The organism is Pseudomonas sp. FP1762 (genome assembly GCF_030687105.1).
In the GTDB taxonomy this organism is placed as follows: domain Bacteria; phylum Pseudomonadota; class Gammaproteobacteria; order Pseudomonadales; family Pseudomonadaceae; genus Aquipseudomonas; species Aquipseudomonas siliginis.
In genome coordinates this window covers 2,347,570-2,575,832 of record NZ_CP117458.1, presented here as the reverse complement: position 1 = coordinate 2,575,832, position 228,263 = coordinate 2,347,570, and the positions used below count along the sequence as shown (strand labels likewise).

At 60.3% G+C, this 228,263-nt stretch carries 211 protein-coding genes and 1 pseudogene (2 of these 212 only partly in view); 110 read left to right on the top strand and 102 right to left on the bottom strand.

Annotation, left to right across the window (positions count from 1 at the left end; all coding sequences use genetic code 11):
- The 6 genes from PSH90_RS11395 to PSH90_RS11370 form a co-directional block, all read left to right on the top strand.
- Positions 1-13, top strand: partial view of a transketolase family protein gene (locus tag PSH90_RS11395; RefSeq protein WP_056785075.1) — the 3' end only. 1,016 nt of this gene lie to the left of the window's left edge; the window shows 13 of its 1,029 coding nt (coding positions 1,017-1,029); the start codon falls outside the window, past its left edge; it ends in the stop codon at positions 11-13.
- A gap of 61 nt (positions 14-74) precedes the next feature.
- Positions 75-1,034 (top strand): alpha/beta hydrolase, encoded by a 960-nt coding sequence (locus PSH90_RS11390; RefSeq protein ID WP_305382791.1) that lies wholly within the window; start codon positions 75-77, stop codon positions 1,032-1,034.
- Positions 1,035-1,442: 408 nt separating this feature from the next.
- The gene (locus PSH90_RS11385) at positions 1,443-13,163 is read left to right on the top strand and encodes a BapA/Bap/LapF family large adhesin (protein ID WP_305382790.1); all 11,721 of its coding nucleotides are present in this window, start codon (positions 1,443-1,445) and stop codon (positions 13,161-13,163) included.
- Positions 13,164-13,206: 43 nt separating this feature from the next.
- Complete coding sequence (locus PSH90_RS11380) at positions 13,207-14,643, top strand: TolC family outer membrane protein (RefSeq protein ID WP_143978997.1); 1,437 nt, start codon at positions 13,207-13,209, stop codon at positions 14,641-14,643.
- Positions 14,640-16,802, top strand: coding sequence for a type I secretion system permease/ATPase (locus PSH90_RS11375; RefSeq protein ID WP_305382788.1), 2,163 nt, complete (start codon positions 14,640-14,642; stop codon positions 16,800-16,802). Before PSH90_RS11380 ends, PSH90_RS11375 begins: the two co-directional genes overlap by 4 nt.
- Before the next feature lie 5 nt (positions 16,803-16,807).
- Positions 16,808-17,995 carry an HlyD family type I secretion periplasmic adaptor subunit gene (locus tag PSH90_RS11370; protein ID WP_370593533.1) on the top strand — a complete coding sequence of 396 codons (1,188 nt, stop codon included), beginning with the start codon at positions 16,808-16,810 and terminating at the stop codon, positions 17,993-17,995.
- On the opposite strand, the gene PSH90_RS11365 is transcribed toward PSH90_RS11370, so the two are convergent.
- Together PSH90_RS11365 and PSH90_RS11360 are read right to left on the bottom strand one after the other, a co-directional pair.
- Positions 17,996-18,592 (bottom strand): trypsin-like peptidase domain-containing protein, encoded by a 597-nt coding sequence (locus PSH90_RS11365; RefSeq protein WP_143170125.1) that lies wholly within the window; start codon positions 18,590-18,592, stop codon positions 17,996-17,998.
- 238 nt (positions 18,593-18,830) lie between these two features.
- Positions 18,831-20,720 carry a sigma-54-dependent Fis family transcriptional regulator gene (locus tag PSH90_RS11360; RefSeq protein ID WP_305382787.1) on the bottom strand — a complete coding sequence of 630 codons (1,890 nt, stop codon included), beginning with the start codon at positions 20,718-20,720 and terminating at the stop codon, positions 18,831-18,833.
- Positions 20,721-20,966: 246 nt separating this feature from the next.
- Here PSH90_RS11360 and PSH90_RS11355 point away from each other — a divergent pair, with 246 nt between their 5' ends.
- From PSH90_RS11355 to PSH90_RS11335, 5 genes are all read left to right on the top strand, one after another.
- Positions 20,967-22,790, top strand: a complete 1,824-nt coding sequence (locus PSH90_RS11355) for an NAD(P)/FAD-dependent oxidoreductase (protein WP_056786821.1) — start codon at positions 20,967-20,969, stop codon at positions 22,788-22,790.
- A 114-nt stretch (positions 22,791-22,904) separates the two neighbouring features.
- Entirely contained in the window at positions 22,905-23,909 is a 1,005-nt protein-coding gene (locus PSH90_RS11350; RefSeq protein ID WP_305382785.1) for an NAD(P)-dependent oxidoreductase, read from the top strand.
- 86 nt (positions 23,910-23,995) lie between these two features.
- Positions 23,996-24,562: a GNAT family N-acetyltransferase gene (locus PSH90_RS11345; RefSeq protein ID WP_056785063.1), complete on the top strand. Its 567-nt coding sequence runs from the start codon at positions 23,996-23,998 to the stop codon at positions 24,560-24,562.
- An 84-nt stretch (positions 24,563-24,646) separates the two neighbouring features.
- Positions 24,647-25,552: a LysR family transcriptional regulator gene (locus PSH90_RS11340; protein ID WP_024012654.1), complete on the top strand. Its 906-nt coding sequence runs from the start codon at positions 24,647-24,649 to the stop codon at positions 25,550-25,552.
- A 137-nt stretch (positions 25,553-25,689) separates the two neighbouring features.
- A complete protein-coding gene (locus PSH90_RS11335; RefSeq protein ID WP_056785061.1) occupies positions 25,690-26,247 on the top strand; it encodes a flavin reductase family protein in 558 nt (185 codons plus the stop codon).
- A gap of 45 nt (positions 26,248-26,292) precedes the next feature.
- Here the strand turns inward: PSH90_RS11335 and PSH90_RS11330 are convergent, their stop codons facing one another.
- Positions 26,293-26,508 carry an Atu4866 domain-containing protein gene (locus PSH90_RS11330; RefSeq protein ID WP_305383123.1) on the bottom strand — a complete coding sequence of 72 codons (216 nt, stop codon included), beginning with the start codon at positions 26,506-26,508 and terminating at the stop codon, positions 26,293-26,295.
- A gap of 235 nt (positions 26,509-26,743) precedes the next feature.
- Positions 26,744-27,313: an NAD(P)H-dependent oxidoreductase gene (locus PSH90_RS11325; protein WP_122610071.1), complete on the bottom strand. Its 570-nt coding sequence runs from the start codon at positions 27,311-27,313 to the stop codon at positions 26,744-26,746.
- 204 nt (positions 27,314-27,517) lie between these two features.
- On the opposite strand from PSH90_RS11325, the gene PSH90_RS11320 reads away from it, so the two are divergent.
- Complete coding sequence (locus PSH90_RS11320) at positions 27,518-28,426, top strand: LysR family transcriptional regulator (protein WP_056785056.1); 909 nt, start codon at positions 27,518-27,520, stop codon at positions 28,424-28,426.
- On the opposite strand, the gene PSH90_RS11315 is transcribed toward PSH90_RS11320, so the two are convergent.
- Together PSH90_RS11315 and PSH90_RS11310 are read right to left on the bottom strand one after the other, a co-directional pair.
- Positions 28,420-29,550 (bottom strand): MFS transporter, encoded by a 1,131-nt coding sequence (locus tag PSH90_RS11315; protein WP_252883650.1) that lies wholly within the window; start codon positions 29,548-29,550, stop codon positions 28,420-28,422. The two genes, PSH90_RS11320 and PSH90_RS11315, sit on opposite strands and share 7 nt — an antisense overlap.
- A 210-nt stretch (positions 29,551-29,760) precedes the next feature.
- Entirely contained in the window at positions 29,761-30,594 is an 834-nt protein-coding gene (locus PSH90_RS11310; RefSeq protein ID WP_252879959.1) for an oxidoreductase, read from the bottom strand.
- Between the two features lie 295 nt (positions 30,595-30,889).
- On the opposite strand from PSH90_RS11310, the gene PSH90_RS11305 reads away from it, so the two are divergent.
- Positions 30,890-31,321, top strand: a complete 432-nt coding sequence (locus PSH90_RS11305) for a DoxX family protein (protein ID WP_082228565.1) — start codon at positions 30,890-30,892, stop codon at positions 31,319-31,321.
- A gap of 60 nt (positions 31,322-31,381) precedes the next feature.
- Positions 31,382-32,317 carry an NADP-dependent oxidoreductase gene (locus tag PSH90_RS11300; protein WP_076563265.1) on the top strand — a complete coding sequence of 312 codons (936 nt, stop codon included), beginning with the start codon at positions 31,382-31,384 and terminating at the stop codon, positions 32,315-32,317.
- Here the strand turns inward: PSH90_RS11300 and PSH90_RS11295 are convergent.
- From PSH90_RS11295 to PSH90_RS11275, 5 genes are all read right to left on the bottom strand, one after another.
- Positions 32,295-35,354, bottom strand: a complete 3,060-nt coding sequence (locus PSH90_RS11295) for an efflux RND transporter permease subunit (RefSeq protein ID WP_305382784.1) — start codon at positions 35,352-35,354, stop codon at positions 32,295-32,297. The genes PSH90_RS11300 and PSH90_RS11295 overlap by 23 nt on opposite strands.
- Positions 35,351-36,460: an efflux RND transporter periplasmic adaptor subunit gene (locus PSH90_RS11290; RefSeq protein ID WP_305382783.1), complete on the bottom strand. Its 1,110-nt coding sequence runs from the start codon at positions 36,458-36,460 to the stop codon at positions 35,351-35,353. Before PSH90_RS11290 ends, PSH90_RS11295 begins: the two co-directional genes overlap by 4 nt.
- 100 nt (positions 36,461-36,560) lie before the next feature.
- Positions 36,561-37,832, bottom strand: coding sequence for an OmpP1/FadL family transporter (locus tag PSH90_RS11285; protein WP_305382781.1), 1,272 nt, complete (start codon positions 37,830-37,832; stop codon positions 36,561-36,563).
- A 168-nt stretch (positions 37,833-38,000) separates the two neighbouring features.
- A complete protein-coding gene (locus PSH90_RS11280; RefSeq protein WP_016774383.1) occupies positions 38,001-38,627 on the bottom strand; it encodes a TetR/AcrR family transcriptional regulator in 627 nt (208 codons plus the stop codon).
- A gap of 134 nt (positions 38,628-38,761) precedes the next feature.
- On the bottom strand, positions 38,762-40,084 hold the full coding sequence (locus PSH90_RS11275) for an APC family permease (RefSeq protein ID WP_305382780.1): 1,323 nt from the start codon (positions 40,082-40,084) through the stop codon (positions 38,762-38,764).
- A gap of 546 nt (positions 40,085-40,630) precedes the next feature.
- On the opposite strand from PSH90_RS11275, the gene PSH90_RS11270 reads away from it, so the two are divergent.
- Positions 40,631-40,993: a DUF6124 family protein gene (locus PSH90_RS11270; protein ID WP_041480468.1), complete on the top strand. Its 363-nt coding sequence runs from the start codon at positions 40,631-40,633 to the stop codon at positions 40,991-40,993.
- A gap of 82 nt (positions 40,994-41,075) precedes the next feature.
- Here the strand turns inward: PSH90_RS11270 and PSH90_RS11265 are convergent, their stop codons facing one another.
- The 4 genes from PSH90_RS11265 to PSH90_RS11250 all read right to left on the bottom strand — a co-directional run bounded on the left by PSH90_RS11265 (position 41,076) and on the right by PSH90_RS11250 (position 43,948).
- Positions 41,076-41,159 (bottom strand): YHYH domain-containing protein, encoded by an 84-nt coding sequence (locus PSH90_RS11265; protein WP_236169243.1) that lies wholly within the window; start codon positions 41,157-41,159, stop codon positions 41,076-41,078.
- Positions 41,156-42,292, bottom strand: coding sequence for a nickel/cobalt efflux protein RcnA (locus PSH90_RS11260; RefSeq protein ID WP_305382779.1), 1,137 nt, complete (start codon positions 42,290-42,292; stop codon positions 41,156-41,158). The genes PSH90_RS11265 and PSH90_RS11260 overlap by 4 nt, the downstream gene beginning before the upstream one ends.
- A gap of 7 nt (positions 42,293-42,299) precedes the next feature.
- Positions 42,300-42,599, bottom strand: a complete 300-nt coding sequence (locus tag PSH90_RS11255; RefSeq protein WP_016774379.1) for a metal-sensing transcriptional repressor — start codon at positions 42,597-42,599, stop codon at positions 42,300-42,302.
- A gap of 374 nt (positions 42,600-42,973) precedes the next feature.
- The gene (locus tag PSH90_RS11250) at positions 42,974-43,948 is read right to left on the bottom strand and encodes an AraC family transcriptional regulator (protein WP_305382778.1); all 975 of its coding nucleotides are present in this window, start codon (positions 43,946-43,948) and stop codon (positions 42,974-42,976) included.
- A 190-nt stretch (positions 43,949-44,138) separates the two neighbouring features.
- Here PSH90_RS11250 and PSH90_RS11245 point away from each other — a divergent pair, with 190 nt between their 5' ends.
- Both PSH90_RS11245 and PSH90_RS11240 read left to right on the top strand, forming a co-directional pair.
- Complete coding sequence (locus tag PSH90_RS11245) at positions 44,139-44,651, top strand: nuclear transport factor 2 family protein (protein WP_305382777.1); 513 nt, start codon at positions 44,139-44,141, stop codon at positions 44,649-44,651.
- A 464-nt stretch (positions 44,652-45,115) separates the two neighbouring features.
- Positions 45,116-47,083, top strand: coding sequence for an NACHT domain-containing NTPase (locus PSH90_RS11240; protein ID WP_305382776.1), 1,968 nt, complete (start codon positions 45,116-45,118; stop codon positions 47,081-47,083).
- A gap of 223 nt (positions 47,084-47,306) precedes the next feature.
- Here PSH90_RS11240 and PSH90_RS11235 read toward each other — a convergent pair whose 3' ends face one another.
- Positions 47,307-48,239: a LysR family transcriptional regulator gene (locus PSH90_RS11235; protein WP_305382775.1), complete on the bottom strand. Its 933-nt coding sequence runs from the start codon at positions 48,237-48,239 to the stop codon at positions 47,307-47,309.
- Between the two features lie 145 nt (positions 48,240-48,384).
- Here PSH90_RS11235 and PSH90_RS11230 point away from each other — a divergent pair, with 145 nt between their 5' ends.
- The 3 genes from PSH90_RS11230 (at position 48,385) to PSH90_RS11220 (ending at position 51,867) form a co-directional block, all read left to right on the top strand.
- Positions 48,385-49,431 (top strand): SDR family oxidoreductase, encoded by a 1,047-nt coding sequence (locus tag PSH90_RS11230; RefSeq protein WP_305382773.1) that lies wholly within the window; start codon positions 48,385-48,387, stop codon positions 49,429-49,431.
- Positions 49,432-49,489: 58 nt separating this feature from the next.
- On the top strand, positions 49,490-50,800 hold the full coding sequence (locus tag PSH90_RS11225; protein WP_305382772.1) for an NTP/NDP exchange transporter: 1,311 nt from the start codon (positions 49,490-49,492) through the stop codon (positions 50,798-50,800).
- A 164-nt stretch (positions 50,801-50,964) separates the two neighbouring features.
- Entirely contained in the window at positions 50,965-51,867 is a 903-nt protein-coding gene (locus tag PSH90_RS11220) for a bestrophin family protein (RefSeq protein WP_123442716.1), read from the top strand.
- Positions 51,868-51,910: 43 nt separating this feature from the next.
- Here the strand turns inward: PSH90_RS11220 and PSH90_RS11215 are convergent, their stop codons facing one another.
- From PSH90_RS11215 to PSH90_RS11205, 3 genes are all read right to left on the bottom strand, one after another.
- Positions 51,911-52,210: a hypothetical protein gene (locus PSH90_RS11215; RefSeq protein ID WP_305382770.1), complete on the bottom strand. Its 300-nt coding sequence runs from the start codon at positions 52,208-52,210 to the stop codon at positions 51,911-51,913.
- A gap of 112 nt (positions 52,211-52,322) precedes the next feature.
- Positions 52,323-53,066, bottom strand: a complete 744-nt coding sequence (locus tag PSH90_RS11210) for a bifunctional 2-polyprenyl-6-hydroxyphenol methylase/3-demethylubiquinol 3-O-methyltransferase UbiG (RefSeq protein ID WP_305382768.1) — start codon at positions 53,064-53,066, stop codon at positions 52,323-52,325.
- A 46-nt stretch (positions 53,067-53,112) separates the two neighbouring features.
- The gene (locus tag PSH90_RS11205) at positions 53,113-53,910 is read right to left on the bottom strand and encodes a glutathione S-transferase family protein (RefSeq protein ID WP_305382767.1); all 798 of its coding nucleotides are present in this window, start codon (positions 53,908-53,910) and stop codon (positions 53,113-53,115) included.
- A gap of 30 nt (positions 53,911-53,940) precedes the next feature.
- Here PSH90_RS11205 and PSH90_RS27490 point away from each other — a divergent pair.
- Both PSH90_RS27490 and PSH90_RS11200 read left to right on the top strand, forming a co-directional pair.
- Positions 53,941-54,216 (top strand): annotated as a pseudogene (locus PSH90_RS27490) (hypothetical protein); the annotation flags it as partial.
- Position 54,217: 1 nt separating this feature from the next.
- Entirely contained in the window at positions 54,218-54,952 is a 735-nt protein-coding gene (locus PSH90_RS11200; protein ID WP_370695136.1) for a helix-turn-helix domain-containing protein, read from the top strand.
- A gap of 51 nt (positions 54,953-55,003) precedes the next feature.
- Here the strand turns inward: PSH90_RS11200 and PSH90_RS11195 are convergent, their stop codons facing one another.
- Positions 55,004-55,402, bottom strand: a complete 399-nt coding sequence (locus PSH90_RS11195; protein WP_305382765.1) for a hypothetical protein — start codon at positions 55,400-55,402, stop codon at positions 55,004-55,006.
- A 373-nt stretch (positions 55,403-55,775) separates the two neighbouring features.
- Between PSH90_RS11195 and PSH90_RS11190 the strand changes: the two genes are divergently transcribed.
- Positions 55,776-56,759 (top strand): AraC family transcriptional regulator, encoded by a 984-nt coding sequence (locus PSH90_RS11190; RefSeq protein WP_305382763.1) that lies wholly within the window; start codon positions 55,776-55,778, stop codon positions 56,757-56,759.
- Positions 56,760-56,924: 165 nt separating this feature from the next.
- On the top strand, positions 56,925-58,052 hold the full coding sequence (locus PSH90_RS11185; RefSeq protein ID WP_305382762.1) for a mechanosensitive ion channel family protein: 1,128 nt from the start codon (positions 56,925-56,927) through the stop codon (positions 58,050-58,052).
- A gap of 36 nt (positions 58,053-58,088) precedes the next feature.
- On the opposite strand, the gene PSH90_RS11180 is transcribed toward PSH90_RS11185, so the two are convergent.
- A complete protein-coding gene (locus PSH90_RS11180; RefSeq protein WP_305382760.1) occupies positions 58,089-60,008 on the bottom strand; it encodes a tyrosine-protein phosphatase in 1,920 nt (639 codons plus the stop codon).
- 336 nt (positions 60,009-60,344) lie between these two features.
- Here PSH90_RS11180 and PSH90_RS11175 point away from each other — a divergent pair, with 336 nt between their 5' ends.
- From PSH90_RS11175 to PSH90_RS11165, 3 genes are all read left to right on the top strand, one after another.
- Positions 60,345-61,883, top strand: a complete 1,539-nt coding sequence (locus tag PSH90_RS11175; protein WP_305382759.1) for a class I SAM-dependent methyltransferase — start codon at positions 60,345-60,347, stop codon at positions 61,881-61,883.
- 280 nt (positions 61,884-62,163) lie between these two features.
- The gene (locus tag PSH90_RS11170; protein WP_305382758.1) at positions 62,164-63,045 is read left to right on the top strand and encodes a manganese catalase family protein; all 882 of its coding nucleotides are present in this window, start codon (positions 62,164-62,166) and stop codon (positions 63,043-63,045) included.
- A 51-nt stretch (positions 63,046-63,096) separates the two neighbouring features.
- Positions 63,097-63,309, top strand: a complete 213-nt coding sequence (locus PSH90_RS11165; protein ID WP_252869279.1) for a hypothetical protein — start codon at positions 63,097-63,099, stop codon at positions 63,307-63,309.
- 73 nt (positions 63,310-63,382) lie between these two features.
- On the opposite strand, the gene PSH90_RS11160 is transcribed toward PSH90_RS11165, so the two are convergent.
- Positions 63,383-63,814, bottom strand: a complete 432-nt coding sequence (locus tag PSH90_RS11160) for a DNA methylase (protein WP_305382757.1) — start codon at positions 63,812-63,814, stop codon at positions 63,383-63,385.
- 160 nt (positions 63,815-63,974) lie between these two features.
- On the opposite strand from PSH90_RS11160, the gene PSH90_RS11155 reads away from it, so the two are divergent.
- Entirely contained in the window at positions 63,975-65,546 is a 1,572-nt protein-coding gene (locus PSH90_RS11155; RefSeq protein ID WP_305382756.1) for a sensor domain-containing diguanylate cyclase, read from the top strand.
- Between the two features lie 10 nt (positions 65,547-65,556).
- On the opposite strand, the gene PSH90_RS11150 is transcribed toward PSH90_RS11155, so the two are convergent.
- Positions 65,557-66,651, bottom strand: a complete 1,095-nt coding sequence (locus PSH90_RS11150) for a GNAT family N-acetyltransferase/peptidase C39 family protein (protein WP_305382755.1) — start codon at positions 66,649-66,651, stop codon at positions 65,557-65,559.
- A gap of 94 nt (positions 66,652-66,745) precedes the next feature.
- Here PSH90_RS11150 and PSH90_RS11145 point away from each other — a divergent pair, with 94 nt between their 5' ends.
- Both PSH90_RS11145 and PSH90_RS11140 read left to right on the top strand, forming a co-directional pair.
- Complete coding sequence (locus PSH90_RS11145) at positions 66,746-68,326, top strand: RimK family protein (protein ID WP_305382754.1); 1,581 nt, start codon at positions 66,746-66,748, stop codon at positions 68,324-68,326.
- 3 nt (positions 68,327-68,329) lie between these two features.
- On the top strand, positions 68,330-69,241 hold the full coding sequence (locus PSH90_RS11140) for a magnesium transporter CorA family protein (RefSeq protein ID WP_305382753.1): 912 nt from the start codon (positions 68,330-68,332) through the stop codon (positions 69,239-69,241).
- Positions 69,242-69,283: 42 nt separating this feature from the next.
- Here the strand turns inward: PSH90_RS11140 and PSH90_RS11135 are convergent, their stop codons facing one another.
- Positions 69,284-69,550 carry a hypothetical protein gene (locus tag PSH90_RS11135; protein WP_305382752.1) on the bottom strand — a complete coding sequence of 89 codons (267 nt, stop codon included), beginning with the start codon at positions 69,548-69,550 and terminating at the stop codon, positions 69,284-69,286.
- A 133-nt stretch (positions 69,551-69,683) separates the two neighbouring features.
- Here PSH90_RS11135 and PSH90_RS11130 point away from each other — a divergent pair, with 133 nt between their 5' ends.
- The 3 genes from PSH90_RS11130 to PSH90_RS11120 all read left to right on the top strand — a co-directional run bounded on the left by PSH90_RS11130 (position 69,684) and on the right by PSH90_RS11120 (position 71,580).
- On the top strand, positions 69,684-70,127 hold the full coding sequence (locus PSH90_RS11130; protein ID WP_041480509.1) for a TspO/MBR family protein: 444 nt from the start codon (positions 69,684-69,686) through the stop codon (positions 70,125-70,127).
- Entirely contained in the window at positions 70,124-71,107 is a 984-nt protein-coding gene (locus PSH90_RS11125; RefSeq protein ID WP_305382751.1) for an alpha/beta hydrolase fold domain-containing protein, read from the top strand. Before PSH90_RS11130 ends, PSH90_RS11125 begins: the two co-directional genes overlap by 4 nt.
- A 221-nt stretch (positions 71,108-71,328) precedes the next feature.
- Positions 71,329-71,580: a DUF2790 domain-containing protein gene (locus PSH90_RS11120; RefSeq protein WP_252869272.1), complete on the top strand. Its 252-nt coding sequence runs from the start codon at positions 71,329-71,331 to the stop codon at positions 71,578-71,580.
- Positions 71,581-71,649: 69 nt separating this feature from the next.
- On the opposite strand, the gene PSH90_RS11115 is transcribed toward PSH90_RS11120, so the two are convergent.
- Positions 71,650-72,576, bottom strand: coding sequence for a LysR family transcriptional regulator (locus PSH90_RS11115; RefSeq protein ID WP_252869271.1), 927 nt, complete (start codon positions 72,574-72,576; stop codon positions 71,650-71,652).
- Between the two features lie 211 nt (positions 72,577-72,787).
- Here PSH90_RS11115 and PSH90_RS11110 point away from each other — a divergent pair, with 211 nt between their 5' ends.
- From PSH90_RS11110 to PSH90_RS11100, 3 genes are read left to right on the top strand one after another with little or no spacing between them, the layout of a single operon-like run.
- A complete protein-coding gene (locus PSH90_RS11110) occupies positions 72,788-74,224 on the top strand; it encodes an NAD-dependent succinate-semialdehyde dehydrogenase (RefSeq protein WP_252877928.1) in 1,437 nt (478 codons plus the stop codon).
- Positions 74,225-74,234: 10 nt separating this feature from the next.
- Positions 74,235-74,567 (top strand): carboxymuconolactone decarboxylase family protein, encoded by a 333-nt coding sequence (locus PSH90_RS11105; protein ID WP_064361883.1) that lies wholly within the window; start codon positions 74,235-74,237, stop codon positions 74,565-74,567.
- Between the two features lies 1 nt (position 74,568).
- The gene (locus tag PSH90_RS11100; RefSeq protein ID WP_305382749.1) at positions 74,569-75,567 is read left to right on the top strand and encodes an NAD(P)H-quinone oxidoreductase; all 999 of its coding nucleotides are present in this window, start codon (positions 74,569-74,571) and stop codon (positions 75,565-75,567) included.
- A gap of 66 nt (positions 75,568-75,633) precedes the next feature.
- Here the strand turns inward: PSH90_RS11100 and PSH90_RS11095 are convergent, their stop codons facing one another.
- Positions 75,634-76,644: an NAD(P)-dependent alcohol dehydrogenase gene (locus PSH90_RS11095; protein ID WP_236169206.1), complete on the bottom strand. Its 1,011-nt coding sequence runs from the start codon at positions 76,642-76,644 to the stop codon at positions 75,634-75,636.
- Positions 76,645-76,801: 157 nt separating this feature from the next.
- On the opposite strand from PSH90_RS11095, the gene PSH90_RS11090 reads away from it, so the two are divergent.
- Positions 76,802-77,716: a LysR family transcriptional regulator gene (locus PSH90_RS11090; protein ID WP_056784938.1), complete on the top strand. Its 915-nt coding sequence runs from the start codon at positions 76,802-76,804 to the stop codon at positions 77,714-77,716.
- Positions 77,717-77,753: 37 nt separating this feature from the next.
- On the opposite strand, the gene PSH90_RS11085 is transcribed toward PSH90_RS11090, so the two are convergent.
- Positions 77,754-78,146: a carboxymuconolactone decarboxylase family protein gene (locus tag PSH90_RS11085; RefSeq protein ID WP_370593534.1), complete on the bottom strand. Its 393-nt coding sequence runs from the start codon at positions 78,144-78,146 to the stop codon at positions 77,754-77,756.
- Positions 78,147-78,216: 70 nt separating this feature from the next.
- Positions 78,217-78,603, bottom strand: a complete 387-nt coding sequence (locus tag PSH90_RS11080; RefSeq protein WP_056784936.1) for a MerR family transcriptional regulator — start codon at positions 78,601-78,603, stop codon at positions 78,217-78,219.
- Between the two features lie 281 nt (positions 78,604-78,884).
- Here PSH90_RS11080 and PSH90_RS11075 point away from each other — a divergent pair, with 281 nt between their 5' ends.
- The 8 genes from PSH90_RS11075 to PSH90_RS11040 all read left to right on the top strand — a co-directional run bounded on the left by PSH90_RS11075 (position 78,885) and on the right by PSH90_RS11040 (position 85,382).
- Entirely contained in the window at positions 78,885-79,241 is a 357-nt protein-coding gene (locus PSH90_RS11075) for a metalloregulator ArsR/SmtB family transcription factor (RefSeq protein WP_056784934.1), read from the top strand.
- 64 nt (positions 79,242-79,305) lie between these two features.
- Positions 79,306-79,776, top strand: a complete 471-nt coding sequence (locus tag PSH90_RS11070) for an arsenate reductase ArsC (protein WP_056784931.1) — start codon at positions 79,306-79,308, stop codon at positions 79,774-79,776.
- 47 nt (positions 79,777-79,823) lie between these two features.
- Complete coding sequence (gene arsH, locus PSH90_RS11065; RefSeq protein ID WP_041480526.1) at positions 79,824-80,537, top strand: arsenical resistance protein ArsH; 714 nt, start codon at positions 79,824-79,826, stop codon at positions 80,535-80,537.
- A gap of 68 nt (positions 80,538-80,605) precedes the next feature.
- Positions 80,606-81,679 (top strand): ArsO family NAD(P)H-dependent flavin-containing monooxygenase, encoded by a 1,074-nt coding sequence (locus PSH90_RS11060; RefSeq protein ID WP_305382748.1) that lies wholly within the window; start codon positions 80,606-80,608, stop codon positions 81,677-81,679.
- A gap of 211 nt (positions 81,680-81,890) precedes the next feature.
- Entirely contained in the window at positions 81,891-82,142 is a 252-nt protein-coding gene (locus PSH90_RS11055) for a hypothetical protein (protein ID WP_056784925.1), read from the top strand.
- Positions 82,143-82,331: 189 nt separating this feature from the next.
- Positions 82,332-83,156, top strand: coding sequence for an oxidoreductase (locus tag PSH90_RS11050; RefSeq protein WP_150635626.1), 825 nt, complete (start codon positions 82,332-82,334; stop codon positions 83,154-83,156).
- A gap of 751 nt (positions 83,157-83,907) precedes the next feature.
- Positions 83,908-84,849: an AraC family transcriptional regulator gene (locus tag PSH90_RS11045; RefSeq protein WP_305382745.1), complete on the top strand. Its 942-nt coding sequence runs from the start codon at positions 83,908-83,910 to the stop codon at positions 84,847-84,849.
- Positions 84,850-84,968: 119 nt separating this feature from the next.
- Complete coding sequence (locus tag PSH90_RS11040; RefSeq protein ID WP_041480531.1) at positions 84,969-85,382, top strand: PaaI family thioesterase; 414 nt, start codon at positions 84,969-84,971, stop codon at positions 85,380-85,382.
- Positions 85,383-85,458: 76 nt separating this feature from the next.
- Here PSH90_RS11040 and PSH90_RS11035 read toward each other — a convergent pair whose 3' ends face one another.
- Together PSH90_RS11035 and PSH90_RS11030 are read right to left on the bottom strand one after the other, a co-directional pair.
- Positions 85,459-87,030: a GMC family oxidoreductase gene (locus tag PSH90_RS11035; RefSeq protein ID WP_305382744.1), complete on the bottom strand. Its 1,572-nt coding sequence runs from the start codon at positions 87,028-87,030 to the stop codon at positions 85,459-85,461.
- A gap of 26 nt (positions 87,031-87,056) precedes the next feature.
- Positions 87,057-87,830, bottom strand: a complete 774-nt coding sequence (locus PSH90_RS11030; protein WP_252885811.1) for an alpha/beta fold hydrolase — start codon at positions 87,828-87,830, stop codon at positions 87,057-87,059.
- 88 nt (positions 87,831-87,918) lie between these two features.
- Here PSH90_RS11030 and PSH90_RS11025 point away from each other — a divergent pair, with 88 nt between their 5' ends.
- Complete coding sequence (locus PSH90_RS11025; protein WP_305382743.1) at positions 87,919-89,358, top strand: HD domain-containing phosphohydrolase; 1,440 nt, start codon at positions 87,919-87,921, stop codon at positions 89,356-89,358.
- A 13-nt stretch (positions 89,359-89,371) separates the two neighbouring features.
- Here the strand turns inward: PSH90_RS11025 and PSH90_RS11020 are convergent, their stop codons facing one another.
- The gene (locus PSH90_RS11020; protein WP_305382742.1) at positions 89,372-90,280 is read right to left on the bottom strand and encodes a LysR family transcriptional regulator; all 909 of its coding nucleotides are present in this window, start codon (positions 90,278-90,280) and stop codon (positions 89,372-89,374) included.
- A 208-nt stretch (positions 90,281-90,488) separates the two neighbouring features.
- Between PSH90_RS11020 and PSH90_RS11015 the strand changes: the two genes are divergently transcribed.
- Positions 90,489-91,265: an SDR family oxidoreductase gene (locus PSH90_RS11015; RefSeq protein WP_150635632.1), complete on the top strand. Its 777-nt coding sequence runs from the start codon at positions 90,489-90,491 to the stop codon at positions 91,263-91,265.
- Positions 91,266-91,313: 48 nt separating this feature from the next.
- Here PSH90_RS11015 and PSH90_RS11010 read toward each other — a convergent pair whose 3' ends face one another.
- Positions 91,314-92,207 (bottom strand): LysR family transcriptional regulator, encoded by an 894-nt coding sequence (locus tag PSH90_RS11010; protein ID WP_305382741.1) that lies wholly within the window; start codon positions 92,205-92,207, stop codon positions 91,314-91,316.
- 95 nt (positions 92,208-92,302) lie between these two features.
- Between PSH90_RS11010 and PSH90_RS11005 the strand changes: the two genes are divergently transcribed.
- A complete protein-coding gene (locus PSH90_RS11005; protein WP_305382740.1) occupies positions 92,303-93,469 on the top strand; it encodes an MFS transporter in 1,167 nt (388 codons plus the stop codon).
- A 12-nt stretch (positions 93,470-93,481) separates the two neighbouring features.
- Here PSH90_RS11005 and PSH90_RS11000 read toward each other — a convergent pair whose 3' ends face one another.
- Positions 93,482-94,657 (bottom strand): DNA-binding transcriptional regulator, encoded by a 1,176-nt coding sequence (locus PSH90_RS11000; RefSeq protein WP_016774329.1) that lies wholly within the window; start codon positions 94,655-94,657, stop codon positions 93,482-93,484.
- 289 nt (positions 94,658-94,946) lie between these two features.
- On the opposite strand from PSH90_RS11000, the gene xylA reads away from it, so the two are divergent.
- The 4 genes from xylA to PSH90_RS10980 all read left to right on the top strand — a co-directional run bounded on the left by xylA (position 94,947) and on the right by PSH90_RS10980 (position 100,264).
- Entirely contained in the window at positions 94,947-96,263 is a 1,317-nt protein-coding gene (gene xylA / locus PSH90_RS10995) for a xylose isomerase (RefSeq protein WP_110599155.1), read from the top strand.
- A gap of 148 nt (positions 96,264-96,411) precedes the next feature.
- The gene (gene xylF / locus PSH90_RS10990; RefSeq protein WP_016774327.1) at positions 96,412-97,413 is read left to right on the top strand and encodes a D-xylose ABC transporter substrate-binding protein; all 1,002 of its coding nucleotides are present in this window, start codon (positions 96,412-96,414) and stop codon (positions 97,411-97,413) included.
- Between the two features lie 157 nt (positions 97,414-97,570).
- The gene (gene xylG, locus PSH90_RS10985) at positions 97,571-99,127 is read left to right on the top strand and encodes a D-xylose ABC transporter ATP-binding protein (protein WP_305382739.1); all 1,557 of its coding nucleotides are present in this window, start codon (positions 97,571-97,573) and stop codon (positions 99,125-99,127) included.
- Positions 99,128-100,264: a sugar ABC transporter permease gene (locus tag PSH90_RS10980; RefSeq protein ID WP_076563313.1), complete on the top strand. Its 1,137-nt coding sequence runs from the start codon at positions 99,128-99,130 to the stop codon at positions 100,262-100,264.
- Positions 100,265-100,432: 168 nt separating this feature from the next.
- On the opposite strand, the gene PSH90_RS10975 is transcribed toward PSH90_RS10980, so the two are convergent.
- Positions 100,433-101,515: an alkene reductase gene (locus tag PSH90_RS10975; RefSeq protein WP_252869259.1), complete on the bottom strand. Its 1,083-nt coding sequence runs from the start codon at positions 101,513-101,515 to the stop codon at positions 100,433-100,435.
- 28 nt (positions 101,516-101,543) lie between these two features.
- Complete coding sequence (locus PSH90_RS10970) at positions 101,544-102,284, bottom strand: SDR family oxidoreductase (protein WP_056784894.1); 741 nt, start codon at positions 102,282-102,284, stop codon at positions 101,544-101,546.
- Between the two features lie 26 nt (positions 102,285-102,310).
- Between PSH90_RS10970 and PSH90_RS10965 the strand changes: the two genes are divergently transcribed.
- A complete protein-coding gene (locus PSH90_RS10965) occupies positions 102,311-103,348 on the top strand; it encodes a LysR family transcriptional regulator (protein WP_236708157.1) in 1,038 nt (345 codons plus the stop codon).
- 338 nt (positions 103,349-103,686) lie between these two features.
- On the opposite strand, the gene dctA is transcribed toward PSH90_RS10965, so the two are convergent.
- Together dctA and PSH90_RS10955 are read right to left on the bottom strand one after the other, a co-directional pair.
- A complete protein-coding gene (gene dctA / locus PSH90_RS10960; protein WP_305382737.1) occupies positions 103,687-104,994 on the bottom strand; it encodes a C4-dicarboxylate transporter DctA in 1,308 nt (435 codons plus the stop codon).
- A 102-nt stretch (positions 104,995-105,096) separates the two neighbouring features.
- Positions 105,097-106,266, bottom strand: coding sequence for a mandelate racemase/muconate lactonizing enzyme family protein (locus PSH90_RS10955; RefSeq protein WP_305382735.1), 1,170 nt, complete (start codon positions 106,264-106,266; stop codon positions 105,097-105,099).
- A 98-nt stretch (positions 106,267-106,364) separates the two neighbouring features.
- On the opposite strand from PSH90_RS10955, the gene PSH90_RS10950 reads away from it, so the two are divergent.
- Positions 106,365-107,240, top strand: a complete 876-nt coding sequence (locus PSH90_RS10950; protein ID WP_024012581.1) for a LysR family transcriptional regulator — start codon at positions 106,365-106,367, stop codon at positions 107,238-107,240.
- 181 nt (positions 107,241-107,421) lie between these two features.
- Here the strand turns inward: PSH90_RS10950 and PSH90_RS10945 are convergent, their stop codons facing one another.
- On the bottom strand, positions 107,422-108,390 hold the full coding sequence (locus PSH90_RS10945) for an oxidoreductase (RefSeq protein ID WP_305382733.1): 969 nt from the start codon (positions 108,388-108,390) through the stop codon (positions 107,422-107,424).
- Between the two features lie 87 nt (positions 108,391-108,477).
- On the opposite strand from PSH90_RS10945, the gene PSH90_RS10940 reads away from it, so the two are divergent.
- Positions 108,478-109,398 (top strand): AraC family transcriptional regulator, encoded by a 921-nt coding sequence (locus tag PSH90_RS10940; RefSeq protein WP_305382731.1) that lies wholly within the window; start codon positions 108,478-108,480, stop codon positions 109,396-109,398.
- Between the two features lie 51 nt (positions 109,399-109,449).
- A complete protein-coding gene (locus tag PSH90_RS10935; RefSeq protein WP_305382730.1) occupies positions 109,450-109,902 on the top strand; it encodes a thiol-disulfide oxidoreductase DCC family protein in 453 nt (150 codons plus the stop codon).
- On the opposite strand, the gene PSH90_RS10930 is transcribed toward PSH90_RS10935, so the two are convergent.
- Together PSH90_RS10930 and PSH90_RS10925 are read right to left on the bottom strand one after the other, a co-directional pair.
- A complete protein-coding gene (locus PSH90_RS10930; RefSeq protein WP_305382729.1) occupies positions 109,885-110,382 on the bottom strand; it encodes a DUF2269 domain-containing protein in 498 nt (165 codons plus the stop codon). The two genes, PSH90_RS10935 and PSH90_RS10930, sit on opposite strands and share 18 nt — an antisense overlap.
- Before the next feature lies 1 nt (position 110,383).
- The gene (locus PSH90_RS10925) at positions 110,384-111,511 is read right to left on the bottom strand and encodes a saccharopine dehydrogenase family protein (protein WP_305382728.1); all 1,128 of its coding nucleotides are present in this window, start codon (positions 111,509-111,511) and stop codon (positions 110,384-110,386) included.
- A gap of 171 nt (positions 111,512-111,682) precedes the next feature.
- On the opposite strand from PSH90_RS10925, the gene PSH90_RS10920 reads away from it, so the two are divergent.
- Both PSH90_RS10920 and PSH90_RS10915 read left to right on the top strand, forming a co-directional pair.
- A complete protein-coding gene (locus tag PSH90_RS10920) occupies positions 111,683-111,898 on the top strand; it encodes a PLD nuclease N-terminal domain-containing protein (RefSeq protein WP_041480553.1) in 216 nt (71 codons plus the stop codon).
- 256 nt (positions 111,899-112,154) lie between these two features.
- On the top strand, positions 112,155-112,631 hold the full coding sequence (locus PSH90_RS10915) for a hemerythrin domain-containing protein (RefSeq protein ID WP_016774305.1): 477 nt from the start codon (positions 112,155-112,157) through the stop codon (positions 112,629-112,631).
- Positions 112,632-113,138: 507 nt separating this feature from the next.
- Here the strand turns inward: PSH90_RS10915 and PSH90_RS10910 are convergent.
- From PSH90_RS10910 to PSH90_RS10900, 3 genes are all read right to left on the bottom strand, one after another.
- Entirely contained in the window at positions 113,139-114,065 is a 927-nt protein-coding gene (locus PSH90_RS10910; protein ID WP_305382726.1) for a LysR family transcriptional regulator, read from the bottom strand.
- The gene (locus PSH90_RS10905) at positions 114,062-115,036 is read right to left on the bottom strand and encodes a quinone oxidoreductase (RefSeq protein ID WP_305382725.1); all 975 of its coding nucleotides are present in this window, start codon (positions 115,034-115,036) and stop codon (positions 114,062-114,064) included. Before PSH90_RS10905 ends, PSH90_RS10910 begins: the two co-directional genes overlap by 4 nt.
- A gap of 153 nt (positions 115,037-115,189) precedes the next feature.
- Complete coding sequence (locus PSH90_RS10900; protein ID WP_305382723.1) at positions 115,190-115,681, bottom strand: anti-virulence regulator CigR family protein; 492 nt, start codon at positions 115,679-115,681, stop codon at positions 115,190-115,192.
- Between the two features lie 127 nt (positions 115,682-115,808).
- Here PSH90_RS10900 and PSH90_RS10895 point away from each other — a divergent pair, with 127 nt between their 5' ends.
- Positions 115,809-115,967, top strand: coding sequence for a DUF2986 domain-containing protein (locus PSH90_RS10895; protein ID WP_081932631.1), 159 nt, complete (start codon positions 115,809-115,811; stop codon positions 115,965-115,967).
- Position 115,968: 1 nt separating this feature from the next.
- Here the strand turns inward: PSH90_RS10895 and PSH90_RS10890 are convergent, their stop codons facing one another.
- On the bottom strand, positions 115,969-117,180 hold the full coding sequence (locus PSH90_RS10890; protein WP_370695124.1) for an MFS transporter: 1,212 nt from the start codon (positions 117,178-117,180) through the stop codon (positions 115,969-115,971).
- A gap of 131 nt (positions 117,181-117,311) precedes the next feature.
- Between PSH90_RS10890 and PSH90_RS10885 the strand changes: the two genes are divergently transcribed.
- Complete coding sequence (locus PSH90_RS10885; protein ID WP_252869251.1) at positions 117,312-118,205, top strand: LysR family transcriptional regulator; 894 nt, start codon at positions 117,312-117,314, stop codon at positions 118,203-118,205.
- A 369-nt stretch (positions 118,206-118,574) separates the two neighbouring features.
- On the opposite strand, the gene PSH90_RS10880 is transcribed toward PSH90_RS10885, so the two are convergent.
- The 3 genes from PSH90_RS10880 to PSH90_RS10870 are packed head-to-tail and all read right to left on the bottom strand — an operon-like array spanning position 118,575 to position 120,462.
- Complete coding sequence (locus PSH90_RS10880) at positions 118,575-119,387, bottom strand: DUF3618 domain-containing protein (RefSeq protein ID WP_305382721.1); 813 nt, start codon at positions 119,385-119,387, stop codon at positions 118,575-118,577.
- A complete protein-coding gene (locus PSH90_RS10875) occupies positions 119,384-119,812 on the bottom strand; it encodes a phage holin family protein (protein ID WP_305382720.1) in 429 nt (142 codons plus the stop codon). Before PSH90_RS10875 ends, PSH90_RS10880 begins: the two co-directional genes overlap by 4 nt.
- On the bottom strand, positions 119,812-120,462 hold the full coding sequence (locus PSH90_RS10870; protein ID WP_305382718.1) for a hypothetical protein: 651 nt from the start codon (positions 120,460-120,462) through the stop codon (positions 119,812-119,814). The genes PSH90_RS10875 and PSH90_RS10870 overlap by 1 nt, the downstream gene beginning before the upstream one ends.
- A 298-nt stretch (positions 120,463-120,760) precedes the next feature.
- Here PSH90_RS10870 and PSH90_RS10865 point away from each other — a divergent pair, with 298 nt between their 5' ends.
- Entirely contained in the window at positions 120,761-122,617 is a 1,857-nt protein-coding gene (locus PSH90_RS10865) for an ABC transporter ATP-binding protein (protein WP_305382717.1), read from the top strand.
- A 39-nt stretch (positions 122,618-122,656) separates the two neighbouring features.
- On the opposite strand, the gene PSH90_RS10860 is transcribed toward PSH90_RS10865, so the two are convergent.
- From PSH90_RS10860 to PSH90_RS10820, 9 genes are all read right to left on the bottom strand, one after another.
- The gene (locus tag PSH90_RS10860; RefSeq protein WP_305382716.1) at positions 122,657-123,802 is read right to left on the bottom strand and encodes a sensor histidine kinase; all 1,146 of its coding nucleotides are present in this window, start codon (positions 123,800-123,802) and stop codon (positions 122,657-122,659) included.
- A 169-nt stretch (positions 123,803-123,971) separates the two neighbouring features.
- On the bottom strand, positions 123,972-124,406 hold the full coding sequence (locus PSH90_RS10855; RefSeq protein WP_041480563.1) for a VOC family protein: 435 nt from the start codon (positions 124,404-124,406) through the stop codon (positions 123,972-123,974).
- A 42-nt stretch (positions 124,407-124,448) separates the two neighbouring features.
- Positions 124,449-125,150: a DUF695 domain-containing protein gene (locus tag PSH90_RS10850; protein ID WP_056784847.1), complete on the bottom strand. Its 702-nt coding sequence runs from the start codon at positions 125,148-125,150 to the stop codon at positions 124,449-124,451.
- A 164-nt stretch (positions 125,151-125,314) separates the two neighbouring features.
- Positions 125,315-125,656, bottom strand: a complete 342-nt coding sequence (locus PSH90_RS10845) for an antibiotic biosynthesis monooxygenase (RefSeq protein WP_056784844.1) — start codon at positions 125,654-125,656, stop codon at positions 125,315-125,317.
- Positions 125,657-125,684: 28 nt separating this feature from the next.
- On the bottom strand, positions 125,685-126,659 hold the full coding sequence (locus PSH90_RS10840; protein WP_095179625.1) for a zinc-dependent alcohol dehydrogenase family protein: 975 nt from the start codon (positions 126,657-126,659) through the stop codon (positions 125,685-125,687).
- Positions 126,660-126,722: 63 nt separating this feature from the next.
- Positions 126,723-127,025: a helix-turn-helix transcriptional regulator gene (locus PSH90_RS10835; RefSeq protein WP_024012559.1), complete on the bottom strand. Its 303-nt coding sequence runs from the start codon at positions 127,023-127,025 to the stop codon at positions 126,723-126,725.
- Positions 127,026-127,132: 107 nt separating this feature from the next.
- Positions 127,133-127,531: a nuclear transport factor 2 family protein gene (locus PSH90_RS10830; protein ID WP_305382713.1), complete on the bottom strand. Its 399-nt coding sequence runs from the start codon at positions 127,529-127,531 to the stop codon at positions 127,133-127,135.
- 49 nt (positions 127,532-127,580) lie between these two features.
- Positions 127,581-128,177, bottom strand: coding sequence for an NADPH-dependent F420 reductase (locus PSH90_RS10825; protein ID WP_236169241.1), 597 nt, complete (start codon positions 128,175-128,177; stop codon positions 127,581-127,583).
- Positions 128,178-128,184: 7 nt separating this feature from the next.
- The gene (locus PSH90_RS10820) at positions 128,185-128,937 is read right to left on the bottom strand and encodes a 3-oxoacyl-ACP reductase family protein (RefSeq protein ID WP_305382712.1); all 753 of its coding nucleotides are present in this window, start codon (positions 128,935-128,937) and stop codon (positions 128,185-128,187) included.
- Positions 128,938-129,049: 112 nt separating this feature from the next.
- Between PSH90_RS10820 and PSH90_RS10815 the strand changes: the two genes are divergently transcribed.
- Complete coding sequence (locus PSH90_RS10815) at positions 129,050-129,976, top strand: LysR family transcriptional regulator (protein ID WP_305382710.1); 927 nt, start codon at positions 129,050-129,052, stop codon at positions 129,974-129,976.
- Between the two features lie 168 nt (positions 129,977-130,144).
- Entirely contained in the window at positions 130,145-131,104 is a 960-nt protein-coding gene (locus PSH90_RS10810; RefSeq protein ID WP_305382709.1) for a DMT family transporter, read from the top strand.
- A 64-nt stretch (positions 131,105-131,168) separates the two neighbouring features.
- Here PSH90_RS10810 and PSH90_RS10805 read toward each other — a convergent pair whose 3' ends face one another.
- The 6 genes from PSH90_RS10805 to PSH90_RS10780 form a co-directional block, all read right to left on the bottom strand.
- Positions 131,169-131,459 (bottom strand): hypothetical protein, encoded by a 291-nt coding sequence (locus PSH90_RS10805; protein ID WP_305382708.1) that lies wholly within the window; start codon positions 131,457-131,459, stop codon positions 131,169-131,171.
- An 80-nt stretch (positions 131,460-131,539) separates the two neighbouring features.
- The gene (locus tag PSH90_RS10800; protein ID WP_305382707.1) at positions 131,540-132,196 is read right to left on the bottom strand and encodes a DUF2931 family protein; all 657 of its coding nucleotides are present in this window, start codon (positions 132,194-132,196) and stop codon (positions 131,540-131,542) included.
- On the bottom strand, positions 132,196-133,737 hold the full coding sequence (locus PSH90_RS10795) for a DUF2235 domain-containing protein (protein WP_305382706.1): 1,542 nt from the start codon (positions 133,735-133,737) through the stop codon (positions 132,196-132,198). The genes PSH90_RS10800 and PSH90_RS10795 overlap by 1 nt, the downstream gene beginning before the upstream one ends.
- 138 nt (positions 133,738-133,875) lie before the next feature.
- Positions 133,876-134,235, bottom strand: coding sequence for a DUF6124 family protein (locus PSH90_RS10790; protein ID WP_024012551.1), 360 nt, complete (start codon positions 134,233-134,235; stop codon positions 133,876-133,878).
- 617 nt (positions 134,236-134,852) lie between these two features.
- Complete coding sequence (locus tag PSH90_RS10785; protein ID WP_305382704.1) at positions 134,853-135,413, bottom strand: nucleotidyltransferase family protein; 561 nt, start codon at positions 135,411-135,413, stop codon at positions 134,853-134,855.
- Positions 135,414-135,537: 124 nt separating this feature from the next.
- Positions 135,538-136,404 (bottom strand): LysR family transcriptional regulator, encoded by an 867-nt coding sequence (locus PSH90_RS10780; protein WP_095179615.1) that lies wholly within the window; start codon positions 136,402-136,404, stop codon positions 135,538-135,540.
- Positions 136,405-136,547: 143 nt separating this feature from the next.
- On the opposite strand from PSH90_RS10780, the gene PSH90_RS10775 reads away from it, so the two are divergent.
- The gene (locus PSH90_RS10775; RefSeq protein ID WP_095179614.1) at positions 136,548-137,522 is read left to right on the top strand and encodes a hypothetical protein; all 975 of its coding nucleotides are present in this window, start codon (positions 136,548-136,550) and stop codon (positions 137,520-137,522) included.
- A gap of 143 nt (positions 137,523-137,665) precedes the next feature.
- The gene (locus PSH90_RS10770; protein ID WP_056784810.1) at positions 137,666-138,433 is read left to right on the top strand and encodes a TSUP family transporter; all 768 of its coding nucleotides are present in this window, start codon (positions 137,666-137,668) and stop codon (positions 138,431-138,433) included.
- A gap of 12 nt (positions 138,434-138,445) precedes the next feature.
- Here the strand turns inward: PSH90_RS10770 and PSH90_RS10765 are convergent, their stop codons facing one another.
- Positions 138,446-139,390: a GlxA family transcriptional regulator gene (locus tag PSH90_RS10765; RefSeq protein WP_305382703.1), complete on the bottom strand. Its 945-nt coding sequence runs from the start codon at positions 139,388-139,390 to the stop codon at positions 138,446-138,448.
- Between the two features lie 115 nt (positions 139,391-139,505).
- Here PSH90_RS10765 and PSH90_RS10760 point away from each other — a divergent pair, with 115 nt between their 5' ends.
- The gene (locus PSH90_RS10760) at positions 139,506-140,270 is read left to right on the top strand and encodes an SDR family oxidoreductase (protein ID WP_041480578.1); all 765 of its coding nucleotides are present in this window, start codon (positions 139,506-139,508) and stop codon (positions 140,268-140,270) included.
- A 61-nt stretch (positions 140,271-140,331) separates the two neighbouring features.
- On the opposite strand, the gene PSH90_RS10755 is transcribed toward PSH90_RS10760, so the two are convergent.
- Positions 140,332-145,791 carry an ATP-binding sensor histidine kinase gene (locus tag PSH90_RS10755; RefSeq protein ID WP_305382702.1) on the bottom strand — a complete coding sequence of 1,820 codons (5,460 nt, stop codon included), beginning with the start codon at positions 145,789-145,791 and terminating at the stop codon, positions 140,332-140,334.
- A 56-nt stretch (positions 145,792-145,847) separates the two neighbouring features.
- The gene (locus tag PSH90_RS10750; RefSeq protein ID WP_056784803.1) at positions 145,848-146,519 is read right to left on the bottom strand and encodes a response regulator transcription factor; all 672 of its coding nucleotides are present in this window, start codon (positions 146,517-146,519) and stop codon (positions 145,848-145,850) included.
- Between the two features lie 199 nt (positions 146,520-146,718).
- Between PSH90_RS10750 and PSH90_RS10745 the strand changes: the two genes are divergently transcribed.
- From PSH90_RS10745 to PSH90_RS10720, 6 genes are all read left to right on the top strand, one after another.
- Complete coding sequence (locus tag PSH90_RS10745; RefSeq protein WP_252869235.1) at positions 146,719-147,723, top strand: GlxA family transcriptional regulator; 1,005 nt, start codon at positions 146,719-146,721, stop codon at positions 147,721-147,723.
- A gap of 96 nt (positions 147,724-147,819) precedes the next feature.
- The gene (locus tag PSH90_RS10740) at positions 147,820-148,176 is read left to right on the top strand and encodes a response regulator transcription factor (RefSeq protein WP_056784799.1); all 357 of its coding nucleotides are present in this window, start codon (positions 147,820-147,822) and stop codon (positions 148,174-148,176) included.
- 223 nt (positions 148,177-148,399) lie between these two features.
- Positions 148,400-149,602: an NAD(P)/FAD-dependent oxidoreductase gene (locus PSH90_RS10735; RefSeq protein WP_095179611.1), complete on the top strand. Its 1,203-nt coding sequence runs from the start codon at positions 148,400-148,402 to the stop codon at positions 149,600-149,602.
- Positions 149,603-149,642: 40 nt separating this feature from the next.
- Positions 149,643-150,575, top strand: a complete 933-nt coding sequence (locus PSH90_RS10730) for an MBL fold metallo-hydrolase (protein WP_252877893.1) — start codon at positions 149,643-149,645, stop codon at positions 150,573-150,575.
- Positions 150,576-150,753: 178 nt separating this feature from the next.
- Positions 150,754-150,960, top strand: a complete 207-nt coding sequence (locus tag PSH90_RS10725) for a hypothetical protein (RefSeq protein WP_370593551.1) — start codon at positions 150,754-150,756, stop codon at positions 150,958-150,960.
- An 84-nt stretch (positions 150,961-151,044) separates the two neighbouring features.
- Entirely contained in the window at positions 151,045-151,293 is a 249-nt protein-coding gene (locus PSH90_RS10720) for a DUF6555 family protein (RefSeq protein WP_041480580.1), read from the top strand.
- A gap of 169 nt (positions 151,294-151,462) precedes the next feature.
- Here the strand turns inward: PSH90_RS10720 and PSH90_RS10715 are convergent, their stop codons facing one another.
- Positions 151,463-151,972, bottom strand: coding sequence for a nucleoside deaminase (locus PSH90_RS10715; RefSeq protein ID WP_095179608.1), 510 nt, complete (start codon positions 151,970-151,972; stop codon positions 151,463-151,465).
- Between the two features lie 33 nt (positions 151,973-152,005).
- Entirely contained in the window at positions 152,006-153,346 is a 1,341-nt protein-coding gene (locus PSH90_RS10710) for a nucleobase:cation symporter-2 family protein (RefSeq protein ID WP_056784786.1), read from the bottom strand.
- Positions 153,347-153,548: 202 nt separating this feature from the next.
- On the opposite strand from PSH90_RS10710, the gene PSH90_RS10705 reads away from it, so the two are divergent.
- Entirely contained in the window at positions 153,549-154,463 is a 915-nt protein-coding gene (locus PSH90_RS10705) for a LysR family transcriptional regulator (protein WP_256808833.1), read from the top strand.
- On the opposite strand, the gene PSH90_RS10700 is transcribed toward PSH90_RS10705, so the two are convergent.
- The gene (locus tag PSH90_RS10700; protein ID WP_305382701.1) at positions 154,464-154,889 is read right to left on the bottom strand and encodes a VOC family protein; all 426 of its coding nucleotides are present in this window, start codon (positions 154,887-154,889) and stop codon (positions 154,464-154,466) included.
- Positions 154,890-155,059: 170 nt separating this feature from the next.
- Positions 155,060-155,512, bottom strand: a complete 453-nt coding sequence (locus PSH90_RS10695) for a helix-turn-helix domain-containing protein (protein WP_252869232.1) — start codon at positions 155,510-155,512, stop codon at positions 155,060-155,062.
- A gap of 107 nt (positions 155,513-155,619) precedes the next feature.
- Here PSH90_RS10695 and PSH90_RS10690 point away from each other — a divergent pair, with 107 nt between their 5' ends.
- Positions 155,620-156,846 (top strand): MFS transporter, encoded by a 1,227-nt coding sequence (locus PSH90_RS10690; RefSeq protein WP_305382700.1) that lies wholly within the window; start codon positions 155,620-155,622, stop codon positions 156,844-156,846.
- 112 nt (positions 156,847-156,958) lie between these two features.
- Here PSH90_RS10690 and PSH90_RS10685 read toward each other — a convergent pair whose 3' ends face one another.
- From PSH90_RS10685 to PSH90_RS10665, 5 genes are all read right to left on the bottom strand, one after another.
- Positions 156,959-157,105, bottom strand: a complete 147-nt coding sequence (locus tag PSH90_RS10685) for a hypothetical protein (RefSeq protein ID WP_177434183.1) — start codon at positions 157,103-157,105, stop codon at positions 156,959-156,961.
- Positions 157,106-157,213: 108 nt separating this feature from the next.
- Positions 157,214-157,441: a PLD nuclease N-terminal domain-containing protein gene (locus PSH90_RS10680; protein ID WP_056784773.1), complete on the bottom strand. Its 228-nt coding sequence runs from the start codon at positions 157,439-157,441 to the stop codon at positions 157,214-157,216.
- Between the two features lie 86 nt (positions 157,442-157,527).
- The gene (locus tag PSH90_RS10675; RefSeq protein ID WP_016774256.1) at positions 157,528-157,983 is read right to left on the bottom strand and encodes a DUF421 domain-containing protein; all 456 of its coding nucleotides are present in this window, start codon (positions 157,981-157,983) and stop codon (positions 157,528-157,530) included.
- 7 nt (positions 157,984-157,990) lie between these two features.
- Positions 157,991-158,509 (bottom strand): hypothetical protein, encoded by a 519-nt coding sequence (locus PSH90_RS10670; RefSeq protein WP_305382699.1) that lies wholly within the window; start codon positions 158,507-158,509, stop codon positions 157,991-157,993.
- Complete coding sequence (locus PSH90_RS10665; RefSeq protein WP_305382698.1) at positions 158,506-159,015, bottom strand: CinA family protein; 510 nt, start codon at positions 159,013-159,015, stop codon at positions 158,506-158,508. The genes PSH90_RS10670 and PSH90_RS10665 overlap by 4 nt, the downstream gene beginning before the upstream one ends.
- Positions 159,016-159,180: 165 nt before the next feature.
- Here PSH90_RS10665 and PSH90_RS10660 point away from each other — a divergent pair, with 165 nt between their 5' ends.
- Positions 159,181-161,562, top strand: a complete 2,382-nt coding sequence (locus PSH90_RS10660; protein WP_305382697.1) for a DUF3772 domain-containing protein — start codon at positions 159,181-159,183, stop codon at positions 161,560-161,562.
- Positions 161,563-161,567: 5 nt separating this feature from the next.
- Here the strand turns inward: PSH90_RS10660 and PSH90_RS10655 are convergent, their stop codons facing one another.
- Positions 161,568-162,581 carry a LacI family DNA-binding transcriptional regulator gene (locus PSH90_RS10655; protein WP_252879887.1) on the bottom strand — a complete coding sequence of 338 codons (1,014 nt, stop codon included), beginning with the start codon at positions 162,579-162,581 and terminating at the stop codon, positions 161,568-161,570.
- Between the two features lie 206 nt (positions 162,582-162,787).
- Here PSH90_RS10655 and PSH90_RS10650 point away from each other — a divergent pair, with 206 nt between their 5' ends.
- The 3 genes from PSH90_RS10650 to PSH90_RS10640 are packed head-to-tail and all read left to right on the top strand — an operon-like array spanning position 162,788 to position 166,304.
- A complete protein-coding gene (locus PSH90_RS10650) occupies positions 162,788-163,951 on the top strand; it encodes a Gfo/Idh/MocA family protein (protein ID WP_082530261.1) in 1,164 nt (387 codons plus the stop codon).
- The gene (locus tag PSH90_RS10645; RefSeq protein ID WP_056784758.1) at positions 163,941-165,023 is read left to right on the top strand and encodes a sugar phosphate isomerase/epimerase; all 1,083 of its coding nucleotides are present in this window, start codon (positions 163,941-163,943) and stop codon (positions 165,021-165,023) included. Before PSH90_RS10650 ends, PSH90_RS10645 begins: the two co-directional genes overlap by 11 nt.
- A gap of 42 nt (positions 165,024-165,065) precedes the next feature.
- The gene (locus PSH90_RS10640) at positions 165,066-166,304 is read left to right on the top strand and encodes a nucleoside permease (RefSeq protein WP_305382693.1); all 1,239 of its coding nucleotides are present in this window, start codon (positions 165,066-165,068) and stop codon (positions 166,302-166,304) included.
- A gap of 79 nt (positions 166,305-166,383) precedes the next feature.
- Here PSH90_RS10640 and PSH90_RS10635 read toward each other — a convergent pair whose 3' ends face one another.
- Positions 166,384-166,680, bottom strand: a complete 297-nt coding sequence (locus PSH90_RS10635; protein WP_042609596.1) for a hypothetical protein — start codon at positions 166,678-166,680, stop codon at positions 166,384-166,386.
- Between the two features lie 1,034 nt (positions 166,681-167,714).
- On the opposite strand from PSH90_RS10635, the gene PSH90_RS10630 reads away from it, so the two are divergent.
- Entirely contained in the window at positions 167,715-168,551 is an 837-nt protein-coding gene (locus PSH90_RS10630) for an AraC family transcriptional regulator (RefSeq protein ID WP_095179599.1), read from the top strand.
- Between the two features lie 54 nt (positions 168,552-168,605).
- Entirely contained in the window at positions 168,606-169,199 is a 594-nt protein-coding gene (locus PSH90_RS10625; protein WP_305382691.1) for a LysE family translocator, read from the top strand.
- Here the strand turns inward: PSH90_RS10625 and PSH90_RS10620 are convergent.
- Positions 169,196-169,966, bottom strand: a complete 771-nt coding sequence (locus PSH90_RS10620; RefSeq protein WP_256808852.1) for an AraC family transcriptional regulator — start codon at positions 169,964-169,966, stop codon at positions 169,196-169,198. The two genes, PSH90_RS10625 and PSH90_RS10620, sit on opposite strands and share 4 nt — an antisense overlap.
- A gap of 221 nt (positions 169,967-170,187) precedes the next feature.
- Here PSH90_RS10620 and PSH90_RS10615 point away from each other — a divergent pair, with 221 nt between their 5' ends.
- The 5 genes from PSH90_RS10615 to PSH90_RS10595 all read left to right on the top strand — a co-directional run bounded on the left by PSH90_RS10615 (position 170,188) and on the right by PSH90_RS10595 (position 176,663).
- Positions 170,188-171,813 carry an APC family permease gene (locus PSH90_RS10615; protein ID WP_305382690.1) on the top strand — a complete coding sequence of 542 codons (1,626 nt, stop codon included), beginning with the start codon at positions 170,188-170,190 and terminating at the stop codon, positions 171,811-171,813.
- 22 nt (positions 171,814-171,835) lie between these two features.
- A complete protein-coding gene (locus tag PSH90_RS10610; RefSeq protein WP_305382688.1) occupies positions 171,836-172,762 on the top strand; it encodes a 4-hydroxyproline epimerase in 927 nt (308 codons plus the stop codon).
- Between the two features lie 54 nt (positions 172,763-172,816).
- Entirely contained in the window at positions 172,817-173,764 is a 948-nt protein-coding gene (locus PSH90_RS10605) for a dihydrodipicolinate synthase family protein (protein WP_116657459.1), read from the top strand.
- 63 nt (positions 173,765-173,827) lie between these two features.
- Positions 173,828-175,420 carry an aldehyde dehydrogenase (NADP(+)) gene (locus PSH90_RS10600; RefSeq protein ID WP_305382687.1) on the top strand — a complete coding sequence of 531 codons (1,593 nt, stop codon included), beginning with the start codon at positions 173,828-173,830 and terminating at the stop codon, positions 175,418-175,420.
- A complete protein-coding gene (locus PSH90_RS10595; protein ID WP_305382686.1) occupies positions 175,410-176,663 on the top strand; it encodes an FAD-binding oxidoreductase in 1,254 nt (417 codons plus the stop codon). The genes PSH90_RS10600 and PSH90_RS10595 overlap by 11 nt, the downstream gene beginning before the upstream one ends.
- Here PSH90_RS10595 and PSH90_RS10590 read toward each other — a convergent pair.
- On the bottom strand, positions 176,660-176,869 hold the full coding sequence (locus tag PSH90_RS10590; protein WP_095179594.1) for a DUF2945 domain-containing protein: 210 nt from the start codon (positions 176,867-176,869) through the stop codon (positions 176,660-176,662). The two genes, PSH90_RS10595 and PSH90_RS10590, sit on opposite strands and share 4 nt — an antisense overlap.
- A gap of 164 nt (positions 176,870-177,033) precedes the next feature.
- Between PSH90_RS10590 and PSH90_RS10585 the strand changes: the two genes are divergently transcribed.
- The 3 genes from PSH90_RS10585 to PSH90_RS10575 all read left to right on the top strand — a co-directional run bounded on the left by PSH90_RS10585 (position 177,034) and on the right by PSH90_RS10575 (position 179,287).
- Positions 177,034-177,261 (top strand): hypothetical protein, encoded by a 228-nt coding sequence (locus PSH90_RS10585; RefSeq protein WP_056784730.1) that lies wholly within the window; start codon positions 177,034-177,036, stop codon positions 177,259-177,261.
- Positions 177,262-177,409: 148 nt separating this feature from the next.
- On the top strand, positions 177,410-178,459 hold the full coding sequence (locus PSH90_RS10580) for an NAD(P)-dependent alcohol dehydrogenase (protein ID WP_305382684.1): 1,050 nt from the start codon (positions 177,410-177,412) through the stop codon (positions 178,457-178,459).
- A 129-nt stretch (positions 178,460-178,588) separates the two neighbouring features.
- On the top strand, positions 178,589-179,287 hold the full coding sequence (locus PSH90_RS10575) for a tRNA (adenine(22)-N(1))-methyltransferase TrmK (protein ID WP_305382682.1): 699 nt from the start codon (positions 178,589-178,591) through the stop codon (positions 179,285-179,287).
- 190 nt (positions 179,288-179,477) lie between these two features.
- Here PSH90_RS10575 and ycaC (PSH90_RS10570) read toward each other — a convergent pair whose 3' ends face one another.
- A complete protein-coding gene (gene ycaC / locus PSH90_RS10570) occupies positions 179,478-180,107 on the bottom strand; it encodes an isochorismate family cysteine hydrolase YcaC (protein ID WP_016774235.1) in 630 nt (209 codons plus the stop codon).
- 290 nt (positions 180,108-180,397) lie between these two features.
- Here ycaC (PSH90_RS10570) and PSH90_RS10565 point away from each other — a divergent pair, with 290 nt between their 5' ends.
- Positions 180,398-181,108, top strand: coding sequence for an SDR family NAD(P)-dependent oxidoreductase (locus PSH90_RS10565; protein WP_305382681.1), 711 nt, complete (start codon positions 180,398-180,400; stop codon positions 181,106-181,108).
- Positions 181,109-181,202: 94 nt separating this feature from the next.
- Positions 181,203-182,132: a LysR family transcriptional regulator gene (locus PSH90_RS10560; RefSeq protein WP_236169551.1), complete on the top strand. Its 930-nt coding sequence runs from the start codon at positions 181,203-181,205 to the stop codon at positions 182,130-182,132.
- A gap of 8 nt (positions 182,133-182,140) precedes the next feature.
- Here the strand turns inward: PSH90_RS10560 and PSH90_RS10555 are convergent, their stop codons facing one another.
- Together PSH90_RS10555 and PSH90_RS10550 are read right to left on the bottom strand one after the other, a co-directional pair.
- Positions 182,141-183,058 carry an AraC family transcriptional regulator gene (locus PSH90_RS10555; protein WP_095179591.1) on the bottom strand — a complete coding sequence of 306 codons (918 nt, stop codon included), beginning with the start codon at positions 183,056-183,058 and terminating at the stop codon, positions 182,141-182,143.
- A gap of 174 nt (positions 183,059-183,232) precedes the next feature.
- Entirely contained in the window at positions 183,233-183,997 is a 765-nt protein-coding gene (locus PSH90_RS10550) for an SDR family NAD(P)-dependent oxidoreductase (RefSeq protein WP_305382679.1), read from the bottom strand.
- A gap of 258 nt (positions 183,998-184,255) precedes the next feature.
- Between PSH90_RS10550 and PSH90_RS10545 the strand changes: the two genes are divergently transcribed.
- Both PSH90_RS10545 and PSH90_RS10540 read left to right on the top strand, forming a co-directional pair.
- Positions 184,256-185,137, top strand: a complete 882-nt coding sequence (locus PSH90_RS10545; protein ID WP_305383119.1) for an AraC family transcriptional regulator — start codon at positions 184,256-184,258, stop codon at positions 185,135-185,137.
- Positions 185,138-185,263: 126 nt separating this feature from the next.
- Positions 185,264-186,001 (top strand): SDR family oxidoreductase, encoded by a 738-nt coding sequence (locus tag PSH90_RS10540; RefSeq protein WP_095179590.1) that lies wholly within the window; start codon positions 185,264-185,266, stop codon positions 185,999-186,001.
- Positions 186,002-186,517: 516 nt separating this feature from the next.
- On the opposite strand, the gene PSH90_RS10535 is transcribed toward PSH90_RS10540, so the two are convergent.
- On the bottom strand, positions 186,518-186,718 hold the full coding sequence (locus tag PSH90_RS10535) for a hypothetical protein (protein ID WP_016774226.1): 201 nt from the start codon (positions 186,716-186,718) through the stop codon (positions 186,518-186,520).
- A 144-nt stretch (positions 186,719-186,862) separates the two neighbouring features.
- Positions 186,863-187,492, bottom strand: coding sequence for an isochorismate family cysteine hydrolase YcaC (gene ycaC / locus PSH90_RS10530; protein WP_016774235.1), 630 nt, complete (start codon positions 187,490-187,492; stop codon positions 186,863-186,865).
- A gap of 205 nt (positions 187,493-187,697) precedes the next feature.
- Here ycaC (PSH90_RS10530) and PSH90_RS10525 point away from each other — a divergent pair, with 205 nt between their 5' ends.
- Both PSH90_RS10525 and PSH90_RS10520 read left to right on the top strand, forming a co-directional pair.
- A complete protein-coding gene (locus tag PSH90_RS10525; protein ID WP_217850025.1) occupies positions 187,698-187,961 on the top strand; it encodes a hypothetical protein in 264 nt (87 codons plus the stop codon).
- Positions 187,958-188,695 carry a Fic family protein gene (locus PSH90_RS10520; RefSeq protein ID WP_252887696.1) on the top strand — a complete coding sequence of 246 codons (738 nt, stop codon included), beginning with the start codon at positions 187,958-187,960 and terminating at the stop codon, positions 188,693-188,695. The genes PSH90_RS10525 and PSH90_RS10520 overlap by 4 nt, the downstream gene beginning before the upstream one ends.
- Before the next feature lie 118 nt (positions 188,696-188,813).
- Here the strand turns inward: PSH90_RS10520 and PSH90_RS10515 are convergent, their stop codons facing one another.
- Positions 188,814-189,740 (bottom strand): Gfo/Idh/MocA family protein, encoded by a 927-nt coding sequence (locus tag PSH90_RS10515; RefSeq protein ID WP_305382678.1) that lies wholly within the window; start codon positions 189,738-189,740, stop codon positions 188,814-188,816.
- A 273-nt stretch (positions 189,741-190,013) separates the two neighbouring features.
- Here PSH90_RS10515 and PSH90_RS10510 point away from each other — a divergent pair, with 273 nt between their 5' ends.
- Entirely contained in the window at positions 190,014-190,619 is a 606-nt protein-coding gene (locus PSH90_RS10510; protein WP_016774221.1) for an SCO family protein, read from the top strand.
- Positions 190,619-191,098 carry a copper chaperone PCu(A)C gene (locus PSH90_RS10505; RefSeq protein WP_305382677.1) on the top strand — a complete coding sequence of 160 codons (480 nt, stop codon included), beginning with the start codon at positions 190,619-190,621 and terminating at the stop codon, positions 191,096-191,098. The genes PSH90_RS10510 and PSH90_RS10505 overlap by 1 nt, the downstream gene beginning before the upstream one ends.
- Positions 191,099-191,316: 218 nt before the next feature.
- Here PSH90_RS10505 and PSH90_RS10500 read toward each other — a convergent pair whose 3' ends face one another.
- A complete protein-coding gene (locus PSH90_RS10500; protein WP_252877876.1) occupies positions 191,317-192,333 on the bottom strand; it encodes an ABC transporter substrate-binding protein in 1,017 nt (338 codons plus the stop codon).
- 328 nt (positions 192,334-192,661) lie between these two features.
- Here PSH90_RS10500 and PSH90_RS10495 point away from each other — a divergent pair, with 328 nt between their 5' ends.
- Positions 192,662-194,872 (top strand): LTA synthase family protein, encoded by a 2,211-nt coding sequence (locus PSH90_RS10495; protein ID WP_305382676.1) that lies wholly within the window; start codon positions 192,662-192,664, stop codon positions 194,870-194,872.
- A gap of 9 nt (positions 194,873-194,881) precedes the next feature.
- Here the strand turns inward: PSH90_RS10495 and PSH90_RS10490 are convergent, their stop codons facing one another.
- Positions 194,882-195,310: a hypothetical protein gene (locus PSH90_RS10490; protein WP_056784689.1), complete on the bottom strand. Its 429-nt coding sequence runs from the start codon at positions 195,308-195,310 to the stop codon at positions 194,882-194,884.
- A gap of 260 nt (positions 195,311-195,570) precedes the next feature.
- Here PSH90_RS10490 and katG point away from each other — a divergent pair, with 260 nt between their 5' ends.
- The gene (gene katG / locus PSH90_RS10485; RefSeq protein WP_056784686.1) at positions 195,571-197,847 is read left to right on the top strand and encodes a catalase/peroxidase HPI; all 2,277 of its coding nucleotides are present in this window, start codon (positions 195,571-195,573) and stop codon (positions 197,845-197,847) included.
- A gap of 107 nt (positions 197,848-197,954) precedes the next feature.
- On the opposite strand, the gene pepN is transcribed toward katG, so the two are convergent.
- Genes pepN through PSH90_RS10455 form a run of 6 tightly spaced genes read right to left on the bottom strand, consistent with a single transcriptional unit; the run spans position 197,955 to position 204,472 of the window.
- Positions 197,955-200,612, bottom strand: coding sequence for an aminopeptidase N (pepN, locus tag PSH90_RS10480; protein ID WP_305382675.1), 2,658 nt, complete (start codon positions 200,610-200,612; stop codon positions 197,955-197,957).
- Positions 200,613-200,622: 10 nt separating this feature from the next.
- Positions 200,623-201,453, bottom strand: a complete 831-nt coding sequence (locus tag PSH90_RS10475; RefSeq protein WP_186569239.1) for a DUF2797 domain-containing protein — start codon at positions 201,451-201,453, stop codon at positions 200,623-200,625.
- Complete coding sequence (locus tag PSH90_RS10470) at positions 201,450-201,710, bottom strand: YeaC family protein (RefSeq protein ID WP_016774215.1); 261 nt, start codon at positions 201,708-201,710, stop codon at positions 201,450-201,452. Before PSH90_RS10470 ends, PSH90_RS10475 begins: the two co-directional genes overlap by 4 nt.
- Before the next feature lie 34 nt (positions 201,711-201,744).
- A complete protein-coding gene (locus PSH90_RS10465) occupies positions 201,745-202,614 on the bottom strand; it encodes a rhomboid family intramembrane serine protease (protein WP_305382673.1) in 870 nt (289 codons plus the stop codon).
- Positions 202,611-203,582: a metallophosphoesterase gene (locus tag PSH90_RS10460; RefSeq protein WP_095179579.1), complete on the bottom strand. Its 972-nt coding sequence runs from the start codon at positions 203,580-203,582 to the stop codon at positions 202,611-202,613. Before PSH90_RS10460 ends, PSH90_RS10465 begins: the two co-directional genes overlap by 4 nt.
- A complete protein-coding gene (locus tag PSH90_RS10455; protein WP_041480619.1) occupies positions 203,582-204,472 on the bottom strand; it encodes an NAD(+) kinase in 891 nt (296 codons plus the stop codon). Before PSH90_RS10455 ends, PSH90_RS10460 begins: the two co-directional genes overlap by 1 nt.
- Before the next feature lie 114 nt (positions 204,473-204,586).
- Between PSH90_RS10455 and PSH90_RS10450 the strand changes: the two genes are divergently transcribed.
- Positions 204,587-205,537: a DUF1853 family protein gene (locus PSH90_RS10450; RefSeq protein WP_305382672.1), complete on the top strand. Its 951-nt coding sequence runs from the start codon at positions 204,587-204,589 to the stop codon at positions 205,535-205,537.
- A gap of 115 nt (positions 205,538-205,652) precedes the next feature.
- On the opposite strand, the gene PSH90_RS10445 is transcribed toward PSH90_RS10450, so the two are convergent.
- Both PSH90_RS10445 and PSH90_RS10440 read right to left on the bottom strand, forming a co-directional pair.
- On the bottom strand, positions 205,653-206,936 hold the full coding sequence (locus PSH90_RS10445) for an arsenic transporter (protein WP_236169537.1): 1,284 nt from the start codon (positions 206,934-206,936) through the stop codon (positions 205,653-205,655).
- Positions 206,937-207,085: 149 nt separating this feature from the next.
- Positions 207,086-207,643 carry an NADPH-dependent FMN reductase gene (locus PSH90_RS10440; RefSeq protein ID WP_024012496.1) on the bottom strand — a complete coding sequence of 186 codons (558 nt, stop codon included), beginning with the start codon at positions 207,641-207,643 and terminating at the stop codon, positions 207,086-207,088.
- A 183-nt stretch (positions 207,644-207,826) separates the two neighbouring features.
- Between PSH90_RS10440 and PSH90_RS10435 the strand changes: the two genes are divergently transcribed.
- Entirely contained in the window at positions 207,827-208,057 is a 231-nt protein-coding gene (locus tag PSH90_RS10435; protein ID WP_041480622.1) for a hypothetical protein, read from the top strand.
- Between the two features lie 85 nt (positions 208,058-208,142).
- Positions 208,143-209,036: a LysR substrate-binding domain-containing protein gene (locus PSH90_RS10430; RefSeq protein ID WP_305382670.1), complete on the top strand. Its 894-nt coding sequence runs from the start codon at positions 208,143-208,145 to the stop codon at positions 209,034-209,036.
- On the opposite strand, the gene PSH90_RS10425 is transcribed toward PSH90_RS10430, so the two are convergent.
- From PSH90_RS10425 to PSH90_RS10405, 5 genes are all read right to left on the bottom strand, one after another.
- Positions 209,002-209,616 carry a GNAT family N-acetyltransferase gene (locus tag PSH90_RS10425; protein ID WP_016774208.1) on the bottom strand — a complete coding sequence of 205 codons (615 nt, stop codon included), beginning with the start codon at positions 209,614-209,616 and terminating at the stop codon, positions 209,002-209,004. The two genes, PSH90_RS10430 and PSH90_RS10425, sit on opposite strands and share 35 nt — an antisense overlap.
- A gap of 14 nt (positions 209,617-209,630) precedes the next feature.
- A complete protein-coding gene (locus PSH90_RS10420; RefSeq protein WP_305382668.1) occupies positions 209,631-209,930 on the bottom strand; it encodes a hypothetical protein in 300 nt (99 codons plus the stop codon).
- Positions 209,917-210,675 (bottom strand): DNA polymerase III subunit epsilon, encoded by a 759-nt coding sequence (dnaQ, locus tag PSH90_RS10415; protein ID WP_041480624.1) that lies wholly within the window; start codon positions 210,673-210,675, stop codon positions 209,917-209,919. Before dnaQ ends, PSH90_RS10420 begins: the two co-directional genes overlap by 14 nt.
- 202 nt (positions 210,676-210,877) lie before the next feature.
- Positions 210,878-211,348, bottom strand: a complete 471-nt coding sequence (gene rnhA, locus PSH90_RS10410; protein ID WP_007910572.1) for a ribonuclease HI — start codon at positions 211,346-211,348, stop codon at positions 210,878-210,880.
- Positions 211,349-211,439: 91 nt separating this feature from the next.
- Complete coding sequence (locus tag PSH90_RS10405) at positions 211,440-212,198, bottom strand: class I SAM-dependent methyltransferase (protein ID WP_041480625.1); 759 nt, start codon at positions 212,196-212,198, stop codon at positions 211,440-211,442.
- Positions 212,199-212,264: 66 nt separating this feature from the next.
- On the opposite strand from PSH90_RS10405, the gene gloB reads away from it, so the two are divergent.
- From gloB to PSH90_RS10360, 9 genes are all read left to right on the top strand, one after another.
- Positions 212,265-213,032: a hydroxyacylglutathione hydrolase gene (gloB, locus tag PSH90_RS10400; RefSeq protein ID WP_305382666.1), complete on the top strand. Its 768-nt coding sequence runs from the start codon at positions 212,265-212,267 to the stop codon at positions 213,030-213,032.
- Between the two features lie 99 nt (positions 213,033-213,131).
- Positions 213,132-214,595: a transglycosylase SLT domain-containing protein gene (locus PSH90_RS10395; RefSeq protein ID WP_041480626.1), complete on the top strand. Its 1,464-nt coding sequence runs from the start codon at positions 213,132-213,134 to the stop codon at positions 214,593-214,595.
- A gap of 333 nt (positions 214,596-214,928) precedes the next feature.
- Complete coding sequence (locus PSH90_RS10390) at positions 214,929-216,761, top strand: extracellular solute-binding protein (protein WP_305382665.1); 1,833 nt, start codon at positions 214,929-214,931, stop codon at positions 216,759-216,761.
- Positions 216,758-218,599 (top strand): extracellular solute-binding protein, encoded by a 1,842-nt coding sequence (locus PSH90_RS10385; protein ID WP_236169535.1) that lies wholly within the window; start codon positions 216,758-216,760, stop codon positions 218,597-218,599. The genes PSH90_RS10390 and PSH90_RS10385 overlap by 4 nt, the downstream gene beginning before the upstream one ends.
- Before the next feature lie 4 nt (positions 218,600-218,603).
- Complete coding sequence (locus PSH90_RS10380; RefSeq protein ID WP_016774154.1) at positions 218,604-219,677, top strand: microcin C ABC transporter permease YejB; 1,074 nt, start codon at positions 218,604-218,606, stop codon at positions 219,675-219,677.
- Between the two features lies 1 nt (position 219,678).
- Positions 219,679-220,698, top strand: coding sequence for an ABC transporter permease (locus PSH90_RS10375; protein ID WP_016774153.1), 1,020 nt, complete (start codon positions 219,679-219,681; stop codon positions 220,696-220,698).
- 1 nt (position 220,699) lies between these two features.
- The gene (locus tag PSH90_RS10370) at positions 220,700-222,310 is read left to right on the top strand and encodes an ABC transporter ATP-binding protein (protein ID WP_150635691.1); all 1,611 of its coding nucleotides are present in this window, start codon (positions 220,700-220,702) and stop codon (positions 222,308-222,310) included.
- A 19-nt stretch (positions 222,311-222,329) separates the two neighbouring features.
- A complete protein-coding gene (fabI, locus tag PSH90_RS10365; RefSeq protein ID WP_003202751.1) occupies positions 222,330-223,124 on the top strand; it encodes an enoyl-ACP reductase FabI in 795 nt (264 codons plus the stop codon).
- A gap of 151 nt (positions 223,125-223,275) precedes the next feature.
- Positions 223,276-226,398 (top strand): hypothetical protein, encoded by a 3,123-nt coding sequence (locus PSH90_RS10360; protein WP_305382664.1) that lies wholly within the window; start codon positions 223,276-223,278, stop codon positions 226,396-226,398.
- 267 nt (positions 226,399-226,665) lie between these two features.
- Here the strand turns inward: PSH90_RS10360 and PSH90_RS10355 are convergent, their stop codons facing one another.
- The 3 genes in view from PSH90_RS10355 to PSH90_RS10345 are tightly spaced (at most 54 nt apart) and all read right to left on the bottom strand, a layout consistent with a single transcriptional unit that may run on beyond the window.
- A complete protein-coding gene (locus tag PSH90_RS10355; protein WP_095179571.1) occupies positions 226,666-227,628 on the bottom strand; it encodes a sensor domain-containing diguanylate cyclase in 963 nt (320 codons plus the stop codon).
- 54 nt (positions 227,629-227,682) lie between these two features.
- Positions 227,683-228,261, bottom strand: a complete 579-nt coding sequence (locus PSH90_RS10350; protein ID WP_016774149.1) for a hypothetical protein — start codon at positions 228,259-228,261, stop codon at positions 227,683-227,685.
- A 1-nt stretch (position 228,262) separates the two neighbouring features.
- Position 228,263: a 1-nt sliver of a xanthine dehydrogenase family protein molybdopterin-binding subunit gene (locus tag PSH90_RS10345; protein WP_305382663.1), read on the bottom strand. The gene runs 2,162 nt beyond the window's last position; only 1 of the gene's 2,163 nt is visible here; its start codon lies off the right edge, out of view — the gene reads right to left on this strand; the stop codon is cut by the window's right edge — 1 of its three bases falls inside, at position 228,263.

Sequence of the window (228,263 nt, the reverse complement as noted above, 5' to 3'; positions counted from 1 at the left end):
AGCCTGGCTGTAACTCCACCGTGGGCGGCGCTTCGATCAGAGGCGCTCGCTCATTCGAGAACAGGAGGCAGAACGTGAAAGCACATGAACTGCTGGATCCCGACTTCAAAAGCTTTTTAACCCCCGGCGCACAAGCCTGGACGTTGGAGACGCTGCCCGCGATCAGGGAGCGTGTCCATGCGACATTCAAATCCCGAGAACAAGCGCGCGGTGAAAGCCTATGGACCAAGGCCCACGACGGTGAGGATTTGCGCCTGTGTCTTTACCGGCCCGCCGCCGGGGCACCGGGCGGTAATTTTGCGGTGATCCTGTACATCCACGGTGGAGGTTTCGTCCTTGGTTGCCCCGAAATGGCCGATGACTATCTGGCTAACCTCGCCGAAGAACTTCAGGCGATCATCGTCGCTGTCGATTACCGTCTCGCGCCAGAGCACCCCTTCCCTATTCCCCTGGAAGATTGCTACACCGCCCTCGGCTGGGTTGTCGCCCACCGGCAAACGCTCAACATGGACGCCGACAACGTGATCGTCATGGGTCACAGTGCCGGTGCAGGTCTGGCAGCAGCGCTGGCCATCGTGGCGCGGAATCGCGGCGAATATTCCATCGCCAGCCAGGTGCTGGTTTATCCGATGCTCGATTACCGTTCGGGCAGCCCGGCCTCGCCTCACCAGAACAGCACGACCGGAGTGATTGGCTGGCCGGCGCAAGCCAACCAGTTCTGTTGGGAGTGCCTGCGCGCTGACCAAACGCTGGATGATCTGCCAATTGGCTGGTTTTCGCCGGCCCTGCAAGACGATCTGCGTGACTTGCCACCGACGTTTCTGGCCGTCGGGGCGCTGGATCTGTTTCTGGAAGAGGACGTTGCATTTGCCATGCGTCTGTCGCGCGCCGGGGCTGCCGTCGAACTGCATGTCTACCCTGGGGCGCCACATATGTTTGATCAGTGCCCCGGCAGTGTTAGCGATCAGTCTGCGCTGGATATCGTCCGATCACTTCGGCGATCGATAGCTAGCGCATTAACTGCTGAGGGATAGAAAGAACCGCTGAAACGGTAAAACAGGATTTCTTATACAAAGCCTTCCCCCCACTTCTACGCTTATTGATTAATACCTTCGCAGACAGGCAGCTGCGGAGGGTGGCCTGCGCTTTGAGAAATTCAATATCGCTTAGCCATCACCCTCGTCGATTCCGCCCGGACTTATTCCGAGGTGTCTTTGGATAATGTCGAAAACGACACATTTTGTTGCACCCAAAAACTGCTTGGATCCAACGTCCCGACAAACGGTAACGACCTGAATAGAACAGATTTTCAAAGAGATAAACGTGGGCAAATGGCCCATCCATACGCTCGTCAAAAATCAGGCAGCCCCATCTGACACTCCCTATCTATGGTTTTAAAACCATCCGTGGACGTCCGCCCCACCCATTTACAGGGAGTAGTAATGGACAACATCGTCATTGCCGACAAAGCCAATTCTCAGCTCACTGCCCAGAACTGGGGCAATGTTCAGCTCAGTCAGCCTTCAGTTGTACAAATGCCGGTTCGGCCCGATCAATTGGCGTCGACCAGTCGCAGCGGTCAGGATTTGATCGTCAATCTGAAGTCTGGCGAGCAAATCAAAATCTCCAATTTCTTTGTCACCAGCCCTGACGGCGTGCCCAATGACATTGTCTTTCAGGGTGACGACGCGACGCTGTGGCAGGCGCGCTACAGCGCCGAGCCGTTCAATGGCTTTACCTTTGACGAAATCAATTCGCTGGACGAGCTGATCGCTGGCGTCGGTGTGGTGGATGGCGCGACGCCGGCCTGGGCGATTGCCGGGCTTGGCCTGTTGGGCGCGGGTGGTGCGGCAGCCGCTGCCGGCGGAAGTGGCGGCGGCGGCGGTGGTGGTGGCGATGGAGACGCGACGCCTCCTGCGCCTGCGACCGGATTAACCTTGTCGGCCGATGGCCGGGTGCTGAGTGGTTTTGGCGAAGCTGGCAGTGTCGTTCAGGTACGCGATGCAGCCGGCAACCTTTTGGGTTCCGGAACCGTTGGCGCCGATGGCAGTTTCCAGGTCGACCTGGGTACGCCACAGAACAATGGCCAGCCGCTCGACGTCACGCTCACCGACCCCGCGGGCAACGTTTCGACGCCGGGTACGGTCACTGCGCCGGATACCACCGCGCCGACCGCACCAGGCAATCTCAGCGTGAGCCCTGATGGCACGCAACTCGGCGGCACCGGTGAAGCCGGCTCGACCATCCAGGTGCGCGCCGCCGATGGCACTCTGCTCGGTAGCGCTGTGGTGGCGGCGGATGGCACTTTCAGCGTCGCCCTCAGCCCCGCGCAAACCGGCGGCCAGTCGCTGACCGTGAATGCCACCGATGCGGCAGGCAATATCTCGACCGGCGCAACGGTCAGCGCGCCGGAGATCGTCGAACCGACGACGCCAGGCAATCTCGATTTGAGCAGCGACGGCAGTCAACTCACCGGCACCGCCCGAGCCGGCACCACGATTGAAGTCCGTGCCGCCAACGGCGAATTGCTCGGGCGTGCGGCGGTGGCTGCTGACGGCACTTTCCTGCTGACGCTGGTTCGTGCGCAGGCCAACGGTGAAACCTTCAGTGTCGTGGCAGTCAACGGCGCCGGTGCGCAATCGCCGGCCGTGACCTTCAATGCGCCGGACATCACCGGCCCCGGCACTGCGACGGATCTGGCGGTGAGCAGCGATGGCCTCTCGGTCACCGGCCGTGGCGAACCCGGCAGCACAGTCAGCGTCACCAATGCCCAAGGCACGCTACTGGGGACAGCTCTGGTCGCCGCCGACGGCTCGTTCACCGTGCAACTCAACGCCGCGCAAATCGATGGTGAAGCGCTGAGCGTGCTGGTCACCGACGCCGCCGGCAACCCTTCGCCAGCAGCGACCGTTATCGCCATTGATCTGGATGGCCTGACTCAACCGAGCGACATCGCGGTGAGCATCGATGGCACGCAGTTGAGTGGACGCGGCCAGGTCGGTTCGACCGTGACGGTGCGCGACGCCAACGGCAATGTGCTTGGCACGGCCGTGGTGGCGGCGGACGGCACGTTCAGCCTGCAACTGAGCAGTCCGCAGAACAATGGCGAAACACTGCAGATCAGTGCCAGCGACGCCGCTGGCAACAATTCCGCACCACTGAACTACGTGACGCCTGACACCCAAGGGCCGACGGCCGTCTCCGATCTTGCGCTCGACGCTCAGGGGCAGACGCTCACCGGTAAGGGTGAGTTGGGTGCGTCGGTCACTGTGCGCGATCCGGCCGGCAACATCATCGGCACGGGCACGGTGGATGCCGATGGCAATTTTACCGTTCCACTTTCCACACCACAGACCGATGCGCAACAACTGCAAGTGATCCAGACCGACGCGGAAGGCAATCCCTCGGCGCCGGTCAACGTCACCGCACCCGATCTGACCACGCCGGTCGCCGTGACCGATGTGAGCATTTCCGCCAATGGCGCCGTAGTTTCCGGCGCAGGTCAGATCGGCGCCACCGTTACTGTCACTGACACCAATGGGACCGTGCTGGGAACAGCTTTGGTCGGCAGCAACGGCCGGTTCGAAGTCACCCTGTCCTCGCCACAAACCAATGGCCAGAATCTCAGCGTTGTGCAGACCGATGGCTCGCCCTCGGGCTCGCCGGCAGTTCCAGTTGAAGCGCCGGATATCCAGGCCCCCACTGCCCCTTCCAATCTGGCGCTGAATGCAGGCGGCACTGAACTGAGCGGCACAGGCGAGCCCGGTGCCACGGTGTCGGTCAAGGATTCGGCCGGCAATGTGCTGGGCACCGCAATCGTCGACGGCAGCGGCGCCTTTACAGTGCCGCTGAACAGCCCGCAGATCGATGGCCAACAACTGCAAGTGAGCCAATCGGATGGCGTGAACGTCTCCCCCAACACGCCGCTGACCGCAGCGGACACCACCGCGCCGCTGGCGCCGGACAATGTCGTGCTCGCCAGTAACGGCGTGACCTTGACCGGCACCGGGCAAGCGGGCAGCACCGTAACCGTCAGCGCGCCCGACGGCACGGTGCTCGGCACTACGGTGGTCGCCAGCGACGGCAATTTCAGCGTCAACCTGAGTCCGGCTCAGCTCGACGGTCAGGTGTTGAGTGTGATCCAGACCGATGCGAGCGCCCTGCCCTCGCCCGCCACACCGGTCACTGCACCGGACATCACCGCCCCACCTGCACCGAGCGGTCTGCTCATCGATCCGGCGGGTGCCACGGTCACCGGCACCACGCAGCCCAATAACACGGTGCAGGTGCTGGATGCCGACGGCAACGTCATCGGCACCGCAACCGCTGACGGCACGGGCGCCTTCACGGTCAACCTCGATACGGCGCAGACCAATGGCGAAGCCTTGCAAGTCGTGGCGTCGGACGGCGCCAACAGTTCGCTTCCCGGCAGCGTCACTGCGCCGGACAGCACCCCGCCGGCGCCAGTCAGCGATCTCGCGCTCAATCCCGCCGGCACGCAGGTCTCTGGCCTTGCCGAACCGGGCACCACGGTCACCGTCAGCATTGCCGGCGGTGGCGCTGTGCTGGGCACCACGACGGCCGATGCGGACGGCCGCTTCGTCGTGACCCTCAGTCCACCGGCCGAGCCTGGCGGCAATCTGGAAGTCATCAGCACTGACGGCGGCGGCAATGATTCGCCCGTTGTGCCGCTGGCAGGACTGGACGGTACCCAGGTCGCGACCCCGACCGATCTGGCTTTGAGTGCCGATGGTTTCACCCTGACCGGCGCCGGTACGCCCGGTTGCACCGTGACGGTGACCAGCAGCAGCGGCACGGTGCTCGGCTCCGGGCTGATCAACAGCTTCGGCCGCTTCACCCTGTTGCTCAGTAGCAAACAGATCAATGCGCAAGTCCTCCAGGTGACGGCCACCAGTCCCGACGGTGACGTGTCGATTCCGGGCACGGTGACGGCGATCGATGGCACGGCGCCGGACGCGGTGACCAATCTGGCGCTGAATGCCAACGGCACGACACTCACAGGACGCGGAGAGGCCGGGGCGACGGTCACTGTCACCGACGCCACAGGTACCGTGCTCGGTACTGCACTGGTCGCCAGCAATGGCACGTTCAGCCTGACGCTGACGCCGGCACAACTTAATGGCCAGGCGCTTACCGCGATCCAGAGCGATGCCGCCGGCAACCTGTCGCAACCCGCTGGCATCATTGCCAGCGATCTGCAACCGCCCGCCGCAGCGACTGGCGTCAGCATCAATGACGTCGGCACCGTGGTCAAAGGCCAGGGCGAAGCCGGCAGCACCGTGACCGTGCGCGATGCCGCCGGCAATGTTCTGGCCACCGGCGTGGTCGATCAGAGCGGCAATTTCCAGGTCACCTTGCCCAATGCGCAGAACACCGGCGAAACCCTGCAGGTCACTCTGACCGACGCCAATGGTAACGCCTCGACTTCCACTGGCGTGATCACCGTCGACGGCACCCCGCCGGCCGCCGTGCAGAATCCACTGATCAGCGCCGATGGCAGCACCCTCAGCGGCACGGGTGAAGCTGGCGCGACGGTCAATGTCACCACCGCCAACGGCACCTTGCTCGGCAGTGCCGTGGTTGGCGCGGACGGCGCGTTCAGCGTGACCCTGGCGCCAGCGCCGACCAACGGCGAGGCGTTGGCGATCAGCCAGACCGACCCTGCCGGCAATGTCTCGCCGTCGACCAGCGTCAACGCACCCGACATCAGCCCACCAGCTGCACTGACCCAAGTCGCGGTGAATGCTGACGGCGTCACCGTCACTGGTCATGGCGAGCCAGGCGCCACGGTGTCTGTGCGCAGCGCCGACGGCACCTTGCTCGGCACCGCGCAGGTCGGCAGTGGCGGCGCGTTCACTGTCACCCTCAACGCAGCACAACTGAATGCCGAAGTGCTGACCGTCACTCAGGAAGATCCGCCGGGCAACGTTTCGACGGCGGTTGAAGTCATCGCCGCGGATCTGACCGCCCCGGCGATTCCGAGCGCATTGACCCTCAATGCTGCCGGCGTGCAACTGTCGGGCAACGCCGAGGCCGGCAGCACGGTGACCGTGCGCGACAGTCAGGGCAATCTTCTCGGCACCACCACGGCGGCCGCGAACGGCACTTTCCAGATTACCCTCAACAGCCCGCAAACCAATGGCCAGTCGCTGAAAGTGACGGCCACCGATGCGGCAGACAATCCGTCGGCCCCGGCAATCCTCAATGCGGTCGATAGCACGGCGCCGTTGGTGGCGAGCGATCTGGCGGTCAGCGCCAATGGTGCCACCCTGACCGGCATCGGCGAGGTCGGCGCCAGCGTGGAAGTTCGCGATGCCGGAGGTGTTTTGCTGGGTACCGCGACCGTTGCCAGCAATGGCAATTTCAGCGTCACGTTGTCCCCGGCTGCGGTGGCTGGATCGAATCTTTCCGTGGTGCAGATCGATGCTGCCGGCAACACCGGACCGGCAGCGCCGGTGACTGCACCGGGCAATCTGGCGGAAAGCGCACCGACAAATCTGGCCCTCAGCGCCGACGGCCTGACCCTGACCGGCTCGGCCACCGCCGGCAGCACCGTGAGCATTCGCAATGCCTCGGGCGTGTTGCTCGGCAGCGCGCTGGTGGCGGCCAATGGCACTTTCAGCGTCACCCTCAACGCCGCGCAACTCAACGGCGAACAGCTGTCTGCCGTGGCGACGTCGAGCACCGGTATCAATTCATCCCCGACCGACTACACCGCTGCCGATATCGCCGCGCCAACGCCGCTCAGCGAACTGAGCCTGGCACCGAACGGCACGGCCCTGACCGGGCGCGGTGAAGCCGGCGCCACGGTGACCGTGCTCGGCACCGGCGGAGTGGTTCTCGGCAGCGCCGTGGTGGCGGCCAATGACACGTTCAGCGTCACCCTCAGCCCGGCACAGACCTCTGGCCAGACTTTGAGCCTGAGCCAGGCCGACGCCGCCGGCAACGAATCCAACAGCGTCAACCTGATCGCCCCGGATCTGATCGCGCCCAATGCGCCGGCGGCGCTGGTGGCAAGTGCTGACGGCACCCTGCTGTCGGGTACCGGTGAGGCCGGCACCACGGTCAACGTGTACAACGCCGCCGGAGCGCTGGTCGGGACCGGCACCGTGAGCATCGACGGCACGTTTGCGATCACCCTGACCACGCCGCAAGCCAATGGCCAGGCGCTGACCGTGTCGCTGACGGATTCGGCGGGCAACACCTCGACAGCCACGCCGTTCACTTCGGTCGACAGCACACCGCCAGCGGCCGTTTCGCAACTGAGCATCGGCGGCGACGGCGCAAGCCTGACCGGGCGCGGCGAACCCGGCGCGCAAGTCCGGGTCATCGACAGCGACGGCAACGTGCTTGGCACCGCCGTGGTCAGCGCGACCGGTACCTTCACCCTGCCACTGAACCCGGCGTTGACCAATGCCGAAGTGATCACCGTGGTTCAGGCCGACGCAGCGGGCAACGACTCGCCGGCAGTGAACCTGACCACGCCGGACTTCACCCCGCCTGATCCACTGGACAACGTCGATATCAACTCGTCCGGCGCGTTGGTCATCGGTACTGGCGAACCCGGCGCGACCGTGACCGTGCGCGATGCCAATGGCACCTTGCTCGGCACCAGCGTGGTACTCGGCGACGGCACCTTCAGCGTCACCCTCAATCCGCCGCAGATCAATGAACAGATCCTCAGCGTGCAGCAGGCCGATCCACCCGGCAACGTCAGCGCGCCGGTGTCGATCACCGCACCGGATCTGACCCCGCCAGCGACGCCGGCCGATCTGCAACTGAATGCCGATGGCGACACCCTCACCGGGACCGGCGAAGTCGGCGCCATTGTCCGCGTGACATCCGCAGACGGTACCGAGCTGGGCACCGGCACCGTGGGCAGCGATGGCCGTTTCCAGATCACCGTGACTCCGGTGCAAACCAATGGCCAAGCGCTGTTCGTGGTGTTGGCGGATGCAGCCGGCAATGCCTCGCCTGCCGGCACGCTGAGCGCACCGGACAGCACGCCTCCTGCAGCACTGACCGATGTCGAGATCGACGCCAGCGGCAGCCTCATCACCGGCTCCGGTGCGGCTGGCTCGCAAGTGGTCGTCACCAACGCGGTGGGCACCATCGTCGGCACCGGCACCGTCGCGGCCGATGGCAGTTTCAGCGTCATCCTCGATCAGCCTCTGCTCAACGGTGAAGCCTTGTCGGTGATCCAGCGCGATGTGGCGGGCAACCCTTCTCCGATCGTGCCCGTCACTGCGCCGGACATCACCCTGCCCGCTGCGCCCACCGGCCTCGTTCTCGCGCCCGACGGCGTGACATTGACCGGCAGCGGTGAAGCCGGCGCCACGGTGCGTGTACTGAGCGCGACTGGCACTGTGTTGGGCTCGGCAACCGTGGCCGGCAATGGCTCGTTCAGCGTGACCCTCAATCCGCCGCAAGTGAACGGCGAGCTGTTGAGCGTCAATCAGACCGATCTGGCATCCAACACATCGCCGACAGCGCCCGTGCAAGCGGGCGATATCACCGATCCCCTGGAGGTGGCCGACCTCAATGTCAGCCAGGACGGCTTGACCGTCACCGGTACTGGCGAGCCCGGAGCGACCGTCACCGTGCGAGACGGCGCGGTGGTGCTCGGCACGGCGACGGTGGCCGCAGATGGCAGCTTCAGCGTCACCTTGTCTTCGGCGCAACTCGATGGCCGCGCGCTCTCGGTAGTGCAAGCCGACGCGCAAAACAACCAGTCCGAGCCCGTACTGGTCGACGCGCCGGACAGCACTGCACCGATCGCACCGACGGTGACATCGCTGACCGGCGCCGGCACCTTGCTCGCCGGAACCGCCGAAGCCGGCAGCACCGTGACTGTGCTGTCCGCCACCGGCACCGTGCTCGGCACGGCGGTGGCATTGGGCGACGGCACCTATACCGTTACGCTGAATCCGGCCCAGGCCAATGGTCAGTTGTTGTCAGTGATCGCGACGGATGAGGCGCAAAACGCATCGCCAGTGCTGCTCTACCCGGCGGCTGATACTACCGCTCCAGATGCCGTCACCGGTCTGACCATCAGCGGCGATCTGAGCCAGCTCGCCGGTCGTGGCGAAGCCGGCGCGAGTGTCGAAGTGACCGATGCGCTGGGCAATATCGTCGGCACCGGCACAGTGGCCGCCAACGGTACGTTCCTGATCGATCTGGCGCCGGGCATCACTGCCGGCCAGGTGCTGACGGTGAATCAGATCGACGTGGCGACTAACATTTCGGCAGATGCCAGCCTGATCGTTCCGGCCGTTCCGGCCCCGGATGCTCCAGCCAATCTGGCGCTCACGGCCGATGGTCTGACGCTGACCGGCACTGCGGCCATTGGCACGATCATCAATGTCTACGCGCCGGACAACAGTCTGATCGGCACCGGCGTCACCGGCGCGGATGGCACGTTCAGCGTCGTGCTGACGCCCGCGCAAACCAACGGCGAAAGCCTCGAAGTCACCGCCAACACTGCGTTGGGTGGCGCCTCGCTGCCGACTGAAATCACCGCAGGTGACACCTCGGCGCCGGCGCCACTCAGCGATCTGGCGGTCAACGCCAACGGCACTTTGGTTACCGGTCGCGGCGAAGTCGGCGCGTCAGTGACCATCACCGGCGCTGGCGGCGTGGTGCTGGGCAATGCGACGGTTGGCGCCAATGGCACTTTCAGCGCACAGCTCAATACGCCGCAGGTCAACGGTCAGGTGCTCAATGCGACACAGACCGATGCGGCCAACAACACCTCATCCGGTCTTAACGTAACTGCGCCCGATATCACTCCCCCGGCCGCTCCGACAGCACTGGTCCTCAGCGGTGCCGGTCTGGTGCTCGGCGGGCTCGGTGAAGCCGGCGCCACCGTCACTGTTCGCGGTGCGGGTGGCGCGGTGCTGGGCACTGCGACGGTGGCGGGCAATGGCTCGTTCTCGGTGACCTTGTCCTCCGCGCAACTCAACGGCCAGCAACTCAGCGTCACGCAGAGTGATGCGGCGGGCAACGTTTCGCCGGTTACCAACCTCAGCGTCGCCGATACCACCGCGCCAGCGCCGCTGAGCAATGTCAGCTTGAACGGTACTGGCCTGGCCGTCAGCGGCACGGGTGAGGCCGGCGCGACCGTCAGCGTGACCAACGCAGCCGGTACCGTCCTCGGCACCGCTGTGGTCAATGCTGGCGGCACCTTCACCGTGCAACTGTCCAGCGCGCAACTGAATGGCCAACAGCTCAACGTCCAACAGGCCGACCCGACGGGCAATCTGTCGCCGGTCTTCAACCTGACGGCCACTGACGTACAGGCGCCGATCGCGGCCAGCGGTCTGACGCTCGCTGCCAACGGTCTGACCCTGAGCGGTACGGGCGAAGCCGGTGCGACGGTCAACGTCTACGGCCCCGGCGGCGCGCTGATCGGCACCACCACCGTGGGCAGTGGCGGTACGTTCAACTTCAACCTGAACACCGCGCAACTCGACGGGCAGCTGTTGACCGTGCGTCTGGTCGACCCGGCCGGCAATCTGTCGCCCAACGCCAGCCTGACAGCGCCGGACATTACCGCCCCCGGCGCGCCGACCGGCGTCAGCGTCAATGGCAGCGGCACCGTGCTCACTGGCGTCGGCGTGCCCGGTTCGACCATCAGCGTGCTCGGCGTCGGTGGTGCGGTGCTCGGCACCGCGACCGTCGCCGCTAACGGCAGTTTCTCCGTGGCACTAGCCTCAGCGCAGATCAACAGCCAGGTACTCAGCGTCACCCAGGCCGATCCGAGTGGCAACGTATCGGCAGCGGCGACCGCGACGGCGCCAGACCTGACACCGCCCGCTGCGGCAACGGCGCTGCTGGTCGGTGCCGATGGCCTGACCGTCACCGGTACCGGTGAAGCCGGTGCAACCGTGACCATCAAGTCGGCCAGCGGCGCCGTTCTGGGCACCGCCACGGTCAACAACCTCGGCGTGTTTACCGTCACCCTGAGCAGTGCGCAGATCAACGGCGAAAACCTCACCGTCAATCTCAGCGACGCTCGCGGCAACGTTTCGGTGGCCGCCAACGTCATTGCGCCGGACGTCGACGTCAACGCGCCAGTGATCGCCAGCGATAACCTCACCGTTGGCACCGTCACCCTGGCTCCGGTCACCGCCTCGCAGACCTTCAACGACTCGTTCACCACGCTGCTGGCCGGATTCTCGAAAACCTTCACCTTCACCGTCGCCGGCGGCACGCGTCTTGATCCGACCCTGACGCTGACCACCAGCAGTCTGATTTCGCTGATCGATGGCGTGGTCTATACCCTGCAAGTCAAGGATGCCAGCGGTAACTGGGTGACTCTGGATGTCAACGGCAGCGGCGGTCTGCTCGACCTGATCGCGCTCGCCGGCCAGGGCGTGCGGGTCGACATCGGTAACCTGCTGTCAGGCGATTATCGACTGACGGTTTCGAGCACCGGCATCGGCGTGCTGACCACGGTCAATACCCAGCTGCAACTGGATGTCAGCAGCCTGACCCAGTTCAACGGCATTGCCGGGCCAGCGGTGACCGGCAACGTCATCACCAACGTCGGCGTCGATGGCACGGCCGATCAGACCGGCCCGGACAACGGCGCGCAATTGCAGATCTTCAAGAACGGCGCCTGGGTCAGCGCTGGGGCCGGCACCACGGTGCAAGGGTTGTACGGCACGCTGACCATCGACGCCAATGGCAACTACAGCTACAAACCGAACGGCAGTGTTGGCAGCGTCGGCAAAGTCGACGTGTTCAACTACCAACTGGTGCACCCGAACGGTTTGAGCGACACCGCCAATCTGTACGTGCGCATCGACAGCCCGCAAGCCAGCGAAGTGTGGAACGATGCCAACCTTGGCAGCCCGGCGCTGGTGGTGGATGCCACGCCAGACGTCGCCTCGACTGACGTCACCCTGATCAACCGCGAAGTCACCACCAACTCTGCCCTCGGCACCTTCAATGTGCTGCTGGGCGGCGGCAGCGGTAACTACAACACCGTGGTCGCGGCCGATACCGTCAGTGACCTGACCGTGGTGGTCAATTCGAGCAACCTGTTGGCGCTGCTCGGTTCGATGACGGTGGGCCTGTACAAGCTCAACACCGCCACCAACCAGTACGTGCTGGTCAAGAGTTACGGCGGCAACGCGCTGGTCAATCTCGGCGGCGGCAACTACGGGATCAAGTTCGACGACCAGACCGCCGGCAGTTATCAGGTGCGGGTGGCAGTGGGCGGCCTCGGCCTGCTGACCAGCGTCAACACCAGCCTGATCAACGTCGCGACCTACAACAATCAGTTCGTGGTCGGCGGCTACACGCCGGTATCGGGCAATCTGCTCACCGACACCGCTGGCGGCGGCGCCGATGTGTTGGGCTCGGTCTACACCTTGCTCAGCGTGCTGGTCGCCGGCAGTTACGTTGCGCCGGGTTACAACGGCGTCTCGCTGGTCGGTAACTACGGCACCCTGGTGGTCCAAGCCAACGGCAACTACACCTACACGCTCAAGGCCGGGCTGACCGATGCGGTGATCGGCCAGGAAGATACCTTCACCTACCAACTCACCCACCCCAACGGCACGGTAGACACCGCGACGCTGACCATCGACCTGAACAAGGCCGGCGCATTTGCCAGCACCGCTTTCTCGGCCCTCGCCAGTGATGACCTCGGTCTGGCCCATGCCACTGGCAGCGACTTGATCCAGGGCACCGAGGGCAACGACACCCTCGACGGCTCGCACGGTGGCGCCGTGACCCTGCAAGGTGGCGGTGGCGACGACACGCTGATCATCGCCGATCAGCAGTTCACCTCGGTGGACGGCGGCAGCGGCACCGATACCCTGCTCTGGGCCGGTGGCGACGTGTCGATCAACCTCGGCGATCTGCAGAGCAAGATCCACAACGTCGAAATCCTCGACCTCAACCATTCCAGTGCGGTTGCGCTGACATTGAATCTCGGCGATCTGCTGGCGATTACCTCTTCGGACAACAACACCCTGCTGATCAAGGGTGACGACAGGGACAGCGTGCACATGACCGATGGCTGGGTCGCCGATGGCACGCAACAGGCCGACGGCATCGACTATGTTCAATACACGGCACAGGAGGATCCGAGCCACCACTTGTGGGTGCAGAACGGCATTCAAGTGGTTTGAAACAAGACATCAAACGTCGGTCTCTCAACAGTAAGGGAAGTCTGTGGAGTCAGTTTTTCGCCAGAAATGGCCGGTGGTCCTGTTGACCATCGGCCTCTACCCCGCGTTCACCGTCGGCGTTCGCGCTGACGACAACCTCGACAGCAGCTTGCGCAGCATCAGCCCGTCGCAACTGCAACAACCTGCAGGCAATGACAATCGTCAGCGCCCTGCCCCTGCTTCAAAAACGGCCGCCAACGCGGATACTTTGGGGCTGGAACAAGCGGTCAGGCTGGCCGTGGACTGGCACCCACGCATCGGCGAGGCCATCGGCACCCTGTTCCAGCAAGGCGAAGGGGTCAACGTCGCCGAGTCCGGTTATTACCCGCAGGTCACCGGCGGCATCAAGGGTGGCTACACCAGCGGTTACGGCAGCGATGCCGGCAGCCAGTCGGTGAACATTTCCCTCAAACAGATGCTGTATGACTTCGGCAAGGTTTCCAGTTCGGTCGACGCCGCCCGCGCCCGGGTGGCGCGCAGTCAGGCCGGGATTCTGCTGGCGATCGACGACATCGCCCGCGACACCGCCAGAGCCTACATCGAAGTGCAGCGTTATCAGCGTCTGCTCGAGGTTGCCCGTGAACAGATTCAGGGCATCGGCGGCATCGTCGACCTGGCCAAGCAACGCAGTGACATGGGCGCCAGCACCCGCTCCGATATGGTCCAGGCGCAGTCCCGCGCAGAAGGCGCGACGGCGACGTTGCAGGAATTCAAGGCGCAATACGCACGCTGGCAAGCGACCCTGACCAGTCTGCTCGGACGGCGCACGCCGCCGGCGGTCAGCGACGCCGCCGCGCCTACGCTAACCCAGGCCTGCGACGCCTCGCAGATCTCCGACACCCTGCCCGCCGTTCTCCAGGCAGCTGCGCAACGCACCCAGGCCCAGGCCGAGCTGGCCCAGGCCAAAGCCGAGGCCTACCCGACCCTGTCGCTGCAACCCTCGGTCAACCAATATCTGGATGACCACTACGACGATCAGAACTCGCGCGCCGATCGCACCCAGGTCGGGATCTTCCTCAACCTCGAAGTGCCGATCTATCAGGGCGGTGCGATCAGTGCGCGCAGCCGCGCCGCCGGGCATGCACTGACCGCAGCGGACTCGGCCGAAGACTTCGCCCGTCTGCAAGCGCGCCAGGGTCTGGCCGAAGCCCAGGCGCAAACCTCGGGCCTGAACCGGCGGCTGCGCTCGCTGGAATTTCGCCAGACCAGCATCACCGAGGCGCGCATGTTGTATGGCCGCCAGTATCTGGAACTGGGCACGCGGCCGCTGCTCGACCTGCTCAACGCCGAGCAGGAAATCCACCAGTCGCGCTTCGATCTGGTCAACACCCAGGCTGATCTGCAACGTCTGCAGATCGACTGCTTCTACAACAGCGGTGCGATTCGCCGGGTCTTCGGCATCGACCACAGCGCCATCCAGAATGTCGAGATCCTGCCATGACCGATGCCAGCATCACTGTTCCCGAACCCGCTGCTGCCGAAGCTCGCGAAGATTATTCGCCATGGCTGGAAGCGGTGTTGAAGGTCGCCCGCCACTACCGACTCGACGTCTCGCCGGAAAGCGTGCGCCTGGCCTCGGTGCACAGCGAAGGCCGCGTCGAAGAAGTGGTTCGGCACATGGCGCGTCAGGCCGGTTTGAGCGTGAAATTCGCGGCATTCGACAACAAGAGCCTGAGCCGCTGGCGCACGCCGCTGGTGGTGCAACTGCGCGACGGTCAGGTCGGCGTGCTCGAAAGCATCGGCGAAACCGGCGAGCTGGGCATCTGCTTCAGTGGCGACCAGGGTTTGCAGAGCCGCATGGAGGCTGGCGCGCTCGCCGAGCAGGCATTGCGCACGGTGATTCTGCGTCCGACGCAACCGGTGGCCGACGTGCGCACCAACGATTACATCAAGCCCTACGACGAGCACTGGTTCCGCCGCATCGTCCTCACCGATCTGCGGCCTTACAGCCAAGTGATGATCGCCTCGCTGGTGGCCAACCTGCTGGGCATGGCCGGGGTACTGTTTTCCATGCAGGTGTACGACCGGGTGATTCCGGCCGAGTCGCTGCCGACCCTGTACGTGTTGTTCGGCGGGGTGATGCTGGCGCTGCTGTTCGATTTCGTCATGCGCATCCTGCGTCTGCGCATCACCGATGTGCTGGGCAAACGCGCCGACTTGCGCGTCTCCGATCTGGTCTTCGGCCACGCCCTGCGCCTGCGCAATTCCGCGCGGCCGAAATCCACCGGCTCGTTCATTTCGCAGTTGCGCGAGCTGGAGCAGATCCGCGACCTGATCACCTCCAGCACTGCCACGGCACTGGCGGACATGCCGTTTTTTCTGCTGTTCCTGCTGGTGTTCTATTTGATCGGCGGGCCGCTGGTGCTGATTCCACTGGTGGCGCTGGTGTTCATGTTGCTGCCCGGGATCATTGCGCAACCGCGTCTGGCGCGACTCGCCAATGCGTCGATGCGTGAAGCGGCGCTGCGCAACGCCATGCTGGTGGAAAGTATTCAGGGCCTCGACGACATCAAGGCGCTGCAGGCCGAGCAGCGTTTCCAGCAACAGTGGAATCAGTACAACGCCGCCTCCGCGGACAGCAGCCTGCGCCTGCGCACCTTGACCAACAGCCTGGTGGCGTGGACGCAGAACGTACAAGGCGGAGTGTTCGCGGTGGTGATCGTGTTCGGCGCGCCAATGGTGATTGCCGGCGACCTGACCACCGGCAGTCTGGTCGCGGCGTCGATTCTGTCGTCGCGGATGATGGGGCCGATGGCGCAACTGACCCACGTGCTCACCCGATGGCAGCAGGCCAAGGTCGCGCTCGAAGGCTTGAACCGGATCATGCAGATGCCGGTGGATCATCCCGAAGGCAGCCAGCGCGTGCACTTGCCGGCGATTCGCGGCGACTACCGCCTGCGTCAGGCCAGCTTCCGCTACAGCGAGGAATCGACCCCGGCGCTCAACAACATCGACCTGAGCATCCGGCCCGGCGAGCGCATCGCCCTGCTCGGCCGCAACGGCGCCGGCAAGTCGACGCTGCTGCAAGCGCTGGGCGGCGCGATGGATCTGAGCAGCGGTGAAACCACTCTGGACGGCATCGCCCTTGCGCATCTGGATCCGGCCGACCTGCGCCGCGATGTCGGCCTGCTCTCGCAACAGGCGCGACTGTTTCACGGCACCTTGCGCGACAACATCACCCTCGGCGCCGGTCAGGCCAGCGATCAGGAAATCATCGCCGCGTTGACTGTCACCGGTGCGCTGGACTTCGTTCGGCAGCTGCCCAAAGGCATGGATCATCTGGTACTCGAGGGCGGGTTAGGTTTGTCTGGAGGTCAGCGTCAAAGCCTGTTGCTGTCGCGCTTATTGATCCGCCAGCCACAAGTGCTGCTGCTCGACGAACCGACAGCCGCGCTGGATGACGTCACCGAGCGGCTGCTGCTGGAAAAACTCGCGACCTGGACCCAGGGCCGAACGCTGGTGGTTGCCACGCATCGGGTCAGTGTGTTGCAACTGGTCGAGCGGATCATCGTTCTCGACAATGGACGCATCGTCATTGACGACCACCGCGACGCGGCACTTGCGCGGTTGCGCGCACCGGGCAAAGGAGTGGCGGTATGAAGCCGATGATGACCGACGTGCCGGACCCGATGTCCTACCTCGACGGCCGCGATGAGCGCGCACTTGCCGGTGGCGCAAAGGTGATCTGGGGTTGCGCGCTGATGCTCGCCTGCTTCATTGCCTGGGCGGCGTGGTTTGAAATCGTCGAGGTCTCGACCGGCACCGGCAAAGTGGTGCCCAGCTCGCGCGAGCAAGTCATTCAGTCGATGGAGGGCGGCATTCTCGAGCAGCTCAATGTCAGCGAAGGCGCTTTGGTCGAGCGCGGGCAGATCCTCGCGCAACTGGACCCAGTGAAGAACCAGTCCAACGTCGGCGAAAGCGCGGCCAAGTACCGCGCGGCGCTGGCCAGCGTCAACCGCTTGCAGGCAGAGGTCAGCGAAAAGCCCCTGACCTTCGACGCCTCGCTACAAGAGTTTCCTGATCTGATCCGCGCCGAAACCGAGCTCTACCAGACCCGGCGCAAAGGTCTGGCGGAAACCCTCGACGGCATTCAGAGCTCGCTGAAACTGGTACGTAGCGAACTGGCGATCACCGAGAATCTGGCGAAAATCGGTGCCTCGAGCCGAGTTGAAGTGCTGCGACTGACCCGTCAACGCTCGGAGCTGGAATTGAAGGCCACCGAAGCCCGCTCCGATTACATGGTCCGCGCCCGCGAAGACCTGGCCAAGGCCAACGCCGAAGCGCAGATGCTCGAAGCGGTGATCCGTGGGCGCACCGATTCACTGTCGCGCCTGACCCTGCGCTCGCCGGTGCGCGGCATCGTCAAGGACATCGAGGTCAGCACGATTGGCGGCGTCATTGCGCCCAACGGCCAGGTCATGCAGATCGTGCCGCTCGATGAACAACTGCTGATCGAGACGCGCATCTCGCCGCGCGACATCGCCTTCATTCACCCGGGCCAGGCGGCGAAAGTGAAAATCACCGCCTATGACTATTCGATCTACGGCAGCCTCGACGGCGAGGTGGTGACGATCTCGCCGGACACCATCCAGGACGAAGCCAAGCCGGAAATCTTCTACTATCGCGTGTTCATCCGCACTGCGTCGGATGAACTGCGCAACAAGGCCGGCAAACGCTTCGCCATCGTGCCCGGGATGATCGCCACGGTGGACATCCGTACCGGCGAAAAAACCGTGCTCGACTACCTGATCAAACCACTCAACCGCGCCCGCGAAGCGTTGCGCGAACGCTGATCAGCGGCTGGCCAGTTTGGTCGCTGGTGGCGCTGTGGGGGTGATGCTGGCCTGATAGCGCGACCACTCGCGATTGATCTCCGCGTACGGCAAAAAGATGCTTACGCGCGGTTGATCGAGCAAGTCCTTGCGCTTGAGGCGGCTGACATCATCGCGGGTGAGAAACGCCACGTTGATGCCAACCACTTTGCCATCGGCAGAAAACACCGGCCCGCCGGACATGCCTTTGGCCAGCGCGCCATTGTGGGTGCCGTAAAGCACATTGCCCTCTTTGACGTCGAGGCGAACCATCGCCGGCAACGCCTGGCCGGTGCCCTTGACCGACATGTACAGCGAATTGAAGCCAACCGAAGTCAGCTCTTCGCCCGGCTTGTAGCCGCGCCACGCCGGCACGCTATTGGCCTTGTGGCGGAAGAACTGTACGTCTGCCTGCCCTTGGAAAACCGTGCCCGACAAGTAAGGAATGTGCTTCACCGTCACGGCGAAGTCTTCGTTCCATTGCACAGCCGAACCCATCAGCAGGTAAGGCAAAGGCGCGCCGGAGTGGACGACAAAGGCTTGGTCTAAAACAGGATCCTGAACAAAAGCGACTGGCATTCCATTGCACCCGCTGAGCAGCAACGACGCTGCAACAAGTGACTTGAGGGGGCGCATTTTCGGTACATCTTGAGGTGAGGAAAGGTGCTGCAATATGTCATTGCGCCATCACTTTTAGCAATAGGCTCAGCCTACCGCTTGTCGGCGTGCGATATAGTGAGTTAATGATTGGATCCAAGCAATTTCCCGGCAATGCACGCAATCAACAGCGAATGAACGCAAATGATCGCGATTGTCTTCAACCAGGTCGAGTGATCCCATGCTGACGAAGCTTGCGGTACAGGGTATTGCGGCTAATCCCCAGACGACGGGCAACTCGCGCGATATGCCAGTGTTCAGCTTCAATCAAGCTCAGCAGAGTTTGCCGTTCGGATACGCCCAGTGGATCGTCAACAGGTTGGTCGTCACTTGCGGGCAGTAACTCATGCACGTCCTCCAGCGTGACCCGGCCTTCCACTGCCAACGCCACCAACGTACGCAAACAGGTGCGCAGTTGCCGGACGTTGCCCGGCCAGGGCTGCGCCAGCAAGCGCTCTCGAACTCCCGATTGCAGCCGCACAGTGGCGCCCGCCGCTTCTTCGCGCAGCAGGCGGTCGAGCAGACGGCCCTTGTCGGAACGCTCGCGCAGCGGCGGCAGTTCCACGGCGAAACCGCCAATGCGATAGAACAGGTCCTCGCGCAGGCGTCCGTCGGCCACGCAGGCTGGCAGATTCTGGTGACTGGCGCTGATCAGGCGTACATCAAGCGGTCGCGGCGTTGCGCTGCCCAGCGGCACAACCTGGCGCTCTTCGAGCACGCGCAGCAGACGGGTCTGTAGCGCGAGGGGCATGTCGCCGATTTCGTCGAGAAACAGAATGCCGCCATGGGCCTGCTCAAGCTTGCCGACCATGCCGTCCTTGCGCGCGCCGGTGAAGCTGCCGCCGCGATAGCCGAACAGCTCGCTTTCAATCAGCGTCTCGGGGATCGCCGCGCAGTTGATCGCAACAAACGGCTGGCCGGCGCGCGAGCTGGCGCGATGCAGCGCTGCCGCAAAGGCCTCCTTGCCGGTGCCGGTTTCACCCTGCAGAAACACCGGCACGTCACGCTCCAGTACACGCAACGCGCGAGCGAATCCGCGTTGCAGGCGCGGGTCTTCCAGGCACACGCGCTCATCCTTGATTGGCGGGACAGGCGCAAGGGTCAACGGCGCGGAGCGGATCGGTTCGCGCAACTGGCCGTAGAACAAGCGCCCGTCGGCCAGGCGCATCGGCCAGCAGACGTGCGCCTGAGCACTGGCCTGCTCGAGCAACTGCTCCATCGGCGTTTCCAGCAGCATCGTCAACGACTGCCCGACCATCTGCTCGCGGCTCAGGCCCAACAGATCGAGCGCCGCCGCATTCACCGAACAGATCCGCGCACTCTCATCGAAGCTGAGCAGGCCTTCACCCAGCAGCCCGACAAACCCGGCGTCGGGATGAAACCGCAGCAAATAGCGCTGCGGATCGTGGCCAAGGAAAAAACAGCTCTCGATCAACCTGGCCGACAGATTGGTCAGGGCCATGGCCTTGAAGCGTTGCTCAAGGCTGCTTTCCTCGCGCACGGAGGACAGGTTGAGCACCGCGAGCAACTCACCGCTGGCGTCGAATATCGGGCTGGCCGAACAGGTCAGGCCGACGTGCTGGCCACGGAAATGCTCGTCGCGGCGAATGGTCACGTGCTGGCGCTCGACCAGGCAGGTGCCGACGCCGTTGGTGCCCTCGTGCTCCTCGCTCCAGACCGAGCCGAGCCACAGCCCGGAGCGCTGGAACTCGCCGCGTTCGGCTTCGTTGAACACGCTGTCGATCGCCACGCCGCGCGCATCGGTGAGCAGCACGACATGGCCGTCACGTCCCAGCTGCTGGTGCAGGCTGTTCATCTGCCAGTGCGCAACGGAAATGATGTGTTCCAGCGGCGCACGGTGTTCGCGCAAACGCGCCTGTTCGAGCACATCCGGCGCGCGGCGGCTGGCCGGATCGAGCTGGTATTGATCCAGGCAACGCCGCCACGAACGGGTGATCGCCAGGTCTGCCGCCGCGCTGTGGCTGGCAACAGAGCCCTGCACGGCTTGCAGTACCTGGCGCGCGTGGGCGTTGATCGAGGCCGGTTTCATTGTTGTTGTTCTCCGCTTCGGTGAAGACACGGGTGTGTCCGCAGCTTAGATGAAAAGCTCGTTGCGGGGGAATTTCGCGCCGAGTGACACAGTGTCATCCGCGATTCTCGAATTTGTGACATGTCGCCTGTGCCAAGCCTTGTCGGCCTTTGCATCAAACGCTCTGGCCCGCGCCTTTCAAGGAGATGGCCCAAGCCTTGCTCTGATGCCATGGCTTACCAAAACAACAAGATCGGGAGTGGCCCCATGAACATCGCTATTGAAACCCCTTTGCAATCGCCAACAGCGCAACTCGCCGCTTGGGTCGAACGCCTCGGCGGACGTCTGGCGCAACGAGATGTGGACGGCACGCTGGAGCTGTTTGCCGAAGAATGCCACTGGCGTGACTTGCTGCTGTTCAGTTGGAACCTCGTCACCCTGGAAGGCAAACCGGCGATTCGCGACATGCTCGAAACACGCCTTGAGCAGACCCGGCCCGAACGCTGGCAACTCGAAGGTGAAGCCACGCTTAGCGATGGCGTGCTTGAAGGCTGGATGAGCCTGGAAACCGACTCGGCGCGCGGCAAAGGCTATGTGCGCCTGAAAGAAGGTTTGTGCTGGACGCTGCTGACCACCATGCGCGAACTCAAAGGCTTCGAAGAACCCAGCGGCCGCCGCCGGCCGATGGGCGCGAGCCACGGCCATGCCCACGCTGACAAGCGCAACTGGCTGGAGCGCCGCCGCGATGAAGAAGCGGCGCTGGGCATCACCACGCAACCGTACTGCCTGATCGTCGGCGGCGGTCAGGGCGGGCTCGGCCTCGGCGCAAGGCTCAAACGCATGGGCGTACCGACGCTGATCATCGACAAAGCCGAACGCCCCGGCGATCAATGGCGCGGCCGCTACAAGTCGCTGTGCCTGCACGACCCGGTCTGGTACGACCACATGCCCTACCTGCCCTTCCCCGACCACTGGCCGGTGTTCACCCCGAAAGACCAGATCGGCGACTGGCTGGAGATGTACACCAAGGTCATGGAACTCAACTACTGGCCGCGCACTGAATGCCTCGGCGCTACGTTTGACGAAGAGACTGGCCGTTGGACCGTGGAGGTCCTGCGCAACGGCGAGCCCGTCACCCTGCAACCGACGCAACTGATCCTCGCCACCGGCATGTCTGGCGTACCGAATGTGCCGGTGTATCCAGGCGCCGAAAACTTCCAGGGCCAGCAACATCACTCCAGCCGTCACCCCGGCGGCGATGCGTGGAAAGGCAAGCGCGCAGTGGTCATCGGCGCGAACAATTCAGCCCACGACATCTGCGCCGATCTGGTGGAAAACGGCACCGAGGTGACCATGGTGCAACGTTCGAGCACGCACATCGTGCGTTCGGACAGCCTGATGGAACTGGTTTTCGGCGGGCTTTATTCCGAAGAGGCGCTCGAGTCGGGGCTGACCACGGACAAGGCCGACCTGCTGTTCGCCTCGATTCCGTACAAGGTCATGCCACAGTTTCATCGGCCGATCTTCGACGCGATCAAGGAGCGCGACAAGGACTTCTATGAACGCCTGAGCCGGGCGGGTTTCATGCTCGATTTCGGCGATGACGAATCGGGTTTGTTCATGAAATACGTACGCCGTGGCTCGGGTTACTACATCGACGTCGGCGCCTCGGAACTGATCGCCAACGGCACGATCAAGCTCAAGAGCGCGCCGGGCCTCGGTGTCGAACGCATCGAAGCGGATGCGGTGGTGCTCACCGATGGCAGCCGCTTGCCGGCCGATCTCATCGTTTATGCGACAGGTTATGGCTCGATGAACGGCTGGGCCGCGAAGCTGATTTCCCAGCAAGTCGCCGACAAGGTCGGGCGCTGCTGGGGCCTGGGTTCCGGCACCACCAACGACCCCGGCCCGTATGAAGGTGAACTGCGCAACATGTGGAAGCCGACCCAGCAGCAAAACCTCTGGTTCCACGGCGGCAACCTGCATCAGTCACGGCACTATTCACTGTATCTGGCGTTGCAGTTGAAAGCCCGTTTCGAAGGCCTCGACACCGATGTTTATCGCCTTGCAGAGCGCCATCATCTGGGCTGATTCCTCAAGTGGTCGTTCGTCGGTGCGCAGACCAAGCGCACCGGCGAACTGGAAAGTGCGTGCTAGGGTGTCTAGCCCAAGCACGTTTCAATCCAGGAAAAATGAGGAGGATTCATGCCACTTCATCCCATTCTGTTCATGGGCGGCTCCGGCGCCATCGGCCATCAGACGGCCCGCGCATTGCGCGCGGCGCATCCCGACGTCCCCTTGCTGATCGGCGGACGCGACCTCGCCAAGGCTGAGCAAACCGCCGAGCAAATCGGCAATGCCCAGGGTGTGGTCATCGATGCTCGCGCAGATGATCTGGGGCTGGGTGATCGCCCGGTCAGCGCCATCGCCCTGTTCTACATGGACCACGCCCTCGCCGGGCTGCGCTTTGCGCAAAAGCGCAAGGTGCCGCACTTGAGCATCTCTTCCGGCGTGTTCGAAATCGCCCCGCAGATCGCCAGTTTCATGCACACGCCTGACGCGTCGCCCATTGTCCTCGGCTACGAATGGATGGTCGGTGCCACCACCGTGGCAACGCTGCACCTCGCCAAGGCATTCGCCCGCGTGCACGACATCCACATCCATGCACTGGTCGACGAACAGGACGGCGGCGGCCCGACCGTGGCCGTCGATTTCGAGCACCTGAACAAAATGCTGCCCGCCGCGCTGACCCGCCGTGACGGCGAATTCATCTGGCGTGAAGGCGACGATGCCAAGGTCAGCTTCCGCGCCGTCGACGGCACCACCCTGCAGGGCGCCGGCTTCTCCTCCATCGACGTCACCGGCCTCGCCGCCGCCACCGACGCCCCGAACGTCGAGTTCAACCTCGCCAGCGGCGTCAGCTCGACCCGGCGTCAGGGCCAGCCGATGTCGACGGAAATACACATCGAACTTGAAGGCACGGATCACGATGGCCAGCCATTGCGCACCCGCCACGCCGTGGTTCACCGATCAGGCGCAGCAGCGTTGACCGGGCTCAGTGTGGCCATGTTGCTGGAGCGACTGGTTGGGCTGGATGGGCAAGTGCCGGTCAGGCCGGGGCTGTATTTTCCGTATCAGTTGCTGGAGGCACAGGTGTTTTTGCAGCGATTGAAAGAGGACGGTGGGGAGTTGATCGAACTGCTTGAGTGAGACCGCGCACAGGTCGCTCGACACTTGAACTGCTCGTTTGAGAGAGTACCGGTCCTGCCCGCCACTGCTCGCAAGGATTGATTGCCATGGATTGCATCCCCACGCTTTACACCCGCCGCTTGATCCTCACGCCGCTGCAACTGAGCGATGCAGCGGCGGTGCAACAATTGTTTCCGCAATGGGAGGTCGTGCGCTATCTCGACAGCCGCGTTCCGTGGCCGTATCCGGACGACGGCGCGCTTGTTTACGTCCGCGATGTCGCGCTCCCCGCGATGGCTGCCGCAAAGGAATGGCACTGGATGATCCGCACCCGCGTTCAGCCCGAGAGCTGCATCGGCAGTATCAGCCTGTTTGATCAACCGGGTAACCATCGAGGCTTCTGGCTCGCCCCTCAGTTTCAGGGCAACGGCTACATGCGCGAGGCCTGCAAGGTGATCAATGCCTTCTGGTTCGACACCTTGATGCGCCCATTGATGCAGGTGCCCAAGGCCGCCGCCAACCACGCTTCGCGCAAGATTTCCGAAGATGAAGGCATGCGGATGGTTGACAGACGGGACGGCCAGTTTGTGTCGGGGCCGATGCCTGTGGAGGTGTGGGAGATCACGCGCAGCGAATGGCTTGCCGAAGAAACAAACCGGTCAATTGATTGTTAGAGCCGATCAAGTGCTCAATCTTGCGTATATGCTGCTGTCTGCAAAATCAGGACAAGTACTCCCCAAACGTTCGAGACAGTAGAAATGATCTCCGATCCAGGAACACCAACGCTTGATCAACTGAAAGTATTTCTGACGGTTGTAGAAGTGGGCAGTTTTGCCGCTGCGGCCAGAAAACTGCATCGCGCGACATCGGTGGTGAGTTACTCCATTTCCAATCTGGAGATGCAGCTCGGGGTTTCACTGTTTGACCGCAAAACCACGCGCAAACCGCAACTGACGGAGGCAGGTCGAACCGTCCTGGCTGAAGCACGCACTATTACCAACGGCGTAAATGGGCTGCGCGCAAAAGTCTCCGGTTTGCTGCATGGGCTTGAAGCAGAAGTTCACCTCGCGCTCGATGTAATGCTCCCTGCCGAGCGAGTAGTCGATGCGTTAAGGACCTTCAGGGAAGAATTTCCTACCGTCACTCTGCACTTGCACATGGAAGCCTTGGGGGCAGTGACTCAACTGGTGATGGAGAAGAAAGCTGGAGTCGGCATCAGCGGTCCGCTGGACATTGGCCTGGACGGCATCGAGCGCATCGGCGTGGGCAGTGTTCAATTGATACCGGTCGCCGCGCCTGCACACCCGCTTGCAACCGAGTGTTCCAAATCCCCTGGCGCTGCCAGAGAGTTTGTTCAATTGGTGCTATCGGATCGTTCAACGCTTACGGGTGACAAGGACTTTGCCGTCGTGAGCACTCGCACTTGGCGACTGGCGGATCTGGGCGCCAAACACATGCTTCTCAAAGAGGGCATCGGATGGGGGAATATGCCGGTGCCCATGGTTCAGTCTGACCTGGACGAAGGACGCCTGGTCGAGCTTGATATGCCCGACTGTAAAGGCGGCACCTATGCCTTCGATGCGATTTATCGAACCGACTCGCCGCCCGGTCCGGCTGGGCAGTGGCTGATCAAGCGGTTCGGCGAACAGCTCTTGCCGACGTAAGCAATTCAGGGAAAAGAGCAAAAATCCGACAGCCTGAGCAAGGCTGCCGGAGAGATGCATGTCAAAAAGCAGGAAAGTTGAATTGTCGAAAGCGACTGACAACAACTGTTTATCCTCTTTTGATCCCCGGAGGCGCCATGACCGCATTTCGAAAATCCGACTTCCCTTTGAGCGAGGTTCGCCAGCATCTGGAAACCGGCCCCATCGTCCTGGTGACCTCCGCCTGGCAAGGTGAAACCAACATAATGACCATGGGTTGGCACATGATGATGCAGTTCTCCCCCGCCCTGTTTGGCTGCTACATCTGGAGTGCAAACCACAGCTACGAGCTGATCCACAACAGCCAGCAGTGCGTCATCAACGTGCCCACCGTCGAATTGGTGGACCAGGTTGTTGCCGTCGGCAACAGCAGCGGTGGCGCCATCGACAAGTTTGCCCAATTTGACCTCACAGCCGCCCCCGCAGAACGGGTAAAGGCGCCGTTGATCAAAGAGTGCTACGCCAATTTCGAGTGCAAGCTGTTCGACTCGAATCTTATCGGCGAGTACGGTCTGTTCGTATGGGAAGTGGTCAAGGCGCATGTGGCTACGTCGGTAAAAAACCCCAAAACCCTGCATTACCGCGGGCAGGGGAAATTTATGGTGGCGGGCGAAACCCTGGATTTGCGCGATCAATTCCGCCCACAGAATCTGTAATACGACACTAATAAAAAAGCCGGAATGTTCATTCCGGCTTATGCGTCAGCGCTCGGGATATAACACCATGCCCGCGTGGTACAGCACGTTATCTCGAAACTCTCCGTCTGCGGTAAAGCCAGTATCGTCCACATACTCGATGTGGTCGTCTTCCAGCCAGTAGCGCCCTTGATAAGCGCTTTTTTGCCGACCGCGAGCCTCGTCATATCGCCCTCCTGGCAGCAACTCATGGCGAATATGACCGTCGGCTGTCACCCACATGCCAACGTACTTGCCCTGATCGCCGGCTGGATTTGCCGTGGCGTTTTCTTGCGCATCAGGGGTTACGCGAATTTCGACATCGGACATTTTAGAACTCCTGTTTTCAGATCATAGTTTCCTGCCGTTCAGCAGGATTTGAAGCAAGAGTAAAAAGTCGCGGCGCGGTGCCGTTATGCAATTCCTGCGCAGGTTTTGCCCAATGCTCCAGGCGCTCGCAGAACGTCTAAGCGAAGGACTACGCGAACTTCTGCAAAGGAGAGAAGGCCCGCGCATCTTTCAGCGCCCGTGCCCACCAGGCCAGCTGGATCAACAACTGCGCCATCGAAACCCGTGCTTGCGCAAAGTGCTCCAGTCCGAAGCCTTGTTCGAGACGCTCGGCAATCTCAGCGAACTTCACATAGCCACCAACAGGCATGGCCTGCAGCTTCAACAACTCGCATCCAAGCTCGTCGACCTCATCCTCCCCGCCGGTCGTGGTGCCATAACCAACAAATGAACAAGGTCGTCCCTGGAGGTGTTCAGGCCAGCGCGCCATCAAGACTTTCAATCCATGCTGGTAACCAAGGTGACGTGCGGGCACCAAGACGATATAGGCATCTGCTGCCGCTAGCGCTCTCAAGCACACTCGACGACCGGGTTGTTCCGAAAAATCGTCTATAAATCTCAGGTCAAACGGCTCTACCACGCTCAACGCAAATTCGCTGCGGTCTTGCACCACGGCGGTAATCCATTGCACCAACGCCGTGTCTACGCCGTTGGACTGGTTGCTGTTATGGATCAGTACTAATTGCAGTGTGTGAGTCATTTCAGCCTCCGAGCAGCTATCAACATGGCAATGTTCTACGGTTAGAGAAAACAACGTGACAGCAAGAGCGCGATGGTTGGAAGTGGCCACTTCTTTGCTTGCAAAGTCGGCAACCGTTCCATATCGCGTTGGCAAAATATTAGGCGCGCGAAATGGTAGATAAACAGCCCGTGCCCAGGCACACGATTTATGACGTGAGTTCACATGCGACGACTGGATATCAATTGCTTCGCCGAGATGAGCGTGTTCGTTAAAGTGGTGGAACGCGGAGGTTATTCAGCGGCCGCAAGAGCTTGCGCGATAACCCCCTCTGCCGTGAGCAAGCTCATGACGCGCCTGGAAAGCCGTCTTGGCGCACGTTTGCTGAACAGGTCCACGCGCAAGCAACTGCTGACGCCAGAAGGAATGGCTTTTTACGAACGCAGCGTTGCCATACTGGCCGATCTTGATGAAGCGGAACGCGAAGCATCTGCCAGTTCTGCACCGCAGGGCGTGGTCAGAATCAGCTCTAATGTGGGTATCGGCCGCCAGCTTTTTCTTCCCATCATCAACTTGTTCATGAATCAACATCCTGGGGTCAGCGTCGAACTTTTCCTCACCGATGAGGTGGTCGATCTCATCGAAGCTCGTGCGGATATCGCCATACGCACCGGAGCGCTCAAGAACTCCAACCTTGTGGCGAAACGACTCGGGCAATCCAGAGGGCTGATCGTAGGATCTCCTGACTACCTGGCGGCCAAGGGCACTCCGCTGGTGCCTCAAGACCTTGCCGATCACAACTGTCTGGGTTTCACCTTTTCGCCTCCCGCCATGGAGTGGGCCTTGCTCGACGAGAGCGGCGAGCAACGTATGTACCCGGTAAAAGGCAATCTGCGCGTCAGCGATGGCGACGCCTTGCGTGAATTGACGGTGCTGGGCGCAGGGCTAGCCAGGCTGGGGTTCTGCCAGGTTGCAGATGACCTGGCTGCCGGAAGGTTGGTTTGCGTCCTGCAACCATTCGTGCCTGCAAGCGTCACGGAGATTCATGCGATTTACGTCGGCCAAGGCGGACATCTGCCCGCACGCGTAAGAGCCCTGATGGATTTCCTCGCCGCCCATTTGCATGTTCATTGAACCGCAACGCGGGCAAAGGGCCGTTCCTTCAATGCATAGGCCAGCACAAGAGCCGCGGGCAAAGCAGCGCCCAGTAGGCACAGCCCTTCCCAGCCGACATACCGAATACCGAAACTTGCAACTGCGGAGCCAATAGCGCCGCCAACAAAGTTGATACTGATAAACACCGCGGTAATCCGTGAGTTGGCTGCGGGGGCCAGTTTGTAGATGACCGATTGATGGGTGATCTGCAAGCCCATTACGCCAACGTTCAAGGCCATTGCGGCAGCGATAATTATCCAGAGCCCTGTCGCCGCAAAGCTCAGCACTGCCCAGGCCAGTATCATCAACGAGGCCAACCCGAATGCCAGCGCGTGCCGGTAGCCATGATCACAGAGCCGGCCAACCACACCGGGAATCAACGCGCCAGTCACTCCCGTGAGCCCGATCAGTCCGATGCTCGAAGTCGAAAAATTGAACGGCGGTTGCGACAACAGTATTGGTAATCCAGTCCACAACATGCTGAAGCTGGCCATTCCCAGCGCACCGTAAAGCGCCCGGCGAGCAAGCGCTGGGTACTCGAGGATGAGTTGCCACAACGAGCGCATCAACTGCTCATAACGCACGGGCTGGCCTCGGCGCTCGGGCTCGGTTGGCAAGGTGATTCTGAGCAGCATGAGCAGGATCAGCGCCGCGCACCCGGCGCTGGCGTACACCAAGCGCCAACCTGCCGCGTTGCCGATACCGCCGGAGACCAGCCACGACAGCGGTATCGCGAGCAAGGCCCCGGTCATCACCACGCCGATCACTTGACCGCGCCGATGCTCGGCTGCGATGGACGCTACATACGGCACAATCAACATGGCAGCGGATGCCGTGACTCCACTGATCAACACTGCGGCGCAGAACAGCAAGAAATTCGGGCTGGCCGCAGCCACAAGCAGCGCTAATGCGTTGATGGTAAACATCCGGCTCAGAAGCGCTCTTCTTTCGAGGACGTCACCGAGCGGGACGACCAGCACAATGCCCAGCGTGTAGCCAAGTTGAGCGCAACTCACCAGCAGGCCGGACGTGGCAAGCGGAATACCAAATGCCCCCGTTACCAACGACAGGATCGGCTGCAGATAATAGAGATTAGCGATCATGGCCCCCGCTGCGAATGCGCAGAGCCACATGAAAGGTCGGGACGGGGACGACGAATTCATACAAATACTCCTCGGTAAATGCCGTTCAAAATTGGGCGAGTCAACTCACTCGCCCAGTTTTTCCCGCACCGCGTCGTCCCCGTTAACTCACTCCTCTCAGGTGTTTGCCTGATTCTGTAGCGTCCATGCCATCAGTGCGGGCTTCGCCTGTCAGGCCGTCGGGAAGTCCGCGCCACGGGCGGTAGACTCCCATGCGCTGAACTCGCGGCCCATGGCGGCAAGCTTCGCCTGCGCTGCCTCATAGGCTTCATTGCCCAACAGCAGGCGCGCCGGCGGCGCTGCGCAGGTAACCGCGGCGTAGATCGCCGCTGCCGCCCTGTCTGGGTCGCCAGCTTGATTGCCAACAGATTGCCGGTACGCGCGCATCGCAGCGCCGGCGGTTGCCTGATAATCCTCGGCCACCGTTTGCGCAGCGCCCGAAGACCCCGCCCATTGGGTTCTGAAGGCGCTGGGCTGAACGGTCATCACGCCGATACCCAGTGGCGCAACTTCGGCGCGCAGACTTTCCGACAGGCCCTCAACGGCGAACTTCGTCGCGCAGTAGTGGCCGACCGCTTCGAACCCGACCAGACCGCCTACCGATGTGAGGTTGACGATCATGCCGGTGCGCCGCTTGCGCATGCCAGGCAGTACCGCGCGAATCATATGGGCCGTGCCGAAGTAGTTGACCTCGAACATCCGCCGAACAGCCCCATCGTCGCTGTCTTCTATCGATGAGAAATAGCCGACGCCGGCGTTATTGATCAGCACGTCCACTCGCCCGAAGCGATGCTCGGCCGCCTGTACGACCTGCATCGCCTGCGCCGGATCGGTCACGTCCAGAGGCAGAATCAAAGCGTCGCCGAGGGCGGCCAGATCCTCGATCTGCTGTGTGTTGCGCGCCGTGACCACCACACGCTCACCCTCATTCAGCAGCGCCGTGGCGATGTGGCGACCGAACCCGGTGGAACAGCCTGTAACCAACCAAACCTTAGTCTCGTTCATTGCAGTACTCCTCTAGATAGCGGCGGTTCAGGATTCGGCTGAACCGCGTTCGAGACCAACGTACCGAATCCGCCCCGCCACTGTTATCCGATTAATCCGCGACATTTGCCTGATCCTGCTCCCCAACACACGTCGCTGACCACAGTGGAAGGTCAACTTCGATTTCTGCTGCATTTCTAGTTTTTCGAACCTGATCATCGAAACTTGTCGGCTATTGCGCAAAGCCTCGCGATGACATCATCTGCTCCACAACGGCGCTTCATGGTGAAGCGCTGAAATCAGCGGAATCCACGTCATGTCCCACGCAGCCACAATTTCCAGCGTCACTGCCTCAACGTCTTCCAACCTCAACAGCACCGTTTCCTTGATCGGGCGGATTCTTCTGAGCGCGATCTTCATTCTTTCGGGCCTGTCGAAAATCGCGGCACCGGCCATGATGATTGGCTACATCGGCTCTGTCGGGTTGCCTTTTCCCGAACTGGCGTTGGGCGTGGCGATTGCTGTCGAGGTTCTCGGCGGCGTAGCGTTGATCGCCGGTTATCGCACACGTACCACCGCAGCGCTGTTGGCGATTTTCAGCGTACTGACCGCACTGATTTTCCATAACGCCCTGGCGGACCAGAATCAGTTCATTCACTTCTTCAAGAATATCGCCATGGCCGGTGGGCTCTTGCAGATCGTTTCTTTCGGCGCAGGGCGTTTCAGCCTCGACGCACGTCGCCACTAATCGAATCGCCGGCACGTCCATTCCTTCCGACGAGCCTTGACCATCACAACGGAGAGAATCATGAAAGCGATCCAAGTCGCGCAGTACGGCCAGGCAGAAGCGCTGGAGCTCAAAGAACTTGCGGATCTGAAACCCAATGACGATCAGGTGTTAATCAATGTTGCCGGTAGTGGGATCAATCCAATCGATTGGAAAATCCTCTCCGGTGCCATGCAGCAATTCATTCCTCTGCCACTGCCCTACACGCCTGGCGTGGAAGTCTCAGGCACAGTCGCCGCGGTGGGCAGGAATGTCAGAGACTTTGTCGTTGGCGACAAGGTGTTCGGGTTTATCGGGATTACCGGCGGATATGCGACCCAGGCCCTCTCAACGCCAGATCGTCTGGCCCACACGCCGACAACACTATCGTTGCAAGAAGCCGGCGGCGTGCCGGCGGCAGCGCTGACCGCTTGGCAAGCTCTGCATGAACACGCCGGAATTCAGGCAGGTCAAAAAGTCCTCATTCACGGCGGCTCAGGTGGCGTGGGCAGCTTCGCAATCCAGCTCGCCCGCCTTGCCGGTGCTTATGTGATCGCGACCAGCTCTGCGAAGAACCACGACTATCTGCGTTCACTTGGCGCCGATGAGGTGATTGACTACACCACGGCTAAATTCGAAGACAGCGTTGCTGACCTCGATGCGGTCATTGATCTGGTCGGCGGCGAAACTCAGAACCGTTCATGGAGTGTGATCAAGCGCGGGGGCGTTCTGGTTTCCCCCGTAAGCGCACCCTCTGCACAGAAGGCAAGCGAGCACGGTGTGAGTGGCAAAAATTTCGCCACCCGCTCCGATGGCAGCCAATTGGTCGAGATTGCCGCGCTGTTCACATCCGGCAAGCTCAGCCTTGAGGCTCAAGTGGTACCGCTGACAGAAGTTGTCGACGCGGTTAAACAAAGCTGGGCCGGACACACCCGGGGAAAAATCGTGCTCGATGTCAGCGCTCAGGCCGAATCCTGAACCAGATCGCATACATCGCCGGCAGAAACACCAGCGTGATGATGGTGCCAACAAACGTGCCGCCGATCAGCGTGTACGCCAGCGTGCCCCAGAACACCGAGTGGGTCAGCGGAATGAACGCGAGAATCGCCGCCAGCGCGGTCAACAACACTGGCCGCGCCCGTTGCACTGTCGCTTCGACCACGGCATGGAACGGCGCCAGCCCTTCCTGCTCGTTGTGATGGATCTGCCCGATCAGAATCAGCGTGTTGCGCATCAGAATCCCCGACAGCGCAATCAACCCGACCAGCGCATTGATGCCGAATGGCTGATTGAAGATCAGCAGCGTCGGCACCACACCGATCAAGCCTAACGGCGAGGTGAGGAAGACCATGATCATCGCCGAGATCGAGCGTACCTGGATGATGATGATGAGCAAGGTCATGGCGATCATGATCGGCAGCAATGGCAGGATCGCTTTGCCGGCCTTGCCGGATTCTTCGATGGCGCCCGCCTGTTCAATCCGGTAGCCGGAAGGCAGGTTTTCGATGATCGGCTGCAACTGCTGGATGATTGCGCCGGAAACGTCCGGTGGCTGTAAACCTTCGGCGATGTCGCCACGGACGGTGATGGTCGGCGTGCGATCGCGGCGGCGCAGGATCGGGTCTTCCATGCGCACTTCGACCTGGCCGATCTGCGACAGCGGGATGCGCTGCCCCGCCGCACCGACCAGGGTGAAGCCTTCGATCTGTGCCGGGTCGAGGCGGATATTGCCCGCCGCACGGCCAACGACCTGCACGGAACGGATGTCTTCGCGCACCGCCGTGATCGGCACGCCGCTGAGCAGAAATTGCAACTGCTGGGCGACCGCGCTGGACGTCAGCCCCACTGCCTGCAAGCGATCCTGATTCAAGTTGAAATGGAGCGTGGGCGTCAGCGGCCCCCAGTCAGTGTTGACGGTTCTCATCATCGGGCTGTCCTGCATCACTGCCCTGACCTGCTCGGCGATGTCGCGCAGCTTCGCCGGATCAGGCCCCATCACCCGATAGGCCACCGGGAATGGCGAATACGGACCGAACACGATCTGCGTCGCCCGAACCCGCGCCTCTGGAGCAAGCCCTTCGGCCACCGCTTCGCGCAAACGCAACTTCAGAGTTTCGCGGGCGTCCTGGCTGTCGGTCAGCACGACGATTTTGGCGAACGATGGATCCGGTAACTCCGGCGCCATCGCCAGGAAAAACCGAGGCGCACCCTGGCCGATATAGGCGGTGACGATTTTGGCCTCTTCCTGCTTGTGCAGCCAGGCTTCGACTTTGGCCGCCGCCGCGCTGGTCTGCTCGATGGACGTGCCGTAAGGCATCTGCACTTCGATCATCACTTCGGGGCGGTCCGAGGTTGGAAAGAACTGCTTCTTCACCAGCCCCATGCCTGGGATCGCAACAGCAAACAGCGCGACCACCGCACCGGCCACCAGCCATTTCCGGGTAATCACCCACGTCAAAATCCGGCGAAAGCGGTTGTAGCGTGGCGTGTCGTAGATCGCCGCGTGCCCGCCTTCGACTTTCTTGATGTCGGGCAACAGCTTCACGCCCAGGTACGGCGTGAAAGCCACGGCGACGACCCACGAAGCAATGAGCGCGACGCCGACAATCCAGAACATGTTGCTGGTGTATTCGCCCGCCGTTGATTGCGCGAATCCGTTGGGCAGAAAGCCAATCGCCGTGACCAGCGTGCCGGCCAGCATCGGCGCTGCCGTGTGGCTCCAGGCATAAGCGGAGGCCTTGATGCGGTCGTAGCCCTCCTCCATTTTCACCACCATCATTTCAATGGCGATGATCGCGTCATCGACCAGCAAGCCGAGCGCCAGAATCAGCGAACCCAGGGTGATCCGGTCAAAGTTCTTGCCGGTGGCCGCCATCACCACAAACACGATCGCCAGGGTCAATGGCACCGCCGCTGCGACCACCACGCCGACACGCCAGCCCATGCTGAGAAAACACACCAGCATGACCACCAGCAGCGCGACAAAGAACTTGACCATGAACTCACCGACGGCCGAGTCGATATTCACCGCCTGATCGGTGACTTTGGAGAGGGTCATGCCCAAGGGCATTTCCTCGTTGATCCTGGCCGTTTCGGCGTCCAGCGCCTTGCCCAGATCGAGACCGTTCCAGCCCTCGCGCATGATCACGCCGAGCAATAAGGCTTCTTCGCCGTTGTTGCGCACGAGGAAGGTCGCCGGGTCTTCGTAGCCGCGTTCGACCGTGGCCACGTCAGACAGTTTGAGTGTTCGTCCCTGCGCCACCACAGGCGTGTCACGGATTTTCTGCAGCGTGTCGAACGCGCCATCGACGCGCAAAAATACCTCCGGCCCTTTGGTTTCGACCGATCCGGCGGGCGTCAATACGTTCTGATTGTTCAGCGCGGCGAAGATGTCCTGTGGCGCCAAGCCCAGCGTCGCCAGCCGATCATGGGAAAACGAGACGAATATCCGCTCGGCCTGCTCGCCGATGATGTTGACCTTCTTCACGCCAGGCACATGCAACAGCTGCTGGCGTAACCTCTCCGCATCACGCACCAGCAAGCGCTGTGGCTCGCCCCTGGCTTTCAAAGCGAACAGCGCGAAGGTCACGTCGGAAAACTCGTCGTTGATCATCGGCCCGATGACACCCGCCGGCAGCCTGATCGCTTCATCGTCGAGCTTCTTGCGTGCCTGGTAGAACTCTTCCTGCACCTGCGATGGCGGTGTGCTGTCGAGCAACGAGACCACGGTGAATGCCAGTCCCGGACGCGTGTAGGTTTCCGAGCGGTCGTACCACTTCAGTTCCTGCAAGCGTTTTTCGAGGGGTTCGGCGACCTGATCCTGCATCTCTTGCGCGGTCGCTCCTGGCCACGCGGTGATGACGGTCAGCTGCTTGACCGTGAACGGTGGGTCTTCCGCCCGGCCCAATTTGAAGAACGACAGAACGCCGGCAACGGCGATGAGAAAAATAAGAAACACCGTGATTGCGCGCTGGCGCACGGCGATGGCGGAAAGGTTGAACCGGCCCTCGCTCATGGACGACTCCCGGCAATCTGGCCATCGTCGCGGGCAAGCAAGCGTACTTCTTCGCCATCGCGCAGCAGATGCGCGCCCAGCGCGACAATCGGTTCACCGACGTTGAGCTGGCCAGCGACACGGGCCGAGTCATCGCTCAAGCCCAGCACCTCGACCGGGCGCCAGCTCACTGTCGCCGGTGTGCCGGCGATGACCCACACGCCGGGGCCTTTGCCTGGGTTGTAGATCGCGGCGACGGGCACCTTGAGCGCCTGATCTGGCGAAGAACCCTGGGCAATTTCGACGGTGACCGTCGAGCCGATTGGCGCATTGGCCAAACTGCCTTCGAGCACATAGCGCGCCTCGAAAGTACGAGTTGTGCTGTCGGCCGAATCGGAAAGCAGACGCAGTTTTGCGCTCACGGTAGCCGACTTATCGCCATACAATTTTGCCTGAGCGGTCGAGCCCGGCGCGGGGCGCAAGGTCTCGGGCAGATGGACGATGGCCTCCCGCTGACCGGCCCGCGCCAGCCGCACCACCGGTTGTCCCGGGCTGACGACTTGCCCGGGCTCGGCGAGGGTTTCCACCACCACGCCATCAGCGTCCGCCACCAGAACCGCGTAGCCCGAGGCGTTGCGCGCGACGTCCGCTTGCGCCACAGCGGCATTGAGCTGCGCCCTGGCGGTGTCGGCTGCGGCTTTGAACTGATCGTAGGCCGATGCCGAAATAGCGCCGGCGGCGACGAGTTTGCGATTGCGTGTTTCGTCACCGGCAGTCTGTATGGCTCGGGCGCGAGCGGCGCTCACCGCTTCTTGCTGGGCTCGCGCCTGCAGGCCGAGGTCGATCGGGTCCAGGCGCATCAGTGGCTGGCCGCGCTTGACCGTCTGCCCGGTATCGACCAGACGCTCGAGCACCTTGCCCGAAACGCGAAAGCCCAGATCGCCCTGGGTGCGCGCGGCGACGACGCCGGTGAATGATCGAGATCCATTTTCTGCCGGTTGCACCGCCGCCGATCTGACAATCGGCGCCAAGGTACGTGGATCTTTTGCGCTGGAGGAATCACCGCACGCCGTCAGGGCCAGGGGCAATAAACATACCGCGAGGGGAAAAGGTCGGAGCCGGCGCATGGAATTCCTTCACTGAAAATAGGATGACCATCATATTCTCAATCTTGTGACCGATATCGTCAACAGTCACTAAATCGCCGATCCGATTTTCCGCGCTGAATCAGAAGCGGTAACTGACGGAAGTGCCTAGGCCGCTGGCGCTGTTCTTGTATTTCGCGCTGAACGAACCCTTGCCAGCCGAGGTGTCGTTGATCTCCACGCTCTCTTCCCAGAGATAGGAATAGGCGACGTCGATGGTGACATTTTCCGCAGGCGTCCAACCGGCGCCGACGCTGAACACCTTGCGATCGCCCGTTGGAATACGCGGCCCGCGATTGGTGTTGTTCGCCGGCGATTGATCAACCGAGAACCCGGTGCGCAGCACCCATTGGTTGTTCAACCGGTACGCCGCGCCGATGGCGTGAGCCCAGGTGTCATGCCAGTTCTGTTCTTCGCTGATCGTGCCCAACTGACGGGCGAGCAGTGGCGGCAATCCGCTGTTTTCGATGGTCAGCTCTTTAAAACGGCTCCAGCGCGTCCAGGTGCTGCCGGCATACAGCGTCCAGTCGTTGTTCAGTTGATGGGTGACCGAGAAGTCCACCGATTCCGGGGTGTCGACGTCCAGCGACGCGTCAAAGCTGCGGCCGCTGACGCCGAGCACGTTGAAGATGCCATCGCTGAGTTTGCTTTTCGCGTCGAGGTGGTAACTGACTTTTGAGTGATAGGTCAGGCCCAGGCGGGTCTGCTCGGTCGCCTGCATCATGACCCCGGCGTTGAAGCCCAGCGCGGTATCGTCGCCCGTGCTTTTGACTTTGCCGTCATTGCGCCCGGGGCTCAGCGGATTGGCGACCATCCCCGATAGCTCGCCGCTGATGCGGTTGATGGTCGGGCCGAAGCCGATCGACACCTTGTCATTGAAGGCATAACTGATGGTCGGCTGGAACGTCAGCGTGGTGACTTCGCTTTTGTTGGCGTAATAGCGGCCAGCGAAACCACTGCCGTAGTCGGTGATCAGGCCAAACGGCACGTAGAACCCCACGCCGAACGCCCAATGCTCGTCGATCGGTTTGACGTAATAACCCATCGGTACCGTGGTGGTCGGCACCATGTCGCCGTCTTCCTTGCCGCCGAACGTGCTGCGGGTCTGGCTGATATCAGACTTCGCAAACAGCGTCGCCTGCCCCACGCTCGCCTGCTCGCGCTTGAGCCGCGCCATGCCCGCCGGGTTGCCAAAAACGGTGCTGGCGTCTTCCGCCGAGGAAGAGCGACCGGCAAAGCCCGATCCCATGCCGCTGACGCTTTGCTCATTGAGCGCAAAACCACCCGCAAGAACATTCGACGAGGCAAGAACGACAGCCAGCCCCACCGGGCGCTTGAGCATTGTTTTTTTCATTGTGTGGACTCTATGGGTGACTCGGAATTGGATGAACTGCGGCGGCCATGTTATCCGAGTGACCATATCAGTCAACAGTCACGCTTTGGGCAATTATTCATCGTCCGCCCTGTACAGGCGAGGCGAGATCAGGCGGCGACTGATCCGAGTATTCGGATCAGCAGAGGGTCAAGGCATCAAGCTGCGCAGGATGAGGTTCGAAGTCAGCGTCGGCGCCACTTCGATAAAGTCGAGGTTGTGTTGCAGCATCAGTGGATTGACGAAGGGTCGCAACGCCAGGTGGATCGATTCGACCGTCTCGTCCAGCGGCGTCCTGCGCTCGAACTCACCGGCCTCGCGCCCTTCACGGACAATGTCGGTGATGAAACGCTTGATCTGCGCATCGTAACGCTGCGCACTCGGCCAGTTCTCACCCGCTGCAAACGCAGCAATGTCGTAAAGCTTGCGGTCGTTGAAAAACAGGTTCACGCCCGTGGCGATCACGGTTTTCACCAAACGGCGGAAACGCTCGGTAGGCGTCAGGTCTTCCTCGTTGATCGCCTGCTCGACCGCCGCAACGATTTGCCCCAGACAGTTAGCGCAGATGGCTTCGCCAATCGCCTGCTTGGAATCAAAGAATTTGTAGATGTACGCCTTGGAGAAACCGATGGCCTTGGCCAGATCGGACACCGTGGTCTTGGCGTAGCCGTACTGGCTGAAATGCTCGTTGGCAGCCGCGACAATCTGATCACGAATGTCGTGATCGACTGGCCCACGCGGGCCGGGGAAAGATGGGGAAACTGAGGACTGATTCATGTCGGCAGCTTACTCACCCGCCCGCCGACTGACAACGTGTGACACATTTTGAATACCACCACCCATCCACTGTGGGAGCGAGCCTGCTCGCAATGACACCCGCCCAAACGACACCAATCCCCCAAACCGGCGCACTACCCGGCCTTACTGATCGCGGAAAATCTAATGCGAGAACAGCCATGCAGCAACATCCCGACAATGATCAGCGCCCCCGCCCGCAACCACGTTTCCCACCCCTGCTGACTGAGCAGCACCAGACACGACACGATTGCAAGCACCGGAACGAAGGTCGGCACGCGAAAGTGGTCCTCCTCTACCCTGTCACGACGAAGGACGAGCACCGCCACATTGGTACTCAGAAAAACGAACAGCAACAGCAACACCACCGTCTCTGCCAGCGTTGCCAGCGTGCCTGTGAGTGTCAGGGCAATAGCGACCACGGTGGTTGCGACAATGGCAGCCCATGGAGTTTTTCGTTCAGGCAGAACCGCACCCAAGACACCCGGCAACAGCCCCAGGTTGGCCATGCCATAAGTCAATCGACTGGCCATGATCATGGTTAATAGCGCACCGTTGGCCACAGCGATCAGCGCAATAAAAGAGAACAGCGCCGGCGGGATTGCGAGGGTCGATGCGCGGACAACTTCGAGCAAAGGCGCCGACGTTGCCACCAACTTCTCGGTAGGCAACACCGAAGAAGCCGCCACACCCACCGCCATGTAAACCACGCCAGCCGTAATCAAAGCCGCGAACAAGGCGCGCGGATAGACCTTGCGCACGTCCTTGATTTCCTCGGCCAGATTGGCCGAAGTTTCGAACCCGACGAAGGAATAGAACGCCAACAATGCCGCCCCCAGCACCGCCAGCACGGGACTGACGCCCGGTTTGAACGTGAGCGTCCGCCCCAGATCCGCATCGCCTGTACGGAAATACCAGACCGCAGCCACGATCACCAGAATCAACCCGGACAGTTCAATCACGGTCATCACCAGGTTTGCCCCAAGCGACTCCTTGATCCCCCGCGCGTTGAGCAGGCCGATAGCCAGAAGAAACACCAGGGCTGCAATCTGCGGCGATACGTCGACGAAGGCGTTCAAGTAATCACCGGCAAACGCCAGCGACAAACCCGCTGCACTGGTGACCGCAGCCGCCAGCATGCAAAAACCGACCAGGAAGGAAATGAGCGGTGACTTGAAGGCTTTTTCCGCGAATACCGAAGCCGCGCCGGCGTGGGGATATTTGGTCACCAGCTCCGCGTAGGAACCCGCCGTCAACATGGCGAAGAACAATGCGATCAGCAGCGGCACCCAAATCGCGCCGCCCACCTCCCCCGCGATCGTTCCGGCGAGTGCGTAAACGCCCGCCCCCAGAACATCGCCGAGAATAAACAGAAACAGCATCGGGAAAGTGATAGCCCGGCGCAGAGAAGTTTTATCAGTGGGAGCCGTCACGGTCATTCCTTGATTCAGGTGGGTAGGAGCTGGAGGGTTGTCACCTCAAACAATGGAAATGGCGCCGAAAGCAAAGTTCAAAATGTGTGACCGCCCGACTGGCACGACGCTGTAAACGTTGCCAACTCGACACCTTTGGGAGCGAGCCTGCTCGCGAAGACCCCAGCCCGATCAACACAAAACATCAGCCAAAACCAATTCCCTAAACACCCCGTTTAAAACCGACATCCAGACTGTTCCAGCAAGCTACAACGCCTTGCGCCATTGCCTACGACTACGCCAGAATCCGCCGGCTTGTGCGCCTCGGGCCGTGGTTCTATCGTTGGCCGGTCACTGAAAACCAGTGATCGGGTTTGGTAGCCCGCTTTCCACATGGCGCATAACGTCATTCTATGCAGATGCTTTCGCATCGGTTTTATGGTGGCCATGCGCAGGGCGTTTTCGAGCGCGCCGGTTTTTCCATGTGGGCCGGTCTACCAACCTTCGTATGGCCACCACCCTTCGTTTGGTAGCGAGAGTGATGGCTCCCTTGGTCACATATGGAGCTTCACCATGTTCAAAGTAACGCCTAACCCTCCAGCGTCGGACGCAACCTCCCCCTACGAATCCCTCGACTCAAAAAAACTCCACGAAGCCGCCGACCGCGCGCTCGACCACTACCTCAAACCCACCGACACCCTCAAAACCACGCCCTACCAGACCAGCAGCATGTTCCTCGCCAACCCGAAAACCGCGACCGAAGAATTACTGGTCAACGCCAGCGAATCGCTAGGCTCCGCCTCGGTAATGCTGAGTGATGTGATCGGGATGGTTGAAGGATCTGCTCGCAAGACACTGCAAGGTATCGCGCAAGTGGTGATGCTTGGCGAGCTCGCGGTTAATCAGGCGTTGGATAACGTCGTGCCGGTCGAGTAATTCTGCGGATGCAGGCGTTCGCTAATGCCTCGCCCCCATCGCGCTCCTCGATAGCCCAGCCTTGCGCTGGGCTTTTTGCTCGTCAGTGGCAGTGGTAGTCGTTGGTTTTATGGTTGCGATGGCAACCCTTTGAATCAGTGCCACCGCTGTGCGCAAACGGCCTTATGCGCTCAGGCCAATCCAGCCATGAAAGCCGACATAGAGGCCAACGCCAATGATCAGCACGCTGGACAGGTAAGGAGCGCGGCGCGCTACGGTTCCCAGCCACGGCCAGCGATTGGAATCCTGTCTGGCACCAATGGCCGCAGCGGCACCGACAGTGACCAAAGTCAGCGCCAGGCCGATACTGAAACACAGGACGAGCATGCCGCCGAGCGCGACCTCTTTGACTTGCAGGCACAGCAACAGGACAGTGATGGCAGCCGGACAGGGAATCAGGCCGCCAGTCAGCCCGAACATGACGATCTGACCCATGGTCACTTCGCGGTTGGTGAAGCGCTTACGGATGTCGTTGGCATGAGCACGTTCGTGCGCATCCTGATAGCCATCAATCGACAGCTCCAGACCTTCGAGTTCGGAATGCGCATGCCCGTGATCATGCTCCTGGAACGTCAGGTCGTAATCATGCGAATGCCCGGCATGTCCAAGGCTCAAGCGAGCGCTGAACTCGTGCGGTTCCGGAATATCCACCGTCGACTGCAGAAAGCCTTCACGCTCGACGAACGCGAACGATTGGCTGCTGCCGTCCGGACGCGTCGTGGTCAGGCGAACATCCGAGGCTGCCCAGGCGTGTCCGCTCAAGGTCTTCAGGCGCCAGTGCGGTGGCATGCCTTCCTCGAAGATCGACAGTTCAACACGGCCATGGCCGGTATCTATTCGGTGCGTTTCATCATGATGACCATGGTCGTGTTCGCCGTGATGGTGATCATCGCTTTGCTCGAACTTGAACATCTGCTCACCGCGCCAGGTACGCCACAGCATCCACAGGGCAATCATGATGATCAGTGCAGCAGACGCAAGCTGGAAGTACGGCTCAGTGGTTTGAGCATCCAGGCCTTTGCCCAGGTACATGCCGCCGATGGCGACCAGCCACACCACGGCGGTGTGCGAAAGCGTTGCGGCCAACCCCAACAAAACAGCCTGTTTGACCGAGCCACGGATGGCCACGATGAAGGCCGCCATCATGGTTTTCGAATGACCTGGCTCCAGGCCATGCAAGGCGCCGAGCAGAATCGCGCTCGGGAAATACAGCCAGGCGTGAGCCCCGCCTTGCTGCAACAGTTCAGCGAAATCGGGCATGTCAGACCTAAAGGTACTTGGTGATTTGTTTGAAGGCTTCCAGCGGTGCGCGCTCGCCATTGCCTAGCGCCGAAACGGTATCTTCGAGGCAGTGGTCGATGTGATCCTGGATGAGCGTGCGTTTGGCCTGGCAGATCGCTTTCTCTACCGCATGAAGCTGCTGGGCGATATCCACACACTGACGCCCTTCTTCGATCATGGTGATGATGCCGCGCAAATGCCCGTCCGCCCGCTTGAGGCGTTTGATGATCGCCTCATGACTTTGGTGGGTGTGGGGATGGCTGTGGTCGTGTTCGTGTTCACTCATGAGTTGAGTCTCAGGGCTCGATGAATTACGCTGGCATCGTATCCCCCCAGGGGGGATTAGGCAAATCGCTTGAACGCCCGGTCAACGAGTTGAAACCTTTAACGCCATGTTCAGCAAAACACTGACAACGACGGCAGTAATCGCGCTTGCTCTCGCCATGTTCATGGCCTGGGTCGGGCATACCTATTCGTTGTCAGTCACCTCGGGGCAGCCAGCCTGGGAGATCGCTCAGGACGTCCACCATTCTCACGGCGAAGAGTCGTCATCCAGCCACGACCGGCGATTACCTGAGCGTCAAACAGTAGTCCGGAACACATGGAAAACGAGGCCGCAAATGCGGCCTCGTTTTTTCTGCGCGAAGAAAAGTGCTGGATTCAAATCCCGCAAATGTCCGTGCGCAGCCGCCAGGCGTCTTTCGCTGGTGGCATGCCGAACAGACGGGCGTAGTCTCGACTGAACTGCGAGGGACTTTCATAACCGACTGCATATCCCGCCTCTGCGGCATCCACTGCTTCAGTGACCATCAGCCGGCGTGCTTCCTGTAGCCGCAACTGGTTACGAAATTCCAGCGGGCTCATCGAGGTGATCGCCTTGAAATGCGTATGAAAAGAAGAACGGCTCATGCCGGCGATTTCGACGAGTTCATCTATTCGACACGCTTCGTTGTAGTGGCTGCGCAGCCAGGCAATAGCCTTGGCGATCTGGTTCAAGCGGCTGTCTGCTTGTGCCATCTGCCTGATGATGCTGTTGCCGTTTTCGGTTAGAAGGCGATAAAGCATTTCGCGGATCACCAGCGGAGCGAGCGCTTCGATATCCCGCGGTCTGTCGAGCAGCCCCGCGAGTCGAACCGCTGCATCCAACAGTTCTGGAGTCGTATCGTTGAGCGTAATGCCTGCCGGCGGTGCACTGACGCTCTCTTCTCTTAGCGGATGGCGCAGCGCAAGTTCACTCAACACAGCGGTATCGAGATCCAGCGCCAGGCACAGATAGGGAACAGCCTCACTCGCCTCGATGACCGAGCCCATCACCGGAAGGTCTACCGATGCAATCAGGTACTTGGCCGGATCGTAAACATAGACGGTAGTACCCAGCATCGCTTGTTTACGTCCCTGAGCGACAAGGCAGAGTGTTGGCTCGTACACCACCGGCATAGGCATCGTGGGCGTAGCCGAGCGAATCAGGCTGATACCCGGGATCGCGGTGCTGTGAATGCCGTCATCCCGGACGTGACGACCAATGATATCGACAAGCTTTGAAAGGGAATTCAAACACAACTCCATAACGTGACGATGCGGCGGATAGGCATCTGGTATCGGATGATCAAGCAAGAAATCAGGACGATCCTGCAACAGCCCTCCTCCGCTCATAAGTCACACTTCAGATGAAGCCCAGAGGTACTGCCGGCCAAACCCGCGCCGGTTCTTGCCAATGCCTCATATAGAACAACGGCGTGTGGGAACGCAACTAGCGGCTCTCAGATAACAACAACGGCCCACCCAACTCGACGGGGCTCGTCGGACAGATCAAGGAGCACAGGAAATGACGTTTTTTCAACACCTCTCTACAGCGCTAGCACTGGTCCTCACCACACTCATTGCAGGGCCGGCGCCCGCCGTGGCCAGCGAACCAACTACGGAACGCAATCGCCAATTCATTGCGCAAGCGTTCAACCAGTGGGCTCAAGGCGACCGGACGTTCTTCACAGATGTCCTGGCCCCCGATGTGATCTGGACAATCAAGGGAACGAGCCCTTCGGCGGGTACTTATCGCGGCCGAGATGACTTCCTGAAACGCGCAGTCCAACCCTTCGCAAAACGGCTCGCCTCGCCCGTTCGCCCGACGGTGACGGATATCTGGGCTGAAGGCGATGACGTCGTTGTGCACTGGAACGGCACCGCCACCGCAGCCGATGGCGCGCCTTATCGCAACAGCTACGTATGGATCATGCGCATGCGAAATATGCAGGCAGTTGATGTGACTGCCTTTCTCGACCTGGTGCCTTACGACGACGTTGTCAGGCGAATTCCGCTTAAAGCGGGCGATGTTGAATAGATAATCCTGCCAAGATCAACTTGAGGATCTGCCTGCGGGAGGGTGCAAGATGTTGCGCAGGTGGGCATGCCGTCGAATGTCGTATTTCGGCCATTAACTGCCGGTTGCTCAATGTACGCGACACGGGCGGGCGCTACTTGAAGCCGTCCGAGTGAGTGGCGGAGCTTTGTGTTGATCACAAGCGCCGGTTCTAAGCGTTGAGCCACAAAGCCGGACCTACTGCTTTACCAAGTGACGCTGCAACCGCACACAGGGCTACAGACGGCATGGATTGACCTCGCTATTTAGTTTGCTAGACATACCATCTCCGGTGAGTTAGAAGAACAAAAATGCGAAATTTCTCTTATGCTGCGCCGACTATCCATAGGATGATTAAGTGCATAGAATCGCCCCATGCGAAACTCTGTTTTCAATCCAGATTGAAATTCGGAAACTTTTTTAATGGTAACCATAAGGGAATAGCGATGTCGTCAATAGAGCAAAAAGTAATTAGTGAAGCAGTAAAACCGGGAATGGAACTAATAAGCGCAGCCTTATCTCCGACTGTCGAGAGGGTCAGGAAGTGGGCTACAGAAAAGGATCTGAAAGGAAAACTTAACGCCGACGCGCTCGCTTCTACAATGGAGCGCTACCTAATAAAGCTCTCAGAGCGTGTGGGAGAGATAACTTCTATTACGTTTCCTCAGCTAAAGCTGGATATATTCGAAGCGTACGAACCTCTTTACATGGTGCGAAATACCCACTTCGGCACATGTGACAACTTAATTACCGCAGACGAGCTCGTCTCTTCCCCGACGAGGCCCACTATCATCGTTGATGGCGCAGGAATGGGGAAGAGTACATTTTCAAAATTTATCGTTGCAAAACTGTTATTCAAATCAGGCCGAATTCCAATACTTTTCGATCTTAGAAAAGTAGATCCGCAGCTAAACTTCACAGATAACATCGTGACAGAGCTTGATTTTCCTGACGAAAAATTTGATCGAAAGTTGTTCTATAGACTTTTGAGATTAGGGAAGTTTTTCGTTATACTCGACGGTTTTGACGAGGTCTCGATTGCTCACCAGCATTTGCTGGCAAATCAACTTCACGAGATGTCAGCGAAAGGCGGGGATAATGCGATTATTATTACCACGCGCCCGCAAGAAATTATCCCAGATTTGATCAATGCAACCTCTTTGAAGTTTGCTCCTTTCACCGAGGAGCAAGCATTGTCCTTATTAAAAAGATACGACAAGATATCGGGGCTGGATATCGGGGAAAAGCTCAGTCGAGATGTGTCTAGCATCCCTTCTAAATTTATCGAAAGTCCACTTTTAGTATCGTTGCTGTATAGGACTTACGGAGTAAACAACTCAATTGCAGATAAGATATCGACATTTTACGATGAGATATACCATGCCCTGTACAAAGGGCACGATTTAATTAATAAAAACGGATACGCGCGGGAGAAAAAATCAGGTCTTGGATTTGAGGATTTCAGAAAGCTGCTTCGAGCCCTGTGTCATTACATGATGCTTAGAACAAAGACCTCATTTGAAAGCCTTAGCGAGGCTGACAGCTTCATCAATGACGCGGCCAAGATCAGTTTGGCGATACCTAATTCTACATCAAGTTTCTTAGATGATCTCTTTGTCGCCGTCCCTCTTATGCAACGAGATGGTACAGAATATAAATTCTTCCACAAAACGCTGTTAGAGTACTTTGCTGCAGAATACATAATATTCAACGAGTCCAGCCTGCGCTTACTTAAAAAAATATTTGAAAGTCCATTGGCTGCGTCTTTTGCTAAGGTTTTCGAGTTTTTAAATGATATGAATCCGTTGCTTTTTGAGTCTGTTATCACTCAGAAATTTGCACTCGAGGCGAAAGCTCTGACTGTCAGTAAAAACGAGCAAGTCAATGCCATTAGCACCTGCCAATTTGTCAATAAATTAAAAATTGGGCTTTGGGCTGTCGAAGGGAACGCAGAGTCATTCGAAGAGGACGATGGCACCCCAGCCCTTATTTTTTCATGCCATATACATGAAAACAGCGGACAATATTCTGAGTGCTGGAGAGAGGGGACGCTTAATGGTACTCCATTTTTTCTTGTTGTAGCATATGAAGACAAACATGAAAATCTTCATAAACTGGCTTGGGAAGCTATAACTTCAGAATACACCACCAACCTCAATTCTCACAAGACACAATATATTTTTGACGGATTGGAAAAAACAATACCAGTAGGCAAGTGGGTCCACCCCAATACCAAAGTTATTAAAGAGCTACACTCGGAAAATATCGCGATCAAAGATATATTCTTAGCAATCCTTGAAGATCCCTTTAAGGCAGCAGGGATTCGCCTATTGGACTTTGAAAAGGTTGATGCTCTTCTTGCGAAAATAGAATCTAGATCCAATCTGGATATTGATATGAAAGACTTTCTTTAATCAAAGACTTATCAATCTAAAGTCTTTAGAGTTCAGTATTAGAGGTGACAATTAAATATTAACTCGCGACCCTGTTGGAACCGAACCCACCGGCGGTGGGCTGCGAAGCCCCCCAGGCTCAAGATGTCCGCTACGGGTCTAAAGCCGCCACTCATAATGGGCTGTTTGTGACCGATTGCTGCCCGCCACCACGGGCGCCCTGCTGGCAGACCACGCATTGACCTCACGAAACAGCGCCGAAAACACCTGAACTCTCCGCAATCTCCCCTTCCCCCCGCAAAAAATCCACAAACGCCCTCAGCGGCGAAGGCATGTGACGGCGGCCGTGGTAATACAGAAACGGGCCGTCGAAGGCCTGCCACCAGTCCTCGAGAATCGGCACCAGTCGACCATCGGAGAGTGGCTCGCGTAGAAAGTCCTCGAAGGTATAGACGATGCCCAGTCCGTTGATGGCAGAGCGAATTTTCAGATCGTGCGACGACGTCAGCAGTTGCCCCTGAGGCGGGATACGCACGATACGGCCGTCTCGATGGAACTCGAACACGCCGACTTTGCCACTCTCGAAGCGATGGCCAAGCAGGTCATGGCCCGGCAGTTCTTCGGGGTGAGTGGGCGTACCGCGTTCAGCCAGATAGCCCGGGGCGGCGGCTGCAACGAAGCGTTGGCGACGCGGGCCGATGGGCACGGCGATCATGTCCTTGGCCAGGCTCTCTTCATAGCGCACGCCGGCGTCATACCCGCCAGCGTTGACGTCGACAAAGGTGTTGTCCATGACGACTTCGACACTGACCCCTGGATAAAGGCGCAGAAAACGCGCCAGCAGGTCGGGCAACAGAAAGCGTGCCACCGGCACTGGCACATTGAGTTTGAGCGTGCCGACCGGGCGCTGAGCGTCGTCGTCGAGATCGTTGAAAGCGGCGTCGATTTCTTGCAAGGCCGGGCGCAGGCGCTCGAGCAATCGTTCGCCGGCCGCCGTCGGCGTGACGCTGCGCGTGGTTCGATTGAGCAGGCGCACGCCCAGGTCGCTTTCCAGCCGACGCATGCAATCGCTCAGCGACGAGGCGGACAAACCGCGTTTTTGCGCGGCAGCACGAAATCCCCCCGCCTCGACCACCGCAGCAAATATCGACACATCGGTAAGGTTTGGTTTACGCATGAATGCTTCCTCCGCAGGCGCCTGACTGTACGCCATACCGTACGGGCCATCCACAAATGACCGACTTATCCTCGCGCATTCGTACACCGATACTGCTCACTCGCCCCGCCAACCGGGAACCTGTACCGCGAATGAGATTTCCCCAATGAGCCATTCACCCGCTACGCCGAGCAATACTGCGACCCAACGCCTCCTCAAGGCCGCCCGAACGCTGTTCGCCATTTCCGGGATGGCCGGCACACTGGCTGCGCAGGCGACTCCCCGAACGGAGCCGAAGCCGGACTGGTCAACCCACGATATGCCCAGCCAGAAAGGCCGCATCGTGCTGGTCACCGGAGGAACCAGCGGCATGGGCTATGAAGACGCGCTGGCCCTGACCCGAGCCGGTGCCGAGGTGATCATCGCCGCACGCAACGCCGAGCGCGGCCGCGAAGCAATAACGAAGATCAAGCAAGCCGTGCCTGAGGCTCGCGTGCAATTCGAAACGCTGGATCTTGCCAATCTGCAATCGGTGCGCGACCTCGCCAACCGTCTACAAGGGCGCCTGCCGAGGCTCGACGTGCTGATTAACAATGCTGCGATCATGTCGCCGCCTGTTCGAGGCGTTTCCGCCGATGGCTACGAGATGCAACTGGCGACCAATTACCTGGGGCATTTCGCCCTGACCGGCCTGCTGATGCCGCTGCTACGCAAAAGCGACGATGGTCGGGTGGTCAGCCTGTCGAGCATCGCCGCCGGGCGCGCAATCCTGAACTTCGATGACCTGCAGGCTGAGCGCGCTTACGACCCTTTCGCCAGCTACAGCCAATCGAAACTGGCGGTTCTAAAGTGGAGTATTGAGCTGCAGCAGCGCAGCGACGCCGCCGGTTGGGGAATACGCAGCATCGCCGCTCACCCCGGCGTCGCCGTGACTGAGCTGATCGCCCGTGGGCCTGGCCTGGACAGTGAATTCGGCAAACAATGGGCAGTAGAGCGGGACAGGTATCATTCCGCAGCGCAGGGCGCGCTGCCCACCTTATATGCGGCGACGGCGCTGGAGGCGGTTGGCGGTGCCTACTACGGGCCTACCGGTGATAACGAGAAGCGCGGGCCGCTGGGCTTCGCCAAGATGCCGCCGGCCGCTGCCGATCGCTCGAATTCGGCCACACTGTGGCAACTTTCCGAGCGACTGACCGGCGTCACCTACCGCTGAGCCCGCTGGCACGGGGAGGCTCCGTGCCATTGCCCCGCCACTCCCACAGGAGCGCAACATGGATACGTCTCTTCTCGCCCACCGCGCCGGCGCCATCATCAATGCCGAGGCTGACGAGCTGCGCCCTGCGCTCAATGGCTTTCTGCTGTTCGTCTGCCTGTTCGCCGGCTATTTCATGCTCCGCCCGATCCGCGAATCGATGGGCATCACTGCCGGCGTCGAGAACTTGCAGTGGCTGTTCACCGCGACCTTCCTGGTCATGCTGACGGCCGTTCCGCTGTTCGCCTGGCTCAGCGCACGCGTGCCGCGCCTGCATTTCGTGGACTGGGTGTACGGATTCTTCTGCACCAACCTGCTGTTGTTCGCCGCCTTGTTCCTCGGCGAAGAAAGCGCTTGGCTGGCGCGCGTGTTTTACGTGTGGATATCGGTCTACAACCTGTTTGTCGTATCGGTCGCCTGGAGCCTGATGGCCGATGTATTCGACAGTGCCCAGGCCAAACGCCTGTTCGCGTTCATCGCGGCGGGCGCCAGCGTCGGCGGCCTGAGTGGCCCTGCGCTGAGCGCCTTGCTGATCGGTGCGCTGGGGGAGTCCGGCCTGATGCTGCTGGCCGCTGTTCTGCTCGGCGCTGCGATGTGGTTCAAGCGCCAGCTGATGCGCTGGCGTGAACGGGGTGGCGCAGGACGCCCCGATGCCGCGCCGAGCGAAAGCCCTCGCAGGCCGTTGCCCGGCAATCCGTTCAGCGGTATGACGGCCGTTCTGAAATCACCCTATCTGCTCGGCATCTGCGGTTTTGTGGTGCTGCTGGCGACAGTCTCCACCTTCCTTTACTTCGAGCAGGCACGCGTCGTCGCCGAACACTTCCCGGACCGCGAGGCGCAGGTGCGCGTGTTCGGCATCATCGACTTTGTCGTGCAGGCGGGCGCCCTGCTCTGTCAGCTGTTCATCACTGGGCGCCTCGCGCAAAAACTAGGTGTCGGCGTGCTGTTGGCCATGGTGCCGCTGGTCATGTGTGCGGGGTTTATCGGGCTGATCTTCGCCCCCGGCTTTGGCATGATCGCCGCGCTGATGATCGTGCGCCGCATCGGTGAATACGCCTTCGTGCGCCCAGGCCGAGAGATGCTGTTTGCCCCGCTCGATGCCGAAAGCAAGTACAAGGCAAAGAACTTCATCGACACCGTGGTCTACCGCGCCGGCGACGCCATCAGTGCCTGGGCGAAAAGCGCGCTGGACGCCCTCAGCCAAGGTGCAGGCATGGCGGCATTGGTCGGCGCGTTGTGTGCATTGCTGTGGGGTCTGCTGGGATGGCGACTCGGCGAACGGGCGGACCGCCGAGCCAGTGTGGCGGGAGCGCGGCAAAACCCAGCGTAGCGCGGTCCATTCGAGAGACTAGGATTTTCCCGAAAGCATTCGCCCTGCACAGGGCCAGACTTTGCAGACTGACTGACGGCTGACCGCCCCACCAGGGAACTGCCGGTGCCAGGCATCGTCCGAGCTTAAGCGTTTAAGCAAACTGCTCGCCACGAGGTTTCCGTTTGAAAGCTGCCATCGTCAAAAAATACCGTCTGATCATCAAGACCCTGGGTTACGTGGGCTGGTCTTTGTTCTGGTTGCTGCTCTGGGACATCGCCGTCACCGTCGACTTCATGCTATTTCTCAACGCCAAGCTGAACCTGCCGTTGATGCCGCTGACCTTGCTCGGTTCGGCGTTGATCGTGTTGATCAGTTTTCGCAACAGCAGCGCTTACAACCGCTGGTGGGAGGCGCGGACGCTGTGGGGGTCGATGATCAACAATTCCCGCAGCTTCGCCAGGCAGGTGCTGACGCTGCTGGACGATGCTGGTGGCGAGGTTAATCCGGTCAAATCCACGCTGTTGCGCCGCCACGTGGCCTACGTAAATTGCCTCGCCGCGCATCTGCAAGGTCAGCCGTGTCCCGACGAGGTACGGGCCTTTATTCCCGCCGAAGAATTTGCCCGCAGCGGCACGACCAATAACTTTGCCAACGATATCCTCACCGGCTCGGCGACTCTGCTCGCTCGCGAATACAAGGCCGGGCATCTGGACAGTATTCGCCTGGCGCGGCTCGAGTCGACCCTGGTGGACTTGTCCAACAGCCAAGGCGGAATGGAGCGGATCGCCAATACCCCGCTGCCCTACCCTTATGTATATTTCCCACGGCTGTTCATTTCGCTGTTCTGCCTGATCGTCCCGATAGGACTGGTGGAATCCCTCGGCTGGTTCACGCCGCTGGCGTCGACCGTGGTCGGGTTCATGCTGCTGGCCATCGAACGTATCGGCACCGATCTGCAGAGTCCGTTCCGCCACAGCGAACACCAGATTCAAATGGAAGCGCTGTGCGAAACCATCGAAAAGAATTTGCAGTCGATGCAGCGTGATTCGTTGGGGGATGTGCGCAGGCTTGAGGAGCCCGCTTGAGGCGCAGCTCTAGCAGCAGCGCTTTTCATCAGATGCGGAGCGGCTATTGACGAGTGTCCGCCTCCTCGGCCGGGTAAAACTCGCCCTGCTTGCCCATTTCTTCCAGTCGTTCGCGCGCTACCGCCTCAACACGGGCCACTGCGTCTCGATCGTCAGGGTCAACCAACTGCAAGCACAGGCGTCGGACATTCTGATCATGTGTGCCCTCGCTGAGCATTTCGTGGGTGAAGACTTGTTCACCACGCCACAGGCATAACTGGGTATGAGTCCCGCCGAGCCATATCTCGTTGATTGATCTCAGATCAGTGGTAGCCAGTTGATCTACGGTAATTGTCTTATCCATTGCGCCGTACCTGTAAAAATGTTCGTAGACAGGTACGACTAGCGGGCACAGTGGGTCGTTCCAAGCGTCGCACTTTCCCACCGCATCCGCGGTATATCGTCCTCTCAAAACGTCAACTTTTCCGAGCCCAACTCCCAAACATCACATCACCGACGTAGATGCCCGAAGAAGCTGAACGTTCCTGTTCCAGACGCGCCTGCAATGTTTCAATCTCTACCTCTTCTGCACTGGCCACCCCTAACGCAATGATTCGCGGCAAGCACGCTCGAACGATGGCGCCAAGGCTGTAGGGCGCATCAGGCGTTTGCACCAGGCACTCAGCTCGCACGCTTTCAACGGTCAAGCCTGCCCGGGTGAAAATGCCGTGCAGGTTGAACCCGATGTGCAAATCCGCTCCTTCGCGAGCAAGCATTTGCTGTAACCAGCGTTGCGCTTTTTCATGCAAAGGGAAAGGCTCGACGCTGGCGGGCGCCATCGTCGTATCGTGTTCCTGGAAGATCATGATCCCGCCGGGACGCAGACATCTCGACAGCGCTCGGATCGTCGCCACCGCATCCGGTTGATACATCAGAACGCGCCTGCCGACGATGGCGTCAAAACTGCCGATAGAGTCTGGCAATTCCAAGAGGTCTCCCTCAAGAAAGGTCAGCGCATGTCCTGCGGTGCGCTGGCGTGCAACGGCAATGGCAATGGCATCGTGATCAACGCCGATGATCTCCCCGTCTCTTCCCACGAGATCACACAGCAAAAACGAAACATCACCCGAACCGCAACCTACGTCCAGGATTCGCATCCCTTCACCAATGCCCGCATCGATCAGCAAGCGTGTGGTGAAGTCGAGTCGGTTGAGCGGCATTATCAAATTCCCTGAGTTTTGCGAAAAATCATGGCAGGCGCATCAGTCATCTGGCCCCCAACAGCGCTTCATCCTTCGCCACCGCACGTTTGTAGGCGTCGCGGCTGGTCAACTTCTGGGCATAGGCGAGAAACGCAGGCCTGGGCGGCAAGGTTTGCAAGCCTAACCCCCAGCCAATGTGGGAGCCAACATAAACGTCTGCAGCGGTGAAGCGTTCCCCGGCGATAAACGGATGCGCCAATACCGCGCGCTCAAGCTGATCGACCGTGCGCTCATAGCTTCCGTAGCCAAAGAAAAACTCCTGATCCGGAGTCGGGTTGAAACTGGCGCGGTAGTTGGTGACCGCCTGCTCCAGCGGCCCCGCAGCGAAAAACATCCACCGGTAATAAGCGGCGCGCTCCGCTGCCACCGGGACCAGCCCGGCTTCGGGAAATGCCTCCGCCAGGTACGCACAGATGGCGGCAGTTTCTGTTATGGTTTGCCCGTTATGCACCAAGGCCGGGATCTTTCCCATCGGGTTCACGTCGCGAAAAAAGCCGACACGCCGATCATCAGCATCGGCCATCGTTGGCACTGCCAGCGCAGCACCGCCCCAACGGTCAGCCTGACTGCTCGACTGGTAATCCATGATCACCGTCTCATACGCGCAGCCGATTTCTTCGAGCATCCAGCGCACCATGCGCCCGCGAGAATTGGGGTTGGTATAGAAAGTCATTGTCATCGTGAGCTCCTTTTGGCTCAGTGTGTTGACGACAATGGTAAAAGCGAAGCGGTATGAGCCTGTGGGCGCCTTCCGCCAGAATACTTGCAGAACGCGCCATTGGCGGCGCATTGCATCACGCATCACCGCTATCCTGCAGTTCGGAGTCTGGAAATGCCGCACCTTCACACCAGCACCGAGCGGTGTAAATTGCCCAGGGTGTTCTGGGAATCAATAGCGCAGCTGGGACTGGATCCCTCGTTGATTGAGCAACATGCTCAACTGCCCCCTGACCTTCATTTGAACGAATCGACCTTTGTCAGCACACAGCAGTTGTTCGCTGTCTGGAACGCCATTGAGGCGCTTTCGGCGGATCCGGCTTTTGCGATAAAAATGGTTCGCGACACGCCCAGTGCGAAGCACAAAATGGCGTTCATCACGGCGTTATATGCTGCTGATTATCGCGACGGACTTGCGCGGTTGGCGCGCTTGCAGCGTGTGCAGTCCCGACAAATTATCCATGGTCGAGCGCCAGAACACTGTGTCATTCACGATTCAGTGGCCATCCGGCACGGGGCCTGCGCCCTATCTTTCAGTGGAGGCGTGTTTTGCCTTGGTACTGGAGCTCGGTCGACGAGGCACCGGAAAACACATCACGCCTATGTCATTGAGCTTGCGGCGGCCAAAGCCACCGCTGGAAACTCATTCGGATTATTTCGCCTGTCCCATCAACTGCGGCGCCAGCCATGACGAGATGATCTTGAGCGCCTCTGATCTTGACCGGCCGTTTCTGCAACACAATGCGCAGGTGCTGCACATGATGAGCCCCGGCCTCGATGCCGCATTACGCGCAATCGAGGCGCCGGTTGGCTTCTGTGAGCAGGTCATTGAAATATTCAAGCGCACGCTGGCGAACGGACGGCCAAGTTTGCAACACCTCGCCAGAGAACTGTTGCAGAGCGAGCGAACCTTGCAGCGCCGTTTGGCGTCCGAGGGCACGACCTTCAACGCACTGCTCAACGAGGCGAGGCGTCAAGTTGGGTTGCAGCTGCTGGCTGATACGAGCCTGGAGCTCAAAGAGGTGGCGTATCTTCTGGGTTATGACGACGTCAACTCTTACTATCGGGCCTTTCGGCAGGTGGAAAAGGTTACGCCCAGTCAGTGGCGTCGTTCTTTCAATACCTGATATGAACCAGGCGTGAAGCAGCCGCTACCCGCTCTCAAAATGATGTCCGCTCTAGTTGGCGATAAATTTGTTGTTGGTTTTACTCGTCGTAGTGTCAACAAACCAAATCGAGCCCCCATCTGTTAACACTTTGCTGCATTCCTTACCGTATTTTTGATAGGCAACGCAGATCACATCCCCCGTAATCACCCAACTTCCTGACTGCATGGACTCGCTGGAGATCTGAATTTGTGCAGTTCCGTCAGCGCTTAATACTTGAGAGAAAGGATAACCAGTGGACGTTACGCTGGAATATTTTCGGCCTATGACCGTAGTTTTTATTTCGCTGCCCGTTAGCTGCTTAGCGGTCGCCGGTGCGTCCGCATGGGCGTCGAGCGCAGCTTGATTACCGGACGAAGCGCAGCCAATCATAAATAGCATGGCAACCGCACAAAAAAGGAGCTTTTTCATAACTATCACCTTTTCGCTTATTGAAGCGCTATAGAAGTACCGGACTTATATTAGACACGGAACGGATCGACAATATATTCGATTACTATAAAGCCAATAGCACTCCCACCTATCCACCCCCAAACTGTAAAGCAATCGGACACAATTCGATTTAGTTCGGTAGCGTCGCCGCCATTCAATTTTGCGAACTCACACTATTTAACTTAACTATGTAGTGCTGGCGCCCAATTGGCGATTTCCGCCCATAGCGAGCCATCAGAAATGACCGCTGAAGTCGAAAGCAAACGATGCTCCAAAGCCTTGTCACCAGACAGTCACGCCAATTCACTAATCTTCCCATCCCCACCGTCGCCCCAAGAGCCCGCATTCCAAAATGCCGCCCATCGCAACTGCATCCCCAACCCGGCAAAAAATCATCCTGCGCTCCGACAACCTCACCTCTTCCGACTTCGGCGCCCTGTTCTCCAGGCTCTTCGGCAACCGCTACGCCGATACTCCGCCGCCACCTTCCAGCATCATCATCGGCGGGGTCTACGGGCGGCACGACGGGGTGAGTTTTCGGCGTATGCATTACCACGGCGACTTCAGCGTCACCCTCCCCGATCCGCAGAACGAAATCACTTTCGTCATCCCCACCGCCGGCAAGATCGTTTTCAACCACGCCACCGAGTCCATCGGCATGGCGCACATCGGTCTGGCGATCGACAAGGCGGATATCCGTTCGATGCGTTTTGTTGACGATCACGCGCATCACGGCATTTCGATCAATCGTCTGCAGCTCACCGAGCGGTTGTCGGCGCTGCTGGAGAAACCGGTCGTGCAGAAGATCGTGTTTGAGCCAAGCGTGGATCTGAATACCCCGGCATTTCAGGGCCTCAAGGCGTTGATTGATCTGGCCACGGGCACTGAGTTCGATGCCTTGATCAACAGCGGCACGTTGATGCCGTCACGGTTGCGCGAGATGTTGATCGATGCGGTGCTGGAGGCGTGGCCGCACAACTTCACCGAGGCATTACGGCGGCCGGCGCCGTGTGTGGCGCCGCGACACGTGAAGGTGGCGATGGAATTTATTCAGGCGCATCCGCAGCAGTTGGTCAGTGGCGTGGATCTGGCGCGGTTGAGCCATGTCAGCCAGCGCGCCTTGCAGGAAGGTTTTCGACGTTTTGTCGGGATGTCGATCGTGGCGTATCAGCGGCAGGTGCGTTTGCAGCGCGCCTATGAGGCGTTGGTGCGCGGGCATGCAGGCTCCGTGACGGAGGTGGCGTTGAGCTTTGGCTTCAGTAATGTCGGGCGCTTTTGTCAGTATTTTCAGAGTGCTTATGGCGTTAGCCCAGCGGAGTTGAAGGCCAGGCGTTGACCATTCGGTCCGGCGAAACCTGCATTTGATTGAACAGCAGGAATCTCAGGGCGACTAACCCAGACAGGTCGTTTGACGGCACCGCCGATTCAAGCGGCGTTTACCTGGCTGCGACCGACGGTGCGTTTCTGCGCGCGTCGGTGCAGGCTTCGCAAGGGGGTTTCAATGACTGAGGATTTCATCGGCTTTTTCACGACGCACACGATTTTAGGAATTTCACTGGCGAACTGGGTGCTGGCGTTCCTCGCCGCAACGCTCAGTTATCTGCTGACTACCACGGCGATCCGCTTCGTTTTCCGCAAGGTGCAGGCGCGGGCCACTGCCGGCAATGGGCATCTGACGTACATGGCCAGCGAAGTGCTGGCGGCGACCAGCACCACGTTGCTGCTGTTGGCATCGATTCTGGTCGGCATCGGTTTGCTGGATTTGCCCGAGCGCTGGCTCGGGCGTGTCAGCAGTTTGTGGTTCGTGGTGGCGGCGTTGCAGGTCGGCCTGTGGACCAACCGCGCGCTGGCACTGGGGCTGCATCGCTATTTCTCGCGGCATAACGCGACCGGCTCCTTTCAAGCGAGCGCCTTGGCGACCCTGAGCCTGTGGGGCGTCAAGGTATTGCTGTGGGCGGTGATTCTGCTGGCGATGCTGTCGAACCTGGGCGTCAACATCACTGCATTCGTCGCCAGCCTGGGTGTCGGCGGTATCGCGGTGGCGCTGGCGGTGCAGAACATTCTCGGCGACGTGTTCGCCTCGCTGTCGATTGCCGTCGACAAGCCGTTTGAGGTGGGCGATTTCATCGTCGTCGGCACGCTGGCCGGTACGGTCGAGCACGTCGGCCTGAAGACCACGCGCATCCGCAGTCTCGGCGGTGAGCAGATTGTCATGGCCAACGCCGACATGATCGGCAGCACCATTCAGAACTACAAGCGCTTGCAGGAACGTCGAGTGGTGTTCGAGTTTCGTCTGACTTACGAGTGCACCAGCGAACAGATCCGCCAGATCACTCAACGCGTTGAAAGCATCATCAAGAACGAAAAACAGGCGCGCTTCGACCGCTGTCATTTCCGCAGTTTTGGTGAGAGCGCGCTGGAATTCGAAACGGTGTACATCGTTCTGGACGCCAGTTACAACGTCTACATGGACGTGCAGCAACGCATCAATCTGGCAATCATGGAAGCGGTGGCCGAGCTGGACGCGACGTTCGCCTTCCCGGCGCGCACCGTGCATGTCGCCTCGCTGCCCGAACCCACCGCGCCACCGGCACGCACACAGCAACCTTCGCGTGCGCAGCATGCTTGAGCGCAAGAGCCCGGCAACCTGCCGGGCTCGCTGTGTTCAAAACGCGTAACTGGCTTTCAGTCCGCCATTGAAACCATGGCTGTCACCGCCACCGTTGGCCCCGACCTCAGCGCCCACACTCAGGGCGCCGAGGTTGGCCATCAAGTTGACGCCGCCGCTGAACTGATCGCGGTTGTCGAACGCCGCGCGCTGCTCGATATCCAGCCCCAGCAGGTGGCCTTCGCTGTCGACTTGCTGATCGCCGAGCGCACGTTCATAGCCCACGCGAACGCCCGGGACCAACTGCCACGCCCCCACGGCCACCGGGGCAAATGACACGTCGAGATTGGCCACCGCGCTGCGGCGGGTCTGCTTGATGCCATCGACGTCGAGCGCCAGCTCACTGCCCTTCTCTTTGAAACCTTGCAAGTCGAGATGACTGACGCGAAAGCCCAGGTTCGGTTCGACAATCACGCTGCTCAGCGGCAGGCGATAACCCAACGCCACGGTCGCGCCAGTGAGATTGCCGTGAGTGTCGCCCTTGGCAGTGCCGAGACCACCGCCGAGCTCGCGTTTGCTGTCGTAGTCGACGTAACCGGCGCTGGCATTGGCATCGACAAACATGCCGCGCTCAAGGCTGGTGAGGCCGTAACGCGCACCGAGGTTGAGGAAGGTGAAGTCCGTATCGGCCTCGCCACCCGCGCCGCCCACGCTGCCCTTGCTGTAGCCAAAGCCGCCGCGTGCGCTGAGTTGTTCGCTGAAGCGCTGGGTGATGCCGAGCATCAGGCCCTGGCTGTGTTCGTTGCTGCTGTCGGCGTGGGCCGAGCCGTCCGTGCCGAGGTAGCCGGCAAGCGCGGTGGTCCAGAGGCGGTATTGGCCGATCTTCAGATCGCTGCCGCTGGCGAACGGTGCGGCGGCTTGTTCGATCATCGCGTTCTGCCGCAGCAGGTAGCTGGCCGCATCAGCGTGGACCTGACCGCCGACTTGCGATTCGACACCGCCCAGACTGCCGGCGTCGATCGCCGATTGCAGGTAGTAGTTGTAGGCGCTGTAGGTGCCGGACAGCTCGGAGTTCTGCAGCTGGCGCAGCAACTCGGCACCAGCGGCGGCATTGCCGATCAGCCCGGCCTGACCCGGCAAGCTGTTGTACTCGACCAGTTTGCCGCGCAGTACGTAAATGGTTTCCTGGGACAGACCGAGGCCCTGCTTGAGGTAGTTGTCCATGCTGCCGTACTCGGCGGCGACCTGGTCGAGACCGGCCTGCAAATAACTGGCCTGCACGCCGAGCAGCGGCTCGTAGACAGCGGCCATGCTCGGCGGCAAGGCTTTCAAGGTCGCGGCAACTCGGGCGGCGGTGTAGTCGTTAGTCGCCAGGTAGTTGGCCATGATCGTCGCCTCATCAACGCCAGCGATGCTCTGCAACACGGCGGCGGTCCAGCCGGTGCGGTCCTTGCCGGCGGTGCAGTGAAACAACTGCGCGGCGTCGACACTGGCCAGCTCATTGAACAACTGGCCGAACTGCCCGCGCATGCCGGCATCGCTGACGAAAGCGCGGTTGGTTTCCTCCATCATCGCCACGGCCTCGGCGGCGCTGTGGAACGAGATATTGGTGATGTTCGCACCAGAGGTGGTGCTGCCGATGATGTCGATATTGCGATAGGCCGCGCCCGTGATCATCGTGTCGGGCGTAGCGGCAATTTCGCTGGGCGTGCGCAGGTCGTAAATGGCTTTGATGCCAAGCCCATTGAGTGTCGCCAGATCCGCCGTCGACGGCGTCAGTGCGTTGGAACGGTAGAACACGCCGCTGCGCATAACGCCGTCGTGGGCGGTGGAGTACGCGGTGGTGATGCCGGCGATGTCGCGAAAGTTGTCGATGCCGCTCAAGCGCGGCGTGTCGAGGCTGACAGGCTCGGCCGCGTGGGCAGCGGCGATGGACAGGCTCAGAACGGACAGCGAACACAGAAGACGTTGGAACACAGTGCAGCCTCATGAAATCAGCGTTGGGCTGGTCACTATGGGCAGACGAGTGGGAGGGAATATGACAGTTTCGGCTGGCTACAAAATGCCTGCGCGAATGGGCCGTGGAGTGCGTGATCGGTATCAATCCTGCTTGGATGTGTTGAAGATCCCTGTGGCAGCGAGCCTGCTCATGAAAGCGGCGTGTCAGCCGATTATATTCAAACTGAAAAAAAGCTTTCGCGAGCAGGCTCGCTCCCACAGGGTTTGGGGAAGTATCCGTTTTTTCAATTTGTCGCGCGCAGCGACAACCCCTTATAAGACTGCCATCACTTTCAAGAACAAGAGGCTGTACCCATGAGCAACGCCTGGAACGAAGGTTATTTCACCGACGAAGGCTACACCTACAGCTATAGCCGGGAGATCAATCCGGTGTTCCTGCGTTACTGCCTGTTGTTGCGCGGGTTCGCCACGCTGGAAAGCAACGAAGGCGTGCACTGCGAACTGGGCTTCGGTCAGGGCGTGTCGATCAACATCCACGCCACCGCCAACCCGGGTTCGTTTGTCGGTACGGACTTTCACCCGGGTATGGCGGCCCATGCCATCGAACTCGCGACTGCCGCCAACAACGGCGCCCGCCTGTATGACGACAGCTTCGAACAGCTGCTGGCGCGCAATGATCTGCCGCAGTTCGACAGCATCAGCCTGCATGGCATCTGGACCTGGGTCAGCCGCGACAATCAAAAACTGATCGTCGAATTCGCCCGCCGTCACCTGAAGCCGGGCGGCATGCTTTACGTCAGTTACAACTGCTTCCCCGGCTGGTCGCCGTCGGCGCCGCTGCGCAATCTGTTCAGCCTGCATGACCGCTTTGCCAATGCCTCGTCGCGCTCCGACCAGCGCATCGACGCCGCACTGCAATTTTCCGAAGCACTGCTCGCGGCCAACCCGAAATACGCCGCTGCGGCGCCGAGTCTCGGCGCGCGGCTGCAGAGCATCAAGGGTCAGGATCGTCACTACGTCGCCCACGAGTATTTCAACCGTGACTGGAATTGCATGTACTTCGCCGACATGGTCGACGCGCTGGCCTCGGCCAAACTCGACTACGCCACCACGGCAGTGCCGCTGGATTCGGTCGCCCCGCTCAACCTGAGCGCTGAAGGCATGGACTTTCTGGAAACCATCGAACATCCGATCATGCGCGAGCAAGCGCGGGACTACTTCGTCAACCAGCACTTCCGCCGCGACCTGTACGTACGTGGCGCGACCCGCCTGTCCGCTGCCGAACGCCGCGCGAGGATGCTGCACAGCCGTTTCGTGCTGCTGCAACCCTGGGAAACCGTGGCGGGCTCGGTCAGTGGTCCCGCCGGCGAAGCGACGCTGCAACCGGAGATTTACGGCCCGGTGCTCGATGCACTGGCGGCACAGAACTATGCGGCCAAATCGATGCGCCAATTGCTGTCCGAGGCTGCGCTGGCTTACGACGACCTCGAACAAGCCCTGGCCGTGCTGATCGGTATGGGCGCTGTCGCTCCGTGCCAGAGCGAGGCCGCCGAGTCGCAGGTCAGCGGTCGCTGCGCCGCGCTCAATCTGCAACTGTGCAAACGCTCGCTGTACGGCGCCAACATCCAGACCCTGGCCAGCCCGGTCACTGGCGGTGGCGTGACGGTCAACCGCTTCCAGCAGTTGTTCCTGATTTCGATCAAGCAAGGCAAACAGCAGCCAGCCGAGTGGGCGCAACTGGCGTGGAGTGTGATCAGCGAACAAGGTGAAGTGCTGGTAGAGAACGGCCAGCCGCTGCTCACTGCCGAAGCCAACATTGCGGCCCTGACCGCAAAGGCGCAGGTATTCGCCGAGCAGACGCTGGTGGTGCTGAGGGCGTTGAAGATAGCTTGATTGCCAACGAACCATTGTGGGAGCGAGCCTGCTCGCGAAAGCGCTGGATCAGCCGCCAAATCGGTGACTGACGTACCGCATTCGCGAGCAGGCTCGCTCCCACATTGGTCGTGGAACAGGGTCAAGCCAACCGTCCTGTTTCCGGAACTTTCCGCCCTCTGCCGTCCGTCCAGCCGGCCTGCAATAAACGAAATTTCCGCTCCACCCACTCCTCACAACTATGCATGCGCTAACGCCCATCAGGGCAAAAGCGCGATAGCCTGGTCTGAGGAAAATTTGAATGTTCATACATAACAAGCGACTTCAGTACACCGTTCGCGTGGCCGAGCCCAACCCTGGTCTGGCCAATCTGCTGTTGGAACAATTCGGGGGCGCCAATGGCGAACTGGCCGCAGCAGCGCGCTATTTCACCCAAGCCTTGGCCGAGGAAGATCCGGGGCGCAAAGACCTTCTGCAGGACATTGCCACCGAAGAATTGAGCCATCTGGAGGTGGTCGGCTCGATCATCGTCATGCTCAACAGAGGTGCCAAGGGTCAACTCGCCGAGGGCGTGCAAGAGGAAGGTGAGCTGTACCGTGCGCTGAATGGCGCCGGTAATGACTCGCACATCACCAGCCTGCTGTACGGCGCAGGCGCGCCTCTGGTCAATTCCGCTGGCGTACCGTGGACAGCGGCGTATGTAGATTCGATCACCGAACCTACTGCCGACTTCCGTTCGAACATCGCAGCCGAAGCGCGGGCGAAAATCCTCTACGAACGCTTGATCAACATCACCGATGATCCGGGCGTGAAAGAGGCGCTTGGCTTCTTGATGACGCGGGAAATCGCCCATCAGCAGTCCTTCGAAAAAGCCCTGCATTCGATCCAGCCGAACTTCCCGCAGGGCAAATTGCCTGGCATGCCGGAGTTCACCAACAAGTACTTCAACATGTCTGGCGAGCCTAATGTGCGCGGCCCCTGGAACGAGGGCGGTGCGTGGGAGTACGTGGAAAACCCAGAGCCTGCGGTCGACGGCGGCGACGGTCTGGCGACCGTCAGCCTTCCGGCCGAAGACGAACAGGTGCTGGAAGCGATGAAGACCCGTACAGCCTCTGACCCACTCAGCGAGCCGGTGACCGGTGCTGACCTGGGCTCCGGTTATGTACAAGGTAAAGATGTCTGAACCCGTCCGGCGGCCCCGGACCGGGGTCGCCACTTGCTCAAGGAAAACCACATGAAAAGCAGCAAAGTCCTGGCACTGACCTCTGAACATTTTCAACGTTTGATGGAGAAGGCATACGCCGGTTTTGAGCTGGACTGCAAACAGGCCTGTCGAGGATTGAAAGTCAGCATGGCGGTGAATGTATTCGGCTTGGGCACCCTTCTCCCGAATAATTTTGCCGATCAAGCCACAGTCCAGCAATCGGAGGTGGCAGCCATCCATTGACCGCGAACTGGCGGGAAGACTTGCTGCTCTGTGAGCCGAGTGTTGCCACCGTCTTCAATGCAGAACCGGGCGTTCAGAAAAGTACCGACGCAGCTTCCCTCATGAAGATCTCGACGGTCTTCGGCCCTATCCCCTCGAACTCGGACAGGCGCTTCTCCAGCGCCTTACGGTCCGCGCTCGCGGCCACGATGTTACTGACCTTACCGGCGTACTCGCTGTTGAGCTTGTTGGCCAGCGCGAGTAGTCGCGACGCCGTGCTTTCGTCGTAGCGCACGTAACGCGCCTGCCCCAGCATCGACACCAGTTGACGGTGCGTACACTGCGCGAGCTTTTGCGGGGTGTCTTGGTGATGCTGCTCTACTATGACTTGATACGCCTTGGCGGCAATGGCGCCCTGAATCCTTTTGCCCATCAGAAAACTCGCCAGCAGCCATTTGAACAGGCCGGTTTCGTTGGCATTGCGCAGGTCGATGTTCAATTCACCGGCCGTGATGATATCGCTCACAAGTCTCACCTCAAGGCGCGCTTCAATTACAGATGTTGACCCGGCACGGCTTTGAACGATCCAATCGCGACCGCCTGGCCAAGGCAGTAAATTGAATTCCAGGTGGAAAAGGATGGTCATCTTTCAAGAGATGAGAGATGACAAGCATAAGGACCCTCAGATGCTCGGTCGTAAGATGCCCAAAACCAAGGGGCATGACGCCGCAGAAACCGCTCCCATCAAAGCTGCCAGCGAGATAGCCGCTTTCCGCCTGACAGTCATCTTCATGCTGACGGTCATTCTGGCGTTTCTCGGCGTGGAGGGATGGCGAACCTGGCGTGACTATCATGCAGCCTTCTCGTCGGCGCGTGATTCGGTCACCAACCTCGCGCGGGCAACCGCGCAACATGCCGAAGACGCCATCCGCCAGGTCGATGTGTTGACCGCCGCCCTGGGCGAGCGCGTCGAAGGCGACGGTCTGCAGAACATCGACGTACCGCGCATCCACAACTTGCTGGTGCAGCAGGCCAAATTGATGCCGCAGTTGCATGGACTGTTTATCTACGGCCCGGACGGCAAATGGATCGTCACCGACAAGGAAATGATCCCGGACCCGGCGAACAATGCCGATCGCGACTACTTCCAGTATCACCGCGCCAACACCGATCGAAACGTGCGTATCGGTGATGTCGTCAAAAGCAAATCCACGGACGACCTGATCATTCCGATTTCCCGCCGATTGAATAACCCGGACGGCTCCTTCGCCGGCGTGCTGCTGGGGACGATCAAGGTCAGTTATTTCGTCGACTATTACGGCGATTTCAAAATCGACGACAAGGGTGCACTGGTGCTGGCGTTGCGCAATGGAACCATTCTCGTGCGTCGCCCCTTCATCGCTTCGGTAATCGGTCAGAGCCTCGCCGACAGTGAGGTGTTCAAGAACTACCTGCCCTTTTCCAATCAAGGGATCGCCGAGGTCCGAGCCGTCGTCGACGGCACCAAGCGTCTGTACGGTTACAGAGCTTTGAGCACCTATCCGTTGGTAGTCGAAACCGGACTGTCCCGCGAATCGATCATTGCGCCGTGGCGCTGGGACCTGATCAAAACCGGCTTTGTGTTGATGTCGGTGATCACCGCGTTCACGGTCTTCGGACTGATCGTCTTGAGGCAACTGCGCCAACGGATGGTGATGGAAAAGGATTTGCGCAAGGCACACCAGGCCATGAAGGACATGGCCTTGACGGACAGCCTGACCGGGCTGGCCAACCGTCGGCGACTGGACACTGCCTTGATTGACGAAATTCGTCTGGCCAGACGCCAGGGTTCGTCGATCTCACTGATCATGATCGACGTCGATCACTTCAAACTCTACAACGACAGCTATGGGCACGCGGCAGGTGATGATTGCCTGAGCGCCGTCGGCCAGGCCATTGCGCAGGCGGTAAAACGGCCGGGTGATCTCGCCGTGCGCTATGGCGGCGAGGAGTTTTCCGTGTTGCTGCCCAACACCGATATTCGCGGGGCGGCGCTTGTGGCTGAGGAAATTCTTGAGGCCATTCGATCCTTGCGAATGGAGCACAAAGCCCATCCACTGGGTCACGTCACCGCCAGTGCAGGTATTGCGGTTGGCAAACCGGCCGAACATGAAGTGAGCCCTGCCACTCTTATCGAGTCGGCTGACAAAATGCTTTATGCCGCGAAGCAGAAAGGCAGGGATCGCTGCTGTATCGGCGAGGAAGTGCTCGGCGCCTAGCCACCGCTCTTCAACGGGAGCGCAGCATCACGGCTGCGCGAACCCGCTGTACGCCAAACACCGTCATGCGCAGGAATTCCTGGTGACTGACCGGCAAGTGCTGGCAGTCCAGGCCGCGCTTGAGTTTGCTGTGGTCGACATCAGGATCATGCAAGTAAACGAAGTCCTCGTCACACCCGGTGATGATGACCCAATGCGGCGCTTTCAAGCGGGTGAATCGGTAGCTGCTGATCAGCACCAGCGGCTTGTATCCGGCCGCCAACGCAGCGCCGATCTGCAGATAATCACCCAGAACCTGCTCGACTTGCGTGGCAGCCAGTTCCTGGGCAAACCCATCCTCGACCAGTTTCATGATCGACTTCTTCTCCGTGCTGCGTACGCCGTGAAGAAAAAGCGAGCCCGGGTGACTTACCTCAAGGCGCACATCGAAACCGCGCCGCCAGGCCGCCAGTGCGAGGCCCTGAGGACTGCAGCCACCGTGCCCCGCCGTCATGAAAATGGTGGTTGCCTCGCGCCACAACTGGATTTCCTCCGCTCGGGTCATGGCACGGTTCGCATCGATGGCGGACATGGCCATCAGCAGGCACGCGGCGCCGCAGGTGAACTCGGTGGTCTGCTGGTAATACGGCACTTGCCGGGCGGGCGCTGGTGTTTCGCGCAGGATGCGTTTCTCGTAGCGCAACGCCTCGCAGTGGTCTTCGTAGTAGTCCTCGACACTGGCAAAGCGTTGATAGCCGTTGGCTTCGTAGAGGCGGATGGCAGCGCTGTTGTCAGCGCGCACCTCCAACCGCAGCCATGCGCAGTTGCGCGCCAATGCGCAGGCCTGGGCCTGTTCCAGCAAACGCTGGCCAAGTTGATGTCCGCGCCACGCAGGGCTGACCGCAATCGAATACAGGCGTCCAAGTGAGGTGCCACGGTGAAAAAGCACCAGTGCGTAACCGCAAAGGATTGCGCCTGAGGTAACGACAATCAACGCGGCATTGGCTCTACTGAGCATCCAGCTGAAGTTGCGCTGATTCAACCGGTCGAGGGTAAAACACACCCGCTCCAATTCGACCAGATCGTCGATATCGTCCATGGATGCAAAGCGAAAATCAAAAGACATGACCGCACCGTAAAGTTTGAGTAACGAACCGGGACAGACCGAAAGGCCCGTGATTTATTGAAGCGGCGTCTTCTTCAACAGGGATTCATTACTCATGTCAGCGGTGCAAGCCAACGTGAACGAAGTATTAGACAAAACCGAGCATTCGACAATCTCCCTCAGCGAGGAACCTCCCAGTATCAAGCCCTCGGGAAGTCGATTGCTCATACTGGTCGAACGCAAGGATGACTGGGCTGATTACCTGCCCAGCGAGAGCCTGATGCTGGCTCAGGATTACCTTGAACACAGCGATGATTTTCCTCATCGCACCCAGGTCATAAACCTCTGCCGCAATTACAAATACCTCGGTCAGGGCTATTACTGCTCATTGCTGGCCGAAGCGCGCGGACACAAGGTTTTCCCCTCGGTACGCACCGTCAGCGAGCTGGCGCGCAAAGCGCTTTACGGGGTCGGGCTGAATGATCTGGAGCGCACCCTGGAGCGGGCGCTGGCGAACCACCCGTACGGCGAAACCGAGGCTTTCACGCTGTCGTTGTACTTCGGCAAGGCCTCGATCGAGACGCTGCAAGAGATCGGCCGTCAGCTGTTCGAGGCGTTCCCCTGCCCTATCCTGCTGGTGGAATTCCGCCGTGGTGAGACCTGGCAGATCGCAGGCATCAAGGCCGGTGCACTGCACAAACTTCGCGATGAACAGCAGCATGTTTTCGCTGATGCACTGGACGCGTTCAATCGCAGGACATGGCGTCAGCCCGCCTCCAAACGTGTGGCCCGCTACGACCTGGCCATCCTGCATGATCCTGACGAAGCCCTGCCGCCTTCTAATCCCGAGGCATTGCAGCGTTTCATCGCTGCGGGCGAACAGCTGGGTATCGATGTCGAACTGATCGAGAAAAAGGACTACGCACGTCTCGCCGAATTCGACGCGCTGTTCATCCGCGAAACAACGCGAGTGGATGATCACACCTATCGGTTCGCGAAAAAGGCTGAAAGCGAAGGCCTTGTGGTGATTGACGATCCGTCGTCCATCCTGCGCTGCACCAACAAGGTTTATCTGGCCGATTTGCTGAAGCGTCGCGGGCTGGGCATGCCGGCAACGGAAATACTCTACAAGGATCGTCCGCAGGAACTCGAAAACGCAGGGCGTCGCCTCGGTTTTCCCTTGGTATTGAAAATCCCCGATGGCTGTTTTTCACGGGGTGTGATCAAGGTCGCCGATGCACAAGCGCTGGCCACGGCCGCGCAGGAGTTATTCGAACACTCGGTGCTGCTGCTGGCGCAGGAGTATTGCTACACCGAATACGATTGGCGCGTCGGGGTGCTCAATGGCGAAGCGCTGTATGCCTGCAGGTATTTCATGTCCAAGGGGCATTGGCAGATTTACAACCACAAGGCGCTGCCCGGCGAGATCAACGGAATGTGCGAGGCGGTGCCGGTCGAGCAAGCCCCGCCCGCAGTCGTGCAGCTCGCCGTACAGACGGCGCGGCTGATCGGCGACGGCCTCTACGGCGTCGACCTCAAGCAGGCGGGCGATCGGGTACTGGTGATCGAAGTGAACGACAACCCCAACCTCGACGCCGGCATCGAAGATGCGGTGCTGGGCGACGAATTGTACCGGCGCGTATTACAGGCTTTTACCCAAAGGCTTGAGCTCAAACACCGTGGCCAAGCGTGGTGAGCAATGATTGAAGGCTATTGCATTGATTGCGGCGCCCTGCACAGGACATCGGAGGACCAGGCGACTGTCTGGCTGTGTGTCGCCCCGGACGCAGCCGAGCAACTGGATTTGCACAGACGCCTGGGCATTGGCGCACAAGCGATAGAGTCGTCGCTGGACCCAGATGAAGTGGCCCGCATCGAGGTCAAGCCAGATCACCTGTTCCTGATCTGGAAGCGTCCGGAAAGCTTCGACGGGCGCGCATTCAACGTTTCGTCCTTCGGAGTGGTGCTGAGCGAAAAACGCCTGGTGGTCATTTGCGCGAGCAACTCGCTGCTTTCGGGTCTTGAGCACGATGCGCAAATGACCGGGCCGCTGGACGTGCTGATGGCGTTACTCGCTGAAAGCGTTCATCACTATCTCGGGCATTTGCGCGTGGTCAAACAGATCGCCCGGGAGATTCAACAGCAATTCACGCGGGCAATGGACAATCAGCAATTGGCGCAGATGTACAACCTGAGCGAAAGCCTCGTGTACTACGTCAATGCGATTCAAAGTAACGGTGCGGTGCTGACGCTGCTGCGCAAACACGGCCAGCGTCAGGGCTTCAGCGACAGTCAACTGGCTGCGCTGAACGATCTGATCGTGGAAAACGAACAAAGCTTTCAGCAGGCCAGAATTCACGCCAAGGTGTTCGCCAACCTCATCGAATCCCACGGCAATCTTGCCAACAACAGCATGAACCGGGCCCTGCGCAAGCTGACACTGATCAACGTCGTATTCCTTCCCTTGAACCTGATCGCCGGCATCGGTGGCATGTCGGAGTTCAGCATGATGACGTCCGGCGTCCCATGGTGGATGTCCTTTCCCGTGCTGATCGCCTGCATGGGCCTCGTAGGCGCGGGGATGGTGCTGGTATTGCGGCGCATGGCCTGAATCCAGAGCACATTCTGCTAACGCCTGCGCCGCATGCGGGCGTCAATTGGTCCGGCTGACCACCCGGATATGCGTAATCCCTACCCGCTCGGCCTGCTCGAGAATCTGCTCTGGCGTCGAATCCGCCGTGGGCATGACCAGGCTGTTTTCTGCATCGCCCAGATGCAGTTCGAGCAGATGCATCGCCGCGTCGTGCTCGGCCAGTTGCGCTTCCTTGAGTTCGAGCAGATAAGTACGAGGCTCGCCGTTGAAACGGTATTCAATGTGATAGGTGTAAATGTTGTCGTCCGCGTCGGTGGGAAAAGGCACTGTTTATCCTGACGCAGCGGTCAGCTTTTAGTTCAACCTGACTGCCAAATTGCATTTGCGAACAAACTTTTTGCGCAGCGAAGCGTCCTCTTCTTAACTCTCCACAACAGCTGATCACAGCTAAGGACTGGCAATGACCTTTTTCATCTTCCTCTTGGCCTGCGCGGCGGCGGCAACCACTGGCGTGATGTTCAAACCCGGCCCGTGGTACGAATCGCTGACCAAACCCTCTTTCACCCCGCCCAACTGGGCCTTTCCGGTAGCGTGGACGATCATCTACCTGCTGCTGGCCTGGGCCGGTTATCGCTTGAGCCTGATCCCCGGCAGCCAAACGGTGCTGGCCTTGTGGGCCGCGCAAATCGCCCTGAACACGCTGTGGACGCCGGTGTTCTTCGGCGCGCATCAGGTGCTGGCGGCGCTGGTGATCCTGGCGGTGCTGTGGGTGGTGGTCGCGGTGATGGTCGTGCTCGCCCTGCAACTGGACGTGGTCACCGGGCTGATTCTGTTCCCGTACCTGGCGTGGCTGTGCGTTGCGGCGGCGCTGAACTGCTCGATCCTGATGAAGAATCGCCTGTGAGCGAATTTCCATGGCCGCAAGGCGAGCCTGAGCTGGCACAGGTTCGCGCATTCAACAAAAAGCTCGCCTGGCTGCCACGCTTCAAGATCCGCAATCGCCTCACCCCACGGCTGATTCAGGCGTTGCTGCGGGCGGGTCAGCTCGGCGGCGCTGGCAAGCTGCGCCAGCATCGGCTGAGCGCCGAACGGAAGATCATCGACACGGTGCCCGTGCGCATCATCCGCCCCAAGGGCAAAGCCAGAGGCGTGGTGCTGGATTTCCATGGTGGCGGCTGCGTGATCGGCAATGCGCAGATGAACGACAACTTCAACATCGCCATCGTCAATACTTGCGACGTGGCGGTGCTGTCGGTGGATTATCGGCTGGCGGTGTCGACGCCAATCGAGGGCTTGCTGGAAGACTGTCTGCGCGCCACTCGCGGCATCTTGAACGATGGCGAATTTGCCGGACTGCCCGTGGTCGTCGTCGGTGAATCGGCCGGTGGGCATCTGGCGGCGGCCACCCTGCTCGCCCTCAAATCTTCGCCGCAACTGCTGCAACGGATCTGCGGCGCGCTGCTGTATTACGGCGTCTACGACCTGACCGGCACGCCCAGCGTGCGCGCCGCGCCAGCCGATACCTTGGTGCTCGACGGCCCCGGCATGGTCGAAGCGTTGCGCCTGCTCACACCTGATATCAGCGACGAACAACGACGCCAGCCACCACTGTCGCCGCTGTATGGCGATTTCAGCGGACTGCCACCAGCGCTGCTGTTTGCCGGCGACCTCGATCCGCTGCTGGATGACACGCGGCTCATCGCCGAGCGCTGGCAGCAAGCGGCGCCGGTGGACATGTATGTGCTGCCGGAGTGTCCGCATGGGTTTATTCACTTCCCGACCGCCACTGCTGACCATGTGCTGGCTTACAGCCGCAAGTGGATTTCGGCGCGAGTGGCAAGCTACTCAGCGAAAACCGCCGAAATCAGCCCGGCGTTTTCGTAGCTGCCGATTGCATGGCGAGCCATAAAGAAACGAGACAAACAAAAGGCGCCTTCACCGGCGCCTTTTTTTGTTTGCGCTGAACCCTGCGCGATCGTTCACCCCATGCCGATTGTGGCTCAAACCGTAAACAGTCTTTACCCAATCCGCGCCTGTTTCCCCCGCCAGCCGCCGCATAGAGTTTGTTCCAGCAGCACACTCAACTTCAGCAAAGGAAAATACCCATGAAAGTCTCAATGCTCGTCCTCACACTCTTCGGCTTCAGCTCGGTGGTCATGGCTCAGGACTCGACTACCACGCCTCCCGTCGAGCAATACACCTACGCCAGTCACCTCGACGTCGCCAAAATCATCTCGGAAGATCCCGTGCCGGATGTCTGCGCCGTAGTGCCGGTGCACATGACTTATCAGGACTCCCAAGGCAAACAGCACATCCTGCAATACGAGGTCATGGGCAGCGGTTGCAGCAACGGCTGATCCGGCCAATATCTCGCACACCCATTGCGTCTCAGAGTTGGCTCGCTGAGACGCAAATGCTTTACCGCTTCAATCGATAAGCGCCTGAGCAGTGCTCGCCAACTGCGCGCCGACCCGGGTTTTCAAGGTATCGATGAATCGCGTGATCTTCGCATCGACAAACTGGCGAGACGTGTAGACCGCGTAAACATTGCGCTCGTAGGTGTGGTAATCGGGCAGCACCCGCACCAGCCTGCCGGCACGCAAATCGTCGATCGCCGTGAAGCCTGCCAACAGACCAATCCCCGCCCCTTCGCGAATGGCAACGGCCATTGCGTCCATATCGTTCACGCTGAAACTCGGCCCACTCGGAATGAACGTCGCATCGCCCGCCTTGCTTTTGAGCTGCCATTCATCGCGCACGTAATCCACGGTACCGAGCAGCAGGCATTGATGATCGCAAAGCTGCTCCGGCGTTTCGGGGGCGCCATGCCGCGCCAGGTATTGCGGAGAGGCCACCAGTACGCAGTGACTGACGCCGATCTTCTGGCTGACATACGCCGAATCCGGCAGCGTTCGCGCGATCAGAATGGACACGTCCAACTGATCCTCAAGCAGATTGGGCATGCGTTGGGAGAGCATCAAATCGACGGTCACTTCGGGAAACGCCTGGCGATATTCCAGCACCGCGCCGGTCACCAGTTGCCGCGCCAGTCCGGGCACGCAGTGCACGCGTAACGTCCCTCGTGGTTGCAAGGCGGCATTGCTCGCCTCGGCTTCGGCGCTTTCCAGGTCAGCGAGAATCTTCACGCAGCGTTCATAAAACCGCCGGCCCGCGTCGGTCACCGAGAGACGCCGGGTCGAGCGTTGCAACAGGCGGGTGTCGAGTACGTTTTCCAACGCCGAGACCGCACGCGATACGTTACCGACGGTGGAGTCGAGATGGTTGGCCACGGCAGTGAAACTGCCCATCTCGACTACCTTGATGTACACCGACATGTTTGAAAGTTTGTCCATCCTGATCGTCCTGTAGAACTGCCACTCACTGCGGATAAGGACGGATGCTACACGCTCGCCCCTGCGCTCGATATTACCTTCTGGGACAACAATGATTCCCTCGTGGCCGGCTAAATCAAACGGCACGCCTTCCATAGACTGGATTCCACGGGACGCCTGAACTACTGCGTACAAGGCGCCGAATGAATCCTTAACCATGAAGGCGACATCCATGAACACTCTTTACGATCCGCTCTATCTCTTCATCGGTGGTCAATGGCTCACCGCCCAGGACCGCGCTACCGCTGCCGTGGTCAACCCGGCAACCGGCGAGGAAATCGGTCAGGTGCCACTCGCCACCGCAGACGATCTGGATCACGCCCTCGAAGTCGCTCGACTGAGCTTCGACCAATGGCGCCAGACCGTGCCGGACCAGCGCGCAAAAATCCTCAAGCGCGCCGCCGACCTGATCCTCGAACGCGCCCCGCACATCGCTGCGCAGATGACACTGGAAGAAGGCAAGCCACTGCGCGAAAGCCTCGATGAAGTGACCCGTGCGGCGGAATATTTCGAGTGGTTCGCCGAAAGCGCACGACGCATCGACGGCCGTGTCGTACCGGCCAATCGTCCGGGTGTACTGCAACTAGTGAAACGTCAGGCGATCGGCCCTGTGGCAGCGTTCACACCATGGAATTTCCCGGCCATCACCCCGGCGCGCAAGCTCTCGGCAGCGCTGGCCGCCGGTTGCAGCGTGGTGCTCAAGCCCGGCGAGGAAAGCCCTTCCACCGCGCTGGCCCTGGCCCGGGCGCTGGACGATGCCGGTTTGCCCAAAGGCGTGCTGCAAGTGGTGTTCGGTGTGCCGGATCAAGTATCCAGCCATCTGATTGCCTCACCGGTCATTCGCAAAGTGACGTTCACCGGTTCGGTGCCAATCGGTCGGCTGTTGTCGGCCCGCGCTGCCGAAGGAGTGAAGCCGATCACTCTGGAACTGGGTGGCCACGGCCCGGTTCTGGTGTTCGCCGACGCCGACATCGAAAAAGCTGCTGTGGAAGGCGTCGCCAATCGCTTTCGCGGCACCGGTCAGGTGTGCATTTCCTCGACTCGTTTTCTTATCCAGCGTGAGGCCTACGCCGAGTTTGTCGAGCACTTCGTCGCGGCCACCCAAGCGTTGAAAATCGGCGACGGCATGGATCCGCAAACCCAGGTCGGCCCTCTGGCGAACCCACGGCAACTGGCGAAGATGGAGCAACTGATCGCCGACGCCGTGGAGAAAGGTGCACGGGTGCTGGCCGGCGGTGAAGCGTTGCCGGGCGCAGGCTTCTTCTTCCAGCCCACTGTTCTGGCCGATGTGCCGATGAGTGCGCGAATCATGCACGAAGAACCCTTTGGCCCCATCGCGATACTGATGCCTTTCGATGAACTGAGCGACGGCCTGCAAGAAGCCAACCGCCTGCCCTATGGCCTCTCGGCCTACGCGTTCACCTCTAATGCGCGCACCGCGATCGACGTGGCCGATGGCCTGGAAGCCGGAATGATCGGCATCAACCAGTACCGCATCGTCGCCACCGAACTGCCCTTCGGCGGCATGAAAGAAAGCGGCCACGGTTCCGAAGGCGGCATCGAAGGCATCGAGCACTACCTCACTAACAAATTCATCAGCCAGGTTTAAGGGGATTTCCATGTCGACTATCGATTTCAGCAGCCCACGCGAAGCCGCCCGCGCCTTCACCCCGAAACTGGCGCAATTCGTTGACTCAACGCTGTACCCGCAGATCTGGAGTGACCCCGCATTGGCACCCCGCGAGCGCAGCCTGATCACTGTCGCTGCGCTGATTGCCGGAGGCCACTGCGAAGAATTGCCCGCACACCTGCGCCGCGCTGTCAGCAATGGCGTGAGCCATGAAGAGTTGTCGGCGGCGATCACTCACCTGGCCTTTTACGTCGGTTTTCCGGGCGCCATCACCGCCTCGGCCATCGCCAATGCCACCCTTGCCGACACGGAGCAACGCTGAGATGAAAGCCATCAACCTGAAAGCATTCGGTTCGGCAGAAGTGCTGCAACTGGGCGAAGTACCCAACCCTGAAGTGCGCCCGACCGACCTGCTGGTGCGGGTCTATGCGGCCGGCGTGAACCGTGCCGACCTGACCCACCGAACCGGCGGCTACGGCCATGCGAACTTCGGCGACTCGTTGATCATCGGTCTGGAGATTGCCGGGGAAGTGCTCGAGACCGGCAGCGAGGTCAGCGGATTCGCCGTCGGCGACCGGGTGATGGGCGTGGTCGGCGGCGGCGCCTACGCCGAACTGGCGCGCATCGACTACCGCATGGCCATGCCGATTCCGGCACAGCTCGACTATGTGCACGCAGCGGCGATTCCCGAAGTGTTCGTCACCGCCCACGAAGCGATGCTGCACCTGGCCCGACTCAAGTCAGGTGACTCGGTGCTGATCCATGCCGCCGCCGGCGGCGTCGGTTCCGCTGCCGTGCAACTGGCCTACGCCACAGGCGCCACGGTGTACGCGACCACCGAAGGCAGCAAGCTGGCGCGCGTCGAACATCTGGGCGCCGACGTGGCCATCGACTACAAAAACGAGGATTTCGCCGCAGTCATCGCCGACAAAACCCAAGGTCGCGGTGTCGACGTGATCATTGATTTCATTGGCGCGCCCTACTTCGCCCGCAACATCGCCTCGCTGGCCCACGGCGGGCGCCTGGTGCAGGTCGGCATTCTTGGCGGCGGCAAGGTCGACGTGGAGCTGGAGCACATCCTCTACCGACATCTGCAAATCATCGGCACGGTGATGAAGTCGCGCACCCAGCCGGAGAAGCACGCGATGATCCAGCGCTTTCGCGACCACTGGCTGGAACGCTTCGCCGGCGCTGCGAGTCTGGAACCGGTGGTGGACAGCACCTTCCCGCTATCCCGCGCAGCCGATGCCCATCGGCGGATGGAGTCTTCGCAGAATGTCGGGAAGATTATTCTGACGATGCAGCCGGAGGATTTGCGCTAAGACAGACATAAAAAAAGGCCAGTCCGTTGAGCTGACTGGCCTTGGTTTGTCTGACGTTTTCGCTGATCAGCTCACCTTGATCACAACCTTGCCAAACGCCCCTTTCGCCAGATGCTCATAGGCCTCGCGCGCCTGTTCGAATGGATAGACATGGTCGATCACCGGGCGAATGTCGTGCTCGGCGAGGAACACGTTCATCCGGTCGAACGATGAACGCGGTGCCACCGCAATGCCGCGAATGGTGGTCTGGCGGAAGATCAGCGGCATCAGGTTCAGCTCGACGGTCTGCCCTGTCAGAAAGCCAATCTGCGCTATCCGCCCCGAGGCCTTGGTCGCTGCTACCGACTGATTGATGCCATTGCCTCCCGCCACATCGAGCAGCAGGTCCACACCCTTGCCCTCGGTGAGTTTCAGCACCTCGTCCGCCCAGTTCGGCGTGCTGCGGTAGTTGATACCGGCGACCGCGCCCAGACGTTTTACCGCGTGCAGGTTTTCATCGCTGCTTGAGGTAGCGATGACTTTGGCGCCCAGCGCGGTGGCGATCTGCACGGCGAAAATCGATACGCCGCCGGTACCCTGCACCAACACAGTCTGGCCCGGTTGAATAGCGCCGAAATCCACCAGCGCATACCACGCAGTCAGTGCGGCGATCGGCAGTGTCGCCGCCTCTTCATCGCTCATGTTGGCCGGCGCGCCGACGGCGCTGTCCTGATGAATGATCATGTACTCGGCGAGGCCACCGGGCAGCGGCGAACCGAAGCAATAATCCGGCTCGCTCGGCCCCGGCTCGCCATCCAACCAGCGCGAGTACAGATGTGAATTGACGCGGTCGCCAACCTTGAAACGAGTAACACCGGCGCCGATTGCAACTACGGTACCGGCGGCATCGCTCACCGGAATCAGCGGTTTCGGCACCAGGTGCGGCTCGTAGATACCGTCAACGATGGCCTTGTCACGAAAATTCAGCGAGACCGCGCCGACCTTGACCAGCAGCTCGCCAGCCTTGGGCTGCGGGGTTTGCGTCTCGCCCAGTTGCAGATTGTCGAGCCCGAAATCTTTCAGTAACCACGCTTTCATGATGTGTCTCCAAATGCATTATTGGCCGCAAACCCTCAGCGGGCTTGCCTTGGGGCCATGATTGGCTTTTACATCAGCGCAATAAATGCTTGGAAACAGACATGATTGTTCTATTCTCAGGCAACAAATCCAGATACTGAAGCTCACCGGAAAAGTTATGGAATTACTGCAATCGATGCGCCTGTTCGCCCGACTGGCGGAGCTGGGCAGTTTCACCAAAGCCGCTGAGTCGCTGGACATCGGCCGGCCGCAGGTCACTCGCTATATTCAGGAACTGGAAACATCGCTGGGCGTGCGCCTCTTCCAGCGCACTACGAGGAAAGTCGCACTCACCGCCGAGGGTGAACTTTTCTATCAGCGGGTCCAGGAAATTCTGGCCGAGATCACCGCCGCCACCACAATGTTCGATCGCACCGGAGCCACGCTGTCCGGCCGCCTGCGCATCGACATTCCCACGGCGTTCGCGCAGCTGGAATTCATCAAAAGCCTGCGCGAATTCACCGACACCTACCCCGGCATCGATATGGTGCTGGGCGTCACCGATCGTGCGGTTGATCTGGTCGGCGAAGGCATCGACTGCGCGCTGCGCATCGGCGAGCTGCCCGACTCAACCCTGATCGCCCGCCCTATCGCCTTGGCGACCATGGTCACCTGCGCCGCGCCCGAATACCTGCGCGAGCACGGCACACCGGAAACGCTTGGAGATCTGGCGAACCATCAAGGCGTGAACTTTCTCTCGGGCCAGAACAACCGCACCTTGCCCTGGCAGTTTTCAGTTGAGGGCAAACAGAAATCCTACGTCAGCCGCCAAGGTATTACCGTCACCGAGTCGAACGCCTACGTGCAGTGTGGCGTGTCGGGCTTCGGCATTATTCAGGCACCGGGTATCGCGGTGGCAGAGCATCTGGCTAACGGTGCTCTGGTGGAAATTCTGCAACCGCTGCGCCCGCTGCCTCGGCCAGTGACGCTTTTGTACCCGAGCCGCACGCATTTGCCGGCGCAGGTGCAGGTGTTTATCGAATGGCTGCAGGTGCGGTTTGTGCAGTTGCATGGGGGGTGGGTGGTAGGTTGAATCTGGCTTTATCCCGCAGTTTCTGCAGCGTGCGCACCTAGGATTTAACACTGATCCCGCGAGCAGCAAAGACTTCACGCGCAGCCGTTATACCGTTCAAGGCGCTGGGAAATCCTGCGTATACGGTCATTTGCAAGATCACATCGACCACCGCCTCCGGTGTGCACCCGACGTTCAGGGCGCCGCCGATATGCACTTTCAGTTGTGGCTGTGCATTGCCCAGTGCGGTCAGTGCCGCAACGGTTGCCAGCTCACGAGTGCAGTGATCGAGCCCGGGGCGGGCGAAGACATCGCCGTAGGCAAAACTCAGAATCCAGTCCGCAAGCTCTGGAGCAGTATCCTTCAATGAATCAACCACTGCCTGACCAGGTCCGCCAGTAATCTGCGTCAGAGCGGCTTCTCCGCGCGCTCGACGATCAGTCATGTCCACGGGCGCTGCCACACTGGTCACGCTTGCGCCAATCAATGTGGCGGACAGCAAGCGGTTGAAACCGGGAAGTTTACGGATCATGGTGATGCTCCTTTTGCTCGAGTTGGTGATAGATCTGAATCTTGTTATCCAGAACCTCCAGGGACTGGCTCAACTGGCTGATCTGCGCTTGCACGTCCCGGCGATGCTGCTCGAGAAGCTCGCGGCGTTCTGCCAGGGTCGAGTCGCCTGATCGGCGCAGTTCGGCATACCGCAGCATTTGCTGGATCGGCATTCCGGTCGCCTTCAACCGGAGCAGAAACTCGGCCCACAGCACATCCTTCTCGGCGTACACCCGGTGGCCATTGCCACCGCGCCCAACCGGGTCGAACAGCCCGATGCGCTCGTAATAGCGGATCGTGTGAGCGCTCAAATCAAGGCGCTTGGCCAACTGTGAAATTGTCAGTTCTGGATTCATGTCATCACCGTAAAGGTTTGAGCGTGCTCTAAGTCAATGGCTATTTTCAATCAGTTGGAATCAGACAAATCGCGGGCACTATCCGCGCGGTCCGTCGCTATCAGTCTCGACGGTTCAACCCCTGTTATATTCGCTTTACCAGATATATGACTATGCGTATATTCGGTTATCCGTATCCATTGCTCGGCAATCATCCCGCCGCCTTTCACCCTACGCGTCACGACATCCGCAAGCGCATCAGGCTCTTCGTTTTGGTCAAGACACAAGCTTCTGGAGGATGTATGACAGAACCCATGACCCCCACCACTTTGTTCAAGTGTCTGGCCGATGACACCCGGGCCAAAATTTCCCTGCTTGTCGTGCGCGAAGGCGAGTTGTGTGTATGCGAGCTGACGGCAGCACTCGACCTCAGTCAGCCGAAGATTTCTCGCCACTTGGCGCTGCTGCGCTCCGCCGGTTTGCTGCTGGATCGTCGCCAGGGTCAATGGGTGTACTACCGGCTGAATCCTGATGTGCCCGCGTGGGTGGCAGCAGTTCTGAAGGAAGTGGCAGACGCCAATCAGCCATGGCTGGAAACCGAGGCCAAGCGCCTGTGCTGCATGAGCGACCGACCGATCAATCAGGCCATGTGCAGCTGATTCATGCCCACCGGATCAACCACCCTGGCACTGCGCCTCAGTTTCTGAATCAAGGAATCGTCTGATGAAAATCTTGTTCATGTGCACCCACAACAGCTGCCGCAGCATTCTGTCCGAGGCGCTTTTCAACCATTTGGCGCCCGAGGGTCTAGAAGCCATCAGCTCGGGAAGCTTTCCCAGTGGCCGGGTGAATCAACGGGCACTGCAAACGCTGGAGGCGGCGGGCATCTCCACGGCGGGCTTGAGCAGCAAGGCTTCGGATGCTTTTGAGGGCTCGCCTCCGGACATCGTGATCACCGTCTGTGATCGGGCTGCGGGAGAAGCATGCCCGATCTTTTTCGGCCCGGCCCTGAAGGCGCATTGGGGTCTGGCCGACCCGTCTGAGGCTAGCGGGTCGGAAGCCGAGATCACCGCAGCGTTTGAAACCACACTCGCCAAAATCCACGAGCGCGTGAGCGCATTTCTTGCGCTGCCACTGAAGACCATCAGCGCTCAACAGTTGAAAGCTGAACTGAACCGCATCGGTTCGCTTTAAAGATCAACCGAGGCGCCCCCCCTCCAGGTGCAGCCGCAGGAGTTCATATGCAAGACACATTGCCAAACGTACACGCCGACCTGATCGACATTCCTACGCTGGAGCAGCTGTCTCCGCGTAATCCTTCGCCCCACAAACCTCGCATTTTGCTGCTATACGGATCGACGCGAGAGCGCTCGTTCAGTCGTCTGGTCACGCAAGAAGCGGCACGCCTGCTGAATGAGTTTGGCGCCGAAACCAGGATTTTTGATCCTGCGGGTCTGCCGCTGCCTGATGACGCACCCGACACGCATCCCAAAGTCGTGGAACTGCGCGAGCTGATGCAATGGTCCGAGGGTCAGGTGTGGTGCTCTCCTGAGCGTCACGGCTCCATGAGTGCCGTGTTCAAAGCGCAGATCGACTGGGTTCCGCTGGCGCTGGGCGCTGTACGACCTACGCAAGGCAAAACCCTCGCTGTGATGCAGGTCTGCGGCGGCTCGCAGTCATTCAACGTGGTCAATCAGTTGCGGGTACTTGGCCGGTGGATGCGGATGTTCACCATCCCGAACCAGTCTTCCGTGGCCAAGGCGTTCACCGAGTTCGATGAAGCGGGTCGCATGAAGCCTTCTTCGTACTACGACCGCTTGGTGGATGTGATGGAAGAATTGATGAAGTTCACGCTGCTCTTGCGCGATCGTCAGGATTACTTGGTCGACCGTTATTCCGAGCGCAAGGAATCCGCCGAAGAGCTGTCCAGACGAGTCAACCAGCGTTCCATTTGATGCCTGTGCGGGGCAACGGTATGGCCCGACCCCGATCTTTCACTCGTTGAGGCCTTTGCGCCGGGAGGATGCTGGTGAGTCAGAATTCGACACTTGATGTTGTGGTCATTGGTGGTGGCCAATCCGCGCTGACTGTCGCTTATTTTTTGAAGCGCACAGGCTTGTCTTACGTGCTGCTCGATGCCGAGCCGGGACCGGGAGGCGCCTGGCGGCATGGCTGGGATTCGCTGCGGCTCTTCTCGCCGTCGGCATGGAGCTCGATTGCAGGCTGGCCGATGCCGGCCATATCCGAGGGGACGCCCGGGCGGGACGATGTTGTCGAATACCTGACTCAGTACGAGCGCCGGTATGACTTCCCCATCATCCGCTCCACGCGGGTGACCTGTGTCGAGAAGATCGAAGGCGGGTTACGCGTTATCTCAAAGGACAATTACTGGGACGCCAAAGCGGTTATCAGTGCAACAGGCACCTGGAGCCGCCCGTTCGTACCGGACTATCCCGGCCAGGCGTTGTTTGCAGGCAGGCAGCTTCATTCCGCTCATTACGTCGGGCCGAACGGGTTTGCGGGTAAAAACGTCCTTGTCGTCGGTGGCGGCAACTCCGGCGCCCAGATTTACGCCGAGGTCTCCAAAGTGGCGCAGGCAACCTGGGTCACGCAACAGGCCCCAACGTTCTTACCTGATGAGGTGGATGGACGCGTCCTGTTCGAACGCGCTACTGCTCGACTGAAGGCGCAGCAGGATGGCGTCGAGCCTCAACAGCCCATTGGAGGGCTGGGCGACATCGTCATGGTGCCACCGGTGAAGGAGGCTCGCGAACGCGGTGTACTGAACGCAGTACGGCCGTTCACGCGTTTTACTTCGACAGGGGTTGTGTGGTCATCGGGGATCGAGACAAAGGTGGACGCTGTCATCTGGTGCACGGGCTTTTCTCCAGCGCTCGACCACCTGAACAACCTGGGCGTTGTAGGCCGGGATGGCAAAGTGATTGTTGACGAAAGCCGAAGCGTTGCGATACCCGATCTGTGGCTGGTGGGTTACGGCGACTGGACGGGGCTCGCTTCTGCCACATTGATCGGCGTAACCCGCACCGCCCGGGATGTAGTCAGGCAAGTGCAAAGCTATCTCACTGGCGGAACCTGATTGCTCGCGGCGCCGTGAAGCCATAAGGTCGCTAGCCTGTAAATCATCTTCAGCGAGCAGAATCAAGCAAATTGCCAACAGTATCCGCCTAACGCCGACACCGCCCTGCCCCCTAATCTGAACCCATGCAGAACACACCACTGCAACGGGTTAACCAGATACGGATCTGAACGACCCGGACCTCAATCTCAACTTGACCGGAGTCACCGCCATGAAAACTGTAAGCCAACTGATCGCCGTCGCCACTTTCGCCCTCAGCGCCAGCGCATTCGCCGTACCGAGCAATCAGGAAGATCGTTTCTTCACCCAGGTCAACGAACCACAGCAGACTGTTGCTGCCGATGGCTCGGAACGTACGCCGCAGGGTCAGGCCATCGCTGCCGACGGCTCAGACCGCACCTCAATGGGCCAGGCCCTCGCCGCTGATGGATCAGACCGGACCCTAGGTCGTCGCGCAGCATAAGCGCGTGTCGCTGAAACAAGAAAAGTCCTGCAGGTTTGAAACCTGCAGGACTTTTCCGTTTTTTGAGGCAAGACCTGATCGAAAACCCTATTGATAGGAACAGGCAATACTCCGATCCGATTCGGCATCGTCCGCCAGCGTTATCCGCCCTAGCATGGCCTCTCCAATTGCCTGCTGGAGTACAGATCCATGAAGACCCTTTTCATCACCGGTGTCAGCAGCGGCTTTGGCCAAGCGCTGGCCAAGGAAGCACTTGCCCAGGGCCATAAGATCATCGGCACAGTGCGCAGCGAATCAGCGCTGGCAGCCTTCGAAGCGCTGTCGCCCGAACGCGCTCATGGGGTGGTGCTGGACGTTACCGATTTCGATGCCATCGATGGGGTGGTTGCGGCAGTGGAGGATCGCCACGGCCCGGTGGACGTGCTGGTCAACAACGCAGGTTATGGCCACGAGGGGATTTTTGAAGAGTCGTCGCTGCAGGAAATGCGCCGCCAGTTCGACGTCAACGTGTTCGGCGCGGTGGCGGTGGCCAAGGCGTTCGTCCCGTATTTTCGCCAGCGCCGCGCGGGGCATGTTCTTAATATCACGTCGATGGGGGGCCATATCACCATGCCCGGGATCGCGTATTACTGCGGCAGCAAGTTTGCGCTTGAGGGCATCTCCGACACCTTGAGCAAGGAGCTTGCACCCTTCAATATTTTTGTCACCGCTGTGGCGCCGGGGTCATTTCGCACCGACTGGGCAGGCCGCTCGATGCAACGCACGCCGCGTAGCATCAGTGACTACGACGCAAGCTTCGATCCGGTGCGCAAGGCCCGGGAGGAGAAAAGCGGCCAGCAGCTGGGCGATCCGCTGAAAGCTGCACGGGCCATGCTGACCATCATCGACAGTCCAGATCCGCCGGCTCACCTGCTATTGGGCAGTGATGCGCTGGCGCTGGTGCGTGACAAGTTGCAGCAGACGGCGGAGAGTATTGAGCAATGGGCAGCGCTTAGTCGTTCGACGGATGGCTGAAAGATCAAAAGCACCCTCACCCCAGCCCTCTCCCGGAGGGAGAGGGAGCCGATCGCGGGTGGATTCAACTCCTGAGCCTGCCTCGAAGATTTCCGCAGGGCTTATTACGCTAGAACAGCGCGGTCAGCATTCGGCGCGATATTTCAGGTCGGCAGATCCCGATCAAACACCACGGTCAGTCCCCTCTCCCTCTGGGAGAGGGAGCCGATCGCGGGTGGATTCAACTCCTGAGCCTGCCTCGAAGATTTCCGCAGGGCTTATTACGCTAGAACAGCGCGGTCAGCATTCGGCGCGATATTTCAGGTCGGCAGATCCCGATCAAACACCACGGTCAGTCCCCTCTCCCTCTGGGAGAGGGACCGATCGCGGGTGGATTCAACTCCTGAGCCTGCCTCGAAGATTTCCGCAGGACTTATTGCGCTAGAACAGCGCGGTCAGCATTCGGCGCGATATTTCAGGTCGGCAGATCCCGATCAAACACCACGGTCAGTCCCCTCTCCCTCTGGGAGAGGGAGCCGATCGCGGGTGGATTCAACTCCTGAGCCTGCCTCGAAGATTTCCGCAGGGCTTATTACGCTAGAACAGCGCGGTCAGCATTCGGCGCGATATTTCAGGTCGGCAGATCCCGATCTAACACCACGGTCAGTCCCCTCTCCCTCTGGGAGAGGGCTAGGGTGAGGGCTCTGTCTGACACCCCGCCAATCAGCCAGACAGGTTCGAACGCGCCTTTTCACAAGGAAACCCACAGCCCATGCCGAAACCGAAAGACCCAATCACAGCGCGCATGGTCCAGTTAATGAGCCAGCTCGCCCCGCTGGAGGGCTACAACCTGAGCCCGCTGGACGATGTACGTTTCCTGCGTTCCAACCGACCGCTGACCCGCACGCCGGTGCTGTATGAACCGGGCATCGTCATCCTCTGTCAGGGGCGCAAACGCGGTTACCTCGGCGATGAAATCTACGTCTACGACGCTCAGCACTATCTGGTGGTGTCGGTGCCGGTACCCTTCACCATGGAAACCTGCGCCAGCGAAGCCGAGCCGATGCTCGCGGTGTACGTGCGTCTGGATTTCGCCCTGGCTGGCGAGCTGATTCAGCAAGTGGATGAGCGGTGGGATTTCCCCACAGCGCAGCCGATGGGCATGTACGCCTCGCCTCTCGACGAACCGCTACGCCAATCGACCCTGCGCTTTCTTGAAGTGATGAGCAACGATGCCGACGCGCAAATCCTCGGCCCGGCGATGCTGCGCGAGCTTTACTACCGAATCCTCACCGGCGAACAAGGTGGCACCCTGCGCGCCGCCATTGCCCAACAAGGCCAGTTCGGCAAAGTGACCCGCGCCATCCACAAGATCCACAGTTGCTATCACCAGCATCTCGACGTAGAAACCCTGGCCGAGGAAGCGCAGATGAGTGTGCCGAATTTTCATCTGCACTTTCGCAAGGTTACCGATTCCTCGCCGATGCAGTATCTGAAGTCGACGCGGCTGCACCAGGCGCGATTGCTGATGCTGCGTAACGACCTGACCGCGGCGAAATCTGCGTTTCTGGTCGGTTACGAAAGCGCCTCGCAATTCAGCCGCGACTTCAAACGCCTCTTCGGCCGCACACCGCTAGCGGAAGTGGCGTGGATGAAAACGGCCTATGCGCTGCCGGCACCGACGAGTGCTTCGCCGTTTGTGTCGTCGCACTGATTTTTAGTGCCACGCTCCGCGCATTTATTGCAGCAAATTCCCCGTTCGCATAGTGCTTGCCCCCTCCTGCGTTTCCTCGCCCAATCATGCAGGTCAGTCGCCTGCATCAGGATGGGAACATGAACACCACGGCCATTCCCGAAGGTTTCACTCCATTGACCCGCAGCAGTCCGTTGCTGGATCTGCTCGGCCCGATCTACGCCAGGGGTCAGGGGCTGCACTTGGAATTGGGTTTACTGACCGACTCCCGCCACGCCAATGGCCGTGGCACTTTGCATGGCGGTGTATTGGCGACACTGGCGGACGTGGGCATGGGTTACGCCATGGCCTTTTCCAGCGATCCGCCGCAGCCGTTGATCACCGCGAGCATGACCCTGGATTATCTCGGCGCGGTGCAAATCAACGAGTGGCTCGAAGTGCGTCTTGAGCACTCCAGAAAGGGCCGCCAATTGGCGTTTGCTGGCGTCAGTCTGCACGTCGGTGAGCGAACGGTTGCGCGCGCCAGTGCCGTGTTCGCCGTGCCGATGAATTGAATCGACTGACTCGACTCATCGTCCCACCCTGGACGGCAGGCCGGGATTTGCCGCCCCGCCCGCACGGCCATTACCTTCAAGGCATGGTGTTCGCCATCGTCACCCCATACGCAGCCAGAAGCATATCCGCCGCCCGCTCACCAATAACGACACACGGCGCCATCGTGTTGCCAACGGTAATGCGCGGCATGATCGAGGCATCTGCAACGCGCAGCCCGTCGATCCCGTACACGCGTAATTGGTGGTCAACCACCGACAGCGCATCGCGGCCCATTTTTGCCGTGCACGACAGGTGCCAGTAGGTCACGGCCGAATTGCGGATGAACTGTTCCATAGCGCGACGCTCTCTGGGACCGGGCACGACTTCGCGCTTGATCAGCGCATTGAAGGCCTGGCTGTTGCCGAGTGCGCGGCACAGTTCGATCGACGCATGGGCTGCGGCCATGTCCTCGGGCTCGCTCAGGGAGTTCGGCTCAATGATCGGTGCATCCAGCGGCCCAGCACCCGACAACCGCAAGCGTCCGCGACTGGCAGGTCTGGCAAGCCCGGCGAACATGGTCCAGCCATGCTCCGGCGGCTCGATGGCGACCTCAGGCGGAGACGGTACCGCGAATGCCAACTGGCACTGCAACAGGTCCGGGGCTTCCAGGCGGCTGTCGCTTTTCCAGTACAAGGTGGTTTCGCATCCGCTGCCAGCGACGGCCTGGGGTTGTCGATACTCCCACGTGCAAGCGAACGCCAGATGATCCTGCAAATTCTCGCCCACACCGGGTAGATGAACGACCGGTGCGATGCCGTGTTTTCGCAGTTCATCCGCCGGGCCGATGCCCGACTGCATGAGCACTTTCGGTGATTGCACCGCGCCCATGGACAGGATGACTTCAGCTGCGGCATGAAAGCAGCGCCGCTCGCCGGCGATCAACACTTCGACACCGACGGCCCGGGTGCCGACCAGCAACACGCGGGTCACTAAGGCTCCGGTCAGCACCGTCAGATTTGGACATTGCAAGCGTGGCTGGATGTAGGCGTCGTAAACCGATTCGCGCTTGCCCTGTTTGATGCGCAGGTCGGTGACAGCGATCCCACCTGCGCCTTCCATCATCTCGCCATTGGGACTGTCGAATCGGGGGATGCCCAGATCGCTGGCCGCCTCCAGCGTTGCCCACGCAAGGGGTTGAGGCGTGGCCGGCTGTTCGACATGTACCGGCCCACCTGAACCACGCCGAGTGGCGTCCGGGCTGCCTTGCCAGTTTTCGATCCTGCGGTAGTAATCGAGAACCGATGCGTAGCCCCAGGCCGGGTCGCCAGACTCGGCAGCAAAATGCTCCCAATCGGCGCGATGGCCGCGCGACCAGACCATCACGTTGATGCTCGAACCTCCACCGAGCCCCTTGCCCATGCTCAGCGGGAGCCGTCGACCGTTGAGGCGTGGATCGGATTGCCCCTCGAATGCCCAGTCGCGCGCGGAGCCGAGGTTCAGCGGCCATTGCGCCGGTTCGGTCACCTCGGGGCCTGAGTAACCTTCGCCGGCTTCAATCAGCAGAACCCGTGCGCCTGACTGATCGGCAAGCCGCGCAGCGACCACGCAGCCCGACGTGCCGGCACCACAGACAATGAAGTCATAGTCGTGATCGCTCCGAGGATTCATACGCCCGCTCACCTTCGATGCCGCGATCACTGCTCAGCAACGCCGTGCACGGCTTTGAGAATCACCGCCGCGACTTGCGCCGGCTGCGACTGCTGCGGGACATGGCTGGACTTCACCTCGGCGAGGGTCGCACTGATGCGCTTGGCGGCAGACCGCTGGACGTCGGGATGAATCATCCGGTCTTCGGTAGCGAGCAGGTACCAGGACGGCTTGGTTTTCCAGGCCGAAACGGTGGTTTTATCTTCGAAAGCCGAGGCCTTGATCGGCCCCTGTGTGGCGGTCATGACGGCGGTCTGCGCGGCCGGCAGATCCTGAGCGAAATCCTTGGCCATGCCTTCAGCGGTGAGATAGAGGAAGCCGTTACCGTCGGCCTTGATCTGACTGATGCCCGGCGGCGTCGGCGCGCCTTTACCCTGCTCGCCGCTGGTTTGCCCGGCCTCTGGCGCGAAGGCGGCGACGTACACCAGCGCGCTGACTTTCTGGTCGTTGCCGGCTTCGGTGATCACCGTGCCGCCCCAGGAGTGACCGACCAGCACCACCTTGCCCTGCTGGTTGTTCAGCGCGCGGCGCGTGGCGGCAACGTCATCGGCCAGCGAGGTGAGCGGATTTTGCACAACGGTAACGGCCACGCCTTTGGCTTGCAGCAGTGGCACCACTTTGGCCCAGTCGGAACCGTCGGCGAAGGCGCCGTGTACGATCACCACCGAAGGCGTTGTATCCTGCGCGTGGCTGGCGCCGGCCATGAAGGTACTGGCCAGGGCAAAGGCGACGGTGGCGAATTTCGATTTGATTGTTTTCATTGGATGAGCTCCTGTTCGGGAGTTCAGAGTGTGCTGGCCGGCCTGCGATGTGGGCATCGGTCAATTATCCGACCCCGGGGCATTTTTCATGGATAGTGGCTTGCAACTGGACATCTCACTGGACGGCGCACTGGCAACCATCGCCCAGGTCGGTGACCTCAGCATGGGGCAACCGCTCGGTCACTCCCGGCGCGTTGCCGCTTTGGCGCGGATGCTCGCGCAGGCATGCCACGGCGCCGGTGAGCATCTGCAGGTTGCAGAGCAGATTGCCTTGCTGCGCTGGTCTGGGTGCACGGCCAACGCCGAAGGCTTTGCCGACCTGCTCGGCGACGACGTCGATGGTCGCCGCGCAATGCTCGATCTGACCTTGGGCAGTGAGCAGATGAACGCGGTGCATCAGGCAACCCCGCTGGCCGTGGTGCACTGTGAAGTGTCCGGTGCAATCGCCAAAACCCTCCAGCTCGGAACCGCCGTCGAAGCGGGCCTGTGTCGGGTGTTCGAAACCTACGACGGCACTGGCCGACCGCTCGGCGTGGCGCATGAACATATCCCGGAGGTGGCCTATCAGGTGGTCATGGCCGGTGATCTGGATATTCTCACTCGCGCTCACGGCCTGGACGCGGCGTTGCGCTGGATCAACGAGCAGTCGGATCGGCGCTATCCAGCGTCGCTGGTGTCGTTGCTGGTGGCTAATGCCAAGGCCTGGCTGGCGGATCTGGAAACGCTTTGCACAAAAGTTGAACCCGCGCCTGAGCAGCGTCGTGTCTCGCTGACTTTGGTCGGAGACGTCATTGACTTGAAGCTGCCATGGCTGGCCGGGCATTCGCGTCAGGTCGCGCATGTTGCCGTGGAAGCGGCACGCCTGTGGGGGCTGAGTGAGCCGACTTTGGCAAACATTGGCAAGTCTGCACTCATTTACGGTCTCGGCCGCGCAGCCGTTTCCAATCACCTATGGAATAGCCCAGGGCCGCTGCCCTATGGGGCGGCGGAGCGAATTCGCCTGGTGCCTTACTGGACGCAACAGGCGCTCCGACCGGTACCTGAACTGGCCGCGCCCGCCGAGATAGCCACCCACGCGTATGAACGGCTCGATGGCAGCGGCTATTTTCGCGGCGTGGCCGGTGATGCACTGAATGCCGAACATCGGCTGTTCGCCACCTCGGTCGCCTGGGTAGCGTTGAGGCAAGCCCGGCCATGGCGAACAGCTCACGACGAAGCCGCAGCCGCCACGCTACTCAAACAGGATGCTGGCCGTGGTCTGTTCGACAACGATGTCTGCGAAGCGGTCATTGCCGCCGCCAGTGGCGAGCGCCGCCTGCGGCAACCCAAGCCTTCGCTGCTGACAGCCCGTGAGTGCCGCATTCTTCTGGAGATCAGCCGTGGCGCCAGCAACAAACAAGTCGCGCAACTGTTGGATATCAGTCCGAGCACGGTACGCACGCACATGGAAAGCATCTTTCGCAAATTGCAATGCTCGACCCGTGCAGCCGCCACTCTGAAGGGGCTGACACTGGGCTTGATCGCCTGAGCCCTGCGCCGGGTCAAGCCTGATCAGCCTGCCTGGCGCGAGCCAGTTCGATGAATGCCCTGGCGGCCGCAGAGGGATTGCGGCGGTTCGGGTAGTACAGGCACAACCTGTCTCGGGGCGGGGTCCAGTCCTTGAGTACCTGCACGAACTCGCCGCTGCGGATTTCGTCACGAACGTCCTGCTCCATGAAAAAGCCCAGCCCCATATCCGCCTGCACCGCCACCTTGACCACGCTCGATTCATCCAGGGTCAGCGGCCCGTTCACATCCAGACGAATGACTTCGCCGTCGCGCTCGAAATACCAAGGGAAAATCGCCCCGTTCGGCAGTCGCACACGGATGCATCGATGCCCGGGCAGATCGGACGGCGAGCGCGGTTTGTCGTGTTGTGCAAAATACCCCGGCGAACCGACCACCGCGTACCGTTGCGGCGGCCCGACTGGCACCACAATCACATCGTTGGGCACCAGGCCTGCCGAGCGCACGCCGAAATCGAAGCCGTCAGCCACGATATCCACCAGGCGCCCTTCGGTCACAAGGTCAATGTGGACTTTCGGATGCTGCTGCAAAAACTCGATCACCAGTGGCAGCAGCGCCGAACGCGCAGCGCTGGCGAATGCGTTGATGCGCAGCGTTCCCGAGGGTCCGGCGTTTTGCGAGCGCACTGCATCCAGTGCCGCGCGCAAATCCTGCAAGGCTGGCCCCACTTGCTCGAGAAACACCTTGCCCGCTTCGGTGATGGCAACGCTGCGGGTGGTGCGGTTGAACAGGCGCGATTCGAGGCGCGCTTCCAGTTGCGCAATGGTGTTGCTCAGCGCGGTGGTCGAAACGTCGAGATCAATGGCAGCCTGGCGGAACGACCCCCTGCGTGCCACCGCTATAACGGCATCCAGTTCATTAAGGGCTAAGCGATCCTGGGCCATGGATTGTCCTGTTTTCCGGGATAGGTCGTTACGATTTGTCCCAGTTGAACAAACTATCTGCAGCGCAGCAAGATGACTCCAGACCATCAATCAGGAGTCAGGCAATGAACCTTCAACCTTCCAACGTCGTGCAAACGTATCTCACGGTCACCGACGAGAAAAAAATCTCCGACGCAATCCATCAATTCGTCGCGCTGGAGATTTCGCCATGCTGAATTCAGGATTGACTGGCAAGCGGGTCCTCGTCACCGGCGGCACCAAGGGAATCGGCAAAGCAGTGGTCGAGTGGTTCCTGGCCGAGGACGCAAAGGTCATCACCTCGGCTCGGCAAGTGGAGGTCGAAATGCCGGGCGCACTGCTGGTTGCGGCTGATCTTTCGACACGGGAAGGTTGTGACGCACTCATCGCTGCGGTCGAACAGCAACTGGGCGGCGTCGACATAGTGATCCATGTCCTGGGTGGCTCGTCGGCCCCCGGTGGTGGTTTTGCGGCGCTGGACGAGGAACAGTGGCATCGCGAGCTCAACCTGAATCTGCTGCCGGCGGTGCGCCTTGATCGCGCCCTGCTGCCGGACATGCTCGAGCGTCGTAATGGCGTGGTGATCCATGTCACATCCATCCAGAGTCGGCTGCCACTGCCGGAATCAACGACGGCGTACGCGGCGGCCAAGGCTGCGCTGTCAACCTACAGCAAAAGCCTGTCGAAAGAAGTGTCACCCAAGGGGGTTCGCGTGGTGCGGGTATCGCCGGGCTGGGTTGAAACCGAAGCGTCGGTGGCATTCGCCGAGCGACTCGCGCAGGAGGCAGGCACTGACTATCAAGGTGGCAAGGACATCATCATGCAGGCCCTGGGCGGTATCCCGCTCGGCCGCCCGTCGACGCCAGTTGAAGTGGCTGAGCTGATCGGGTTCCTGGCATCGCCGCGAGCGGCATCGATCACCGGGAGTGAATTTGTGATCGACGGCGGCACCATCCCGACCATTTAGCCGCCAGTCTGCGGGTCATGGACGACCCGCAGAATCCGCACAGCACGTCTACATCCGATGCTGCTCCAGCAAAAAATCCACAAACAAGCGCACCCGCACCGGCATCGCCGCGCCGCCGACGAACACCGCATGAATCGGTTCCTCATCGCCTGGGTTAAACGTTTGCAGCAGCGGGATCAGCGTGCCGCGCTGCAAGTCTTCCCTGACGGTGAACTCGCCAATCCGCGCAATTCCGGCGCCGAGTCTGGCGAACTGGGCCAGTGCTTCACCGCTGCTGCATTCGATGTTGCCGCTGACTTTCAGCGAGAACTCCTTGCCGTCGCGGATAAACGGCCAGTTGGCTTCGGCGCGGCGGAAGTTGAAGCGCAGGCAGTTGTGCTTGAGCAGGTCTTCGGGTTGCTGAGGCGTGCCATGACGTTCCAGATAGTCGGGCGATGCCACGACCACCTGGCCGGTGTGGCCGAGCCGGCGTGCGGTCAACGGGCTGTCGGGCAGATGGCCGAAGCGTATGGCGACGTCCGCCTGGCCGGCGAGGATGTCGACGACTTCGTCGCCAAGGCTGAGGTCGACGACGATGTTCGGGTAACGGGCGGTGAAGGCTGCGACCAGCGGCACAATGGTCAGCCGTCCATGGCCAAGGGCGGCACTGACGCGCAAGCGGCCCTTGGGTACGCCCTGATCGGTAATGGCCCCTTCCACTTCGTCCATGTCGGCCAGAATCCGCCGGGCACCGCGCAGGAAGGCCTCGCCCTCGGCGGTAAACGTCAGCGCGCGGGTCGTGCGCAGCAACAGACGAGTGCCGAGTCGCTGTTCAGCGCGGGCGATGATCCGACTGACCGCCGAAGGCGTCAGCCCCAGCGCACGCGCAGCTGCTGAGAGGCTGCCCTCCTGCGCCACAGTGACGAACACGCTCATTTCCCCTGACCTGCCGTTGAAGTCCATTCGTGCCTCTTGCGCAAAGGTGATTGCCAAAATCGCCATCTACCGCCGGAAAACCATGGATCGTAGCATTGGCGGCATAGATGAGGAGACTTTCCATGCTTATCAATCCACCACTTGTTGTACTCGCTGTCGGCGCCTTTGGCATCGGCGTCACCGAGTTCGCGCCGATGGGCATGTTGCCCGGCATTGCCGCCGATCTCGGCGTTTCCATTCCCGCTGCGGGGTTGCTGGTCAGTGCCTACGCCTTGGGCGTGCTGCTCGGCGCGCCGCTGATGACCCTGACCACTGGCAAGATCCCCCGGCGCTATCTGCTGATCGGGCTGATGGCGATTTTCACCTTGGGTAACCTGATGTCGGCGCTGGCCACCGACTACTCCAGCCTGATGGTCGCCCGAGTGATCACCTCGCTCAATCACGGCGCATTCTTCGGGGTTGGCTCGGTGGTCGCCGCCAGCGTGGTCGCGCCGGAAAAACGCGCCGGCGCTGTCGCAGCGATGTTCATGGGCCTGACCCTGGCGACCATTGGCGGTGTGCCGCTGGCGGCCTGGTTCGGTGAGCTGTTCGGCTGGCGCACGGCGTTCTGGGGCATTACCGGCCTCGGTGTGCTGACCATGATCGCCTTGTGGTTCGCCCTGCCCAATCTGAAAGCAGAGCAAGGCGCGGGTGCGCTGGCGGAAATACGGGTATTGGGCCGCGGTCCGGTGTTGGCCGCGCTGGCCCTGACCGTGGTCGGCTCAAGTGCGATGTTCACCGTATTCACCTACATCGCGCCGATCCTCAGCAGCGAGACCCATGCCTCCGCCGCGTTCATCACCGCCATGCTGGTGTTGTTCGGAATCGGTTTGACGCTGGGCAACATGTGGGGTGGCAAGGCTGCCGACCGTTCGATCGACCGCACCCTGATCGTGTCACTGAGCGCATTGATTGTGGTGTTGCTGGCGTTCACGGTGCTGATGCGCTGGCCGCTGCCGGCCGCCGTGGCCATTCTGATCTGGGGTATCGCCAGTTTCGCCCTGGTGCCACCGCTGCAAATGCGCGTGATGGAAGCGGCCAAGGACGCGCCGAATCTGGCTTCGGCGGTGAACATCGGTGCCTTCAATTTCGGCAACGCGATCGGCGCGGCGCTGGGTGGCGCGGTGATCAATGCCGGGCTGGGTTATCCGGCGATTTCCCTGGCCGGCGCGGCGATGGCTGGTCTGGGGTTGCTGATGGTGCTGACGTTCGCCTGGCGCTCCAGAGCCAGTGCCGCTGCGCTGGCGTAAGTCTTCGCAGCGCTACGCCCCGCCCTGCTGATACTCGCGGGGCGTGCAGCCGAACTCGCGACGGAACACCGTGTGCAGGTACTGCGCCGATTTGAAGCCGCAGGCCTGGGCAATGTCGGCAATCGCAGCATCGGTGTTCTTCAAACCGCTGGTAGCCGCCGCCAGTTTGAAACGCAGAATCTCGTCATGCACGCTGCAACCGCGCTCGGCGCGGAAATGCGCTTCCAGCGATGAGCGCGACACGCCGACATACGCCGCCACTTGCGCGGTCTTGATGCCCTGACAGGCATATTGGCGGATGAACAGCAGCGCTTGCATGACGTAGGGATTGCCCAGCGGTTGGTGCAGGCTCGACACCTGCACATTGACCGCATCAGGCGGAATCAGGATTTGCGTGCCGGTGGACGGCATGCCGTGGAGCATCTGGTGCAGCAATTGCGCAGCGGTGCGGCCCATGGTTTCGGTGCCCTGAATCACCGAACTCAGCGGTACACGCGTCAGGCTGCGGGTCAGCGGGTCGTTGTCGATGCCGATCAGCGCGACCTGCTCCGGCACGGCGATGCCGGCGGTCAGGCAGGCTTGCAGCAACTGGCGGGCGCGGGCGTCGCTGACGGCGATGATCCCGATCGGTTTCGGCAGGCTGTGCAGCCAGGCGATCAGTTGTTCGACGGCGCTGTCCCACAGCGGCGCGCTGGTGCCCATGCCGCGATAGATCTCGGCGTGCAGGCCGTCGCGCTGCATCAGTTTGCGAAAAGCTTTTTCCCGCTCCTGCGCCCAGCGATTGGCCTGCGCTTCCGGCAGGCTGAAACAGGCAAAGCGCTGCAACCCCGCCTCGACCAGATGCGAATAAGCCAGAGTGATCAGTGCGTTGTTATCAGTGGCAACGTAGGGGATCGCTTTCGGATAGGCGCGCGCATCCTCGTAAGAACCGCCGACCGCCACCACCGGCAAATGAATGTCGGCCAGCGCCTCGCCGATCAGCGGATCGTCGAAGTCAGCAATGATGCCGTCACCCTGCCAACGCTCGATGCCCTTCAACCGGCAAAGAAAGTCCTCTTCCAGAAACAGGTCCCAGGAAGCGCGGGTGCTGCTCAGGTAGTTGCCAATGCCGCTGATGATTCCACGGTCGTAGATCTTGCTGCCGTTGAACAACAGGGCGATGCGGTGCACGGGCGGTAGGCTTTTCATTCAGTATCCGGATTTTGCGTAAAGCCATTCGCGAGCAAGCTCGCTCCCACACGGTTTTGTGAACGACACGAATCAAATGTGGGAGCGAGCCTGCTCGCGAAAGCGGCCTCAAATTGTTTTTGTACTGTTCCGGGCCGCCTTTTCGCGGCGACGATGGACACAGACTAGGCGCGAAGCCGCTGAAGCTCAATACGCAAAATCGCACTCACGGTTGAGGCTTTTCATAATCAGCGGGCACGGGGGCGTTGCTAGTATCGAGACACCGCCAAGAACAACAAGGACAAGGTCCATGCAGTATTTCCCCAATATCGAGCCGGTTCGCTACGAAGGCCCGAACAGTGATTCGCCCCTCGCTTTTCGTCACTACGATGCCGACAAACTGATCCTCGGCAAACCCATGCGCGAACACCTGCGCATGGCCGCCTGCTACTGGCACACCTTCGTCTGGCCGGGCTCCGATGTGTTCGGTGCCGGCACCTTCAAGCGCCCCTGGCAACGCAGTGGCGAACCGATGGAACTGGCTATCGGCAAGGCTCAAGCCGCCTTCGAGTTCTTCAGCAAACTGGGCATCGATTACTACTGCTTTCACGACACGGACGTCGCCCCCGAAGGCAATTCGCTGAAGGAGTACCGCGAACACTTCGCACAAATGGTCGATCGCCTCGAACAACATCAGGAACAAAGCGGCATCAAGCTGCTCTGGGGCACCGCCAACTGCTTCAGCAACCCACGTTTTGCCGCCGGTGCCGCGAGTAATCCCGATCCGGAAGTGTTCGCCTGCGCCGCCGCGCAAGTGTTCAGCGCGATGAACGCAACCCATCGCCTCAAGGGCTCCAACTACGTGTTATGGGGCGGTCGCGAAGGCTACGAAACCCTGCTCAATACCGACCTGAAACGTGAGCGCGAACAACTCGGGCGCTTCATGCGCATGGTGGTCGAGCACAAGCACAAGATCGGTTTCACCGGTGACCTGCTGATCGAGCCTAAGCCGCAGGAGCCGACCAAGCACCAATACGATTACGACAGCGCCACGGTGTTCGGCTTCCTCCAGCAGTACGGCCTGGAGAAGGAAATCAAGGTCAACATCGAAGCCAACCACGCGACCCTGGCCGGCCACAGCTTTCATCACGAAATTGCCACTGCCGCCTCGCTGGGGATTTTCGGCAGCATCGACGCCAACCGTGGCGATCCGCAGAACGGCTGGGACACCGACCAGTTCCCCAACAGCGTCGAAGAAATGACCCTGGCGACCTATGAAATCCTCAAGGCCGGCGGATTCAAGAATGGCGGCTTCAATTTCGACTCCAAGGTGCGCCGGCAGAGCCTCGACGAGATCGACCTGTTCCACGGCCACGTCGGCGCCATGGACGTTCTGGCCTTGTCGCTGGAACGCGCCGCCGCGATGGTTGAGAACGATCAACTGCAAGTGCTCAAGGATCAACGCTACGCCGGCTGGCGTCAGCCGTTCGGGCAAGCGGTGATGGCGGGCGACTTCAATCTCGAGTCGCTGGCCGAGCACGCGTTCACCAACGAGCTGAACCCGCAAGCCGTCAGTGGCCGTCAGGAAATGCTCGAAAACATCGTCAACCGCTATCTCTATCGCTGATCGCCGAGACCCTCTGCCGACGCAACGACGCTGTGACAATTGCACGACAATTCTGTACCTGCTGCGTCGGCAGATTCTCTACAGTTCTACCCAGCCCGATTCATCGTCAGGCCGTGTCTTTCCAACAAAAATAAAAGGACGCACCACCATGAAGAACTTGAAACGTACGCTGTTGGCCAGTGCCCTGGCGTTGTTGGCCCTGCCGGTAATGGCTGACGCTACCCACCCGAAAATCGGCTTTTCCATTGATGACCTGCGTCTGGAACGCTGGTCGCGCGATCGCGATTATTTCGTCGCGGCGGCGGAAAAAATGGACGCCAAAGTCTTCGTGCAATCGGCGGACGCCAACGAGCAGAAGCAGATTTCGCAGATCGAAAACCTTATCTCTCGCGGCGTCGATGTGATTGTCATCGTGCCGTTCAACGCGACAGTGCTGACCAACGCCGTGGCCGAGGCGAAGAAAGCCGGGATCAAAGTGGTGTCTTACGACCGGCTGATTCTCAACGCCGATGTCGACGCCTATATCTCCTTCGATAACGAAAAGGTCGGCGAGATGCAGGCCGGCGGCGTGCTGAAAGCGGCGCCCAAGGGCAATTACTTCTTGCTGGGTGGCGCGCCCACCGACAACAACGCCAAGATCCTCCGTGAAGGCCAGATGAAGGTGCTGCAACCGGCCATCGACAAGGGCGATATCAAGATCGTCGGCCAGCAGTGGGTCAAGGAATGGAACCCGACCGAAGCGCTGAGTATTGTCGAAAATGCCCTGACCCGTAACAACAACAAAATCGACGGCATCGTCGCCTCCAACGACGCCACCGCTGGCGGCGCCATCCAGGCATTGGCCGCGCAGCAACTGGCCGGCAAGGTGCCGATTTCCGGTCAGGACGCCGACCTCGCAGCGGTCAAACGCGTAATCGCCGGCACGCAAACCATGACCGTGTACAAACCGCTGAAACTCATCGCCTCCGAAGCGGCCAAGCTCTCGGTGCAACTGGCACGCAACGAAAAACCGGCCTACACCTCGCAGTACGACAACGGCAGCAAGAAAGTCGACACCATCCTGCTCACGCCAACGCCGTTGACCAAGGACAACATCGACTTGCTCGAACAGGATGGTTTCTACACCAAGGCGCAGATTGCCGGGCAGTGATCCGGTCGTAAATCTTGATCAGAGCTGTGGGAGCGAGCCTGCTCGCGAAAGCGGAGTGTCAGTCAGTAAAGCTCTGTCTGAAAAGGCCCCTTCGCGAGCAGGCTCGCTCCCACACAGGTTCAGTGGTGTTTGAGTCCCTGGTATACGAGCCTTTTCCATGTCCGACTATCTGCTGCAAATGAACGGCATCGTCAAAACCTTCGGCGGTGTCAAAGCGCTCAACGGCATCGACATCAAGGTCAGGCCCGGTGAATGCGTGGGCCTGTGCGGCGAGAATGGCGCCGGCAAGTCGACGCTGATGAAGATCCTCTCGGCGGTCTATCCCTATGGCACCTGGGACGGTGAAATCCTCTGGGACGGGCAACCGCTCCGGGCGCAATCGATCAGCGAAACCGAGGCCGCCGGCATCGTCATCATCCATCAGGAACTGACGTTGGTTCCCGACCTGTCGGTCGCCGAAAACATCTTCATGGGCCATGAGCTGACGCTGCCCGGCGGACGCATGAACTACCCGGCGATGATCCACCGCGCCGAAGCCTTGATGCGTGAATTGAAGGTGCCGGACATGAATGTTTCGCTGCCGGTTTCGCAGTACGGCGGCGGCTATCAGCAACTGGTGGAAATCGCCAAGGCCCTGAACAAACAGGCGCGCCTGCTGATTCTCGACGAACCCTCCTCAGCCCTGAGCCGCTCGGAAATCGAAGTGCTGCTGGACATCATCCGCGACCTCAAAGCCAAGGGCGTCGCCTGCGTCTACATCTCGCACAAGCTCGATGAAGTCGCCGCCGTGTGCGACACGATTTCAGTGATCCGCGACGGCAAACACATCGCCACCACCGCCATGGCCGACATGGACATTCCACAGATCATCACGCAGATGGTCGGCCGCGAAATGAGCAACCTCTACCCCAGCGAGCCGCACGAGATTGGCGAGGTGATTTTCGAGGCGCGCCATATCACTTGCTACGACGTCGACAACCCCAAGCGCAAACGGGTCGACGACATTTCCTTCAGCCTCAAGCGCGGCGAGATTCTCGGCATTGCCGGGCTGGTCGGAGCCGGCCGCACCGAACTGGTCACCGCATTGTTCGGCGCTTACCCCGGCCGCCACGAGGGCGAAGTCTGGCTGGACGGCCAGCCGATCGACACGCGCACGCCGCTGAAAGCGATCCGCGCCGGCCTGTGCCTGGTGCCCGAAGATCGCAAGCGCCAGGGCATCATTCCCGATCTCGGTGTCGGTCAGAACATCACCCTTGCCGTGCTCGAGAGCTATTCGAAAATGACCCGCATCGATGCCGAAGCCGAACTGGGCTGCATCGACCGGGAAATCTCCCGTCTGCATCTGAAAGCCGCAAGTCCGTCCCTGCCGATCACCAGCCTGTCGGGCGGCAATCAGCAGAAAGCCGTGCTGGCGAAAATGCTGCTGGCCAAACCGCGCGTACTGATTCTCGACGAGCCGACCCGAGGCGTGGACGTCGGTGCCAAGTACGAGATCTACAAATTGATGGGCGCGCTGGCCGCCGAAGGCGTGTCGATCATCATGGTTTCGTCGGAACTGGCCGAAGTGCTCGGCGTCTCCGACCGCGTGCTGGTGATCGGCGAAGGCCAGTTGCGCGGCGATTTCGTCAACCATGAGCTGACCCAGGAACAGGTACTCGCCGCCGCTCTCAGCCAGCCGGGCAGCCATAACAATAATGATCGGAAAACCGCGTAAATGAATCAGGTCAAACAACTGTTCACCCGCTACAAGATGCTCGCGCTGGTATTTGCCGTGGTGCTGATCTGGCTGTTCTTCAGCTGGCAGACCGAAGGCGGTTTCCTCACCCCGCGCAATCTTTCCAACCTGCTGCGGCAGATGTCGATTACCGGAATCCTCGCCTGCGGCATGGTGCTGGTGATCATCAGCGGCGAGATCGATTTGTCGGTGGGCTCATTGCTCGGCCTGCTCGGCGGCCTCGCGGCGATACTCGACGTGGTCTATCACATTCCGCTGCTGGCGAATCTCAGTCTGGTTGCCCTGTGCGGTCTGGTCATCGGGCTTGCCAACGGCTACATGGCGGCGTACTTGCGCATCCCCTCATTCATTGTCGGCCTGGGCGGCATGTTGGCGTTTCGCGGGATTTTGCTGGGGATCACCGGCGGCACCACCATCGCCCCGGTTTCGCCGGAGCTGGTCTACGTCGGCCAGGGTTATCTGCCCCACGCGATCGGCACTGGCCTGGGTGTGCTGCTGTTTGTACTGACGGTTTTTCTGACCTGGAAACAACGACGCAACCGCGCCCTGCATGGCCTGGCGGCGCATTCGCTGGTGCGTGATGTTGTGCGCGTGCTGGTGATCGGCGCGGTGCTGGCCGGTTTCGTCCAGACCCTCAACAGCTATGACGGCATTCCCGTGCCGGTGCTGCTGTTGCTGATTCTGCTCGGGGTGTTCAGCTACGTCACCAGCCAGACCGTGTTCGGCCGCCGGGTGTATTCGGTCGGCAGCAACATGGAAGCCACGCGCCTGTCGGGCATCAATGTGCAAGCGGTCAAGCTGTGGATCTTCGGCATCATGGGCGTGATGTGCGCCCTCGCCGGCGTGGTCAACACCGCACGCCTCGCCGCCGGCTCACCGTCCGCCGGCAGCATGGGCGAACTCGACGCCATCGCCGCCTGCTTCATCGGCGGCACCTCCATGCGCGGCGGCTCCGGCACCGTCTACGGCGCCCTCCTCGGCGCACTGGTGATCACCAGCCTGGATAACGGCATGTCGATGCTCGACGTGGATAGCTACTGGCAGATGATCGTCAAGGGCAGCATTCTGGTGTTGGCGGTCTGGGTGGATGTGAGTACGCGCACGGCGCGGCGTTGAAACGTTGCAGGTGAGTTGGTAAAACGCAAATGAGGCCTGATCACAGGCCTCACTTTTTCCTATCAACGGCGTGAACCGTCTCTTGCGACTGGCTTAAGCGTGCTTTTCCGGGTTCTGGCCAGCCCGTCAGGGCATCCACTGCCACGGCGGCTGGCACCGACGCTACATTCAAACGCCATCCACCGCCGGATAATCCCCATACCCTTCCCAACCCTGGCTGAACCAAGTGCTCATTTCGCTTTCCGCCAATGGCAACTGCCGAGCGAATCTCAGCGGCAGATCCGGATTGGCTATAAACGGCCGTCCAAACGCAATCGCATCGGCGAGCCCGGCATCCAGTTGCGCTTGTGCCCTGGCGAAACCGTAGTCCGAATTGAGGATCAGCACGCCTTTGAACACGTCGCGAATCATCCCGGCCAGTGGCGGGCGTTCGGACTTGCCGAAGGTGCCGTCCAGCGGTGGTTCGCGGACTTCCAGATGAGCGATGCCAATCGCTGACAGCACTTCGGCGGCGCGGATGAACAGCGCTTCGGGATCGCTGTCGCGGATGCCCTGCTCGTAGCTGCTTGGAGTCAAGCGCACGCCAGTGCGGTCGGCGCCGATGACTTCGGCCACCGCCTCGGTCACTTCCTTGAGCAAGCGGATACGGTTGTTGATCGAGCCGCCGTACGCATCGGTGCGAAAATTGTCGCTGTCGCGCAGGAACTGGTCGAGCAGATAGCCGTTGGCGGCGTGGATCTGCACGCCATCGAAACCCGCCTCGATTGCGTTGCGAGTGGCCTGACGAAAGTCTTCCAGCAGTGCGGGAATTTCTTCCAGCGGCAACGCACGCGCCGGTGTATACGGCTGCTTGCCGGCGTACGTATGCGCCTGTCCCGGCGCGGTGGTGACCGATGCGGAAACCGGCTGGCCGCCGCCAAGGAAACTCGGGTGCACGACCCGGCCCATGTGCCAGAGCTGCGCGATGATCCGGCCGCCAGCGCCATGCACGGCATCGGTGACCTTGCGCCAGCTGGCGACCTGTTCGGCCGACCAAATGCCTGTCGCATACGGCCAGCCCAGACCTTGCTGGCTGATGCCGATCGCTTCGGAAATGATCAGGCCGGCACTGGCGCGCTGGCGGTAATACTCGACCATCATCTCGGTCGGGACGTGCTCGCGAGTGCCGCGCGCGCGGGTCATCGGTGCCATCAGGATGCGGTTGGGCAAATCGAGCGCGCCGAGGCGCACGGAATCAAATAACGATGTCATGTTCAGGCTCTCAAAAAGGTGGGCAGGATCAAACCAGGCGTGCGCCGCCGTCGATGTTGAGCACGGCGCCGTTCATGAAGGTGTTGCTCATCAGGAAAACCACTGCCGCGCCCGCTTCTGCAGCTGTGCCGAGGCGATGCAGGGGCAGCACCTGCTCAAGAGAAGCGACAAATGCATCCCGCCCCTCGCCCAGTGCCTTGCCCAGAATCGGGGTGTTGATCGGGCCGGGCGAAAGCGTGTTGACTCGCACCGGTGCCAACTCAAGGGCCAGACCGCGAGCCAGTGCTTCCATGGCTGCCGAGGCGGCGGCGAGTACGGCGGTGCCGTAGGCATTCGGGCGATCAGCGAGAGAACCGGAGATAAACGTGATCGAGCCGTCTTTTGCCAGCCTGTCGCCAAGGACCCGAATCGCATTGATCGATGCCCAGATGCGTTCGTCGAACGCGCGGTGCAGATAATCGAGATCAGCCGCGCGCACGGTGCCAGCGACAAACGTGCCGGCGAGCAGAACGAGGTGATCGACCTGAAGGATATCGGCCAGTGCAGTATCGAGAGCCTGGCTATCGGTCACGTCGGCCGCGCGCCAGCCATCGAGCCCGTGCTCGCTGGCGGCCTGCTCGGCACGTGCAGCGTTCGAGCCGATGACGATGACCTTGGCGCCAGCGGCTTTCGCTTGCACCGCAGCGGCCAGGCCGATGCCGGAGGTGCCGCCGAAAATGACCACGGTTTTGTCGGTGAGTGTGGAAGGCAGGGTTTGGCTGATGTTCATGCTGAGTCTCCATCTGGAACACCTGAATGGCGTTCGATGGGCAAAGACTACGTTTTGGAAGCCACATTGATAATTGGGCCAGAAGTCGCTTTACTAGTGCCATGAAGGCACAAATTGGATTGGATCGTTTAACCGGGCTCATCGCCTTTGCACGAGCGGCTTCGCTGGGCAGCTACACGGCTGCCGCTCGGGCACTGTCGGTGTCGCCGTCGGCCATCAGCAAAAGCGTGCAACGGCTCGAAGAGCATTTCGGCCTGATGCTGTTTACTCGCACCACGCGCTCGCTGGTACTCACCCCGGAGGGCCGTGATCTATACGAACGGGCGCTGCGGATTCTGCGCGAAGTCGAAGACATCGATCAGGCCGCCGTTGCTTCACGCGCTGAGCCATCGGGCGTATTGAAGGTCACCGCGCCGTTGCCGATTGGACTGAATATCCTCGCGCCGGCCCTGCCGAGATTTCGCGAGCAATATCCAAAGGTGACGATCGATCTACGACTCGGCGATCAGTATGCCGACCTCATCGAACAAGGCATCGACGTCGCGGTTCGGGTTGGCAATCTTGCGGATTCGCGACTGATTTCTCGCCCGCTGGGCCCGCATCGAATCGGTGCGTTCGCATCACCGGACTATCTGCAGCGCAAGGGTACTCCGCTTACGGCCGAGGATCTCGCCGAGCATGAGTGCGTGAATTTCCGCTATCAAAGCACCGGGCAGAGTTTGCGCTGGCCGTATCTAGCCGGTGACAGACAGTTGGAACTGGCACCCGACGCGGCCTTCACCGTTGATGCCAGCGATGCGGTCGCGGCGGTGCTGGCTGCCGGCGGCGGCATCGGTATTTCGCCGCACTACGTAGCGGCGGCGTATGTTCGTCGGGGCGAACTGGTCCCGGTGCTGCCACAGTTCACCGTCGAACGCTTCGCCATTACCGCGTTGTGGCCGGAGAGCCGTCGCGGTAGCCCGAATGTCAAAGCGTTCACGGCGTTTTTGCTTGAGTTGTTCCCTGCAACGCCGCCTTGGGATGAGGTCATCCAGACGTACGTAGAGGGTTCAGGTCCGGCCTGACGGTTCATAGCGAACGTTTTGCAATCCACTGCTTGTACTGTCCGGTGCGAAAGAACATCGCCAACTGTTGTGACAGCAATCGCGCAACCTACTGTGGAAACGGGCTTGCTCGCGAAAGCGCTCTGCCGGTCGCCATCCGTGTTGACCGTTCTGGCCCCTTCGCGAGCAAGCTCGCTCCCACAGGTTTTTTGGCATGGCTGGGGATTGGTGGCGTGCCAGCACCGACTGGTTTTCGTCAGTGCGCCAATTCTCATCGTCCCGCCCCCAGTCCATAACCTTTGAACTGACTTGAAACCTGTACGCGTCGGCAGGCCAATCAAGCGCTCACGTTGCCCGAATCACTTATGCACAAGCAGCGACTTGCGCGCTGCCTTGTCCTGCTTCATGGCGGCGATTTCCCGCTCGCACGCTTCGACATCGAAGGAGTTGTCCCACTTGGCAATGGCAATGGTGCCAATGCCGTTGCCGATCAGGTTGGTCACCGCTCGCGCCTCGTTGAGGAAGCGGTCGATGCCCAACAGCAACACCAGGCCCACCAGAGGTATGGAGTGAATGGTGGTGAGCGTGGCCGCCAAGGTCACGAATCCTGCCCCCGCCACACCGGCCGAGCCCTTGGAGGTCAGCAGGAACACGCCGAGCAGAATCATCTGATCCATGAAGGTCAGCGGCGTGTTGGTCGCCTGGGCGATGAAGATTGCTGCCATGGTCAGGTAGATGCAGGTGCCGTCCGCGTTGAACGTGTAGCCCGTCGGCAGGACCATGCCGACCACGGATTTCTTGCAGCCGAGCTTTTCCAGTTTGACCATCATTCGCGGCAGCACCGCTTCGGTCGAACAGGTGCCCAGGGTGATCAGGATTTCATCCTTGAAATAACGCAGAAACTGCATCAGCGGCATGCCCGACCATCGCGCCACCGCGCCCAATACAACGACGATGAAGATCAGCGTGGTGATGTACAGCGCGACCAGCAACTGCCCCAGCGACAGCAGAGTGCCGATGCCGTATTTGCCGATGGTGAATGCCATGCCGGCTCCCGCGCCCAGCGGCGCCAGACGCATGACCATCGCGACGATTTTGAACAGACCTTGCAGGAACAGATCGATGGTGTTGATCAGCGGTTTGCTGGTTTCGCCCATTTGCACCAAGGCGACGCCCATCAGCACCGACAACAGAATCACTTGCAGCATGACGCCATTGGAGAAAGCGCCGAGGAATGTGTGCGGAATGATATTGAGGAAGAATTCGACGAGGCCGCCCTGCTCGCTCGCCGCCTGGCTGTATTTGTTGACAGCGCTGCCATCGAGGGTGCCGGCGTTGATGTTCATGCCGGCACCGGGCTTGACCACGTTGACTACGATCAGGCCGACCACCAGTGCGATGGTGGAAAGAATCTCGAAGTAGATCAGCGCTTTCACACCGATCCGTCCGACCTCCTTGATACTGCCCATCTTGGCGATACCGACCACCACCGTGCCGAAAATGATCGGCGCCAGAAGCATCTTGATCAGCTTGATGAAACCGTCGGCAAACGGCTGCAGCTTGGTGCCGATGTCCGGCACGAAGTAACCGATGGCCGCGCCGATGACAATGCCGATCAGCACTTGCACATAGAGCTGGCTGTACCAGCGTGATTTTGAAGTTTCCACGGAAGCACCTCATTTTATTGTTGTGGTGGGCATGTGGCTTTGGCGTCGAGGAAGACGCCCGAAGATGCGGCCTCGGAAATCGAGGCCGCAGATGAAACCGAATCAGCCCTCGCCCAGTTCGCGCATGACGGCATACAGCGCAGACTTGGCTTCGAAGCCGACGCCCGGAATATCCGGCAGCCCGACGTAGCCGTTTTCTACGCGGATGCCATCGGCAAAACCGCCGAAGGGCTGGAACACGTCCGGGTACGATTCGTTGCCGCCCAGGTGCAGACCAGCGGCGATGTTCAGCGACATCTGGTGACCGCCATGTGGCACCACGCGGCGCGAAGACCAACCCAGCTCTTCCATCACTTTCAGGGTGCGCATGTACTCGACGAGACCGTAGGACAGCGCGCAGTCGAATTGCAGGTAATCGCGGTCAGGACGCATGCCGCCGTGGCGCAACAGGTTGCGGGCGTCCTGGTGAGAGAACAGGTTTTCGCCGGTGGCCATCGGCAGTTCGTAGTGATTGGCCAGCTCGGCCTGGAGCGCATAATCCAGCGGGTCGCCGACTTCTTCGTACCAGAACAGGTTGTACTTCTTGATCGCTTCGGCGTACGCGATACCGGTCTGCAGATCGAAGCGGCCGTTGGCATCGACCGCCAGGCGCTGGCCGTCGCCCACCACTTCGAGCACCGCCTCAATGCGGCGGATATCTTCGTCCAGCGGCACCGCGCCGATCTTCATCTTGACCACGTCGTAGCCACGATCCAGATAGCTCTGCATTTCGGCCTTGAGTTTGCTCTGGTCCTTGCCCGGGTAGTAATAGCCACCCGCCGCGTACACCCAGACTTTGTCATCGGCCACACCGTTGCGATAACGATCGGCAAGCAGGCGATACAGCGGCTTGCCTTCGATCTTCGCCACCGCGTCCCACACCGCCATATCGATGGTGCCGACCGCTACCGAACGCTCGCCATGCCCGCCCGGTTTTTCGTTGGTCATCAGGGTTTTCCAGATGGCGAACGGATCGAGGTTATTGTTCTCGTGATCGATCAGGGTTTCCGGGTCGGCTTCAGTGATCCGCGCCAGAAAACGATCGCGCATCAACGCGCCCTGGCCGTAGCGACCGTTGGAGTTGAAGCCGTAACCGATGACCGGTTTGCCGTCGCGGATCACGTCGGTAATGACCGCAACGACCGAGCAGGTCATCTTCGAAAAATTGATGTAGGCATTGGCGATCGGGGAAGCAATGGAGACGGTTTTTTCACGGATATCGACGATACGCATGACGGGTTCCTCTTGTTGTGGTGACCCAACGTTATGCTTTGCGATGACACCCGCCCAATGCTATTAATGCCGCGCCCTATGCACAGGAGGCATTGCCCTTGGAACTGGTTTGGCTTGAGGATTTTTCAGCACTGGCCGAGTACGGCAGCTTTGTCCGGGCCGCCGAAGCGCGCCATGTGACGCAGCCGGCGTTCAGTCGTCGGGTGCGTTCACTGGAGAACTGGATGGGTGTCGAATTGTTCGTGCGCACCCCGCAGGGCGCGACGTTGACCGAGGCCGGCAGGCAGATTTTGCCCAGCGCCCAGGAAGCGGCCAGACGCCTTTACCGCATGCGCTCCGAGGCCCAGGAAGTGGCTGGCATGGCCGCGAAAACCTTGCAGTTTGCTGCCACTCACTCACTGTCATTCACCTTCTTCCCACGCTGGTTGCGCAGCGCCGAAAGTGGCGCGCCGATCGATGCGGTTCGCCTGCATTCCGACAGCATGGCCGTGTGCGAACAGATGCTGATTCATGGCCAGGTGCAGTTCCTGCTATGCCATCGCCACCCCGACGTTCCGCCATTACTGGCGCCTGATCAGTTCATTGGCAAGAAGGTCGGCGAGGACGTACTTGTGCCGCTGGCGAGTGCTTCAGCCCAGTTCGGCACGTCGCCTGAAACCCTGCCCTATCTGGCCTACACCCACGAATCCGGCCTGGGCCGAATCGTCGCCCACAGACTGCACGGCAAGGCCGATTATCTGCATTTGAAACCGCTGTTCAGCAGCCATCTGGCGGCAGTGCTGATGTCGATGGCGCTGGAAAGCAAAGGCGTCGCCTGGCTGCCGAAAAGCCTGACCGAACAGGAAATGGCTGACGGGCGTCTGGTCAGGGCACTGGATGAAAGTTGGGATATTCCACTGGAAATACACCTGACTCGCCCGACGGCACCGATCAGCCCTTCGGCGGAGGAATTCTGGGCGAAGCTGGGAGAGTAACTCTATCGAGCAGCCCCTCACCCCAGCCCTCTCCCGAGGGAGAGGGAGCCGATTCGGGTGCTGTTCAAAACCTGAGTTCGACCCGGTATTTCAGGTCGGCGAATTTCTACTAAACACCTCGGTCAGTCCCCTCTCCCTCCGGGAGAGGGCTAGGGTGAGGGGCTTTGGGCCTTTGATTCGATTAGGCGACCGTCAGCCCCGTCCATTGCTCCGACAACCCCCAAAGTCGCTCAGCCAGCTCAGCATCCGCCGCCCATTTCGCAACACCCTTGCGGCCTGCTTCCGGTTCATTGACCGGCGCAACATTGCAGTCTTCGCAATACACGCCGCCCAAATCCGCAAGCAATGCACTGGTTGCGCACCACAACCCCGTCGCCGCGCCTTGCTCGACAGTTTTCAGTCCATTGTGCGCATCCAGCCGTGGCCGGCCCTGCTCATCCAGCGCATCGAATGCGGCAAGTTCCGCTGTGCTGAGGTGCCGTGCCAGATCCGTCAGAATCTGCCCGGGATGCAACGAGAATGCGCGGACGCCATGGCTACGCCCACGCTGATCGAGTGCGATGGCAAACAAGGCGTTGGCGGTTTTCGACTGGCCATAGGCGACCCATTTGTCATACGGCCGCTGCGAGAAATCAATGTCGTCAAAATCGACTCCGGCAATCTGATGCCCGCGCGATGACACCGACAGCACCCGCGCCCGTCGAGCCTTGACCAGCGCGGGCCAGAGGCCGCAGGTCAGGCGGTAATGACCGAGATGGTTGGTCGCGAACTGGCTTTCATGGCCATCGGTATCGCGCAGCAACGGCGCGGCCATGATTCCGGCGCAGTTGATCAGCAAGGACACTGGCTGACCCGCGCTGACCACGCTGTGGCTGAACGCCGCCACCGACTCGGCCTGCATGAGGTCCATGGGCATCACGCGGACACCGTCCACTCCAGCCAATGCAGCCTCAGCTCGCGCGGTGTCTCTGGCCGGCACGATAATTTGCGCCCCTGCCGCAGCGAGGCTTTTCACCGTCAGCAGACCGAGGCCGGAATAGCCGCCGGTCACCACTACGAGTTGCCCGCGCAGATCAATGCCGGCCATGACTTCAGCCGCTGTGCTGGCGGCGTTGAACGGTGATTGCACAGGTTGTTGAAGCGTGGCCATGGGTGTAATCCTGAGTGAGCTATCGAAGGCCTTCATTCTTGGCTAAGCTCTGGGGACGAACCAGTCTGATAAATCCAGGTTTCTGTCGTGATCATCCAAAATCCTGCTGGCGATCCACTTTCTGCCGTATTGGCGCTCTCGGAACTGCGCGCAGCCTGCTCGGTTCGCTTGCAAGCGGGAGGCGTCTGGGCGCTGCGATTTCAACCCATCGAACTGAAATTCAACGTGGTGCGACGAGGCGAATGCTGGCTGCGCATGCAAGGCATGCCGGCGCGACTGTTGCAGGCCGGCGACTGTTTTGTGGTGTCGCGCACGCCGTTCATTCTGGCCAGCGGCGCCGATGTCGAAGCGATTAACGCAGCGGAGGTTTTCGCCCATGACGGCGCCTCGGCGACCTTTGGCGTCGGCGAGGAAGTCGAGTTGCTGGGCGGCAGCGTGTCGCTGTCGGGACCCGGTGCAACTGAACTGCTCGATGTGCTGCCGACCTCGCTGATCATTCGTGCCGAAACCGCAGGCGCTTCGTCGTTCGGCTGGCTGCTCGATGAACTGGGGCGCGAGTGGCCGTCGCATCAGCCTGGCTCGCAGGCGATGTGCAACGACCTGCTGCGGCTGATCTTCATCCATGCGCTGCGCCATCACATCAACAGCGCGGATGCCGAACAACTGGCCTGGCTGGGCGGACTGCGGGAACCGGCGATTGCCGGCGTGTTGCGCGCCATTCACGCTGCTCCGCAGAAGCCTTGGCGCCTGACGCAAATGGCCCAGATGGCCTGCATGTCGCGATCGGGTTTCGCCGCGTTATTCAAAACTTGCATGGGTGTAGCGCCGGTCGAGTACGCCACGCGCTGGCGGATGCGCGTCGCCGCGTTTCGCTTGCGCAATGGCCGGGACACTGTGGCGACCGTTGCTGCTTCACTGGGCTATCTGTCCGACGCGGCATTTGGCGCTGCCTTCCGCCGCGTGCACGGAATATCGCCGGGGCAATACCGGCGCGATCCACTCTTATAGTCCGATGATCAAGGTTATGATCGCGACAACCGCCGCCAAGGACATCCGCCGATGCCTGCCATGAAAACCCGCCCCACCTCCGCGCCATTGCTCAAGCCCGGCGAAACCGTGGTGCTGTTCGACGGTGTGTGCAAACTGTGCAACGGCTGGGCGCGCTTTCTGATTCGCCATGACCGTCAGCGCCATGTGCGGCTGGCGACCGTGCAATCGCCCGAGGGCCAAGCCTTGCTGGCGTGGGCCGGTTTGCCGCTGGATGAGTTCGATACCATGGCGGTGATCCGCGACCGCAATTATTGGGAGCGATCAGATGCATTCCTTGCAGTGGTCGGGCAACTGCCGATGCGCTGGCAGCCGCTGAAACTGCTGCGGATTTTCCCGCGCCGCCTGCGTGACTGGGCTTACGATCGAATCGCGCTGAACCGCTATCGGCTGTTCGGCAAGTACGACACTTGCCTGCTGCCAACAGCGGATCATGAAAGCCGCTTTCTAAAAGCCCACGGTTAACCCGACCAGTTGCACCGGTGTCATCTTCGTCACCATCATCAGCACGATGACAAACATCCCGGCGAACCCGGCGATGCCCATCCAGAACCACCAGCGGTAAGTGCTTGCAAAGCGATCATCCAGAGGCAGGCCGCCCTCGCCCGCGCTCAGCGCCATCTTCTGCAGACGCTTTTGCAATACCAGTACAGGCAGCCACAGTGCGCCTACGCAGAAGAAAATGATCAGCGACGTCAGCAGCCACTCACTGCTCATCGAAAGCCCGGAAAGCCGCATCAGCAGATAGCCGGTGATGACCTGCACAATCCCTGCCGGCGTGGTGATCCACGTATCGAAACGCACCACCATCCTTGCGACATGGGCGATCACTTGCGGGTTGCCGCTGCGGCTGGCGGCGATCAGGTAGAGGTAGGAGCCCATGCCGAAACCGAAGAGGAAAATCGCCGCGATTACATGCAGGTACTTCAGGCAGAGATAGACCATCTCAACGCTGTCCATCGGAGAATTGAACCGACAGGCTCAAGTTGGCCGGATCGTTGATCGCCGCCAGATATTCCTCAACGCTGATTTCGCCAACACACGGCCGCGCGCCGGCCTGCGGCACATAACCCCGAGCCATTTTGGTTGCGAGGGCGACGGCGGCGCAGCTGGGGATTTCCGGGCCTTTGTCATTCAGTGCGGTGAGTTGCGCGGTCATGCTCAGCGGCTGGCCTTCGACACCGATGCCGAGAACATCGATGTACATCGCGCTTTTGCCATCACCGAAACGTTCGAACCACGTACCCAGGCGATGCAGGCGCGCCGCCCAGCGCACATGATCGCGCACCAGACCGAAGCGCAAGGCTTGCGCCAGCAAGGCGTTGGCGACGCCGCCGAGCTTCAGGCCGGCGCCAGCCTTGAAGCGCAGCGTCTGTGCGCCATAGCGGCGAGCGAAAATATCCATGTCCGGGACATCGACATTGGCCAGCACCCGCGTGCCCAGTTGCGGCATCGTGCGCAAAGTCAGATCGAGCCAGCCCAGCACTTCGTGTACCTGGCCGTGCTTCAATTGTTTGATCGGCTTACCGGCATAGGCGAGTACGCCTTCGACCGTGGACAGCCCCGGCATCTTCGCCGAGGATGAAATGCCATGCTCGATCGAATCGATTCGCGCAAAACGTGAGCGCTGCTGATCGATGATCGCCGAAGACAAGGTCGGCACCGAACTGCAACCGCTGAGCACGGCCACACCAGCCTCCCTGGCGCGGGCGTCGAGCACATCAATGCCGTTGACGAAGGTGCGGCAGTCAGCCAGATCGCAATAATTCACACCGGCGCCGATGCAGCTTTCAGCAACTGCGTAGGATTGCCCCTGAAACGGCCCGCCGGTGTGCACCACCAACTGAACATTCAACTCTCGCAACGCCGCTTGAAAACCTGCGCCCATTGCATCGCCGCACCACCCTTCGCACGGACGGCCTGATTGCGCTTGCAGCTCAGCGACCTTGCCCTGCAACTTGCGCGCATCGCGGCCCGACAACAGCAGTTCAATCTCTGGCATGAGCGCCAGATGCCGACAAACGATGCTGCCGAAATTGCCGTAGCCACCGACGACCATCACCCTGAATGCCATTGCCCTGTCCCTGTTCCAGCCTAAACGTATGGCGCAGAGGATATAGGCCGCAGCGGCGATCAGACATTTATTTTGCAACCGGGTATCACCCCGCCCGCTTGTCCAAGGCAAAAAGAATGAACCCAACGCCCCTCTCGTCGCCTAACGCACAGACCATCAGGAGCTAAGCCTATGCAAATCGAAACCGTGTGGATCGTATTGGCGGTCATTCTCGTGCTGATCGAGCTTTGGGCCATCAACCGGGTGCGTAAAAGCGAGGGGAAATCCAGTAGTAAAGGCGTGTGGATCGTGCTGATCGTGTTCGTGCCGCTGTTCGGCCTGATCGCCTGGGCGTTGGCGGGACCCAAGCATGTCGGTCGCATTTCGCCTTCCCAGGCTAACCGGTGACCCACGGGTGCAGGCCCGTCTCAAGTATCACCACAGCCCGGCTTTTGCCGGGCTTGTTATATGCAATGCCCGCCACGCGGACATCTTGCAGCCTGCACGAAGGCGTTATGCCTGCTTCGCCGCCAGGCCTTGATTTACGAGGGGTGGACTTGGTCGGCGAATTGGCACGAGTCCTGCGATAGCCTCTTCCTGAATACACAGCAGCGCGAAAAAAAGAACGCTGTGTTCAATCCGTGAAAAGCAGAGGCCTCAAAAAATGAATGCCATCGACCTTCTCAAAGCCGACCATGAAAAAGTCAAAGCCATCCTCAGCCAACTGAGTGAGTCCACCGACCGTGCGCTGAAAAAACGCGTCGAGTTGCTGGGCAAACTGGAAATGGAAATCACCATCCACACCCGCCTCGAAGAAGAGATTCTCTACCCTGCGTTCAAGGAAGCCGGCAGCAAGGAAGAAGACATCATGTATTACGAAGCCAAGGAAGAGCACCGCACCGTGGATTCGCTGGTACTGCCTGATTTGAAGGAAACCGATCCGGGCAGCCCGGAATTTGCCGGTCGGGTCAAAGTGGTCAAGGAGCTGCTGGAGCATCACATCGAAGAGGAAGAAGAGGAAATGTTCCCGAAAGCGCAGAAGCTTCTGGGTAAGGCGAAGCTCGAGGAGCTGGGCGCACAGATGGAAGCCATGAAGGCGAGCCACAAAAAGGAAATGGCGGCCAACAAAATCGCCGCTTGAAGTGTTGAAGACACCGAAGCCCGGCGGCAATGCCGGGCTTTTTTTGCGCGCCCAAACTGGCCCTCGCTCCCACACTGGATATACGTATGTCCGGCAATTCCTGAACAAGCCACGAAACCTGTGGGAGCGAGCCTGCTCGCGAAGGCGTCAGGTCAGCCAGATCATCCATGACTGACACTGCGCTTTCGCGAGCAGGCTCGCTCCCACATTGGATATACGTATGTTCGGCAATTCCTTAGCAAACCACGAAACCTGTGGGAGCGAGCCTGCTCGCGAAGGCGTCAGGTCAGCCAGATCATCTATGACTGACACTGCGCTTTCGCGAGCAGGCTCGCTCCCACATTGGATATACGTATGTTCGGCAATTCCTTAGCAAACCACGAAACCTGTGGGAGCGAGCCTGCTCGCGAAGGCGTCAGGTCAGCCAGATCATCTATGACTGACACTGCGCTTTCGCGAGCAGGCTCGCTCCCACAGGGTCAGTGTCGGTCTTGATGCAGGTTGTGATCAAACCGCCCAAGGTGGCGCCGGATCGAATTTGGATTCAATCCACTCCTTGAACGCCACCACCGCCGCCGCTGGAAACCGCGATGACGGCCTGACCAGATAAACGCCGCCCGCCGAATCCAGATGCCAGTCGGGCAGCACGTGAATCAACCGACCTGCCGCCAGATCGCGGCTCATCAGCCAGTCGCCAGCACCGAGTATGCCGGCGTCGGCGCGCGCGGCGGCGAGCAGGGATTCGCTGTCGCTGGCAGTCAGGTTGCCGTGGGGCGTGATGATCTGCACCTCGTTGCCGCGATGCAGGCGCCACAGCGGGAACGACGCCAGCCCACTGAAGCGCAGGCAATTGTGCTGCAGCAGATCCTGTGGTGTCTGCGGCATGCCATGGGCCTCGATGTACGTCGGTGATGCGCAAAGAATCCGCCGATGGTCACTGAGCTTTTTTGCAATCAGCCGATTGTCCTCAAGCTCGCCGATGCGGATAGCCGCGTCGAAACCCTGCTCGATGATGTCGACCAGGCCTTCGCTGTAATCGGCGATTACCGAAACATGCGGATGAGCCTTGAGAAATTCCGGCAGCAGCGGTCCCAGCCACAAGCGCCCCATCGCCGCCGGCAAAGCCAGACGCAAGGTGCCGCGCACTTCGCTGGCGCCCTGCACCGCTTGTTGCTGCGCTTCGTTCATCAACTCGACGGCCGCGCGCAAGCGTTGTTCAAGTTGCAGGCCGGCCTCGGTGATACGCACGTGTCGCGTCGAGCGTTCCACCAACCGCACGCCCAGTCGCTTCTCCATCGCCGCCAGGCGCTTGGAAACAATGGTCGGATGGCGCTGCAACAAACGCCCCGCCGCGACAAACGAGCCTTGCGCGGCGACGGCCAGGAAAGCAGCGATTTCATCGCTGTGCGGGTTGCTCAGAACATCCAGATTCATGGTTTTAAAATGATCGCCCCTGATGATCGGCCTGCCTCGAGATCGGCATGCGCTTGTGCCGCGTCAGCCAATGAATAACGCGCGCGGATTTGCGGCGTGATGATACCGGCGGTAACAGCGGCCAGTACATCTTGTGCGCGCTCCTGATATTCGGCTGTCGTGGCGGTGTGCGCGGCCAGCGACGGACGGGTCAGGAACAGCGAGCCCTTGGCGTTCAGCGTGGCTATTTTCACCGCTGCCGGCGCGCCGGTCTGCGCGCCGAACGAGACCATCAGCCCGCGTGGGCGTAAGCTGTCCAGCGAGGCCTGAAAAGACACCCGACCAATCGGGTCATACACCACATCGACCTTGCGCCCCTCGGTGATACGCAACACGTCGGCTGCGAGGGTTTCGGCATCGAACACCAGTACTTCGTCACAACCGGACGCGCGAGCCTTGTCGACACTGGCCTGCTTCGACACCACACCGATCACCGTTGCGCCAAGGTGTTTGGCCCATGGCACCATGATTTCCCCCAGACCACCCGCGACGCCGTAAAGCAGCATCGTCGTGCCCGGCCCGACCGGATAAGTCGCCTTCAGCAGATACTGCGCGGTGATGCCTTTGAACAACACCGCCGCCGCATCTTCGAACGACAACTCATCGGGGATCTTCACCAGGCGCTCTGCCGGAAACAGCCGCGCCGAGGCGTAACCGCCCAGGGGCCCGGTGGCGTAAGCGACCCGATCACCGACGCGGACATTGCTCACACCGGCACCGACCGCCGCCACCCGCCCCGCGCCTTCCAGACCCAACCCCGAAGGCAACGCCACCGGCACTGCACCTTTGCGCTGGCTGACATCGAGGTAATTGACGCCCACCGCCGCTTGCTCCAGCCAGACCTCGCCAGCCCCGGGGGTCTGTTCGCTGACAGTGTGCAGTTGCAGGACGTCCGGTGCGCCGGTTGCGGTGAAGCGAATTGCGTTGGCCATGGTCATCTCCATTCATTCGTTAGCCGTTGCGCTCAGTCTGAAAGCTGAACATTCAACGAACAACCCAATCTGAATGCAGTTCATTGCTGCATCTGATGCAGCTATGCGTGAATAAAAAAGGAGCGGCAGGTGCTGCCACTCCTCTTTGCAGAATCAATCGAACGCGCCGTTGAGCACCTCGTAGATCAGCCCGGTAGCCAGCGCGACGAGGATCAGGTCGGTGCCAACCTGTTGCCATTCGTAGCCGTCATAGTGAGGCAAATGGCCGAGCAGCCGCCCGTCCAGCTTCTTGGCGATGCCCGGTGGCAGCGGTTTGCCCCGCGCCAGATTCTTTTGAATGCCCGGCGGCAGTGCTGGCCCCGGATTCCAGTATTCGCCGCGATAGCCGCCGACGATGCCGAGAATATTGCCGCGATCAATGCTCGGAGCACCGCCGCCATTGCCAGAGTGTTGCTGGCCTTTATTGCCATTGCCCTGACCGCCCCCACCCTGTTTACCATGATCCTGCATGTTCTGCGGTTTGCCCTTGCCGTTGCCCTGGCCGCCCTGGCCCTTGCCATTGCCGGGGTCAGCCAGTGCAGTCGTGCTGCCCACTACCAGCGCGAGGCAAGACAGCGCGACAATCAATCTGCGAGCTTTTCTCATGTGCGATTCCTTTGGTTTGGGGTGCTCTTGAGTTGGGGGGAATGTGCTCAGCTTAGTGGATTTCTCCTTGCTGACCACTCGGCCTTGCGTCAGGATTCCCACCCTCTCCACCCGCGATCGAAAAATCATGAATCGTCAAAAGAAGCTGCAGCAGTTGTTCAAGGAAAAAGCCAAAAAGGCCAACGCCAAACTGGCGCCGAAAAAGCCCAAGTACATCTGCAAGGCCGACCGCCTGAAGCTGGAAGCCGAAGCCGCGCAGGCTTCAGTGGAAAATACCGAGAGCTGAGTCAGGCTTTCTGCCGCGACGTCAGCCACGTCATCAGCGCCGCCAGCACCAGCAATGCCGCGCTGGCGAAGAAGGTCAGCCGATAGCCACTGCCGTCGAACAGCAGACCACCGACGGTCGACCCCGAAGCGATCGACAACTGCACCACCGCCACCATCAGCCCACCGCCGGTTTCGGCATCGTCAGGCAGCGTGCGCGCCAGCCAAGACCACCAGCCTACCGGCGCCGCCGTGGCGATCAATCCCCACACGCCCAGCAACACGAACGTCGCGACCACTGAACTGCCCATCCCAATGAGCGCCACTGCGATCATCGCCATCAACAGCGGGATGGCGATCACCACGCGATACAGCCCCTTCTTCAACACGGAACCGATGACCACGGTGCCGATAAACCCGGCCACACCAATGACCAGCAGAATCATCGACAGCACCGAAACATCGACCCGGGTCACGGTTTCCAGAAACGGTCGCAGGTAAGTGAACAGCACAAACTGGCCCATGAAGAACAGGCCGGCGCCGAGCATGCCGAATGCCACCCGGCGGCTTTTGAACAACGCAAAGCCGTTGGCTGCGCTGGCTTTGCGTGGCGCGGCCGGCAGCGCGGGCAAGCTGATCCATTGCCAGAGCAGCGCAATCAACGCCACCGGTATCAGGCAGAAAAACGCCCCGCGCCAGCCAATCACGCTGCCGAGATAACTGCCCAGCGGCGCCGCGACCACCGTAGCCAAAGCATTGCCGCCGTTAAAAATTGCCAATGCCTTGGGCACGCTGGCGGAGGGCACCAGACGCATTGCCAACGCCGCTGACATCGACCAGAAGCCGCCAATCACCACGCCGATCAATGCGCGACCGATCATGTACACCGTGTAGTTGGGCGCCAGGCCCACCACCAGCCCGGACGCGCACATCAGCGCCGTCAACAGCAGCAACAGGCGCTTGCGATCCATCGAACCGGCAAGCCTGGTGATCGTCAGGCTGGTCAGCACCGCGAACGCGCCGGAGATGGCGATGCCGTAGCCGGCCAGGCCTTCGCTGATGCGCAAGTCCGTGGCCATGGGCGTGAGCAGACTGACCGGCATGAATTCGGAGGCGATCAGCGCGAAGACACACAAGGTCATGGCGAACACGCCGCTCCAGTACGCCGGTTGCTCGCCGGCAGTGGACACGCCCATGGGCTGGTTTGTCGGGTTGTCGATTGCTTGGGCCGTCATGCAAAAACCTGTTTGGAAGTACAAATGGTCGAGGCACTTCTGCCCCGCTACTCAGGCTGCAAAGCTTGACGGATCGGGCTTAACTTGATTAGTAGCGGTAATCTTCATGTGCTTTTGAGAAAAATTCAGCAATGAGCAACGCCAAAGTCAATGACCTGCAGGCCTTTCTGGCGGTGGCCCAGGATCAAAGCTTCACCAAAGCCGCTGCTCGCCTCGGCGTCACGCCCTCTGCGTTGAGTCATACGGTCCGCGCGCTGGAGCAGCGTCTGGGTATCCGCTTGCTGGCTCGCACGACGCGCAATGTCTCGCCGACCGAGGCTGGCGAACGCTTGATGCGTTCGATTGCGCCGCTGTTCGAGCAGATCAGCGCCGAGCTCGAAGCCCTTGGCGAATTGCGCGACAAGCCCAGCGGCACCATTCGGATTTCCTGCACGGACGATCAGATTGAGTTGTGCATTCGGCCGATGCTTGCAAAGTTTTTGCAGGACTATCCGGACATCACCTTGGAGTTTTACGTCGATTATGGTTTCACCAATGTGGTCAAGGAGCGCTTCGATGCTGGTATCCGTCTCGGTGAGTCAATCAGCAAAGACATGATCGCCGTGCGCATCGGTCCGGACTGGCGCCTGGCCGTGGTCGCCTCGCCCGATTACTTCGCCCGCCACCCGGCCCCCGCCACGCCGCATCAGTTGACGGAACACACCTGCATCAACATCCGCCACCAACCGGCCGGCGCGATATACGCCTGGGAGTTTGCGCACAAGGGTCAGGATTTCAGCGTGAAGGTCGACGGGCAGTTGGTGTTCAACAGCATCATGCACGTGCTCAATGCCGCCGTGGATGGCATCGGCGTGGCGTACGTGCCCGAGCAATTGGTCGCGCCGTATCTGGCGGACGGACGACTGGTGGAAGTCCTGGAAGAGTGGTGCCCGACGTTTCAGGGCTATCACCTGTACTACCCGAACCGGCGCCAGGGCTCGGCAGCGTTTGCGGCGTTTGTCGAAGCACTGAAATACAACCGCTGACAAACGCAACTCTTCAATCCAAGCCAAATCCCTGTGGGAGCGGGCTTGCCCGCGAAGGCGTCGGCACATTCAACCTCATCATCGCCTGACCCAGCGCTTTCGCGAGCAGGCTCGCTCCCACAATGGTCCGGGGCAATGCCAAAATCTTCAGCGCAACCAAAATCCCTGTGGGAGCGAGCCTGCTCGCGAAGGCGCCAGATCAGATACATCCACATTGAATGACACACCGCTTTCGCGAGCAGGCTCGCTCTCACAATGATCCGGGTCAAGGCTACGTTTTCACAGGCTGGCTCACCACAGCGGCGCACCGAATCACCGCCGTACAACGACGAAGGGAGGCCCATTGCAGGCCTCCCTCGTTTCTCCCCGTCAGGATGTACCCAGACCCTGCGACAGATCCGAAGAAGACGGCCGCGCCGGATCCGGTTTGGTTTCGACTTCGGTTTGTTCAGTGGTTCGGGTCACCGTGTCACGCACGGCTTCATAACCTTCCTGAGCTTTTTGCTTGGCTTTGTCGACGATGCCAGCGCTGGTGCGGCCCATGTAGCGCTGTTCAGTGGACGTGGTCGGCAACGCCGCGCCGAGCAAAGCACCCAAGGCGACCCCTGTGGCAGCCACCATCAGCGGTTGCTCCTTGAGCAGGTGACTGAACTGCTGGCCGAGCACCTGCGAATTGCGCGACAACCGGTCACCGGCGTCATGCATCGCATGGCTCAGGTTTTCCTTCGCCGCACCGACGTTTTCCCCAAGGTGGCTGGCCTTGCCTTTGAGTGACTGGTAACCCTCCTTCAGCGAATCCGAGGTCGAGTGCAAATGCGCGCGCGCACTGTCGATGCCGTCGGCCAGACCGTCGGCCCACTCGCCGGCCTTGTCCTGATCCGGCCCGCTGCGATAGGTCGGCTGCGGCACGGGTGGGCGATTCTGGCTGATCATCAACCAGAGCAGCCCCACGGAAGTCAGCACCGCTGGCACCGGATTATTGCGCACGCTGGTGCCGAGATTGGTGAAGAACGTCGAGCCGTTGCTCTGCATCATCCCCCAGGCCTGATCGATCATCTGCCCGGGGGTGAACTTGCTCTCCAGTTGATCGACGATGTTGCCGATGCTGGCGCGCTGCGCATCGATTTCGCGCTCGATCTGCTCCGGGCTTTTTTCCGCTTCGATATCCAGTTCGCTTTTCATGAGACTTTCCTCCGCAGCGCTTCCTGATCCTTGTTCAAGGCGTCGAGGGTGCGATCAGGTTTGAAGTGAGATGGCTCGAATTGCTTTTTCCCGGATTGCAGCATGGCGAAGCCGATGATCATCACCACCACGCCGACGATCAGCGCGGCCAGCCATGGCGCCATGAACATGCTCAGGCCGTTCACCGCCGACATCAACAGAATGATGAAGCCGGCGAGGAACACGATCGCGCCGCCGGCCACCGCAGCGATGCCCGCCTTCAGCGTGCTGAGGCTGTTGTGCAGTTCGGCTTTTGCCAGTGCCAGTTCCTTGGTGAACAAGGCCGGTACCTCGCGGGACAGTTGTCGCAACAGGCCGACCACGGAGGCGTCATCCGTTTGGCCGAGGGGCCTTGCCCCGCTCAGATCAGATTCATCTCTGTTCATCACAGTTCTCCTTTGGCGTCGGGTGCGTGCGGTACGGAAGCCGCGGCAAAATCAGAGGGGTGATCGCTGTCACTGGGCGAGGTCGGGGTGATGCCGGTGGCCAGTCCCGGATTGGCGTGGGCCGATGGCGGCACTGACGATTCATAGGGCCGCTGCGCGCCGTAATCGGCTGGCGGTGGCGTCGAGGTGGAGCCCGCCGCCGGATCGTATTCGGCACTGACCGTCGCTGCTGCAGAGGTGCCTGCTTTGAGAAACCGCGACAGGCCAAAACCGATGGCAATGCTGCCGGCGATGAACAATCCCGGATTGCTGCGCGCCAGATCCGCTGCATCGTGCAGCAACTGTTCGGCACTCTTGCCACGCAGATTGCCTGCCAGCCCGGTCATGGAGTCCGCCATGTCGGTCAGGTAGTCGGACATGCCCAGCGTGTCCTTGTCCTGCAGCTCCGAGACAAAGCTTTTCGCCCCTTGCGCCAAGGCTTCGATCTGCTCGGCCGCCGTGTCGCGATACTGGCCGAATTGCGCATCGGCCTGCTGCCGCGCACCGCCCAGTGCTTCGCTGACGTTGTCCTTCAAATGATCAAAACTTTGCTCAGGCTTGCCGTTGGGATCACCTGATTCATACCCTGACCTGCTGTCTGAAGTATTCATGTCGCCCCTCGCCTTCTCACTGAAAACGGAAAAACGGAGCTACACGGCAACATTGCCTCGAGCCCCCACATAAGAGATGACGGAGCAGCTTGCGCGAGAGTTCAAAGAGGTTGATGAGCGTGCGACATCAGGTCTGGATCAGTGACGAAAGGTTGCGCTTGGCAGGATTGTGTTGAGCTTCTGCGCCGGTCTGCGGTCAAGACAAGGCACGGGGGTTCATCCAGATGATGGCAGTGAAACCCTCAACGCCGCCGATAGATGGCAGAATCCCCACACCCTGATCACTTCGGAGACCGCAATGCTTCGCCTGTTTGAAGAAAGGCTCGACCCCTTCCCGCCCGACGAGGCGCCGCCACCGCCAGTCGGTCTGATGCGCTTCTTGTGGGCCTGCACCCGGGGGGCGCGCGGCTACATCCTGGCCTTCGCCCTGCTCAGCGCCAGCGTGTCGATCTACGAGGCATGGCTGTTTTCGTTCCTCGGGCAAGTGGTGGACCTGCTCTCGACCTGGCAATCTGGCGGCGCTGCTGGTGACGAGGAAAGCCGCGTGTTGTGGGGCATCGGCATTGTGCTGGTAGTCAGCATCGGGCTGGTGGCGCTACGCACGATGGTCCAGCACCAGATCCTCGCGATCAATCTGCCGCTGCGCCTGCGCTGGGACTTTCACCGGTTGATGCTGCGGCAAAGTCTGTCGTTCTTCTCCGACGAGTTCTCCGGCCGGGTCACGACCAAGGTCATGCAGACTGCGTTGTCGGTGCGCGAGGTGCTGTTTACCCTGATCGAAATCCTCCCCGGCATCGGCGTGTACTTCATCGCGATCATTGCGCTGGCCGGTGGCTTTGCGTTGAAGTTGATGCTGCCGTTCCTGGCGTGGATCGTTTTGTTCGGGCTGGCGATGGTGTATTTCGTGCCGCGTCTGGGCAAGGTCGGCCAGGAACAGGCCGATGCACGCTCCTCGATGACCGGGCGGATTGCCGACGCCTACACCAACATCACCACGGTCAAATTGTTCTCGCACTCCAAGCGTGAAGCGCATTTTGCCCGTGCGGCGATGGAGGATTTCAAGCTCACCGGCTTCCGCCAGATGCGGCTGGTCAGCCAGTTCGAGATCGTCAATCAGGCGCTGGTGGTCGCGTTGATTATCGGTGCCGGCGGTTACGCGCTGTGGCTGTGGCATCAGGGCGAAGTCGGCACCGGCGCTGTTGCGGCGATCACCGCCATGGCGTTGCGCATCAACGGCATGTCGCACTGGATCATGTGGCAGATGACTTCGCTGTTCGAAAACATCGGCACCGTGCAGGACGGCATGGCCACCCTGACCAGCGGCCCGAAAGTCCAGGACGCGCCGGATGCCAAGGTGCTTGAGCCTGCCGGTGGCGAAGTGGTTTTCGACAATGTCAGCTTCAACTACAACGGCGAACGCCAGGTGCTCGACGGCTTGACCCTGCACATTCGCCCCGGCGAAAAAATCGGCCTGGTCGGCCGCTCGGGTGCGGGCAAGTCGACGCTGATCAACCTGCTGCTGCGCTTCTATGACGTTGATCGCGGAGAGATCCGCATCGATGGGCAGAACATCGCCGAGGTCACCCAGGACAGCTTGCGCAGCGTGATCGGCATGGTCACCCAGGACACGTCACTGCTGCACCGCTCGATCCGGGACAACATTGCCTACGGACGCCCGGACGCCACCGACGAAGACATCCATCGCGCGGCAGTAAACGCCCAGGCCGATGGTTTCATCAGCCAGTTGAGCGACAAACAGGGCCACAGCGGTTACGACACGCTGGTCGGGGAACGCGGCATCAAGCTCTCCGGCGGGCAGCGACAACGCATTGCCATCGCCCGAGTGATGCTGAAAAACGCACCGATCCTGCTGCTCGACGAAGCCACCAGCGCACTGGACTCGGAAGTCGAAGTCGCGATCCAGGAAAGCCTCGATGAAATGATGCACGGCAAAACCGTGATCGCCATCGCCCACCGCTTGTCGACCATTGCGGCCATGGACCGGCTGATCGTCATGGACGAAGGCCGCATCATCGAGCAAGGCACCCACGCGCAATTGCTCGAGAAGAACGGCACCTATGCGCGGCTGTGGCAGCACCAGAGCGGCGGGTTCCTCGGTGAGGATCGGGGTTTGGTTGAGGTGATGGAGGAGTGATCAGGCTGGAGGGCCGGGGCCGGCTCTCCATCGATTGGCCTAGATGGAGACGGGGCTTTCGGCATCCACCGGAAGCTTTACGCGAAACACGGTTCCGCCGTCCAGGTCAGAGCTGACCTCGATGGAGCCGGCATGTGAGGCAACGATTTCCGAGGCGATGAACAGGCCCAGACCGAGCCCGGCAACCGGTCCGTGATCAACCACGGAGCGCTGCGAGAACCGCCCCATCGGGTTGAAGATGAACGGCAATACATCCTCCGGGATCGGTTCACCGCCGTTATGTACGGTGAACACCGCGCAATCCTCGCGGACCTGCAACTCGACCGAGACGGGAAACTTAATGTCGCCGTGGGTCACCGCATTGCTGATGATGTTGGAAAAGACCTGTTCCATCCTGGCGCCATCGAAGGCTCCCATCACCGCTTCCTTCGCATCGAACCGCACGTTGGCCTGCGGATGAAAGGCGCGGATTTCCTCGATCACCCGCTCGCATACAGGGCTGAGATCGATCAGGGATTTTTTCACCGGAATTCCCGGCCCCATCTGGCAGCGCGTCAGATCCAGCAGGTCGCCAACGATCTCGCTGGCGCGCTGCACGCTGGCGTAGATCTGCCGGGCCACCTTGCTGGTGCGCGGGTCGGCAGTCTCTGTACGCCGCAACATATCCGCACCAAGCAGAATCGCCCCCAGTGGCGTGCGCAAGTCATGGCCGAGAATCCCCAGAAACACATTGCGCGACGCCTCGACGGCGCGCGAGTAGCTGGCAATCGACTCGGCCAGCGCCTGATCGATGGCTTCGTGGAAGCGCGTCATGTCGTCGACATTCACTGATTTGCCATCCTTGACCTGACGCAGCCATTGGGTCAGCACACTGGTGCGCAGCGCGCGGTATTCCGACACCATCTGATCGATGGTAAAACCGGCCATCAGCCGCGTCACCGCGTGGGTTTCCGCAGCCGTTTCTTCATCGTCGCGCGGCGCATGACCCTGGGCCTTGGCGATTTGCTCGCTGATGGTCTGCTTGCTACGCAGATCGATAACGATGGCGCGCAACATCTGCTCGGCGTGATCGCGCAGTGCGACGTTATCGAGTTCCGCACCTGGTGTCTCGATGGTGCGGGCGAAATCTTCCCAGGCCTGCAGGATTGGCTCTAGGTTTTCGAGAATGAAATCTGGCAGGCGCATGGCTGTGGTCCTAAAGGCAATCCATCAACGCTATGAGGCGAACCGGCGCAGACAGCTAAAAAAGCAAACTCAGGAGTACAGAAGGTACGGCTGACGTTATGCAGCCTACCATCAAAGCGCTGGGCTAACGCGGAAGGAAAATCCAGGGCTGAAGTGTCGCGGACCTCACCTACTCCGCGGCCCAGACCGGCCGCTCACCTAATCGCTCAACCAGCCTGACGAGATAACCGTCCGGATCCTGCACAATGAATTCCCGCTGCCCTGTTTCAACACTTTCTGCGCGATACCAGGTGTCCTGGCAGTTTCGAAAGAGTGGAAAACCAGCTTGTTCGAGTCGTTCGAGGACAGGTGCGACCGCGACTACATCTATTTGCAGGTTGATGCCGCGCCCAAAAGGCTTGCTCAGAGGCGCGGTGAGCCACTGGCCGGCCTGCGGATCGAATTGCTCCAGCATCACTTGCGCGCCGTTCAGATCGAGGTAGGCGAAACCGTCTTCAAGGCGTTGATAGGCGACTTTGAAGCCCAGACAGTTCACCCAGAACGCCAAGCTCTTCGACAGCTCGGTGACCATCAGTTCAGGAACCAGTTTGTTTCGTTCAAGCATGGCGATAAATCCGTTTCAGAAGCTTATGCAGCGAGGGTTGTTTCACTCCAGGCATCGCTTGGGCGTAAGTCGAGTTTGCTCGGTGTTCGGTACCTCAGCATTCACATCCGTCTGTTTACGGCTGCTGAACTCGATCGGATAGGGCCCGGTCTGCGCCAGAGCTGCCTGCACACGGCTGACAAAGGCCGCGTCGTCCAGGGTGTAGAAAACCCACACCTGACGCTTTCCGCCGGTGACCGTGCACCCCCACTTTGCGAACCCATCCGCCGTTACGGCCGCCTTAATCAGGCGGTCTACCCGCATCATCCGCGCGGATTCCTTTGAACTCGGCAGGAAGCGATCCGACACGTATTTCCAGCTGATGCGAGCCTTGTAAGGAAATGCCCGGGTATCCTTGAGATTCAGGTCGGAAGGCATGCGAAAACTCGCTGGCATTGGGTCGTCAGGAAAATCAGACGGTTGGAAATCGCTGTCGCCTGTCACGGCCACTTGCCGTTGCGGATTGTCAGCAGGATCATCACTGAGCAGTATTCTGAGCGCTTCAGCGCGGCGCTCTTCCCGCTCGCTCACGCATTTGTTGTAGGCCGTTGTATGCGCTGGACCGGAATCCAGACACGGATCGCGCTCCACCAATTTTGGAGAATGGGAGCGCGTGCAGCCGGACGTGATCAGGCTTGCCAGCACCAATAAAACAACGGCTGGCCAGATTTCAGGGCGCAGGGAAGCGTGGGGAATGACTTTCAAGTGGCCTTCCTTGGATGAGCTGCAGTACGAGACATATGGAAAACGGCGCATTTTGCCTGCCACCCCTGCTCCATGAACAGGCCGAGGCGGAATTAATGTGGCAATTCATCACAAGCAGTGCTCGACCAGCCACAGCCGCTTCTGACGAACAGCCACATACTCACTCAGAGGCCTACGCTGGCTCCGCTGTCCGATACGCCAAAGTCGCCACCCGGAAAAGCACCACCCTCAATGTGGTACACCATCGGTTCCGCCGAAAAATAATCCTCCAACCCCAGCATGAACCGCTGGTGGTCGTCACTCTCTTCAAACCCCGGTGAGTGGTCCTCAAGTGACTGCCAGCGCACGATCAAATTGAATTGCTCGGGGGTTTCAATACCTTGCGCCAGCAAGTGGCCGCCGTATCCCTTGGCGCGGGTCAGCAACGGTTCGACTTCGGCAAATGCCCGTCGAAAGGCTTCAGTCTGTTGCGGGTGAACGGGCAGGACTGCGATTTCATAAACCATGATGCTTCTCCAAAATCAGTGAGCGGATTCAGACGATGAGCGTAGGCTCGACGGCGATGGCGATTTTTCCCAGCAGACCGTTGTTGGCGCTCTCCAGTCGAGCGTGGGCGAGCGGGATGTCGGCGAGCGAATAGACGGCGCCCACATGTGGCCGCAACTGGCCGCGCTCGACCAACGCGCTCAATTCATCGAGCTTGCCGCGATTCTGCCGGGTGAAGACGAAGTGGTAACTGGCGTTCTTGCCCCAGGCCTGGACGAGGTTTTGTGGCTGCGCGATGTCGACGATCGAGACCACGCGGCCAAGCTGAGCGAGCACGTCGGCGCTGCGGGACAGGGTATCGCCGCCGATGGTGTCGAACACCACATCAACGCCATGCCCGGCGGTTTCGCGCATGATCGCTTCGACGTAGTCCTCTTGGGTGTAATCGATCACCACGTCGGCACCCAGGCTGCGGACGAACTCGGCGTTGGCCTCGCGCACGGTCGTAAAGACCCTGGCGCCCATGGCTTTGGCCACCTGAATCGCCACATGGCCGACCCCGCCGGCGCCGCCGTGGATCAGAATGCTTTCGCCAACGCGGAGCACGGCGCGCACGGTCAGCGCTTCCCAAACCGTACCGCCGACCAGACTCAGACTGGCCGCCTCGAGGTGGCTCAGAGAAGCAGGCTTCCTGGCGATGATGCTTTCGGCTGCGACGTGGTACTCGGCATAACTGCCCTGCCCGTCGAATATCTGCGGGGTGTACCAGACCTCGTCGCCCGGCGCGAAAGCGCTGACGCCCGGCCCGATGGATTCAACCACGCCCGACACGTCGTGACCGGTAATGGCTGGCAGCGGCACCAGGTCGGGATAGTCACCGCGCCGAACCTGGTAATCCAGCGGATTGATGGAAGTGGCGTGCACTCGGACCAGCACTTGGCCCGCTTGCGGAACCGGTTTGGACACGTCGCTGAGTTCGAACGAATCAGGACCGCCGAAGGATTTCAGAATCATCGCTTTCATGGCAAAACCTCGTATCGATAAAGAGGGATATCGAGAATTCTCGATATCCTGTAGTAAAAAAATTTACAGCTCTTTCCCTATGATCTCTGCAAGCGCGCTGATTGCTGCCTCATTGCGTTTGTAGTAGGTCCATTGACCGATGCGCCGCACTTCCACCAGCCCCACCCGCTGCAACGTGGCCAGATAACTCGACACCGTCGACTGCGACAGGCCGATACCTTCCTGGATACTGCTGACGCAGACACCCTCAACAAGAACGTCACCCTCATCCTGCGGGGGGAAGTTCTTCACGGGATCCTTCAGGCCTTCAAGGATCTTGAGGCGCGTCGGGTTCGAGAGGGCTTTGAAGATTTCGATCAGTTCCATTCGCCGAGGATATCGAGATTCTTCGATATGTCAATGCGGGATATCGATCTGATTGACAGTCGGCGACAGGCGGCAATGGAACCCGATCTGCCGCCCTGCCGGACAGCTCAGCCTTGGGGCGCATCCAGCAACACCCACAACCGCACGATTTTCCCTTCGCTGATTTCTGCCACATCGACGCCGCTGACGATGACCGGCCCATCGCCCGGGCCGGCGTGCCAGCGCAGATAACCCAAGCCGTGATGCCCAACTGCAGTTCCCTCCGCAACAAAAGCGAAGTCCGGCCCGAACTGATCCAGCAACGCACCGGCCACTGCCGAAATCGCCGCTTGCCCGGTGACGATGCCAGCCGGTTCATACATCGTCGGTGCTTCTGCAAAAAGCTCCTGCACCGCCGCCAAGCGCCTTTGTGCATCGCGTTGGTTGAACACCCGCTGCAGATTGGCCCGTAGCAAGGCGTCGTAGTTTTCAACTTCATCAGTATTTCGCGAATCTGAGCCAGCCATTTTTGATTCCTCGATTTGTGTGTGAAGCCCGGTTGCCCGGGCTCAGCGATTAACCATGTTTGACCAGGTTCAAGGCTGGCAGCGGTCCGCCCGGAAACTGCGCAAGCATTCCCTGCTGCACACCGCCGAGATCGATGCCGTAAAAACCCAATTGATCAATCAGCTCTGCAACTTGGGTTTTGCTCGCGGCATCTTCACCGGAATAAAACAGCACACGCTTGCCGCCCTCGGCGGTGGGATCGCTCAGCAGAGCCGCGAGCAGGTGGTTGAAGGCCTTGACCACGTGCGCACCGGGCAGCATCTGCGCCACCACTTGCGAAGACGGCTGGCCGCCCAGATCGAAAGGCTTGAACAGCGGCGCTTCAATGGGGTTGTTGGCATCGATCACGATGCGCCCATCCCAAGGCCCGAGATCGCGCACCGCGTCAGGGATTTTCGACCAGTTCACCGCCAGAAAAACGATGTCCGCCTGGCTTGCTTGCTGAGCCGTCACCGCTTGTGCGAGTGGACCCAATTCGTCGACCAAACCGGCAAGGCTCTGCGGCCCGCGGCTGTTGGCCAGGCTGACCGGCAGGCCTGCGTTGACGAGCAACCGAGCGATGGCGGTGCCGATGGAGCCTGTACCAATGATGCTGATAGTCATGATGCTCTCCTTACGCGGTGAAGCCGCCGTCGACGATTAATTCTGCGCCGGTGACAAACCCTGCCTCTGCACTGGCCAGGTACGCCACCGCACTGGCGACATCCTTGCCCTCTCCGTACCGCCCCATGGCGATGTTCGGGCGTAGGAAGTCCGCAATAGGCCCGTCGGCCGGGTTCATGTCGCTGTCGGTCGGGCCGGGATGGACGGTGTTCACAGTGATGCCGCGCGGCCCCAGATCGCGCACCAGTCCACGACTGAAACCGGTCAGCGCACCTTTGCTCAGGGTGTAGACGGAGGCGGTAGCGAACGCAGCGTATTGCACCATCGAGCTGCCGATGTGAATGATGCGGCCGCCCTGCCCCATGTGTTTGAGCGCTTGCTGAGTGGCGACGAAGAGGCCGGTCACGTTCACCGCAAGGATGCGTTGAAAGTCCTCAAAGACGATGTCCTCGGGGGCACCGAGCAGGCTGATACCAGCGTTGTTGACCAGAATGTCGATCTTGCCAAAACGCTGTGCAACCTCGGCAATCGCAGCACGTACAGCCTCGGGGTTGCCCGCATCGGCCGCCAGCGCCACAGCCTGGCCGCCCGCCGCAACGATTTCCTGCACGACCGCTGCGGCGCGATCTGGCGATGCGTTGTAGGTGATAGCGACGGTTGCGCCATCTGCCGCGAGCCGTTTGGCGATGGCTGCGCCGATGCTGCGTGAGCCACCGGTAACGATGGCGATTTTGCCGGTCAGTGGAAGCGTGGATGTGTTCATGGTCGAGCCTCTGGGTGGTTGAAGTTGATGAGGCTATGAGACGCTTTTTGATCTTCCACCAGTAGTGGAAGACAACTAGAATCACTTTCAATCATTAGTTGAAGGTGCGCGGATGGAAACGTTGGGTAATTTGCTCTCATTCGTGCGCAGCGCCGAGGCAGGAAGCTTCTCTGCGGCGGGGCGCCGCCTGGGCCTGACACCCGCGGCGGTCAGCCGCAATGTCGCGCAATTGGAGGCTAACCTCGGCGTACGCTTGTTTCAGCGCAGCACGCGCAAACTCACGCTGACCGAAGCGGGAGAACGCTTTCTGGCCAATGTCGGTTCAGGACTGGAAAGTGTTCAAGCGGCGATCGCCGATGTGGCCGGCAATGCCGGAGAGCCTTCCGGCACCCTGAGTCTAAGTGCGGCACCGGGTTTTGCCAGGGATTTCCTGCTGCCGCTGATGCCGGAATTTCTCAATCGATATCCCGCCGTGATCCCCGAATGGCATGTCGACAATCGCCAGGTCGATCTCATCGCGGACGGCTTTGATGCGGCTATCGGCGGCGGCATCGAACTCGCGCAAGGTGTGGTCGCCAGAGCCATCGCCCCGGCGCATCTGATTCTGGTGGCCTCGCGGGAGTATCTGTCGGGGCGCCCGCGCGTCCAGCGCATTGAAGAGCTGTCGACGCTGAATCACCTGGCCATGCGCTCGGTGCAGACCGGCAAGGTGCGTAGCTGGATGCTGCAAGGCCCCGACGGGCAACGAGCGCCCCTGGAGTTGACGCCGCGCCTGTTGGTCAACGATCCGCAAGCGCTGTGTCAGTGCGCGCGACTGGGGTTGGGGGTTGCGCTGTTGGCAGTTCCGGATGTTTTGCCTTATCTGCAGGACGGTACGCTGGAAAGGGTTTTGCCCGATTGGTATGTCGATGCAGGGCAGATCTATTTGTACTTTTCCAGCCAGAAACTATTGCCAGCAAAAACCCGGGCTTTTGTGGATTTTCTGGTCGGTCAGGCTCGAGAGGATGGGTGGGCAATTCGACTCGATGCTCGGGTTTAACGAGCAAGTTATACGACCTCTAAGATCTAAGCAGCACCACAACCAAGCGATTTTACAAGCCTTTCAAGCTTGCCGGCCCCGCTCGATTACGGTACAAATCTGGCAGTTGTACGACAACATAATAAAAACCTGAGCCACCCCGAGTGGCTATCATTTTTGAGATCTGCCATGTCCCGTCCTGAGTTTGCGCCAACCGTACCGCCGCCCTTCCCCCGTTATCTCGCCGTGATCATTCTGTTGTGCATGGGTTGTGCGTTCGCCGGCAACCACGTCGCGGCACGGGTCGCTTTTGATGATGGCGCGGGCGTGTTGCTGGCGATTCTGATGCGCTCGGGCGGGACCTTGCTGGTGCTGGCCATTCTCGTCCTGTGGCAGCGGCAAAGTCTGCGTCTGCCGGCGGGCGCTTGGCGTTGGCAATTACTGTTGGGGCTGTTGATCACCGCGCAGAGCCTATGTCTGTACTCCGCTGTCGCGCGGGTCCCGGTCGCTTTGGCCCTGCTGGTGGCCAACGTGTTTCCGATCCTGCTCGCCTTGCTGACCTGGGCGCTGGGCGGCCCACGACCAAGCGCGCGCACCGCGATGTTGATGGGCTTGATTCTCATGGGATTGGTGTTCGTACTGGACGTCCCCGGACGTCTGTCAGACAGCGCCAGCGTCGGCCCGGAATGGCTACTGGGCGTCGCACTCGCCTTCTGCGCCGCCAGCGTATTCGCCTGCGCGCTGTGGATCACCGACCACAAACTGTCGCAAGTGCGCGGCTCGGTGCGCAGCCTGCTGACCATCTTCATCGTCTTCAGCAGCGTCAACCTGGCCGGCCTGACCGGCGCCCTCCCCGGCGGACTCAACCTCCCCGCCACCTCAACCGGCTGGCTGGCCCTTGCCACGCTCGTCGTGCTCTATGGGACCGGCTTCATTGTGTTGTTCATTTCCGTGCCCCGACTGGACATGCCACGCAACGCCCCTGTGATGAACATTGAGCCATTGGCGACGTTGTTGATGGGCTGGATTGTGCTGGATCAGATGCTCAGCAGAGGACAGATCATCGGTGGCGTGATTGTGGTGAGCGGGATTGTTTTGCTGACGTATCGCAAAGCGCCGGTGAAGGTTGGGGTGAAGGCTGAGGTTTGAGGGGGTGTGGTGGCGGGACTCTTGGTTGGCGAGTCCTGCTTATCGCCCCCGGCTCGATACCGGATCAGCAGAATTGCAGGCTCTCGAGGTCTACCTGGACATAGCTTCCTATTTCACCCTTGTAGAGATAAATCGCAGTTACCTCCAGCTCCGTTCGTAAGAATTCCGCTAGCGTCCTGAGTCTGGTGCTTGTGGTCATGGCAGGGCGCACAACCGTCGCGCCACCGGGTTGGTCATCGTAAATTCTGACGAGAAACTCATCGACACCATCCAGAATCAGGTAATTGAAACCTCGATACTCATAGCCTGCGCCGTAGTCGACATCATCGAAACGGTCGGCCTTTTCTATTCTCAAGACGCCGTCCCGCTAATTCGACCCAGCGAAATTGAAACAGTCTGGCGCCTGAAAAGTAGATGCTGCTCCATCCACGTCATTTACCAGCTACCGTACGGGATGCCGAACTTATCAATGTATCGTTTGGCCTTTTCACTCACGGGATAGGCATAGCGCCCGCCATGCTTGCCCTGCTCCGGGCCGAGAGGTTCGAGTTCGCCTTGAGCATGGGAGACTTTTATCGGGCGGTGGCAGGAGTCCCTGACCCACGCTTGAAGTACTCCCCCCGGGGCGAGCCCCACAAGCAGCGTTGCGGAGTAACGTGAGGTTCTTTCCGGAGTCTTCGGGCAACGCTGGTGTGTGGACTGCACCATCAGTTGCCTCGCTTCCTCTGGAATCTCTATGAAGCCTTTATAGGTTTTCTGCTCCGATATCGACTGCCAACGGACAAAAATCATTCTAGGAAGGTCAGCACCGGTTACCAAAACTCCAGAACCACCGACTGTTCCCCAACCGCGGGCAGACTCCGTCCCATCTTCTGGTTCGCCTCCGGGAGCGGATTTTCCACCGACTCTGAAAAACATTCTGTTATTAATATCGAGCACCGAGCTGTCCTCAACCCAGATCTTCATGTAATTCGGCTCAACGAATCCTATTTGCCACCAAGGAGACTTGGGGTCATTTTCTCCACTTTCGAAACCTCCTTTCTGGCAGCCTATTAACAATAAGGCGACAAGCAGAGCGATTACAGACTTCATTACCAGAGCTTCCAATCAGCTACGTGAGGATGTTGTACACGGATCGCGTCTTCCGTCGGGGCGTTGATGTAAACAGCATCAATACCGCTCCCGTCTCTTCTTCCAAGGGGATGATTCCAGTTTGCAGAGGTATGAATGTACTTCAGCTTGAGCAAAGCCTCTTCTTCTGCAGTTGTTCTGTAGTTTCCGGTGAGAAATCGGTCACAAAGAGGTTGCAGCTCTGCCGGCACGGAGTATTCGTCATCTTCCGGTATATCAATGAATTGAACACCCTTTTCTTTTGCCAGCTGATACATGACTCTTAAATAAACTCTCGAAAGTTTTCCACTCACCGGACGTTTCAATTGTAGAGCGGCATATACGCGCTTCTGCCCCGGTGAAAGCCTGTCTTGATGCTCCTGCGGAATTTCGAAGGAAGCCGGGGTGACAATATCCAGCAGATGCGCAGGCCATCCTTTAGCAAGCCACTCGCTTTTTACGCGCCCGGCGTCGTGATAAATCGACGTCGTTGAAACGTCTACGTACCGAGGTACATCGAGAGTTTGCATCGGACTGACAAGCACGCGTTCCTCTACTTCATCAAGATAGCTGCCGCCAATATCCGAATGAACCCCGGGAAGAGTGTACTCAGGGTGCGCGGGCTTCACCCGGCTGAGCGCAAAATTAGCGCGACACTCATCGCGCGCTACGAGATGTACGACATCCGTGAAGTATCGACGGTCCAGGTAAAGCCTCACACCGGGAGCTATAGGACTTTTCACCCGGCCAAGATTGGTGAAGCCAGCAATTGAGGGCACCGTGTCAAAGAGCCCGATGAAACCCATTTTGATGCCGTTTCCGTATTTATTATCAAAGGTGCGACTGAAATCTGCGGCGTTCCGGTTTAGGAGATCTCCTAAAGCTCCTTGCTTACCCCGCACCACTTCATTTGCGAAGTGCCGTGCAGCAGCAGCCCCACGACTGAAGCCAAATGTATCGAACGTCAGGGACGCAATTTCACTGTCGGGGTTCTCTTGCAGTGCCTCTTCGATAGCTTGTTTTATCTGCATGAAGGACGCTTGTACGCGACTCGTAACACCAGTCTCACCTCGCCCCGTTCCAGCACCTACAGCGCTATCCATCTGATCGCTTTCAGTGCCTATACCTTCGACATATATTGGGCTTGAGACGAACTTAAGAAAGCCATCGCCTTCGGCTTTCTGGGTCTTTTTATACAGAGAAAACAATTTCTTGATATTCGTAGGCCCGGCGCCATAACTACTATCCGGGTCACTCATATAAGGCATGCAGCTAGCTGGTATATCCTCAGGCGCAATCGGATGCTGAGCACCACACAACAACCCCGCAGCAGAGTTGTTCGCATTGTTGCCAGTGCCATCAAAGAAAACCCCGATCCTCAACGCAATGCCTATCTTCTCAGGCTCGCGCGCGGGCTCTTTCCCGTGCTTCTCATATTCGGCCCAGTGCTGGGCGTGCAGGTCGACGGGTTTGGCTTGTTCGTAGCGGTAGTTTTTCGGCGGGTTTGGAACGTAACCACTCAATCCTTGATTCCTTGTTCTGATCCTTGAAGAACGGCCCGAAGGGTGACAGTCGAGCCCGGGTGGTGCAAGCCGTGGCCGTGTGCCAGCCGTGGTGCGCCCGGGTGTTGCGACGAGGTTTTGCGCTCGTCGCATTGCGGGTTATTTGGCTATTTCGACTTTGTCCAAAGCCTGATTGACCGCGATTTCGCCGAGCATGACGACCTGGGCGATGCCTAGCAGGGTTTTGCGGCGCGGGTTGTCGAGCAGCGCGGCGAAGTCGTAGAGCATGGTGGTGGCCGAGCCGAGGGATTCGCTGGCGTTGGCCAGCAGGGATTCGGTGTCGTATTTCGGGTTGGCGAGGAACATCTGTTCCGGGGTGTTGGTGCTGGCCAGGATGTCTGCCGGGCCGAGGTAGTGATCGAGGGCGCGTTCGGCGGCTTCGTGTAGTTTTTTCGATGCACTTGATTCGTAGGGGGATGCGGGGTCGGTGGTTGGGGGATTGGGTGTGACTTTGAACATGGTGAAACTCCTAGTTAGCTAAAAGGAGCCTTCACATTCGCTACCAAACGAAGGTGGCGGCCATACGCGGGTTGGTAGACCGGTAACTAGGAACCGGCACACCCGAAGGTGTCCTGCGCATGGCCACCATTGAGCAGCGACCTGAAGCCGGTCTGCGAACGGTGCGCGATGCGACTAGTTATGGCGGGCTACCAAACCCGATCACTGTTTTTCAGCGACCGACAGACGATAGAACCCGCGACCTAGACGCACAAGCCGGCGGATTCTGGCGTAGTCGTAGGGAATGGCGCAAGGCGTTGTAGCCGTTTGCTTAATGCTTGATTTACTGTTTAAACGGGCTAAGGGTTTTCTGTTTATGTGGCGGTGAATGGGCTGGCGTCATCGCGAGCAGGCTCACTCCTACAAGGGGATCAGGCGATGGGCAGTCACAGCATTCTGCTCCTGCACATTCAACTGTCGCTTCTTAAGCAGCGGGTCAATCTCCATTTTGCTCCTCGGTCGTGTGCCGCTAGTTGTCCCTGGTACTTCAAAGCCTCAATCAAAAACCCGAGCGCTCTACGAAAGGTCGGGATGCATAAAGATTTCCTTATCGGTTTAAACGATCAATCGGGGCGGCATCAACCCTGCGTTACGAGCGTCAATTTCGGCCAGATCTCGAGCCATCTCTTCGACTGCAGGCGCTCCAGAAACACCACGTATTTATCACTTTCAAATCGGGCGGTTGGCCGCACTTTCAGCGCAAACAAATCCTCCAGCCCCAATGGCGCCGAAACCTCTATCGCACCATGCCGATCAAGCCTGACACCTACTGCCGTAGCAGTTTCCGGCCAGAACGTCATTGCATCCGCAGCCGCCCCATAAGGCGCATCGGCGTTCCGCTGGTGCATGCGTGCCTGGTTTTTCACCGACCACTTCAAGTCACTGCACAGTGCTGCAAGCTCGACCTCCAAGGCCAAATCCGTTTGATCACCGGGACGTGTTCTGTCAAACCATATGACATCAATGTCCTCGGGCAACGGCGAAGGTTGGCGCTGATGCAGATGATCCCAAACCAGGCTGCGCACAAAACCTGCGGCAACCCAGCAGTCCGGCAAGTTGAGATCCCTGACTATGCGCAAGATGTGCATGCGGACGAGATCTTCAGCAATCAGATCCCGCAGTTGCGCTTCCAGATTCATTTATTTCAATCCAATGACCATGGTTGCGAGAGCCTATCAGTGGTCTCTGTAAGCGCTCGGTCCCTTGTGCTGAATGACGAGTGCAGGCGAACTTTGCAGGATAGGGCCAACTGCCGCCCACTTCTCAAACCTTGAACTCTTCCTTGAGCAAATCGGCAAACTTGTCTTTTGCGCGATGAGATTCAACGTGCCTGTTCCAGATAAAATAATTCTGCACAGGCTTTAAGTCATTGAAGAAGAATCCTTGAATACCGCCGAGCTGGCGGAACTGTTCAAACATGCCTCTGGGCACCAACGATATCCCGGCGCCTGAACTTACGCAGCCAAGGATGGTGCCATAACTGGCTATGCTTGTTATCGGATTGAAAACTTTGTACCGCTCCAGCCAGGTTACCAAAGCCTTTCTGTAGGGACATCCTTCAGGCCACATGAATAAATCCACACCGCGCAGGTCCTCTGGCTGGTTTATCACCCCCGCGGACGGCGAGGCAATCACCACTAGATCCTCTTCATAGATCTCCAGACTCTCGATGTCCGGATGTTCTGGCCTGACGGCAATTATTGCCCCGTCCAACGTGTAGTTGACCACTTCTGCGGATAATTGTGACCAATCGCCAGTGCTGAATTGCATTTGTACAGCCGGATAAAGTTGATGAAACCTGGATAGCACTTTGGGTAACCGGCCGGTAGCGGATGATTCTATGGCACCAATCCTGAGTTCTCCCGAAGGAGCTGACGACGGATCAAGCGCTCGTTGCGATTCTTCGCACAAAGACAGGATTTTGTTGGTATAGCCGAGAAAAAGCCGACCTGAAGGGCTGATGATCAATCCTCTGCCTTTCCTTATAAACAGGTCAACTCCAAGCTCACGTTCCAGAAGCTTGATGCGGTTGGTGATGTTGGACGGCACGCAGTGCAATCGCTCCGAGGCACGGACGATACTGCCCAGATCGGCTACTGCCTTGAACATGACCAGTTGCGAAAACTCCATGTAAACGCTCATTAAAAATGAATGATTTGGTCAGTATAAGTCACTTGTCGCAGGCCAACAAATCGGGCTAATTTCGCCGCTGCAAGGCAAGAAAGTGCGTTAAAACCAAACATTTCATAGGTCTTTAGGGAGAAGGACACATCATGAGCTCAGCATCGCCACAGAGTCGTTTGGAACCGCTTGAACATAAATCCATGCAAGAATTTGGCGAGACATTTATCCAGGCCCTGCCCAAGCACATACGCAACTTGAAAATTCCCGGACGTACCTTAGAAGAAAACCAACGGCGTCAACCGTTGCTGGCCTGCGTCGGCAACGTTGCTGAGATACAGGACGCCATGCTTGAGGTACTCAATCATTCCATCACGCAAGACGCGCAACTGGCGGCTGAAAGCGCATTCAGGGCGTTCCTCGAAAAGCCAGTAATAGACTCGTCGGTATTGAGCTTTTTCAATGGGTGGAATGAAACCCATAAAACCACCAGCCTTGTCTCGGCAAAAATCATCATGCGCCTGTCGGCGGATGCGATATCGGTATCTGCCGACAGACGTGAGGGTTACCACAATGTCATGGCGCATATGCATGAAGTGGCGAAAGATGATTTCGGTCTTGGACATCAGGGCCATGACGGAATGTACAACTACATGACTGCAGCTTTTGGTGCGTCAGCCTGGGTTGAAGAACAATTCAAAATTGCTGAATGCAATGACTTCGCGGACTTCCTATACAACACCGGGGTCGCCAAGCATAAAACGGCACTAAACTCGCAGGAACACAAATCTTCAATTATGGATGCGATGATGGTTTCAATCTCATCTGAACTGTGGAACGGTCGTGAATACAATTTCATCGCTCAATATATTGAAGCAAAGCTCCTCGCGGCCAATCCGTTCTTGAGGACAAACACGCAAAACCTGCGTAACGCCAAAGGCTACGTAATGGGGCACTCCGGAGAAGTTGAGAACAAACACGGATTGCATGCCTTGGCGGCCGCGCAAGCTTACGGTCAGACGGTAGGTCTGGAATTCAAGCCTGCGCGACTGAAGGGCATCATGCTCAATTACAATGAAAGAGTCGGCAATGCATTCTCCGCCATGCATCGGATTATGACCTGTTGATCTCTATGGATTAACGAAGCATGCCGATGAACTCTCATAATGTGAGCTTGGAGAATGATCGGCATGTTTTGACGATATTTAAACCAAACCACGAGCGACTCATGAACCTTCCGGCCAAATGACGTTCCGCAGGGATCTATCGCATGGATGTTGAACACGCTGTTCTTGCATTGGGTTTCTTCGCGTTTTGTGGTGGCCTGATAGACGCTGCGGTCGGTGGCGGGGGCCTGGTACAGGTGCCGGCACTTCTACATGCTCTACCCCAGTACAGCCTTGCCACCATTTTCGGCACCAACAAACTGGCCGTTCTGGCAGGCAATATTTCATCAATATCGGGTTACCTGAAGCGCATAAAAATTCGCTGGAATTTAATGCTTCCGACCATGCTCGCCGCTTTTTTATTTTCTTTTCTCGGAGCTCTCTCGGTATCCCTTGTTCCTAAAAGATTGATGGAGATCGTTGTCTTTTTCATATTGATAGTCATGGCTATCTACACGTTTATGGAAAAAAAACTTGGTTTGGCAGGCAAAGACCGCCACTTCGGAACGAAAGACATTTGCCTTGGAGTTTTCTTTGGCAGCCTGATCGGTTTCTACGATGGTGTCTTCGGCCCGGGCAGTGGCAGCCTGCTGCTGTTTATCTTCGTCAAGGTCTTTGGCTTTGATTTCCTCAATGCATCAGCCTCTGCAAAACTGGTCAACCTGGGGACGTTCAGCGCTGCGCTCATATTTTTTATCCCCTCCGGTAATGTCTTGTGGGCGATTGGCGGCATAGTTGCTTTATGCAATATGGCCGGTGCACTGACCGGTGTCTTTTTGGCATTACGTTATGGAAGCAGTTTCATCAGAGTTTTTTTCCTGATCCTGCTCGTATTCCTGATCGGCAGAATGGGGGTCAACATTTTTTCGTAGACCCTGGTCACGTCATACCATCCGCCGCGAATCGCGCCGCACCGCCTGCGGCGGCACGCCAAACCCGCGCATGAACACCTCGCGCATGTGCCGGCGGTCACGAAACCCGGTTTCTCTGGCGACCACATCCAGACTGTGACTGCTTTGCTCGATCAGCAAACGCGCTGCTTCCAGCCTTAGGCTCTCTATCGCCTTGGCTGGAGACTGGCCGGTTTCGGCGGTAAACACCCGGGTGAATTGCCGCGGACTCAGGTGCACCACCTCGGCCAGTTCTTCGACACTCAGCGGGCGATTGAGGTGCTTGCGCGCGTAATCCAGCGCACTCTGAATGCGATCGGATTTGGGTGACAGCGACAGCAATTCCGAGTGCTGCGACTGCCCGCCCGAGCGGCGCTGATGCATCACCAGCCGATGGGCCACCGAGCGCGCAATGTCGCTGCCCAGATCTTTTTCGACCATGCCCAACGCCATGTCGACACCAGCGGTCATGCCCGCCGACGTCCACACCGGGCCGTCGATGATAAAGATCCGGTCGTCCTCGACGTTCACCGAGGGATGCATCCTGCGCAGCGCCGGGGCGAACGCCCAGTGCGTGGTCACGCGGCGGTTGTCCAGCACGCCCGCCTGCGCCAGTACGAACGAGCCGGTGCAGATGCCGGCCACGCGGCGTGCGCCGTCGGCGAGCCCGCGCACGCTGTGCAGCACATTAGCATCGGGCGGCGTCAGCGGTGTCAGCGTTCCCGCCACCAGCCAACTGTCGGCCAGCCCCGCTTGCGTCAGCGGCAACGTATCGACGTGCAAGCCCAGCGAGGAGCTGACAATGCCGCCGGCCTGGGAAAAGTTCTGCACCTTGTACACGGCTTTGCCCGTGACGATGTTGGCAAACTCGAACACCGACTGGGTCGCCAGCGCCATGACCTGAAAACCTTCCGTGAGCAGATAACCGACTCGATGCATGGTCGCGCTCCGTTGTTGAATGTCCTGAAACACTACCACATACGTCATTCAGGTCGATTCAGGTTTTCTCCATCATGGCTTGCATACCAATCAATCCACTCGCGGGACGCAGCTCATGAAACTTGAAGCCAACACGATCTTCATCACCGGCGGCACTTCCGGCATCGGCCGCGCATTGGCCGAGGCCCTGCATCAGCGCGGCAACAAGGTCATCATCGCTGGTCGTCGCCAGACCCTGCTGGCAGAGATTGCCCAGGCGAATCCGGGCATCGACACCGTGCAGCTGGACATCAACGATGCGCAGCAGATCAAGGACGTCGCCGCCGAAGTCATCCGCCGCCATCCGTCGTTGAACGTGATCATCAACAACGCCGGGATCATGCCCTTCGACAACGCGGGTTCCGGCGACTACGACGATGAACAGGCCGTCGGTCTGTTGCAGACCAACCTGCTCGGCCCGGTGCGCGTCAGCGCCGCGTTCGTCGAACACCTCAAGCGCCAGCCCGAGGCCTACATCATCAACAACAGCTCGGTGCTGGCCTACCTGCCGCTGGCGACCACGGCGCTGTATTCGGCGACCAAAGCGGCGATCCATTCCTACTCGCTGTCGCAACGTTTCATGCTGCGCGACACCAGCGTCAAGGTCCTGGAAATCGCGCCACCTTGGGTCGATACCGATCTGATTCACAAGAGCGGCGACGAGCGCGCCATGCCGCTGGGCGAGTTTATCGAGGAAACCCTGATCAAGCTGGAAACCGCCACCACCGAAGTGCTGGTCGACCGAGTGTTGCCGCTGCGGGCCAACCAGGGCGCGAACGAGCACGGGTTGATCGAGCAGTTCAACCTGTCGCTGCTGGAGAATCCTATTCCGGTGGCCTGAACTCACCGACAGAAACATCCGGGCTCAATGCCCGGGTAGCCTGGCTGTTGATCATGTTCATTCACAACGCGGCAAGCCAAACACCACCCGCGCCCCCCCTCGGCTCATTGCGCTCGGCCCACAATTTGCCGCCATGTCCTTCAATGATCGTGCGGCAAATCGACAGGCCCATGCCCAGTCCGGTGGATTTGGTTGTGAAGAACGCCGTGAACACTTGCTCCGCCCGCTCGCAGGCAAAGCCCGGCCCCGAATCGCTGACGCTGATGTGCACGTTATCGCCCAGCGCCTCACTGCGAATCAGCAGACGTCGCTGCCCCTCTGCCATGATCGTCATGGCTTCGAGGCTGTTGATGATCAGGTTGAGCAACACCTGTTGCAGTTCGACCCGGTCCGCCACTACGAAAGGCAAATCTGCCGCCAGCTCAACGCTGACTTCGGCGCCGTGCTTGAGCGCTTCGCCCCGGCTGAAACCGACCATTTCTTCAATCAGCAGATTGAGGCTGACAGGCTGACGCTGCGGTGGCGTTTTGTGAATCAGCGCGCGGATGCGCCCGAGTACGTCGGCGGCGCGGTTGCCGTCGAGAATGATATGCCGCAGGCCCTGCTCGACCTCGTTGATATTTGGTGGCTTTGCACCGAGCCAGCGCAACGCGGCATTAGCATGGGTCACCGTGGCGGCGATCGGCTGATTGACTTCGTGGGCAATCGATGCGGCCAACTGACCCATGGTTGCCACACGATTGGCGTGGGCCAGTTCCGTTTGCACCTGACGATAACGACGCTCGCCTTCGCGCACTTGCTCTTCAGCCAGCTTGCGTTCGCTGATATCCAGCACAAAGGCCAGGCCCTGTTGCTGACTCGCTTCGAAGGCAGCCAGACCGACAATCACCGGCAGCCGACTGCCGTCCTTGCGGATGTACTCCTTTTCGAATGGCTGGGCCCGGCCAGTGTGGATCGCCGTTGCCAGTGCAATATCGCTGTTAGCGCGCATCGCCGGCGGGGTCATGTCACGCCAATGGACACTGCCCGAAAGCAACTCATCACGGGTGTAACCGACCATGCGCAGGAACGCGTCATTGGCCTCGATGATTTCCCCTTCCACGCCCCAGACGATGATGCCGATGATGTTGGCGTCGACCAGCCGACGGATCTTCGCTTCTCGCTCGGCGAGGTCGCGGTACAGGCGCGCGTTGTCCAGCGAGATCGCTGCCTGCGACGCCACCAGGCGCAACACGGCGAGACGCGTCGGGCTGAACACCCCGGCGGACAGGTTGTTTTCCAGATACAGCGCCCCGGCGACCCGCGCCTGATTCATCAATGCCAGGCACAGGATCGAGCGCGCGCCTCGTTGCTGAACGTATGGATCAGCGGCGAACAGCGGATCGGCAACCGCGTCGTCCAGGCACAGGTTTTCGCCGGTGCGCAGCGTCTGGTAGAGCACTGACTCTGCCAGCGCCACCGTGTGCAGCGGCGCGTTGCACAGCTGCGTGGCACCGTCGCCGATACGGGTTCGCGCAGCGACATAGGGAATGTCGGCGTTCAACAAAATGAGCAGGCCATGCTCGGCCCCGGCCTGTTCGATCGCGGTGCGCATCACCGTTTCGATCAAACGGTCCAGGACGATCTCGCCGGAGACTGCTTGAGAGACCTTGAGCACCGTTGCCAGGTCGAGATGTTCAACTGGCGTAATGAGCGTGGTGACCGGATTCGGTTGCGCCTCTTCGGCACGCAGAAAACGATGACGTCGCTCCAGCTCCCGCACCTTGCCAGCAGCCCCCCAACGCAGATAGGCGTAGCGTGCGTCGCGCAGGTAAACCCGGGATATCCTGACCAGCCCGCGAGCGCCGTAGAACCGTGCGGCCAGTTCGTTGGCCAGCGCTTCGATATGGAGCAAACCATTGTCCTGAGCCAATTGAATGGCTTGCTCGTACTGCAATTCGGCTTCGAGCAACTGTCCGGTGACGCGCGCCATTTCCGCGCCGACCAGCGCCACCTGACTGGCGAAGGTCTCTGCACACAAGCGCGCCCACGTCTGCAACTGTTCATGATGTTGACCCAGACGCTGCAAAGCACCGGCGTCAGTTTCGCCGTGGGCCGCCAAGGTCAACGCCGCGTAGAAATGGTATTCGGCCTCCTCGAAAAACGCCGAAACCACCCACAAAAGTCCCTGCGCCTGGGCCGCGCACTCAGCGGCCGCCGCGTAATCCCCGGCCAGATAGCGCGCCTGCAACTTGCGTACCCAGTACTTGCCGCGCGCCAGCGCCAGATCCGCCGAACCGGCCAGATGCGCCTCGACAGCTGTTTCATCGAACCCGTCATCGTCGAAACAGCCGAACGTCGGCGTCTGCCCGCGCAGCATGCGGATCAGCGTCAACTGGCAGCGCATGAAATCCGCCACCAGACCGAAACCGACCTTTTGTGCATAGACCAGCCCTGATTCCGCTTGCGCCTGCACCTCGGCCAGCGGCTCGCCGATAAACAACAGATCGGAAATCAGGCTGTTTCCGGCGAACGCGGCATACGGCAGATCGCCGCTGCGATGGGCCGCGTTGAGCGCACGGCGCAACAGTTCGCGGCACTCGCGCACTGGCCGCATCCAGCGCACCACGAAGATCGAGAAGCACAACCAGGTGCTCGCCTCATAACGCGTGAGCCCGCGCCGATCAACCAGATCGCAGCCCAGACGGCCAAATCGATAACCAGCGGCATAGTCGCCAAAACGCGGCCCCGACACGCGCCCGAAGTTGGCATAGAGCAGGCAGGAGGCGTCGCAGTTGCCATATTGCAGGCTCAGGCTGATCGCTTTGCAAATGGTCAGGCTGGCGAGGTTCAGATCCGACTGCACCGCCGGCGCGAAGAGTTTGCCCAGCGCATCGAGGGTGGCCCGCGCGGCAGGATCCTCCATCAGCGGCAAGTCGATCATCTGCTCGATACTGCGCCCGCGCAGGCTGGTCCAGACCTGCTGATATTCGTCGCGCACCTGAATATCGTCCGGACGCGCTGGCCAATCGATGCCGACCTGACGCAGAAAGGCCAGACACACCGTCACCGCCCGGTCACTGCGATCAAGCAGCAAGTAGACATCCATCTGCAGGCACGCCACCGCCGCGCGCTCGACGGTGGTCACGGCGCGCTCGGCCAATGTCGCCAGGCGCGAGTCGGCAAGCTGCAGTTGGCCGGTGAGAAATTCGCACTCGGCACGGTTCAGCTCCAGAGCGAAACCCAGTTCATGCCGACTGTCATAACCCTGCTCGCCCAACAGTTCTGCGCCGGCGCCCAGATAGGTCAGTGCTGAGGTATAAGCGGTCGAGGCCTTCGCTCGCTGGCCGGCGAGCAGGTTGAACTCGGCCAGTTGCTCGCGCTCGGCACGCAGGCTGATCAGATGCGCACCGCGATTGAGCTGGCCGACAATCTCGAAGATCGCCTCCTCGCGCCGCTCACCCTGGGTTTGCAGTGCCAGCAGCCGGCCGATGCGCAGGTGCATTTGCGCCCGCTCGGTTTCAGCGATCAGCGAATACGCCGCCTCATGGATGCGATCATGCACAAACCTGTAGGCACCGTCCTGACGCTCGACCAACTCAAGCCGCACCGCCGGCCACAATGCGGAGTGAACGTGAGGCACCGGCACATCAAGGACTGTGGCCAGCGTGTCGAGACGCGCGACGTTGCCCAGGCAGGCCAGTTGTTGCAGCGCCTGGCGGGTTTCCTGGGGCAGCCGCGCCAGTTTGCCGACCATCAAATCGACGACATTGTCGGTGTAGCCCTTGCCGTTGATCAGGTGCACATCCCACCGCCAGCGCTGGCACGCAGGCTCGTATGTCAGCAGCTTCTCCTCGGCCAGGGCGTGCAGAAACTGGATGACGAAGAACGGATTGCCAGCGGTCTTGTCCAGCACCAGCCGCGCCAGCGCGACAATGCTCGCCGGCGGGCAGCGCAGTGACTCGCTGATCAGTTGTTCGATGTGCGCGCCAGCCAGTGGCGCCAGACGAATTTCGTCAATGTGTACGCCGGCGTGATGCAAGGTCTTGAGTGTGCGGCTGAGTGGGTGATCGCCATCTACCTCGTTGTCGCGATAAGCACCGACCAGCAGCAGATGAGGGGTCTCTGCGCGACTGAGCAAATCTTCGAGCAGATCAAGGGTGGCCGCGTCGAGCCATTGCAGGTCGTCAAGGAACAGCGCCAACGGATGCTCGGCCTGAGCGAACACGCCGATAAAACGCTGCAAGACCTGAAGGAACCGCTGCTGCGCCTGTTGCGGCTCCAACTCAGGCACGGGCGGCGGCTCGCCGATGATCAGCTTGAGTTCGGGGATCAGATCGGTGATCAACCGCGCATTCGCTTCCAGTGCCCGCAACAGTGCTTCGCGCCAGCCCGCCAGTACGTCGGTGCGCTTGCCCAACAGCGTCCGCACCAGCCCCTGAAAGGCCTGAACCAGGGTCGAATAAGGCACGTCGCGCTGGTACTGGTCGAACTTGCCGGCGGCGAACAAGCCACGCGACGGCACCAGCACCTTGTGCAGTTCACTGACCACCGACGATTTGCCGATGCCCGAATAGCCGGATACCAGCACCAGTGTCGGCGCGCCTGTCTGCACCACATTGGCGAAGGCATCGATCAACGTTTGCACTTCGTGTTCGCGGCCGTAGAGTTTTTCCGGAATCAGCAAGCGCTCGCAGGCGCCCTGCTCGTCCAACGTGAACGTCTCGATCTGCCGCATACGGCGCCAGTCATCGAGGCAACGGCGCAAGTCATGCTCGACACCGACTGCGCTCTGATAGCGCTCCTCGGCAGTTTTCGCCAGCAGTTTCATGACCACTCGCGAGAACATCGGCGGCACCGTCGCCACCCGTTCACACACGGGCATTGGCAGCCGCGCGATATGGCAATGCACCCACTCCATCGGTTCACTGGCACTGAACGGCAGCGAGCCGGTGAGCATCTGGTACAGCGTCACGCCAAAGGCATACAGATCACTACGCGAATCGATCGAACGATTCATCCGCCCGGTTTGCTCCGGCGCCATGTAAGCCAGCGTGCCGGCGATAGATTCCGGTGGCGTGGGCGCTTGCCGTTCCCGTGGCAAGCGCGTGGCCAGGCCGAAGCCGGTCAGCCGCGCCTGCCCGTCATGGCAATGGACAAAGACATGCTGCGGTTTCAGGTCTTTGTGCACCAGACCACACTGATGCATATGGCCCAGTGCCTTGGCGATGTTCGTGGCCAATTCCAGACAGGTTTCGATATCCAGCGGAGCGACCAGCAATCGCGACAACGGCTCGCCACCCGGATCGTCGAACAGCAGACGAACTCGGGTGCCCGTACGCTCGAAAGCTGTCGGCTGCAACGCCCAGGCAGGATTGAGGTCGTCCCTGAGGCTGTATTCATGCGCCAGACGCTCCAGGGTGCTCGGCAATGGCTGGCCCATCGCCGGACGCACCGCCAGTAGGCTGCCATCATTCGAACCGCGCTCACGGGACAGCACCCGCTCGCCGTCGTCCCACAAAATCTGTTTTCTGCTGGCCATCTGCGTCAACACTGCTCAGGTTTTTTGCCGCACGGTGAGTTGCACGTCGCCAGCGCTCAGGGGTTGCGCTGGACAGGCTCGATGCCCAGCGCTTCTGCGATACGCACCAGATCGGCCACTGAACGTGCGGCCATTTTGCGCATGACCTGGCCACGGTGAACCTTGACCGTGACCTCGCTGAGGTTGAGCTGTCCGGCAATCTGTTTGTTCATCAGCCCGGCAATGACGAAGCCGAGCACTTCGCGCTCACGTGCGGTCAGGGTTTGGTAAGCCCGACACAAAACGGCGCCGGAGTGTTCGGCTGCTAGCCGCGCACGGTCGCGAGCCAACGCACTGGCCACGGCGTCGAGCATGTCCTGATCACGGAACGGCTTGGCCAGAAAATCCACCGCGCCGGCCTTCATCGCCTTGACGCTCATGGCGATGTCGCCGTGGCCGGTCATGAACACCACAGGGATGCGCAAGCCATTTTTTTCCATCTGTTCCTGAAACGTCAGGCCACTTTCGCCGCGCAGGCGCACGTCGAGCACCAGGCAACCGGGTACCTCACGTTGCGCTTGCGCGAGAAAATCTCCGGCGCTGTCGAAGGTTCGCACCTGCAAGCCGATCGAGCGCAGCAAGCTGTCGAGCGCCTGGCGCATCGAGGCATCGTCATCGACCACGTACACCACTGGTTCGCCGAGCACATCGGGACTTTGCGCAGGGCTGGAATGCGACCACAAGGTCATTGTGTCTCCTCGGCGAGATCGCAGCACGCATTGGGCTGGTCAATAAATCTAGTTCAGGATGGCCACCGCAGCCAGACACCGGCCGGACGGTCAGCAATCAGGCTAACAGTCAGCACCATTGCCGGCCGGCCAGAAACCCCTGAAAATCGGCCAGGCTGAGGCAGTCCCGCCTTTAGCGCTGCAAACAGGCAGGCCCGCGATGTCCACTCATCCCGCTTTTACAACGGCCCCGCGCGACGTGGTGTTTATCGCCTACCCACGGCTGAGCCTGCTCGATCTCAGCGGTGCGCAGACCGTGTTCTGGGCGGCGAGCAAAGCCTTGGTCGAGCGCGGGCAGCCCGGTTATCAACTGCACACCGCCAGCCTCAGCGGCGGCTTGATCCCGACCGTCGAAGGGCTGGCCATCGACACCCAAGCGTTAACCACGCTCGACACCACCGCGCCGGACACGCTGGTCGTGCCCGGCGCCCCTGACATCTGCCAGACCCTTGAGGAGCACCGCGAACTGAGCGACTGGCTGCAGGACCATGCTCACCTCGCCCGCCGCGTGGTCTCGGTGTGCAGTGGTGCGTTTCTGCTGGCTCAGGCCGGATTGCTCGACGCCCGCCGCGCTGCCACTCACTGGGCGATGTGCGACGCTTTGCGCGATCGCTTTCCAGCGGTCGAGGTAGATGCCGACGCGATCTTCATTCAGCAAGGCAAGGTCTGGACCTCGGCCGGAGTCACCGCCGGGATCGATCTGGCGCTGGCGCTGGTAGAGGCCGATTACGGCCGTGAAGTGACGTTGCAAGTCGCGCGGGAATTGGTGGTGTACATCAAACGCCCCGGCGGCCAGGCGCAATACAGCACGCTGCTGCAATCGCAGGCGCAGGACGCTGCGATGTTCGATGATCTGCACCTTTGGCTCATGGAGCGCCTCGGCGACCCGAATCTGACGGTGGAGCGCCTCGCCGAGCAAGCCGCAATGAGCCTGCGCAACTTCACGCGGGTCTATAAAGCGCGCACCGGGCGCACACCGTCGAAAGCGCTCGAGCTGTTCCGGCTCGAAGCGGCCAAACGCCTGCTGGAAAACTCCCCGCACAAAATCGAACGAATCGCCCGCCTCTGCGGCTTCAACGATGAAGAACGCCTGCGCGCCTGCTTCCAGCGCCACCTGTCGATCTCCCCGCGCGACTACCGCAGTCGCTTCAGCCGCGATGGCTGAACCGCTATACCTACGTATAGTTTTGCCCGCTGGCCATCAGCGTATGGTGCAAGAACGACAGGAGTCACCAGCTCGGCCGCCCGGCCCGGGAGCTTTATGTACAAGACGCATGTCATTGCGGTAGTGGACGACGACGAGGCAATGCGCACATCGCTGAGCAGCCTGCTGCGAGCGTCGGGGTATCAGGTGTTCTGCTATGCGGCGCCAGCGGACTACCTTGACTCGGACGGGCCGGCGCAGACTGATTGTTTGATTTCCGATATTCAGATGCCGGGCATGGGTGGTTTGCAGATGCTGGATGCACTGCGGGCGCAAGGCTGGCGGATGCCGGTGATTTTTGTGTCGGCGCATGCGGGCAAAATGCCCAACAGCGTACCCGGGGTCATCGCGTGTCTGGCCAAGCCATTTCAGGCTGAACGTTTGCTCGCCTGCCTGGAAAAAGCGCTGGGTTGATCCTTTTTCCCCATACCTTCGTATACCCCCCTTCCACCCATGCGTACCCCACGCACACCGATGGACAACTGCGCTCGTAGCCTCCCCGCCCTAGCATGGCTCTACACAGCGGGCGATTGAGCGCCAGGCAGTACGGCAAGCAGTTACGGCGGCCAGTGATCGTCACGCCAGAGTCCGCATCGGACTCGGGTGTCATCCATCCATCAGCGTCAGGGAGCACATTATGAAACAGCAATTATTGGTGATCGGTGCAGGGTTCGGCGGGCTGTGGAGTGCGCTGAGCGCTGCGCGTTTGCTGGATATGCATGCCCGTCAGGATGTCGAGATCACGCTGCTCGCCCCGCAAGCGGAATTGCGTATTCGCCCGCGCTTCTACGAGCCGGACGTGCACAGCATGTACGCGCCGCTCGACGCGCTGTTCGATGCGGTGGGTGTGCGCTTCGTCAAAGGCACCGCTGAAAGCATCGACGCCCGGGCGCGCCGAATCGGTTACCGCGACGAGGCCGGGCGTCCGGGTGAACTGGCCTACGATCGGCTGGTTCTCGCCAGCGGCAGCCAGCTCGCTCGGCCTCCGGTGGTTGGCCTCAAGGAGCATGCGTTCGATGTCGATCAGATCGAATCCTCGGCGCGTCTGGAACGCCATCTCATCGCCCTCGGCAACCAACCGCCCAGCGTTGCGCGCAACACCGTGGTGGTCGCCGGTGGCGGTTTCACCGGGATTGAAACTGCGACGGAAATGCCGGCGCGCCTGCGCGCGATTCTCGGTGAGGATCAAGACCTGCGCGTGATCATTGTCGATCGCAGCAAGGACATCGCTGCGACCATGGGCGATGGCATTCGCCCGTCGATCATCGAGGCGTCCAATGACCTGGGTATCGAATGGATCGTCGATGCCAGCGTTGCCGCTGTGGATGCCAATGGCGTCACCCTCGCCGATGGCCGCCACATCGAAAGCCACACCGTGATCTGGACCGTAGGTTTCCGCGCCAGCCCGCTCACCGAACAACTCGACGCCGAACGCGATGGCCAGGGCCGCTTGCATGTCGATGGCAACCTCAAGGTGCACGGCATCGATCACGTCTTTGCCGCCGGTGATGTCGCTCGCGCCGCCACTGACGACCTCGGCAACTATGCCGCGATGTCTTGCCAGCATGCGATCAGCCTGGGTCGCTACGCCGGCAACAACGCCGCCGCCGATATCCTCGGCGTCGCTCCGACAATGTATCGCCAGCCCAAGTACGTGACTTGCCTGGATCTGGGCGCCTGGGGGGCGGTGTACACCGAAGGCTGGGATCGTCAGCTGAAACTGGTGAAGGCCGAAGCCAAAGAGCTGAAGACGCAGATCAACACGGTGTGGATCTACCCGCCCGCCGCCGAACGTCGCGCCGCCCTCGCGGCCGCCGATCCGCTGATCCCTGTAGCCTGATTTCACCCTCCGCTTTAGCCCTGAGAACAAGGAGAACACCATGACCCTGCATCTGGATTCCTTCACCGCCAACCGCGCGGTGGCCCTGCAAACGCAAAGCGAAGAACTGGTGCCGTCGCGCTACGCCCTGCGCCTGGGCGACATTGACGTGATGGTGATCAGCGACGGCGTGTTGCCGTTGCCGACCCAGACCATGTCAACCAATGCCGCCCCCGCCGACCGTGCCGCCTGGTTCAAGGAAATGTATCTGGGCCCTGACGCCTTCGACTGGGCGCTCAACGTGCTGGTGGTGCGTAGCGGCGAACAAGTCATCCTCGTCGACGCCGGCCTCGGTGGCCAATTCCCCGGTTTCCCGCGCGCCGGGCAGTTCCCCAAGCGCCTGGCCGCTGCCGGGGTGGACCTCGCCGACATCACTGATATCGTCATCACGCACATGCACATGGACCATATCGGCGGCCTACTGGTCGACTCGGTGAAGAGCCGTCTGCGCCACGACGTGCGCATCCACGTCACCGCTGCCGAAGTGAATTTCTGGTCCACGCCAGACTTCACCAGCACCGACATGCCCGCACCAGTACCAGACGTCCTGCGCAGCACCGCCAACGCGTTCATCAACCACTATGAAAGCAAGTTGCACATATTCGAAGACGAATGTCAGGTTGCACCGGGCGTAGTTGCAAAACTCACCGGTGGTCATACGCCAGGGCACTGCGTGGTCTACGTCAACTCCGGTGGCGAGCGCCTGACCTTTGCCGGTGACGCGTTGTTCCCGGTGGCGTTCGATCACCCTGACTGGCACAACGGTTTCGAACACGATCCGACCAAATCGGTGGAAGTGCGCGTGCGCATGCTCAAGGAAGCCGCCGCCAGCGGCGAGCTGTTTGTCGCCACGCATCTGGCCTTCCCTTCGGTGGGTAGGGTCGCGATCAATGGTGCTGCTTTCCGTTGGATACCTGCGATTTGGGATTACTGATTGCGCGCCTGAAATCTTCGCCCGGCTTCTGCCGGGCGAAACCTTTTTCACCGCCATTGCTACGCAGAACCGTGCGGGCGGTGACCATACTTCGGTTGCTGTGTACCCTTTCTGCATCAAGCAAATCTGAGCAGAGGATGGAGTGTTGGCATATCTGGATTGGGTGCAATGGCCGGCGATGCTGGTCACCGTTCTGGCCGCCTGGCTGATCGGTTCGCAACGACCGCAACGGCGCATGAGCGGCTTCGTTTGTTTCAGTCTGAGCAATTTGCTGTGGGTGATCTGGGGCGTCCATGCCGGGGCTTACGCGCTGATCGTTCTGCAGCTTTGCCTGTTCCTGATGAACCTGCGCGGCTTCATGAAGAACCGCGTTTCAGAGCGCTGAGTGACGATGATCATCTGGCCAGAAAATCCTTTGAATTTTTCTTGTCGGACAAAATCATTTACGTATGAGCGTAAGGAGGAACTCATGCGTAGCACCGATATTTTCGTCATCGAATACAAACATCACGACCAGCCAAAATCATTCGTCATCCGCGCCAAGAGTATGCGCAACGCCGACGCTTGGCATTGGGCGAGCTGTGACGCCGGTATTGCGCCGATTCCGAAACCGGGTAAACCACCGTTGAAAGTGGTTTCCAAACCCCAGGCCGAGCGCTATGGGATTACGGAGGTGAAGTGGCGCGAGACGGCAGCGCTGGACTGGACGGAGGCTTAGGCAAATCGGGTCGCCTGGCTGAGCTTGCAAGTCAGCCAGGCGCCCCACAACAGACCATGGGGGGCATTCCGCTGGGGAATGTGCGGTTATCGTCCCGGTGAAGTGACCAGTACCTGACCGCGCGAAACTGATCGTTCCTCACGCTCCGCGTGGGAACGATCCATATCAACTAAGACCAGAACCCTTTATGCGGCTCAGCCGCCTCTTCCTCCAGCATCGGCCCGAAAACGCTCACCGTGCGCTGCCCTCTGGCAAACACTTCGCGACACGGCAACGAGAACGTCGGGTTCTCGGGATGATCGCCGGTCAGCCCGAGCAAAGCATGTTCCGATAACGCGTACACCACTCGCCCGACACCGGTCCAATACACCGCGCCCGCGCACATGCAGCAAGGTTCGGCGCTGGTGTACAGCGTGCACGCCTCCAGCTCCGTGGGTGACAAACGCTTCGCCGCCGCAGCCACCGCGACCAGTTCGGCGTGCTGGGTGGGATCACCTTCCGGCGGCATCGAATTGTTGCCCGCTTCGGCAATGACGTTGCCGTCGCGGTCCGCCACCAGCGCCGCAAACGGGTGCCGGCCACGTTGTTTCGACGCCTGCGACAGGGCGATGGTCTGGCGCAGCAATGCCAGGTCCAGATCGCTGACGCCGGCCGGGACAAGCTGAGTGAATTGATTCATGGGTAACTCCTGGGCAGTGAGAAAAGACAAAAGTCAGTCGGCCAGTTCGGCCGTGGAAGCGCCGACGGCGTCCGTCGATGGTTTTTGTTTGTTGAGCAAGAGGTTGAGCAGAATGGCGGTGATCGCACCGAGGAAAATGCCGCTGTCGAGCACCAGTTTCAGCGTCGGGCCGACATGTTCGAACAGGGCCGGAAACGACATCGGCAGGACGCCGACGCTGACCGACACCGCAACAATAATGGCGTTGCGTGTGCCCTCGAACTGCACCCGTGACAGTTCCTGAATGCCCGCCACCGTGGTCATGCCGAACATGACGATCGCGCAGCCGCCCAGCACCGGCGTCGGCACCGCCGCAATCAGCGCGCCGAGCTTTGGAAACAAGCCCATCAACACCATGATCGCGCCAGCGGCCGCAACGACGAAGCGGCTCTTGATGCTGGAAAGCGCAATCAGGCCGGTGTTTTGCGTGAAGGCGTTATAGGGAAAGCTGTTGAACAGACCACCGAGCATGGTCGACAAGCCGTCGGCGCGGAAGGCGTTACCGAGGGTCTGCTGCGTAGTCGGTTTGCCGACCAGTTTGCCGATGGCCAGGCAGTTGCCAGTGGTCTCGGCCATGATCACCAGCATCGCCAGGGTCATGATCAGAATCGGTACCAGAGAAAATTCCGGCGCACCGAACGCCATTGGCGCGCTCAACTCGAACCACGCCGCCTCGCTGACCCGATTGAAGTGCGTCATGCCGCAGGCGGCAGCGATCAGGCTGCCGACAAACAAGCCGATGAGCACACTGAGGTTACCGATGAAGCCGCTGAATTTCGCATAAATCACCAGCGTCACACTGACCGTGGCCAGACCCAGCAGCAGATTGGCCGGGCGACCGAAGTCAGGCGAATCGGGATTGCCGCCACCCAGCCAGATTGCCGCCGCCGGCATCAGTGAAATACCGATGATGGTGATCAGGCTGCCAATCACCACGGGCGGAAAGAATCGCAGCAAGCGGCTGAACACCGGCGCCAGTGCGATGGTCAGGAAGCCGGCGGCGATCACCGCCCCAAAGATCTGGCTGAGGCCGAACTCCTTGCCGATCATGATCATCGGCGCCAGCGCAATGAACGAGCAGCCCTGAATCAACGGTAAACGCGCGCCAAACTTCCAGAAGCCGAGGGTCTGAATCAACGTCGCCACACCGGACGTCAGCAGGTTGGCGTTGATCAGTAAAACCACCTGAGCCGACGTCAGCCCCATCGCACTGCCGAGAATCAGCGGCACCGCCACCGCTCCCGCATACATCACCAGAACATGCTGCAGACCGAAGGTGAAAAGCTGCCGCAGGGGCAACACCTCGTCGACCGGGTGAACGCGTTGCGTAGTCATGGCACAAGCTCCTGAAGGGGCAGCGTTGGTTGTAATCGCGGGCGCTCAGGGACAGACGCACAAACAGAATCGGCCCCGGCGTTCGAAGACGCGGGGTCATCCTTGAATGTTTTTAACGATGAAACAAATTGGCAACCATCGCTTTTTTCGATGGCAAAGACGCGGCACAATCGCCGTCTCGCTCAAGCTCGGAGTACACCGCGTGCGCTTCTCACTCGATCAGTTGCTGATGTTCGTCCAAGTGGTGAAAAGCGGCTCGTTCTCCGCCGCCGGGCGCAAGCTGGGCAAGACGCAATCGACCATCAGCGCGGCGATCGCCAATCTGGAAACCGACGTTGGCGTCGAGTTGTTCGACCGCAGCAATCGCAGCCCTGCCCTCACCGCCAGCGGGCATAAATTGCTGGTCCAGGCAGAGGCGGTACTGGAGCGCTGCATGACCTTCGAGGCCCACGCCGATTGCCTTTCCGATAGCGTCGAACCGAGCCTGACCCTGGCGATTGAAACGCCGTACGGCCCGATCATGCCGGTGCTGCAAGCGTTCGAGCAGGCCTTCCCGTTTGTCGATCTGATCATTCGTCACCCGGTCTACGGCGATGTCAGCGAATTGGTCAGCAGTGGCGAGGCGGTGCTGGGCGTGGCGTTTTCGCAGCCGGGCTATCCCCGGGAACTGGCGTTCCAGCAACTGGGCAAACTGATCATGCTGCACGTCTGTCATCCCGATCATCCGCTGGCGCAACTGGACAACGTCACGTTCGACGATTTGCACGTGCATCGGCGCCTGGCGTTCAGTGCGCACGCCAGCAAACTGCCGAGCAGTGAATACCTGCGTTCGACGCAGCTGTGGCAAGCGGAAAGCTATCTGGCCCTGCTCGAAATGGTCCGCGCCGGCCTCGGCTGGGCGACCCTGCCGCGCCAGCTGATCCAGCGTGAACTGGGCAATGGCGAACTGGTCGAGTTGCAGCTGTCGGCGTACCCGCATACCGACTGGCAAATCGGCGTCGACCTGTTATGGGCACGCCAACGGCCACTAGGGACGGCCGAGCGCTGGCTTAAGGAAAAGCTCCAGGCCAACAAGGTTTATGAACGCGATCGCAACGGTCAGACCACTACGCTGTGATTACTTGGCGAACACCTGGCCCATGTCCTTGAACGCCTTGAATTCCAGCGCATTACCGCAGGGGTCGAGCAGAAACATGGTCGCCTGTTCGCCGACCTGACTCTTGAATCGAATGTAGGGCTCGATCACGAATTGCGTGCCGAATGACTTCAGTCGCTCGGCCAGTGCTTCCCATTGCTGCCACTCTAAAATGATGCCGAAGTGCGGGACCGGTACGTCGTGACCGTCTACCGGGTTGCTATTAACGCTTTCTTGGGCAGCCGTTTTCGGCTGTTCGTGGATGACCAACTGGTGGCCGTAGAAGTTGAAGTCGACCCATTGCGCGCTGGATCGGCCCTCCTCCAGGCCGAACACTTCACCGTAAAAACGGCGGCAAGCGGCAAGATCGTAAACCGGGATGGCGAGGTGGAAAGGCGAAAGACTCATCAGGCACTCCGGCAACCGCGTTGATTAAACCAATCTGGCAACGGCGCACCGCTGCTGATCGAGGATCGAAAACAGCCTAGATCAAAAACCCTGCGAATGCCGGCTCGACTTTTCATGCCATGGAGATAGCGCGGCTGTGAATACGCGCCACGACTATCTGCTCGGCTTCCTTACCGGCGCGTCACCACTTTTCGGTGACAGTCCGCCGGGGCCAGCACCTCGCCCGCCCTGGAGCGCACGACGATAGTCTCGACGGGCTCGGCCCGTTCGTTGTCGAGCAGGATCGAGTGCTCCTCCCCCTCGACAAACAGAAAACGCTCGCCCCACTGCCGCAGGCTGACGACGATGGGGAACACCGCGCGGCCCATGTCGGTGAGCACGTATTCCTTGTAGGCGCTGCCATCGGACGCGGGCTGAATCTGCAACACGCCGAGCTCGACGAGCATTTTCAGTTTGACCGTGAGGATGTTCTTGGCCAAGCCCAGACGTTTCTGGAATTCACTGAAACGGCGCACGTCGTCGAACGCATCGCGAATGATCATCAAGGCCCAGCGATCGCCAATGGCTTCGAGGGTTCGGGCCACCGGGCATTCGCTCTGCGCCAATGTTTGTTGTCGGGCCATGTGGTTCCTGATGGATCGGCTATTGAATGTGGTTGCATTTAACAACCCGAATGAATAAAGATCAACGTATCGGTTTCAATTCAAAACCACACTACGAGGAAGCAAGGATGCCGTGTCAGACGCAAACCCTGATCAATGCGCAAGCCGCAGCTGACAGCGCAACGACCGGGCTGAGTCGTTTGCAGACTTTTCTCTTTGCAATCACCTGCGCGATAGCAGTGGCCAATGTTTATTTCGCACAGCCATTGTTGGAATCGATGGCCGCCAGCCTCGGGGTTTCACCCGGTGCAATCGGCGTTGTGGTCACGGCCACGCAAGCCGGGTATGCGGTCGGGCTGCTGTTCATTGTGCCGCTGGGTGATCTGCTCGATCGAAAGAAACTCATCGTGAGCCAACTGCTTTTGTCTGCAACGGCGCTGTGTGCCGTGGGCCTGTCCGAGAGCTGGGGAGTGTTGCTCGGCGCCATGATGCTGGTGGGTCTGCTGGCGGTGGTGGTGCAAGTGGTGGTCGCCTGCACCGCCAGCCTTGCTCGTCCGGAACAGCGCGGCGCCGCCGTAGGCACCGTCACCAGTGGCGTGGTGCTGGGCATTTTGCTGGCGCGTTTCGTTTCCGGCGTAGTGGCTGATCTGGCCGGTTGGCGCGGCGTGTATTTTGTCTCGGCAGTCATGATGATCGGCATGGCTCTGCTGTTATGGCGCACCCTGCCCGCCTCGGCAAAACCGCCCGCACAGGGCAGCTATCGGCAATTGCTGCGCTCGATGTTCCAACTTTTTTTGACTGAGCGGGTATTGCGCATCAGAGGTATCTTCGCCCTGCTGATCTTCGCCGCGTTCAGTGTGTTGTGGACGTCGATGGTGCTGCCGCTCAGCGCCCCGCCCCTGTCGTTGTCCCACACGCAGATCGGCCTGTTCGGACTGGCCGGAGTGGCGGGCGCGCTCGCCGCCGCACGGGCTGGGCGCCTGGCCGATCGCGGCTTGGGCAATCGCACCACCGGCATCACCCTGGCGCTGTTGACGCTGTCCTGGCTACCCATCGCATTTATCGACAGTTCGCTGCTGGCGATGGCCGTCGGAGTGATCCTCCTCGACTTCGCCGTGCAAGCGGTGCACGTCACCAACCAAAGCCTGATCTTCGCCGCACGGCCCGATGCGCAGAGCCGACTGGTCGGTGCGTATATGTGTTTTTACTCGGTGGGCAGTGGTTTGGGCGCCATCGCGGCGACGTATACCTATGCGCACTCTGGCTGGGTGGCGGTGTGTTTTCTCGGAGGAGGGATCAGTGCTGTGGCGCTGATGTATTGGGTGTGGCTGGAGTACGTTTATTCACACGACTGAACCAATGTGGGAGCGAGCCTGCTCGCGAAGACGGAGCATCAGTCAGCACAGAGTTGTCTGACCTGACGCCTTCGCGAGCAGGCTCGCTCCCACAGGGATTACTCGCCAGCAGCTACTTGCCGTCCTCGGGCTTCTCGGTCTGCATCTGCACCGACGGTTTGCTTTTGTCACCGTCCTTGTTGGGTGCATCGTTGGAATCGAAGCAGCCGCTCAACAGAAACATTGAGCAGAACCCCAGACATACGCAGATTTTCTTCATGACAATCTCCTTTCAGCAGTGGTATTGCTACCCGGTTCAAGCTTGACCTAGCATCGTTTACCTTCTTCCGGAATGTGCGCAAATTCATTGCAGGACTGCATCGGGCTCTCAGCCCTTACTGTGCTCCGGCGACGAAGGCCCTTCCTTGACGCCGCGCGGGCCAGCGATGCCCCACACGATCAGGCCGAGCACCGGGAAGACAATCAAGCCGATCGCCCAGGCGGCTTTGATGCCGACGCTCTTGTTGCTGCGAAACACACTGACAATCGCCCACAGGTCGACCAGCAGAATGATCACCGCCACGGCGATGGAGAAGTAACTCGCTGCCTCGTTCATTTCGCAATCCTCCGATGACTTGTAAGCATTGGGCTGCGGGGCTTTTTCAGCGTTCAAAAAAATTGCGCGTGCGCGGCGCCAAAGCTTCAGCCGCCTTCCGGATCCTGGCGGATCACGGAAATCTTGCCGTTGCGCTCGATGATCGCGAACTTGATCTGGTCGATGGTTTCAATGCCCTGACTGGAGCGCGCCGCCTCCATGACATCCGCCTCGACCAGCCGCGCATGGCGCAGACGCCGCTGCAACAGCTTGCCGTTCTCGACAATGATCGTTGGTTCACCATCGATCAGCCGCGAGATCCAGCTGGAACGCTGCTTGAGCAAAGAGAACCCAACGTCGATGGCGATCAGGGTGATGATCACCAGAAACGCATTGGTCAGGGAAAAATCATCACCAAGCAGCGCTTGCTGGGTGGCTTCACCGATGATCATCAGCAAGACGAAATCAAACGTCGTCAGCTCGGCCAACGAACGCCGACCGGCAATTTTGAACAGCACCATCAGTGCCAGATACATCGCGAGTGCGCGCAACACCGAGTCCATGGGTCACCTATGGATAAATGAATTGAATGAGCTTCACTTCGCTCGAGCCTGGCGCGCGGATATGGCTGCGAAACAGGCCCAGTCCGTCGCCGCGCAGGGTCAGATAAAGCGTTGCCTGGCCCTGCGCATCCGCCTGCAACCACAAACGCATGCCCTGCGCTGAACTGCGCATACGCACTGGCGCCGGTTGCATGGTTTCGATGCTGAAGCCATCGAGCATCTCGCCGCCGATGTCCAATTCGACGATAGCTTCAGGCGTCGCGTGCACGCTGAGTTTCAGCGGGATGGTCGAGCCGTTGCGGTGGAACATCTCGTATTCAACCTGGACTTTGCCGTCGTCGCTGCGGGCGTCGTGCGAACTGAGCACGCCCCGGGAAAACAGCCCCAACAGACCCAGCAGCATGCACAGCACCAGTAGATACCAACCGATGCGCTCGAAGCGCCAGACCTTCAGTTGATAGGCCATGTCCTCCTGCACCGGGAACTGCCGACTGCGCAGATCGGGATGGTCAGCGTCGGGCTTCATCGGCGCCACCCTCCTTCGCCGCGCAAGGCGCGACGGTGATAGGCCGGCAACTGCTGCAAGGCGAACTCACAGGCCAGGGTCTGCACTTCACTGCGCGACCCGGCAAACCATTGCCGGGTGCTGAACAGAAAATGTTGGTCATCGAACTGAAACGCCCAGGCGAAACACACCGTACCGGCCTTGATGCCATCCATATCGTCGGGTCCGAGAATGCCGGTGGTGGCGACGGCGACGTTGGCCGTGCTGTCGCGCAACGCACCGATGGCCATTTCACTGGCCACTTCCACGCTGGTCAGATTGAAGGTTTCCATGGTCGCCGGGCTGACGTGGAGCAAGCGCTGCTTGGCTTGCGGCGAATAGACCACGTAGCCGCATTCGATCAGCTCGCCGCTGCCGGGCACTTCCGACAGCAACATGACGATTTCCCCGGCCGTGCAGGATTCGGCGGTGGTGATGATCAGCGAATGTTGGCGCAGGTATTCAATCGTTTCCTTGGCGATGGACATGGCACGCTCTCGAAGCTGTTATTGCCGGTTGACCGCTCGCTGTGCGGATCATTCCGCTGGACTGGATGAGCGTATACCCGCCTCTTCCAGTGAAAGTTTTCCGCCCTGTTCGGCACGATCACCTACCCTCATAGACTGTGTGATCCACTCGAGCCCGCCGCCCCCATGCGCTGTTCATTCAAGTCGTTGTTTTTGGTTCTGTTGCTGCTGCTGATGCCGGGCAGCGCTGCGCCGTGGGCAGCGGACCTTGCCGCGCCGGCGAACTCAGGCGCAGCGCCGCTACCTGTGATTTCGCAAAGCGATCTGCAAGCCCTGCAACAACGCCTCGACGGGCTCAAGCAGCAGATCTCGGCGGCAAACAATTACAACCAGCTCGAAGGCCCGCAGGATCGGGTGCAGGCGTTCATTCTCGACGTCGATCGGTTGTCGGCAGCGCTGTTGCCGCAACAGGCGCAACTGACGGTGCAACTGGGCGTGCTCGGCACGGCGCCCGACGCCGAGGTGGCCGCCGAGCAAGCCGATATCGTCGCGCAGCGGGCCGCGCTGGCGGAACAGAAAAGCAAGGTCGACGGCACCCTGAAAAGCCTCGCCGCACTGAAACAGAATGCCGCCGACCTGATCACGCAAATCGCCGGCATCCGCCGCACGCTACTGGAAAGCGAACTGACCCTGAGCACACGCAGCGTGTTGAGTCCGCAGTTCTGGGCGCCACTGATCAATCCAAGCGAGGACGACCGCGAGCGGCTGCGACTGTTCGTCGAGCAGGTGGGCGACGTCTGGGCCACGGTCTGGGCGCCGGGCGAGCGTTTTTACACCTGCGTGCTGGTGCTGCTGGCGTTGCTCGTCTGGACCTTTGGCCGGCGTCTGGCTGAGCGCGGGCTCACCTGGTTCTGTATTCACCGCGTGGCAGAGGGCCGCTTGCGCCGCAGTGCCTTGGCATTCGCCTCAGCTCTCGCGACCTTCATCACCACCGCCATCGCCCTGAAACTCCTGTTCTACGCCTGCACCCGCCACGATGCCCTGCCGCCGGTGCTGGAAACCTTTTCCGAAGAGTTCGAAAAAGTCGTCTATGCCTGCGTGCTGATCACCGGGCTCAGCCGTGCATTGCTTTCCACCGAGCACCCTTCGTGGCGCCTGCCGGCAATTGCCGATCCGGTGGCACTGGCCCTCAAGCCTTATCCGCGAATCCTCGCCTGCGCGTTGCTGGTGCTGGTGACGCTGGTGCAGGTCGCCAATGCCACGGGCATGAGCAGTCACATCGTGATGGCCGGGCGCGGCGTGATTTCCATGGTGGTGCTGGCGATCATCGGCACGATGCTGTTGCGCGTCGGCAAAGTGCGCAAGGCCTTGATCGCCGCCAACGACGCTTCGGCGACGAACAGCGTGTTCGCCGGGCTGATCTACAGCGTCGCCAGCGTCTCGATGTTTGTGACCGCCATTGCCCTGCTTGCCGGCTATGTTTCGCTGGCGCGGTTCATCAGTTATGAACTGGTGTGGAGCTACGTCGTGCTGTCGGGTTTCTATTTGCTCATTCAGTTGGTCAAGGACGCCTGTGAACACCTGTTTTCACCGAAACACGCGAGCGGCCAGGCGCTCAAGCAATTGCTCGGGGTCAGCGATCGACGCCTTGAGCAAACGTCGATCCTGTTGTCCGGCGTCAGCCGCGCCGGCCTGATGCTGATGGCGCTGATTTCGTTGTTTGTCGGCGGCATCGGCACCACGCTCGGCCAACTGGTCACCAACATCATGTCGATTCTTGGCGGCGCCGGTTTGCGCAAGCTGAATATCGTCCCCGGGCACCTGCTCAATGCGCTGCTGGCGCTGCTGATCGGTATCTGGCTAATCCGTACATTGAGCCGCTGGCTCGACAACGAATTCCTGCCCAAGACCGACATGGACCCGGGCATGTGCGCGTCGCTGAGCACGCTGTTTTCCAATATCGGCTACGCCTTTGTGATTCTGCTGACGCTGTCGTCGCTGGGCGTGCAGTGGACCAATCTGGCGTGGATCGTCAGTGCGCTGTCAGTGGGTATCGGCTTCGGCTTGCAGGAGATCGTCAAGAACTTCGTCTCCGGCCTGATTCTGCTCACCGAGCGCCCGGTCAAGGTCGGCGACCTGATCAGCATCAGCGGTGTCGAGGGCGACATCCGCCGGATCAACGTGCGCGCCACGGAAATCCAGCTCAGCGACCGCTCGATCGTGATCGTGCCCAACTCGCAACTGATCTCGCAGAACCTGCGCAACGTTACCCTCGGCGGCAGTGCTCAGGGCGTGGCATCGCTGGAGCTGGTGTTTCCGCTGGATATCGATCCTGAGCAGGTCAAACAACTGCTGCTGGATGCGTATCACGAGAACGAAACCATCCTCGATAAACCGGCGCCATTCGTGCGTTTCAGCAAGTTGTCGCCGGACGGCATAACCCTCACGGTCACCGGCTATGTGGGCAGCCCGAGGATTGTCGGGCTGACCAAGAGCGATTTGTTGTTTGAAGTGTTGAAGCGGTTGGGCGCGGCGGGGATTGCGCTGGCGAAGCCGCCAGCGGCGTGATCCGGTTAGCGCTTGCCCGAGTTGTCGATGCGGGCCGTGCTGCTGCGTGGCGTCAGCTCGAACGGCAGGACGACATGCCTTTCTGCCAGCGGCCGTTTTTCGATCAGGGCAATCAACATCTCGACCGCCTTGGCCCCGAAGGCCTCGGCTGGTTGCGAGATGGTGGTCAGCGGCGGATCGCAGTATTGCGCCATGGGAATGTCGTCGAAGCCGACCAGAGAAATGTCCTCAGGCACACGCAGCCCCGCTTGCCGGATGCGCTTGAGTGCGCCGATGGCCATTTCATCGTTTTCACAGAACAGCGCACTCGGTCGCTCGGCCAATGCGAGCATCTTTTGCGCGCCGGCAAAACCGGCCTCGAGGCTGAAATTGCCATGGCAGATCAGTGCTTCATCGATGGCAATCCCGGCTTCGCGCAATGCCGCTTCGTAACCCGCCAGTCGATCCAGGGTCAGCGGGCTGTTTTTCGAGCCCTTGATCAGGCCGATGCGTCGGTGTCCCAGGGCGATCAGGTGGTCGGTCATGGCTTTGGCGGCGGCGACGTTGTCCAGGCTGATGGTTGGATAACGCCCGGCCTTGAGCACTTCGCAGGCGTTCACGATCGGCGGCACATCGGCGTCGGCCGGAGCGTTTTCGAAAGGATCGTAGGCGCGCAACTGAATCACCCCGTCGGCCTGATAGGCGTACACCAGCTCGGCGAATTGCCGCTCCAGTTCTTCCCGGCCCTGAGTGTCGCAGAGCAGCAAGCGATAGCCAGCCGCCTGCGCCGCTTGCTGCGCACCGCTGATGACCCGGGCAAAAAAGGTGTTGGCGATGGTCGGCACCAGAATCACCAGATTGCCGGTGCGCCGCGAGCGGAACTGCACGGCCATCAGGTTCGGCCGATAGCCGGCCTGTTCCACGGCGGCCATGACGCGCTCACGGGTTGGCGCGAGCACGCGCTCAGGGGACTTCAACGTCCTCGACACTGTCGCCACGGAAACGCCAGCCAGCCGAGCCACTTCGCGGATATTGGACAAAACCACCTCGTTGTTTCATGCCGATCAGGCGCGGAGCTTACCGCAGGCAACGAGCGATCGAAACGCTGTCGATCATCCGCTGCCATTTGACACCCGGCTATTTCACGCCTAGATTTCGCCCACGATGTAACCGGTTACATCGCTCATCAGCATTGCATCCAGCTACCGAGACGACCGCCATGTACGCTGCCGCAAAAAAAACAAGAATGGGTTTTGTCGGAGGCGGTGAAGGTTCATTTATCGCCCGCGCCCACCGGCAAGCCGCCGGCCTCGACGGACGCTTCGAACTGGTCTGTGGCGCGTTCAGCCGCGACTCGGAGAATAATCAGCGCACCGCTGCGACCCTGGGAGTGTCCGCCGAACGTTGTTACGACGATTGGCAAACCCTGCTTACCCGCGAGGCCGCCCTGCCCGCCGAGCAACGCATGCAACTGCTGGTCATCGTCACCCCCAATCATCTGCACGCACCGATTGCCCGTGAGGCATTGAGCGCCGGTTTTCACGTGTTCAGCGAGAAACCCGCGGCGCTGAACCTCGCCGAGGTGCAGGCGCTGCATTCGGTGGTGATCAACAGCCAGCGAATTTACGGGCTGGCGCACACCTACCTGGGTTACGCGATGGTCTGGCAGGCCCGCGAAATGGTCGCCAGCGGCGTGCTCGGGCACGTGCGCAAAGTCATCGTCGAGTACCCGCAAGGCTGGCTCAGCACCGATGTCGCCGGGCAAGGCAACAAGCAGGCCGGCTGGCGCGACGATCCGGCGCAATCCGGGATCGGCGGCTGCATTGGCGACATCGGCACCCATGCGTTTTCCCTCGCCGAGTTCGTTGCCGGCCAGTCGATCCAGTTCATCAGCGCAATGCTCGGTTCGCATGTCGAGGGTCGGCAACTGGATGACGATGTGGCGATGCTGTTCAAAATGAGCGACGGCGCCAGTGGTGTATTGCTCGCCAGCCAGGTCTGCGCCGGTGAGGAAAACCCGCTGAAGATCCGCGTCTACGGTGACAAGGGTGGGCTGGAATGGCGTCAGGAAGAGCCGGCCAGTCTGATTCATCGACCGTTGAATGAACCGATGCGTATTCTGCGATCCGGAGTCGGTCAGCCGTGGTTGTGTGACGCTGCCAGTCAGCGCATGCGCCTGCCCGCCGGGCATCCCGAGGGTTATCTGGAAGCGATGGCCAACCTGTACGGCGATCTCGCCGAGGCGATTGTTCAAGGCGTCGAAGGCCATCAGGCCCCGGGCATACCGGGCATCGAGACCGGCCTGCGCGGCATGGCCTTCATTGAAACCGCCATCGCCAATCACCTTGGCAATGAAAAGTGGAGCGAGATACCCGGCCCACTGACAGGAGCCCAGCACAATGAACAGTGATCAGCAAAATTTGACTGGCCTGAAAGGTCCGGGGATTTTCCTCGCGCAATTCATCGCCGACGAAGCGCCTTTCGACTCCCTCGCCAACATCGCCGAGTGGGCAGCCTCGCAAGGCTATAAAGCCATTCAGGTACCGACCCTCGGCACGCGGTTCATCGATTTGCAGCGCGCCGCTGAAAGCCAGGATTACTGCGACGAACTCATCGCCGTCTGCGCCCGCGCCGGTGTGGTGATCAGTGAGCTGTCGACGCACCTGCAAGGGCAATTGGTCGCTGTGCATCCGGCGTTCGACAGTCTGTTCGACGACTTCGCCCCGCCAGCGCTGCGCGGCAAGCCGCAGGAGCGCACCGAGTGGGCCATCGAGCAGTTGAAACTGGCGGCCCGTGCCAGCCAGCGTCTCGGACTCAAGGCCCATGCGACCTTCTCCGGCGCCCTGCTCTGGCCCTACGTCTATCCATGGCCGCAACGTCCGGCCGGTTTGGTCGAGCAAGGTTTCGCCGAACTGGGCAAGCGCTGGCTGCCGATCCTCGATTGCTTCGAAGAGGCCGGCGTTGATCTGTGCTACGAAATCCATCCCGGCGAAGACTTGCATGACGGCGCGTCGTTCGAGCAGTTTCTTGAGGCGGTGAATCATCACCCCCGCGCCGCAATTCTCTATGATCCGAGCCACCTGCTGCTGCAGCAAATGGATTACCTCGGCTTCATCGACCGTTACCACCAACGCATCCGCATGTTCCACGTCAAGGATGCCGAGTTCCGCCCCGATGCGCGCTCCGGCGTCTACGGCGGCTATCAGGGCTGGGTCGAGCGTCCCGGGCGCTTCCGCTCGCTGGGCGACGGCCAGATCGATTTCAAATCGATCTTCAGCAAATTGTGCCAATACGACTTCAACGGCTGGGCCGTGCTGGAGTGGGAATGCTGCCTGAAAGACTCTGCACAGGGCGCGGCGGAAGGCGCGGCGTTCATCGAGCGACACATGATCCGCAAGACCGCCAAGGCCTTCGACGATTTCGCCGGGGTCAGCGCCGATGCCGCTTCCAACCGGCGCCTGCTCGGCCTGACCGACGACTGATTCATCCGCGTTACCGACATAAAAACAATACGGTGATCTGAAATGAACGTAATGAATGCGCGACTGAGCGTGATGATGTTTTTGCAGTTCTTTATCTGGGGCGGCTGGTTCGTCACCCTCGGCACTTTTCTGGCCACCACGCTCGCTGCCAACGGCGGCCAGGTCGGTATGGCCTTCGCCACGCAATCATGGGGTGCGATTCTGGCGCCGTTTGTCATTGGCTTGATTGCCGACCGGTTTTTCAATGCCGAACGCATTCTGGCGGTGCTCCATCTGCTGGGCGCGGTGCTGCTCTATCAGCTCTATCGCGCGGCAGACTTCAGCGCGTTTTATCCCTATGTGCTCGCCTACATGATGGTCTACATGCCGACATTGGCGCTGGTGAACGCCGTGGCGTTCCGCCAGATCAAAGACCCGGCGCTGGAGTTCTCGCGCATTCGCGTATGGGGCACAGTGGGCTGGATTGTCGCCGGTGTGGTGATCAGCTTCGTGTTCGCCTGGGACTCGCAGCAAAGCATCGCGGCGGGAGGCTTGCGCAATACGTTCCTGATGTCCGCCGTCGCATCACTGCTGTTGGGGCTTTACAGCTTCAGTCTGCCGAACACCGCGCCGCTGAAAACCGCAGCCGGCTCATCAAGCCTGAAGCAGATGCTCGGCGTCGATGCGTGGGGTTTGCTCAAGGATCGCAGCTATCTGGTGTTCTTTCTCGCCTCGATCCTGATCTGCATTCCGCTGGCCTTCTATTACCAGAACGCCAACCCGTTTCTCGCGGAGATCGGCGTGACCAACCCGACAGCGAAGATGGCCATCGGTCAGGTGTCGGAAGTGCTGTTCATGTTGCTGTTGCCGCTGTTCATCCATCGTTTCGGCATCAAGATCGCCCTGCTGGTCGGCATGGCTGCCTGGGCGTTGCGTTACGTGCTGTTTGCCTTCGGCAATAACGACGATCAGGCATTCATGCTGCTGATCGGCATTGCCCTGCACGGCGTGTGCTATGACTTCTTCTTCGTGTCCGGGCAGATCTACACCGATGCAAAAGCACCGGAACGCTTCCGCAGTTCGGCGCAAGGTCTGATCACCTTGGCCACGTACGGGTTGGGCATGTTGATTGGCTTCTGGATTGCGGGACGGATTACTGACCACTTCACTTCGAGTGCGGGCCATGACTGGAGAAGTATCTGGCTATTTCCAGCCGGTTTTTCCGTGGCGGTGCTGCTGTGTTTCTGGGCGACGTTCAAGGGCCGCGATCGGGACAAGGCTGTGTTGCCGAGTGCGGTTTAGAGCAGAGTTGTAATGCATGAATAGAACGAATGCCGCCTGTGGTTTAGGCGGCATTCGCTATCGATGCTCATGGTTGCGCTCAAGCGGTGCGACGTTCGAGCAGACGGTCTGCGCCACCTTCGGCAACCCGATTGCCTTGCAGATGATCGGAGCCATCAGAGGCCACTGCATCGCTGAACAGTGGATCGGTTTCGGTGGCGGCAACTGCGTCGCTGAATAGCGGGTCGGTTTCGGTGGCGGCTACTGCGTCGCTGAACAGACGATCAGTTTGAGTAGCGGCCACCGCGTCGCTGAACAGTGGGTCGGTTTCGGTGGCGGCGAAGGCATTCAGTGCAAAAACCGAGAAAGCGATACCGAGGATAGTCTGGCGTTTCATGATGATGTGCTCCGAGGTGCAGTGGTTAGGTATGGAGCCGATCTTACGCTGCACCGTGGATATGGGAACTTCATTGACTTAATGGTTGTTATTGACGCAATCAATGATGAGTTGAGTAAAAGCAGCTGCTTACCTAACCGTTAAGCTGGTGCTTACGCGTCCAGACGAAACGCCCTACAAAGTCTAAAGCACAAAACTGACAAATCGTATTTCTGACAGCTTTACGCAAGCAAAAAAAAGACCCGAATCGATCGAAACCGAAACGGGTCTTTCCCACTCAGACGACCCTTATTTCAAGTCGTCAAAGTGATCTCGCAGGAACTCGTAAAAGCGCAAAGCTTTCAACAATCTCCATACAAGGCTCAGCGTACGCAGCAAAAGCTTCATACGTTTTGGCCTCCAGGGCTGGCGGCCAAACCTCCAGCAAACTTACCGGACCATGCGTGCCTTCAGCCTACATGTTGGTGTAGCTAGTGAGGCGGCCAGTTGAAATCCCTCCGAGACATCATTCCGGCGCGGGTGCGAATCCGCGTCAGAGGGCGTGAAACCTTTTGCGCCCCCCAGCCAAACCTCACTGCTCTACCAACAAGATGAGCGTGGGCATCTTAACGCAGAAATCAGAAGAGAAAACCCGAGTAACCAAGGTTATCCTGCGGCTACGCCTGAACCTTTGTAAAATCGTATTTCTGACAATGTTTATTGACAGATCTGAATTCAGTTGCATGCGCTGGCCGCTCCGAAAAAACCTCCCACATCACGCTAAACCTACGTTGCACTGACGGGAGAAACTCAATACCATGCGCGGACATGTTGGTGTGGCTAGTGAAGCACATGGCCTCGGCTCCAAACCGAGGATTGAAAAACCGCCCCGCGAAGGCGGTTTTTTTTCGTCTGTGTTTTCTGGTCCCCCTCCCATCCAAGGCACATTGCCTGACTCGATCCCCCTGCGCCCCTGCACAAATCTTCTAAACACTCTTCTCCCCCACGCGGTATTTTAGAAACGCCCCTGCTCAACCGCCCTATGGAATCGTCCCATGGACAAACGCAACTGGATCTCTCTCTCCCAGGATGTCGATACCGGGATCGAGTCGATTCGTGCGCATTTCCGTGGGCATGCCTACGATCCGCACTGGCATGACAGCTTTCTCGTCGGCGTTACCGAGCAAGGCGTCCAGCAATTCAACTGTCGCCGGGTGCGTCATCGCAGTACGCCGGGGCATGTGTTTCTGCTCGAGCCGGGAGAAATCCACGATGGCCATGCGCCGACCGAGGACGGCTTTACCTATTCGATGCTGTATCTGGATCCGCACTGGCTGGAGCGCGAACTGCACGCGCTGTTCGAAGAGGCGCCCGCCGACAGTCAGCCAGGCTTTGCCGACACCCTGAGCCACGATCCGCGCCTGTCGACTGCGATCGTGCAAGCCTTCCACGCGTTACATGACGGCGATCTGCGCATCGTCCGGCAGACTGCGCTGGATGGCCTGCTGGCGTCCCTCACCCGCCACCTCGACTGGCGCAAGCGTCAGGACTTCGATCCGCGCCTGCCACTGGTTGCGCAGGTTGCGCGCGACTATCTGCATGCCCACACCTACGAAGACATCGGCCTCGACGACCTAGCGCAAGCCTGTGGTGTCGATCGTTTTCGCTTGACCCGCGCGTTCAAGGCCGCTTTCGGTCTGGCACCCCACGCTTACCTGATCCAGTTGCGCCTGGCCAAGGCGCGGCAATTGCTCGCACGCGGCGAGACGCCAGCGCAGGTGGCCAGCGTGCTTGGTTTTGCCGACCAGAGTCACCTCGGTCGCTGGTTCCGCCGCGCCTATCAATTGACCCCTGCGGACTACCGCAAACGCTGCTCAAATCTTCCAGACTGACGCCCTCCGCCTGACGATCATGGTGTCCTGTTTCGACTTTCAGGAATTTGCACCATGGCTTCTTTACTGCCCTTTCTACTATTTGCTTTCGTTGCCTCGATCACGCCGGGGCCGACCAATATTCTGGTGTTGAGCCACAGTTCGCGGCGCGGATTGACCGCCACGCTGCCGATCATTTTTGGCGCCTGTGCGGCGGCCGCGTTGATCGTGCTGGTGGTCGGTCTCGGTGCTGGCGAAACCCTGTTGCGCTTTCCGCGCGTGCAGCAAGCGATGGCCTGGGCTGGCGTGCTCTGGTTGAGCTGGCTGGCGGGGCAGATCTTTCGCAGCCCGCCGCCATCCCTGGACCCGAAATCGCAGGAACAAAGCTTGAGCGTATTCGGCGCGGCGCTGCTGCAACTGGTCAACCCCAAGGTATGGATGATGGCCGTGGCGGTGGTCAGCGTATTCGTCGGCGGCGGCGACAAGACGTTGCGCCTGTTGGTGTTGTCGCTGGCGTTTCTGCTGGTGTCGTTGCCGTGCATGACGCTCTGGGCACTTCTCGGCGTTGGCAGCGCGCGGTTGCTCAGCTCACCGCAAGCGTTCAAGCGCATGAACGCGGCACTGGCCCTTCTTCTGCTGCTCTCGGCCTGGCTGGCCGTGTTGGTCTAATGCCCGGTGGCTTGCCGGTATTCGCGCGGTGTAAACCCGGTCGAGGCTTTGAACTGACGGGTGAAAGCGCTGTGATCGGTGTAGCCGCATTGCAGCGCAACCTCGGTAATCGGCAAGTCGCTGTGCAGCAATCGATGCGCGTGTTCCAGGCGGACTTTCTGAATCATCTGCCGTGGTGTCAGGTGGAAAACGCGTTTGCAATAGCGCTCCAGTTGCGCCACGGATATCCCGGCGATCCGCGTCAGTTCACCCAGCGTCACCCGCCGGTTGAAATTGCCGCGAATGTATTCATCGACCGCCGCCAGGCGCTCGAACGCCGGGTGGGTTTCGCTGGCTGATTGAAGATCCACCGAAATCCCCACCAGGCCGATGATCGTCCCGTCACGGTTGTAGATCGGCCGCTTGTGGGTCAGGCACCAGCCCGGCTCGCGACTGCCATACAGGTGCAGTTCGAGCTGATCCTCCAGCACAAATCCTTCCTCCAGCACCTTGCGATCCTGCTCGGTATAACCCGGACCCAACTGCGCCGGGAACACCTGCGCACTGGTTTTGCCGAGCAACGGGCGCAGGTCCTTCAAGCCACAACGCTGCACCAGCGTACGGTTGGCCAGCACATAGCGCGCTTGCAGATCCTTGATGAAGATCGCCGCATTGGGGATCACATCGAGTATCGGCAACAGCTGCGCGGCACCGGCGACCATCTCTTCGAGGGTCTGCGCACGCAAGCCGTCAGTGCTCTGGCACAGGATCGAAAACGCTGACTGCATCAAACACTTCCCCTCGAGCTGAACCACCGCAAATATCACTCGCCAGCAGATTGCAGCAACGTCGCGGCCCTGTCGAGGCCGCGCATTCATCGGCGCCATTGTGCTGAATTCGTCATCGATCCCGGCATAAAACATCAATCGCCGCCACTGCCGAGCGGTGCAAAGTCTGCTCGTCCCCGTGACACAACTGCCTATCCAATAACTCACAAGAAGGCGATGCCATGTCAGGCCAAGGCAAGTTCAAAAAACAGCTTTCATTGATCGACCTCACCTTTATCGGACTCGGCGCGATCTTCGGCTCCGGCTGGTTGTTCGCCGCCAGCCACGTCTCGGCGATTGCCGGTCCGGCGGGGATTTTTTCCTGGTTGCTGGGCGGTTTCGCCGTGTTGCTGCTGGGCATCGTCTACTGCGAACTGGGCGCGGCATTACCCCGTGCCGGCGGCGTGGTGCGCTACCCGGTTTATTCCCACGGCCCGCTGCTCGGCTACCTGATGGGCTTCATTACGCTGATTGCGTTTTCCAGTCTGGTGGCGATCGAAGTGGTCGCCTCGCGCCAATACGCGGCGGCGTGGTTTCCCGGCTTGACCAAGGCTGGCAGTGGCGATCCGACCATCCTCGGCTGGCTGGTGCAGTTCGGCCTGCTCTGCGTGTTTTTCCTGCTCAACTACCGCAGCGTGAAGACCTTCGCCAAGGCCAACAATCTGGTCAGCGTGTTCAAATTCATCGTGCCGCTGCTGGTGATCGGCGTGCTGTTCACCTTCTTCAAACCGGAGAACTTTCAGGTTCAGGGATTCGCTCCATTCGGCCTGTCCGGTGTGGAGATGGCGGTCTCTGCCGGGGGGATCATCTTTGCCTACCTGGGCCTGACGCCAATCATTTCCGTGGCCAGCGAAGTGAAAAATCCACAGCGCACCATTCCCATCGCGCTGATTCTCTCGGTGCTGCTGTCGACCTTGATCTACGTGCTGCTGCAAATGGCTTTTCTCGGCAGCATCCCGACGGAGATGCTCGCCAACGGCTGGGCCGGTATCAGCAAGGAATTCGCCCTGCCCTATCGCGACATCGCCCTGGCGCTCGGTGTGGGCTGGCTGGCGTATCTGGTGGTCGCCGATGCGGTGATCTCGCCGAGCGGCTGCGGCAATATCTACATGAACGCCACGCCGCGAGTGATCTACGGCTGGGCGCAGACCGGCACCTTCTTCAAGGTCTTCACCCACATCGATGAAAAGTCCGGCATCCCGCGTCCGGCGCTGTGGCTGACTTTCGCCCTGTCGGTGTTCTGGACCTTGCCGTTTCCATCGTGGGAAGCGCTGATCAACGTGGTCTCCGCCGCGCTGGTGTTGAGCTATGCGGTGGCGCCGGTGTCGGTTGCGGCGTTGCGGCGCAATGCGCCGGACATGCCGCGCCCGTTTCGGGTCAGGAGCATGGGCCTGCTTGGGCCGGTGTCGTTCATCATCGCCGCGCTGATCGTCTACTGGTCGGGCTGGAACACCGTGTCGTGGCTGCTCGGCCTGCAGATCCTGATGTTTGTCATCTACCTGTTCTGTGGCCGCTTTGTGCCCACCGCCCATCTGAGTCTGGCGCGTCAGGTGCGTTCATCGGCGTGGCTGATCGCCTTCTACGCGGTGACCATCGTGCTGTCGAAACTCGGCACCTTCGGTGGCCTGGGCATCCTCGCCCATCCGTTCGACACGATCGTCGTCGCCGCTTGCGCCACCGGCATTTACTACTGGGGTGCAGCAACCGGCGTGCCTGCCCATCTGCTGCGCCTGGACGACGAGGACGAAGAAAGCGAAAGCCCTGCGCCCTCGTCCACCGTCACCGCCCGCCCTGCCGGCGCCTACTGAAATCATCCAACGGGATCTCTTCATGAAACGAGTACACGTCATTGATTCCCACACCGGCGGCGAACCGACACGGCTGGTGATGAGCGGCTTTCCCGAGCTGTCCGGCAAAACCATGGTCGAGAAACGCGATGCCTTGCGCAACCAGCATGACAAGTGGCGCCGCGCCTGTCTGCTCGAGCCGCGTGGCAACGATGTGCTGGTCGGCGCGCTGTATTGCCCGCCGGTCTCGCCTGATGCCACCTGCGGGGTGATCTTCTTCAACAACGCCGGATACCTGGGCATGTGCGGCCACGGCACCATCGGCCTGATCAATTCGTTGCAGCATCTGGGGAAAATCCAGCCGGGCGTGCACAAGATCGACACACCGGTGGGGCAAGTCAGCGCGACGCTGCACGACGATGGCTCGGTCACTCTGGGCAACGTGCCCGCCTACCGTTATCGCAAACAGGTGCCAGTGGACGTGCCCGGTTTTGGTCGCGTAGTCGGTGATATCGCCTATGGCGGCAACTGGTTTTTTCTGGTTTCCGAGCATGGCCAGACATTGACCATGGACAACGTCGAACACCTGACCGCGTACACCTGGGCGATGCTCAAGGCGCTGGAAGATCAGGGCATCTTCGGCGAAGACAGTGCGGTCATCGACCACATCGAATTGTTCGCCGATGACGATCAGGCCGACAGCCGCAACTTCGTCATGTGCCCCGGCAAAGCCTATGACCGCTCACCGTGCGGCACCGGCACCAGCGCCAAACTTGCCTGCCTGGCAGCCGACGACAAGCTGCAACCGGGCGCACCGTGGATCCAGGCGAGCATCACCGGCAGCCAGTTCGAAGGCCGCTTCGAATGGGAAGGTGAACGCGTTCGCCCGTTCATCACCGGCCGCGCCTACATGACCGCCGACAGCACCTTGCTGATCGACGAAACCGACCCGTTCGCGTGGGGCATCTGAACCGCCACGCCGATTTTTCACCTCGAATCAAACGAAATGCCAAGGAGTTGAACCATGAGCGACAACATCTTCACCGGTTGCATGCCGGCCCTGATGACCCCGTGCACCGCCCAGCGCAAACCGGACTTCGATGCGCTGGTGAGCAAGGGGCGCGAGCTGATTGATATCGGCATGAGCGCTGTGGTCTATTGCGGCTCGATGGGCGACTGGCCGCTGCTGACTGAAGCCGAGCGTCAGGAAGGCGTGGCGCGCCTGGTCGCTGCCGGGGTGCCGACCATCGTCGGCACTGGTGCAGTGAATACCCGTGAAGCGGTTTCCCACGCAGCGCATGCGGCGAAAGTCGGCGCGCAAGGCTTGATGGTCATTCCGCGCGTGCTGTCACGTGGCGCTTCAGCCACCGCGCAAAAGGCCCACTTCGCCGCCATCCTGCAAGCCGCGCCGAACTTGCCGGCGGTGATCTACAACAGCCCTTACTACGGCTTCGCCACCCGCGCCGATCTGTTTTTTGAACTGCGTCGCGAATACCCGAACCTGATCGGCTTCAAGGAATTCGGCGGCGGCGCGGACCTGCGCTACGCGGCTGAGAACATCACCTCCAAGGACGATGACGTGACCCTGATGGTCGGTGTCGACACGCAAGTGGTGCACGGCTTCGTCAACTGCAACGCCACCGGCGCCATCACCGGTATCGGCAACGCCCTTCCTCGCGAAGTGCTGCAACTGGTCGCGCTGAGCAAGCAGGCCGCGCAAGGCGATGCCAAGGCCCGACGTCAGGCGCGGGAGCTGGAATCGGCATTGGCAGTGCTGTCATCGTTCGACGAAGGCTGTGATCTGGTGCTGTATTACAAGCACTTGATGGTGCTCAACGGCGACAAGGAATACACCCTGCACTTCAACGAAACAGACGTGCTGAGCGACTCGCAACGGCGCTATGCCGAGAAGCAGTATTCGCTGTTCCGTCACTGGTACGAGAACTGGTCTGCCGAACAGAACTTCGCCTGACCACCACCTGCTGCGAGTCATCACGATTCGCGGCAGGCCTCGCTCATTTCACAGGAAGACACCATGACTCTGACGGGCAACATGCTGATCGGCCAACAATCCGTGACGGGCCATCGTCCGGCCGTTCGCGGGATCGATCCGGCGACCAACCAGGCACTTGAACCGCAGTATGCCGGGGCGTCAGCCGAACAAGTGGAACAGGCCTGCGCCCTGGCCTGGGCAGCACAAGACGAATATCGCGAAACCAGCCTGAGCACCCGTGCGGCATTTCTCGAAAGCATTGCCGAGCACATCGAAAACCTTGGCGATGAACTGATCGAACGCGCCCACGCCGAAACCGGTTTGCCGCCTGCACGCCTTCAGGGCGAACGTGGCCGCACCTGCTCGCAATTGCGCCTGTTCGCCCGTACGGTGCGCGCGGGTGAATGGCTGGATGTGCGCGTCGACAGTGCGCAACCGCAACGCCAGCCACTGCCGCGCTCCGACCTGCGCCAGCGGCAGATTGCCTTGGGGCCGGTCGCGGTGTTTGGTGCGAGCAACTTTCCCCTGGCATTTTCCGTGGCCGGTGGCGACACCGCTGCGGCATTGGCGGCTGGTTGCCCGGTGATCGTCAAGGCGCACAGCGCGCATCCCGGCACCAGCGAACTGGTCGGCCGCGCAGTCGCGCAAGCGGTCAGGGCCTGCGCTCTGCCCGAAGGCGTGTTTTCCTTGTTGTTCGATTCGGGGTACGAAGTGGGTATCGCACTGGTCAGCGACTGGCGCATCAAAGCCGCTGGTTTCACCGGCTCGCGGGCTGGTGGACTGGCCTTGATCAAAGCCGCGCAAGCGCGGCCCGAGCCGATTCCGGTGTATGCGGAAATGAGCTCGATCAACCCGGTAGTGCTGTTTCCCGCCGCGCTGGAAAATCGGGCGCAGGCGTTGGCCGAAGGATTTGTCGCGTCGCTGACACTGGGCGCCGGGCAGTTCTGCACCAGCCCGGGATTGTTGATTGCCCGCAAAGGCCCGGCGCTCGACGGGTTCCTCGGCGCGATAGCGGAACTGATCCCTCGCAGCGCGGCGCAAACCATGCTCACGCCCGGCATCTTCGGCGCCTATCAAGCAGGCGTGACCGCTCTGCAAGACAATCCCCGTGCGCGTGCGGTAGCGGTTGGCCAAGTCGGCGGCGGCCCGAATCAGTGTCAGACGCATGTCTTCAGCACCGATGCAGCGGATTTTCTTGCCGATCGAAGCTTGCAAGCCGAGGTCTTCGGCGCGACAGCGCTGATCGTGCAATGCAGCAGTGACGAAGAAATCCGTCAAGTCTGCGCCCATCTCGAAGGTCAACTGACCGCGACATTGCACATGGACGACGCCGACCTTGCACTGGCGCGCGCGTTGCTGCCAACCCTCGAGCGCAAGGCGGGGCGCTTGCTGGTCAATGGCTGGCCGACCGGCGTGGAAGTCTGCGATGCGATGGTGCATGGCGGGCCTTACCCGGCGACCTCGGATGCGCGCAGCACCTCGGTGGGCACTGCGGCGATCCTGCGTTTCCTGCGGCCGGTGTGCTATCAGGATTTCCCCGACAGCCTGCTGCCGACGGCGCTGCAACAGACCAATCCGCTAAACCTTCGGCGCTTGCTCGATGGCCAACGGGAAGCGACACACCATGGCGAATAACCCTTCGCACGACATCGCGGTGGTCGGCGCGGGGATCATCGGCGTCGCTTGCGCACTGCGCCTGGCCCGCCAGGGTTTGCGCGTGGTGGTCATCGATCAGCAGGAACCGGGGCATGGCGCTTCGTTCGGCAACGCCGGGCATCTGGCCACCGAGCAAGTCTTTCCTATCGCTGACGTGTCGATCCTCAAGCGCCTGCCGGCCATGTTGATGGACCCGATGGGGCCGCTACGCCTGGACTGGAAGTACCTGCCGCGCGCCCTGCCGTGGTTCACCCGCTTGCTGCTGAATCTGCGGCCTGAACCTTTTCAGAAAACCGTCGCCGGCCTGCGCGCGCTCAACGAAAGCAGCCTCGACGCGTGGCAGCGCTTGCTCAGCGATATCCAGCGCACCGATCTGCTCAAGGTTGACGGCTCGTTACTGGTCTTCGAAAAACCTGAATCCCGGCAGGCCATCGAAGCCTTGCAGGCGCGACTGCATCAGCAGCAGGTGCCGGTGGACTACTGGCAGGCGGGGGCGATCCGCGAAACGGCGCCGCAGCTCAGCGAACAGATTCGGGGCGGACTGTTTTTCCCGCGAACCGGGCATTTCCTTGACCCCTATCGGGTGGTTCGTGCACTGGTCGAGGCGGCGCGCAGCAGCGGCGTGAGTTTTCTCCAGCAGCAGGTTCAGGGCGGCTACGTGCAGGAAAACGGCGTTTTATTTATAACGGGCAACGGCGGTGTGACGGCCAGCCGCGTGTTACTGGCCTGCGGTGCGCATTCGGCGAAACTGACTGCCGCGCTGACCGGCAAGCAAGTACCACTGGACACCGAACGTGGCTATCACCTGATGCTGCCGCACGAGCATGATCGCCTGCCCTTCCCCGTCACCTCGCTGGAACGCAAATTCATCATGACGCCGATGCGCGATGGGCTGCGCCTGGCCGGCACGGTCGAATTCGCCGGGTTGGAGCGGCCGGCGAACATGGCGCGCGCCTGGCAGTTGCAGCGTTTGAGCCAAGGCCTGTTTCGCAAGGATCTGAACGCTGATGGCGCGACACCGTGGATGGGCTTTCGCCCGTCGCTGCCGGATTCCCTGCCGGTGATCGATCAGGTTTGCGACGGCAAGGTCTTGCTTGCCTTCGGTCATCAGCATCTGGGCCTGACTCAAGCGGCGCTGACGGCGGAATTGATCGGGCAGATGGTCTCAGGCGCCGCTCTCGCGTTGCCAAATGTCGATGCCTACCGACTGGCACGTTTCTAAGCGTGCTTCAGCGCGTCGCCGTGATGCATGGCCAAGTGGCCGGTCTTGTCGCTCTTGACCTCGTATTGCGGCGCGTCTTTCGAGGCTGGCCGGTGGCGGCCCATGAACTCGGTGTCGCGGGTGTGCACCTTGACCACTTTGCCGTGAATCTCGCCGGCCTCGGAATTCCAGCGCACCGTATCGCCGACTTTGAATGAGCTGCTCATCATTGCGTCCTCGCCTCTGGCTGTTGGTTTATGGAGCCGCGCGCGTCGGAGAAATTCCGCTTTTTTGCGAGGCGACCGAAGGCAGGCAAAAAAATCGAACGGCGAAAATCGCCCGCACCTCCAACCTGCACAAGCCGTAGAAAACGGCCATGACGAGGTGTGAGATGAATAACGATCAAGGCAAGCAAGGTGACGATCCGCTCCCAACCACGCCCGACCCGCTGAGTCCGGGGCGTACCGAGGTCGATCCGATGAAGGAACGCGGCATCGACGAACTGCCCGACAACGAAGGCGAAATCCCGCTGGATGATGACAGTACCGGGCTGGATCCGGAGCGCGTACGTCAGGAAACCGATAACGCCGAAATGGACGATCAGCCCAATCCGCGTTGAGCCTGAACAGGCAGCCGTCGCCATACGGCTGCCTGTCGGTTGCGCAATCAACAGCAGAATCAGGCAAGCATTTCACAGAAATGCACTACTTCGCGCTCCGACCCAAGCGCAACAATAGGCGTCCGACAACCCCATGGAGGATGCTCACATGCTTGTACAAGCCTACGGCGCCCACGCTGGCGACAAACCTCTTGAGCCCATGCAGATCAACCGCCGCGCCCCGGCGGCGCACGACGTACAGATCGATATCGCCTTCTGCGGCATCTGCCATTCCGACCTGCATCAGGTGCGCGCGGAATGGGCCGGCACGCAATTCCCTTGCGTCCCGGGCCACGAAATCGTCGGCCGCGTCTCGGCGGTCGGCGATCACGTCAAGGACTACAAGGTCGACGATCTGGTCGGTGTCGGCTGCATCGTCGACAGCTGCCAGCACTGCGATGACTGCGAGTCCGGTCTGGAAAACTACTGTGACGGCATGATCGGCACCTACAACTTCCCGACCCCGGACGCACCGGGCTGGACCCTCGGCGGTTACTCGCAAAACATCGTCGTGCACGAGCGCTATGTGTTGCGCATCCGTCATCCCGAGGCGCAACTGGCCGCCGTCGCGCCGCTGCTCTGCGCCGGCATTACCACCTACTCGCCGCTGCGCCAGTGGCACGCTGGCCCCGGCAAGAAAGTCGGCGTGGTCGGCATCGGTGGCCTGGGCCACATGGGCATCAAACTGGCCCACGCCATGGGCGCCCATGTCGTCGCATTCACCACTTCCGAATCCAAGCGTGAAGCGGCCAAGGCACTGGGCGCGGACGAAGTGGTGGTGTCGCGCAATGCCGAGGAAATGGCGGCGCACACCAAGAGCTTCGACTTCATCCTCAATACCGTCGCAGCCCCGCACGATCTCGACGCCTTCCTCCTCCTGCTCAAGCGCGACGGCGCGTTGACCCTGGTCGGTGCGCCTGCCTCGCCGCATCCGTCGCCGAACGTGTTCAACCTGATCACCAAGCGGCGCACCATTGCCGGCTCAATGATCGGCGGCATCCCTGAAACCCAGGAAATGCTGGATTTCTGCGCCGAGCACGGCATCGTCTCCGACATCGAGTTGATCCGCGCCGATCAGATCAACGAGTCCTACGAGCGCATGCTCAAGGGCGACGTGAAATACCGCTTCGTCATCGACAACGCAACGCTCGCCGGCTAAGCGCAATCCCCCATCGGCAGCGCAATGCTGCCGATGGTTCGAGTAATTCCATCGCGTAATTGACAGCGCCAGCGTTGCTCGCCAGAGTCGCACCCCTTTTTTCCACCGCAGGGTGAACAGGGGTTTGCGTTGAACCAACAGACATTGTCCATGCGTCTTGAGCGCGTCGCCGCCCATGTGCCGCTCGGCGCGAGACTGGCCGATATCGGCTCCGATCATGCTTACCTGCCGGTGGCCTTGCTGCGCCGGGGCCTGATAACAGCAGCGGTCGCTGGCGAGGTCGCGTTGACGCCGTTCCACGCGGCGCAACGCACTGTCAATGACAACGACCTGCTCGGCCAGATCAGCGTGCGCCTGGCCGATGGTCTGGCGGCAATCAAACCTGACGACGCCATCAGCGCCATCACCCTGTGCGGCATGGGTGGCGAAACCATTCGCGATATTTTCGACAGTGGTAAAGCCCATCTCAGCGGCCACGAACGATTGATCCTGCAGCCCAACGGCGGCGAGCAAGCGCTGCGCCAGTGGTTGATGGATAACAGTTACCGGATCGTTTGCGAAGAAGTGCTGCACGAAAACCGTTTCGACTATGAAATCATCGTTGCCGAGCCAGCCATTGAACCGCTTACTTACAACGCCAGGGAACTGTTTTTCGGACCGCTGCATCTGCAGGCGCGCGGCTCGGCATTTCTGCACAAATGGCAACGCAGGCTCAAGCAGCGGCAAAAGACGTTGGGGCAGTTTACGAGAGCGCAACAGACGTTGCCGGAGGACAAAATTCTTGCGCTGAAGCAAGAGATGCAGTGGATCAGTGAATTGCTCGGGTGACTGTGCCGCCGTCTTCGCGAGCAGGCTCGCTCCCACAGGAAATTGCATTTCTCCTGAGCGAACACAGTCAACTGTGGGAGCGAGCCTGCTCGCGAAAGCGGTGGGTCAAGCTACAGAGCAACCAAGTTGGCCGCAGCCGTCGGAAAAAAAAGCCTGCTGTTAAAAGCAGGCTTTTTCGTGGGTGGTGAACTTACTTCTGCTGCGTCAGCGCCGAGTAGCTGTTCATCAGGTTGCGGTAGTTGGGGATGCGCTGCGACAGCAGATTGCCCAAGCCTTCGATGTCGTTGCGCCAGTCGCGGTGCAGCTCACAGGCTACAGAGAACCAGTTCATCATCTGCGCGCCAGCCTGAGTCATGCGGCTCCATGCGGCTTGCTGCACGGTGGTGTTGAAAGTGCCGGACGCATCAGTCACCACGAACACATCAAAACCTTCCGCCAGCGCCGACAGGGTCGGGAACGCTACACACACATCCGTCACGACACCGGCAATGATGATCTGCTTGCGCCCGGTGGCCTTGATTGCCTTGACGAAGTCTTCGTTGTCCCAGGCATTGATCTGGCCTGGACGAGCGATGTACGGCGCGTCCGGGAACATTTCTTTCAACTCCGGCACCAGCGGACCGTTCGGACCTTGTTCGAAGCTGGTGGTGAGGATGGTTGGCAGGTCGAAGAACTTGGCCAGATCCGCCAGCGCCAGCACGTTGTTCTTGAACTCGTTCGGCGAGAAGTCCTGCACCAGCGAGATCAGACCGGTCTGGTGGTCAACCAGCAGCACGATAGCGTCGTCTTTGTTCAGGCGGTTGTAGGTTGGAGTGGTCATGGTGTGCGTCCCTTTTCAAGTTTGGAGTTTTGTTGTTGCGTTCAAGTTGGGTACAGATTACTGACGCACAGCAAAGGGATAAATCGGCTGAAAAGCGTTTCACCGTCCACCTGAACAGGACAATCGAAAACGGCTCACTCCTAAAAAAGCGCGTGCAGGCCGTTCTGATTAGATACACCGAAGTACAAATGATGTACCTCAGCCCCCATTTATCAACTCCGCGCAACTTCCTAAAGTCCTCTCCAACAGCCACCCGCCATCCTGACGGGCCAGCGACAGAGGAAATCATCATGAGCACATCGAAAAAAGTAGTTGTCATCACCGGCGCCTCGCAAGGCATTGGTGCAGGTCTGGTCGAAGGCTTTCGCGCCCTTGGCCATCAAGTGGTCGCAACCTCGCGCTCGATCAAAGAGTCGAGTGACCCGGATGTGCTGACCGTCGCCGGCGACATTGCCGATCCGCAAACCGCCGAGCGCGTGATTCGCGCCGCCGTCGCCCGCTTCGGTCGCGTCGATACGCTGGTCAACAATGCCGGGATCTTTCTGGCCAAGCCGTTCACCGCTTACAGCCAGGCGGACTATGCCCAGGTCGTGGCGACCAACATGAGCGGCTTCTTCTACATCTCGCAACTGGCCATCGACGAGATGGAAAAACACGGCAACGGCCACGTCGTCAGCGTGACCACCAGCCTGGTCGATCATGCAATCGACGGCGTGCCTTCGGTATTGGCGTCGCTGACCAAGGGCGGCATCAACGCCGCGACCAAATCCCTGGCGATCGAGTACGCCAAGCGTGGCATTCGGGTCAACGCGGTATCGCCGGGCATCATCAAAACGCCGATGCACGCCGAGGAAACCCATCAGGCGCTGGGCAGCCTGCACCCGGTCGGCCACATGGGGGAAATCGACGACATCGTGCAAGCGATCCTCTACCTCGACGGGGCAAATTTCGTCACTGGCGAGATCCTGCATGTCGACGGTGGCCAGAGCGCTGGCCATTGATCGAAACCCTGCAACGCCGCCGGTGGATACCGGCGGCGTCGTTGGTTGTGGTACACAGAGGATGAACGTCCGTCGATCCTCGGTGCGAGCCACAATGAAACGCCATTTTGAAGATTTGCAGTTAGGCAGTATCGAACTGTTCTGCCTGGCCGCCGAAGCCGGCAGCTTCACCGCCGCCGCGCAACTGGCCGGGGTCACGCCCGCTGCGGTGAGCCGGTCGATTCTGCGTCTGGAGCAACGCCTGGGTTCGCGACTGTTCGCCCGTACTACGCGCAGCATTCGCCTCACCGACGCCGGCCGCAGCTTCTTCGAACAATGCAGCCAGGCCCTGACGCAACTGGTCGAAGCGCAGCAGGAAGTCATGGGCGCGCAGACATCGCCGTCGGGGCGACTGCGCATCAGCCTGCCGACCACCTACGGGCATCACCGCATCCTGCCGCTGCTGCCGAAATTTCGCGCGTTGTACCCCGAGGTCACGGTCGACGTGCACTTGGGCAATCGCAATATCGACTTCGTTGAAGAAGGCTACGACCTGGCGATACGCGTACGCGCGCAACCGGACTCGACCCTGATCGCGCGCTTGCTGGAAGACGCCGCCCTGGTGGTGGTCGCCGCCCCCGAATATCTGCATAGAGCCGGCACGCCGCAGACCCTCGACGATCTCATTGCGCATGAGTGCATCCAGTTCGAATTGCCCAGCAGCGGGCGGCGGATTTCCTGGCTGTTTCAGGAAAACGGCCGGGACCTGGAAGTGATTTCCGACGGTGGCTATTCCTGTTCCGACGATGTGCTCGGCGGCGTGACGCTGGCCAAGCACGGCGCCGGGCTGTTTCAGACTTACCGGTTCATCGTCGAGCAGGAACTCGCCGATGGCCGCCTGATTGAAGTGCTGCAGCCGTACGCCGGACGTTCGCGCCCCTACACCCTGCTCTACCCGCACGGCCGCTATGTGCCGCAACGGGTGCGGGCATTTGTGGATTTTCTGCTGGGGTTTCGTGAGGAATGGGCGGAACCCGCGCGCTAAACAGGGCGTCAACCGGTCTGGCGCAGGCGGCTGAGTTCCTTGGACGGCGGGCAGCCGAACTGGCGGTTGTATTCGCGGCTGAACTGCGAAGCGCTTTCGTAGCCGACGCGGTAGCAGGCGCTGGAGACGTCCAGCCCTTCATTGATGATCAGCCGCCGCGCCTCTTGCAGGCGCAGCTGTTTTTGATATTGCAGCGGGCTCATGGCGGTGACGGCTTTGAAGCGGTGATGCAGCGCCGAATTGCTCAGATTGGCCACCTGCGCCAGCGCGTCGATGCGCAGCGGTTCAGTGAAATTCTTGTTCAGCCAGTCGATGGCCCGCGTGACCCGATGGGTCTGCGAATCGCTGACGGCGATTTCATACAGCAGATGCCCGTGCTGGCCGCGCAGCAGGCGGTAATACAGCTCACGCAACACCATCGGTGCGAGCATGCCGATGTCGCGCGGATTATCCAGCAGGCGCACCAGACGCAACATGGTGTCGAGCAGGGTCACGTCGATCTTGTCGAGAAACATGCCGCGCCCGGCGTCTTGCGGCATGCCGGTCAGCGGCGACTCGGCAATCAGTTGCGTCAGTTGCGCGGGATCGAAGTCCAGCCGTACGCAAAAATACGGCGCCTCGGGTGAGGCTTCGATCACCCGTCCCGACACCGGCAACGTCACCGACACCACCAGGTAATTCAACGGGTCGTAGAGGAAACGTTCGTCGCCCAGCCCGACTTCCTTGCGCCCCTGCACGATCAGGCACAGCGCCGGGCGGTGCACGACATGGATCAGCTCGGACGGCCCATCGAGACGGATCACGTGCAGCGGCGCAATCGCGGTTTCGTAGGTGCCTGGCGCATCGAAGCGCTGGGTCAGCAGGCGCACCAGCTCGGCGCGATACACCGCCGTGTCGTGGAGGATGGAAGCGTCGTGGTTATCCATGCAAAGGGCCTCGAAAGCAGACGAAGGTGGGTCAACTGCGGAGGAAGATTAGCCAGTTTTACCCAGCGGCGACTAGATCAAAGATGCTGCAGATTTGCCTGATTCTGCGTGCTCACGATCGTGGCAAAGCCATGGCCGCGTTATCACACGCGCCCTTGGCTTGCCGCACCGCTATCAGCCTGCCGTTACCGTCATGCCGCCATCGGCCATGACTACCGAGCCGACCATGAAACTGGCACGGTCGGAGGCCAGAAAGGTCACGATCTCGGCGATCTCTTCCGGCTGCGCCGCCCGACCGATTGGCGCTGCTTCGCCGTGCTGTGCGAGGAAGCCAGGGCCGTCCTCGACGACATTGTTGAGAATATTGGTCACCACATCGCCGACGCCGATGGCGTTGACGCGAATGCCGTGCTCGATGACTTCCAGGGCCAGCGTGCGGGTCAGTTGTGCCAGCGCACCTTTGGAAGCGGTGTAGGCGGCGATGGTCGGGAAGGCAAAGTACGAGGCATAGGAGGCGATATTGACGATCGCACCGGACTTGTTCGGGATCATCGCTTTCACCGCTTCGCGACAGTGCAGGAAGGCTGCCGTGGCATTCACTGCCTGGATCTTTTCCCAGTCGTCGCGGCTCATGTCGATCACGGCTTTGTTGATGATGATCCCGGCGTTGTTGACCAGAATATCCAGACGCCCGAACTGCTCGACGGCAAGGCCGACAGCACGTTCGGCGGCGCCGTCCTCGGTGATGTCCGCCACCAGCGGCACCAGATCGGGACGAGCCAGTGCTTCGACAGCCGGGTTGAGGTCTTCGGCAATTACCTTGGCGCCGCGAGCGTGCAGCATCAGCGCAATCGCCTTGCCGATGCCACTGGCCGCGCCAGTGACCAGTGCAACTTTGCCGGCGACTTCTTGGGGCAGGGTGTGGTTGAAATCAGTCATGGTTTTAACTCCTCGATAGCGAATCGGTGTTGCGCCTGATGGCGCGGTCGTGAACACGGCTTCACTGTCGCGCACTGTCCGCCGCCGGGCTTTCGGGTGATTGCCGGGACTGTCGGGGTTTTGCGCTGGAGTTTCTCGTTCGCCCGCCCTAACCTTCAAAATCATTCGCAGCCGAAGCTTTTGATGGAGCGTCCTGTGCCCTCTGCCAGCCCCGCTACACCGACAATCAGCCAGCCCGCGCGCATCGCCGCCGAAGCCATGCCGGAGCATCTGCCCGGTATTGCGGAAACGACCACGCCGCGGCCGCAGATCAAGGATGCGGTGGTGCAGCTGTTCCGCCATCAAACCCTGCTTGAGCCGATCCGCGTGCCCTGCGTGGCCGAACCGCTGCTGGTGCTGGTATTGGCCGGCACTGCCCGGGTCGAGGAACGTTCGCTGGGCGGAGAATGGCAGGCGAGCCAAGTCACGGCGGGCGATTTTTTCCTGACCAACACCCGGGAACCCTACGAAATGCGCTGGCAAACCGAAGGTTGCGAGGTCTTCGAAGTCATGCACCTTTATCTTGGTCTGGGCTTGATCGAACACGCGGCGCGCGAAGCCTTCGGCGAACAGGCCGGTGCAGTGACGTTTGTCGACGTGTCGGGTGCGCGTGACGAGCAGGTCAGCTTCATTCTTGAGCAACTGCGCGTCGAACTGACCGAACAGCGCCATCCCAGTGCACTGCTGGTGCACAGCCTGGCCCAGGCGTTGGCGATCCATTTGCTGCGTCATTATCTCGACCCCGACAGCAACCCGCGCCGCGACAACGCCCTGCCCGCCTACAAACTGCGCCGGGTGATCGAAGCCATGAATGCGAATCTGGCGGAAGATTTCAGCCTCGGTGATCTGGCCGCAGTCGCTGAGCTGAGCGACTACCACTTCAGCCGCACCTTCAAACGCGCCACCGGTTTATCGCCCTCGCAATACTTCATCCGCCTGCGCATCAGCCGCGCGCGTCATCTGTTGCTGGAGACCGCACGCAGCGTGATCGACATTGGCCTGGAAGTCGGCTACTCCAGCCCCAGCCACTTTTCCCAGGTGTTCCGCCGTGAAGTTGGGGTCACTCCGAGTGCCTACCGGGACGCGCCACGCGGGGCCTGAAGTTCGTTCGAAAAGCGCGCAGCAGAATTGGGCAAATCCCGTGGAGGAATCGATTAATAGCCCATGAGCCGCCGCACTTAATCTTCTTCCAGGCCCACTCACGGGCACACAGAAGAGGACGACATCATGCTGAACATTCAAGACAAAGTGATCGTGATTACCGGAGCCAGCAGCGGCATCGGCGAAGCCACCGCACGCCTGCTCGCCGAACGTGGCGCCAAAGTGGTGTTGGGGGCTCGGCGCACCGAGCGTCTGGCAGTGATTGCCGAAGGGATCAATAGCGCCGGCGGCCACGCGCAGTTCCGCGCACTGGACGTCACCGATCAGCAGGATGTGCAGCGCTTCGTTGATTTCGCCGTCGAGCATTACGGCCGCGTCGATGTGCTGGTCAACAACGCCGGGGTCATGCCGTTGTCACGGCTGGACGCGCTGAAGGTCGATGAGTGGAACCGCATGATCGACGTCAACATCCGTGGCGTGCTCCACGGCATCGCCGCCAGTCTGCCGTTGATGCAGCGCCAGCGCGCCGGGCAGATCATCAACATCGCCTCGATCGGCGCCTACGCGGTCAGCCCCACCGCAGCGGTGTACTGCGCAACCAAATACGCAGTGCGGGCCATTTCCGAAGGCTTGCGCCAGGAAGTCGGTGGCGATATCCGCGTCACCGTCATCGCACCGGGCGTGACCGAATCGGAACTGGCCGAGAGCATTTCCGATGAAGGCGGCCGCGAAGAGATGAAGTCATTCCGCAAGATCGCCATCCCCGCCGAAGCCATCGCCCGCGCGATTGCGTATGCCGTCGAACAACCGGCGGATGTCGACGTCAGCGAACTGATCGTGCGCCCGACCGCGAGCCCTTACTGAGACCAGATGAATCACAATCAACTGTAGGAGTGAGCCTGCTCGCGATAGCGGTAGACCAGTCAATGAAAATGCTGAATGTGCCGCCGCCTTCGCGAGCAGGCTCGCTCCCACCGGGGATTTGTGGCACCACCAAATAATTGGTCAACACGGAACATTGTGGGAGCTAGCCTGCTCGCGAAAGCGCTGGGTCAGTCGGCGAAGATGCTGGATGTGCCGCCGTCTTCGCGGGCAAGCCCGCTCCCACAGGGTTTTGTGGCGCAACCAAATCAATGGACAACACGGAACATTGTGGGAGCGAGCCTGCTCGCGAAAGCGCTGGGTCAGTCGGCAAAGATGCTGGATGTGTCGCCGTCTTCGCGAGCAGGCTCGCTCCCACCGGGGATTTAGCGCACGGATATTCCAACCCTGGCCGGTCGATACTGGTTTTCACGATGTCGGTGACTGAACTGCATAAGGGTGCGCGGGAGAGCCTCTCACTCTAATTCCAGAGTGGGAGGCATCGATTAAATCGCTCGATCAGCGTGACGGCGGATGTTCGGTTGACACCGAGTTGGCCGCATCCACATCTGACATATCTTCCTCGACCGGTGCCTCATCGTCCGGCGGCAAAGGCACCTCGGGATTTTCCCGCTTGGGATCGTGCCCCGTCTCGTTGTCGGTGGTGCGCGTCACGGCTTGTTGCGACTGGTTGCCCGGTGCGTTTTCATCAATGTCCATGTCGGTCTCCGATGTGATTCAGCGATAGGTACCTGAACGTGTGAAATGCCGGCGCGTGACAAGTGCCCGGCAATGGACGAACGGCGTTCTGTAGAAAACGCAAAAGCCTGCTTTCGAGGCAGGCTTTAGCTTTGGATGGGAGGCTTACTTCTGCTGCGTCAGCGCCGAGTAGCTGTTCATCAGGTTGCGGTAGTTGGGAATACGCTGCGACAGCAGGTTACCCAGACCTTCAATATCGTTGCGCCAGTCGCGGTGCAGCTCACAGGCCACCGAGAACCAGTTCATCATCTGCGCGCCAGCCTGAGTCATGCGGCTCCACGCGGCTTGCTGAACAGTGGTGTTGAAGGTGCCGGACGCATCAGTCACCACAAACACATCAAAACCTTCCGCCAGCGCCGACAGGGTCGGGAACGCTACACAGACATCCGTTACGACACCGGCAATGATGATCTGCTTGCGCCCGGTGGCCTTGATTGCCTTGACGAAGTCTTCGTTGTCCCAAGCGTTGATCTGACCTGGGCGAGCGATGTACGGCGCGTCCGGGAACATCTCTTTCAACTCCGGTACCAGCGGGCCGTTCGGGCCTTGTTCGAAGCTGGTGGTGAGGATGGTTGGCAGGTCAAAGAACTTGGCCAGATCCGCCAGCGCCAGCACGTTGTTCTTGAACTCGTTCGGCGAGAAGTCCTGCACCAGCGAGATCAGACCGGTCTGGTGGTCAACCAGCAGCACGATAGCGTCGTCTTTGTTCAGGCGGTTGTAGGTTGGAGTGGTCATGGTGTGCGTCCCTTTTCAAGTTTGGAGTTTTGTTGTTGCGTTCAAGTTGGGTACAGATTACTGACGCACAGCAAAGGGATAAATCGCTTGAAAAGGGTTACACCGTCCACTCAAACCGGACAATGGCAAACGTTGAAATGCTCGACGGTTAATCCGCCAGAACGGCGCCATGCTATGCTCCGACAGAGAAAACGAGGGGTTAACAATGAGCGAATCAGCCACTGATAGCGTCGCGAGCGAAGTTCGCAAGCTCGCGGAAAAACACAGGGTAGGCGCCGAGCGTGACGGCCTGAGTCGCATGGCGGTGACGATAACGCGGCTGGCCGGTGATGCCGTTGAACTGGACAGTGTTGAGCAACTGCTGGTCAACCTGAAGCGAAAGGGTGTCTTGAACAAGTCTGAAATCATGGCCTTACAAGGGCGTTACCTTCAGGAAAAAAGGCATTCGAAGAAGCAGCTCAGCGCATGACGTTCGATCCCTTCGGCGATTTCGAAACTGAAGGCTACCTTCGCAATTCGCTCAAGCTGAAAGACCCGGCTGAAGTAAAGGAATCGGAACATCTCTCTTTCGAAGCCAGTATCGAAGAGGCCCTTGCTCATCTGGCAAAAAAAAGATCCATCGACTATCAAGCGGTACTCAGGACTCATGAAATCCTGTTTGCCGGTTTCTACCCATGGTCAGGCAAAGACAGGAATGAGCTGGTTCCCCACCTCGCGGTTTTCAAAGGATCAAAAAACGATCCGCATCACACACCTTTCGAGCGACCTGAGCTGATCAAAAGATCCGTCGAATATGCGCTGGAGCTCGCTGCAAACAAAAAACGCTTCCACGAGCGCCCTGGCGAGGTGATGGGCCAATTGGCTTTCGCTCATCCGTTTCTGGATGGTAATGGGCGGACTATCCTGCTTGTGCACATGGAACTGTGCTACCGGGCCAAGTTTGCCATCGATTGGTCGAAGACCAACAAAGATGCGTATTTACGGGCGCTCAGCGACGAGATCCGCGATCCTTCCAGAGGCCACCTGGACGATTATCTGAAGCCTCACGTCGTAGACATCTCAAGCCGTGAGGAATGGCCCGGAGTGATTGGCGATATCAAAGGGTTGGACGGTTTGGACAAGGAAGGAATCATCTACGCGAATCTCAACAATCCCGACATTCAGCAGCTGTATAAAACCTACAGAACGCAGCCAATAAAGTGACTAACGAGGCCTGCTGTTAAAGCAGGCTTTATTTGTCTGGCAGCCAGCGTCTCTTGACCTTGCGGTCTGCGCGACGCAGACCTGCTTACGCGCCCTGACGACTCAAGCTGAAATTCACTCAATCGTAAAACGGCTCAACCAACGCCCGACTACCGACAAAGAAACTGTCCGCCACCAGGCGCAACGGTTGCAGATCCAGGTCGCTGGCCTTGTCGCTGATCAATTGCTGGAAGTGGCGGTAGACCGCTGCGTACTCGCCCTCCTCAGACACGCTTTGCTTCACGCCGTCGATGCTTAGCACCGCGCCGCCATTGTCCAGACGCAGGACGCCTTCGACGCAGCGAATTTCGATGCTCCACAGTTCGTCGTGGCCATGGTCGAAGTCGAACTCGGCGCGTACGTCCAACTGATGCGGGTCAGACATTTTGATCGAGGCGGCAATCGGCGACTGGCAGTTGCTCGGCACGCGCAGTTCGGCGGCTTCGACAAACAGCGGCAGCGCCAGCAGGTGGGTGATGATCGACAAAGCGTTGATGCCCGGATCGAACACACCGAGGCCGCCCGGCTGCCAGATCCATGCCTGACCCGGATGCCACTTGCGTACGTCTTCCTTCCAGTCGATCTGCACGCTTTGCAGGGTGCGGCTGGCAAGCCAGTCGCGGGCGGCGGCGATGCCCGGTGCGTAGCGCGAGTGCCAGGCGAACAAAGCGCTGACGCCTTGGTCGGCGACTTGATCGACCAGGGCCATGGCCTCGCCCAATGTCGCACAGGGCGGTTTTTCCACCAGCACGTGCTTGCCGGCCGCCAACGCCTGTTGCACCAGTGCGAAGCGCCCTTGTGGCGGCGTGCAGAAAGCAATCGCATCGACGCTCGGGCCGTTCTCGAGCAGCTCGCCCAGCGACTGGAAGTTTTCCACCCCGGCGCAAGGTTTTCCCTGGGTGGCGACCGCCACCAACTGGAACGCCGGGTTGGCGAGGATGGCGGGAACGTGTTGATCCTGGGCGATCTTGCCGTAGCCCACCAGGCCGAGACGAATCGGTTGCATTACAGACTCCTGTTGTTGTTTTGGTCTTTGCAGCGCAGCGGCAAGAGTACGTGTTTCTGCGCTCGCCTCCAATCGTCATACTATTTAAATCAAGTTTGGTCGCGGCGAACGCATCGCTTATTCGTCATTTCTTCTTACACCTTTTGTCGTCCGATCCCGCACCGCGCGGCGATCGGCAGCCGGCGATCAGCCTCAGTTTGCTATCATGCGGCGCTTTTACGGTTAACCCCCCGCCAGTCCTGCCGACTCGCGGGCTGCAAAAGGCGGTATTAGATGACGGCTTTGTTGACTCGCCGCAAGGTACTTGCGGGAATGGGCGTGCTCGGGCTCGGCCTGCTCGCCGGTTGCGACACACGTGGCCAACTGTCGTACAAGTACGGCAAGGATCTGAGCGACAAGATCCTCGGACGCACCTTCAAGCTGAAGAACCCCGAAGGCGAAACCATGTCGCTGTCGAGCTTTCGCGGGATGATGCCGATGATCTTCTTCGGCTTCACCCAATGCCCGGCCGTTTGCCCCACCACCCTGGCCCGCGCCGCGCAGATCAAGAAACTCATGGGCCGCGACGGCGACCGCCTGCAAGTGGTGTTCATCACCCTTGACCCTGAGCGCGACACGCCGCAGATCCTCGACGCCTACGTCAAAGCCTTCGATCCGAGCTTCGTCGCGCTGTACGGCACACTTGAGGAAACCAAGGCCACCGCCAAGGAATTCGACGTGTTCTACGAGAAAGTCCCCGCCGGCGACACCTACACCATCTCCCATACGTCCACCAGCTACGTCTACGACTCGCGTGGTGAGTTGCGCCTGGGCCTGTCCACTTCGCTGACAGCCCAAGAGTGCACGGAAGATTTGCTTACTGTTATGGAGGTCTGCTGATGCATCCCGTTCTGAATCACCTCAAACGCACCGTATGTGCACTGTCCCTGCTCGGCCTGGCCTTCCAGGTGTCGGCGCAGACCAAAGTCGACGATGCCTGGGTCCGTGCCACCGTGCCGACCCAGTCCGCCAGCGGCGCGTTCATGACCGTCACTGCCGACACCGACAGCAAGCTGCTCAGCGTTGCCTCGCCAGTGGCCAAGGACGTTCAGATTCATGAAATGAGCATGAAGAACGATGTGATGACCATGGGCCCGGTGAAGTCCGTTGAGCTGCCTGCCGGCAAAGCCGTGAGCTTCGACCCGAACGGCTACCACGTCATGCTGATGGGCCTGACCGGTCAGTTGAAGGAAGGCGACAGCGTGCCGCTGACCCTGACCGTGGAAAACGTCAAGGGCGAGAAAGAAACCATTGAAGTCAAGGCACCGGTCCGCGCGCTGACCAACATGGGCGGCCACGATCACAGCAAGATGCATTGATCGCTGACGGAAAGACTGTTCGCCCGACACATAAACGGGGCGGCCTGATCGATGATCGGGCCGCCCCGTTTTTTTGCCCGGAAGAGGGTTTACGCGGCTAAACCTGTGGGAGCGAGCTTGCTCGCGAAGGCGTCAGGCCAGTCAACTCATCTGTGGCTGAAACTCCGCTTTCGCGAGCAAGCTCACTCCTACAGTAGTTCCGGGTGATGCCCAATCCCTCAACTCCCCGCACCACCATGCGCTTCTTCAAAGAAGTAATCCTTCCAGCTCGCCGCTTTGTTCTTCAACACGCCCAGTTCCTGCAATTTCTCGGCATATATAAACGTGCGTTGCGGTACGACGGTGAAGTCGATTTCCGGGTCTTTGACGATTTGCTCGACCAGAGCCAGCGGCAGTTTCGATTGTTCGACGCGGATGTAGGCTTGGGCAGCGGCGGGCTTGTCGGCTTTGATGATCTGCTCGGCTTCGGCCAGTGCGTCGTAGAACGCCTTGTAGGTTTTCGGGTTTTCGTCGTGGAATTTTTCCGTGGTGTAGAGCACGTTGAACGTCGCCGGGCCGCCGAGGATGTCGTAGGAACTCAGCACTTTGTGCACGTTGGGGTTTTGCAGAGCCTGGTACTGAAACGGTGGGCTGGAGAAATGCGAATTGATTTCCGAGCCGCCGGCGATCAGCGCGGCGGTGGCGTCAGGGTGCGGCAGGCTGACCGAAATGTTGTCGAATTTCTTGAACTGGTCGTCGCCGAATTCTTTCGCGGTTTCAATTTGCAGGGTGCGCGACTGAAAACCTACGCCTGCGGCCGGCACGGCGATACGGTCCTTGTCGCTGAAGTCCTTGAGGGTTTTGATGTTCGGGTTGTTGGTCAGCAGGTAATTGGGCATCGAGCCCAGCGCGGCGATGGCTTTGACATTCTGCTTGCCCTTGGTGCGGTCCCACACAGTGAGCATCGGCGGCACGCCGGCCGAGACCACATCCAGCGCTCCGGTCAGCAGCGCCTCGTTCATCGCCGTGGCGCCGGAAATGCTGTTCCAGTCGACCTTGATCTCCAGGCCTTGAGCCTTACCGTGTTTCTCGATCAACTTTTGATCGCGTACGACATCGAGAATCAGGTAACCAATGCCGAATTGCTGGGCGATGCTGATCCTGCCCTCGGCTTGGGCGCCGCTACTGAACAGCGCACCCGCTGCCAGAGTAGCGGCCAACAGAGTCAGCGCAGAACGTTTGAACGGTGTGGCCATGACAACCTCGCAGCATGGGGGTGGGCTGAAAGGCCTGACTTTATAGCTATAAAAAATAGAAATTAAATACCCTTATCGCATATCGATAGCACTGAGCGATTTGACGTCTGCTGCTGGAATTCAGGAGCAGTGGATGAACCTACAACAGTCTGAAACAAAAAACTGCCCTCGGGAAAAATGGCACTGCGCCCCACAACCCACGCCCGCTATGGGCACGCGCCGTTTCGGGGATCGCCGGCCGCAGGTTTTTAAAAGCCGATCAGCCTTCCTGCCCTTGGTATCATCACCCACACTTTTTTGACCCTTTGATGACAAGCAGGCCTTTTTTGTGAGCGCTCTTTTCAACTGGCTGCGGCGGCCGAATGCCCGCCTTCTTTCTCTAATCGTTTTGGTAATGATCGTGCCGGTGTGCCTGCGTGCAGCGTTGGGCTGGTCGACACCGCTGGGCTTTTTGTCGGATCTGGCCGTGGGTAGTCTGCTGGTGGTATCGCTGCATCGCCGTACGTGGTGGCTGGCCTTGCCGGTGCTGGTGTTTTGGGCGCTGCTGGCGATCGCCACGGCAGAATTGGTCAGCGCCGTCGGCCGCCTGCCGACGCCTTCGGATATTCACTACCTGATCGACCCGCAGTTCGTCGAGAACTCCACTGGCGGCGGACTTGCGCACCCTGCCCTGGCCATTGCTTTGCTGGGTGCGTTGGTTTTCTGGCTGCTGGCCCAATTTGTGGGGCGCGGTCTGGCTCGGCCGGCATTGCCGCGCGCTGCCTGGGCCGCGCCGATCGTTTTGTTCGCCGCGCACTGGGGCGCGCAAAACCTGTGGCCGAATGACGGCGACGCCTGGCGCCTGTACAACCTGCCGCATCAATTGCTCGCCAGCGAAGTGGCCGACCTGCAGATCCAGGCCGAGGAATGGCTGGACGGCGACGTCGAAGAACCGACACCGGCGATGGCCGGGCTCACCGATGTCGATCTCATTGGCCAGAAGCTGCTCGCCGCGCCGGGTCAGGCGCGCAATGTGTTGATCATTGCCCTGGAAGGCATTCCCGGCGCCTACATCCGCGCCAACCGCGAGGCGATCGGCAGTCATTACCAGGAAGACCTGATGCCCAACCTCAGCCGCTGGGCCGAGCGCGGCATGAACACACCGGATTACGTGCTGCACACCCATCAGACCATTCGCGGTTTGTACGCCATGCTGTGCGGTGACTACGATAAGCTCAACAACGGCACGCCCAAAGGCGTGGAAATGCTCACCCTCAACGAACGCAATCAGGCCTGCCTGCCGGCGCAGCTGCGCGAACACGGCTTCAGCACTCATTATTTGCAGGGCGCCGGCCTGCGCTTCATGGCCAAAGACAAGATCATGCCGCACATCGGTTTCGATGCGACCCACGGCCTGGAATGGTTCAGCAACAGCAACTATCTGGAGTTCCCGTGGGGCAAGGATGACAAGGCGTTTTTTGAAGGTGCGCTGGATTACGTCGGCCAGTTGAAAAAGCAAAAGCAGCCGTGGATGTTGACTCTGCTGACGGTCGGCACCCATCAGCCCTACTCCGCACCGGAGGATTATCTGCAGCGTTATGAGACGCCCAAGCAGGCTGCCGTCGGTTATCTCGACGATGCGCTGGATCAGTTTCTTTCAGGGCTGGAGCGCCAGGGCGTTCTCAAGGACACACTGGTGGTGATCACCTCGGATGAATCCCATGGCATCGACGGCGTGCGGCTGGCCTCCTCGTGGGGTTTCAACCTGACGCTGGCACCGGAGCAGGCGCAACTGCCGCGTCTGAATGCCGGGGTCTACGGCCACGTCGATCTGAGCACCTCGATCCTCGACTATTTCGACCTGCCGGTGCCGACTGCGCTGAGCGGGCGGTCGCTGTTTCGCGACTACGATTCGGGGCGAGAAATCATGTCGTTCACCAACGGCAAACTGCGCTACCACAACGGTCAGGGCATCTTCTCCGAGTGCGATCTGCCGCGCCGCTGCCGCTATTACCAAAGCACCGGCTTCATCGCCGAAAGTGCCACATACAAAGGCACCTACAGCGGCCACCCGGCCCGGCAGATCGCCGCGCGCGCCGATGCGCTGGACCTGTCCTTGCTGCGCACACCGCTAAATCATCGCTACCAGTTCGGCAGCAACAACATCATCCCTCTGCAAGCGCAGATAAAGGATGACTGGGCCGACAACCTGATCGGCGCGCAATACCTGGAAATGCCCAAAGGCTCGCACACCCGCGTGCGCCTGACCGTGCGCTCGGTCGATCCGCAGCAGGCGGCGTACATTCAGCTCAAGGCCAAGGAATTTGAACAGGACGTGCAACTGGGCCTGCCAGCAGAAATGGTCGCCACGGCGGATCAGCCGCTGGAGATGGATTTCAGCTTTGAAAACCCGCAGCCGCGCAAAGCCTTCTCGTTTCATTTGCTGGGCTACGGCAATGGCGCGGTTGAAGTATCGGACTTCAGCGTGATCACTGAACTGCCTGGGCAGGATGACATTCTTGATGACGTGCCCGAGGACGACACCGCGCAATCGAGTTGACGTCTTTATTTATAAAGGCTGCACTCGCCTGTCACTTTGCTTCGGGGTATCGAGTGTAAGATCGAATTTGCCTGTCACTTTCCTGGCTTTTCCCAGATCCAGAGCAAAAGTGCCTGCTACGTTTTTGCGAAAATTGGCAAAGGTGACGATGAGTTCACCCTCAATAATGGGTTGGTCAAAATGATTGATCATAACCTTCCAATACCGTCCCATGGTTGGAAAAGTCACTGTGTGAGGACCATCTCCCTCCAACGCATTCGGCACAGACAACTCGACCGTGTGTATAAAATCGTCAGTTCCGATGATGATAAATTCCGTCTCGGTCTCTGCATAAACACATAACTTGCTCTCCAAAAATTTAACGTCATCGAGAAACGCGACAAAGCTACCGGTAGCATTTCGTTTGTTCAGAAGGTCACTTGTTTTGTCCTGAGACATGTCGATATTCCCTTGAGGTAAAGGTGACGGTGCGTTGACTCCAACGTATTGGGATTGCGTGGTATCAACCACTGTCAAAGCTGACAGTTTTTAAGATCGCTTCGAAATAACGCTGCTTTTTCATCACGATATCGCGCTAGCAAAAGAGCCTGCCTATCGCCTGCCAAGACTGCGGCTATTAGCCGACTTGCCAACTCGGGTCTAGCCTTACCAGTCCGAAGTCGGCACGAGCCGGCCGCAGACCTGATAGGGATCCGAACATGGCAAACGAATCGAAATGCCCGTTCAACCACGCCGCCGGCGGCGGTACGACGAACCGTGACTGGTGGCCGAATCAACTCAATCTGAAAATCCTCAGCCAGCATTCCCCCAAGTCCGATCCGCTGGGCCAGGACTTCGACTACGCCAAAGCCTTCAAAAGCCTCGACTTCCAGGCGCTGAAACAAGACATCAAAGCACTGATGACTGATTCTCAGGACTGGTGGCCAGCCGATTTCGGCCATTACGGCCCACTGTTCGTGCGCATGGCCTGGCACAGCGCCGGGACCTATCGCACCGCCGACGGCCGTGGCGGCGCCGGCTCCGGTCAGCAACGCTTCGCCCCGCTCAACAGCTGGCCGGACAACGTCAGCCTCGACAAGGCCCGCCGTCTGCTGTGGCCGATCAAGCAGAAATACGGCCGCAACATTTCCTGGGCCGACCTGATCGTGCTCACCGGCAACGTCGCCCTTGAATCCATGGGCTTCAAGACCTTCGGTTTTTCCGGGGGCCGCGCCGATGTCTGGGAACCGGATGAAGACGTGTACTGGGGTTCGGAAACCGAGTGGCTGGGCGGCGACAACCGTTACGGCAAGAGTAATGGCCCAGTGCAAGAGCCCGGTGACGGCACGCTGGTGGCTGAGCCCGATTTGCATGGCCGTGAAGAAAGCCGCACCGATCAGGGCGAACGCAATCTGGAAAATCCCCTCGCCGCCGTGCAGATGGGCCTGATCTACGTCAACCCTGAAGGCCCGGAAGGCAACCCGGATCCGGTGGCCTCGGCCAAGGACATTCGCGAAACCTTCGGCCGCATGGCCATGAACGACGAAGAAACCGTGGCGCTGATCGCCGGCGGCCACGCGTTCGGCAAGACCCATGGCGCTGGCCCGGCTGACAATGTCGGCCCCGAACCGGAAGCGGCCGGTCTGGAGCAACAGGGTCTGGGCTGGAAAAACGCCTTCGGCACCGGTAAAGGCGCCGACACCATCACCAGTGGTCTGGAAGTGACCTGGACCACCACGCCAACGCAGTGGAGCAACAACTATCTGGAAAACCTGTTCGGCTTCGAGTGGGAGCTGACCAAAAGCCCGGCGGGCGCCAATCAGTGGCAACCGAAAAACGGCGCGGGTGCAGGCACCGTTCCCCACGCTCACGATCCGAACAAGAAGCTCTCGCCGACCATGCTCACCTCCGACCTGGCGTTGCGCTTCGATCCTGCATACGAGCAGATTTCCCGGCGTTTCCTGGCCAATCCCGATCAGCTCGCCGACGCATTTGCCCGCGCTTGGTACAAGCTGATCCATCGGGACATGGGGCCGCTCTCTCGCTACCTCGGCCCGGAAATGCCACAAGAGGAATTGCTCTGGCAAGACCCGCTGCCCGACGTGACGCACCCGCTTATTGATGACAGCGACGCTGCGGCGCTGAAAAACAAGGTGCTGAATTCAGGACTGTCGGTGTCGCAACTGGTCTCGACCGCGTGGGCGGCGGCGTCGACGTTCCGCGGCTCGGACAAACGCGGCGGCGCCAATGGCGGGCGCTTGCGTCTGGCCCCGCAGAAGTTCTGGCAGGCCAACCAGCCCGAACAACTGGACAAAGTGCTGAGCACACTGGAAAGCATTCAGAACGAGTTCAACGGTTCTGCTGCCAATGGCAAGAAGATCTCGTTGGCGGACCTGATCGTCCTGGCCGGTAATGCCGGGGTGGAAAAAGCCGCGCAGAACGCCGGGCATTCGGTGTCGGTGCCGTTTTCACCGGGCCGCGTCGATGCTTCGCAGGAGCAGACCGATGTCGAATCGTTCGGCTTCCTCGAACCGATCGCCGATGGTTTCCGCAATTACAGCAAAGGCAAATACACGGTTGCGGCGGAAACCCTGCTGATCGACAAGGCGCAGTTGCTGACTCTCACGGCACCAGAAATGACCGTGCTGCTGGGTGGTTTGCGGGTATTGAACACCAATGTCGGCCAGACGCGGCATGGCGTGTTCACCGATAAAACCGAAACGCTGAGCAATGACTTCTTCACCCACCTGCTGGACATGGGCGTGGAGTGGACCCCAACGTCACGGGATGCTGATGAGTTTGAAGGCCGTGACCGCAAGACCGGGGCGCCAAAGTGGACGGCGACTCGGGTGGATCTGGTGTTCGGCTCGAATGCGCAATTGCGCGCATTGGCCGAGGTCTATGCCAGTTCCGACGCGAAGTCGCAGTTCGTCAATGATTTCGTCAAGGCCTGGACGAAGGTGATGAATCTGGATCGGTTTGATCTGCGTAAATAGCTGTTTGTTGTGCCAATAAAAATGCCGCTCGTTGAGCGGCATTTTTTGTTGATCGTCCCCACGCAGAGCATGGGAACGATCAACTCGACGGTTCCTACCGGATCGGGTTACGCCAGGCTTTTGCTCACCACTTCATACACATCACTGGACAGCGACCCGGACGCCAGAATCCGCTCCAGCTCAGCCTTCATCAACGCCTGACGCGCGCTGTCGTATTTGCGCCAGCGGGTCAGCGGGGCCAGTTGGCGCGAGGCGATCTGCGGGTTGAAGCCGTTCAGTTCGATCACCAGATCGGCAAGGAAGCGATAACCGGAACCGTCCGCCGCGTGGAAGTTGATCAGGTTCTGCCCGGCGAACGCGCCGATCAATGCCCGCACCTTGTTCGGGTTCTTGATGTTGAACGCCGGGTGCTGCATCAACGCCTTCACCCGCTCCAAACCGCCCGGCAAGGTGCTGCCGGCCTGCACGCTGAACCACTGGTCCATGACCAGCGGATTGTCCTTGAAGTGCTCGGCGAAGCTGGCCAGTGCCAGGGCCTTCTGCTCTTCGAACGGCGAGTTGACCAGCACCGCCAGCCCGGTCAGGCGCTCGGTCATGTTGTCGGCAGCCTCGAATTGCTCCAGCGCCGCTGCCAACACTTCCGGCTTGCCGCTGAGCATCAGGTACGACAAGGCGATGTTCTGCAAGGCGCGACGGGCGAAGTGCTCGGCCTCAGCCACGTACGGAGTTTTCTTCGACAGATCGCGGTTGGCCTGATAACGCAGCCACAGCGCTTCGAACAAACCTTCGGCGAGTTGCTTGCGGGCGAATTCGCGCGCGACATGAATCGCCTCGACGTCGGCCACTTCGCTGATCTCGGTGAGATAAGCCTCACCCGGCAGCGAGAGCATTTCGGCAACCATCGCCTGATCCAGCGAGTCGTCGGACAGCACCGTGCGCAGCGCCGACACCAAACGCGGATCGAGCTTCAGGCTCTCGCCTTTCTGATGCTGGCCGATCAACTCTTGAAGCACTTGCACCGACAATTGCTGACCGGCATCCCAGCGATTGAAACCGTCGCTGTCGTGCTGCATCAGGAACATCAGTTGATCGCGGTTGTACGGGAAGCTCAGTTTCACCGGCGCCGAGAAGCCACGCAGCAGCGATGGCAGCGGCTGTTCGTTGATGTCGACGAAGGTGAAGGTCTGCTCGGCTTCGGTCACCGAAATCACCCGAGTGGTGCCTTGTGCCGAGGCTTCACCAGCCAGACGCAGGGCGATTTCGTTGCCCTGGCTATCAAGCAGCCCGAGCTCGACCGGAATCACGAACGGCAGTTTTTCTACCTTGTCCGGGGTCGGCGGGCAGCTCTGGCGGAAGGTCAGGCTGTAGGTTTTCGCCGCAGCGTCGTAGGACTCGCTGACGGCCAGACGCGGTGTGCCGGCCTGGCTGTACCAGCGTTTGAACTGACTGAGATCAACGCCATTGGCATCTTCCATGGCCTTGACGAAGTCGTCGCAGGTCACGGCCTGACCGTCGTGGCGTTCGAAATACAGATCGCTGCCCTTACGGAAGCCTTCGGCGCCCAGCAGGGTGTGGATCATGCCGACCACTTCCGAGCCCTTTTCATACACGGTCAGGGTGTAGAAGTTGGAAATCTCGATGAAGCTGTCCGGACGCACGGCGTGGGCCATCGGCCCGGCATCTTCGGCGAACTGGTGAGTACGCAGATAGGCCACGTCCTGAATGCGCTTGACCGTCGCCGAGTTCATGTCCGAGGAGAAACCGGCATCGCGGAACACCGTGAAACCTTCCTTGAGCGACAGCTGGAACCAGTCGCGGCAGGTGACGCGGTTGCCCGACCAGTTGTGGAAGTATTCATGGGCGACGATCGCCTCGACCCGCTGGTGCGCGGCGTCGGTGGCGGTTTCGGCGCGGGCCAGCACGGCGCTGGAGTTGAAGATGTTGAGGCCCTTGTTCTCCATCGCGCCCATGTTGAAATCGTTGACGGCGACAATCATGAAGATGTCCAGATCGTACTCGCGACCGTACACCTCTTCGTCCCAGCGCATGGATTTCTTCAGGCTGTTCATCGCGTGCTGGCACTTGTCGATGTTTTCCGGCTCGACATAAATGCGCAGCGCGACGTTGCGCTGGCTCATGGTTGTGAAAGTGTCTTCGACGCACCACAGATCACCGGCGACCAGCGCAAACAGGTACGCCGGTTTCTTGAACGGATCTTCCCAGGTCGCCCAGTGCCGGCCGTCTTCACCGGGGCCGGAAGCGATCGGGTTACCGTTGGAGAGCAACACCGGGTAGCTGTGCTGTTCGGCCACGACGGTGGTGGTGAACTTGCTCATCACGTCCGGGCGGTCGAGGTAATAGGTGATCTTGCGAAAGCCTTCGGCCTCGCACTGGGTGCAGAACATCGTGCCGGACTTGTACAGGCCTTCCAGCGCGGTGTTGGTTTCCGGGTGGATGCGCACGCTGGTGTCGAGGGTGAAGGTTTCACTGGTTGGCTGCAGAGTCAGGTGGCTGTCGGAGACTTGATAGTCAGCGGCGCTCAGCTCCTGGTCCGCCAGCGTCACCGACAGCAGCTCAAGTTGCTGGCCGTCGAGCACCAGCGGCGGCAGGCCGGCGCCGCGTTCCGGGTTGCGGCGCATCACCAGTTGCGCGTGAACCAGGCTGTGGTCCTCGAACAACTCGAAGGTCAGGTGGGTTTCGTCGATCAGGTACTCGGGTGCCTGATAGTCCTTGAGGTAAATCATCTTCGGTTGTTCGGTGCGCATGCTGGAATCCTTATTGATGCACGGCGAGCTGATAAGCCGTGTATTTACGAATGTTGATCACGCCGGTGTCGAAGATCAGGTACTGGCCCTTGATCCCCAGCAGCGTGCCTTCGGCAATCGGGTTCTTGTCCAGGTTGAAGCTGACGATTTTCGCCGGGTATTGCTCGACGGGATAGCGGATTTCCAGCGGTTCGACATCGGCAATCGTCTGAATCGCCTGTAGGCCGAATCGCTCCTGCAACCCTTGCAGGCCTTCGGCGCAGCTTTCGAACAACTGATCGCGCACCTGCGCCAGATCCACCGCCGCCGCATCACCTTTGAGCAGCGCGCGCCAGTTGGTCTTGTCCGCCACCTGGCTGCGGAACAGGTCCTCGACAAACCCCGATTGCTGGCGTGTTGATACACGCATGATTGGCAAGGCTTGACTCGCACCCTGGTCGAGCCAGCGGGTCGGCAACTGCGTAGCACGGGTGATGCCAACCTTGATGCCTGACGAATTGGCCAGGTAAACCACATGGTCGGTCATGCAGAATTTCTCGCCCCACTCCGGATCGCGGCAGGTGCCGGCGTCGAAGTGGCAGCGCTCCGGACTCATGATGCACAGGTCGCACTGCGCCAGTTTGGTCATGCACGGGTAGCAATAGCCCTGACTGAAACTGGTTTTGGTTTTGCGCCCGCAATGGGTGCAGTGAATCGCCCCCAAAAACTCCAGACGCAGCGTGCTGCCGATCAACGGATTGACCGGCACCTCGACGTCATCCAGACGAAACGCGTACTGCACGTTCGACCCGTCCAGACGCGCCGACATTTTGCTGATTGCACCGCGGCCAATCTCGATCAATGGATGGCATCCGACTTGAACAGGATGTTCGGCACTTCGATCGACTTCGACGCACACTCTTGCGGGCCCATGTAGCCAGTGCGCTGGTCTTCCGGCAGGTTCTGGATTTCCCAGGCAATCATCGCCTGCAACGACAGCTCGCGCTGTTCGGCAGTGAGTTTGTTGCCGTCGGACCATTTACCGATTTCCACGGCCAGTTTCAGGCTTTCGTAGATGTCCGGGGTGATGTTGTTGATCATGTCGTTGAAAGAGGACATCAGGGTCTCCGTGCTCTTTGCTGAAACAAAAATGTTAGACGGCCAGTTTACGGCGGTTATACAAACCGCCCAACAAACCGGTAAAGCATCCGATGAGTAACCCGCTCAGGTGCGCGGCGTTGGCGATCTGGCCGAAACCGATCAGCGAGATCAGCCCGGACATGCACACCACCAGCCATACCAGCATCATCACCAGCACGCCGCGCGGCAGACGATAGGCCGGGTTCGGCGCCAGCAACTGGAAGATCCAGCAATGCCCGAGCAAGCCGTAAAGCACACCAGACAGACCGCCGAACAGGCTCGGGCCGCTCCAGACGAACTGGGCGTAGTTGGACACCAGACTGAACAACAGCGTCAGGCCGATCAGGTTGATGCTGCCCTGGCGCGACTCGATGCGCCGCCCCAGCTCCCAGTACCACATACCGTTCATGGCCAGATGGAGGATGCCGAAGTGGATCAGCATCGGCGTCACCAGCCGCCACCACTGCCCCGCCGCGAGGCTGTCGGCCAGCGGCGTGAAGTGGATGTACTCACCGATCACGCGGAAATCGAGGAAGGTCAGCCAGCGCAAGGTCTCGAGGTTTTCGCCGAGGAAGGTCAGACCACCGACGATCAGGCTCAACAGCAGAATCAATCCGGTGGCTTTGGCGTGTTTCAGCTGCTCGGCGAAGCTCGGGCGCTTGAAGGTCTGGCCCATGGGTACGTTCAGTTGCTGATCCGGGTCGCCGGCCGGGAAGCGCTCGTACAAGGAACGCACGTCCTCGCTGATTTCTTCTGGTGCCCATAGCACCTGCTCGCCCGCCTCTTCGCTGACCCGATGCGGGACCTGCATGCGCTGCAACAGTTTGACGAAACCGCTCAAATCCACCGCCAACGGCAGGCGCAATACCGCTACCGCACTCATTGCAGCACCTCCGGCCGCTCGACATCGACCCAGACAAATTTTTGCGGATCCAGGCGCGTTTCCTGATCCAGACGATAGGCCACCAGTTTGCCGTAGAGCACGGCGCTGTAATCCAGGCACGCGAGGTTCGGGCGGATCGGCGCCGGTTTGCCGCTGCGCCAGTAGTGGCCGACGAACAGCAACGGCTCGTCGACGCCGTAGCGCAGCAGGGAATTCTTTTCAGTGGACGTCAGCGGCGTCTGCGCGACAGGTTCGGGCAGTGCATCGGGCTGGAACACGATGTCGCCATAGGTTTTCGGGTCGTCTTCCCAGAACTTGGTGCGGAAGAACGAACGCACCAGACCGTCGCCACTGGTCATGGTCAGGCCACCCGGCAGGCGCATGTCGGTGCCGCGCAGCAAGCGGTCGAACACGGTGCAAGCGAAGCTGCCGGGCACCGCCGAGGCCTGGAGGAAATGCTCATCGACGCAGCCATTGGGGAACAGCGCCCGCAGCGGCTCGATCAGCCCGGCGTCCCAGCACGCATGCACCACGCGGAAACGACCGGCATCGACGAACAGCGGCAGCTCGTAGAACCACTGCTGGAAGTCATGCCAGTCACCGGGATGGTCCTCGAATTGGCTCAGGGTTTCCTGCAACAGCCGCGCATGGCGCTTGGTGTGTTCGCGCACGAACTGCTTGCCGCTGCCCGGTGGCGCCGGGGTGACCCAGCCGAGCGCGTTGAATTCGTGGTTGCCCATGATGCACAGCGCCTGCCCCGCCTCGACCATGTCGTGAACGATGTGCAGCGCCTCGCGAATGCGCGGGCCACGGTCGATGATGTCGCCGACGAACACCGCCATGCGTGACGGATGCCGCCAGACCCCGCCCTGCTTGTGATAACCGAGACGGTCCAGCAAGTGTTCAAGGGTCATGGCGCATCCGTGCACGTCACCGATCAGGTCGTAACTGCGCGCGGGATCGAGCATCAGTCGCCTCCGCCCCCCAGCTTGCTGCCCCAGCCAAGCTTGGTGCGGCACACCTCGTAGTAATTGTGATCGAGCGGATGAATCAGGCGCAGCTTCTGCGCTTTCTTGCTCACGGTAATGGTGTCGCCCGGTGCGCAGGTGAAGTGGTTCTGGCCGTCGCAGGACACCTGCGGGTAGATCTGCATATCTTTGGACACGACGATTTTCAGCTCACTGTTGCCATCGACCACGATCGGCCGTCCCGACAAGGTATGGGGGTACATCGGCACAATCACAATAGCGTCGAGCTTGGGATGCATGATCGGCCCGCCGGCAGACAACGCGTAGGCAGTGGAGCCGGTCGGCGTCGCGACGATCAGGCCGTCGGCCTTCTGGCTGCAGACGAACTGGCCGTCGATGTACAGCTCGAATTCGATCATCCGCGTCGATTTGCCCGGGTGCAGCACCACATCGTTGAGCGCATCGCCCTGGCCGATGGCCTCGCCATGGCGACGCACTTCGGCTTGCAGCAGGAAGCGGTTTTCTACCAGATAGTGGCCGTCGAGCACTTCGGCGACCTTGATTTCCAGCTCGTCGGGGCGAATGTCGGTGAGGAAGCCAAGGCTCCCGCGGTTGATGCCCAGCACCGGAATATTGTGCCTGGCCAGCGCCCGCGCAGCGCCGAGCAGGCTGCCGTCACCGCCGACGACGATGACCATGTCACAAACTTCGCCGAGCATCTTGCGCGACGAGGTTTGCAGGCCATGGCCGGGCAGGACTTCAGCGATGGTGTCTTCGAGGATCACATGCAGGTGACGGTCGAGGAGAAAGCGTTTCAGTCGGCGGACGGTATCCAGCACCTGGGAACTGCCCAGGCGACCGATGATGCCGATATTACGAAATTGCTCCATGGGACCTCTGCGGACAATCGAAAACGCGAAAAGCCGATTATGGGCGAAAGCGCCAGATAGACAAAATCCTTTCAGCCTCAAGGGTGCACTCAGGTTTAAGGCTATGCTCGCAAGATGATCCTGTTCCCCGACTTGTTGCAATTGCCCCATCGATTACGCCATCCCGAAGTGCGGGACCTGGCGTGGGTGATCCTCGCGCCGCCGATGCTCGCCGCCACGCCGTGGCCCCAGCGCCATCCGCTTGCCGGCAGCGACTGGGTGCACGACCCGCAGCGCCTCGAACATTGGCTGCACCAGCTCGACCGCGACAGTTACGGCCTGCTGCAATGGCTGTCTCAGGCGCGCACCCGGCGTCTGGGTCTGTATTACGAGCGTCTTTGGCAGTTCGCCGTCTCGCATGCGCCGGGCATCGAACTGATCGCCGCCAACCTGCCGATTCGCCGCGCCGGGCACACCCTCGGCGAACTCGACATGCTGCTGCGTGACCGCGACGGCGTGCATCATCTGGAACTGGCGATCAAGCTCTACCTTGGCCCGCAGGATGGCGATGGCCGCGATCCCGCGCAGTGGCTGGGGCCGGGTTGTCATGACCGGCTGGATCGCAAACTGGCACATCTGGCCGAGCATCAATTGCCGATCTCGGCGCGCCCGGAAAGCCGCGAGGTGCTCGCGGCGCTGGATATCGAAACCTTCAGCGCGCAGTTGTGGCTGGGCGGTTATCTGCTATATCCGTGGCCCGGGCACGCCGACTCACCGAACGGCGCGCATCCACAACATCTGCGTGGCAGCTGGCTGCATCAGAAGGACTGGCCGGCGTTTGTCGCGCAGCGCCCGCCGGGCCGCTGGCAACCCCTGCCCCGCCATGCGTGGCTGGCGCCGGCGCATTACCCGGCGGATCAGGTCTGGACAGATGAGCACTTGCGTTTGTGGCTGGCAGACCTGCCAGCACTGGCCCCGGCGCAGTTGATGGTGCGCCTGACCGAGAATGCCCAGGGCGAATGGGAAGAGGCGGAGCGGTTGTTTCTGGTGGCGGATCTTTGGCCGAATGTCCCCGGCCAAGCCTGAGATTTGTAGTGCCTGACCCAATTCGCGAGCAGGCTCGCTCCCACAGAGAAAGCATCTCAAATGTGGAATGCGATCCCTGTGGGAGCGAGCCTGCTCGCGAAAAGAGCAACTCGGTCTATAGGGATAGCCGCACCGCCAATGCCGCCAACGTCACCAGCAACACCGGCACGGTCAACACAATCCCGACACGGAAGTAATAGCCCCAGCCAATATGGATGCCTTTGCGCTCCAGCACATGCAGCCACAACAACGTTGCCAGACTGCCGATCGGAGTGATCTTCGGCCCCAGGTCGCTGCCGATCACGTTGGCGTAGATCATCGCTTCCTTGATCACCCCGCTGGCCTGACTGGCGTCGATCGACAGCAAGCCGATCAGTACCGTTGGCAGATTGTTCATGATCGACGACAGCAGCGCCGTCAGCACCCCGGTGCCCATCGCCGCGCCCCACACGCCGTGGCCGGCGAATACATCCAGCCACCCGGCAAGGTAACCGGTGAGTCCGGCATTGCGCAGGCCGTACACCACCAGGTACATGCCCAACGAGAAAATCACGATTTGCCACGGCGCTTCTTTCATCACTTTGCGCGTGGAGATTTTGTGGCCGCGCGCGGCAATACCCAGCAGCAGCGCGGCGCACACCGCCGAAATTGCGCTGATCGGAATGCCCAGCGGTTCGAGGGCAAAGCAGCCGATCAACAGGATCACCAACACCGCCCAACCGGCGTAGAACGTCGCTTTGTCGTGGATCGCGGTGTGCGGGTTTTCCAGCTGTTCCGGATCGTAAGCGGCCGGGATGTCGCGGCGAAAAAACCACAGCAACATGCCCAACGTCGCCGCCACGCTGACGAAGTTCACCGGCACCATGACCGCTGCATAACGGTTGAAGCCGATATTGAAGAAGTCCGCAGAAACGATGTTGACCAGGTTCGACACCACCAGCGGCAGGCTCGCCGTATCGGCGATAAACCCGGCGCCCATGACGAAGGCCAGCGTCGCCGCCGGTGAAAAGCGCAGCGCCAGCAGCATTGAAATCACGATCGGCGTGAGAATCAGCGCCGCACCGTCATTGGCGAACAGCGCCGAGACCAGCGCGCCGAGCAGCACCATGAAGGCAAACAGTTTGCGCCCACTGCCCCGCCCCCAGCGCGCCACGTGCAGCGCTGCCCAATTAAAGAAGCCAGCCTCGTCGAGCAACAGGCTGATGATGATCAGCGCGACGAAGGTGCCGGTGGCGTTCCAGATGATCTGCCAGACCAGCGGGATGTCCGTGAGGTGAACGACGCCAAAAATCAACGCCAGCACGGCGCCCAACGTTGCACTCCAGCCGACGCCGAGCCCCTTGGGTTGCCAGATGACGAGGGTGATGGTCAGCAGGAAAATCAGTGACGCAGCGAGCATTCGCAGAAGCCTTCAAATAGCGAAACGGGTGGAAATCGAACAAATGTGGGAGCGAGTCTGCTCGCGAAAGCGGTGTGTCAGACTAGAAATTGTTATCTGACAGTCCGCCTTCGCGAGCAGGCTCGCTCCCACAGTGAGTTTCGGTAAGTTTATTTCTTGTGTTGCTCGACGAACTGGCCGTACGCATCGATGAATTTCTGCAGGAACGGTTTCACCGAGTCGCTCAGCTTGCCCGCTTCATCAAACGCGTTGCCCGCGCCGCCCAGATAGGCTTCCGGCTGTTGCAGGCAATGGATATCGAGGAAAACAAAGGTCTGGCGCAGGTGCTGGTTGGCGCCGAAGCCACCGATGGCGCCTGGCGATACGCTGATCACCGCGCCGGGTTTGCCGCTCCACGCGCTCTGGCCATAAGGGCGCGAACCGACGTCGATGGCGTTCTTCAACGGTGCCGGGATCGAGCGGTTGTACTCGGGGGTAACAAACAGCACCGCGTCGGATGACGCCACTTTCTGACGGAAAGTGCTGTAGGCTGCCGGCGGAGAAGCGCCGTCGATGTCTTCGTTGTACAGCGGCAGTTCACCGATTTCGACAATCTCGAGCTTGAGATTGGCCGGTGCCAGTTCGGCGAGGGCCAGTGCGACTTTGCGATTGATCGATGCTTTGCGCAGGCTACCGACCACTACAGCGACGTTGTAGACATTGCTCATGGATGACTCTCGATGGTCCGTGGGAAGAGTCGCTAGTTATAGATGATCCAGTGACATTTTCACCAGTGGTCATTGGTTTTTCCTGCGCGAGGAATATTTTTTTCATGTAGGAAAACTTACCGAGCTTGCTGACGGTCTACAAAGCCGCAAATCAAGCGTTTTATCTCCAGAGGTTCTAAGCAGATGGCAGCAGTACTCGTCGGTCAGTTTCATGCAAGAGATGCGGAAGGCCGCGTTTATTCCGTGCATGAATTCCAGGAATCGAACCCGTCTGCAGACGGATCCACTGGCTCGGAGCCCATTTACAAACTCGCCATTGGCGATCGGGTCAACAAGGTCAGTGACAGCGAGTTTCTCCTGGTTCAGTCAGGCATTACCCTGATCCGCGAACCCGAGCCAACCGTTGCTTCATAACCCTGCATTATGAGCAGAAGTCATGCGAGCGGACTTGGGGTAGGATTCAGCGTTTGACCCCACCTGCTGAACATGGACTTCACGCATGCGTTTACGCCACATCGAAGTGATCCAGGCGCTCTTGCAGACCGGTCACCTGGGCACCGCCGCCGAATGGCTGCAACTGCCGGTGACCGAGGTCGAAGAGCGTTTGCGCGAAGCCGAGAGTCAGTTGGGGTTCATGCTGTTCGCCAGCGTTCGCGGGCGCCTGCAATCGACCCCCGAAGCGCGCGCCTTGCAGGTGGAAATCGCGCACGTTTATGAGGCGCTTGAGCCGGTGCAGCGTCTGGCCAGCAGCCTCAAGCAATACCTCGCCCCACCCCTGCGCATCATCGGCACCCCGCCGCTGGCTCAACAATTACTGCCACAAAGCCTTGCGACTCTGCGTCGGCGCTTGCCGGACGCACCTTGCAGCCTGCTCAGCGCGCCGACTCGCGACATCGTCCGCAGCCTGTTATTGCGCGAAAGCGATCTGGGCCTGAGCCTGCACGATCCCGAACACCCCGATATCCACTGCCAGCCGCTGGCCCAGGGCAAGCTGCAATTGCTCGCTCCGCACGGCTGGCTGCAGCCGAAACAGAAATACATTTCCCTAGTGGATCTGGCCGGTCAGGCCATGGTCGGTCTCGAAGGTCAGGATCCGCTGAGCCCGGCGCTGGAAAACAAACTTCAGGCGCTGCGCCCGGCGCCAAGCATTCAGACCCGCGTGCAGACCCATCAGATGATGCGCAGCATGGTCGAGGCCGGCGAAGGTCTGGCCATCGTCGATCCGTTCACCGCTCTGGGCGCCCGCGCCGGTGGGCTTGACGTCTGCCCGCTCTCACCGGCAGTGCCGATCAGCCTCTGCGCCCTGACCTTCAAACATGCCGCGCCGTCGGCGGCGATTCAGACCTTGCTGGCGATCGTCACGGAACAAGCCGAGGCGATGTTGTCGAGCTGAGTGGTTTTTCCAGCGGATTATCGAACAGGCGATACCAGAACAACGCGACTTCAGCGGTATGCGGATCGATGCCGCGATAGCGCAACTGGTCGATGCCGCCGATCACATAGCCGCAACGCTCATACAGACGACAGGCGCCGAGATTGTTGTTTTGGGTTTCGAGCATGATGCCCGGCAGCTTCTTCTTGCGACTCCAGAACTGCGCGACATCAAGCAACGCCTTGGCCACGCCGTGGCGACGGGCCGGGGCATGCACCGCCAGCTCATCGATGTGGGCAAAGCCGTTCCAGTTGGTGCTGATCACCAGGTGACCGACCGGCTCGTCGTCCAGGTACGCCATGAAAATCGCGCTGTCGGGCGCGTTGTGAAAGGCGCTGAATTCTTCGGGATCAATACCGTAGCACTTGCGGTACGGCACGATCGGCGTCACCGGCCACTGCTCGACCGGTTTGCCGATCACGGCAGCGCCGTAGGCCGCGACCTCGAAACTGAAGTCGCTGCCCCAGATATACGGCGCAAAACCTTCGTCGGCTACACGCACCGACAACCCTGGGTATTTCGGATTCATGACCGGTTGCATACTGGGAAAAGTCCTCATTCCTTGACGCAGCCGACGGTGTCGACCTTACCGTCGCGATGGATGATTGCCAGCGCAAATTTCAACTCTTTGTACATGAGGCTCAGTGTCCTGAGGCGGCAGATTTGCACCTGACCAGTGCACTCAGGGTAGAGGGTTGCGGCGAATGTGGCGAGGGTGGCAACTTGGCTCCATGTCGCCAAACGCAAAAAATCGCTGCCTTCCTGGTCCCCACTATGGAATGCATTCCCCGTAGGAGCTGCCGAAGGCTGCGATCTTTTGATCTTCTGATCTTTTGATTTTTCAGACCTGCGCATCAGCCTCGGCAATCTGCGTCCACAACGCCGGCGCTCCCGCCGATTTGGCGATGATTTCCAGCCGCACCAGATGCGCCGCCAGTTCTTCTTCGGTCGCCCGGATGATGCGTGCTGGCTGGCGATCGACCGGCAGGCGGCGGATTTCGGTAGCCGAGTTGTCGGCGCCCTCGCCCGTGCCATTGCCGTCGGACGCGTTGCCAGCCAGCGACAGGCTGGTCTGGCCGCCGGTCATGGTCAGGTAGACGTCGGCGAGAATCTCCGAGTCGAGCAAGGCGCCGTGCAGTTCACGGCCGGAGTTGTCGACGCCGTAACGTTTGCACAACGCGTCGAGGCTGTTGCGCTGCCCCGGGTGACGTTCCCGGGCCATCATCAGGGTATCGAGGATGGTGCAATGCTGGGTGATATCGGCGCGATCGTGCTGGCCCATCAAGGCAAATTCGTTGTTGATGAAGCCAACGTCGAACGCCGCGTTGTGGATGATCAGCTGCGCGCCCTGGATGAACTCGAAGAACTCGTCGGCGACTTCGGCAAAGCGCGGCTTGCCGACGAGGAATTCGTTGGTGATGCCGTGCACACCGATCGCGCCTTCGTCGCTCTCGCGATCCGGTTGCAGATAAACGTGAAAGTGCCGGCCCGTCAGGCGCCGACCGATCAGTTCGACGCAACCGATTTCAATGATCCGGTGACCATCGGTCACCGGCATGCCGGTGGTTTCGGTATCGAGTACAACGGATCTGGTGGCCATCAGTGCTCAGCTCTCAACGGGTCAATCGGGCAAAGGCGCGGATGTTAACACGCTCGGCGGGGTGTTTCAGTCAGACCGTGCCGGGTCCTTCGCGAGCAGGCTCGCTCCCACATTGGAATGCATTCCAATTCAAGGCCTGGAATACATTTCCCTGTGGGAGCGAGCCTGCTCGCGAATGGCTACGCCACGGTTAGAAGCGAAATCAGCTCTGCTTGTAACCACGCACTTCGTCAACGCCACGATTGGCCAGTTGGTCAGCCCGCTCGTTACCGTGATGGCCAATGTGCCCGCGCACCCATTTCCAGGTGACTTTGTGGCGGTTGACCTGCTCGTCCAGCTCTTTCCACAGATCGGCATTCTTCACCGGCTCTTTCGCAGCCGTTTTCCAGCCGCGCTTCTTCCAGTTGGCCATCCACTCGTTGATGCCTTTCATCACGTATTGCGAGTCGGTGACCAGCAGCACTTCGCAGGGGCGCTTGAGCGCTTCGAGGCCACGAATCGCGCCGAGCAGCTCCATGCGATTGTTGGTGGTGTTGGCCTCGCCGCCCCACAGTTCCTTTTCGACGCCCTTGCACACCAGCAGCGCGCCCCAGCCGCCGGGGCCGGGGTTGCCCTTGCAGGCGCCGTCGGTGAACAGTTCTACGGTATCGACGCTTTCCACGCTTTCGCTCATGCCAGTCTTTCCAGAAAAAATGCCTGTCCTGCCAATCACGGATCGACAATGACCGCGGCCGGGACAAGCCCGGCCACAAATAAAAGAAGATTTACGGTTCGATGCGGCGGCGGTTGACCTTGGCCATCGGCAGCGGAATCAGCTTGCCCATCGGCTCGCGGCGTTCCTGGCGCAACGGCCTGAGACCCACCACGATCTTGCGCGCCACCAGCAGATAGAAGCCACCGCCAGACAATTGCCAGTCACCGGCCTTGCGTTCCCAGCCGGCCAGGCGGTTCTGCCACTTGGGTGACGCGAGCGGCGGACGATAGCACCCGAAGCGGCGTTTCTCCAGCGCAAAGCCGAGCAGATTGAGCCAGTCGGCGACCCGCGACGGCGAGATGCAGCGCGCCTTGCGCAGGGCATCATTGGCGAAGAAATGCCGCAGCCCCCAGGTGCTCCAGGGGTTGATGCCGATGATCAGCAGATGCCCGCCGGGGCGCACGCTGCTCGCCGCTTCACGCAGCAAGCCGTGGGGCGACAGGCAGAAATCCAGGCCATGCTGCATCACCACCACGTCGGCAGCGTGCTCGCTCAACGGCCAGGCCTGCTCTTCGCAAACGATCTCGACCCCGGGCAACGGTGCGCCGAGACGCACGTTGCGCTGCACTTGCGGCGCGGCCGGCGGGGTTTCGGCGGACGGCCCGTAATGCACCAGATAACCGCCGAAGAAGCGGCCGAGCTCGTCATCGAGCATGCGCCGCTCTTCATCCAGCAGAAATTGCCCGAGCGGCCCCGACAGCCATTCGCGGGCGGCGCTGATCAATGCCAGCCAGTCGGGATCGGCCTGAGCGAACGCTTTATCGGTCATGTCATTCTCCAACGCGCCAGGAACTACTAAGATGCGCCAATGTTTTCTGCTTGGCGAATTCCGACGATGATACAGATCAGTGCCCTGCCCGCGTTCACCGACAACTACATCTGGTTGTTACAGGATCACCAGACCCAGCGTTGCGCGGTGGTCGATCCGGGCGACGCCACCCCGGTGCAGGCGTGGCTTGACGCGCATCCGGGCTGGGTGCTCAGCGATATTCTGATCACTCACCATCACCATGACCATGTCGGCGGCGTCGAGCGCCTGAAAGCCGCGACCGGCGCCAAGGTCTACGGCCCGGCCAGCGAAAGCATCCCGGCGCGCGACGTAGCGCTCAAGGACAACGACAGCGTCAGCGTGCTCGGCTGGGACTTCGACGTCTATGCGGTACCCGGTCACACCCTGGGGCACATCGCCTATTACCACCATGGTCTGCTGTTCTGCGGCGACACCCTGTTCGCCGCCGGTTGCGGCCGGCTGTTCGAAGGCACACCCGAGCAGATGTACCGCTCGCTCAGCCGTCTTGCGGCCCTGCCGGAAGATACGCTGGTCTACTGCACCCATGAATACACCTTGAGCAATCTGAAATTTGCCGCCGCCGTCGAGCCGGGCAACCCGGAAGTCGCCGCCCGTCTGGAAAAGGTCACGCAGCAACGGCAGAACGGCGTGATGACATTGCCGTCGACTTTGGCCCTGGAAAAGCTGACCAATCCGTTTTTACGCACTTCTGAAACATTGGTTACACAAAAAGTGGACGAACGGGAAGGCGCTCAAAACCGGGAGCCGAGCGAGGTATTTGCGGCTCTGCGGGCATGGAAAGACAAGTTCTGACAAGCGCGCCGGCCGGGGCAAAAATTCTCAATGGTTGACCGCAGGGGGTGCGCTTTCTAGAATCGCCCGACATTTTTGCCCGGAACTTACTTCCAGCCAATGTCGTCATCCATACGTAAGTCCGTCAATTCAGATGCTTTGACCCGCCTGGCACAAGCCATCGCGGTGGCTGTGTCCGCCACGCTGGCGGGTTGCTCCAGCCACGCTCCGCAGACTGAAGCGACGCATACGCCGAACATTGCTGCGCGAGCCAAGCAGAAGCCGATCTGGCTGACCGAGAAGCCCACTCCAGTGGCGCCCCAGGACATCTGGGAACGCATGCGTCAGGGCTTCCAGTTGCAGGAAGGCCTTGGCGTCAATCCGCGCATCGAGCAACAGCGCCTGTGGTTCGCCAGTAACCCCTCTTTTCTCGAGAATGCCGGCGAACGCGGCAGCCTCTACATTCATTACATTGTCGAACGCCTCGAAGAGCGCAACATGCCGCTGGAACTGGCCCTGCTGCCGGTGATCGAGAGCGCGTACAACCCGATGGCCTATTCCCGCGCCGATGCGGTGGGCCTGTGGCAGTTCATTCCGTCCACCGGGCGTTACTTCAACCTGCGCCAGACGCGTTTTTATGATGGTCGTCGCGACATTACAGCCTCGACCACGGCCGCGATGGATTATCTGACCCGCCTGCACGACATGTTCAACGGCGACTGGCTGCTGGCTCTGGCGGCCTACAACGCCGGTGAAGGCACGGTCAGCCGGGCGATCGAGCGCAACGAAAAGCTTGGCCTGCCCACTGACTACTGGAACCTGCCGCTGCCGGCGGAAACCCAGGCCTATGTGCCGAAGTTGCTGGCGCTGTCGCAAGTGGTGCTGGCGCCGGAAGCCTATGGCGTCAACCTCAATCCGATCGCCAACGAACCGTACTTCCAGGTCGTCGAAATCAACCAGCGCATGGACCTGTCCAAGGTCGCTGCGGTGGCGAACATCGATGAAGACGAACTGTTCCAGCTCAACCCCGCGTTCAAACAGCGCACCACCATCGACGGTCCGCAGCACTTGCTGGTGCCGACGTCCAAGGCGCAACTGCTGACCGCCAGTCTGCAGACCATGCGCCCGGACGAACTGATCAGCCCGCGCTCGCTGAAACCGGTGTTCGAAGGCGCCGATCCGTCGGAAGTGGCGCAGCTCAAACGTGCTTATCGGGTCAAGCGTGGCGACAACCTCGGCTCCATCGCCAAGGCCAACAAGGTCGAAGTCAAGGATCTGCAGCGCTGGAACAAGCTGACCGGCAAGAATCTCAAGGTCGGCCAGACCCTGGTCATGCAGGACAACACCAAGCGTGCCCCGGCGCGCAAGTCCGGCCGGGTCAACACCGTGGTCGCGGCGAATACCAAGACCAAAGGCAAGGACGAGAGCAAGCAGCAGACCCAGTACAAGGTCAAGCGCGGCGACACCCTGTATGTGGTGGCCAAGCGGTTCAACGTCGAGATGCAACATCTCAAGCGTTGGAACCCGGGTGCGGGCAAGGCGTTGAAGCCGGGGCAGATGCTTACGGTTTATCAGCCGCACTGAATGAAGAGCCCCTGATATTTCAGGGGCTTTTTTTGGATGAAGTTTTTGTGGTGTGCTTTAGATCCATCCCCCTCACCCCAGCCCTCTCCCCCAGGGGGAGAGGGGGAAAGGGAGCCGATCAGGGGCTTTTCAGAAACTGACTTCGACTCGGTATCGCACCTCGGTGCAATTCGCCCAGACACCACGATCAGTCCCCTCTCCCTCCGGGAGAGGGTTAGGGTGAGGGGCTCTTCGCGCAAACGATTAACCCGGCATTAACCCGCATCTTTTTCCTGTCCAGACAAGCTGTTACTGTACGGCCCACAAAGCCCAAGCCGCTGGATCGGATCTGACTTGAAGCGTGCCCTCTCCCTGCTCCTGATCAGCCTGGCCTTGAGCTCACCCGCAAGCGCGACGATTACCGAAAGTCATGGTTATGCGCAGTTCGGCACGCTCAAGTACCCGGCCAGATTTACCCACTTCGACTGGGTCAACCCGCAAGCGCCCAAAGGCGGTACGTTGCGGGTGATGGCGTTCGGCACCTTCGATACTGTCAATCCGTACACCTTCAAGGGCACCAGCCCGGTTACCACCGCCAATTTTCTCCAGTACGGCATCAACGAGCTCAACGAGCCGCTGATGGTCGGTACCGGGCAGTATTCGCCGTCCGGCGACGAGCCGGCGTCGAGCTACGGTTTGATCGCACAATCGGTGGAGTACAGCGAAGATCGCAGCTGGGTCGTCTTCAATTTACGCCCCGAGGCGCGGTTCCACGACGGCGCACCGATCACCGCCTATGACGTGGCATTCTCTTATCGCCTGCTGCTCAAGGACGGTCATCCGCTATATCGCACGGCCTTGCAGGAAGTGCTACGGGTCGACATCCTCAACAAACAGCGCATTCGTTTCGTGTTCAAGCGCTCGGGCAATCCGCTGCTGATCCTGCGCCTGGGCGAGTTGCCGGTGCTGCCGCAGCATTACTGGAAAGACCGCGACTTCAAAGCCACCACGTTCGAACCACCGCTGGGCAGCGGGCCGTACCGCATCACGTCGGTCACGCCGGGTCGGCAGCTGATTTTCGAGCGGGTCAAGGATTACTGGGGCAAGGATCTGCCGGTCAATCGCGGCAAGTACAATTTCGATCGCATGGAAGTCGAGTTCTACCGCGACAGCGATGTCGCCTTCGAAGCGTTCAAGGCCGGGGAGTTCGACATCTACATCGAGCATCAGGCGAAGAACTGGGTCAACGGTTACAACTTCCCTGCTTTACGTCGTGGCGAAGTGATCAAGGTGCAGATCCCGCATCAGATCCCGACCCAGACTCAGGGCCTGTTCATGAACAGCCGCCGCGCGACCTTCGCCGATGTCAGGACGCGCGAAGCGTTGGGTCTGATGTTCGACTTCGAATGGACCAACCGCGCGCTGTTCAGCGATGCCTATAAACGCACCAGCAGCTACTACCCCAACAGCGAATTCACTGCGTCCGGCCTGCCGGTCGGCCATGAATGGCTGATGCTCAAACCCTACAAGGAGCAACTGCCGGCCAGGCTGTTTACCGAGCCGTTCACCCTGCCGAAAACCGACGGCCGTGGCATTCCGCGCGAGACTATGCGCAAAGCCCTCGCCCTGCTCGCCGAGGCCGGTTGGAAGCTCCACGGCCAGCGCCTGCAAGACAAAGACGGCCAACCGCTGCGCTTCGAACTGCTGCTGGTCAACCCGAGCCTGGAGCGGCTCTATCAGCCGTACATCGAAAACCTCAACAGCATCGGCATCGACGCGCGCCTGCGTACCGTCGATCGCGCCCAGTACAAACAGCGCCTCGACCAATTCGATTTCGACATGATCTCGATGACACTGGGCCAGACCTTAAGCCCCGGTCTTGAGCAGTGGCAGTACTTCCACTCCAGCCAGGTGAACGTCAAGGGCAGCAAGAATTACGCGGGCATCGCCAATCCGGTGGTCGATCACCTGCTCGAACAGTTGCTCGCCGCTCGCACCCGCGACGAGCAGGTCGCCGCCGGCAAAGCGCTCGACCGCGTGCTGCTCTGGCAGCACTACAGCATTCCCAACTGGTACCTCAATTATCACCGTCTGGCCTACCGCAACCGGTTGGCCTTTGTCACCACGCCGCCCTACACCCTGGGCCTGAGCGCATGGTGGCTGAAGTCTTCGGAGAAAGATCGATGAACGCTGTTCGCACCCTGCTCGTGCAGGCCGGCGGCTTGCTGTTCGCCGGGCTGGCCTGGGCCGCCCCGCAACACGCCGTGACCCTGTACAACGAGCCGCCGAAATACCCGGCCGATTTCAAGCATTTCGATTACGTGAACCCTGATGCGCCCAAGGGCGGTGTGTTTCGTCAGGCCGGTTTCGGCGGCTTCGACAGCCTCAACCCGTTCATCAACAAAGGCGTGCCCGCCGATGACATCGGCCAGATCTACGACACCCTGACCAAACACAGCCTCGACGAGCCGTTCACCGAATACGGCCTGATTGCCAGCAAGATCGAGAAAGCCGACGACAACAGTTGGGTGCGTTTCTACCTGCGCCCGGAAGCACGCTTCCACGACGGCCACCCGGTGCGCGCCGAAGACGTGGTGTTCAGCTTCGAGACGCTGACCAAGGAAGGCTCGCCGATGTTTCGCGGCTATTACAACGACGTCGCCGAAGCCATCGCCGAAGACCCGTTGAAAGTGCTGTTCAAGTTCAAGCACAGCAACAACCGCGAGCTGCCGCTGATCCTCGGCCAGTTGCCGGTCCTGCCGAAACACTGGTGGGCCAGTCGCGACTTCAACAAGGGCAATCTGGAAATCCCGCTGGGCAGCGGCCCGTACAAGGTCACCCAAGTGAAGGCCGGCCGTTCGGTACGTTACGAGCGGGTCAAGGATTACTGGGGCAAGGGCTTGCCGGTCAACCGTGGCTTCTACAACTTCGACACGATGACCACCGACTATTACCGCGACAACACCGTCGCCCTCGAAGCGCTGAAGGCCGGGCAGTTCGATTACTGGTTGGAAATGACCGCGAAGAACTGGGCCAGCGCCTATAACGTTCCGGCGGTCACCGAGGGGCGTTTGATCAAGGAACTGATCCCCAACAGCAACCCGACCGGCATGCAGGGCTTCGTCTTCAACCTGCGCCGCCCGGTGTTCCAGGATGTGCGCGTGCGTCAGGCGCTGGGGCTGCTGTTCGACTTCGAATGGACCAACAAGCAATTGTTCAACGGCGCCTATGTGCGCACCCGCAGTTACTTCGAGAACTCGGAAATGGCCGCCACCGGCCTGCCCGACGCCGAGCAACGGAAGATCCTCGAACCGTTTCGCAGCAAACTGCCGGCCCAGGTGTTCAGCGAAGCCTTCGAAAATCCCAAGACCGACGCCAGCGGCATGATCCGCACCCAGCAGCGCGAGGCGTATCAACTGCTGCAAGAGGCCGGCTGGAAAATCGTCGATGACAAAATGGTCGACGCCACTGGCAAACCGGTGGTAATCGAATTCCTCCTCGCCCAGACCGAGTTCGAACGGGTGCTGCTGCCGTTCAAGCGCAACCTCAGCGACCTCGGCATCGATCTGGTGATCCGCCGCGTCGACGTCTCGCAGTACATCAACCGCGTTCGCTCGCGGGACTTCGACATGATGGTCGGCAGTTTTCCCCAGTCCAATTCGCCGGGCAACGAGCAGCGCGAGTACTGGATGAGCGCCGCCGCCGACAAACCGAGCAGCCGCAACAGCATGGGGCTCAAAGACCCGACCGTTGACCAACTGGTGGAAAGCCTGATCAACGCCGACTCGCGCAAAAGTCTGGTTGCCCACGCTCGCGCGCTGGATCGGGTGCTGCAATGGGGCTACTACGTGGTGCCGAACTGGCACATCAAGAGCTGGCGCGTGGCTTACTGGAATCATATAGGCCACCCGAAAACCTCGCCCAAGTACGACATCGGCATCAACACCTGGTGGGTCAAGCCTGACGCCAAGCCTGCCGTAGAAGTCGAAACCCAACTGCAAGCCGACCCTGCGGGCACGGAGTAATCAGATGCTGGCGTATATCTTTCGGCGACTGCTGCTGATCATCCCGACCCTGTTCGGCATTCTGCTGATCAACTTCGTGATCATCCAGGCCGCGCCCGGCGGGCCGGTCGAGCAGATGATCGCCAAGCTCGAAGGTTTCGAAGGCGCCACGAGCCGGATTGCCGGCGGTGGTGCCGAAGTGGCGGTGGCCGGCTCGTCCTACCGTGGCGCGCAGGGGCTGGATCCGGCGCTGATCAAGGAAATCGAGCACATGTACGGGTTCGACAAATCGGCCCCGGAACGTCTGTGGATCATGGTCAAGAACTACGCGCAGCTGGATTTCGGCGACAGTTTCTTCCGCGACGCCAAGGTCATCGACCTGATCAAGGAAAAGATGCCGGTGTCGATCTCGCTGGGGCTGTGGAGCACGCTGATCATGTATCTGGTGTCGATCCCGCTGGGCATCGCCAAGGCCACGCGGCACGGCAGCCACTTCGACGTCTGGACCAGTTCGGCGATCATCGTCGGCTATGCGATCCCGGCGTTTCTGTTTGCGATCCTGCTGATCGTGGTATTTGCCGGCGGCAGTTATCTGGACTGGTTCCCCCTGCGCGGGCTGACTTCGAACAACTTCGATGAGCTGAGCCTGGGCGGCAAGATCCTCGATTACTTCTGGCACCTGGCATTGCCGGTCACCGCGCTGGTGATCGGCAACTTCGCGACCATGACCCTGTTGACCAAGAACAGCTTTCTCGACGAAATCAACAAGCAGTATGTGGTCACCGCCAAGGCCAAAGGTCTGACCCGCCATCGCGTGCTTTACGGCCACGTATTCCGCAACGCCATGCTGCTGGTGATTGCCGGTTTCCCGTCGGCATTCATCGGTATCTTCTTCACCGGCTCGTTGCTGGTGGAAGTGATCTTCTCTCTCGATGGTCTCGGCCTGATGAGTTTCGAGGCGGCGATCAATCGCGATTACCCGGTGGTGTTCGGCACGCTGTTCATCTTCACCCTGCTCGGGCTGGTGGTGAAACTGATCGGCGATCTGACCTACACCTTTGTCGATCCGCGTATCGACTTCGCCAGCCGGGAGCATTGAGATGAACCTGTCCCCTCTCAACCGCCGGCGCTTCGAACTGTTCAAGGCCAACAAGCGTGGCTGGTGGTCGCTGTGGCTGTTCCTGATTCTGTTCGGCCTCAGTCTGGGCGCCGAACTGATCGCCAACGACAAACCGCTGGTCGTGCATTACGACAACAACTGGTATTTCCCGGCGATCAAGCGCTATCCGGAAACCGCGTTCGGCGGCGAATTTCCGCTGGAAGCCAACTACAAGAGCCCGTACATCCGCGAACTGCTCAAGGCCAAGGACGCGTGGATTCTGTGGGCGCCGATCCCCTACAGCTACCAGAGCATCAACTACGACCTGAAAGTCCCGGCCCCGGCGCCGCCCTCGGCGGACAACCTGCTGGGCACCGACGATCAGGGCCGCGATGTGCTGGCGCGGGTGATCTACGGCTTCCGCATTTCCGTGCTGTTCGCGCTGACGCTGACCGTGCTGAGCTCGATCATCGGTGTGATTGCCGGCGCCCTGCAGGGCTTCTATGGCGGCTGGGTCGATCTGGCCGGGCAGCGCTTTCTGGAGATCTGGTCGGGGCTGCCGGTGCTGTATCTGCTGATCATCCTTGCCAGTTTCGTCCAGCCGAATTTCTGGTGGTTGCTGGGCATCATGCTGCTGTTCTCGTGGATGAGCCTGGTCGATGTGGTGCGCGCCGAGTTCCTCCGTGGCCGCAATTTGGAATACGTGCGCGCCGCCCGCGCGCTGGGCATGCAGAACGGCGCGATCATGTTCCGCCACATCCTGCCCAACGCCATGGTCTCGACCATGACCTTTATGCCATTCATCCTCACCGGCGCCATCGGCACCCTCACCGCTTTGGACTTCCTCGGTTTCGGCTTGCCGGCCGGCAGTCCATCGCTGGGTGAACTGGTCGCCCAGGGCAAATCCAACCTGCAAGCGCCGTGGCTGGGCATGAGTGCCTTCGCCGTGCTCGCCTTGATGTTGAGTTTGCTGGTGTTTATCGGCGAGTCCGCTCGCGATGCCTTCGACCCGAGGAAGTGAAATGAATCAGGACAATCTGATCGAAGTGCGTGACCTCGCCGTCGAGTTCGGTTTCGGCGAGCGCGTGCACCGCGTGGTCGAAGGCGTGAGCTTTGACATCAAGCGCGGCGAGACCCTGGCACTGGTCGGCGAATCGGGCTCGGGCAAATCGGTAACGGCGCATTCGATCCTGCGCCTGCTGCCCTACCCCATGGCGCGCCATCCGGCCGGCAGCATCAATTACGCCGGGCAGAACCTGCTGGATTTGAGCGAGAAGACCATCCGCCATATTCGTGGCAACCGCATCGCCATGATCTTTCAGGAGCCGATGACTTCGCTCAATCCGCTGCATTCGATCGAGAAGCAGATCAACGAAGTGCTCGGCATCCACAAGGGCCTGAGTGGCAAAGTGGCGACCAAACGCACGCTGGAGCTGCTGGAAATGGTCGGCATCCCCGAGCCGCACAAGCGGCTCAAGGCGCTGCCCCATGAATTGTCCGGCGGCCAGCGGCAGCGGGTGATGATCGCCATGGCCCTGGCCAACGAGCCGGAATTGCTGATCGCCGACGAACCGACCACGGCGCTGGACGTGACCGTTCAGCTGAAAATCCTCGATTTGCTCAAGGATCTTCAGGCTCGATTGGGCATGTCGCTGCTACTGATCAGTCACGATTTGAACCTGGTGCGAAGAATTGCGCATCGCGTATGTGTCATGCAGCGCGGTTGCATCGTCGAACAGGCATCGTGCGCAGAGCTGTTCCGTTCGCCGCAGCATCCGTACACTCGGGAATTGCTCGGCGCGGAGCCCAGCGGCGGCCCGGCGAGCAATGAAATCGGCGCGCCGCTGCTTGAAGTCGAGGACCTCAAAGTCTGGTTCCCGATCAAGAAAGGCCTGCTCAAACGCACGGTGGATTACGTCAAGGCAGTGGACGGCATCAATTTCAGCCTGCCTCAGGGCCAGACCCTGGGGATCGTCGGCGAAAGCGGTTCCGGCAAATCCACCCTCGGTCTGGCGATTTTGCGGCTGATTGGCAGCAAAGGCACGATCCGCTTTGAAGGCAAGCAGCTAGACTGCCTGACGCAGAACGAGATTCGGCCGCTGCGGCGGGAGATGCAGGTGGTGTTTCAGGACCCGTTCGGCAGCCTGAGCCCGCGCATGTGCGTCAACGACATCGTTGGCGAAGGCCTGCGGATACACAGAATGGGCACCGCAGCCGAACAGGAAGCGGCGATCATTGCGGCATTGAAGGAGGTAGGTCTGGATCCGGAAACCCGGCACCGCTACCCCCACGAATTTTCCGGTGGGCAACGGCAGCGAATCGCCATTGCCCGGGCTCTGGTGCTCAAACCGGCGCTGATCCTGCTGGACGAGCCGACTTCGGCGCTCGACCGGACGGTGCAGCGGCAAGTGGTGGAGCTGTTGCGTTCACTGCAAGCCAAGTACAACCTGACGTATTTGTTCATCAGCCATGACCTGGCTGTCGTCAAAGCGCTGAGCCACCAGCTGATGGTGGTCAAGCATGGCCAAGTGGTCGAACAGGGAGACGCGCAAAGTATTTTTGCCGCCCCCCAACATCCGTATACACAGCAGTTGCTGGAAGCCGCTTTTCTGGCACCAGCCACTGCGCAATAACCTGAAAGAGGAGCAACACATGGGTTTTCTCGCCGGTAAGCGCGTACTGATCGTCGGTGTCGCCAGCAAGCTGTCCATCGCATCCGGCATCGCTGCCGCCATGCATCGCGAGGGCGCTGAGCTTGCCTTCACTTATCAGAACGACAAACTCAAGGGTCGCGTCGAAGAATTCGCACAAGGCTGGGGTTCGAGCCCTGAGCTGTGCTTCCCGTGCGACGTGGCCAGCGATGAAGAAATCGCCAAGGTCTTCGAAGAGCTGAGCAAGAAGTGGGACGGTCTGGACTGCATCGTGCACTCCGTCGGCTTCGCCCCGGGCGACCAACTGGACGGCGACTTCACCGAAGCCACCACCCGTGAAGGCTTCCGCATCGCTCACGACATCAGCGCCTACAGCTTCGTGGCCCTGGCCAAGGCCGGTCGCGAAATGATGAAAGGCCGCAACGGCAGCCTGCTGACCCTGTCGTACCTGGGCGCCGAGCGCACCATGCCGAACTACAACGTGATGGGCATGGCCAAGGCTTCGCTGGAAGCCGGCGTCCGTTACCTGGCCGGTTCCCTCGGTCCGGACGGCACCCGCGTCAACTGCGTATCGGCTGGCCCGATCCGCACCCTGGCCGCTTCCGGCATCAAGAACTTCCGCAAGATGCTGGCCGCCAACGAAGCGCAGACTCCGCTGCGCCGCAACGTCACCATCGAAGAGGTCGGCAACGCCGGCGCCTTCCTGTGCTCCGACCTGGCGTCGGGCATCAGCGGTGAAATCATGTACGTCGACGGCGGCTTCAACACCACCGCGATGGGCAACATCGAAGAGTGATCTTCCTGTAGCCGATAGAAAAACCCGCCGGATCCGGCGGGTTTTTTTATGCCTGCAGAAAAGCTCGCCCAACTACATATGTACCGCCAACCACCCTGCCCTGCCTTTGATACTCGGCGCTCGATGCTTATCAGCCGCCAGGGAGGCGCAGATGGACGACACACCGGTACACGAACAGACGCTGATTCACAATCTCATCGCAGAATTGACCGCCGTACCGGTGGTCAGCGCCGCCACACCGGCGCGCACGCTGGAGGTTCCCCGTGCATGCCGGCTGCGCGAATGGATGGAGCTTTACTGGAGCGCCCTCGAACGCCCTGAATTTCTCGATTGGGCCAGTGGCTTTAACATCGATCTGGATACCCTGCAGATCAAGGGCGATACCCTGCAAGCGCAGACACCCTCGAACGGCTCCAGCGATGTCCGCACGTTCACGCTGGAAGATGATTCGGGCTGGTGGCAGATGGCGCCGATGCTGCTGTCGATTTCCCAGCGTATCGATCCTGCGGGGCTGGGCCTGCCCTACATCGGCGGTAAATCCGCCAATCCGCTGTATCGGTTTCCACGGCAAGTGGTGCTGGCGTTCTACGGTTACCCGGAACCGCAAAACCAGATTCAGGCCCGAGTCATCCTCGCCGAGCTGAAGAAAACCGGGCTGGCGGCCATCGATGAAAACGGCCAGAGCACGTCGGCGCTAGTGAAGGAACGCAACGCGCAACTGGAAGACTTTCGGGCGATCGCCGATCGAATCGATGAAGTGTTGCTGGCGAGCGACCCTTTCGAGCAGCGAGGCTTTCTCGACACGCCGGTAACTCTCACTTCGGCCTCTGTTTCTGCACCCGCCAGAGGGCCGCGCCTCAAACTGGGCGAGCTTCTGGGCCGCTATGAGTTTGCGTTGCCGCAAGATGCCCGCGAAGCCAAGGCACTTGCGCAACGCCTGCGCCAGCAAAGCTGGCCGGCGCTGCCCTCCGTCAGCGATTACGTGCAAAGCAACGACCCCATCCGCAGTTATCGTGAAGAATTTGGCGCTCTGGAAGATAACCGGCACATCGTGCGACGCCTTGAAGCGCTGAGCTGGAACAAAGCGCCCAAGGCCAAGATCGATTACGAGGAAATCAGCGAGCCCCATCCGGATTCTGCGCTGGCGGGACGGATGAAGTATGGCCAGCGTCAATTGCAGACACTCAGCGCCGATGAGGATTTTCAAGCCATCCTGCAGCAGCACGGACTGCCTGCCGACAGTCAATTGCTCGTCACCGAATCCGGTCATGTCGGTACTGCCAGCGTAAAGGGCTGGGTCACCCTGACGGCGCAGGTGGAAAAACAGGCTGATCTGAAACTCTTTCGCGACCAGCTCAAGGCCAAGGCAAGCAAAGCCGGCGGCGCCCTGCGCTCGAGCGGTAAAGTCACCCTTGGGCAAATGTTGCGCTTCTACAATCTGCTTTTGCCGAACACTGTCGAGCAAGCCCTCGCGCTGGTGAAATGGTTCAGGATCAATCTGCACACCCGCCCCGGGCATATGAATCACTGGTATCTGCTCGGCCAGCCGTGGACACAAACCGAACGGTTCACGGCGCAACAGCGTCAGAGCATCATCGACACCACACAGGCGTTTTTACCCGTAGACTCGCCGCCGTTGATCGACTACCTCAGTGAGGGTGTCGATACCGATCTGCCGCTCAAAACGCTCCAGGCAAAAGCCGACTACCTGATCAGCCGTATCCTGATCACACAGCGCGCGCAAACGCTGGGCAATCTGCTGGTGAAGAATCTGGGTGCTCCGGCGCAGGAGAAACGCCTGCTGGCCACCAACCGCGATCGCCTGTTGCTCGCTGCATTGATTCTCAGCCTGGAGCCGAACGCGGGTGAGGATTTGAACCGTATTGTCGTGCAACGTCTGGAGGGGCGTGATTTCTGGGGCGACAGCTATGACGAGGTACGTCGCTTCATTGATCGGCAGCCCGCTCTTGCATCGGTAAAAAACAAAACGCTGGCGACCCATCTGTTGTTGTCCGGTATAGCGCCGGAGTTTCTGACCCGGCATATTCCGCCATCACTCTGTTACATGAGCTGTTCGCGTTGGGTACGGCTGAAGCAGGTCGTGCTGTATATCGAAAGCCAAATGCCGGGTGTGGCACGCCTGATGAGCTATGAGCAACTGAGCCAACTGACCAAAGGCCCGGCCCCCACGCACTTCTACAAATTCCTGCGCGAGGATTCCTGTGCCTCACTGGTCGTTGACTGGGCGGTTGCCAGAGGGCTGATCCAGCGCAACGCCGAATTTCCGGTGACTGTTTATGACGCCACGACGCTGAAGCAGGCCGATGTCCTGTTCCGCAACCACAATCGCCTGTTGAACGATCTTTATCGGCGGGCGTTCCTTTCGGCACCGCCCACTCCCGTCACGGTTGCCCTGGCCGATCTGCGCAAGGTGTTCAGCGATTCCCCCTACCTCACGGAGAAGGCGCTGTTTGCTCCCGACTCCAACACGCAGACCTCTGCAGCGCACTATTCGCTGAGCGAACTGCATGTCGCCGGCAAGCTGACAGGTGACCTGCAAGGATGGCAATCGAGCAATGCACAGTTGCAACTGGCCCCCATGCTTGCCTCGTTGCCCAGACTGCACAATGTGGCGACCTACTTCCATGCGGCACTGAGCGCACGCCTGAGGCAAATGAAGGACGCACATATCGCATTTCTCAAGGAAGCGTTCTGTCGCTTGCCGTTCGCGCAGCGAATCGACATCGAAGACCACGAGCTGGAACTGCTCGCCCTGCGGCCAGTATCGGCAGCCACGGACAAGCTGGCTGACGCCAGCACTGCGCCATTCGGCATCTTGGCGCTGCTGAGTGGGAGTCCAGCCAGAGTCTTCGAGATTTTCACTGGCAGGAATGAAGTGGTGCTGCGTCGCGATATCGACCTTGCATTACTCAAACCATCGGGGGCAAATGATGCGGCGAAATCACTGCCCGTCGACGCCGAAGCCTACAGGCACGGCTCCCAGCCTCGCTTGAATGCCACTTGTAACGCGTTCATTACTCGCCTCGATATTCAGGGCGCCCCCCTGGCGCAACAGGAGCGCGCCGCCGTGCCCGATACCTTCGCCTCCAACACAGTCAACGCCATCGCCAGCACTGCCGTCAGGCATCTGTTCGATGCTTTCAAAGCGCAAGCCTTGCAAGACGCATTGCGCGTGCCCGAACTCGAGGATGCCGCTGCCAGTGACGAGAAATGGCTGGCGTTTTACCAGAAGCTGAGCCCGCCCAAGCGCTGAGCACTGGCGAATCCGGCGATAGATCGGCTGACGCCTTCGCGAGCAGGCTCGCTCCCACATAGATGGTGCTGAACTGAAAAATCCTCCGCGCCATCGAGACCTGTGGGAGCGAGCCTGCTCGCGAAGACATTCCATCAGCCAGCATCAAATTGCCTGACCCACCGCCATCGCGGGCAAGCCCGCTCCCACAGGAATTCAAGGTGAACTCACACCTCATTAACGTCACTGGACTCTGTGGGAGCTGGCTCGCCAGCGATGGTGCCGTTACTAACAGCCTTTCAGAGCTTGCTTGTGCGCATACATCGCGCCATCCGCATCGGCGAGCAGGCGATCAACGGTTTCGTGGCGTTTGGGGTCGTATTCGATCTGGCCGACGCTGAAACGAATCGCGTAACCACGGTGCAGCGTGGCGTTGCGCTCTTCGAGGATTTCCTTGAGCCGCGCCATGATCCGCGTGGTTTCAACGTGGCTCGAGCCGGTCAGCAACGCGACGAACTCATCACCACCCAAGCGCCCGACCACATCGCTCTCGCGAAAGGCAATGCGCAACACATCGGCGAAGGTCTTCAGCGCACTGTCGCCTTCGGCATGCCCGTACAGATCGTTGATCTGCTTGAAGTCGTTGAGATCGAAAAACAACAGCGTCGCCGGTCGGTTCAAACGTGCGCAGGCATCCAGCGCATGCTGGGCCAGTTGCTTGAAACCACGGCGATTGGACAGCAGCGTCAGTTCATCCATGCTTGCCATCTGCACCGCCGTCAGCTCTTGCTCGGCCATCTCCGCGAGGTCGCGCAACAAGGCACGCTCTTCGTCGTCGAGATGGCGGGGTTTGGTATCGATCAGGCACAGGGTGCCCATTTTGTTACCGTCCGGCACCGTCAATGGATAACCGGCGTAAAAGCGAATATTCGGTGCGCCGGTGACCAACGGGTTGTCATGAAAGCGCAAATCTTCCAGCGCATCGGGCACCAGCATCAACTCGTTTTGCAAAATCGCATGGCCGCAGAACGAGACATCGCGGGACGTCTCGCTGACATCCAGACCCACACAGGACTTGAACCACTGGCGATCCTTGTCGACCAGCGTGACCAGGGCGATCGGCACGTTGAACAGGCGCTTGGCCAGGCGTGTCAGACGATCAAAGCGCTCCTCCGGCGCCGAGTCGAGGTTGAGGCCGTGCAAGGCGTCGATTCGTGCAGCTTCATTGGCAGGTTTTCCGGGCACCAGCATGCGCACACTCCGTAGACAGTCATGCGTTCAGCGTAGCGCTTAATCGTCGGGGCATCACATTTGCGCCACCGGACAAGGCCCGCCGGCATCGGCCCAGAGCTTGAACTGCGCGACGAAAATATCGTGCGGCACCGGCACCGGTGCGCGCCCTGCCCCGGGATTCCAGCCCCAGAGCACCAGTTTGTCTTCGCTGACGTGTTTTAACAGTGCGGCAAAATCCCGATCGCCGTTGCTCGCGCGGTCCTTGATCATCGCGCAGAGCTTGTCCGAGGGCAGGCCGATCCAGGCCATTTTGTGTGCCGCTGGCGGCAGGCTCCAGTGCGGCGCACCCGGCGGCGCATGGGGGCCATAACTGGCCGGCGGATTGCTTTCAGCGTGACAGGTGGCGCAGGGCAAACCGGCGGCGCCCTTGCCATCCATGCCGCGCACTACATTCATCGCGTGAGGGATGCCGGCATCGAACTGTAATGGCGAATCGCCGGGGATGTGGCAGTTCTGGCAGCGCGGGCTCTGGAACACTTTCTGCACCGTGCCGAAGGCCTTCAACGCTTCCTGATCCTCGGCAAACAGGTCCGAGGCATAGCCACCGAGGCCCAGCAACACGACGGTGCCCAACACAAGATGTCGTTTCATCT

What these genes read in the sequence shown, in the direction of transcription:
- PSH90_RS11120 (WP_252869272.1), top strand. Translation starts at nt 71,329, where the DNA reads ATGAAAGTCTCAATGCTCGTCCTCACACTCTTCGGCTTCAGCTCGGTG.
- PSH90_RS10465 (WP_305382673.1), bottom strand. Translation starts at nt 202,614, where the DNA reads ATGAGTGCGGTAGCGGTATTGCGCCTGCCGTTGGCGGTGGATTTGAGC.
- fabI (WP_003202751.1), top strand. Translation starts at nt 222,330, where the DNA reads ATGGGTTTTCTCGCCGGTAAGCGCGTACTGATCGTCGGTGTCGCCAGC.
- PSH90_RS10920 (WP_041480553.1), top strand. Translation starts at nt 111,683, where the DNA reads ATGCAAATCGAAACCGTGTGGATCGTATTGGCGGTCATTCTCGTGCTG.
- PSH90_RS11245 (WP_305382777.1), top strand. Translation starts at nt 44,139, where the DNA reads ATGACGTTTTTTCAACACCTCTCTACAGCGCTAGCACTGGTCCTCACC.
- ycaC (WP_016774235.1), bottom strand. Translation starts at nt 187,492, where the DNA reads ATGACCACTCCAACCTACAACCGCCTGAACAAAGACGACGCTATCGTG.
- arsH (WP_041480526.1), top strand. Translation starts at nt 79,824, where the DNA reads ATGCAAGACACATTGCCAAACGTACACGCCGACCTGATCGACATTCCT.
- xylG (WP_305382739.1), top strand. Translation starts at nt 97,571, where the DNA reads ATGTCCGACTATCTGCTGCAAATGAACGGCATCGTCAAAACCTTCGGC.
- xylA (WP_110599155.1), top strand. Translation starts at nt 94,947, where the DNA reads ATGCAGTATTTCCCCAATATCGAGCCGGTTCGCTACGAAGGCCCGAAC.
- PSH90_RS10565 (WP_305382681.1), top strand. Translation starts at nt 180,398, where the DNA reads ATGAGCACATCGAAAAAAGTAGTTGTCATCACCGGCGCCTCGCAAGGC.
- rnhA (WP_007910572.1), bottom strand. Translation starts at nt 211,348, where the DNA reads ATGAGCGAAAGCGTGGAAAGCGTCGATACCGTAGAACTGTTCACCGAC.
- PSH90_RS11315 (WP_252883650.1), bottom strand. Translation starts at nt 29,550, where the DNA reads ATGATCGCTAATCTCTATTATCTGCAGCCGATCCTGTCGTTGGTAACG.
- PSH90_RS11055 (WP_056784925.1), top strand. Translation starts at nt 81,891, where the DNA reads ATGAAAACTGTAAGCCAACTGATCGCCGTCGCCACTTTCGCCCTCAGC.
- PSH90_RS11000 (WP_016774329.1), bottom strand. Translation starts at nt 94,657, where the DNA reads ATGAAAAGCCTACCGCCCGTGCACCGCATCGCCCTGTTGTTCAACGGC.
- PSH90_RS10640 (WP_305382693.1), top strand. Translation starts at nt 165,066, where the DNA reads ATGAACGTAATGAATGCGCGACTGAGCGTGATGATGTTTTTGCAGTTC.
- PSH90_RS11025 (WP_305382743.1), top strand. Translation starts at nt 87,919, where the DNA reads ATGGATAGTGGCTTGCAACTGGACATCTCACTGGACGGCGCACTGGCA.
- PSH90_RS10835 (WP_024012559.1), bottom strand. Translation starts at nt 127,025, where the DNA reads ATGGAACTGATCGAAATCTTCAAAGCCCTCTCGAACCCGACGCGCCTC.
- dnaQ (WP_041480624.1), bottom strand. Translation starts at nt 210,675, where the DNA reads ATGGCCACCAGATCCGTTGTACTCGATACCGAAACCACCGGCATGCCG.
- PSH90_RS11385 (WP_305382790.1), top strand. Translation starts at nt 1,443, where the DNA reads ATGGACAACATCGTCATTGCCGACAAAGCCAATTCTCAGCTCACTGCC.
- PSH90_RS11005 (WP_305382740.1), top strand. Translation starts at nt 92,303, where the DNA reads ATGCTTATCAATCCACCACTTGTTGTACTCGCTGTCGGCGCCTTTGGC.
- PSH90_RS11185 (WP_305382762.1), top strand. Translation starts at nt 56,925, where the DNA reads ATGACTGAGGATTTCATCGGCTTTTTCACGACGCACACGATTTTAGGA.
- PSH90_RS10740 (WP_056784799.1), top strand. Translation starts at nt 147,820, where the DNA reads ATGTACAAGACGCATGTCATTGCGGTAGTGGACGACGACGAGGCAATG.
- PSH90_RS11170 (WP_305382758.1), top strand. Translation starts at nt 62,164, where the DNA reads ATGTTCATACATAACAAGCGACTTCAGTACACCGTTCGCGTGGCCGAG.
- PSH90_RS10890 (WP_370695124.1), bottom strand. Translation starts at nt 117,180, where the DNA reads ATGACGGCCCAAGCAATCGACAACCCGACAAACCAGCCCATGGGCGTG.
- PSH90_RS11205 (WP_305382767.1), bottom strand. Translation starts at nt 53,910, where the DNA reads ATGCGTGATGCAATGCGCCGCCAATGGCGCGTTCTGCAAGTATTCTGG.
- PSH90_RS10540 (WP_095179590.1), top strand. Translation starts at nt 185,264, where the DNA reads ATGCTGAACATTCAAGACAAAGTGATCGTGATTACCGGAGCCAGCAGC.
- PSH90_RS11020 (WP_305382742.1), bottom strand. Translation starts at nt 90,280, where the DNA reads ATGGCCCAGGATCGCTTAGCCCTTAATGAACTGGATGCCGTTATAGCG.
- PSH90_RS11370 (WP_370593533.1), top strand. Translation starts at nt 16,808, where the DNA reads ATGATGACCGACGTGCCGGACCCGATGTCCTACCTCGACGGCCGCGAT.
- PSH90_RS10880 (WP_305382721.1), bottom strand. Translation starts at nt 119,387, where the DNA reads ATGAAAAGCGAACTGGATATCGAAGCGGAAAAAAGCCCGGAGCAGATC.
- PSH90_RS10380 (WP_016774154.1), top strand. Translation starts at nt 218,604, where the DNA reads ATGCTGGCGTATATCTTTCGGCGACTGCTGCTGATCATCCCGACCCTG.
- PSH90_RS11030 (WP_252885811.1), bottom strand. Translation starts at nt 87,830, where the DNA reads ATGAAAACAATCAAATCGAAATTCGCCACCGTCGCCTTTGCCCTGGCC.
- PSH90_RS10605 (WP_116657459.1), top strand. Translation starts at nt 172,817, where the DNA reads ATGAGCGACAACATCTTCACCGGTTGCATGCCGGCCCTGATGACCCCG.
- PSH90_RS11330 (WP_305383123.1), bottom strand. Translation starts at nt 26,508, where the DNA reads ATGTGGGTGACAGCCGACGGTCATATTCGCCATGAGTTGCTGCCAGGA.
- PSH90_RS11320 (WP_056785056.1), top strand. Translation starts at nt 27,518, where the DNA reads ATGCGACGACTGGATATCAATTGCTTCGCCGAGATGAGCGTGTTCGTT.
- PSH90_RS11305 (WP_082228565.1), top strand. Translation starts at nt 30,890, where the DNA reads ATGTCCCACGCAGCCACAATTTCCAGCGTCACTGCCTCAACGTCTTCC.
- PSH90_RS10885 (WP_252869251.1), top strand. Translation starts at nt 117,312, where the DNA reads ATGAGCAACGCCAAAGTCAATGACCTGCAGGCCTTTCTGGCGGTGGCC.
- PSH90_RS10875 (WP_305382720.1), bottom strand. Translation starts at nt 119,812, where the DNA reads ATGAACAGAGATGAATCTGATCTGAGCGGGGCAAGGCCCCTCGGCCAA.
- PSH90_RS11130 (WP_041480509.1), top strand. Translation starts at nt 69,684, where the DNA reads ATGACCTTTTTCATCTTCCTCTTGGCCTGCGCGGCGGCGGCAACCACT.
- PSH90_RS10555 (WP_095179591.1), bottom strand. Translation starts at nt 183,058, where the DNA reads ATGGATAACCACGACGCTTCCATCCTCCACGACACGGCGGTGTATCGC.
- PSH90_RS11195 (WP_305382765.1), bottom strand. Translation starts at nt 55,402, where the DNA reads ATGAAAAAGCTCCTTTTTTGTGCGGTTGCCATGCTATTTATGATTGGC.
- PSH90_RS10715 (WP_095179608.1), bottom strand. Translation starts at nt 151,972, where the DNA reads ATGAATCAATTCACTCAGCTTGTCCCGGCCGGCGTCAGCGATCTGGAC.
- PSH90_RS10735 (WP_095179611.1), top strand. Translation starts at nt 148,400, where the DNA reads ATGAAACAGCAATTATTGGTGATCGGTGCAGGGTTCGGCGGGCTGTGG.
- PSH90_RS10535 (WP_016774226.1), bottom strand. Translation starts at nt 186,718, where the DNA reads ATGGACATTGATGAAAACGCACCGGGCAACCAGTCGCAACAAGCCGTG.
- PSH90_RS11100 (WP_305382749.1), top strand. Translation starts at nt 74,569, where the DNA reads ATGAAAGCCATCAACCTGAAAGCATTCGGTTCGGCAGAAGTGCTGCAA.
- PSH90_RS10455 (WP_041480619.1), bottom strand. Translation starts at nt 204,472, where the DNA reads ATGGAGCAATTTCGTAATATCGGCATCATCGGTCGCCTGGGCAGTTCC.
- PSH90_RS11070 (WP_056784931.1), top strand. Translation starts at nt 79,306, where the DNA reads ATGAAAATCTTGTTCATGTGCACCCACAACAGCTGCCGCAGCATTCTG.
- PSH90_RS11300 (WP_076563265.1), top strand. Translation starts at nt 31,382, where the DNA reads ATGAAAGCGATCCAAGTCGCGCAGTACGGCCAGGCAGAAGCGCTGGAG.
- PSH90_RS10840 (WP_095179625.1), bottom strand. Translation starts at nt 126,659, where the DNA reads ATGAAAGCGATGATTCTGAAATCCTTCGGCGGTCCTGATTCGTTCGAA.
- PSH90_RS10360 (WP_305382664.1), top strand. Translation starts at nt 223,276, where the DNA reads ATGGACGACACACCGGTACACGAACAGACGCTGATTCACAATCTCATC.
- PSH90_RS10800 (WP_305382707.1), bottom strand. Translation starts at nt 132,196, where the DNA reads ATGAAGTCTGTAATCGCTCTGCTTGTCGCCTTATTGTTAATAGGCTGC.
- PSH90_RS10355 (WP_095179571.1), bottom strand. Translation starts at nt 227,628, where the DNA reads ATGCTGGTGCCCGGAAAACCTGCCAATGAAGCTGCACGAATCGACGCC.
- PSH90_RS11060 (WP_305382748.1), top strand. Translation starts at nt 80,606, where the DNA reads ATGCTGGTGAGTCAGAATTCGACACTTGATGTTGTGGTCATTGGTGGT.
- PSH90_RS11365 (WP_143170125.1), bottom strand. Translation starts at nt 18,592, where the DNA reads ATGCCAGTCGCTTTTGTTCAGGATCCTGTTTTAGACCAAGCCTTTGTC.
- PSH90_RS11285 (WP_305382781.1), bottom strand. Translation starts at nt 37,832, where the DNA reads ATGAAAAAAACAATGCTCAAGCGCCCGGTGGGGCTGGCTGTCGTTCTT.
- PSH90_RS11080 (WP_056784936.1), bottom strand. Translation starts at nt 78,603, where the DNA reads ATGAATCCAGAACTGACAATTTCACAGTTGGCCAAGCGCCTTGATTTG.
- PSH90_RS11340 (WP_024012654.1), top strand. Translation starts at nt 24,647, where the DNA reads ATGATCTCCGATCCAGGAACACCAACGCTTGATCAACTGAAAGTATTT.
- PSH90_RS10520 (WP_252887696.1), top strand. Translation starts at nt 187,958, where the DNA reads ATGACGTTCGATCCCTTCGGCGATTTCGAAACTGAAGGCTACCTTCGC.
- PSH90_RS10845 (WP_056784844.1), bottom strand. Translation starts at nt 125,656, where the DNA reads ATGGTTTATGAAATCGCAGTCCTGCCCGTTCACCCGCAACAGACTGAA.
- PSH90_RS11275 (WP_305382780.1), bottom strand. Translation starts at nt 40,084, where the DNA reads ATGACCGTGACGGCTCCCACTGATAAAACTTCTCTGCGCCGGGCTATC.
- PSH90_RS10665 (WP_305382698.1), bottom strand. Translation starts at nt 159,015, where the DNA reads ATGTCCATCGCCAAGGAAACGATTGAATACCTGCGCCAACATTCGCTG.
- PSH90_RS10820 (WP_305382712.1), bottom strand. Translation starts at nt 128,937, where the DNA reads ATGAACACATCCACGCTTCCACTGACCGGCAAAATCGCCATCGTTACC.
- PSH90_RS11035 (WP_305382744.1), bottom strand. Translation starts at nt 87,030, where the DNA reads ATGAATCCTCGGAGCGATCACGACTATGACTTCATTGTCTGTGGTGCC.
- PSH90_RS11240 (WP_305382776.1), top strand. Translation starts at nt 45,116, where the DNA reads ATGTCGTCAATAGAGCAAAAAGTAATTAGTGAAGCAGTAAAACCGGGA.
- PSH90_RS11225 (WP_305382772.1), top strand. Translation starts at nt 49,490, where the DNA reads ATGGATACGTCTCTTCTCGCCCACCGCGCCGGCGCCATCATCAATGCC.
- PSH90_RS10585 (WP_056784730.1), top strand. Translation starts at nt 177,034, where the DNA reads ATGAATAACGATCAAGGCAAGCAAGGTGACGATCCGCTCCCAACCACG.
- PSH90_RS10525 (WP_217850025.1), top strand. Translation starts at nt 187,698, where the DNA reads ATGAGCGAATCAGCCACTGATAGCGTCGCGAGCGAAGTTCGCAAGCTC.
- PSH90_RS10980 (WP_076563313.1), top strand. Translation starts at nt 99,128, where the DNA reads ATGAATCAGGTCAAACAACTGTTCACCCGCTACAAGATGCTCGCGCTG.
- PSH90_RS10770 (WP_056784810.1), top strand. Translation starts at nt 137,666, where the DNA reads ATGGATGTTGAACACGCTGTTCTTGCATTGGGTTTCTTCGCGTTTTGT.
- PSH90_RS11015 (WP_150635632.1), top strand. Translation starts at nt 90,489, where the DNA reads ATGCTGAATTCAGGATTGACTGGCAAGCGGGTCCTCGTCACCGGCGGC.
- PSH90_RS11175 (WP_305382759.1), top strand. Translation starts at nt 60,345, where the DNA reads ATGAGCAACGCCTGGAACGAAGGTTATTTCACCGACGAAGGCTACACC.
- PSH90_RS10385 (WP_236169535.1), top strand. Translation starts at nt 216,758, where the DNA reads ATGAACGCTGTTCGCACCCTGCTCGTGCAGGCCGGCGGCTTGCTGTTC.
- PSH90_RS10765 (WP_305382703.1), bottom strand. Translation starts at nt 139,390, where the DNA reads ATGCATCGAGTCGGTTATCTGCTCACGGAAGGTTTTCAGGTCATGGCG.
- ycaC (WP_016774235.1), bottom strand. Translation starts at nt 180,107, where the DNA reads ATGACCACTCCAACCTACAACCGCCTGAACAAAGACGACGCTATCGTG.
- PSH90_RS10615 (WP_305382690.1), top strand. Translation starts at nt 170,188, where the DNA reads ATGTCAGGCCAAGGCAAGTTCAAAAAACAGCTTTCATTGATCGACCTC.
- PSH90_RS11375 (WP_305382788.1), top strand. Translation starts at nt 14,640, where the DNA reads ATGACCGATGCCAGCATCACTGTTCCCGAACCCGCTGCTGCCGAAGCT.
- PSH90_RS10810 (WP_305382709.1), top strand. Translation starts at nt 130,145, where the DNA reads ATGTCCCGTCCTGAGTTTGCGCCAACCGTACCGCCGCCCTTCCCCCGT.
- PSH90_RS10650 (WP_082530261.1), top strand. Translation starts at nt 162,788, where the DNA reads ATGGGTTTTGTCGGAGGCGGTGAAGGTTCATTTATCGCCCGCGCCCAC.
- PSH90_RS10745 (WP_252869235.1), top strand. Translation starts at nt 146,719, where the DNA reads ATGTCCACTCATCCCGCTTTTACAACGGCCCCGCGCGACGTGGTGTTT.
- gloB (WP_305382666.1), top strand. Translation starts at nt 212,265, where the DNA reads ATGATACAGATCAGTGCCCTGCCCGCGTTCACCGACAACTACATCTGG.
- PSH90_RS10780 (WP_095179615.1), bottom strand. Translation starts at nt 136,404, where the DNA reads ATGGAGTTTTCGCAACTGGTCATGTTCAAGGCAGTAGCCGATCTGGGC.
- PSH90_RS10630 (WP_095179599.1), top strand. Translation starts at nt 167,715, where the DNA reads ATGGACAAACGCAACTGGATCTCTCTCTCCCAGGATGTCGATACCGGG.
- PSH90_RS10425 (WP_016774208.1), bottom strand. Translation starts at nt 209,616, where the DNA reads ATGCAACCGGTCATGAATCCGAAATACCCAGGGTTGTCGGTGCGTGTA.
- PSH90_RS10785 (WP_305382704.1), bottom strand. Translation starts at nt 135,413, where the DNA reads ATGAATCTGGAAGCGCAACTGCGGGATCTGATTGCTGAAGATCTCGTC.
- PSH90_RS10670 (WP_305382699.1), bottom strand. Translation starts at nt 158,509, where the DNA reads ATGAAGCCCGACGCTGACCATCCCGATCTGCGCAGTCGGCAGTTCCCG.
- PSH90_RS10695 (WP_252869232.1), bottom strand. Translation starts at nt 155,512, where the DNA reads ATGGCCCGACAACAAACATTGGCGCAGAGCGAATGCCCGGTGGCCCGA.
- PSH90_RS10505 (WP_305382677.1), top strand. Translation starts at nt 190,619, where the DNA reads ATGCATCCCGTTCTGAATCACCTCAAACGCACCGTATGTGCACTGTCC.
- PSH90_RS10900 (WP_305382723.1), bottom strand. Translation starts at nt 115,681, where the DNA reads ATGAGAAAAGCTCGCAGATTGATTGTCGCGCTGTCTTGCCTCGCGCTG.
- PSH90_RS10645 (WP_056784758.1), top strand. Translation starts at nt 163,941, where the DNA reads ATGAACAGTGATCAGCAAAATTTGACTGGCCTGAAAGGTCCGGGGATT.
- PSH90_RS10860 (WP_305382716.1), bottom strand. Translation starts at nt 123,802, where the DNA reads ATGCGCCTGCCAGATTTCATTCTCGAAAACCTAGAGCCAATCCTGCAG.
- PSH90_RS11150 (WP_305382755.1), bottom strand. Translation starts at nt 66,651, where the DNA reads ATGTCTTTTGATTTTCGCTTTGCATCCATGGACGATATCGACGATCTG.
- PSH90_RS11075 (WP_056784934.1), top strand. Translation starts at nt 78,885, where the DNA reads ATGACAGAACCCATGACCCCCACCACTTTGTTCAAGTGTCTGGCCGAT.
- PSH90_RS11090 (WP_056784938.1), top strand. Translation starts at nt 76,802, where the DNA reads ATGGAATTACTGCAATCGATGCGCCTGTTCGCCCGACTGGCGGAGCTG.
- PSH90_RS10750 (WP_056784803.1), bottom strand. Translation starts at nt 146,519, where the DNA reads ATGACCTTGTGGTCGCATTCCAGCCCTGCGCAAAGTCCCGATGTGCTC.
- PSH90_RS11350 (WP_305382785.1), top strand. Translation starts at nt 22,905, where the DNA reads ATGCCACTTCATCCCATTCTGTTCATGGGCGGCTCCGGCGCCATCGGC.
- PSH90_RS11045 (WP_305382745.1), top strand. Translation starts at nt 83,908, where the DNA reads ATGCCGAAACCGAAAGACCCAATCACAGCGCGCATGGTCCAGTTAATG.
- PSH90_RS11230 (WP_305382773.1), top strand. Translation starts at nt 48,385, where the DNA reads ATGAGCCATTCACCCGCTACGCCGAGCAATACTGCGACCCAACGCCTC.
- PSH90_RS11290 (WP_305382783.1), bottom strand. Translation starts at nt 36,460, where the DNA reads ATGCGCCGGCTCCGACCTTTTCCCCTCGCGGTATGTTTATTGCCCCTG.
- PSH90_RS10930 (WP_305382729.1), bottom strand. Translation starts at nt 110,382, where the DNA reads ATGGTCTATCTCTGCCTGAAGTACCTGCATGTAATCGCGGCGATTTTC.
- PSH90_RS10700 (WP_305382701.1), bottom strand. Translation starts at nt 154,889, where the DNA reads ATGAGTCTTTCGCCTTTCCACCTCGCCATCCCGGTTTACGATCTTGCC.
- PSH90_RS10830 (WP_305382713.1), bottom strand. Translation starts at nt 127,531, where the DNA reads ATGGCTGGCTCAGATTCGCGAAATACTGATGAAGTTGAAAACTACGAC.
- PSH90_RS11325 (WP_122610071.1), bottom strand. Translation starts at nt 27,313, where the DNA reads ATGACTCACACACTGCAATTAGTACTGATCCATAACAGCAACCAGTCC.
- PSH90_RS10685 (WP_177434183.1), bottom strand. Translation starts at nt 157,105, where the DNA reads ATGAAGAAAATCTGCGTATGTCTGGGGTTCTGCTCAATGTTTCTGTTG.
- PSH90_RS10370 (WP_150635691.1), top strand. Translation starts at nt 220,700, where the DNA reads ATGAATCAGGACAATCTGATCGAAGTGCGTGACCTCGCCGTCGAGTTC.
- PSH90_RS11235 (WP_305382775.1), bottom strand. Translation starts at nt 48,239, where the DNA reads ATGCGTAAACCAAACCTTACCGATGTGTCGATATTTGCTGCGGTGGTC.
- PSH90_RS10970 (WP_056784894.1), bottom strand. Translation starts at nt 102,284, where the DNA reads ATGAACATCAGCCAAACCCTGCCTTCCACACTCACCGACAAAACCGTG.
- PSH90_RS10600 (WP_305382687.1), top strand. Translation starts at nt 173,828, where the DNA reads ATGACTCTGACGGGCAACATGCTGATCGGCCAACAATCCGTGACGGGC.
- PSH90_RS10775 (WP_095179614.1), top strand. Translation starts at nt 136,548, where the DNA reads ATGAGCTCAGCATCGCCACAGAGTCGTTTGGAACCGCTTGAACATAAA.
- PSH90_RS10350 (WP_016774149.1), bottom strand. Translation starts at nt 228,261, where the DNA reads ATGAAACGACATCTTGTGTTGGGCACCGTCGTGTTGCTGGGCCTCGGT.
- PSH90_RS10935 (WP_305382730.1), top strand. Translation starts at nt 109,450, where the DNA reads ATGCCTGCCATGAAAACCCGCCCCACCTCCGCGCCATTGCTCAAGCCC.
- PSH90_RS10910 (WP_305382726.1), bottom strand. Translation starts at nt 114,065, where the DNA reads ATGAATCTGGATGTTCTGAGCAACCCGCACAGCGATGAAATCGCTGCT.
- PSH90_RS10420 (WP_305382668.1), bottom strand. Translation starts at nt 209,930, where the DNA reads ATGCGCAGGTCTGAAAAATCAAAAGATCAGAAGATCAAAAGATCGCAG.
- PSH90_RS10445 (WP_236169537.1), bottom strand. Translation starts at nt 206,936, where the DNA reads ATGCTCGCTGCGTCACTGATTTTCCTGCTGACCATCACCCTCGTCATC.
- PSH90_RS10965 (WP_236708157.1), top strand. Translation starts at nt 102,311, where the DNA reads ATGGCGTTCGATGGGCAAAGACTACGTTTTGGAAGCCACATTGATAAT.
- PSH90_RS10915 (WP_016774305.1), top strand. Translation starts at nt 112,155, where the DNA reads ATGAATGCCATCGACCTTCTCAAAGCCGACCATGAAAAAGTCAAAGCC.
- PSH90_RS11210 (WP_305382768.1), bottom strand. Translation starts at nt 53,066, where the DNA reads ATGCCGCTCAACCGACTCGACTTCACCACACGCTTGCTGATCGATGCG.
- PSH90_RS10510 (WP_016774221.1), top strand. Translation starts at nt 190,014, where the DNA reads ATGACGGCTTTGTTGACTCGCCGCAAGGTACTTGCGGGAATGGGCGTG.
- PSH90_RS11110 (WP_252877928.1), top strand. Translation starts at nt 72,788, where the DNA reads ATGAACACTCTTTACGATCCGCTCTATCTCTTCATCGGTGGTCAATGG.
- PSH90_RS10675 (WP_016774256.1), bottom strand. Translation starts at nt 157,983, where the DNA reads ATGGACTCGGTGTTGCGCGCACTCGCGATGTATCTGGCACTGATGGTG.
- PSH90_RS10500 (WP_252877876.1), bottom strand. Translation starts at nt 192,333, where the DNA reads ATGGCCACACCGTTCAAACGTTCTGCGCTGACTCTGTTGGCCGCTACT.
- PSH90_RS10375 (WP_016774153.1), top strand. Translation starts at nt 219,679, where the DNA reads ATGAACCTGTCCCCTCTCAACCGCCGGCGCTTCGAACTGTTCAAGGCC.
- PSH90_RS10815 (WP_305382710.1), top strand. Translation starts at nt 129,050, where the DNA reads ATGGAAACGTTGGGTAATTTGCTCTCATTCGTGCGCAGCGCCGAGGCA.
- PSH90_RS10870 (WP_305382718.1), bottom strand. Translation starts at nt 120,462, where the DNA reads ATGAATACTTCAGACAGCAGGTCAGGGTATGAATCAGGTGATCCCAAC.
- PSH90_RS10460 (WP_095179579.1), bottom strand. Translation starts at nt 203,582, where the DNA reads ATGCTCGATCCCGCGCGCAGTTACGACCTGATCGGTGACGTGCACGGA.
- katG (WP_056784686.1), top strand. Translation starts at nt 195,571, where the DNA reads ATGGCAAACGAATCGAAATGCCCGTTCAACCACGCCGCCGGCGGCGGT.
- PSH90_RS10725 (WP_370593551.1), top strand. Translation starts at nt 150,754, where the DNA reads ATGCTGGTCACCGTTCTGGCCGCCTGGCTGATCGGTTCGCAACGACCG.
- PSH90_RS10560 (WP_236169551.1), top strand. Translation starts at nt 181,203, where the DNA reads ATGAAACGCCATTTTGAAGATTTGCAGTTAGGCAGTATCGAACTGTTC.
- PSH90_RS10895 (WP_081932631.1), top strand. Translation starts at nt 115,809, where the DNA reads ATGAATCGTCAAAAGAAGCTGCAGCAGTTGTTCAAGGAAAAAGCCAAA.
- PSH90_RS11215 (WP_305382770.1), bottom strand. Translation starts at nt 52,210, where the DNA reads ATGGATAAGACAATTACCGTAGATCAACTGGCTACCACTGATCTGAGA.
- PSH90_RS10395 (WP_041480626.1), top strand. Translation starts at nt 213,132, where the DNA reads ATGTCGTCATCCATACGTAAGTCCGTCAATTCAGATGCTTTGACCCGC.
- PSH90_RS10710 (WP_056784786.1), bottom strand. Translation starts at nt 153,346, where the DNA reads ATGACTACGCAACGCGTTCACCCGGTCGACGAGGTGTTGCCCCTGCGG.
- PSH90_RS10430 (WP_305382670.1), top strand. Translation starts at nt 208,143, where the DNA reads ATGCGTTTACGCCACATCGAAGTGATCCAGGCGCTCTTGCAGACCGGT.
- PSH90_RS10865 (WP_305382717.1), top strand. Translation starts at nt 120,761, where the DNA reads ATGCTTCGCCTGTTTGAAGAAAGGCTCGACCCCTTCCCGCCCGACGAG.
- PSH90_RS10945 (WP_305382733.1), bottom strand. Translation starts at nt 108,390, where the DNA reads ATGGCCACGCTTCAACAACCTGTGCAATCACCGTTCAACGCCGCCAGC.
- PSH90_RS11145 (WP_305382754.1), top strand. Translation starts at nt 66,746, where the DNA reads ATGTCAGCGGTGCAAGCCAACGTGAACGAAGTATTAGACAAAACCGAG.
- PSH90_RS10690 (WP_305382700.1), top strand. Translation starts at nt 155,620, where the DNA reads ATGCCGTGTCAGACGCAAACCCTGATCAATGCGCAAGCCGCAGCTGAC.
- PSH90_RS10590 (WP_095179594.1), bottom strand. Translation starts at nt 176,869, where the DNA reads ATGAGCAGCTCATTCAAAGTCGGCGATACGGTGCGCTGGAATTCCGAG.
- pepN (WP_305382675.1), bottom strand. Translation starts at nt 200,612, where the DNA reads ATGCGCACCGAACAACCGAAGATGATTTACCTCAAGGACTATCAGGCA.
- PSH90_RS10790 (WP_024012551.1), bottom strand. Translation starts at nt 134,235, where the DNA reads ATGTTCAAAGTCACACCCAATCCCCCAACCACCGACCCCGCATCCCCC.
- PSH90_RS11355 (WP_056786821.1), top strand. Translation starts at nt 20,967, where the DNA reads ATGAACATCGCTATTGAAACCCCTTTGCAATCGCCAACAGCGCAACTC.
- PSH90_RS11095 (WP_236169206.1), bottom strand. Translation starts at nt 76,644, where the DNA reads ATGAAAGCGTGGTTACTGAAAGATTTCGGGCTCGACAATCTGCAACTG.
- PSH90_RS10550 (WP_305382679.1), bottom strand. Translation starts at nt 183,997, where the DNA reads ATGACTGATTTCAACCACACCCTGCCCCAAGAAGTCGCCGGCAAAGTT.
- PSH90_RS11345 (WP_056785063.1), top strand. Translation starts at nt 23,996, where the DNA reads ATGGATTGCATCCCCACGCTTTACACCCGCCGCTTGATCCTCACGCCG.
- PSH90_RS11115 (WP_252869271.1), bottom strand. Translation starts at nt 72,576, where the DNA reads ATGGACAAACTTTCAAACATGTCGGTGTACATCAAGGTAGTCGAGATG.
- PSH90_RS11140 (WP_305382753.1), top strand. Translation starts at nt 68,330, where the DNA reads ATGATTGAAGGCTATTGCATTGATTGCGGCGCCCTGCACAGGACATCG.
- PSH90_RS10625 (WP_305382691.1), top strand. Translation starts at nt 168,606, where the DNA reads ATGGCTTCTTTACTGCCCTTTCTACTATTTGCTTTCGTTGCCTCGATC.
- PSH90_RS10470 (WP_016774215.1), bottom strand. Translation starts at nt 201,710, where the DNA reads ATGTCCTCTTTCAACGACATGATCAACAACATCACCCCGGACATCTAC.
- PSH90_RS10450 (WP_305382672.1), top strand. Translation starts at nt 204,587, where the DNA reads ATGATCCTGTTCCCCGACTTGTTGCAATTGCCCCATCGATTACGCCAT.
- PSH90_RS10405 (WP_041480625.1), bottom strand. Translation starts at nt 212,198, where the DNA reads ATGACCGATAAAGCGTTCGCTCAGGCCGATCCCGACTGGCTGGCATTG.
- PSH90_RS10635 (WP_042609596.1), bottom strand. Translation starts at nt 166,680, where the DNA reads ATGAAACGCCAGACTATCCTCGGTATCGCTTTCTCGGTTTTTGCACTG.
- PSH90_RS11310 (WP_252879959.1), bottom strand. Translation starts at nt 30,594, where the DNA reads ATGAACGAGACTAAGGTTTGGTTGGTTACAGGCTGTTCCACCGGGTTC.
- PSH90_RS10490 (WP_056784689.1), bottom strand. Translation starts at nt 195,310, where the DNA reads ATGTCTCAGGACAAAACAAGTGACCTTCTGAACAAACGAAATGCTACC.
- PSH90_RS10720 (WP_041480580.1), top strand. Translation starts at nt 151,045, where the DNA reads ATGCGTAGCACCGATATTTTCGTCATCGAATACAAACATCACGACCAG.
- PSH90_RS11105 (WP_064361883.1), top strand. Translation starts at nt 74,235, where the DNA reads ATGTCGACTATCGATTTCAGCAGCCCACGCGAAGCCGCCCGCGCCTTC.
- PSH90_RS11050 (WP_150635626.1), top strand. Translation starts at nt 82,332, where the DNA reads ATGAAGACCCTTTTCATCACCGGTGTCAGCAGCGGCTTTGGCCAAGCG.
- PSH90_RS11280 (WP_016774383.1), bottom strand. Translation starts at nt 38,627, where the DNA reads ATGAATCAGTCCTCAGTTTCCCCATCTTTCCCCGGCCCGCGTGGGCCA.
- PSH90_RS10680 (WP_056784773.1), bottom strand. Translation starts at nt 157,441, where the DNA reads ATGAACGAGGCAGCGAGTTACTTCTCCATCGCCGTGGCGGTGATCATT.
- PSH90_RS10730 (WP_252877893.1), top strand. Translation starts at nt 149,643, where the DNA reads ATGACCCTGCATCTGGATTCCTTCACCGCCAACCGCGCGGTGGCCCTG.
- PSH90_RS11260 (WP_305382779.1), bottom strand. Translation starts at nt 42,292, where the DNA reads ATGCCCGATTTCGCTGAACTGTTGCAGCAAGGCGGGGCTCACGCCTGG.
- PSH90_RS11360 (WP_305382787.1), bottom strand. Translation starts at nt 20,720, where the DNA reads ATGAAACCGGCCTCGATCAACGCCCACGCGCGCCAGGTACTGCAAGCC.
- PSH90_RS10610 (WP_305382688.1), top strand. Translation starts at nt 171,836, where the DNA reads ATGAAACGAGTACACGTCATTGATTCCCACACCGGCGGCGAACCGACA.
- PSH90_RS10595 (WP_305382686.1), top strand. Translation starts at nt 175,410, where the DNA reads ATGGCGAATAACCCTTCGCACGACATCGCGGTGGTCGGCGCGGGGATC.
- PSH90_RS11040 (WP_041480531.1), top strand. Translation starts at nt 84,969, where the DNA reads ATGAACACCACGGCCATTCCCGAAGGTTTCACTCCATTGACCCGCAGC.
- PSH90_RS11190 (WP_305382763.1), top strand. Translation starts at nt 55,776, where the DNA reads ATGCCGCCCATCGCAACTGCATCCCCAACCCGGCAAAAAATCATCCTG.
- PSH90_RS10545 (WP_305383119.1), top strand. Translation starts at nt 184,256, where the DNA reads ATGCCGGAGCATCTGCCCGGTATTGCGGAAACGACCACGCCGCGGCCG.
- PSH90_RS11255 (WP_016774379.1), bottom strand. Translation starts at nt 42,599, where the DNA reads ATGAGTGAACACGAACACGACCACAGCCATCCCCACACCCACCAAAGT.
- PSH90_RS10435 (WP_041480622.1), top strand. Translation starts at nt 207,827, where the DNA reads ATGGCAGCAGTACTCGTCGGTCAGTTTCATGCAAGAGATGCGGAAGGC.
- PSH90_RS11270 (WP_041480468.1), top strand. Translation starts at nt 40,631, where the DNA reads ATGTTCAAAGTAACGCCTAACCCTCCAGCGTCGGACGCAACCTCCCCC.
- PSH90_RS11155 (WP_305382756.1), top strand. Translation starts at nt 63,975, where the DNA reads ATGCTCGGTCGTAAGATGCCCAAAACCAAGGGGCATGACGCCGCAGAA.
- PSH90_RS10660 (WP_305382697.1), top strand. Translation starts at nt 159,181, where the DNA reads ATGCGCTGTTCATTCAAGTCGTTGTTTTTGGTTCTGTTGCTGCTGCTG.
- PSH90_RS10905 (WP_305382725.1), bottom strand. Translation starts at nt 115,036, where the DNA reads ATGGCCAACGCAATTCGCTTCACCGCAACCGGCGCACCGGACGTCCTG.
- PSH90_RS10855 (WP_041480563.1), bottom strand. Translation starts at nt 124,406, where the DNA reads ATGCTTGAACGAAACAAACTGGTTCCTGAACTGATGGTCACCGAGCTG.
- xylF (WP_016774327.1), top strand. Translation starts at nt 96,412, where the DNA reads ATGAAGAACTTGAAACGTACGCTGTTGGCCAGTGCCCTGGCGTTGTTG.
- PSH90_RS11010 (WP_305382741.1), bottom strand. Translation starts at nt 92,207, where the DNA reads ATGGACTTCAACGGCAGGTCAGGGGAAATGAGCGTGTTCGTCACTGTG.
- PSH90_RS10955 (WP_305382735.1), bottom strand. Translation starts at nt 106,266, where the DNA reads ATGCGTATCGTCGATATCCGTGAAAAAACCGTCTCCATTGCTTCCCCG.
- PSH90_RS11335 (WP_056785061.1), top strand. Translation starts at nt 25,690, where the DNA reads ATGACCGCATTTCGAAAATCCGACTTCCCTTTGAGCGAGGTTCGCCAG.
- PSH90_RS10925 (WP_305382728.1), bottom strand. Translation starts at nt 111,511, where the DNA reads ATGGCATTCAGGGTGATGGTCGTCGGTGGCTACGGCAATTTCGGCAGC.
- PSH90_RS10620 (WP_256808852.1), bottom strand. Translation starts at nt 169,966, where the DNA reads ATGCAGTCAGCGTTTTCGATCCTGTGCCAGAGCACTGACGGCTTGCGT.
- PSH90_RS10580 (WP_305382684.1), top strand. Translation starts at nt 177,410, where the DNA reads ATGCTTGTACAAGCCTACGGCGCCCACGCTGGCGACAAACCTCTTGAG.
- PSH90_RS10440 (WP_024012496.1), bottom strand. Translation starts at nt 207,643, where the DNA reads ATGAGCAATGTCTACAACGTCGCTGTAGTGGTCGGTAGCCTGCGCAAA.
- PSH90_RS10755 (WP_305382702.1), bottom strand. Translation starts at nt 145,791, where the DNA reads ATGGCCAGCAGAAAACAGATTTTGTGGGACGACGGCGAGCGGGTGCTG.
- PSH90_RS11295 (WP_305382784.1), bottom strand. Translation starts at nt 35,354, where the DNA reads ATGAGCGAGGGCCGGTTCAACCTTTCCGCCATCGCCGTGCGCCAGCGC.
- PSH90_RS10975 (WP_252869259.1), bottom strand. Translation starts at nt 101,515, where the DNA reads ATGACATCGTTATTTGATTCCGTGCGCCTCGGCGCGCTCGATTTGCCC.
- PSH90_RS11165 (WP_252869279.1), top strand. Translation starts at nt 63,097, where the DNA reads ATGAAAAGCAGCAAAGTCCTGGCACTGACCTCTGAACATTTTCAACGT.
- PSH90_RS10760 (WP_041480578.1), top strand. Translation starts at nt 139,506, where the DNA reads ATGAAACTTGAAGCCAACACGATCTTCATCACCGGCGGCACTTCCGGC.
- PSH90_RS10515 (WP_305382678.1), bottom strand. Translation starts at nt 189,740, where the DNA reads ATGCAACCGATTCGTCTCGGCCTGGTGGGCTACGGCAAGATCGCCCAG.